Source organism: Pseudoalteromonas sp. S2721 (genome assembly GCF_005887425.1).
Lineage (GTDB): Bacteria > Pseudomonadota > Gammaproteobacteria > Enterobacterales > Alteromonadaceae > Pseudoalteromonas > Pseudoalteromonas simplex.
The window spans coordinates 1-230,686 of the sequence record NZ_PNCZ01000006.1 but is presented as its reverse complement, the minus strand read 5'-3'; the positions used below and the strand labels follow the sequence as shown (position 1 = coordinate 230,686).

General features: G+C 41.2%; 208 protein-coding genes and 1 tRNA gene (1 of these 209 cut by a window edge). 73 read left to right on the top strand and 136 right to left on the bottom strand.

Annotation, left to right across the window (positions count from 1 at the left end; all coding sequences use genetic code 11):
• A protein-coding gene (locus CWC02_RS02585; protein WP_054552674.1) for an SIMPL domain-containing protein crosses the window boundary here: on the bottom strand, positions 1-402 show its 5' portion. It extends 315 nt beyond the left edge of the window; 402 of the gene's 717 nt are visible here — the first part of the coding sequence; the start codon lies at positions 400-402; its stop codon lies off the left edge, out of view.
• Between the two features lie 169 nt (positions 403-571).
• On the opposite strand from CWC02_RS02585, the gene CWC02_RS02580 reads away from it, so the two are divergent.
• Together CWC02_RS02580 and CWC02_RS02575 are read left to right on the top strand one after the other, a co-directional pair.
• Positions 572-3,241, top strand: coding sequence for a bifunctional acetate--CoA ligase family protein/GNAT family N-acetyltransferase (locus CWC02_RS02580; protein ID WP_054552675.1), 2,670 nt, complete (start codon positions 572-574; stop codon positions 3,239-3,241).
• A 9-nt stretch (positions 3,242-3,250) separates the two neighbouring features.
• A complete protein-coding gene (locus tag CWC02_RS02575) occupies positions 3,251-4,204 on the top strand; it encodes an ion transporter (RefSeq protein ID WP_138598883.1) in 954 nt (317 codons plus the stop codon).
• A 21-nt stretch (positions 4,205-4,225) separates the two neighbouring features.
• On the opposite strand, the gene CWC02_RS02570 is transcribed toward CWC02_RS02575, so the two are convergent.
• The 3 genes from CWC02_RS02570 to CWC02_RS02560 are packed head-to-tail and all read right to left on the bottom strand — an operon-like array spanning position 4,226 to position 9,375.
• A complete protein-coding gene (locus CWC02_RS02570; protein ID WP_138616266.1) occupies positions 4,226-8,731 on the bottom strand; it encodes an EAL domain-containing protein in 4,506 nt (1,501 codons plus the stop codon).
• A gap of 15 nt (positions 8,732-8,746) precedes the next feature.
• Positions 8,747-9,172 carry a GNAT family N-acetyltransferase gene (locus tag CWC02_RS02565; RefSeq protein WP_054552678.1) on the bottom strand — a complete coding sequence of 142 codons (426 nt, stop codon included), beginning with the start codon at positions 9,170-9,172 and terminating at the stop codon, positions 8,747-8,749.
• Between the two features lie 2 nt (positions 9,173-9,174).
• Entirely contained in the window at positions 9,175-9,375 is a 201-nt protein-coding gene (locus CWC02_RS02560) for a DUF3283 family protein (protein WP_036966037.1), read from the bottom strand.
• A 151-nt stretch (positions 9,376-9,526) separates the two neighbouring features.
• Between CWC02_RS02560 and CWC02_RS02555 the strand changes: the two genes are divergently transcribed.
• Positions 9,527-10,231, top strand: coding sequence for a transporter substrate-binding domain-containing protein (locus CWC02_RS02555; RefSeq protein ID WP_138616264.1), 705 nt, complete (start codon positions 9,527-9,529; stop codon positions 10,229-10,231).
• Here the strand turns inward: CWC02_RS02555 and CWC02_RS02550 are convergent.
• From CWC02_RS02550 to zntR, 4 genes are all read right to left on the bottom strand, one after another.
• Entirely contained in the window at positions 10,228-10,473 is a 246-nt protein-coding gene (locus tag CWC02_RS02550; protein WP_138616262.1) for a DUF1289 domain-containing protein, read from the bottom strand. The two genes, CWC02_RS02555 and CWC02_RS02550, sit on opposite strands and share 4 nt — an antisense overlap.
• Positions 10,474-10,572: 99 nt before the next feature.
• Complete coding sequence (locus CWC02_RS02545) at positions 10,573-11,703, bottom strand: 1-acyl-sn-glycerol-3-phosphate acyltransferase (RefSeq protein ID WP_138616260.1); 1,131 nt, start codon at positions 11,701-11,703, stop codon at positions 10,573-10,575.
• A 155-nt stretch (positions 11,704-11,858) separates the two neighbouring features.
• Positions 11,859-13,088, bottom strand: coding sequence for an SO_0444 family Cu/Zn efflux transporter (locus CWC02_RS02540; RefSeq protein ID WP_138616258.1), 1,230 nt, complete (start codon positions 13,086-13,088; stop codon positions 11,859-11,861).
• Positions 13,072-13,485: a Zn(2+)-responsive transcriptional regulator gene (gene zntR, locus CWC02_RS02535; RefSeq protein WP_138616314.1), complete on the bottom strand. Its 414-nt coding sequence runs from the start codon at positions 13,483-13,485 to the stop codon at positions 13,072-13,074. The genes CWC02_RS02540 and zntR overlap by 17 nt, the downstream gene beginning before the upstream one ends.
• A gap of 94 nt (positions 13,486-13,579) precedes the next feature.
• On the opposite strand from zntR, the gene CWC02_RS02530 reads away from it, so the two are divergent.
• Both CWC02_RS02530 and CWC02_RS02525 read left to right on the top strand, forming a co-directional pair.
• A complete protein-coding gene (locus tag CWC02_RS02530) occupies positions 13,580-14,524 on the top strand; it encodes a D-2-hydroxyacid dehydrogenase (RefSeq protein WP_138616256.1) in 945 nt (314 codons plus the stop codon).
• Positions 14,525-14,686: 162 nt separating this feature from the next.
• Positions 14,687-15,067 carry a DUF3192 domain-containing protein gene (locus CWC02_RS02525; RefSeq protein WP_138616254.1) on the top strand — a complete coding sequence of 127 codons (381 nt, stop codon included), beginning with the start codon at positions 14,687-14,689 and terminating at the stop codon, positions 15,065-15,067.
• A gap of 37 nt (positions 15,068-15,104) precedes the next feature.
• Here the strand turns inward: CWC02_RS02525 and CWC02_RS02520 are convergent, their stop codons facing one another.
• The 3 genes from CWC02_RS02520 to CWC02_RS02510 all read right to left on the bottom strand — a co-directional run bounded on the left by CWC02_RS02520 (position 15,105) and on the right by CWC02_RS02510 (position 20,884).
• Positions 15,105-16,028, bottom strand: a complete 924-nt coding sequence (locus CWC02_RS02520; protein ID WP_054552684.1) for a GGDEF domain-containing response regulator — start codon at positions 16,026-16,028, stop codon at positions 15,105-15,107.
• Positions 15,997-19,425 carry an ATP-binding protein gene (locus CWC02_RS02515; protein ID WP_138616252.1) on the bottom strand — a complete coding sequence of 1,143 codons (3,429 nt, stop codon included), beginning with the start codon at positions 19,423-19,425 and terminating at the stop codon, positions 15,997-15,999. Before CWC02_RS02515 ends, CWC02_RS02520 begins: the two co-directional genes overlap by 32 nt.
• A gap of 61 nt (positions 19,426-19,486) precedes the next feature.
• The gene (locus tag CWC02_RS02510; protein ID WP_055197676.1) at positions 19,487-20,884 is read right to left on the bottom strand and encodes a PhoH family protein; all 1,398 of its coding nucleotides are present in this window, start codon (positions 20,882-20,884) and stop codon (positions 19,487-19,489) included.
• Positions 20,885-21,183: 299 nt separating this feature from the next.
• On the opposite strand from CWC02_RS02510, the gene rapA reads away from it, so the two are divergent.
• The gene (gene rapA / locus CWC02_RS02505) at positions 21,184-24,078 is read left to right on the top strand and encodes an RNA polymerase-associated protein RapA (protein WP_138598870.1); all 2,895 of its coding nucleotides are present in this window, start codon (positions 21,184-21,186) and stop codon (positions 24,076-24,078) included.
• 66 nt (positions 24,079-24,144) lie between these two features.
• Here the strand turns inward: rapA and CWC02_RS02500 are convergent, their stop codons facing one another.
• Positions 24,145-24,465 (bottom strand): hypothetical protein, encoded by a 321-nt coding sequence (locus CWC02_RS02500; protein WP_054552688.1) that lies wholly within the window; start codon positions 24,463-24,465, stop codon positions 24,145-24,147.
• Between the two features lie 43 nt (positions 24,466-24,508).
• On the opposite strand from CWC02_RS02500, the gene CWC02_RS02495 reads away from it, so the two are divergent.
• From CWC02_RS02495 to CWC02_RS02485, 3 genes are all read left to right on the top strand, one after another.
• Positions 24,509-24,865 (top strand): DUF5522 domain-containing protein, encoded by a 357-nt coding sequence (locus tag CWC02_RS02495; protein ID WP_138598869.1) that lies wholly within the window; start codon positions 24,509-24,511, stop codon positions 24,863-24,865.
• Positions 24,866-25,045: 180 nt separating this feature from the next.
• A complete protein-coding gene (locus tag CWC02_RS02490; RefSeq protein ID WP_138616250.1) occupies positions 25,046-27,481 on the top strand; it encodes a TonB-dependent receptor in 2,436 nt (811 codons plus the stop codon).
• Between the two features lie 83 nt (positions 27,482-27,564).
• On the top strand, positions 27,565-29,103 hold the full coding sequence (locus CWC02_RS02485; RefSeq protein ID WP_138616248.1) for a tetratricopeptide repeat-containing sulfotransferase family protein: 1,539 nt from the start codon (positions 27,565-27,567) through the stop codon (positions 29,101-29,103).
• Here CWC02_RS02485 and CWC02_RS02480 read toward each other — a convergent pair.
• The 9 genes from CWC02_RS02480 to CWC02_RS02440 form a co-directional block, all read right to left on the bottom strand.
• A complete protein-coding gene (locus CWC02_RS02480) occupies positions 29,078-29,917 on the bottom strand; it encodes a sulfurtransferase (RefSeq protein WP_138598866.1) in 840 nt (279 codons plus the stop codon). The two genes, CWC02_RS02485 and CWC02_RS02480, sit on opposite strands and share 26 nt — an antisense overlap.
• Complete coding sequence (locus CWC02_RS02475; protein WP_138616246.1) at positions 29,917-31,080, bottom strand: capsular polysaccharide export protein, LipB/KpsS family; 1,164 nt, start codon at positions 31,078-31,080, stop codon at positions 29,917-29,919. Before CWC02_RS02475 ends, CWC02_RS02480 begins: the two co-directional genes overlap by 1 nt.
• A 51-nt stretch (positions 31,081-31,131) precedes the next feature.
• On the bottom strand, positions 31,132-31,539 hold the full coding sequence (locus CWC02_RS02470; RefSeq protein ID WP_138616244.1) for an FAD synthase family protein: 408 nt from the start codon (positions 31,537-31,539) through the stop codon (positions 31,132-31,134).
• Positions 31,536-32,606 carry a CDP-glycerol glycerophosphotransferase family protein gene (locus CWC02_RS02465; protein ID WP_249364072.1) on the bottom strand — a complete coding sequence of 357 codons (1,071 nt, stop codon included), beginning with the start codon at positions 32,604-32,606 and terminating at the stop codon, positions 31,536-31,538. Before CWC02_RS02465 ends, CWC02_RS02470 begins: the two co-directional genes overlap by 4 nt.
• A gap of 81 nt (positions 32,607-32,687) precedes the next feature.
• A complete protein-coding gene (locus CWC02_RS02460) occupies positions 32,688-33,107 on the bottom strand; it encodes a group I truncated hemoglobin (RefSeq protein ID WP_138616242.1) in 420 nt (139 codons plus the stop codon).
• Positions 33,107-33,940 carry a DUF3034 family protein gene (locus CWC02_RS02455; protein ID WP_138616240.1) on the bottom strand — a complete coding sequence of 278 codons (834 nt, stop codon included), beginning with the start codon at positions 33,938-33,940 and terminating at the stop codon, positions 33,107-33,109. The genes CWC02_RS02460 and CWC02_RS02455 overlap by 1 nt, the downstream gene beginning before the upstream one ends.
• Positions 33,927-36,242, bottom strand: a complete 2,316-nt coding sequence (locus CWC02_RS02450) for an EAL domain-containing protein (RefSeq protein ID WP_138616237.1) — start codon at positions 36,240-36,242, stop codon at positions 33,927-33,929. Before CWC02_RS02450 ends, CWC02_RS02455 begins: the two co-directional genes overlap by 14 nt.
• The gene (locus CWC02_RS02445) at positions 36,235-36,888 is read right to left on the bottom strand and encodes a methylamine utilization protein (protein ID WP_138616235.1); all 654 of its coding nucleotides are present in this window, start codon (positions 36,886-36,888) and stop codon (positions 36,235-36,237) included. The genes CWC02_RS02450 and CWC02_RS02445 overlap by 8 nt, the downstream gene beginning before the upstream one ends.
• Before the next feature lie 352 nt (positions 36,889-37,240).
• Entirely contained in the window at positions 37,241-38,347 is a 1,107-nt protein-coding gene (locus CWC02_RS02440; RefSeq protein ID WP_138598860.1) for a phosphoribosylaminoimidazolesuccinocarboxamide synthase, read from the bottom strand.
• Positions 38,348-38,564: 217 nt separating this feature from the next.
• On the opposite strand from CWC02_RS02440, the gene CWC02_RS02435 reads away from it, so the two are divergent.
• Genes CWC02_RS02435 through CWC02_RS02420 form a run of 4 tightly spaced genes read left to right on the top strand, consistent with a single transcriptional unit; the run spans position 38,565 to position 42,141 of the window.
• Positions 38,565-39,638: a CDP-glycerol glycerophosphotransferase family protein gene (locus tag CWC02_RS02435; RefSeq protein ID WP_249364071.1), complete on the top strand. Its 1,074-nt coding sequence runs from the start codon at positions 38,565-38,567 to the stop codon at positions 39,636-39,638.
• 16 nt (positions 39,639-39,654) lie between these two features.
• Complete coding sequence (locus tag CWC02_RS02430) at positions 39,655-40,353, top strand: ABC transporter ATP-binding protein (protein WP_138616233.1); 699 nt, start codon at positions 39,655-39,657, stop codon at positions 40,351-40,353.
• Positions 40,340-41,644: an ABC transporter permease gene (locus CWC02_RS02425; RefSeq protein ID WP_138616231.1), complete on the top strand. Its 1,305-nt coding sequence runs from the start codon at positions 40,340-40,342 to the stop codon at positions 41,642-41,644. Before CWC02_RS02430 ends, CWC02_RS02425 begins: the two co-directional genes overlap by 14 nt.
• An 8-nt stretch (positions 41,645-41,652) precedes the next feature.
• Positions 41,653-42,141: a DUF3299 domain-containing protein gene (locus tag CWC02_RS02420; RefSeq protein WP_063701997.1), complete on the top strand. Its 489-nt coding sequence runs from the start codon at positions 41,653-41,655 to the stop codon at positions 42,139-42,141.
• Between the two features lie 33 nt (positions 42,142-42,174).
• Here CWC02_RS02420 and mutM read toward each other — a convergent pair whose 3' ends face one another.
• Positions 42,175-42,984, bottom strand: a complete 810-nt coding sequence (gene mutM, locus CWC02_RS02415) for a bifunctional DNA-formamidopyrimidine glycosylase/DNA-(apurinic or apyrimidinic site) lyase (RefSeq protein WP_138616229.1) — start codon at positions 42,982-42,984, stop codon at positions 42,175-42,177.
• Between the two features lie 11 nt (positions 42,985-42,995).
• On the bottom strand, positions 42,996-43,487 hold the full coding sequence (locus CWC02_RS02410) for a hypothetical protein (protein WP_054552702.1): 492 nt from the start codon (positions 43,485-43,487) through the stop codon (positions 42,996-42,998).
• 151 nt (positions 43,488-43,638) lie between these two features.
• Here CWC02_RS02410 and CWC02_RS02405 point away from each other — a divergent pair, with 151 nt between their 5' ends.
• A complete protein-coding gene (locus tag CWC02_RS02405; protein ID WP_054552703.1) occupies positions 43,639-44,565 on the top strand; it encodes a manganese-dependent inorganic pyrophosphatase in 927 nt (308 codons plus the stop codon).
• Between the two features lie 69 nt (positions 44,566-44,634).
• On the opposite strand, the gene rlmB is transcribed toward CWC02_RS02405, so the two are convergent.
• From rlmB to CWC02_RS02380, 5 genes are all read right to left on the bottom strand, one after another.
• Positions 44,635-45,381: a 23S rRNA (guanosine(2251)-2'-O)-methyltransferase RlmB gene (gene rlmB, locus CWC02_RS02400; protein WP_138616227.1), complete on the bottom strand. Its 747-nt coding sequence runs from the start codon at positions 45,379-45,381 to the stop codon at positions 44,635-44,637.
• Positions 45,378-47,861, bottom strand: coding sequence for a ribonuclease R (gene rnr / locus CWC02_RS02395; protein WP_138616225.1), 2,484 nt, complete (start codon positions 47,859-47,861; stop codon positions 45,378-45,380). Before rnr ends, rlmB begins: the two co-directional genes overlap by 4 nt.
• A 145-nt stretch (positions 47,862-48,006) precedes the next feature.
• Positions 48,007-48,609, bottom strand: a complete 603-nt coding sequence (locus tag CWC02_RS02390; RefSeq protein ID WP_054552706.1) for a response regulator transcription factor — start codon at positions 48,607-48,609, stop codon at positions 48,007-48,009.
• Positions 48,606-49,724 (bottom strand): sensor histidine kinase, encoded by a 1,119-nt coding sequence (locus CWC02_RS02385; protein ID WP_138616223.1) that lies wholly within the window; start codon positions 49,722-49,724, stop codon positions 48,606-48,608. The genes CWC02_RS02390 and CWC02_RS02385 overlap by 4 nt, the downstream gene beginning before the upstream one ends.
• A 14-nt stretch (positions 49,725-49,738) precedes the next feature.
• Positions 49,739-50,158: a DMT family transporter gene (locus CWC02_RS02380; protein WP_249364070.1), complete on the bottom strand. Its 420-nt coding sequence runs from the start codon at positions 50,156-50,158 to the stop codon at positions 49,739-49,741.
• 122 nt (positions 50,159-50,280) lie between these two features.
• Here CWC02_RS02380 and CWC02_RS02375 point away from each other — a divergent pair, with 122 nt between their 5' ends.
• The 7 genes from CWC02_RS02375 (at position 50,281) to queG (ending at position 57,640) form a co-directional block, all read left to right on the top strand.
• Entirely contained in the window at positions 50,281-51,129 is an 849-nt protein-coding gene (locus tag CWC02_RS02375; protein WP_138616221.1) for a DUF350 domain-containing protein, read from the top strand.
• Positions 51,130-51,149: 20 nt separating this feature from the next.
• On the top strand, positions 51,150-51,968 hold the full coding sequence (locus CWC02_RS02370) for a hypothetical protein (RefSeq protein WP_054561029.1): 819 nt from the start codon (positions 51,150-51,152) through the stop codon (positions 51,966-51,968).
• A complete protein-coding gene (locus CWC02_RS02365; protein ID WP_171043808.1) occupies positions 51,958-53,484 on the top strand; it encodes a polyamine aminopropyltransferase in 1,527 nt (508 codons plus the stop codon). The genes CWC02_RS02370 and CWC02_RS02365 overlap by 11 nt, the downstream gene beginning before the upstream one ends.
• 87 nt (positions 53,485-53,571) lie before the next feature.
• Complete coding sequence (locus tag CWC02_RS02360; protein ID WP_138616219.1) at positions 53,572-54,438, top strand: DMT family transporter; 867 nt, start codon at positions 53,572-53,574, stop codon at positions 54,436-54,438.
• On the top strand, positions 54,435-55,133 hold the full coding sequence (locus tag CWC02_RS02355; protein ID WP_138598853.1) for a glycerophosphodiester phosphodiesterase: 699 nt from the start codon (positions 54,435-54,437) through the stop codon (positions 55,131-55,133). The genes CWC02_RS02360 and CWC02_RS02355 overlap by 4 nt, the downstream gene beginning before the upstream one ends.
• Before the next feature lie 84 nt (positions 55,134-55,217).
• A complete protein-coding gene (locus CWC02_RS02350; RefSeq protein ID WP_138616306.1) occupies positions 55,218-56,435 on the top strand; it encodes a methyl-accepting chemotaxis protein in 1,218 nt (405 codons plus the stop codon).
• Positions 56,436-56,506: 71 nt separating this feature from the next.
• Positions 56,507-57,640, top strand: a complete 1,134-nt coding sequence (queG, locus tag CWC02_RS02345; RefSeq protein WP_138616304.1) for a tRNA epoxyqueuosine(34) reductase QueG — start codon at positions 56,507-56,509, stop codon at positions 57,638-57,640.
• Between the two features lie 16 nt (positions 57,641-57,656).
• Here queG and CWC02_RS02340 read toward each other — a convergent pair whose 3' ends face one another.
• The 3 genes from CWC02_RS02340 to CWC02_RS02330 all read right to left on the bottom strand — a co-directional run bounded on the left by CWC02_RS02340 (position 57,657) and on the right by CWC02_RS02330 (position 61,387).
• Positions 57,657-58,784, bottom strand: a complete 1,128-nt coding sequence (locus CWC02_RS02340; RefSeq protein ID WP_138616217.1) for a response regulator — start codon at positions 58,782-58,784, stop codon at positions 57,657-57,659.
• Between the two features lie 19 nt (positions 58,785-58,803).
• Positions 58,804-60,753 carry a sensor histidine kinase gene (locus CWC02_RS02335; RefSeq protein WP_138616215.1) on the bottom strand — a complete coding sequence of 650 codons (1,950 nt, stop codon included), beginning with the start codon at positions 60,751-60,753 and terminating at the stop codon, positions 58,804-58,806.
• A gap of 142 nt (positions 60,754-60,895) precedes the next feature.
• A complete protein-coding gene (locus tag CWC02_RS02330; RefSeq protein WP_138616213.1) occupies positions 60,896-61,387 on the bottom strand; it encodes a GNAT family N-acetyltransferase in 492 nt (163 codons plus the stop codon).
• Between the two features lie 75 nt (positions 61,388-61,462).
• Between CWC02_RS02330 and CWC02_RS02325 the strand changes: the two genes are divergently transcribed.
• The 6 genes from CWC02_RS02325 to CWC02_RS02300 all read left to right on the top strand — a co-directional run bounded on the left by CWC02_RS02325 (position 61,463) and on the right by CWC02_RS02300 (position 66,876).
• On the top strand, positions 61,463-62,038 hold the full coding sequence (locus CWC02_RS02325) for a glutathione peroxidase (protein ID WP_138616211.1): 576 nt from the start codon (positions 61,463-61,465) through the stop codon (positions 62,036-62,038).
• Between the two features lie 73 nt (positions 62,039-62,111).
• Positions 62,112-62,393 carry a peptidylprolyl isomerase gene (locus CWC02_RS02320; RefSeq protein WP_054552716.1) on the top strand — a complete coding sequence of 94 codons (282 nt, stop codon included), beginning with the start codon at positions 62,112-62,114 and terminating at the stop codon, positions 62,391-62,393.
• Between the two features lie 60 nt (positions 62,394-62,453).
• On the top strand, positions 62,454-63,032 hold the full coding sequence (locus tag CWC02_RS02315; RefSeq protein WP_138616209.1) for a glutathione S-transferase family protein: 579 nt from the start codon (positions 62,454-62,456) through the stop codon (positions 63,030-63,032).
• Between the two features lie 17 nt (positions 63,033-63,049).
• Positions 63,050-63,400 carry a DUF2750 domain-containing protein gene (locus tag CWC02_RS02310; protein ID WP_054552718.1) on the top strand — a complete coding sequence of 117 codons (351 nt, stop codon included), beginning with the start codon at positions 63,050-63,052 and terminating at the stop codon, positions 63,398-63,400.
• A 115-nt stretch (positions 63,401-63,515) separates the two neighbouring features.
• Complete coding sequence (locus CWC02_RS02305) at positions 63,516-64,193, top strand: site-specific integrase (RefSeq protein WP_138616207.1); 678 nt, start codon at positions 63,516-63,518, stop codon at positions 64,191-64,193.
• Between the two features lie 112 nt (positions 64,194-64,305).
• Positions 64,306-66,876 (top strand): M1 family metallopeptidase, encoded by a 2,571-nt coding sequence (locus CWC02_RS02300; protein ID WP_138616205.1) that lies wholly within the window; start codon positions 64,306-64,308, stop codon positions 66,874-66,876.
• A gap of 39 nt (positions 66,877-66,915) precedes the next feature.
• Here CWC02_RS02300 and CWC02_RS21045 read toward each other — a convergent pair whose 3' ends face one another.
• Together CWC02_RS21045 and CWC02_RS02295 are read right to left on the bottom strand one after the other, a co-directional pair.
• Positions 66,916-67,044, bottom strand: a complete 129-nt coding sequence (locus CWC02_RS21045) for a hypothetical protein (RefSeq protein ID WP_283235067.1) — start codon at positions 67,042-67,044, stop codon at positions 66,916-66,918.
• Position 67,045: 1 nt separating this feature from the next.
• Positions 67,046-67,915 (bottom strand): hypothetical protein, encoded by an 870-nt coding sequence (locus tag CWC02_RS02295; protein WP_138616203.1) that lies wholly within the window; start codon positions 67,913-67,915, stop codon positions 67,046-67,048.
• A gap of 230 nt (positions 67,916-68,145) precedes the next feature.
• On the opposite strand from CWC02_RS02295, the gene CWC02_RS02290 reads away from it, so the two are divergent.
• Genes CWC02_RS02290 through yjjG form a run of 3 tightly spaced genes read left to right on the top strand, consistent with a single transcriptional unit; the run spans position 68,146 to position 70,320 of the window.
• On the top strand, positions 68,146-69,045 hold the full coding sequence (locus CWC02_RS02290) for a phosphoribulokinase (protein WP_054561042.1): 900 nt from the start codon (positions 68,146-68,148) through the stop codon (positions 69,043-69,045).
• Positions 69,046-69,094: 49 nt separating this feature from the next.
• Complete coding sequence (yjjX, locus tag CWC02_RS02285; RefSeq protein ID WP_054561043.1) at positions 69,095-69,634, top strand: inosine/xanthosine triphosphatase; 540 nt, start codon at positions 69,095-69,097, stop codon at positions 69,632-69,634.
• 11 nt (positions 69,635-69,645) lie between these two features.
• Positions 69,646-70,320: a pyrimidine 5'-nucleotidase gene (gene yjjG / locus CWC02_RS02280; RefSeq protein ID WP_054561044.1), complete on the top strand. Its 675-nt coding sequence runs from the start codon at positions 69,646-69,648 to the stop codon at positions 70,318-70,320.
• 71 nt (positions 70,321-70,391) lie between these two features.
• Here the strand turns inward: yjjG and lpxC are convergent, their stop codons facing one another.
• From lpxC to mraZ, 16 genes are all read right to left on the bottom strand, one after another.
• Entirely contained in the window at positions 70,392-71,303 is a 912-nt protein-coding gene (gene lpxC / locus CWC02_RS02275) for a UDP-3-O-acyl-N-acetylglucosamine deacetylase (RefSeq protein WP_036971181.1), read from the bottom strand.
• A 104-nt stretch (positions 71,304-71,407) separates the two neighbouring features.
• Entirely contained in the window at positions 71,408-72,655 is a 1,248-nt protein-coding gene (ftsZ, locus tag CWC02_RS02270) for a cell division protein FtsZ (protein ID WP_138616201.1), read from the bottom strand.
• A gap of 21 nt (positions 72,656-72,676) precedes the next feature.
• Positions 72,677-73,909 (bottom strand): cell division protein FtsA, encoded by a 1,233-nt coding sequence (gene ftsA, locus CWC02_RS02265; protein WP_054552726.1) that lies wholly within the window; start codon positions 73,907-73,909, stop codon positions 72,677-72,679.
• Positions 73,906-74,685: a cell division protein FtsQ/DivIB gene (locus CWC02_RS02260; RefSeq protein WP_054552727.1), complete on the bottom strand. Its 780-nt coding sequence runs from the start codon at positions 74,683-74,685 to the stop codon at positions 73,906-73,908. The genes ftsA and CWC02_RS02260 overlap by 4 nt, the downstream gene beginning before the upstream one ends.
• Position 74,686: 1 nt before the next feature.
• Positions 74,687-75,607 (bottom strand): D-alanine--D-alanine ligase, encoded by a 921-nt coding sequence (locus CWC02_RS02255; RefSeq protein WP_054552728.1) that lies wholly within the window; start codon positions 75,605-75,607, stop codon positions 74,687-74,689.
• Positions 75,604-77,040: a UDP-N-acetylmuramate--L-alanine ligase gene (murC, locus tag CWC02_RS02250; RefSeq protein ID WP_502705393.1), complete on the bottom strand. Its 1,437-nt coding sequence runs from the start codon at positions 77,038-77,040 to the stop codon at positions 75,604-75,606. The genes CWC02_RS02255 and murC overlap by 4 nt, the downstream gene beginning before the upstream one ends.
• Before the next feature lie 17 nt (positions 77,041-77,057).
• Entirely contained in the window at positions 77,058-78,131 is a 1,074-nt protein-coding gene (gene murG / locus CWC02_RS02245; RefSeq protein WP_054552730.1) for an undecaprenyldiphospho-muramoylpentapeptide beta-N-acetylglucosaminyltransferase, read from the bottom strand.
• Positions 78,128-79,303 carry a cell division protein FtsW gene (gene ftsW, locus CWC02_RS02240; RefSeq protein ID WP_054552731.1) on the bottom strand — a complete coding sequence of 392 codons (1,176 nt, stop codon included), beginning with the start codon at positions 79,301-79,303 and terminating at the stop codon, positions 78,128-78,130. Before ftsW ends, murG begins: the two co-directional genes overlap by 4 nt.
• Positions 79,300-80,625 (bottom strand): UDP-N-acetylmuramoyl-L-alanine--D-glutamate ligase, encoded by a 1,326-nt coding sequence (gene murD, locus CWC02_RS02235; protein ID WP_138598838.1) that lies wholly within the window; start codon positions 80,623-80,625, stop codon positions 79,300-79,302. The genes ftsW and murD overlap by 4 nt, the downstream gene beginning before the upstream one ends.
• Positions 80,626-81,708: a phospho-N-acetylmuramoyl-pentapeptide-transferase gene (gene mraY / locus CWC02_RS02230; RefSeq protein WP_054552733.1), complete on the bottom strand. Its 1,083-nt coding sequence runs from the start codon at positions 81,706-81,708 to the stop codon at positions 80,626-80,628.
• The gene (locus CWC02_RS02225; RefSeq protein WP_138598837.1) at positions 81,702-83,090 is read right to left on the bottom strand and encodes a UDP-N-acetylmuramoyl-tripeptide--D-alanyl-D-alanine ligase; all 1,389 of its coding nucleotides are present in this window, start codon (positions 83,088-83,090) and stop codon (positions 81,702-81,704) included. The genes mraY and CWC02_RS02225 overlap by 7 nt, the downstream gene beginning before the upstream one ends.
• The gene (gene murE, locus CWC02_RS02220; protein ID WP_138598836.1) at positions 83,087-84,565 is read right to left on the bottom strand and encodes a UDP-N-acetylmuramoyl-L-alanyl-D-glutamate--2,6-diaminopimelate ligase; all 1,479 of its coding nucleotides are present in this window, start codon (positions 84,563-84,565) and stop codon (positions 83,087-83,089) included. The genes CWC02_RS02225 and murE overlap by 4 nt, the downstream gene beginning before the upstream one ends.
• Positions 84,558-86,375, bottom strand: coding sequence for a penicillin-binding transpeptidase domain-containing protein (locus tag CWC02_RS02215; protein ID WP_138598835.1), 1,818 nt, complete (start codon positions 86,373-86,375; stop codon positions 84,558-84,560). Before CWC02_RS02215 ends, murE begins: the two co-directional genes overlap by 8 nt.
• Positions 86,372-86,698, bottom strand: a complete 327-nt coding sequence (ftsL, locus tag CWC02_RS02210; RefSeq protein ID WP_054552737.1) for a cell division protein FtsL — start codon at positions 86,696-86,698, stop codon at positions 86,372-86,374. The genes CWC02_RS02215 and ftsL overlap by 4 nt, the downstream gene beginning before the upstream one ends.
• The gene (gene rsmH, locus CWC02_RS02205; RefSeq protein WP_054552738.1) at positions 86,698-87,633 is read right to left on the bottom strand and encodes a 16S rRNA (cytosine(1402)-N(4))-methyltransferase RsmH; all 936 of its coding nucleotides are present in this window, start codon (positions 87,631-87,633) and stop codon (positions 86,698-86,700) included. Before rsmH ends, ftsL begins: the two co-directional genes overlap by 1 nt.
• A 30-nt stretch (positions 87,634-87,663) precedes the next feature.
• On the bottom strand, positions 87,664-88,122 hold the full coding sequence (gene mraZ, locus CWC02_RS02200) for a division/cell wall cluster transcriptional repressor MraZ (RefSeq protein WP_054552739.1): 459 nt from the start codon (positions 88,120-88,122) through the stop codon (positions 87,664-87,666).
• Positions 88,123-88,396: 274 nt separating this feature from the next.
• Here mraZ and CWC02_RS20720 point away from each other — a divergent pair, with 274 nt between their 5' ends.
• The 5 genes from CWC02_RS20720 to CWC02_RS02180 all read left to right on the top strand — a co-directional run bounded on the left by CWC02_RS20720 (position 88,397) and on the right by CWC02_RS02180 (position 90,288).
• On the top strand, positions 88,397-88,558 hold the full coding sequence (locus tag CWC02_RS20720) for a hypothetical protein (protein WP_171043807.1): 162 nt from the start codon (positions 88,397-88,399) through the stop codon (positions 88,556-88,558).
• Positions 88,559-88,581: 23 nt separating this feature from the next.
• Complete coding sequence (locus CWC02_RS02195) at positions 88,582-88,923, top strand: hypothetical protein (protein ID WP_054552740.1); 342 nt, start codon at positions 88,582-88,584, stop codon at positions 88,921-88,923.
• 5 nt (positions 88,924-88,928) lie between these two features.
• Positions 88,929-89,375: a hypothetical protein gene (locus tag CWC02_RS02190; RefSeq protein WP_054552741.1), complete on the top strand. Its 447-nt coding sequence runs from the start codon at positions 88,929-88,931 to the stop codon at positions 89,373-89,375.
• Entirely contained in the window at positions 89,375-89,623 is a 249-nt protein-coding gene (locus CWC02_RS02185) for a hypothetical protein (RefSeq protein ID WP_138616302.1), read from the top strand. The genes CWC02_RS02190 and CWC02_RS02185 overlap by 1 nt, the downstream gene beginning before the upstream one ends.
• 89 nt (positions 89,624-89,712) lie before the next feature.
• Positions 89,713-90,288 carry an AAA family ATPase gene (locus CWC02_RS02180; RefSeq protein ID WP_138598832.1) on the top strand — a complete coding sequence of 192 codons (576 nt, stop codon included), beginning with the start codon at positions 89,713-89,715 and terminating at the stop codon, positions 90,286-90,288.
• Between the two features lie 41 nt (positions 90,289-90,329).
• Here the strand turns inward: CWC02_RS02180 and CWC02_RS02175 are convergent, their stop codons facing one another.
• From CWC02_RS02175 to CWC02_RS02160, 4 genes are all read right to left on the bottom strand, one after another.
• Positions 90,330-91,301: a glutathione S-transferase family protein gene (locus CWC02_RS02175; RefSeq protein WP_138616197.1), complete on the bottom strand. Its 972-nt coding sequence runs from the start codon at positions 91,299-91,301 to the stop codon at positions 90,330-90,332.
• Between the two features lie 9 nt (positions 91,302-91,310).
• A complete protein-coding gene (locus tag CWC02_RS02170; RefSeq protein ID WP_054552745.1) occupies positions 91,311-92,153 on the bottom strand; it encodes a pirin family protein in 843 nt (280 codons plus the stop codon).
• 97 nt (positions 92,154-92,250) lie between these two features.
• Positions 92,251-93,900, bottom strand: coding sequence for a sensor histidine kinase (locus CWC02_RS21040; protein ID WP_138616195.1), 1,650 nt, complete (start codon positions 93,898-93,900; stop codon positions 92,251-92,253).
• A gap of 194 nt (positions 93,901-94,094) precedes the next feature.
• On the bottom strand, positions 94,095-95,060 hold the full coding sequence (locus CWC02_RS02160; protein WP_138598829.1) for a YihY/virulence factor BrkB family protein: 966 nt from the start codon (positions 95,058-95,060) through the stop codon (positions 94,095-94,097).
• 122 nt (positions 95,061-95,182) lie between these two features.
• Here CWC02_RS02160 and CWC02_RS02155 point away from each other — a divergent pair, with 122 nt between their 5' ends.
• Positions 95,183-96,262 (top strand): mechanosensitive ion channel family protein, encoded by a 1,080-nt coding sequence (locus CWC02_RS02155; RefSeq protein ID WP_138598828.1) that lies wholly within the window; start codon positions 95,183-95,185, stop codon positions 96,260-96,262.
• 11 nt (positions 96,263-96,273) lie between these two features.
• Here CWC02_RS02155 and tatA read toward each other — a convergent pair whose 3' ends face one another.
• Together tatA and agaR are read right to left on the bottom strand one after the other, a co-directional pair.
• Complete coding sequence (gene tatA, locus CWC02_RS02150) at positions 96,274-96,429, bottom strand: twin-arginine translocase TatA/TatE family subunit (protein ID WP_082389242.1); 156 nt, start codon at positions 96,427-96,429, stop codon at positions 96,274-96,276.
• A gap of 46 nt (positions 96,430-96,475) precedes the next feature.
• Positions 96,476-97,240 (bottom strand): transcriptional repressor AgaR, encoded by a 765-nt coding sequence (gene agaR, locus CWC02_RS02145; RefSeq protein ID WP_138598827.1) that lies wholly within the window; start codon positions 97,238-97,240, stop codon positions 96,476-96,478.
• A 159-nt stretch (positions 97,241-97,399) separates the two neighbouring features.
• Between agaR and CWC02_RS02140 the strand changes: the two genes are divergently transcribed.
• Positions 97,400-98,731, top strand: a complete 1,332-nt coding sequence (locus CWC02_RS02140) for a sugar MFS transporter (RefSeq protein WP_209327275.1) — start codon at positions 97,400-97,402, stop codon at positions 98,729-98,731.
• A 30-nt stretch (positions 98,732-98,761) separates the two neighbouring features.
• Here CWC02_RS02140 and CWC02_RS02135 read toward each other — a convergent pair whose 3' ends face one another.
• The 6 genes from CWC02_RS02135 to CWC02_RS02110 are packed head-to-tail and all read right to left on the bottom strand — an operon-like array spanning position 98,762 to position 105,464.
• Complete coding sequence (locus CWC02_RS02135) at positions 98,762-99,274, bottom strand: hypothetical protein (protein WP_138616193.1); 513 nt, start codon at positions 99,272-99,274, stop codon at positions 98,762-98,764.
• The gene (locus CWC02_RS02130; protein WP_138616191.1) at positions 99,267-100,961 is read right to left on the bottom strand and encodes a GMC oxidoreductase; all 1,695 of its coding nucleotides are present in this window, start codon (positions 100,959-100,961) and stop codon (positions 99,267-99,269) included. Before CWC02_RS02130 ends, CWC02_RS02135 begins: the two co-directional genes overlap by 8 nt.
• Positions 100,962-100,974: 13 nt before the next feature.
• A complete protein-coding gene (gene nagA / locus CWC02_RS02125) occupies positions 100,975-102,138 on the bottom strand; it encodes an N-acetylglucosamine-6-phosphate deacetylase (RefSeq protein ID WP_138616189.1) in 1,164 nt (387 codons plus the stop codon).
• Positions 102,116-103,039 carry an ROK family protein gene (locus CWC02_RS02120; protein ID WP_054552753.1) on the bottom strand — a complete coding sequence of 308 codons (924 nt, stop codon included), beginning with the start codon at positions 103,037-103,039 and terminating at the stop codon, positions 102,116-102,118. Before CWC02_RS02120 ends, nagA begins: the two co-directional genes overlap by 23 nt.
• Before the next feature lie 17 nt (positions 103,040-103,056).
• A complete protein-coding gene (locus CWC02_RS02115) occupies positions 103,057-104,175 on the bottom strand; it encodes an SIS domain-containing protein (RefSeq protein ID WP_138598822.1) in 1,119 nt (372 codons plus the stop codon).
• A 23-nt stretch (positions 104,176-104,198) separates the two neighbouring features.
• On the bottom strand, positions 104,199-105,464 hold the full coding sequence (locus CWC02_RS02110; protein WP_138598821.1) for a D-tagatose-bisphosphate aldolase, class II, non-catalytic subunit: 1,266 nt from the start codon (positions 105,462-105,464) through the stop codon (positions 104,199-104,201).
• Positions 105,465-105,737: 273 nt separating this feature from the next.
• Here CWC02_RS02110 and CWC02_RS02105 point away from each other — a divergent pair, with 273 nt between their 5' ends.
• Positions 105,738-107,198: a Gfo/Idh/MocA family protein gene (locus tag CWC02_RS02105; protein WP_138598820.1), complete on the top strand. Its 1,461-nt coding sequence runs from the start codon at positions 105,738-105,740 to the stop codon at positions 107,196-107,198.
• Positions 107,199-107,346: 148 nt separating this feature from the next.
• Here CWC02_RS02105 and CWC02_RS02100 read toward each other — a convergent pair whose 3' ends face one another.
• From CWC02_RS02100 to CWC02_RS02090, 3 genes are all read right to left on the bottom strand, one after another.
• The gene (locus CWC02_RS02100; protein WP_138598819.1) at positions 107,347-110,025 is read right to left on the bottom strand and encodes a M14 family metallopeptidase; all 2,679 of its coding nucleotides are present in this window, start codon (positions 110,023-110,025) and stop codon (positions 107,347-107,349) included.
• Between the two features lie 139 nt (positions 110,026-110,164).
• On the bottom strand, positions 110,165-112,411 hold the full coding sequence (locus tag CWC02_RS02095) for a S46 family peptidase (protein WP_249364069.1): 2,247 nt from the start codon (positions 112,409-112,411) through the stop codon (positions 110,165-110,167).
• A gap of 185 nt (positions 112,412-112,596) precedes the next feature.
• Entirely contained in the window at positions 112,597-112,839 is a 243-nt protein-coding gene (locus tag CWC02_RS02090; RefSeq protein ID WP_138616187.1) for an HP1242/YdcH family protein, read from the bottom strand.
• A 226-nt stretch (positions 112,840-113,065) separates the two neighbouring features.
• Here CWC02_RS02090 and CWC02_RS02085 point away from each other — a divergent pair, with 226 nt between their 5' ends.
• The 4 genes from CWC02_RS02085 to katG all read left to right on the top strand — a co-directional run bounded on the left by CWC02_RS02085 (position 113,066) and on the right by katG (position 120,517).
• On the top strand, positions 113,066-113,695 hold the full coding sequence (locus CWC02_RS02085) for a response regulator transcription factor (protein WP_054552760.1): 630 nt from the start codon (positions 113,066-113,068) through the stop codon (positions 113,693-113,695).
• Positions 113,682-115,241, top strand: a complete 1,560-nt coding sequence (locus CWC02_RS02080; RefSeq protein ID WP_138616185.1) for a histidine kinase — start codon at positions 113,682-113,684, stop codon at positions 115,239-115,241. Before CWC02_RS02085 ends, CWC02_RS02080 begins: the two co-directional genes overlap by 14 nt.
• A 119-nt stretch (positions 115,242-115,360) precedes the next feature.
• Positions 115,361-118,114: a S9 family peptidase gene (locus CWC02_RS02075; RefSeq protein WP_138616183.1), complete on the top strand. Its 2,754-nt coding sequence runs from the start codon at positions 115,361-115,363 to the stop codon at positions 118,112-118,114.
• Positions 118,115-118,303: 189 nt separating this feature from the next.
• The gene (gene katG, locus CWC02_RS02070) at positions 118,304-120,517 is read left to right on the top strand and encodes a catalase/peroxidase HPI (protein ID WP_138616181.1); all 2,214 of its coding nucleotides are present in this window, start codon (positions 118,304-118,306) and stop codon (positions 120,515-120,517) included.
• A gap of 259 nt (positions 120,518-120,776) precedes the next feature.
• On the opposite strand, the gene CWC02_RS02065 is transcribed toward katG, so the two are convergent.
• Positions 120,777-121,961 (bottom strand): BaiN/RdsA family NAD(P)/FAD-dependent oxidoreductase, encoded by a 1,185-nt coding sequence (locus CWC02_RS02065; RefSeq protein ID WP_138616179.1) that lies wholly within the window; start codon positions 121,959-121,961, stop codon positions 120,777-120,779.
• Positions 121,962-122,284: 323 nt separating this feature from the next.
• Here CWC02_RS02065 and CWC02_RS02060 point away from each other — a divergent pair, with 323 nt between their 5' ends.
• On the top strand, positions 122,285-124,420 hold the full coding sequence (locus CWC02_RS02060) for a S8 family peptidase (RefSeq protein WP_054552770.1): 2,136 nt from the start codon (positions 122,285-122,287) through the stop codon (positions 124,418-124,420).
• 76 nt (positions 124,421-124,496) lie between these two features.
• On the opposite strand, the gene CWC02_RS02055 is transcribed toward CWC02_RS02060, so the two are convergent.
• The 5 genes from CWC02_RS02055 to prlC form a co-directional block, all read right to left on the bottom strand.
• Positions 124,497-124,970, bottom strand: a complete 474-nt coding sequence (locus tag CWC02_RS02055) for a peroxiredoxin (RefSeq protein ID WP_138616177.1) — start codon at positions 124,968-124,970, stop codon at positions 124,497-124,499.
• A 107-nt stretch (positions 124,971-125,077) separates the two neighbouring features.
• Complete coding sequence (locus tag CWC02_RS02050) at positions 125,078-127,003, bottom strand: methyl-accepting chemotaxis protein (protein WP_138616175.1); 1,926 nt, start codon at positions 127,001-127,003, stop codon at positions 125,078-125,080.
• A gap of 117 nt (positions 127,004-127,120) precedes the next feature.
• Complete coding sequence (locus CWC02_RS02045; protein WP_138599257.1) at positions 127,121-127,876, bottom strand: class I SAM-dependent methyltransferase; 756 nt, start codon at positions 127,874-127,876, stop codon at positions 127,121-127,123.
• Between the two features lie 43 nt (positions 127,877-127,919).
• The gene (locus CWC02_RS02040) at positions 127,920-129,098 is read right to left on the bottom strand and encodes a response regulator (protein ID WP_054552774.1); all 1,179 of its coding nucleotides are present in this window, start codon (positions 129,096-129,098) and stop codon (positions 127,920-127,922) included.
• 107 nt (positions 129,099-129,205) lie between these two features.
• The gene (gene prlC, locus CWC02_RS02035; protein WP_138616173.1) at positions 129,206-131,257 is read right to left on the bottom strand and encodes an oligopeptidase A; all 2,052 of its coding nucleotides are present in this window, start codon (positions 131,255-131,257) and stop codon (positions 129,206-129,208) included.
• A 151-nt stretch (positions 131,258-131,408) separates the two neighbouring features.
• Between prlC and gorA the strand changes: the two genes are divergently transcribed.
• Positions 131,409-132,770 (top strand): glutathione-disulfide reductase, encoded by a 1,362-nt coding sequence (gorA, locus tag CWC02_RS02030; RefSeq protein ID WP_138616171.1) that lies wholly within the window; start codon positions 131,409-131,411, stop codon positions 132,768-132,770.
• A gap of 151 nt (positions 132,771-132,921) precedes the next feature.
• Here the strand turns inward: gorA and CWC02_RS02025 are convergent, their stop codons facing one another.
• Together CWC02_RS02025 and CWC02_RS20715 are read right to left on the bottom strand one after the other, a co-directional pair.
• Positions 132,922-133,515, bottom strand: a complete 594-nt coding sequence (locus tag CWC02_RS02025; protein WP_138616169.1) for a Fic/DOC family protein — start codon at positions 133,513-133,515, stop codon at positions 132,922-132,924.
• Positions 133,505-133,663, bottom strand: a complete 159-nt coding sequence (locus CWC02_RS20715; protein WP_168246699.1) for a hypothetical protein — start codon at positions 133,661-133,663, stop codon at positions 133,505-133,507. Before CWC02_RS20715 ends, CWC02_RS02025 begins: the two co-directional genes overlap by 11 nt.
• A 237-nt stretch (positions 133,664-133,900) precedes the next feature.
• Here CWC02_RS20715 and CWC02_RS02020 point away from each other — a divergent pair, with 237 nt between their 5' ends.
• Positions 133,901-134,635 (top strand): MauE/DoxX family redox-associated membrane protein, encoded by a 735-nt coding sequence (locus CWC02_RS02020; protein ID WP_138616168.1) that lies wholly within the window; start codon positions 133,901-133,903, stop codon positions 134,633-134,635.
• Between the two features lie 54 nt (positions 134,636-134,689).
• On the opposite strand, the gene CWC02_RS02015 is transcribed toward CWC02_RS02020, so the two are convergent.
• The 10 genes from CWC02_RS02015 to CWC02_RS01970 form a co-directional block, all read right to left on the bottom strand.
• Positions 134,690-134,938, bottom strand: a complete 249-nt coding sequence (locus CWC02_RS02015) for a hypothetical protein (protein ID WP_171043806.1) — start codon at positions 134,936-134,938, stop codon at positions 134,690-134,692.
• 177 nt (positions 134,939-135,115) lie between these two features.
• Positions 135,116-136,555 (bottom strand): metalloprotease TldD, encoded by a 1,440-nt coding sequence (gene tldD, locus CWC02_RS02010; RefSeq protein ID WP_055021391.1) that lies wholly within the window; start codon positions 136,553-136,555, stop codon positions 135,116-135,118.
• Entirely contained in the window at positions 136,552-137,382 is an 831-nt protein-coding gene (locus tag CWC02_RS02005; protein WP_138616166.1) for a carbon-nitrogen hydrolase family protein, read from the bottom strand. The genes tldD and CWC02_RS02005 overlap by 4 nt, the downstream gene beginning before the upstream one ends.
• Positions 137,372-141,229, bottom strand: coding sequence for a YhdP family protein (locus CWC02_RS02000; RefSeq protein WP_138616164.1), 3,858 nt, complete (start codon positions 141,227-141,229; stop codon positions 137,372-137,374). The genes CWC02_RS02005 and CWC02_RS02000 overlap by 11 nt, the downstream gene beginning before the upstream one ends.
• Positions 141,229-142,701: a ribonuclease G gene (gene rng, locus CWC02_RS01995; protein ID WP_138616162.1), complete on the bottom strand. Its 1,473-nt coding sequence runs from the start codon at positions 142,699-142,701 to the stop codon at positions 141,229-141,231. Before rng ends, CWC02_RS02000 begins: the two co-directional genes overlap by 1 nt.
• Before the next feature lies 1 nt (position 142,702).
• On the bottom strand, positions 142,703-143,272 hold the full coding sequence (locus CWC02_RS01990; protein ID WP_138616160.1) for a Maf family protein: 570 nt from the start codon (positions 143,270-143,272) through the stop codon (positions 142,703-142,705).
• Positions 143,272-143,751 (bottom strand): rod shape-determining protein MreD, encoded by a 480-nt coding sequence (gene mreD, locus CWC02_RS01985; RefSeq protein ID WP_054552785.1) that lies wholly within the window; start codon positions 143,749-143,751, stop codon positions 143,272-143,274. Before mreD ends, CWC02_RS01990 begins: the two co-directional genes overlap by 1 nt.
• On the bottom strand, positions 143,744-144,586 hold the full coding sequence (gene mreC, locus CWC02_RS01980; RefSeq protein WP_054563354.1) for a rod shape-determining protein MreC: 843 nt from the start codon (positions 144,584-144,586) through the stop codon (positions 143,744-143,746). Before mreC ends, mreD begins: the two co-directional genes overlap by 8 nt.
• Positions 144,586-145,629: a rod shape-determining protein gene (locus tag CWC02_RS01975; protein WP_054552787.1), complete on the bottom strand. Its 1,044-nt coding sequence runs from the start codon at positions 145,627-145,629 to the stop codon at positions 144,586-144,588. Before CWC02_RS01975 ends, mreC begins: the two co-directional genes overlap by 1 nt.
• 132 nt (positions 145,630-145,761) lie before the next feature.
• Entirely contained in the window at positions 145,762-147,789 is a 2,028-nt protein-coding gene (locus tag CWC02_RS01970) for an SUMF1/EgtB/PvdO family nonheme iron enzyme (protein WP_054552788.1), read from the bottom strand.
• Positions 147,790-148,060: 271 nt separating this feature from the next.
• Here CWC02_RS01970 and CWC02_RS01965 point away from each other — a divergent pair, with 271 nt between their 5' ends.
• Positions 148,061-148,927: a 1-aminocyclopropane-1-carboxylate deaminase/D-cysteine desulfhydrase gene (locus CWC02_RS01965; RefSeq protein ID WP_502705392.1), complete on the top strand. Its 867-nt coding sequence runs from the start codon at positions 148,061-148,063 to the stop codon at positions 148,925-148,927.
• On the opposite strand, the gene CWC02_RS01960 is transcribed toward CWC02_RS01965, so the two are convergent.
• The 3 genes from CWC02_RS01960 to CWC02_RS01950 form a co-directional block, all read right to left on the bottom strand.
• Positions 148,924-150,648: an EAL domain-containing protein gene (locus CWC02_RS01960; RefSeq protein ID WP_138616156.1), complete on the bottom strand. Its 1,725-nt coding sequence runs from the start codon at positions 150,646-150,648 to the stop codon at positions 148,924-148,926. The genes CWC02_RS01965 and CWC02_RS01960 overlap by 4 nt on opposite strands.
• A 254-nt stretch (positions 150,649-150,902) precedes the next feature.
• Positions 150,903-151,595 (bottom strand): single-stranded DNA-binding protein, encoded by a 693-nt coding sequence (ssb, locus tag CWC02_RS01955; protein WP_054552791.1) that lies wholly within the window; start codon positions 151,593-151,595, stop codon positions 150,903-150,905.
• 20 nt (positions 151,596-151,615) lie between these two features.
• A complete protein-coding gene (locus CWC02_RS01950) occupies positions 151,616-152,983 on the bottom strand; it encodes an MFS transporter (protein ID WP_054552792.1) in 1,368 nt (455 codons plus the stop codon).
• Positions 152,984-153,145: 162 nt separating this feature from the next.
• Here CWC02_RS01950 and uvrA point away from each other — a divergent pair, with 162 nt between their 5' ends.
• Together uvrA and CWC02_RS01940 are read left to right on the top strand one after the other, a co-directional pair.
• On the top strand, positions 153,146-155,965 hold the full coding sequence (gene uvrA / locus CWC02_RS01945) for an excinuclease ABC subunit UvrA (protein WP_054552793.1): 2,820 nt from the start codon (positions 153,146-153,148) through the stop codon (positions 155,963-155,965).
• A 12-nt stretch (positions 155,966-155,977) separates the two neighbouring features.
• A complete protein-coding gene (locus tag CWC02_RS01940; protein ID WP_138616154.1) occupies positions 155,978-157,033 on the top strand; it encodes a hypothetical protein in 1,056 nt (351 codons plus the stop codon).
• A gap of 14 nt (positions 157,034-157,047) precedes the next feature.
• Here the strand turns inward: CWC02_RS01940 and CWC02_RS01935 are convergent, their stop codons facing one another.
• Positions 157,048-157,293 carry a hypothetical protein gene (locus tag CWC02_RS01935; RefSeq protein WP_130151675.1) on the bottom strand — a complete coding sequence of 82 codons (246 nt, stop codon included), beginning with the start codon at positions 157,291-157,293 and terminating at the stop codon, positions 157,048-157,050.
• A gap of 277 nt (positions 157,294-157,570) precedes the next feature.
• Between CWC02_RS01935 and CWC02_RS01930 the strand changes: the two genes are divergently transcribed.
• Both CWC02_RS01930 and CWC02_RS01925 read left to right on the top strand, forming a co-directional pair.
• Positions 157,571-157,762 (top strand): hypothetical protein, encoded by a 192-nt coding sequence (locus CWC02_RS01930; RefSeq protein ID WP_138599271.1) that lies wholly within the window; start codon positions 157,571-157,573, stop codon positions 157,760-157,762.
• Positions 157,763-157,817: 55 nt separating this feature from the next.
• The gene (locus CWC02_RS01925) at positions 157,818-158,711 is read left to right on the top strand and encodes a TraB/GumN family protein (protein WP_138616152.1); all 894 of its coding nucleotides are present in this window, start codon (positions 157,818-157,820) and stop codon (positions 158,709-158,711) included.
• Between the two features lie 132 nt (positions 158,712-158,843).
• Here CWC02_RS01925 and trpS read toward each other — a convergent pair whose 3' ends face one another.
• The 3 genes from trpS to rpe are packed head-to-tail and all read right to left on the bottom strand — an operon-like array spanning position 158,844 to position 161,247.
• The gene (trpS, locus tag CWC02_RS01920) at positions 158,844-159,848 is read right to left on the bottom strand and encodes a tryptophan--tRNA ligase (protein ID WP_054552798.1); all 1,005 of its coding nucleotides are present in this window, start codon (positions 159,846-159,848) and stop codon (positions 158,844-158,846) included.
• A gap of 50 nt (positions 159,849-159,898) precedes the next feature.
• Positions 159,899-160,564 (bottom strand): phosphoglycolate phosphatase, encoded by a 666-nt coding sequence (locus CWC02_RS01915; RefSeq protein ID WP_138616150.1) that lies wholly within the window; start codon positions 160,562-160,564, stop codon positions 159,899-159,901.
• Positions 160,561-161,247: a ribulose-phosphate 3-epimerase gene (gene rpe / locus CWC02_RS01910; protein WP_138616148.1), complete on the bottom strand. Its 687-nt coding sequence runs from the start codon at positions 161,245-161,247 to the stop codon at positions 160,561-160,563. The genes CWC02_RS01915 and rpe overlap by 4 nt, the downstream gene beginning before the upstream one ends.
• A 333-nt stretch (positions 161,248-161,580) precedes the next feature.
• Between rpe and CWC02_RS01905 the strand changes: the two genes are divergently transcribed.
• Entirely contained in the window at positions 161,581-161,877 is a 297-nt protein-coding gene (locus CWC02_RS01905; RefSeq protein ID WP_054552801.1) for a hypothetical protein, read from the top strand.
• 5 nt (positions 161,878-161,882) lie between these two features.
• Positions 161,883-162,068 carry a DUF2970 domain-containing protein gene (locus tag CWC02_RS01900; RefSeq protein WP_054552802.1) on the top strand — a complete coding sequence of 62 codons (186 nt, stop codon included), beginning with the start codon at positions 161,883-161,885 and terminating at the stop codon, positions 162,066-162,068.
• Here the strand turns inward: CWC02_RS01900 and CWC02_RS01895 are convergent.
• The 9 genes from CWC02_RS01895 to CWC02_RS01855 form a co-directional block, all read right to left on the bottom strand.
• Positions 162,040-162,882: a Dam family site-specific DNA-(adenine-N6)-methyltransferase gene (locus tag CWC02_RS01895; RefSeq protein ID WP_138616147.1), complete on the bottom strand. Its 843-nt coding sequence runs from the start codon at positions 162,880-162,882 to the stop codon at positions 162,040-162,042. The two genes, CWC02_RS01900 and CWC02_RS01895, sit on opposite strands and share 29 nt — an antisense overlap.
• A gap of 53 nt (positions 162,883-162,935) precedes the next feature.
• Positions 162,936-164,336 carry an AAA family ATPase gene (locus tag CWC02_RS01890; RefSeq protein ID WP_138616145.1) on the bottom strand — a complete coding sequence of 467 codons (1,401 nt, stop codon included), beginning with the start codon at positions 164,334-164,336 and terminating at the stop codon, positions 162,936-162,938.
• Positions 164,336-165,406 (bottom strand): 3-dehydroquinate synthase, encoded by a 1,071-nt coding sequence (gene aroB / locus CWC02_RS01885; protein ID WP_138616143.1) that lies wholly within the window; start codon positions 165,404-165,406, stop codon positions 164,336-164,338. Before aroB ends, CWC02_RS01890 begins: the two co-directional genes overlap by 1 nt.
• A 27-nt stretch (positions 165,407-165,433) precedes the next feature.
• On the bottom strand, positions 165,434-165,952 hold the full coding sequence (gene aroK, locus CWC02_RS01880; protein ID WP_036973192.1) for a shikimate kinase AroK: 519 nt from the start codon (positions 165,950-165,952) through the stop codon (positions 165,434-165,436).
• A 179-nt stretch (positions 165,953-166,131) separates the two neighbouring features.
• On the bottom strand, positions 166,132-168,189 hold the full coding sequence (locus tag CWC02_RS01875; protein WP_371351972.1) for a type IV pilus secretin PilQ: 2,058 nt from the start codon (positions 168,187-168,189) through the stop codon (positions 166,132-166,134).
• A gap of 22 nt (positions 168,190-168,211) precedes the next feature.
• A complete protein-coding gene (locus tag CWC02_RS01870) occupies positions 168,212-168,748 on the bottom strand; it encodes a pilus assembly protein PilP (protein ID WP_054552806.1) in 537 nt (178 codons plus the stop codon).
• Complete coding sequence (locus CWC02_RS01865; protein WP_054552807.1) at positions 168,745-169,350, bottom strand: type IV pilus inner membrane component PilO; 606 nt, start codon at positions 169,348-169,350, stop codon at positions 168,745-168,747. Before CWC02_RS01865 ends, CWC02_RS01870 begins: the two co-directional genes overlap by 4 nt.
• Positions 169,340-169,912, bottom strand: coding sequence for a PilN domain-containing protein (locus CWC02_RS01860; protein ID WP_054552808.1), 573 nt, complete (start codon positions 169,910-169,912; stop codon positions 169,340-169,342). The genes CWC02_RS01865 and CWC02_RS01860 overlap by 11 nt, the downstream gene beginning before the upstream one ends.
• Positions 169,900-170,979, bottom strand: coding sequence for a pilus assembly protein PilM (locus tag CWC02_RS01855; protein ID WP_054552809.1), 1,080 nt, complete (start codon positions 170,977-170,979; stop codon positions 169,900-169,902). Before CWC02_RS01855 ends, CWC02_RS01860 begins: the two co-directional genes overlap by 13 nt.
• 132 nt (positions 170,980-171,111) lie before the next feature.
• Here CWC02_RS01855 and CWC02_RS01850 point away from each other — a divergent pair, with 132 nt between their 5' ends.
• Positions 171,112-173,622, top strand: a complete 2,511-nt coding sequence (locus CWC02_RS01850; protein ID WP_054552810.1) for a penicillin-binding protein 1A — start codon at positions 171,112-171,114, stop codon at positions 173,620-173,622.
• A gap of 79 nt (positions 173,623-173,701) precedes the next feature.
• Here CWC02_RS01850 and metL read toward each other — a convergent pair whose 3' ends face one another.
• Together metL and metB are read right to left on the bottom strand one after the other, a co-directional pair.
• The gene (gene metL, locus CWC02_RS01845) at positions 173,702-176,047 is read right to left on the bottom strand and encodes a bifunctional aspartate kinase/homoserine dehydrogenase II (RefSeq protein ID WP_138616141.1); all 2,346 of its coding nucleotides are present in this window, start codon (positions 176,045-176,047) and stop codon (positions 173,702-173,704) included.
• Positions 176,048-176,051: 4 nt separating this feature from the next.
• On the bottom strand, positions 176,052-177,311 hold the full coding sequence (metB, locus tag CWC02_RS01840) for a cystathionine gamma-synthase (protein WP_054552812.1): 1,260 nt from the start codon (positions 177,309-177,311) through the stop codon (positions 176,052-176,054).
• A gap of 224 nt (positions 177,312-177,535) precedes the next feature.
• On the opposite strand from metB, the gene metJ reads away from it, so the two are divergent.
• On the top strand, positions 177,536-177,856 hold the full coding sequence (metJ, locus tag CWC02_RS01835) for a met regulon transcriptional regulator MetJ (protein ID WP_036973203.1): 321 nt from the start codon (positions 177,536-177,538) through the stop codon (positions 177,854-177,856).
• A gap of 99 nt (positions 177,857-177,955) precedes the next feature.
• Here the strand turns inward: metJ and CWC02_RS01830 are convergent, their stop codons facing one another.
• Together CWC02_RS01830 and rpmE are read right to left on the bottom strand one after the other, a co-directional pair.
• Positions 177,956-179,197: a malic enzyme-like NAD(P)-binding protein gene (locus tag CWC02_RS01830; RefSeq protein ID WP_054552813.1), complete on the bottom strand. Its 1,242-nt coding sequence runs from the start codon at positions 179,195-179,197 to the stop codon at positions 177,956-177,958.
• Positions 179,198-179,732: 535 nt separating this feature from the next.
• Positions 179,733-179,948 carry a 50S ribosomal protein L31 gene (rpmE, locus tag CWC02_RS01825; RefSeq protein ID WP_036973208.1) on the bottom strand — a complete coding sequence of 72 codons (216 nt, stop codon included), beginning with the start codon at positions 179,946-179,948 and terminating at the stop codon, positions 179,733-179,735.
• Positions 179,949-180,181: 233 nt separating this feature from the next.
• Between rpmE and priA the strand changes: the two genes are divergently transcribed.
• The 5 genes from priA to CWC02_RS01800 all read left to right on the top strand — a co-directional run bounded on the left by priA (position 180,182) and on the right by CWC02_RS01800 (position 185,296).
• Positions 180,182-182,362, top strand: a complete 2,181-nt coding sequence (gene priA, locus CWC02_RS01820; RefSeq protein ID WP_138616139.1) for a primosomal protein N' — start codon at positions 180,182-180,184, stop codon at positions 182,360-182,362.
• Between the two features lie 16 nt (positions 182,363-182,378).
• Positions 182,379-182,906, top strand: coding sequence for an SPOR domain-containing protein (locus tag CWC02_RS01815; RefSeq protein ID WP_138616137.1), 528 nt, complete (start codon positions 182,379-182,381; stop codon positions 182,904-182,906).
• Between the two features lie 80 nt (positions 182,907-182,986).
• The gene (gene hslV / locus CWC02_RS01810) at positions 182,987-183,505 is read left to right on the top strand and encodes an ATP-dependent protease subunit HslV (RefSeq protein WP_008115012.1); all 519 of its coding nucleotides are present in this window, start codon (positions 182,987-182,989) and stop codon (positions 183,503-183,505) included.
• 11 nt (positions 183,506-183,516) lie between these two features.
• Entirely contained in the window at positions 183,517-184,845 is a 1,329-nt protein-coding gene (gene hslU / locus CWC02_RS01805) for an ATP-dependent protease ATPase subunit HslU (RefSeq protein ID WP_054552817.1), read from the top strand.
• 76 nt (positions 184,846-184,921) lie between these two features.
• Complete coding sequence (locus CWC02_RS01800) at positions 184,922-185,296, top strand: gamma-butyrobetaine hydroxylase family protein (RefSeq protein WP_138616135.1); 375 nt, start codon at positions 184,922-184,924, stop codon at positions 185,294-185,296.
• Between the two features lie 101 nt (positions 185,297-185,397).
• Here CWC02_RS01800 and CWC02_RS01795 read toward each other — a convergent pair whose 3' ends face one another.
• The 3 genes from CWC02_RS01795 to CWC02_RS01785 all read right to left on the bottom strand — a co-directional run bounded on the left by CWC02_RS01795 (position 185,398) and on the right by CWC02_RS01785 (position 188,967).
• Positions 185,398-187,278: a methyl-accepting chemotaxis protein gene (locus CWC02_RS01795; protein WP_138616133.1), complete on the bottom strand. Its 1,881-nt coding sequence runs from the start codon at positions 187,276-187,278 to the stop codon at positions 185,398-185,400.
• Positions 187,279-187,384: 106 nt separating this feature from the next.
• Positions 187,385-188,434 carry an MJ1255/VC2487 family glycosyltransferase gene (locus CWC02_RS01790; protein WP_138616131.1) on the bottom strand — a complete coding sequence of 350 codons (1,050 nt, stop codon included), beginning with the start codon at positions 188,432-188,434 and terminating at the stop codon, positions 187,385-187,387.
• Positions 188,431-188,967: a phosphatase PAP2 family protein gene (locus CWC02_RS01785; protein WP_054552821.1), complete on the bottom strand. Its 537-nt coding sequence runs from the start codon at positions 188,965-188,967 to the stop codon at positions 188,431-188,433. Before CWC02_RS01785 ends, CWC02_RS01790 begins: the two co-directional genes overlap by 4 nt.
• A 212-nt stretch (positions 188,968-189,179) precedes the next feature.
• Here CWC02_RS01785 and rraA point away from each other — a divergent pair, with 212 nt between their 5' ends.
• Positions 189,180-189,677, top strand: coding sequence for a ribonuclease E activity regulator RraA (gene rraA / locus CWC02_RS01780; RefSeq protein WP_054552822.1), 498 nt, complete (start codon positions 189,180-189,182; stop codon positions 189,675-189,677).
• A gap of 5 nt (positions 189,678-189,682) precedes the next feature.
• Complete coding sequence (locus CWC02_RS01775; protein WP_138616129.1) at positions 189,683-190,732, top strand: formimidoylglutamase; 1,050 nt, start codon at positions 189,683-189,685, stop codon at positions 190,730-190,732.
• A 73-nt stretch (positions 190,733-190,805) separates the two neighbouring features.
• Here the strand turns inward: CWC02_RS01775 and CWC02_RS01770 are convergent, their stop codons facing one another.
• From CWC02_RS01770 to CWC02_RS01760, 3 genes are all read right to left on the bottom strand, one after another.
• The gene (locus CWC02_RS01770; protein WP_138616127.1) at positions 190,806-191,039 is read right to left on the bottom strand and encodes a DUF3016 domain-containing protein; all 234 of its coding nucleotides are present in this window, start codon (positions 191,037-191,039) and stop codon (positions 190,806-190,808) included.
• A gap of 262 nt (positions 191,040-191,301) precedes the next feature.
• Positions 191,302-191,817: a DUF3016 domain-containing protein gene (locus CWC02_RS01765; protein WP_138616125.1), complete on the bottom strand. Its 516-nt coding sequence runs from the start codon at positions 191,815-191,817 to the stop codon at positions 191,302-191,304.
• 293 nt (positions 191,818-192,110) lie between these two features.
• A complete protein-coding gene (locus CWC02_RS01760) occupies positions 192,111-192,614 on the bottom strand; it encodes a DUF3016 domain-containing protein (RefSeq protein ID WP_138616123.1) in 504 nt (167 codons plus the stop codon).
• 229 nt (positions 192,615-192,843) lie between these two features.
• Between CWC02_RS01760 and galE the strand changes: the two genes are divergently transcribed.
• Positions 192,844-193,857: a UDP-glucose 4-epimerase GalE gene (galE, locus tag CWC02_RS01755; RefSeq protein ID WP_054552825.1), complete on the top strand. Its 1,014-nt coding sequence runs from the start codon at positions 192,844-192,846 to the stop codon at positions 193,855-193,857.
• A 45-nt stretch (positions 193,858-193,902) separates the two neighbouring features.
• Here galE and CWC02_RS01750 read toward each other — a convergent pair whose 3' ends face one another.
• Both CWC02_RS01750 and CWC02_RS01745 read right to left on the bottom strand, forming a co-directional pair.
• Positions 193,903-194,604, bottom strand: coding sequence for a hypothetical protein (locus CWC02_RS01750; protein ID WP_138616120.1), 702 nt, complete (start codon positions 194,602-194,604; stop codon positions 193,903-193,905).
• A gap of 13 nt (positions 194,605-194,617) precedes the next feature.
• Entirely contained in the window at positions 194,618-195,637 is a 1,020-nt protein-coding gene (locus CWC02_RS01745; RefSeq protein WP_138616118.1) for an NADP-dependent oxidoreductase, read from the bottom strand.
• Between the two features lie 108 nt (positions 195,638-195,745).
• Here CWC02_RS01745 and CWC02_RS01740 point away from each other — a divergent pair, with 108 nt between their 5' ends.
• On the top strand, positions 195,746-196,651 hold the full coding sequence (locus CWC02_RS01740) for a LysR family transcriptional regulator (protein WP_138599286.1): 906 nt from the start codon (positions 195,746-195,748) through the stop codon (positions 196,649-196,651).
• Here the strand turns inward: CWC02_RS01740 and CWC02_RS01735 are convergent.
• Genes CWC02_RS01735 through CWC02_RS01725 form a run of 3 tightly spaced genes read right to left on the bottom strand, consistent with a single transcriptional unit; the run spans position 196,636 to position 198,443 of the window.
• The gene (locus CWC02_RS01735; protein WP_138616116.1) at positions 196,636-197,205 is read right to left on the bottom strand and encodes a hypothetical protein; all 570 of its coding nucleotides are present in this window, start codon (positions 197,203-197,205) and stop codon (positions 196,636-196,638) included. The genes CWC02_RS01740 and CWC02_RS01735 overlap by 16 nt on opposite strands.
• A 5-nt stretch (positions 197,206-197,210) precedes the next feature.
• Positions 197,211-197,714: an RNA polymerase sigma factor gene (locus CWC02_RS01730; RefSeq protein WP_054552830.1), complete on the bottom strand. Its 504-nt coding sequence runs from the start codon at positions 197,712-197,714 to the stop codon at positions 197,211-197,213.
• A 21-nt stretch (positions 197,715-197,735) separates the two neighbouring features.
• Positions 197,736-198,443, bottom strand: a complete 708-nt coding sequence (locus CWC02_RS01725; RefSeq protein WP_138616114.1) for a hypothetical protein — start codon at positions 198,441-198,443, stop codon at positions 197,736-197,738.
• 466 nt (positions 198,444-198,909) lie between these two features.
• Here CWC02_RS01725 and CWC02_RS01720 point away from each other — a divergent pair, with 466 nt between their 5' ends.
• The gene (locus tag CWC02_RS01720) at positions 198,910-200,226 is read left to right on the top strand and encodes a tyrosine-type recombinase/integrase (RefSeq protein WP_138616112.1); all 1,317 of its coding nucleotides are present in this window, start codon (positions 198,910-198,912) and stop codon (positions 200,224-200,226) included.
• Between the two features lie 66 nt (positions 200,227-200,292).
• Here CWC02_RS01720 and CWC02_RS01715 read toward each other — a convergent pair whose 3' ends face one another.
• From CWC02_RS01715 to CWC02_RS01695, 5 genes are all read right to left on the bottom strand, one after another.
• Positions 200,293-201,042 carry an NYN domain-containing protein gene (locus CWC02_RS01715; RefSeq protein ID WP_054561141.1) on the bottom strand — a complete coding sequence of 250 codons (750 nt, stop codon included), beginning with the start codon at positions 201,040-201,042 and terminating at the stop codon, positions 200,293-200,295.
• Between the two features lie 538 nt (positions 201,043-201,580).
• On the bottom strand, positions 201,581-202,342 hold the full coding sequence (locus tag CWC02_RS01710) for a replication initiator protein A (RefSeq protein ID WP_283235068.1): 762 nt from the start codon (positions 202,340-202,342) through the stop codon (positions 201,581-201,583).
• Between the two features lie 56 nt (positions 202,343-202,398).
• A complete protein-coding gene (locus CWC02_RS01705) occupies positions 202,399-202,599 on the bottom strand; it encodes a helix-turn-helix transcriptional regulator (RefSeq protein ID WP_138616108.1) in 201 nt (66 codons plus the stop codon).
• 432 nt (positions 202,600-203,031) lie between these two features.
• Positions 203,032-203,493, bottom strand: coding sequence for a hypothetical protein (locus CWC02_RS01700; protein ID WP_249364067.1), 462 nt, complete (start codon positions 203,491-203,493; stop codon positions 203,032-203,034).
• A 60-nt stretch (positions 203,494-203,553) separates the two neighbouring features.
• Positions 203,554-203,763, bottom strand: coding sequence for a hypothetical protein (locus tag CWC02_RS01695; RefSeq protein WP_090493660.1), 210 nt, complete (start codon positions 203,761-203,763; stop codon positions 203,554-203,556).
• 112 nt (positions 203,764-203,875) lie between these two features.
• On the opposite strand from CWC02_RS01695, the gene CWC02_RS01690 reads away from it, so the two are divergent.
• Both CWC02_RS01690 and CWC02_RS01685 read left to right on the top strand, forming a co-directional pair.
• A complete protein-coding gene (locus tag CWC02_RS01690; protein WP_138616106.1) occupies positions 203,876-204,142 on the top strand; it encodes a helix-turn-helix domain-containing protein in 267 nt (88 codons plus the stop codon).
• 37 nt (positions 204,143-204,179) lie between these two features.
• On the top strand, positions 204,180-204,941 hold the full coding sequence (locus tag CWC02_RS01685; protein ID WP_138616104.1) for a hypothetical protein: 762 nt from the start codon (positions 204,180-204,182) through the stop codon (positions 204,939-204,941).
• A gap of 64 nt (positions 204,942-205,005) precedes the next feature.
• Here the strand turns inward: CWC02_RS01685 and CWC02_RS01680 are convergent, their stop codons facing one another.
• The 4 genes from CWC02_RS01680 to CWC02_RS01665 all read right to left on the bottom strand — a co-directional run bounded on the left by CWC02_RS01680 (position 205,006) and on the right by CWC02_RS01665 (position 210,239).
• Positions 205,006-205,866 carry a phage integrase N-terminal domain-containing protein gene (locus CWC02_RS01680; RefSeq protein WP_138616102.1) on the bottom strand — a complete coding sequence of 287 codons (861 nt, stop codon included), beginning with the start codon at positions 205,864-205,866 and terminating at the stop codon, positions 205,006-205,008.
• Positions 205,867-206,360: 494 nt separating this feature from the next.
• Positions 206,361-209,681: a hypothetical protein gene (locus CWC02_RS01675; RefSeq protein ID WP_138616099.1), complete on the bottom strand. Its 3,321-nt coding sequence runs from the start codon at positions 209,679-209,681 to the stop codon at positions 206,361-206,363.
• A gap of 12 nt (positions 209,682-209,693) precedes the next feature.
• Positions 209,694-210,008, bottom strand: a complete 315-nt coding sequence (gapS6a, locus tag CWC02_RS01670; protein WP_138616097.1) for a GapS6a family protein — start codon at positions 210,006-210,008, stop codon at positions 209,694-209,696.
• Positions 210,009-210,162: 154 nt separating this feature from the next.
• Positions 210,163-210,239: transfer RNA gene (locus CWC02_RS01665), tRNA-Ile, on the bottom strand.
• Positions 210,240-210,513: 274 nt separating this feature from the next.
• Here CWC02_RS01665 and hemN point away from each other — a divergent pair.
• The gene (gene hemN, locus CWC02_RS01660) at positions 210,514-211,887 is read left to right on the top strand and encodes an oxygen-independent coproporphyrinogen III oxidase (RefSeq protein WP_138616095.1); all 1,374 of its coding nucleotides are present in this window, start codon (positions 210,514-210,516) and stop codon (positions 211,885-211,887) included.
• Positions 211,888-211,950: 63 nt separating this feature from the next.
• Here the strand turns inward: hemN and CWC02_RS01655 are convergent, their stop codons facing one another.
• The 3 genes from CWC02_RS01655 to CWC02_RS01645 all read right to left on the bottom strand — a co-directional run bounded on the left by CWC02_RS01655 (position 211,951) and on the right by CWC02_RS01645 (position 214,445).
• Positions 211,951-212,466 (bottom strand): DUF2489 domain-containing protein, encoded by a 516-nt coding sequence (locus tag CWC02_RS01655; RefSeq protein WP_054552853.1) that lies wholly within the window; start codon positions 212,464-212,466, stop codon positions 211,951-211,953.
• The gene (gene yihI / locus CWC02_RS01650; RefSeq protein ID WP_054552854.1) at positions 212,463-213,062 is read right to left on the bottom strand and encodes a Der GTPase-activating protein YihI; all 600 of its coding nucleotides are present in this window, start codon (positions 213,060-213,062) and stop codon (positions 212,463-212,465) included. Before yihI ends, CWC02_RS01655 begins: the two co-directional genes overlap by 4 nt.
• A gap of 750 nt (positions 213,063-213,812) precedes the next feature.
• Positions 213,813-214,445, bottom strand: a complete 633-nt coding sequence (locus CWC02_RS01645; RefSeq protein WP_054552855.1) for a c-type cytochrome — start codon at positions 214,443-214,445, stop codon at positions 213,813-213,815.
• Positions 214,446-214,728: 283 nt separating this feature from the next.
• Here CWC02_RS01645 and yihA point away from each other — a divergent pair, with 283 nt between their 5' ends.
• The gene (gene yihA / locus CWC02_RS01640; RefSeq protein ID WP_138599290.1) at positions 214,729-215,376 is read left to right on the top strand and encodes a ribosome biogenesis GTP-binding protein YihA/YsxC; all 648 of its coding nucleotides are present in this window, start codon (positions 214,729-214,731) and stop codon (positions 215,374-215,376) included.
• Between the two features lie 4 nt (positions 215,377-215,380).
• Here yihA and CWC02_RS01635 read toward each other — a convergent pair whose 3' ends face one another.
• Together CWC02_RS01635 and CWC02_RS01630 are read right to left on the bottom strand one after the other, a co-directional pair.
• Positions 215,381-215,899 carry a DUF1285 domain-containing protein gene (locus tag CWC02_RS01635; protein WP_138616093.1) on the bottom strand — a complete coding sequence of 173 codons (519 nt, stop codon included), beginning with the start codon at positions 215,897-215,899 and terminating at the stop codon, positions 215,381-215,383.
• Positions 215,899-216,486: a YceI family protein gene (locus CWC02_RS01630; protein ID WP_138616091.1), complete on the bottom strand. Its 588-nt coding sequence runs from the start codon at positions 216,484-216,486 to the stop codon at positions 215,899-215,901. Before CWC02_RS01630 ends, CWC02_RS01635 begins: the two co-directional genes overlap by 1 nt.
• 423 nt (positions 216,487-216,909) lie before the next feature.
• Here CWC02_RS01630 and CWC02_RS01625 point away from each other — a divergent pair, with 423 nt between their 5' ends.
• A complete protein-coding gene (locus tag CWC02_RS01625; RefSeq protein WP_138616089.1) occupies positions 216,910-217,830 on the top strand; it encodes an esterase/lipase family protein in 921 nt (306 codons plus the stop codon).
• Between the two features lie 50 nt (positions 217,831-217,880).
• Here the strand turns inward: CWC02_RS01625 and CWC02_RS01620 are convergent, their stop codons facing one another.
• Positions 217,881-219,551 carry a GGDEF domain-containing phosphodiesterase gene (locus CWC02_RS01620; protein ID WP_171043809.1) on the bottom strand — a complete coding sequence of 557 codons (1,671 nt, stop codon included), beginning with the start codon at positions 219,549-219,551 and terminating at the stop codon, positions 217,881-217,883.
• 121 nt (positions 219,552-219,672) lie between these two features.
• Positions 219,673-220,914 (bottom strand): imidazolonepropionase, encoded by a 1,242-nt coding sequence (hutI, locus tag CWC02_RS01615; RefSeq protein WP_054552861.1) that lies wholly within the window; start codon positions 220,912-220,914, stop codon positions 219,673-219,675.
• Positions 220,915-221,056: 142 nt separating this feature from the next.
• Between hutI and hutC the strand changes: the two genes are divergently transcribed.
• Positions 221,057-221,764: a histidine utilization transcriptional repressor HutC gene (gene hutC, locus CWC02_RS01610; RefSeq protein WP_138616087.1), complete on the top strand. Its 708-nt coding sequence runs from the start codon at positions 221,057-221,059 to the stop codon at positions 221,762-221,764.
• On the opposite strand, the gene CWC02_RS01605 is transcribed toward hutC, so the two are convergent.
• Positions 221,765-222,535, bottom strand: coding sequence for a Rossmann-fold NAD(P)-binding domain-containing protein (locus CWC02_RS01605; RefSeq protein ID WP_138616084.1), 771 nt, complete (start codon positions 222,533-222,535; stop codon positions 221,765-221,767).
• A 112-nt stretch (positions 222,536-222,647) separates the two neighbouring features.
• Between CWC02_RS01605 and CWC02_RS01600 the strand changes: the two genes are divergently transcribed.
• Positions 222,648-224,672 carry a methyl-accepting chemotaxis protein gene (locus CWC02_RS01600; protein WP_054552864.1) on the top strand — a complete coding sequence of 675 codons (2,025 nt, stop codon included), beginning with the start codon at positions 222,648-222,650 and terminating at the stop codon, positions 224,670-224,672.
• Here the strand turns inward: CWC02_RS01600 and CWC02_RS01595 are convergent.
• The 3 genes from CWC02_RS01595 to CWC02_RS01585 all read right to left on the bottom strand — a co-directional run bounded on the left by CWC02_RS01595 (position 224,657) and on the right by CWC02_RS01585 (position 225,903).
• Positions 224,657-224,866, bottom strand: a complete 210-nt coding sequence (locus tag CWC02_RS01595) for a hypothetical protein (protein WP_054552865.1) — start codon at positions 224,864-224,866, stop codon at positions 224,657-224,659. The two genes, CWC02_RS01600 and CWC02_RS01595, sit on opposite strands and share 16 nt — an antisense overlap.
• Positions 224,867-225,120: 254 nt before the next feature.
• A complete protein-coding gene (locus CWC02_RS01590; RefSeq protein WP_064971745.1) occupies positions 225,121-225,279 on the bottom strand; it encodes a YqaE/Pmp3 family membrane protein in 159 nt (52 codons plus the stop codon).
• A 57-nt stretch (positions 225,280-225,336) separates the two neighbouring features.
• A complete protein-coding gene (locus CWC02_RS01585) occupies positions 225,337-225,903 on the bottom strand; it encodes a BON domain-containing protein (protein ID WP_054552867.1) in 567 nt (188 codons plus the stop codon).
• A 330-nt stretch (positions 225,904-226,233) separates the two neighbouring features.
• Between CWC02_RS01585 and CWC02_RS01580 the strand changes: the two genes are divergently transcribed.
• Positions 226,234-226,893: a LiaF domain-containing protein gene (locus tag CWC02_RS01580; RefSeq protein ID WP_054552868.1), complete on the top strand. Its 660-nt coding sequence runs from the start codon at positions 226,234-226,236 to the stop codon at positions 226,891-226,893.
• 398 nt (positions 226,894-227,291) lie between these two features.
• Here the strand turns inward: CWC02_RS01580 and CWC02_RS01575 are convergent, their stop codons facing one another.
• Positions 227,292-227,708, bottom strand: a complete 417-nt coding sequence (locus CWC02_RS01575) for a VOC family protein (protein WP_138616082.1) — start codon at positions 227,706-227,708, stop codon at positions 227,292-227,294.
• A 129-nt stretch (positions 227,709-227,837) separates the two neighbouring features.
• Positions 227,838-229,175, bottom strand: a complete 1,338-nt coding sequence (pmbA, locus tag CWC02_RS01570) for a metalloprotease PmbA (protein WP_138616080.1) — start codon at positions 229,173-229,175, stop codon at positions 227,838-227,840.
• A 137-nt stretch (positions 229,176-229,312) separates the two neighbouring features.
• On the opposite strand from pmbA, the gene yjgA reads away from it, so the two are divergent.
• Positions 229,313-229,834 carry a ribosome biogenesis factor YjgA gene (yjgA, locus tag CWC02_RS01565; protein WP_130167255.1) on the top strand — a complete coding sequence of 174 codons (522 nt, stop codon included), beginning with the start codon at positions 229,313-229,315 and terminating at the stop codon, positions 229,832-229,834.
• Between the two features lie 114 nt (positions 229,835-229,948).
• Here the strand turns inward: yjgA and CWC02_RS01560 are convergent, their stop codons facing one another.
• Entirely contained in the window at positions 229,949-230,395 is a 447-nt protein-coding gene (locus CWC02_RS01560; RefSeq protein ID WP_138616078.1) for an REP-associated tyrosine transposase, read from the bottom strand.
• Between the last annotated feature and the right edge of the window lie 291 nt (positions 230,396-230,686).

Sequence of the window (230,686 nt, the reverse complement as noted above, 5' to 3'; positions counted from 1 at the left end):
AATATCATTTGAATAAACAATGACATTATTACGAGCAATATAACGAAACTGCTGATTCTCGCCGCCATATTCGCGAGCTTGTTTATCAATAATCGATTGGCTACCAAGGCTGATTTCTTCATCACTAAAACCATGTAGTTTTAAAAAAGCCACAACCGCATCACTTTTCTCTTCAACTCGACCCACTAGTTTTTCAAGGTTGTTATCGGCATCAGAAAACTGTAACGGCCAGATAACGGTGTCGGCTGGCACTTCCATTTCTGCTAGCCCTTTAACATGAACTGTGCGCTCCATGCCCTTTACATCAAGGGCTGCACTTTTCAATATAAAACCTAATCCGAGCAAACCGACCGCCAATGCACACGCTGCAATAACGATATTAAATGGTTGCGCTTTATTCATGCTTTTCTCCTTGATGTAGGTCACTGTTTTTGACTCGAAAAGTAGTTATAAACAGGTTATCTTATGAGTATAACTTTTAATACTTTGGAAGCGTGTCGGTTCTAGTTTGAGTGTATTAAACTTAACAGACCCTGAAGTTTTAACAAACATCGCAAGCGAAGGAAACAGCATGAGCGTTAAACGTATTAGCCAATTTTTTAATCCTAAATCGGTCGCGGTGATTGGCGCCTCAAATTCCCCTAACCGAGCGGGCTTTGTGGTGATGCGTAATTTACTACAGGGGGGCTTTAAAGGCCCAATCATGCCTGTTAGTTTAAATCACAGCGCTGTACACGGGGTATTAGCCTACCCAAGCATTGCTGCACTACCTAAAGTGCCCGACCTTGCGGTTATTTGTACTAATAAAAATACTTTAATTAACATCATTAATGAGCTTGGAGAACTTGGTTGTAAACATGCGGTGGTAATTGCAGCGGGTTTAAACGTCGACCAAAAGCACGCATTAAAAGAAGCAGCTGCTGAGGCAAATGTCTCTTTACTTGGGCCTAATTGTTTGGGCTTACTTATTCCTCATATTGGTTTAAATGCCAGCTTTTCACATACGGTTGCAAGCCCAGGAAAGCTTGCTTTTGTATCGCAATCTGCGGCTGTTTGCTCAACCATTCTAGATTGGGCGAAAAACAAAGAAATTGGCTTTTCATATTTTGTATCTGTGGGTGATTGCCTAGATATCGACTTTGATGAGTTACTCGACTTTTTAGGCCGAGATGCAAAAACTAAAGCTATTTTGTTATATATCGATAATATTGAAGATATTCGCAGCTTTATTTCCGCAGCGCGAGCCGCTGCGTTTAGCAAACCCGTAATCGCCATTAAAACCGGTAAAACCAGTGCTGGTGCCCTAGCTGCAGAAATACACACTGGTGGCAAACAAAGCTCAGATGCAGTCTATGATGCGCTATTTCAGCGAGCAGGTATGCTTAGGGTAAACGACTTACGAGAGCTTTTCGCTGCGACACAAACGCTGGCAATGCACCCAAAACTTCTTAAAGTCGAGCAGCTAACCATTTTAACCAATGGCGGCGGCCCAGGTGTCATGGCTGTGGATACGCTCTTGCAAAGCTCAGGAAAGCTGGCGGAGCTCAGCGATGAGACTAGAGCTGCGCTTAATAAAGTCATCCCGCAATCAGAAATGACCTCAAATCCGGTGGATATTTTTGGTGACTCAGCGCCAAGACGCTATCAACAAGCCTTAGAAATCTTACTACAAGCCAAAGAAGTCAAAAACTTGCTGATCATCCATACTCCTTCAGCACTTGCACCGAGTGAAGATTATGCAGAGATCATTGTTGAAACCTTGGAAAAAATCCCAAAAATGGCTCGCCCTTATGTTATGACTAACTTTATGGGTGAAGATGCCGCCTATGCTGCACGTAAAGTCTGTACCAATAACGCTATTCCAACCTACCGTACACCTGAAGGTGCGGTGGGTGCCTTTATGCACTTAGTAAGTTATCGTCGTAACCAAAAGCATTTAACACAAACACCAGAATCAAACACCGATGATGCAAAAATAAATAAAGACGCTGCACGCTCTGTGGTGAGCGAGTTTTTAGCCGAAGAGCAGAGCTATTTATCAACCCATGAAGCTAGTCAAATTCTCACTCATTATGGTATTGATTGTATTCAAACTGAGGTTGCTTACACGCCAACAGAAGCCAAAGAACAAGCTATTGAGCTGGGTTTTCCGGTAGCGTTAAAACTAATTAGCCCAAGTATTCCTTCTAAATCAGAAGTCGGTGGTGTTGTCCTTAATTTAAATGATGCGCAAGAAGTTGAGCAAACAGCCTTTGCCATGCTGCTACGAATCAAAAACACCTACCCTGATGCCCATATTGAAGGTTTCTCACTGCAAAAAATGGCGCCGCGAGCGGGTGCTAATGAGCTACGTATCGCCATCAAAACAGAGCCTAACTTTGGTCCGGTGATTTTACTAGGTGAAGCTGGCACCGGACTTGAGTTCGCACAAGCTGCAGTGGCATTACCGCCACTTAATATGAACTTGGCAAAATACCTAATAGCTGCGGCGCACGATAAAGGCGTACTTAAAGACCGCGTGCTACCAGAAAAAGTCGATAAATACCGTTTATGCGCCCTACTCACCCGTATTTCGCAGCTGGTTATCGATCAACCTGATATCACCAGTGTTGAACTTAATCCAATTTTAGCCAGTAACGGGCAGTTTTTGGTCCTTGATGCGACCATTGGTCTTAGCCGTTATAAAGCAAAAGCGAACCGTAAACGCTTGTGTATTCGTCCCTACCCAATTGAATTAGTTAAAGAAGTAACCCTTAAAAATAATACCCAAGCACAGTTAAGACCTATCAAACCGGAAGATGAGCAAGCACACTTAGAGTTTGATCAATCATTGAGCAAAGAAGACAGATATAAGCGCTTCTTCGGTGAATTACCGCAATTTAATCATGATCAGCTCGCGAAAATGACGCAAATTGATTATGACCGAGAAATGGCGTTTATTGTCAGCCAAGAGCAAAATGGTTCAGCCTGTACATTAGGGGTATCTCGAGTGTTGATGGATCCAGACAAGCTCGATGCTGAGTTTGCAATTGTGGTGCGCTCTGATTGCCAAGGTTTAGGGCTTGGTACAATATTAATGAATGCGGCGATTGAGCATTGTAAAAACCAAGGCGTTAAACAAATTTCAGGGATCACTTTACCTGAAAATACTGGCATGATTGAGCTGGCAAGAAAACTTGGGTTTAAGATCACCCGCGACTTTGAAGAAGGCAGCATTAATATGGTGCTAAAACTTAACTAAAACTGGATCATTATTTTGCATCGTTTAAGAAATTACACTGCACGAGTTTTTGAAGGTAATGGTAAATATCGACGTGTAGGACGCGCACTTGACGTGTTTTTGATGTCGCTGATCATGATCAATGTAGTGGCAATTGTTTTGGAGTCGGTTGGCCCTTTAGCAAAGCAGTATCATTATGAATTTTTAATGATTGAGCTGATTTCTGTTGCTATTTTCAGCCTAGAATATGTGCTCAGGCTTTGGTCATGTGTAGATAAAAGCGTGCACAAAGAAAGCACGCTGAGAAACTCAAAGATTCGTATTAGGTATTTCTTCTCGCCCATGGCGCTGATTGATCTCATTGCGATTTTACCCACCATTCTAATGATGTTTGTGAGTGTTGATTTACGTTTCTTACGAGTACTTAGGTTAATGCGTATTTTTAAGCTCACTCGTTATTCAAGAGCGATGCAGCTATTACTAAACTCGTTTAAAGAAGAAAGCAGTTCACTGCTTGCTGCATTTTTTATAATGGCCGTGGTCTTGATCATCGCCTCATGCGGTATTTATTTAATTGAACATGATGTGCAGCCCGATAAATTTGGCTCTATACCTGCTGCAATGTGGTGGGCCATGGTGACACTTACAACCGTTGGTTATGGCGATGTGGTGCCTGTGACTCCTCTAGGCCGCTTATTTGGTGGTGCTATCACACTAGTGAGTATGGGCATGGTGGCAATTCCAACTGGTTTGCTAGCTTCAAGCTTTTCTGAACAGTTACGTAAACGCAGACAAGTGTTTACCGATGCAGTACATGAAGCCATTGAAGACGGCCACTTATCGCCAGTTGAAGAAGAACATTTAGAGAACTTACGCTATAAACTAGGCTTAAGTCAGCAAGAGGCGAACAAAGCGATTCATAACGAACTTAAAAACCGCAATCGTAATTTATATTGCCGCCACTGCGGTAAACGCCAAGATTAAATAAAGGGTAAAGCTTTGGCTTTACCCTAAAAACTCATCATCCCACAGGGTGTCTAAAAGCGCTTTTACTTCATCACCTGCTACAGGTTTACTAAATAGATAACCTTGAAAGTACTCACAGCCTAAAGAGCGTAAGAACTGCAATTGAGTGCGGTTTTCAACGCCTTCAGCAACACATTCTTTACCCAAGCTTTTTGCCAGCGTAAGCGTTGAGTTGATAATCGCTTCATCACCTTTATCAATACCAATATCATTAACAAAGCTTTTATCAATTTTTAGCACATCAACCGGAAAGCGTTTTAAGTAGGTCAGTGACGCATAGCCAGTTCCAAAGTCATCCATATAAATCCGACAACCAAGGGCCTTGAGTTTATCCATGCTCTGCTGTGCTTTATCTGAATCATGCATCATGACTGATTCAGTAATTTCAAAAACCACCGCACTGGCAGGCACTTTACTAGCTTCAAGCGCCTTATGAATATTTTCAACTAAGTTTACACTTTCAAAATCAAGAGCAGATAAATTAATCGAAATATATAAATCAGGATGCGTCGTGCGCCATTGACGAAGCTCAATCAAAGCTCGTGATAAAGTCTGCAGCATTATTTTGGTAATTAACCCTGAGCTTTCTGCCGCGTTCGCAAAATCTTCAGGCTTATATTCATCTTTATTTGGCCAACGTAAAAGTACTTCTAGCCCCGCGACTTGGCGTGACTCAGCACTGACTATTGGCTGATAAAAATTACAAAACTCATGCTCTTGGTAAGCTTTACTTAACTGCGATTCTAAATGCAAAGTACGTTGCACTTGTAAGTTCATTTCTTGCTTATAAAACTGATAACCACCTTCGACCAGTTGTTTGGCGTGATACAGAGCCACATTAGATGCTTTTAATAATGCTTTGGTGGTTTGCGCATCATCAGGATAAACAGCAACTCCCACACTGAAGTTTACTTTTACTGCTTGTTGGCTGAGCTCGATATGCGATTCAACACTATCCATCACTCGTCCACACAATGATAAAAGCTCTTCTACTTGTTTAAAGTCTTCAGCTAAAATAACAAACTCATCACCATCAAAACGTGCAAGACTATCTTGCGGTCTGAGAACTTGCTTTAGACGTTTAGCAACACGTTTCAGTAACTCGTCTGACTCTTCCCGACCGAGTGAATCATTAAAATATTTAAAGCGTTTAATATTAATATTTAGCAAAGCGACTTTATTTTGATGATAAGCAGCTTGCTCAATTGCATGATTAACTCGGTCATTAAATAAGGTTTTATTTGGCAAACCTGTTAAGGCGTCATAGTTAGCCAATAAATGTAATTCACTCTCCGCCAGTTTTTGCGCGCTAATATCAGTCACGATTATGACGTAACTATCTAGCTGACGATTACTTCCTGCAACAGCACTAATTTTAATTAATACTTGGCGCTTTTCACCAGTTGCTACCTCTACAACGTCTTCAGCTGAGAAATGCTCGCCAGACTGCAGCTTTTGCATCACTCTTAAATAATGTATGCGGGCAGCAATAGACAAACCGAGTGTTAGCGAGCGACTAGAACGAGGTTCAGCCGGAAAACCAAATGCATCTTGAAATGATTTGTTAGTAGCTCGAATTCGCAGATTTTTATCTAAGATAAACACCCAATCGCGAGTTTGCTCAAACGCTGCACCAAACAAGCGCGCGTTTTCTTCAAATACGAGCTCTCGTGTCATATTGGTATAGGTACCGGCTACTTTTTCTGGCGCATTATCTTGCCACTCAACTACTTTGCCAAAATCTTTATACCAGCGCCAATTGCCATCAGCATGGCGTAATCGGTAGGTGCAATTAAAATAACCTTTTTGTGTTGATAAAAACTCTAACCACTCTAAGCGGAAAGTTTGCTTATCGTGAGGGTGAATTCTTGCTAAGTAATCATCTAAATTAACACTGTCTGTTTCATAGCCTAGCTCATTCTTAAGGCGCGGTTGATATATAATTGGACTTTGTGAAGACCAATCCCACACACCTGAATGACTCCCTTCAAGCGCTAACTTTAAGCGTGCTTCACTTTCTTTACTTTCTTTATGGGCGGCAAGCAAAATTTGTTGCATACGATTTCGTCTAAAAACCCAAGCAGCGACAAAAAGTGCAACTAATAAAACATACAAAACAATGAATTGCGGAGCACGCCAAAGTGGGTACTTTACTTCAATATTTAATATAGCGGGTGGCGTTAACTCCCCTGTTAATGGATCTTTTGCCCATACTTTGAGTTGATACTTACCCGCACTAAGTTTTGGGAATAACACCCGGTTGTTGTTACGGGTATAGGTTTTTTGACCATCACCGAGTTGATACTCATAAATGATACGTTCTTGATAATTAAATGCCATTGCCGAAAAGGCAACTTCTAGACCTATGTCATCATGCTCAAGAACGACACTATCAATAGGCTGCTTTAGCTCGGCAGGTAGATCACGAGACATTAAATCAAGATTAGTAATATTAACGTGATCAATTAAAGCTTGCTGGTAGTGGTTATCCATAGGAGAAAAGTAAGTAAACCCTTTGAGCGTTCCATATACAATTTGCCCTGACTCAAGCTTTGTGAAAGCACCACTATTAAACTCTGTAGAGAATAGCCCCTCCGAGCCTGTAAATTGTTGAAAATGAAGATTATTAGGATTAAGCCGCCAAAGGCCTTTATGGCTGCTCATCCAAATCATACCCGCTTCATCAAGTACCATGTCATATAACAAGGTTCCTAATTTATTTTTTTCAAGGTCAATGGTATAGATATGCTCATAAGTGCTAGCATCTAGGCCGATCAAGCCAAAGTTAGAAAGCGATAACCACAGTACATTGTTATTATCTATGATGTATGACATCACATTAACGGCTACATTTTCGTGTTGCTCGGGAACAGTATAAATCGTTGTCAACTCGAAAGACTGCGGATCAACCTGATATAAAATACCTGCATTATAAAATAAAGGCGCATCGGGCTTAGAAGATAAGGCGGGTAAGAACCCATAAGCTAAAAATGGCTCAAATTCATCAAATTTCCCACCAAGTCGGGTCACTTTTTGGCTATCAATATTGTATACAAACATGCCGTAATCAGGGTGGACATAGTAAAGATCACCCGAGGGCATTAATAATATGCCATGCACCCAGTCGTTTATTAAAACCTGATTTTCAGGATTTGCAGCCTTAACAGGTGACGCTTGTTTTGTGTCTGGATCAAAACTCAAAATTCCCCTGTTAGTGTGTAACCACAACTTATCTTTATAGGGCATTATTTGGTAAACGCTGAACTCTGTCGTTATTAAGTCAACTTGGTAGTCTTTTAAGAACACTTCACTTTCGTTAGTCTGTAAGTCAACCGCTGTTAAACCGTTGTGTGTGGCCAGCCAAAGCCTATTTTTAAACTCCGCAATACTCCAAATCGAGTGATGTGATAAACCATCACCTCTCAGTGAGTTAGCAGTCACATTAATAAAGTTGTAATTATCATAAGATAAATAAAAGGCCCCATCATTTTTTGTCGCCAGCCACATGCCACCCGATTTATCTTTTACAACATCAATAATACTGTTATCAGCTAACGTATAGCCGCCTTCCCGTAAACGCTTATTTTTATTAAGCTCTGCTGTTACTAGGTCATATTCAAACAACCCTTTATCCGTACCTAAAGTAATCGCATCTTTTTCTTGAATAATGGTCCAAATATTCAAATCTTTTATTAAGGTTTTATTAGAGAAAGGCTTATTAGGAGTCTCAAACATCGCTTCTAAATTACTGATATCAACTTGATACAAACCTCTGACAGCACCGACTAGTAGAGTTGTTTGATCGATTACTGCAAATGATTTCACATAATTTTGATAAATATGACTTGGTTTTTGCTGTAAGTGCTCAAGCTTACGAACCTCACCGCTAGCAATTTGATATACATAAGCGCCATTACTTGTGCCCATAAAAATGAATCCGTTATAAGCATACAGCTCTCTTATAACACTGCTTTTTACACGCTCAGGGATTTCAAAAATTGAAGTGACTTGTTTTGTTTCTAAATCCAACTTGGCAAAGTCCCAACCCCGACCAAGCCATAGTGTTTTGTCATCAACAGCCACCATACTAAACACCGACTCAATAAAAATTTGCTCTTCTGTGGTGGGTTTAGCAATAAACTGCTGATAAGTATCGGAAGTGGGATCATAACGGAATAAACCCGCTTGTAGCGAAGCTATCCAAATATAGCCTTGAGGATCTTGGTAAATACGGTCAATGATGGCATCTTCAAGCTCACCATTAGGTCCTTTGATATGAACAACCTGATAGCCGTCGTAGCGATTAAGCCCCCCCTCAGTTGATAGCCAAAGATAGCCACTGTTATCAATGAGCATGGTGTTTACATAACTTTGCGATAAGCCTTCGCTGGTTGATAACCGTTTAACCTGTGAATAAGCGCAGTGGCTAAACAAGATAAAGCTCAAAAATAAAAAAATGGTTATACTAGAAAAGAACTTAGTCATTGACGTTCCAAATTGCTAACTTGGCACTGTGTCACGCGTAAAGTGCATCGCAACAATTTTTCGGTGTGCATAAAGTTCAAATAGTGATTGCAAGGAGTTTGGTAATGTTAATATATAGTTAAACCCATTTTGTAGATAAAAATCAATCAGATTTTGGTACACGAAGGTAAAAACAACCTTCTTTTGCCGAGCGGTTACGGCCGCAAGTAGCTGCGAAGCAACCCTTTGACCACGCCATAATTCATCTACATAAAGAGTAGACAAAAATAATAGCCCTGATTGGTCTTGTACTCTACACGCCGCGATTATCTCAGAATCTTTATAGGCAACCCATACTTGGTCAGCCTTGGTTGCTCGGCCACGTGCATTGTGTTTATCATAAAATTTATTTACTAACGGCGTTTTAATTGGCTCAAGTAAACAAAATCTAAACGCTGCCATGACTAGCTCATTAACGAAAGGTAATGCTCAAATTGTTGCTTAAGAAAAGCCTGCTCAGACATAGGACGATTATTTATTGCAGTATAAACACCTTCACGCGTATTTTTACCGCGCTTTATTTGATAAGCCCAAAATGATGCTTCGTAGTCCAATTGAATTTGATATTTTTGCTCTCTTGGCAATTTACATAAATTGAAACTCATACTTTCTCAGCTTTAATAATTTGATTTATCTAGTATAACAAAATTCAAACCGTTTAATCCGATAAATTAGCCCAAAAAAGCCTCTGACGAAACTTGATTTTAGCAACACTTGCCAGTAAATTAACGAGCAATTTATGTACGCAAGGAACGCATGTTGTCAAAATATCTGAGCCACAGATTCGCCTTTTTATTATTATTCTTTTGCTTTTCAAGTTTAGCCAATACCCACACTCTCTTTTTTAATCGTCCTGCTGATACTCCACAAGCTCGCTTTGTTATTGATTTACTTAAAATGGCCTATAAAGAAATTGGCTACGAAATAAGTATCATTGATTTTAGCCATCAAAATGCGCTGGAGGCCGCAAATCAAGGTGTATTAGATGGTCAGCTTGGTCGCATTGCTGATGTCAAAGAAGGCTATCCAAACTTAATAAAAGTGAACTACCCTTTATTTGATTTTAATTTAATCCTGCTAAAAAACTGCAAAACATGCTATTACCCAAAACTAAAATCGCTCGCAATCCAATCAAGTTACCCTGCAGCACAGAGTTACATTGAACGACATCCTTTTAAAGGGGATGTAATAAAAGTTAGAAATGTCACGGCTCAATTGAATCTACTTACGCAAAATCGTGTTGAAGGCGCAATTTTACTCGATTTTATGTTATCAACTAAACACCCTGACTTTGATCAAGATGCATTTCACAAACAAGTGCTGATGCCAATGCAAAGCTATCACTTTGTTCATAAACGTCATGAGAAACTAATACCCAAACTAACTAGAGTACTAGAGAAATTTGATGAAAATGGCACTGTGCAATTTTTAAAATCAAAGTACAATCTCACCGAATTTTAGAAATCAAACCCTCCTTGCTCAGGCGTTGATTGTTGATTTTCAGCTTGTTGCTTTTTCTGAAGGTAACGTTTGTAACGCTGTTGGCATAGACTGATCACTTTACGTTTTTCCGCATTGGTAAACTTATTCCAATAAAATCGCTCATCACGACTACGATAGCAGCCTTTACAATAACCCCGGTTATTAACTTGGCATATCCCTTTGCAAGGGCTTGGAATTTCAAATATTTCAATCTGTTGCATCACAAATGCCGGTTAATAAGTAATAGTAAAAGTATAGCCTGAAAATTAACCATAAAAAAAGCCACTTTAAAAAGTGGCTTCTTAAACTATTTGTTTCGCTTACTTAGACTCGCTTGTTGCAAGTTCTGCTTTACGATGAAAAGGCTTAGCGTACATAGCTAATACCAAAGGCTTTAACTCCTCTGGCACTTTTGCGATACGCTCATAAAATGCAGCGGCATCTTTTTCATCAATCACAGCTTGCGTACAACCACCTGCAATATAATTGCCTGGGTGTAAGAAAAACGAATCAACAATTTGCTGATCAATAGTTTTTGCCAGCTCTTCAGGCGATTCACAGCCCGACTCAATTGGCTCGCCAAACGCTAAATGTACATGCCCTTTGGCGGTGCTAAAACCTTCAACAATACTTGCTATGTCTTCACCCTGCTGTTTTACATACTGGCCATGTTGCTGTTTATGATAAAGCTCTTTCGCTTTAGCAATCGCGCATGGCTCGTATTGATAAGAGATAGACACAGGTACAATTTTTAATTCGCGTACGTATTCAGCAAACTCTTTCTTCTGCTTGCGGCCTTGTAACTGCAACATTTTAAGCAGGGCAGGATCTGTTTGGTCAAAACCGTCTTTTGCTCGGCCTTCTTTTTGCGCTATCCAAATTGAGTGGCCTTCAGCAAGTGAGTCATAAATATAAGCAGACAGCTGCGACAGCGCTTTTAGCATCTCTTTCGGTGCTTTCGCTGAGCGCTTCACAATAAAGCTCTTGTTTAAACGCATTAACTCAGTGATATAAGGAATTTGCAGTAAGTTATCACCAATGGCGATACGAACTGTCGGCATGTTGTGCTTAAACAAGCCCCAATTAACGAGCGCAGGATCAAGCACTATATCGCGGTGATTAGAGATAAATAAGTAAGCTTGTTTTGGGTCTAGTTTATCAATGCCCGAAAACGTTACCTCTGAAGTAGTACGGGTAATTAGTTTGTTCAAATAATCAGCCACTTCGTGCTGAACTTGCTCAACCGATGAGGTGTTACCCCACTTTTTACGCAGCTGGCTGCGCACTAATGGGCGAGTAATAAATGGGAAGTTCGATAAAAAGCGCGGTAAGTTATACTTAGCGATTACATCTACAAAGGCATTATCAGCAATCAAACGCGCTACTGAGTCAGCTACTTCATCATCATTGTAAGGTCTTATGTCGGCGTATTTATCCACACTTTCACTCATTAAAAACTACTTAAGTTAAAAAACGGCACGTAAAGCGTACCGTTAAAAATAATTGGCGGATTATAACTCAGGCAATTTTAAATGCGAACCGAGACGCGATAGTTAACCAAATTAAATGCCAATCAATGTATAAAATATTTATCTATAACAAATAATTAAGCAATGCTCTTACCAGTTTGCGAGGATTTTTTTAATACCATTTTTAACAGCAATCTGAGTATTAAAATTGCCAACACAATACCTGCAGCAAGGCTTAACCAATGAGGTAGAACCTCGTGCTCTTCACCCATCATCGGCGCTACCACAAAACCATATTGCGCCACTAAATAATCGGTTAAAAAGCCAAAAGCCAGTGCCGTGCCAATCACACCTATTAGGTAGGCAAATACCGCTCGCTTGCCAAGCTCTTTACCAACAACACCAAGCGTTGCGATATTGGTTGCCGGCCCAGCTAACATAAACACCAGCACCGCCCCCGGAGATACACCACTGAGTAATAAACCTGCCGCTATAGGTGTCGATGCAGTTGCACAAATATACATAGGAATACTGATTAAAATAACCACCAGCATAGCAAGGATGCCATTCCCCCACTGGCTTAAAAAAGATTCTGGTACATAAGTTTGTACAAGCGCTGCAAAGAATAAACCGATCATTAGCCAAATCATGGTGTCTTCAAGCAGCTTATTGCAACTAAAACTCACCGCGCGTTTCAGTTTGCTAAAACGACTTTCAACGGCTTTGGTTGGCTGCTCACTGCTACAACAGCTTTTCTGTATAGGCGCTGCTTTTTCTGTTGAGCAACTTTGTTGCTGCTCCTGTATTGGTTGCGATTCCTTGCTACTACAACAACTTTGTGCGGGCTTTGCTGGCGCCTCTTTACTGCAACAGCTCGTTGTGGTCACAGGCTTTGGCTGTTTACTACTACAACAAGAGTCTGCTTTAGTACTTTCTTTATCTGATTCTGTACTTTGTACTTGTTGGAGTTCACTGTCTTTCCCCACTAAGACGCCGGCCACAATGGCGCTGCACACGGCGGCAATAGGACGTATTATCGCCATAAATGGGCCTAGCAACACATAAGATACCGAAACCGAATCGACCCCAGTTTCAGGGGTTGAAACTAAAAATGCGGTGGTGGCACTTTTCGATGCCCCCGCTCTTCTTAAACCAATGGCTGCTGGGATCACACCACATGAGCACAAGGGCATTGGAGCACCTATAAAGGCTGCTTTAACTGTGGTCCACAACCCTTCTTTGCCTAAATGCCGGTTAAGAAAGTTAGCAGGCAAATATACATTGAGAAGACCTGCTATGAATAAGCCCAGCATTAACCAAGGTGCTGAGAGTAAAAACAGATGCCAAAAATTATTGAGTAAGTCCATCGATATCCTCCAGCGTCGTTAGTATTGAGCAGTTTTCAGCAGGCTCTTCACCGCCACAACATTTATCTGCCAACAATGAAAGTGAGTCATAAAAGCGAGTAAGCTCTGCAATTCTTTGTGCAACGAGATCACGTTTTTGTAACGTCATCTCTTTAACTTCATGACAAGAATGCTGATCTTTATGAAACTTAATTTGCAATAACTCTTTGATCTCAGCCAAACTAAAGCCAACATTCTTTGCTCTGAGAATAAACGTCATTTGTTTATGGTCATTCTCAGAATAAAAACGATATCCCACGTCTGAACGCGAACTAGGCGTTAACAAACCATGCTTTTCGTAGTACCGTAGCGTATCTGTTGAGACACCCAACTGACGGGCAAACTCACCTATTTTCATCACCGTCTCCATTGTGAAGCGTTTATTTATTATGCTCACTATAAACCTTGGAGTACACCCCAAGGTCAAGCAATAAATTAAAAAAGGAAAGCACATGAATATTACTGTCCTTGATGCAGCAACATTAGCCAACACATCGTTAGATCCTTTAGCGCAATTAGGAAAACTTACTTGTTACGATTTAACTGCTCAAGAACAGGTTGTTGAGCGCTGCCAAGATGCCAATATCGTTATCAGTAATAAAGTGGTGATTGATCAGCACGCCATGAGCAAATTACCTAATTTAAAATTAATATGTGTTGCAGCGACTGGGACTAACAACATTGATTTAATAGCAGCCAAAGAGCATAGCATTGCGGTGACCAATGTCGCGGGCTATTCAACACCGAGCGTGGTGCAGCACACCTTTACTCTCATCACTAACTTACTGGGCAGTACTCACAGATATATTAATGATTGCCAGCAAGGCTTATGGCAGCAAAGTCCTATGTTTTGCCGTTTAGATTACAGCTTTAAAGAAATTGCAGGCAAAACATTGGCAATCATTGGTTACGGTTCACTAGGTAAAGCCGTTGCCGATGTAGCGCGTGCTTTTGGTGCTAATGTCATCATCAGTGAACGAAAAGGCCATGCACCTCGTGAAGGTCGTGTTAGTTTTAATGATGCCCTAACCACAGCGGATATTATTAGTGTTCACTGCCCACTTACTGATGAAACACGCAACCAAATCGCTGCAGCAGAATTAAGCATGATGAAACCGTCAGCTATCATTATTAATACTGCTCGTGGTGGGATTATCAATGAAGCCGATTTAGCTGACGCATTAGCTAATAATGTTATTGCCGGAGCCGGTGTTGATGTACTCAGTAAAGAACCTGCAGAGCAATCAAATCCGCTGGCACAGTATAAAGGCGCAAACTTATTACTTACTCCGCATATTGCTTGGGCCAGCCAAGAATCTATCGTGCGTTTAGTTAACGAAATTGCTTTGAATATCCAAGCATTTAATCAAGGCGAGATGCGTAACATGTTGGTCTAAATCGCAATTTATTAGTCAAGAGAGCTAAGTAGTTAGTAATTTATTACTTAGCTCTTTCACTAAAAACAACCTAAATAGTTGATTTAATTTGAATTTAAAAGTTTGGCAAGCAGTTTGCTATTAAGTGAATAACTAAAAACAATTTCTACGGGATAAAATAACATGAAAAAAGCACTTCTAATTGCCGCGCTAACTGCACCATTTTTAACTGGTTGTGTCATTGCTGTTTCTGACGGTGAAGCAGACACACATTGGGCGGGAAGCTCATCTAGCTGGCAAAAGCAACATAAAAATAACCGTGAAGTGATTTCTAACCTTGCATTAGATACCAGCTACCAAACTGTATTAAACAAACTAAATACTCCTAACTTTAGCGAGTTATTAAAGCAAGGTGATGATGTTTACCAAGTATTATTCTATGCAACCCATAGCATTCACTCTGATGGCAAGATGACTAAAGACGAATGTACACCACTGGTATTTAAAAATGATAAGTTAATTGGTGTGGGTGATACGATTTATAAATCACTTAGCAATGGCTAGCTTGCATATTTAAATTCTGTAAGTAGGCAGCTATTGCCTACTTATGTTCACTCATAGCTATCATTCTCGATACTATCTGATCACGCCCAGCATCTTTTGCCTGATAAAGACCTAAATCAGCTTCTTCAAGTAATGTTTGCTCTGCATACACCTGGCCATTTTCCGTGGTCGCAATACCAATACTAATTGTGACATGGTCGGCATTTAGTGACGCTTTATGCGGAATATTTAACTCATTAACGGCATTACGTAATTTGTTTGCAAACGACATAGCTTCTTTTGCAGAGGTATTTGGAAGTACTGCTGCAAACTCTTCACCGCCATAACGAGCAACAAAGTCACTACCTCGCTCACATGCTCCAACTAAGGCATGAGCAATTTGTTTTAAACAATCATCGCCTGCTCGGTGACCATAACAATCGTTGTAACGTTTAAAGTGATCAACATCCATTAATAATACTGATAATGGTGTTTGATCACGACGACAACGACGCCACTCTCGCGCTAAGTTTTCATCTAAATAACGTCGGTTTGGGATCTCTGTTAGGCCATCAATTGAGGCGAGCATTTCAAGCAAGTCATTTTTTTGTTTGATCATTAATTGATTGCGCACACGTGCACGAACGATCGCTGCACTAAAAGGTTTGGTGATGTAATCCATCGCCCCTAATTCTAACCCTTTAGCTTCATCATCATGGCTAGTATTTGCCGAGATAAAGATTACCGGTAGCATGCTTGTCGTTGCGTTTTCTTTTAATTTGTTGAGTACTTCATAGCCGTCGATTCCTGGCATTACAATATCCAAGATCAACAGATCCACACTTTGTGTTTTTAGAAACGTCAGTGCTTTTTCGCCACTCTCAACACAAAAAACATCATAGTCTTGCTGTAATGTTTTTTCTAATACCAAGCGGTTTAACGGATCGTCATCAACAATCAGTACCTTGGCTCTTTTCAACATCAGTAGATCCTTGTTCGATGATAAAGGCAATAACCTGTTTTATTTGGCATTGCAACTCATCAATTAATTGTTCGGAAAGTTCACCTTTAGCTTTTAGTGTAGCCTCGCAATGCTGAGCGCACGCTGACAATCGTTTAAACCCAAGGTTACCAGCCGATCCTTTCACATTATGCACCACGCGGATCAACTCGTCGGTAGTCTTTAATGTAGAAATTTGTATTAACTGCTCTGCTGCCATAGTCGCAAACTTCGACAACATAGTTAATACTAACTTATTATCATTTCCAAATTGAGATAAGATAAAAGCCTTATCAAAAAAAGCTTCTTTTGAGTTTTTAAGCTCACTCATTGCTAAAAACAATTTACTCGCAACAATAGGTTTAGTTAGGTGTTTATTCATTCCTGCCGCAATTGAATGCTCAATATCTGCAGCCTCACTATGAGCGGTAAGCGCGTATATCGGCATTTGCTCTTTGGTGTATAATTGACGAATAATTCGCGTCGCTTGGCAACCATCCATCACAGGCATTTGAATATCCATAAAAATTACGTCAGGCTTGATCTCTTTAGCAATTTCTATACCTTTTTTACCATTTAGAGCACAAATGACAGTAATATCTATTTGCTCCAAAATACTCTTAATGATGCTCAAATTAAGCGGATTATCATCAACTGCAAGTACTAAAAGTCCAGATAAGTCAGTACTCGAAGGCAAACAAACTAATTCTCTTTTTGTAGGTCCTAATGCTTTATCCAGCTGTAAGCAAAAACTAAATTTGCTGCCTTTGCCTTTTTCACTATCAAGTTTTATCTCTCCGCCCATTAAAGCGACTTCGTATTTAACAATCGCTAAACCTAAACCGACCCCCTGATGAGAGCGTGTTAAAGACTCATCTCCTTGCGTAAAAGCATCAAACAACCGCCCTTGATCAGCCTTATTTATACCTATACCTGTATCTTTAACTGTAAAACAAACTAGTTGCTGCTCTAAAGACTCTTCAATCAGCTCTAAACACAGAGTTATTGTGCCTTGTTCAGTAAACTTGGCTGCATTTGTCAATAAATTGGCTAATACTTGCTGCAAACAAATTTGGTCGCCAATTAAGAATTCGTTGATGTTCTCGTCACGGTCAATGATAAAATCAATGCCTTTATTTGTGCATAAGGGAGTGATCACGCCTCGACTAAAATCAATTAGATCAGATAAACTCATAGGCGCTTTATTCATTTCCAGTTGAGCACTTTCGGCACGTGCAAAATCAAGCATTCGATTTAAAAGCGTCAGTAAACTATTAGCTGCTGTTTTTGCCTGCTCTGCATGAGTGCGCTGATGCTCAGTTAGCCCTTGCAATGCAATAACATCAATTAAGCCTAGTACTGCATTGAGTGGTGTGCGTATTTCATGACTGAGATTAGCAATAAAGCGGCTTTTAGCGAGCGTTGCCCGCTCTGCATCATCTTTTGCTTGCACTAAATCCGTCACATCCTGTACATGAACAACATAATAATCTGGTGTTTGCTCGGCATTCCAAACTAGGGACACACTAATTTGCAGCCAGCGCTGCTGTTCTTGCTGCTCAAGACTAAAGTGATAAACTTTTTTCTTCTCATGCAGCAGCTCTGTCAGAGTATTTTTCAACGTCTGATAAGACTGCTCAGCAAATAAGTTTGTTAACTCGAGGCCATTAACGTTTTCAATTGCAAAGATTTTTCGTGCCGCTTTATTTGCTTGCAGCACTTGATCTTCAAGTGATACCAGAAGCACCCCATTCGCTGCGTACTCCATTGCACTGCGCAATTTCGCTTCGGAGCTTTGTAGTGCATTCAGTGCATTATACTGCTCGGTAATATCACGACCAATCGCCATGGTACCAAGAAATTGCTGGTGCTCGTTGTAAAATGGCACAATGCTAAAAAGGTAAGTTTTCTCATAATTTGAAAGACGAGTTTGATACGTTTTTTTGTCTCTTAAAACCTGCTTCTCAAGTTCATTTAACTCGCCGTTATCATCACTAATATCACATAATTGCTGGCCTACTAACTTCTCTTGTGGCAAACCAATATAGCCTTCATACGCTTTATTACAGCCTAAAAACGAGCCATCAATATTCTTAAAATAAATAAGATCCGGCACGTTATTGAGCATGGTATTTAATAACGCTAAGTGACGTTCTTTCGCATCAATACTACGACGCAATTGTTTTGACTTTACCTGTACCTGAGAATCAAGCGCTTTATTCGCCTCTTGTAATGATTGGACGAGCTCTTCATTGCGGCTAAACACTCGTTTTACACGGCTGAACCAAGGCTGCCAATCGACAGGAATACGATAATGAACTAACGCTTGTTTACCTTCATCATGCTGCTCAAGGTAATTCATTAAGTGCGTCATTGGTTTTACAAAAATACGTTGACTCAGCCAAAAAACAGCGCTGAACATCATCACTAAAAACACACTCAAAAACGCGAATTCTAAAAAGATGTCGTAACCAATAGGTTCACTCAGGGCCTGCTTTGATTCATAGAAACGGGTGTAAATGGGTAAATTTGTTGCTTCTTGCACTAAATGGCTGTGGTTATTCTTTCGCATATCGACAGCAACATTCGGCCAATGTTCGCTGGCACTGATGGCAGTGTTAAGCGCTGTTTTTGAGCTGGCAATAACTTGGTTATCTTGATTGATAAAAATATACTCACCATAGTTAGGCGCTATTTTCTTTAACCAGCTAGAAATTGCTTTAAGATCATAAATCAACACGATGTAATCACGACTATTGGCTGCTCGTTGCTTACCAATTGCAAAATAAGCATGGCCATTAATTGTCAACACAGAGCTTGAGGAAAGCTTATTACTATTAACTAATTGAGGCCTAAATTTGTTATCTAACACACTGGTCAATAATTCACTTTTTGCTGTGTTGCGGCGCTTAATATAAACAAAACCTTGCTCATTAACATAAGCCACGGCTTCTAAAGATTGAACAAGTGACAGGGTAGTATTAAAAGAGGGGCCAAGGGCGATAACTCGCCGCCATTGATTAATTGCATAAGCGGTTGAGGCAAACTTTCCTTGCCCGACTATCTCCCCCACTCCATCGCCAACACTTTGGTAGTAATAGTGATCATATTGATTCACATTGCGTGCCCAACTTGGATCAAAATCATAAGAAAGTGGCTGCTCGTAAAGCTTGAACATGGTGTCTATAAGGCCATCTGCGGCACTCATCGCATGGCTAAGCTGAGCGGATATATTATTAAACCCGCTTTGCCTGCTTTCTATCGCCCGCTCAAGTTTTAAATTATATAGGTGTAAACACAAAAAAAACGCCACTAACAGCGGCACAATAAGTGCCACTGCTAAAGAGCGATAGTAATGCTTTAACGGTAAAAAATTCACTGGCTTATAAGTACCTTACCTCGATAAAGCTAGGTTAACGAGGCATAGGAATACTGGCAAGTTATAAATTTTCTTCAGCAAAGCTGGCTAAGCGACTACGTACCACACCGTTTAAGTTAACGGTGGCACTGCCCTGAAAATCTTTAAAACGTTCAACAATATAAGTTAAGCCTGAGGTGACTGGCGTGAGGTAATTACTATCAATTTGCGCTAGGTTACCTGAGCAAATGAGTTTAGTGCCTTCGCCGCAGCGAGTGATAATGGTCTTCAGTTGTGAAGCAGTTAAGTTTTGACTTTCATCCAAAATGACAACCGCATTTTGAATACTACGACCACGCATAAAGTTTACCGATTTAAACTGTACATTGGCTTTTTCCATAATGTAATTACGGCTAGAAATTGGATTTTCGTCCCCTTTATGCAGCACTTCTAACGTATCGGTAATGGCAGCTAACCACGGCGCCATTTTCTCTTCTTCAGTGCCAGGTAAAAAGCCAATTGATTCAGCAATCTCTGGGGTATTACGCGTAACAATCACTTTATCGTAAATGCCTTTTTCAATAATCATTTCAAGGGCACTAGCAAGGGCGAGTAAGGTTTTACCACAGCCAGCGGGGCCAGTTAAAATCACCAATTCAATACTTGGGTCAAGTAGCGCATCAAGTGCCATCCCTTGATAGACATTTTTTGGCTTAACGCCCCACGCGGTATGACTCATCAAGCGCTCAACACTAATATCCTTTAAAGTAATTTGTTTATCATCGTAGCTTGTTACTCGGGCTGCAAAGTGGTCGCTTTCATCTAAAATATATTCATTGCAGAACACATCGCTAATCGTGCTTTTTGCCACATGATGATAGGTATCTCGGCCTTGCTGCTCTGTTTCACATTCTCCAACCTGTTGCCAAAAATCACCTTCAATTTTTTTATAGCCGCTTGTAAGCAACGCTATGTCGTCAATTAATTGGTCTGTTCTGTAGTCTTCAACAAATTTAAGCCCTGCCCCTTTCGCTTTAAGGCGCATATTGATGTCTTTAGTGACAAGCACCACCTTGCTGTCGCTGTGCTGTTTTTGCAGATGTACAGCGCAATTGATAATACGATGGTCGTTTTCGTTGCCAGGTAAACCCGAAATACTGTCTGCAAATAAATGGTCATTAACAATAATTAAGCGGCCACGAGATTCTGATTTTGCCTTTTTGTTACTAGGAAGCGCGACACCCTGCAACATTTGCTCTGGCGAAGCGTCCTTTAGCACTTCATCTAAACCACGAATAGCAACACGGGCGTCACGGCTAACGTCATGTTTCCTATCTTTAATGTGGTCGAGCTCTTCTAATACTGTCATGGGGATAACAACATCATGTTCTTGGAAAGATAAATAAGCGAGAGGTTCGTGGAGTAATACATTGGTATCGAGCACATACATTTTACTATCAAGGTTCGAAGCTTTTTCCATAGCACTTTCCTTACGTTTTATGATTTTTATGCTATACCCAATAAACTAAACAAGCGGCGGATGAAGCTATAGTTTATTCGTCAGGTATATACTCAGTTTAGTCTATTTACGACAAAAGTCCTTTTTATGACAAACAAATATACAATTATTTAACTGGTTAAAATAAATACAATTTTTACCATTGATAATGGCTTAAAATGGTTGACTAAATTTAATTGTGTGCGGCGAGTTTACTGCCTTGAAGTAGCATGGCGTTACAGGTAACATAGCCGCCTTTTTTCTTCATAGACGAGACATACATGAATTTTTCCTTAGGTCAGCGTTGGATCAGTGATACTGAGTCAGATTTAGGATTAGGCACCGTTGTTGCCCTTGAAGGCCGTCAGGTCAGCATTTTATTTCCAGCCAGTGGAGAAAACAGAGTTTATTCTTTAACAGAAGCGCCTGTTACTCGTGTCGCATTTAATCCAGGTGATATTATTCGCAGCGTTGAAGAGTGGGAATTAGAAGTTGAGTCTGTTGAAGAGCAAGGCGAGTTACTATGCTATCACGGCATTCGCGTTGATAATGGTGAAAAAGCGCAGTTAAAAGAAACCTTTTTAGATCACTTTATCAAATTCAATAAACCACAAGACCGTTTATTTGCAGGTCAAGTGGACCGCTTTGACCGCTATACCCTGCGCTACCAAACTTGGCAGCACCAGTTTGAGCGCCAACAATCTCCTTTAAAAGGTTTAATTGGCCAGCGTGCAAACCTTATTCCGCATCAGCTTTATATTGCACAAGAAGTGGGTAAACGTTTTGCACCACGCGTATTACTTTCTGATGAAGTGGGTTTAGGTAAAACCATTGAAGCGGGTATGATTTTACATCAACAAATCATCAGTGGCCGTGCTAGCCGCGTATTGATTGTTGTGCCTGAAAACTTACAGCATCAGTGGTTAGTAGAAATGCTACGCCGCTTTAACTTACGTTTTTCAATCTTTGATGAAGAACGTTGTGATGAAGCATTTGCAGACTCTCCAAACGTATTCGAAACAGAACAGTTAGTACTTACTAGCCTTGAATTCTTAAGCAAGAAAAAACGTTGGTTTGAGCAAGCAACTCTGGCTGATTGGGATTTATTAGTGGTTGATGAAGCGCACCATTTAAGTATCAATAATGGTAAGCCAAGCACTGAATACCAACGCATGGCAGAGTTAAGCCAAGATATTCCAGGTCTTATCTTATTAACAGCGACGCCAGATCAACTTGGTCACCGCAGTCACTTTGCCCGCTTGCAATTACTCGACCCTGATCGTTTCTACGACTACGATGCGTTTGTTGAAGAAGAAAGCAACTACAAAGAGGTTGCTGAAGCTGCAAATCAATTACTGGGTGAAAAAGGTCTTGATGATGCATCTCGTGCAACATTAAAAGAGCTATTAAAAGAAACCGACATCACTGACCTTTTAACGAAAGCTGAGCAAGGTGATGAAACGGCGCGCAACGAAATTTTATCAATGCTGCTGGACCGCCATGGTACGGGTCGTATTTTATTTAGAAATAGCCGCAGCGGTATTGATGGTTACCCAAGCCGTAAGCTTCATGCATACCCTATGGCAATGCCTAAACAATATAAAACGGCGATGTCGGTACTGGGTAACATGGGCGGCATTCAAAATGCTGAACTAACGGCACTTCGCGCTCTATTCCCTGAAAAGATCTTCCAAGAGTTTGAAGGTGAAAATGCTAGCTGGGGCGCATTTGACCCACGTGTTGATTGGTTAATCGAAACCTTAAAAACCCTTAAACACGAAAAAGTATTGCTTATCTGTGCTAAAGCCGAAACCGCACTTAGCCTAGAACAGATTTTACGCGAGCGTGAAGCAATTAAAGCCTCAGTTTTCCATGAAGGTATGTCGATTGTTGAACGTGACCGTGCTGCGGCTTACTTTGCCGACGAGTACGACAGCGCACAAATTCTACTTTGCTCTGAAATTGGTTCTGAAGGTCGTAACTTCCAATTCTCGCATCACTTAGTACTGTTTGATTTACCACTTAATCCAGACTTACTCGAGCAACGCATTGGTCGTCTTGACCGTATTGGTCAAACTCAAGACGTAAACATTCATGTGCCGTATTTTGAAAACACCGCACAAGAAGTGTTACTTCGTTGGTACAACGAGGGCCTAGATGCGTTTGAAACAACATCGACAACAGGGCAAATGCTGTATAAAGAGTATGGCGAAGAATTGCTTGAGTTTATTGGTGCACACAATTGCGACGAAGAAGAGCTAGACCCACTGCTAGAACAAGTGGCGGGTCAAAATGCTAAGCTTCGTAAGCAAATGGAAAGTGGTCGTGACCGCTTACTAGAGCTGCATTCAAGTGGCCAAGGCCGAGCAGAAAGCCTTGTTGCTGATATCGAAGAATTAGACGACCAATTCACGCTACCAAGCTATATGATCAATGTGTTCGACACCTTTGGTGTAAGCCAAGAAGATAAAGGTGAAAATACCATTATCTTAAAACCAACTGAGCACATGCTAAACCCATCCTTCCCATGTTTGAAAGATGATGGCATCACAGTAACGTTTGATCGCAGCACCTCGCTTTCGCAAGAAGACGCCCATTTCATCAGCTGGGACCACCCAATGGTGCAAGGCAGCTTAGACATGATTTGTGATGATGACTTTGGTACTGCCTCTGTGGCGTTACTGAAAAACAAAAAGCTACCTGCTGGTACCTTCTTTGTTGAGCTCATTTTCATTGCTGAAGCCATGGCGCCTAAAGCACTTCAAGTTGGCCGCTTCTTGCCACCAACGCCTATTCGTATCTTATTAGATAAGGGCAGTAACAATCTGGCTGATAATGTTGCTTTTGATGCTTTCAATCAGCAGTTGTCTGCGGTTGGTCGCCAAACTGCAAGTAAATTAGCCAGCGCGCTACAAAGTGCCATTCACCCAATGATCACCAGCGCACAAGGCATGGCACAAACCAAGCTAGAAGCACTGCGTGCTGAATCACTAGAGAAAATGCAAACTGCCCTTGGTGAAGAACAAGCTCGTTTAACGGCACTTAAGCAGATCAACCCGAATATTCGTGATGAAGAGCTTAGCTTTTTTGATAAGCAACGTAGTGAACTCACTACTTACATCGAAAAAGCCCAAGTTAAACTGGATGCAATTCGTTTAATTGTCGTTTCTCACTAACCCATTGGCTAATGAGCGAAAGCTTTAAGGTTTGCTTAAAGCTTTCGACTCTCAATCTCGTTCATACTAGTGAATTATTCTTAACAACTTCTCTAGCGTACTTTTATTTAACTCACCCATTTGCTCGTTATTACTTAGTGCATAAATAGCCCCTTCAACGGCGCTTTCGTCGATGTCTTGCCTAGACTCTAATACGTTTGCCCAAAGTTCTAATTCATCGATATCGATTTCGCCGTCGATAACACGCTGTAAAACCTGACAGAAAACGTCTTGCGTTAGAATATACACATCACCTTGCGTGTCTGGAGTACTGGTAATTACTGAAATTGCCTCAAATCGGTTATCACCAAAACGAGCAAACTCATCTAATGCGTCTAATTTATCCATTTGCTATGCTTACCTTTTCAATTTCAAAGCATCTTTTTACTTAATGACAACCCTTACTTGCTCACAATGCAAAGCAACCCTTCACTGCCAAGCCGACAATATTAATGCCTGTTGGTGTAGTGAGCTGCCCAATATTTTACCACTCGATGAGGCAGCAACAGAATGTTTATGCCGAGACTGTACTATAAAAAAGATCAATTCATTTTTATCTAAACTTTACCAACAGCCTCTTGAACAGCAGCTTGCCTTTGCTAAGCCTTATTTTACTCAAGGTAACTTAATAGAAAATCTCGATTACACCATGCAAAACAACTACATGGTATTTAGCCGCTGGTTCTTTTTAAAACGTGGCCACTGCTGTAGTAATGGCTGTACTCATTGCCCTTATTCCGACAGCTAACCTCTTAAAGAGTATTTATTCAATTATTTTGCATTTAATTGCAAATAACACATGGACGACAAGAATAAAAATACATTATAATTGGATATAAATTCACTAAATCATCAATTTTTAAGCTTAAATCACTAGTAAAGTCTATTTTTTAAGCATAAATATACTGTAACTAAGTCGGAATCAATCATGAACACCTTTAAGCCTGCTCTACTTGCAAGTGCAATTTCTGCAGTTTTAATCAATAACAATATGGCGTTTGCTGCAGAAGATGCTATCGAAGTTGATAAATCAATTGAAACTATTCAAATTACTGCAACACGACGTGCAGGCTCTGTGCAAGATGCACCGCTTAATATCACAGCGCTCAATGGCGATGTAATTAGCGACCAAAACATTGGCGATCTAGAAGATGTCGCACGCTGGGTACCTGGCTTAACAATTTCTGATCAAGGTGGCCGTGAAGGTTCTCCGATTATCGTTCGTGGTTTGAATACAAATACCTCTGACCGTATTTCTGATAGCGGCACAGTGGCAACCTATGTTGGTGAAATTCCACTGAGCATCGACTTACGTTTAACTGATGTTGACCGTGTTGAAGTGTTAATTGGCCCACAAGGTACACTGTATGGTGCAGGTACTTTAGGTGGTGCAATTCGTTACTTACTAAAGCAACCTGAGCTTGATATCACCGAAGGTAAGGTTACAGGCGATATATTTAGCATTAACGAAAGTGACGGCACAGGTGGTGAGTTTGGTGTGGTATTCAACACCCCGCTAATTGAAGAAAAATTAGCGCTTCGTGCTAGCTTAAATTATTACGATAACCCTGGTTACATTGACTACACGCACGTGGTTCAAGAACCGGGTGTATCAAACCCAAATCCTGACTTTTCAGACAGCAGCGATGTAAATGCCAACTTAAAAAGCGTAAGCGATGTTAACGATGAGCAAATCACCACTGCACGTTTATCACTTCGTTGGCTTGCAACCGAAGATGTTGATGCAACGCTAAACTACTTCTATCAAAAGCAAGAAAATGGCGGTAACTCGACATCGCAATACGACTCTCTTGCTGATAGTAGTGCGCTACAAGGGATTCCTGGAAAATACGAAAACGTAGCTCGTGTTCTTGAGCCTGGTGAAGAAGAAAACGATCTATTAAGTTTAGAAGTGAAAGCAGATCTTGGTTTTGCTGAGCTGGTATCTGCATCTGGTTGGTCTAGCTATGAGCAGTCTGGTCAACGCGATCAAACCGATCTACTTTACGATATTTGGTCAGGTTATGCCGACTTCCCTGCATTTGTTGGCTACACGCACGACACCTCAGATCGCGATACCTTCACGCAAGAACTTCGTTTAGTGTCAAATAGCAATAGCGCTTTTAACTGGATTATAGGAGGCTTCTACAACAAAGTAGAAAGTCACTCAGATGACCGTGAGTACACGCCGGGTCTGACTGAGTACTGGGGTGGTGGTATTCCTAATGTTGAACAAGATCTTGAGTACATTCTAATTTCAGATAGTGAAACCACTGAAAAAGCACTTTTTGGTGAAATCGGCTACAGCATTACAGATCAGTTTGATGTAACTTTAGGTGCTCGTTTTTACGAATACGATGTATCAACAACGTCAGGCTCTGCAACACCGCTTTATTCTGGTGATTTTGATTCACTAGATAACCTTGTTATGGAAAATGTGAGCGCTAGTGATAACGGTAACTTATTTAAATTTAATGCTAACTATACATTCGATAATGGTGTACTTGCTTACTTTACAGTGAGTGAAGGCTTCCGTATTGGTGGTGGTAACGGTATTGCTCCTTGCCCTGATGTACTACCTGAGCAACAAATTGTTTGTGCCCTGCCAAACGAAGAAGATTACAAACCAGATACAACAGTCAACTACGAGCTAGGCTTTAAGTCATCATGGTTACGTAACCGCCTACATTTCAATGCGGCTCTATTTAATGTTGATTGGAAAGATGCGCAAGTGGGTAGTAGCACTGTAAATGGTCAAGAATTAATTACCTCGAACGCGGGCACTGCAAATTCAAAAGGTGTTGAGCTTTCTACTCGCGCTATGATTGGTGATAACTGGGCTGCATATGCGACATACGCGTATGCAAAGGCTGAATTGACAGAAGATGCACCTGAGTTATTAGGGATTCTAGTTGATGAAGAGGTAATAGAGTACCAAAGCTACTATGATGGCGCTAAGGGCAACCGTTTACCGGGCGCTCCTGAGCATCAATTCTCGTTTGGTCTTCGTTACGAGCAAGATATCCTAGGCGATAAGTTATTAAGCGTAAACTACGGTATCACAGCGCAAAGCGATGTGATCACCAAAGTAGGTTTAAAAGCAGACGGCGAAGTATTACCTGGTTATGCACTAAGTAACTTATCTGCAAAAATTACCGGTGATATGTGGTCTGCAACGCTTTACGTAGACAACTTATTCGATAAGTACGCATTCACTTCTGTACGTCGTGATAAGTCTTGGGCAGGTATGTCACAATATGCTGAGCTTAACAAAGAGCTACCTGAGCTACAGCGTGTTTATGGTCACTACACCACCGCGCCTCGTACTATCGGTATGAAGTTTAGCTACAACTTTGAGCTGTAATTAAACATCACCATAAAAGCCTTGCCGCCTTTAGGCAGGGCTTTTTAATACCTGAAAATAATTAATTGATATACTATGCGCTTATGCTAAATGATACCCAACAAGCGCTTCGCGCTCATATCCAACAGTTGTTAAACAACAAGCAACTAAACGATGCACATCACCTACTTGTGCAGCGCCTAAAACAAAATCCTGAAGACCACGTTTGTTACTTTTTACTCAGCGAAGTCAACACCGCAGCTGGCGATATCAACAAAGCGATTAAGCTGCTTGAAAAAGCGCTAAGCCTAGCCCCTTTTGCGATTTATCATTTAGCACTTGCCAAGTTATATGTACTGTTAGGCAAAGTAAGTAATGCAGCTGTGCACTATCAAAGTGCTAAACAAGCAGCTGACTTTAGTGCCACTGACTTTGATACATTAGCCAATATCGCGACCCGTTTAGGGTATTATAACGACGCCCTTAGCTTTCAAAAAGCAGCCTACCAACGCAATAAAGATAACCCACAAATTAGCTATAATTTGGCAGTGTGTTATAAAATTCACGGACTGTTCGATGAGGCTAAAAGCTTGCTGCTGCAACTAACCAAAAAGCAACCTCGCTTTTATCAAGCCCACTATTCACAGGCTGAACTCAATACTGCTATAGATGCAGAGCAACATATCCAAAAACTACAAGCCTTGGCGGATAAAGAAAAAAGCATTGTTGAACAACAAGTGTATTTTCATAGTCTTGCTCTTAATTATGAGCACCTTAATGACTACAAAAATGCATTTAAATACTTTGCACTAAGTAAGCAAGCCATAGCCGGTAAACTTAATTATCAAGCCACACAGCATCGCCACTTTTGTCAAAAACTTATTACTCAGAGCAAACAGCAAGCAATTAAAAGTAGTGACTCTGAGTTCTCACCCGTTTTTGTTGTTGGCATGCCCCGCTCTGGTACAACCTTAGTTGAGAAAATCCTTAATCAAAGTTCAAAACTGCAAGGAGTTGGGGAATTAAACGATATTGCGCAACTCATACAGCACGCCACGCAATCAACTCGTGTAATTGACAGCGAAATGCTCGATAAGGCATATCAATCTGAGGCGATAAAGACAGCACTGGCTAGCTATCAACAGAGAGCCGAGCTACTAAGTGGCGGCCTAAGAAGTTGTGATAAACAGCCATTTAACTTTTACTATATTGATTTTATTTTAGCGGCTTTTCCTAATGCTAAAATCGTTTGTATGCAGCGGGGCTGGCAAGATTGCAGCATCGCCAATTTTAGGCAGATGTATAACCCGCAAAGTGTGTTTCATCACTACAGTTTTACACTTGAAGATATTGCCTCGTTCCATCAAGATTACTCGGCATTAGTCAGTCATTTTGCCAACAAGTATCCTGAGAACGTTTTTTTGCAAAGCTATGAGCAATTGGTGGCAGAACCTACCCCACAAACTCAAAAGCTCTATGCGTTTTGTGATTTAAGCTGGCAGGAAAACTGCCTGACTTTTTATAAAAACAATGCAGCATCAGCCACGGCGAGTAAAAAGCAAATTCGCCAGCCACTGAATAAAAACAGTATCGGCAGCTGGCAAAATTACGCTGAGTTTATTGATGCGGGCCTATTTCAATAGGTAGCTCGTGACGAGCGCCCCACTCACTCCATGAGCCATCGTAAACACGTAAGTTAGCGTAACCACATTCATCGGCACACAATGCAATTGCGCAAGCGGTTACACCTGAACCACAGCTAAACTGCAACTGGGTGTGATGCGGCGCTATGTGTTGTTCAAATAATGCTTGCAACTCGCTAAGCGGTTTAAGCTCACCGTTATTTAGCACTGTTGCTAGAGATAAACTGCGACTATTTGGAATATGACCACTGCGCATACCTTCGCGCGGCTCAGCGTGTTCACCGGTGAATCGCTCATAAGGACGAGCATCGAGTGTTAGTGTGCTTTGTTCATCAAGTGAGTTAAGTACTTGCTCAGCACTGATAAAGTAATCAACACGTGGGCTAGCAACAAAGTTGCCTTGACCAGAAGCAGCTGAATAACGTGCTTGTGTTGCAAAGCCTAGTGCCTGCCACTTAGCCAAACCACCGCTTAACACTTTTACGTTATCAAAGCCCATGGCTTTAAACATCCACCACGCACGGGCAGAACTGAACAAGCCTTGGTCTTCATAAATCACAACCAGAGAGTCTTGGTTAACACCAGCTAGTTGCATATGCTCTGTGAACTGCTCACTACTGCACATCATACTTGGTACAGGATTACTGTTATCTGCCAGCGTCTTTTTGAAATCAAAACGCTGTGCATTTGGGAGCATCGCCTTAGGCGCATACTCACCCGGTAAACCAGGGCGTACCATTCCTGCATCAAAAATAACCAAATTATCGTGACTTAAGTACTCGTTAAGCCATTCTGGCGAGACGATGTTCTTCATTAGCTTTCCTTTTGCGATAGCTGTGCAAATGTATCTTGCTGAGTTAAACGCTTTTCGACCGCTTCAACATGCTCCGTTGTACATTCTTTCCAAACACCGGGCAAGCAATATACATGCTTTAAGTAGGTAAAAAACTTATCTCTCAGAATACTATTAGGCTGCCAGCCATTCTGCAGTTTTTCTAAGCACTCAACCAAAGTAGCTTGTTCACTTGCGTGTAGTACAAGCTCATCAATGTTGTAACAAGCAAGCCCTAAGGTAATTACTTTTTTATCAAGTAATAAAGATTCTAAGCCAACGGTCGAGTTAATGGTGATCACAGCCTCAGCATTATCAATAAGTTCTCGAGTACAATTTCCGTTGGCAAAAACGGCAATATCATCTTTGTCGTACAAATGTTCATAGTGCTTATGCCATGAAGGGTGCTCTTTAAAAACAACTTTAAGTTCTGGATCATTTAACTTTTTTACGGCTGAAACAACAGCATCGTAATACTCTTCCATGGACTTAAGCCAAGGAGAATAACAAGCTATTTGGGTGTCATGTGGAACTTGAAATGGCACAAATAAGTATTTTTTGGGTAACTCAATTGCGTCAAACTTACAGCGCTTCTTATGAGCCGCTCTTGGAATTAAATCAGGCGCAGAAAATGGCAACTTCCTTTGCGGATCAAAGTTTAAATAAAATTGACTATCTCGCGGTACAGAAGCTGCAAAGTTTATACCTTGAGGATCTAAGCTTGTTGTTCCGGGCAATAACCCATTTTCATAGAAATAGGTGGTCACTCCTAATGCCTTAGCAGCCATACAAACAGTAACATTAGGTAATTTATTACCATTCCAAATAACTAACGCTTGTGGGGATTCTGACTTCAATAAATCATAATACTTGGCAAACCGGCATCGCTCTACTAAATACATCAAAGCAGAGTAACTTTTGATTATCAGTGGGTTCTTCCATAGCTTGTTTCGAGCTTGTTTTCGTAAGAGTTGTTCCGCAATTATTTTATTAAAATCAACTTTTTTCGCCTGACTCAAGTATCTTAAAGCAGTAAATCTAGGCAAGCCCATGCAATGCACTTTACTCTTTAAAGGCAGCTTCCTAGTGAGTTTTTTGTAATAGCGGGCGTGCACATTATTGCGAGAGATAAATAAAAAAGCCATTTACACATCTTATTTTTGATTGAACGTTAGCGCATATAGCAATTTTATTAATTATAAATGACAGTTGGAAGGTTGCCTTACAATTTCTATTATTTCTGTTGTAGAGATAGAGGGAGTTCGCTCTAGATAAGTTACATCACAAAGTTGGTTAAATTGATCAAATTGACCAGCCCAATCATCCCCCATAACTAGCAAGTGAGCTTGATGATCTTTGATATACTCACCATTTAATTCTAGAGAATGCTCTACAAATACCTCATCGACACACTTCAATGAACTAATAATTTTCAGCCTATCAGCTTCACTATATACGGGCTTTCGACCTTTCTTAGAGAAGTTTAGTTCATCAGAAGATACACCAACAATCAAATAATCTCCTAACGCTTTAGCTCGTTCTAATATATTGATGTGTCCCACATGAAAAATATCGAACGTGCCAAATGTAATTACCCTCTTCATTGATGCTCCTCTAAATAAGATACAATTCTCTTAGCAGAGTGACCATCGGTAATACCTGCCAGCTTATAAACAATTTCTTTTCTTTTTTCTTTAAATTCAGCTGATTCATTAAAACTTGAACTTAATAAATACTTTAAATCTTTATAACTTCCTGCACGAGCACATAACTCATTAAAGTACTTGATATCTTCATCAAGCCGAGCTTTTAGCCTGTAAGAAAAAATACCTCTGTAAGACCAGCGCAGCTTATAGAAATCACACCATATTACAGGCTTTTCTAATGCTGCAAACTCAAATATGGCTGACGATGCATCAGAAATCATTATATCAGCAAGTTCTAAAAAAGGAGTAAGGTCAAAATCGTACTCATTCGCAAGGTAAACATTCTTAGCGTTGGCCCACTTATCGAGTTTTAGACGTTGTTTTTTATATTTTTTCTTAAACAAACTAAAGAAATGAGGCTTAACGATAATATTAAATTCATCAAAATGCTCAGGGAAATCATCGCTAAAACATTCTAAAGAACTTGGATAAAAAGTAGGCGCATACAGCAAGGTTTTCTTTGTTGGATCTAGGCCTAGGTTTTTGAGGTTAATAGTACCAAGAGTCTGATTAATAATAGGGTCTAATTTTGCGTAGCCACTATCAATAAAGTTACCTTCGGGATAGAGCATTTTTAAACGTTGTAGTCGGTGTTCACCTTCAACAAACCGCACTGTCATCTTGTTGTTTGATACGTCGTAATAGCATTGCTTTGGGCCGATTCCATGCTGCATCAGTACAGTCTTTTTATTTAAATTCTCAGCACCTACGAACGTATTTCCAAATACAACCCAATCTGCATCTGAGTTCTGATAAAAGTCAAAGGTTTCACTCGCACTCGTTAACCATTTTGCAACTATTGCACTTTTATCTATAAAGTCACAGCATACAGCACGACTACACTCATCTTGTTCTTTATAGAAAACCATCGAAACTTTGTGGCCTTTTTCTTTTAACTCCTTTAAAACAGGCAGGTATTGTGGAATATAATATAGATGTTGAACATCAAAATATAACTGCATCATTTACAACTTAATAACTTAAATCAATAGCCATTGTACATAAATTACATTTTTGTTTCAGCCCACAATTGAAGTTTGTACAAGCTAAATATCAATTATCTCAGGGCGAAGGGGTGCTAAGCGACTAAGAATTTTATTTTGTACCGTTTGCGGGATCTGTTGTTCGTCCATAGCGTTAATCAAAAGCTCTACAACACGGTTAAAGTCTTTTTTGGAGATATTCATTCCAGTGTGTATATCAACCATGTTATCGCCTTTGTATTCACAAGGACCGTCGGTGACACTACACAAATGAGTGATAAAGCCTTGGCGAAAATGCGCAACATTGCTTTGTTTAAAATAAGCTAAAATCCGTTCGTCATGGCCTATTTGATTGATAAAACTTTCAACCAATTTTTCAACCCCTTGTTTACCATTAAGTTGCTGGTATAAGGTACCATTATTGCTACTTACACAACCCACAAGCATAACGGTAAATACAAATGTAAAAAGTGTTTTTATCATCACCAATACCCTGTTACTGATAAGTACCAACCAGTTTGGTCTTCAGCACCAGCAATACTTCCTAAGTCTAACCAAGCAGCGGTGATGCTAACATACTTATTAGGAAACCAAGCCACAAATACATCCTGCCAATCTTGCTCTCCTAAACCAAGGTTATTGGACTTTACCCGATACTCAACGCCCAAAGCTATTTCATGGGTTAAAAACACCGCTGTAGATGCTTCAAACAGCAATTTTTTATCACTATCAGGACCGCCAAAACCTAACAAACCTAGCTGATTAGCATCGCTATAACGAAAGGTGGTGTTCCAAAACCAATTATACCCAGCAAGCGCCCCTAAATGTAATTTACTAGCAGCAAGGTAAATATCGGTACCGCTGGTATCTTTTGCACCTAATAAACTAGCAATACTGCCATCATCTAAAGACTTATGCTGCACACCTAAACTTAATTGCGGCCATTTACTATAAACAATGTCACCATATAAGCGTACTTTTGCCCCGGTAATTGATTGCTCAATATCGGTATTTAATGTGGGAACTTCGAAACGTTGCTCCGCATAACTAAATTCAACGCGATCATAAACATTTAGCTGCGCACCACAAACATCTAAGCGGTAATCACTCACATTTGCACGACTGCAAAAGCCATTCAAAGCGATTTCATCATCACTTGCATAGCCTGCGAGCTGAGCCCATGGAACAATCCCACCACCCGCACTGCCTTCAACCTGAGAGACTCCGGGCGTTGCTAATAATTTACCTGAAGCTGCAAACCCTGAACTTGTAAAAACAATGAAAGTTAGTCCAAATAGCCAATTAAGATGCTTCATTATAGACCTCTAGCCATTGCAAAAACTGCTCTGATTTTAGTGGCCTACTCAAGTAATACCCTTGCGCATAATCGCACTTCATTAGTTTCAAAAAGTCTAAAGAAGCTTTATTTTCAACACCTTCCGCAACGACAGAGAAACCTAGCTGATGACCTAAGTTTACTGTTGACTCAACAATATACTGATCTTGTTTAGATTGCTCCAATTGAAGAATAAAGCATTTATCTAACTTAAGTTCATCGATAGGTAGTGATTTCAAGCGACCCAATGAAGTTTGCCCAACACCATAATCATCTAGCGATATTTTTACCCCAAGTGATTTTAGGTTTTCTAATGCTTTAATACCTTGTTCTTCATTTTCTATCATATCGCGTTCTGTCAGCTCTATTGTAATAAGCTGCCCATTAACATCATTCTCTTTTAATTGTTTTGCCAAATGAGAGAAAAAGCTTGGGAAGGCAATATCTTGAGCCGAAACATTGATAGCGGCTTGCATAATAATGCCTTGTTCTTGCCACCTTGCGACTTGAGTGACAACTGTTTTAACTACCCAAGCAGTCAAATCAACAATAACACCTGACTGCTCAGCTAAATCAATGAATAGCTCCGGTGATACCCACTGCCCATCCTTTCTTTGCCAACGGATCAGCGCTTCCACTTTATCGATCTTAGAGGTGTTTAAATTTAGCTTTGGTTGATAAGTCATAAACAATTGGCCATCGTCTGCTTGTAATGCATGTTTTAATTCATCAATAATTGCCAACCGTTCCAGATACTCTTCATCTTCGCCGTTTTGATAATAATGAACATTCTTCTTTTTTGACGAAGCTGTATCAATTGCGATTAAAACTCGGCGCATTAGATCATCGGGCTTAACTCCCTCAAAGGTACAATGAACTACACCAGCGCTAAATCGCAAGGTAATATTCAAGCCTTGAATAGTGTAACCGACTTGTAGCTGAGCCATTAAATCCATGACTCCACTTTTTAATTGCTCTGCTTTTCCACTTGGAAATAAGGTTAAAAACTCATCTCCACCTATGCGTGCATTAACTCCACCAAGCGGCTCAGAATACTCACTAATACGTTCAGCAACTTCTCTTAAACAATCATCTCCAATACGAGGGCCAAGTTTGTCATTGATATGCCGCAAACCTCTTATATCAATAGCAACTAAAGTGTATTCAGTGCCTTGCCCTAATAGCGATTCCATAATTTCCAACATGGCACTGCGTGTTAAAAACCCTGTTAACGTATCATGACTTGCTTGAAAGTTGATTTGTCGTTCACGTTCTTTAATGTCATTACCCATATTATTGAATGCATCAACTAACGTCGTAATTTCAGTACTTTGCTTTTTTCCTATAAATTCAGCTTTGTAGTTACCCCGCGCGAATTGCTGAGCAAGTAAAGTAAGTTTAGAAAGCGGTGTGGTAAGGTTTTTAGCCAAAATCCCACTAGCTAAAACACCAATCACAACTGTGATAGCTGCTAATGAAATAATAGTAAAAAAGAGCTGCTCAAATTCAAGATAACTTCGAGTTAAATCGGCACTTAGTAGCACTGATACTTTATGCCCAGAAACCGAAGGTAGCTCAACAAGGCGATTACGATAAACTGGCTTTTCCCCAAAAATTCGCTGTGTAGATTTATTTTCAAAATGCCTAAGTACTGCATTATCTTCTGGCTTATCAACAAGAGAGGTTTCAACGACATCATCATCCTCTCCGATAAAACTTACATCCATAGTTGTAAGTTTTTTTAACTCTTCGGCAACTAGATCTGTGATTTCAAAACCAACCAAACTATATGCAACTGTTCTCGGTGCGCGAACTGGCAATATAATAACTTGATAAAGAGTCTGCTCGATAACAATGAAATTTGACTGCTCAGGGTTATCTAATAACTGCTTCATTAATGCCGTAAACTCATTTGGCATGTGAGCGAAATCCGTATTAGCAGAAACGAGCTCCCCAGATAAGTTTATGAGCATCATTAAATCAGCATTAATCCGCCTACTATGATTATTTAAGACACTGCTGATAGTATCGGCGTCTTGAGTTGCGACAGCTTGTTTAAAACCGAAATCTGCTGTTAACACTTTTGCAGCAGTTAGAAGAAGGCTCTCTTTCGCACTTAAATACTGGTTAAAAACATTCTCAGCAACATTAATATCTTCTAGAAGCTTTTGGTCATTAAAACGATTCGCAGACCACCAAGAACTAACTAGGCTGACTAAGCTTGTTAACAGAACAAGACCAACACATAAGGCAATAACTCGCCCTCTTAAACTATTAATCATTAGTACCCTTAAACATTTCTCCAAATGTATTTCGTGGTTTCGGCTCTATTGTAGTAATGACAATATCTGCAACCTGCGAAGAATCAGCAAATGTAATTGTTTTTTTCTGATCGATATCACTCTGTTGGTTTGGTTGCCATACCGTAAAGCTAACAGGAAATGTACTCACATTTAATTGAACCTTCCCATCTACGCTCGTTTTTAGCACTTCTGAACTATCTGCAACATAAATGTATCCGACCATTGAATCATGGATATTGCAACCTAGAACAACAATCCCAGGTGATTCAAATTTTTCGGGTTTTTCAGGCCGACCAGAGTAAAGTTTGATGTCAAATTGCTTTACAGTCGAGAATGAGTACACATGATGGCGAATATTATCACTATTTGGGAAGTCAACTAATTGCCCGTTTTGAATAACAAGTACTTTAGGGGTAAAGTGCTTATCAATCTGGTCCATGACGGCAACTGATAAGTTATCTTGGTGATTTAACTGCTGATCCTTAAACTCAATAACAGCATCTTTTAATGGCTCTCCAAATTGATCGCGTACAACAAAGGAAAAGTCCGCTGAAAGTACATTCATTGAGCCTAATAACAAAGCAACGTAACATACCCGGCTAAAAAAATTCGCAAACATCAACATAATTAATTAGTTCCGCTCTTAGTTCACAATTCAGTATAGATTAATCTATTGTTAAGTTATACCTAATCATTTCATTGATAGAGACCGGTTATAGGCAAGAAAGTATTGACGAAAAACTTAAAACTTAGTGAATTAGTTACAGTAATAACTTTGCTTAGTATTACTTTCGTTATCAATTAATCTGTAATGTCAGAAAGGTGGAGACTATTGGGATCATGTTTATCCCGTTTAATTACCTTATACATCATTCAGAAATGAGTACAGAAGGTAATAAAAAGCCAAGCAATGTTATTTGTGACAGCTTGGCTTTAAAAATAGCATTTTAGCTATGAATAAAATTAGTAAATGCCTATTAATCGTGCTTAATTAAGCCGTAATCACTATCTAAAATTGCGATTACTTCATTTCTTGGATCACTAGGAATAGTGATTTCTTGACCAATAATTTTACTCGCAATGCCAACGTAGGTATCAGACACTTCAAGCATCACTGATTCTGGCAAGGTGTAGTCTTTAGCAAGCTGCTCACGCTCGCCCATACGGTCTTTATTTAATAACACGTCGCTGTCTGGCACGTTATTAATTAATAACTGGCGGAAACCCTCTTTTGAGTTTTCAATGATTTTACCGTCACGGTAAGCTGGACCATCCCAGATACGTGATGAGTCTGGTGTGCCTACTTCATCGATATAGATAAGCTTATCTGAACCATCAATGTCTTCAACATAACCAAATTCAAATTTAGTATCGACAAAGATTTGATCAAGCTGTGCAAGTTCATCACTGATCAGCTTAAAGCCTTCAACAAGTAATTGCTCATATTTAGCGACATCATCTTCAGATTTGAAGTTAAAAACAGCTAAGTTATTCGTAATATTTTCACGGGTAATATTTACATCATCTACTTCGGGGATCTCAGCAACACCGGTAATAATGCCTTTCGTTGATGGCGTAATTAACACTTCATCTAACTTTTGGTTCGCAGCTAAGCCTTCTGGTAAATCAATACCACAGAAACTACGTGTACCTTTCGCGTAGTCACGCCACATACTGCCAGTAATATATTGGCGCGCAATGGCTTCAACTTTTACTGTACTTGCTTTACGCACAATCCATACATATGGATGTGGAATATCAACAATATGGTTACCAGCAAGACCTGCTTTATCAAATAACTTAAACCAATGAGATGCCACAGAGTTTAGCGCGATGCCTTTACCAGGCACACCATTTAAACCGTTTTCACCTTGCCAAATACAATCAAACGCAGAAATACGGTCAGAAATAACCATAATAGCTAGCTCAGTTCCTTTTGGAACTTGATAACCTTTTTCATTAATTAAACGAGCGCTGTCTTCATCAGTTAACCAATAAACTGAACGCACTTTACCACTGTGTACCGCACCTTTGGTACGGATCGGTAAATCATCGTTTACGTCTAAAACTTTATAGCTAGTCATGCTATCTCCGATAGTATTTGGCATGCTCATGTGAGCACATGTATGGGATTGGGGTTATGGCCGCCTATAATAATCTAGACGCCTTGAAAGCTCAATCATTGCACTATCATCAGCAGCCTGCGGACGTGATAAAAAACATAAAAATTTAAACTTCCAGTAATTTTGCTGTCATAAACATTATTTCGCTATAATAGCGACCTCGCAACAGGAGGTTTTCTTGGATTACTTAGCAGCTACCGCAAACAAAAAATACTTAATGTTTATTTCGCAGAACTATTCGTACGCGATCTTACGCCCATTACAACGGGAGATTTTAGCCCGAGGTGGCGAAGTTCGCTGGTTTTTGTACGGCGATGAAGTAAATCCAAACTTCCTTCACCAAGATGAGATTCGATTATTATCAGTAGATGAGCTAAAAGACTGGCGTCCAGATATCGTGTATGTACCAGGGAATGTGGTGCCGGATTTCATCCCTGGTAAAAAAGTGGCTGTTTTCCATGGTTTCAATTCAGGAAAGCGCATGAATAAAGGTGTTGATAATCACTTTAATATTCGAGGGTGCTTCGACTTATATTGCACTCAAGGTCCAACAACCACGACTACTTTTTTAGAGCTTGCCCAGCAACATGGATTCTTTAAAGTAAAAGAAACGGGCTGGCCGACGCTCGATCCTTACTTTAGTGAGATTGAAAACAATCCATACAAAAATCATGATGACAACAGAAAAACCTTATTGATTTGCTCGACTTTCTCAAAGCGCCTTTCTCTTGCACCTAAATTATACGAACAAATAAAAGCATACAGTGAACAAGGCAAGTGGCGAATTTTGGTGCAATTTCACCCAAAAATGCCAAGCGAGATTGTTGAACAATACAAGGCTCTACAAAACGACAATCTAACCTTTGTAGAGACTGATAACGTATTACCACTATTACAAGCAGCGGATGTTATGCTGTGTGATACCTCGTCTATTTTGCTCATGTTTATCTTACAAAGAAAACCTGTGGTGACTTTTTGTAATCATGGTGCTGGTGAGCATTTAGTTGATATTACAGATGCAGATAAAGTTGCCGAGGCAATTGACTATGCATTGAGTAAGCCTACGGAATTAATGGCAAAAATCGAACACTTCTGCCAGCAACTGCATCCTTACCAAGACGGCTTATCGAGTCAACGTGTACTTGCTGCTAGCAATGAATTACTATTTAGCAATCCTGCTCTTAAGCCAAAACCACGTAATTTTATTCGTAATTTTAAAATGCGCAAAGAGTTAAATTACTGGCGATGGTAACAATTTATAGGTCGTTATGATCACGCTTGAAAATGTGCTTTTTAAATGGCACGCAAAACAACCTGAGCCGACGATCAATATTACTAAGCTAGATATTGATCAAGGCGAACATGTTTTTCTTCACGGTCCGAGTGGTTGTGGTAAATCAACGTTATTATCCCTGCTTGCTGGTGTCACAGTGCCAACACAGGGCAATATCCAGCTGCTTGGTAAAGCGATTAACCAACTGAGTAATAGTAGACGTGACCGTTTTCGTGCCGACCATATTGGCTATATTTTTCAAAACTTTAATTTACTGCCCTATTTATCGCCCATTGAAAACGTGACTTTGGGTTGCCAATTTTCAAAGCAAAGGCAAAAAAACGCATTAAAAAATAGTGCAACAATAGCCGCTGAGGCAAGCCGCCTACTCACTGCTTTAGGGTTAAACGACGCCTTGCAACATCAAGCCGTTGCACAGCTGAGTATAGGTCAGCAACAAAGAGTTGCCGCAGCGCGAGCTTTTATCGGTAGCCCTGAAATTATCATTGCAGATGAACCTACCTCAGCACTCGACACGCAAAATCGCCAAGCCTTCGTAAAATTATTATTTGAACAGGCAAACGCAGCAAATAGCACGCTAATTTTTGTTAGCCATGATGAAACATTACAAACGCTATTTACCCGCAGTATCAGCCTTGTTGAGTTACAAGGAGGCACAGATGCTACTCATTAAACTCGCCACAAAAAGTTTATTAAACCGTAAGGCCAGTGCCCTACTCACTTTGTTTACAATAGCCATAAGCGTGATGCTACTCATGTCGATTGAACGGGTTCGGGTCGATGCTAAAAGTAGCTTTAGCAATACAATTTCTGGCACTGATTTAATTGTTGGTGCGCGTACCGGTGATATCCAATTGCTGCTGTCTTCGGTATTTCGCATTGGTCATGCAAACAATGGTGTGAGTTGGAAAAGCTACCAATTCATCTCTGAGCAGCGAGGTGTAAAATGGGCTATCCCTATGTCGCTTGGCGACAGCCATAAAGGCTTGGCTGTACTTGGTACAAATAAAGACTATTTTGAGCACTATCGCTTTGCTAAAAAGCAGCCCTTAAGCTTTTTAAAAGGTCATGAGTTTAATCATTTATTTGAGGTTGTACTAGGTGCTGAGGTTGCCAATACCCTTGGCTATCAACTTGGTGATGAAGTGGTGATTGCACACGGCATGGGCAATACCAGCTTTCATAACCATGACGATAACCCATTTAAAGTGGTCGGTATTTTAAAACCAACGGGGACACCTGTTGATAAAACCCTGCATATTCCACTTGCAGCAATAGACGCGATTCATGGCAGTCATGCTCATCAGCATGAAGCCGCTCAGGCTGATGCAAATGACCACGACCATGACCACGACCACGACCACGACCACGACCACGACCAGCATGATGATGTTGATTTAGTTGGCACACCAAAGCAAATAACCGCTTTTTTACTTGGTTTTGATTCACCACTTTATACCTTACAAGTGCGTCGTAATATCAACCAATACAAAGATGAGGCACTGCTAGCCATCATGCCGGGGGTTACCTTGCGTGAACTCTGGGAAATGCTCTCTATTGTTGAAAAAATCTTGCTGTTATTTTCTATCGTCGTGGTGCTGATCAGTTTACTTGGCATGTTAACGAGCCTGCTTTCAAGCCTCAATCAACGCCGTAGAGAGCTTGCTATTTTGCGCTCTGTTGGCGCAAGGCCATGGCATATTTTCACCTTGATCAGTGTCGAATCGTTACTTATCACAGGGCTTGGCTGCATTGTTGGCACCGCGCTGTTCTATGCTTTAATGCTACTCGGCGCAGATTACTTGCAAAGCCATGCCGGAATAAGCCTAAATATTGCTTTATTGTCATCCTATGAACTCATGCTCTTAGCTGCGATAATGGTCGCAGGCTTTATTGTTGGGTTAATTCCTGCAACCCGTGCGTATTTCTACTCTCTTGCTGATGGCATGAGTATTAAAATTTAAGGAATGTTATGCCGTTTTTTCGAAAATTCGTCGCTTTAGTCGCATTAGTTGTGTGTGCTAGCGCTAATGCTGGCGCACCTAAAGAAATCTTCTGGGAAGATTTAATTCCAAAAGGTCATGTGCAAATCGACACCCAAGCACAAGCAAACCATGAAGGATCTGAGCAAAACTGGGTGCAACCAGACCTTGATGCACCTGTGGTAAAAGAGCTTAATGGTCAATCTGTGAGTATTCCCGGCTTTGTTGTACCACTTGAAGGCGATAGCGAGGTGATCACCGAGTTTTTATTGGTCCCTTATTTTGGTGCTTGTATTCACGTACCACCACCGCCGCCAAATCAAATTGTGCATGTCACGATTAAAGACGGCGTACCAATCGAAAGCCTCTACGATGCGATTGTCGTGACAGGCGTTATCAGCACCGAAACCTGGTCTGGTGAAATTGCCCAAGTCGGCTATAAAATGAAAGCCGTTGGTGTAGCGCCATTTGAGTTATAATAAAAAGCACGCTGAAGCGTGCTTTTTTAATGCTTATTTTTGACAATTAGAACAATACACAGTGCTTCTTTGTCCTAACCTAATTTCTTTTAATGGCTCTTTACAATTGACACATGGCTCACCTTTGCGACCATAAACCAGTAATTGCTGGGCAAAATAACCGGGCTTACCATCACTTTGAGCAAAATCTTTTAATGTTGTGCCGCCTTGCGTGATAGCCGCAGCAAGTGTTTCTTTAATAATAGGCACTAATTGCTGAAAACGCTTTAAAGACACTTTGCCGGCTTCTCGTTTCGGGTGAATTCCGGCCTTAAACAACGATTCATTGGCATAGATATTACCTACGCCAACCACCACAGCGTTATCCATAATAAACTGCTTGATTGGTACTTTTTTATTTCTAGACTGTTCGTAGACTCGCTTAGCAGTAAACTCATCAGTTAGCGGCTCAGGCCCGAGTTTGGTTAGCAAGGTATGACATTCGCCTGGCGCTTGCCACAAACAAGCACCAAAGCGACGCGCATCGTTGAGCCTTAATGCTTTACCTGAGGCTAAAATAAATTCGATATGGTCGTGCTTTTTCAGTGGCTCATCAGCACTCACCACCCGTAAGTTGCCCGACATTCCTAAGTGCAAAATAACACTACCCAGCTCACAACCGAGTAATAAATATTTTGCTCTACGCTCCACTGAAGTAACTTTAAGCCCTTGTAGTTGATATACATCATCAGGCACAGGCCAACGCATACTGGCGTTATGAATATTTACTTTAGTCACTGTTTGGTTAAGCACATGCGGCGTTATTCCCAAACGGCTAACTTCAACTTCTGGTAATTCAGGCATCTGTGACTCTCTTAAAACGGGTATAACGGAAATAACTTAGCAGCATCAGCTTGTTCAAGCTCAAATACTCGTTGTAACCGCTTATCTAATAAATAGTATTGCTGATCTATGTTGTACAACTGATACACCGCTGGCAACTGCTCCCCAGCTAGCCACACGGAGGCAACATAATCAGCCGATGTCTGTGAAATTTTACTAACAGGGAGACTGGCAATAGTCAGTTTTTGATGTTGCCAAAGTTCAACGAGTTGTTCGAGCTGCTGCTCATCGCCTTGCCATGTGGTTTCTTGCAGTGATTGGCTACGCCAAGAGGTGCCGATACGCTCGATTTTTAATTCTGGAAATGCCATTGCTAAAATGAAACTTTGCTCTGGGAGTAATGCTTGTACTCCTTCTTCAACGGGCTGTGTATTGAGCTTTTTATGTAGGCCATTGAAGAAAAAAATCATCAATAGCATCGAAATAATCACCACATTATTCCATGCTTTTCGGCTCAAGCGCATCAGTATCTTCCTCAGTTTTCAATATCTTAAAGTGTAACCAAAAAGGACATTAATTGGCAGTTGTAATTGATCAACAAAATTTCATGTCTGTTATGTATCAATCTGTCGATACTTTGCTAAAATATCCGCCAAATTTAAAGGAGTTCCGTCAATGTCAATGTATGTAGTGGGTCATAAGATCCCTGATTCAGATTCAATTTGCGGTGCAATTGCGCTTGCTTACTTAAAAAACCAGATCAATGAACCTGCGATCCCGACGCGTTTAGGTGAAGTATCACCTGAAACACAATTTATCCTAGATAAATTCGGTTTCGAAGCACCTGAGCTAAAACTTAGCTACGCAGGCGAAGACGTTTATATCGTTGACCACACAGAAAAAACACAAGCACCTGATGACATCGATGAAGCACGCGTTGTAGGTGTTGTTGATCACCACAAACTAGGCGACTTAACATCATCAACACCACTTGAGTGTTGGATCCGCCCTGTGGGTTGTTCAAACACTATCATCAAAATGATGTATGACTTCTACAACGTAGAGATTCCAAAAGATATCGCAGGCATCATGTTATGCGCTATCTTAAGCGACACTGTAATCTTTAAATCACCAACGTGTACAACAGCTGATATCAAATGTGTTGAAGCACTTGCTGAAATCGCTGGCATCGAAGATTTCAAAGAACTTGGCATGGAAATGTTCAAGGTTAAATCAGCAGTTGAAGGCACGCCTGCACGTGATTTAGTAATGCGTGATTTCAAAGACTTCAACATGAACGGTAAGCTAGTAGGTATTGGCCAGCTAGAAGTTATCGACCTTGCTGTATTTGATGAGATCAAAGCAGATCTTGAAGCTGACATCGCAAAGCTTAAAGAAGAAGGCGGTCGCCACTCAGTATTACTCCTGTTAACTGATATCATGAAAGAAGGCTCTGAAATGCTAATTGCGTCTGATGACGTATCAGTAATCGAAGCTGCCTATGATGTTAAATCAGAAGACGGTCGCGTATGGTTAGATGGCGTATTAAGCCGTAAGAAGCAAGTAGTACCACCACTACAAGACGCTTTTGCAAAAATCTAATCAGAACTGTTAGATACAAAAAAGCCGATGTTACATCGGCTTTTTTTGTGTCTGAAATTTTCGCGGTAGTTAGATTTGCGTTGCATTACGCTGACGTAACACTTCAAATAAACAAATACCGGTCGCAACTGACACATTTAAACTAGATACCGAACCAGCCATTGGGATTTTAACTAATAAATCACAATGCTCACGTGTAAGACGGCGCATACCATCCCCTTCAGCACCCATAACAACAGCCATTGGCCCTGTTAGATTTGCATCAAATAACTCTGTATCTGTTTCACCGGCAGTGCCGACAACCCAAACGCCAGCATCTTTAATTTCACGTAGCGTACGCGCAAGATTGGTGACTTGTACCAATGGCACTGTTTCTGCTGCACCGCATGCGACTTTACGCGCTGTGCCGTTGAGTTTTGCAGATTTATCTTTAGGAACGATAATCGCGTGCACGCCTGCAGCATCAGCACTACGTAAACACGCCCCTAAGTTATGCGGATCTGTTATGCCATCAAGTACCAATAAGAAAGGCGTTTCCTCACGGGCAATGATCTCATCGAGATCTTTCTCGTTATACATACGGGCTGCTTTTACATTGGCAATAATGCCTTGGTGCTGCTCACCGTCGGCTTTATTATCAAGCGCTTTACGCTGCATAAATTGTACAGAAATACCGAATTTACGTGCTTCATCAATAATCGGGTTTAAACGTTTATCTTCACGTCCTTTTAAAGCATAAATTTCTAAAAAGCGCTCAGGCTCTTTTGCTAATATTGCTTCAACTGAGTGAAAACCAAAAATTAATTCATTACTCACGTATTATTTGCTCCTCGGCCATTACGTTTACGGGCATTCTTACCCGGTCTTTTTGCCTTTTTGGTGGCTTTTTTCTTACTCTTCTTTTTGCCAGCTTTTACAGCATCAGCTTGTTTACTATTAGGCCTTTTACGCCCTTTAGAAGGTGAAGACTTGCCACGTTTTTCATTCTCTTTGTCGCCTGATTTTGCCTCAAAGCTGCCTGACTGCGCTTTTTTACCAGGAATTTTACCTGCTTTGAGCTGGGCACGAACACTTGGTTTAGCAGGAGCACTACGGCCACGACGACGCGCATAACGGTCTTGTTGCGCTTCACCTGCTAACACTAAGTTTATGCGTCGCTCATCAAGACTGACAGATGACACCTGAACCGTTAATTTATCGCCTAAACGATAAACGGTGTGCGTTTGTTCACCAATCAAGCAATGCTTAGCACCATCGTAATGGAAGTACTCATTGCCTAGGTTAGTTACATGGATCATACCGTCGATTTGTAAATCATCTAAGCGTACAAATAGACCAAAGTTAGTTACCGATGAGATCACCCCACCAAATTCGTCACCAACATGGTCTTGCATAAATTCACATTTAAGCCAATCTGCGACTTCACGAGTCGCATCATCAGCACGGCGTTCAGTGGTTGAACACTGCTCACCTAAAATATCAACTTCGTCATCAGTGTAGGCATACTCACCCGATGTTTGCTGACCTTGCGCTTTAAGTACCGCTTTAATTGCACGGTGTACCACTAAATCAGGGTAACGACGAATTGGCGATGTAAAGTGGGCATAGGCTGGTAAAGCTAAACCAAAGTGGCCAATGTTATCTGGCTGATAAACCGCTTGCTTCATTGAACGAAGCAACATGGTTTGAATAAGCTCAGCTTCTGGGCGGTCGCCTAATTTAGTTAACACGTGAGTGATTTCTTTTGGTGTTGGCTCATCAGAAATCGCGGTTTCGATACCCAGCTCTGATAAAAAGTTTCTGAAGAAACCAAGCTTTTCAGCATCCGGCTCATCATGCACACGATAAAGCGCACTTGCCTCGTGCTTTTCTAATAATCGGGCTGCCGATACATTCGCTAAAATCATGCACTCTTCGATAAGTTTGTGTGCATCATTGCGAACCACTGGCACGATTGATTCAATCTTACGATGTGCATTAAACACAAAACGCGTTTCTAAGGTTTCAAACTCAATCGCACCACGCTCTTGGCGAGCAGCCTTGAGTGCCATATACATTTGCTGTAAGTCAGTTAAATGTGGCACCATCTCGACATACTCTTCACGCAGCTTTTCATCGCCTTGTAAAATCGCATTCACTTTCGTGTAAGTAAAACGAGCGTGTGAATTCATCACCGCTTCGTAAAATTTATACCCAGACAACTTACCTGCTTCTGATACTGTCATCTCAGCAACCATACACAAGCGGTCAACTTTCGGGTTTAATGAGCACAAGCCATTCGATAGCACTTTTGGCAGCATCGGAATAACTTGCTCAGGGAAGTAAACTGAGTTACCACGTTCAATCGCTTCTTTATTCAGAGGCGTGTTCATTCCTACGTAGTGCGACACATCGGCAATGGCCACCCATAAACGCCAACCACCTGATGGTTTGCGCTCACAATAAACGGCATCGTCAAAGTCTCGGGCATCTTCACCGTCGATTGTAACTAGCGGTAAGTCACGTAAATCAACGCGACCTTGCTTTGCCTGTTCATCAACAAACTCACCTAAATGAGCAACTTGCTTTTCAACCGCTTCTGGCCACACATGGGGAATATCGTGATTGCGTAGTGCAACTTCAATTTCCATACCCGGTGCTAAATGCTCACCCAGTACCTCAGTGACTTTACCTACCGCATTCATATGTCGGCTTGGGTTTTGGGTAATTTGCACCTGCACCATTTGGTTGTGGCGCGCGCCATTTTCACTACCCGGTAGTATCATAATGTCTTGCGTTATGCGTGGGTCTTCAGCCACAACAACTGCAATACCATGCTCAACAAAATAGCGGCCAACAATCGGTGCACGTTCATTGGTTAAGACCTTAATGATACGTGCTTCGCATTTGCCGCTAGATCCTTTGCGATTGCCTTTAGCAAGCACAATGTCACCGTGCAACACCATATTCATTTGGTGCTTGGCGATAAACCAATCTTTACTCTCACCTTCAACTTCTAAAAAGCCGAATCCGTCACGATGACCAATGACCTTGCCTTTAACCAAGCCAGATTCATCGATCAATGCGTAGCATTTAAACTTATTGAAATACAGTTGACCATCACGCTCCATAGCACGTAAACGACGTTTGAACGCAATTTGACGCTCTGTATCATTCACATGTAATTCGTCACAAAGTTGTGTGAAGTTTGCTGGTTTGGCACGAGATTCTAAGTGAGTAAGTATAAACTCACGGCTAGGGACGGGGTTTTCGTACTTTTCTTGTTCTCGACTGAGATTTGGATCCTGTTTTGACATTCACTATCTTGTTAGTTGGTTATGTTGTTATTTTAACCCATAACCTAACAATGAGACAGGCAAAAGCTATGAAACTTTTAAGAAATTAATTAAACCTGTTTTCGCACTCAAATTGCTCAATAATTTAATAGCAAAATTAAGGACCTTATAACCACCCTTTTCTCTTTGCAATTCTAGCAGCGTCGATACGGTTACTTGCATTTAATTTACTAATCGCCTCTGACAAGTAATTACGTACGGTTCCCTCACTTAAGTATAATTTAGCTGCAATCATTTGCGTTTTTAACCCCTCTGCAGCTAACTTTAATGATGCCCGCTCTTTTTCAGTTAGTGGGTCTCTATCATCTAAAGCACTTAAAACTAATTCAGGATCTATCACTTTATGCCCAGACATGACTTTTTTAAGTGCTAGAATTAAACTATCACTTGATGCCTCTTTAAGAATAAACCCCTTTACACCAGCATCTAAAGAGCGCCTGATATAGCCTGCTTTAGAAAAAGTAGTCATGATTACTATACGACTTTCACTCTTTTCTATTGCCAATTTTTCAGCAAGTTCAATTCCTGATAACTCCGGCATTTCAATATCTGTAAGAACGATGTCAGGTTTACACTTTGGTATTTCTGCAAGCGCCACCTTGCCATTTTCAGCCTGACCAATAACTTGAATATTTTCATCAAGGCCTAAAAGAGCAGCAACAGCTCCTCTAACTAACGCTTGATCTTCAACAAGATAGACCCTTATCATTCTGCCTGCTCCGATTTAATACTCAAAGGCAATTTAATAAATGCAACGAACTGTTGATTACAAAAACTAAACTCGGCCTTTCCCCCTAGCTGTAGAGCTCGCTCTTTAATTCCCGATAGACCATTTCCAAGTGTAATTTGGCTAGTTTCATTTGCATTATTTTTCATTTTAATGTCAACACTATCCAGTGTTTGTAATATTGATATTTCACAATATTTAGCACTACTGTGGCGCAATATATTGGTTACAGCCTCTTTAATTATTAGGTTAACAACTCCTTCTAATTTTGCCGGCAAGTCAACAACCTTAATATTACGAATAACTTTGAAGCCACTCTCCTCTAACCGAACAATTAACCTATTAATTTGTGTATCTATATCCAATTCTTTTAAATCAGTTACAACTTTTCTTACATCGCTTAATAGCTCCCTAGCCAACTCCGCAACCTGAAAAATTTCCGACCTTGCTTGAGCCAGTCTATTAGCTTGACTTAATTTGCTCGCGAGCTCCGCTTTTAAAGCGATTGAAGATAAAGAATGGCCTAACACATCATGCAAATCTCTAGCTATGCGCTCTCGCTCTGCAATTGCTGCAAACTGCTCTAACTGTTTGCTATTTTGCTTTTCTCGGCGTTTATGGAAAAATTCATTACGCCCTGCAATGCCATAACTAAATAAAGCGACAAGCAATATAAGAGAACCACTGAGAAAATACTCAGCATAATTTTCATTGATTATTTGGCTACTAGATAGCAAAGCTAAAAGTAGTATCGAAATTGCAAAAATACGCGCACGGTTCGAAAAGTTATAGCCTACAATATATGCTACAAAGCCAAATAAAGTCGCGGAGCCAACTGTTAGATAACTAGCAATGACACAAACCAAAATAAGCGACATTAGCTGCAGCCAAACTTGTTCTGTTCCTCTTAATGTTGCTTTCACATACAAATAAATAAAAATTAAGTACAACAGAACAATCGTGAACATCTGCATAAAGTCAGTGCTTTCAATTTGGAAAATACTCGGAAGCAAATAGAATCCCGAAAAAAGCAGTGGCCCCCAATTCCAAAAAGAGGTCAAATTCGTTTTTTTATCCTTAAGCCGACTATTTAACATATCACTTGCTTCTTTTAGTTGGTTTGAAATTTTAGCCCAATTATTCCGACTAAAATTAATATAATACAGATTATCTGAAATATGGTAATAGACTCTCTAAGCCATATCACACTAAATATTGATACCCCAACAGTACCAATACCGACCCAAATCGCATAACTAATCCCGAGAGGTAATGACTTTAAAGCAAATGACAAAAAGGCAAAGCTGGCCCACATAGCTGCAAATGTAACAACTGAAGGCCATAGTTTAGTAAAGCCATTTGACTGCTTCATAGCAAGTGCCCAAATAACCTCAAAAATTCCTGCAATTAATAAACTTATCCACGCCGCATTATTCATTTTTATTCCTCCAAAAAGTAGAGGCTTAACTATTACTTTTTCTACTTGCTGGAATAAGTGAATTTTGTCATTGATTGAACTGACAATTGTCATAAAAAAGCTATGAAACTTTTAAGAAATTGATTAATTCTGCCAAAAATGAAGCGTTGATATTCTTTGCAGCAAACACTCTGTGTTAATATTTTCGGAAAATAACAACAAGCTAACATAATTATATGGATATTAACTTAACCCACTACCTCGCAACGATGGCCTACAACAGCGCCTATATTGGTCTATTCATTGCGATCATAGCCGTTGCAAAACTGTCGTATAACTTAGCAACCCCTTATAACACCACCAGCCAGTTAACCAATAATGCCAACAGTGCCTTGGGTTTATCTATTGGCGGCTACTTAGGGGCAATTACCATTATTTATGGCTTTGTTTTAGCTGGGCCTAGTCAAGGTTTGCTAAGCGATTTGATGAATGTATCACTGTACAGTGTATTAGGTATGGTGCTGCTAACTTGCTCACGTATTTTAAATGACAAATTACTGCTGCGTTTGTTCTGTAACCAAGAGCAATTAATTAACCAACAAAATGAGGCTGTGGGCTTAGTACAAGCAGCAAACTACATGGCCGCCGCACTGATCATTGGTGGCGCATTAACCGGTGAAGGCAGCTGGTTATCAGCCATAGTGTTTTATTTTTTAGGGCAACTAATGCTGATCATTTTTGCCAAAGGCTATGATCACCTCACTGCTTTTAATCTTCACGAACAGCTCGAAAAAGGCAACAAAGCCGTTGCACTTAGCTTTTCAGGCACTATGTTGGCGCTAGCGATTATCTTGTGTCATGCGCTCATTGGTGGCTTTCATACTTGGCAACAAAGCTTAAGCTTATTTTTTATTGACGCATTATTTGGCTTTTTAATTTTACCAATTGTGCGTTACCTCGTTGATAAAATTATCTTTAGCAAAATTTCACTCGACCAAGCAATGCACGACAAAAACACCGCCGTTGCGGTTATTGAAAGCAGCATTGCAATCTGTGTTGCTGTTATCATCACTATCGCTATTTAAGCTTATGTATGGAGTAATGGATGAACATCTATAAGCTTTTTATTATTGCCGCTATCACATTTGTTGTTTGCTTAGTGATACGTGCAGATCTACAAGCGCCACTTATTAGTGGCCAATATGGCAACTTTAAAGACTACGACGGACAAGACAAACCTTACCTATTTACAGTGCCAGAAGATGGCCAAATGATGCGCTTAGAAATTAAAGGCAGACTGCCTTTAAACTCATGGAAAGCCATTGATATCGAAATTTTTGACCCTGATGGTAACTATTTATTTAGTTACTCTGATGAACTTTGGGCTGAAACCGGGCACGATTCAGATGGTAAATGGACTGAGTACCGTGATTATACTCATCACGATGTCCACTTCCCTAAGAAGGGGCAATATAGCGCCTACGTCAGTAGTACGTTTGGCCCAAATAAGCGTGCCGAACATTTTAGTTATACGTTTCGTATTATCCCAATCAAAGGTAACAGTAATTTCATGCTACCGCTGTTATGGATTTCTGGCTTCATCGGCGGTGTAGCGCTATTTGTAATGCTGCATCGTTTAGAAGCTGAGCGTGAAGGCTCCGATATTACTTATAAACCAATCAATAAGTTAAACCCTGAGGCTATAAAAGCAATGGAATCGCGCATCTCAGTTTGGCCTATTGTGTTACTGTTTTTAGCACCCGTGCTCTTCTTTTCCTTCTTGGCATATAGCAAAGGTGACAAAGAGCAAGATTGGCAAGTTTACTCCTATCACCACCTCACGATAAGCGTTGATAAACAATTGCGTGAGCAAAGTATTGGCAGTGCAGGTTTCCGTTCACGAGGCGGCCCAGGTGGTAAATAAATCAATTCGCGAAAGCCACATTTTACTGTTTAGCATTTTTGTTGCAGGCCTTTGCTCAATTATCTATGAGCTACTGATCGCAACTACCGGTGCCTACTTTTTGGGTGATAGCATCACTCAATTTTCTCTGACGATTGGCGTCTATATGGCGGCAATGGGGGTTGGCTCTTATTTTTCGCGTTTTGTGCCTGATAAGCCATTGCTGGTGTATTTTATTGGCTTTGAGTTAGCGCTTGCGCTACTTGGTGGTTTGAGTGTGCCCTTGCTGTATTTCTGTTATGCGTTTGGTTTACCGCTGCAAGCAATTAGTATTTTACTCACCACGCTAATAGGGATTTTGATTGGTTTAGAAATTCCGCTGTTAAGTCGCCTAATGGAAAAACATTATGCGCTAAAAGCAAACCTCGCCAATGTGTTATCTATTGACTACTTTGGCGCCCTACTTGCGACTTTACTGTTTCCTTTTCTATTTTTACCTTGGCTTGGGGTTTTTAAAACAGCGTTAAGTTTTGGCTTAATGAATCTAAGTATTGCGCTGTTATTGCTGTGGTACTTTATCGACCATATCAGCCCAAATCGTCGAAAAGTGCTTAGGCTCACGCTTGTTTTAGTTAGCTTAATATTGGTGCTTTGTTTATTTGCGAGTAAACAGCTTACCCATCTTTGGCAAAGCCAAATCTACGATGACCGTGTTGTACACTCAGAGCAAACGCCCTATCAGCAAATTGTACTCACTCGTCATAAAGATGATATTCGGCTTTATTTAAACGGTGGCTTGCAATTTTCATCGATTGATGAGTATCGCTATCACGAAGCGCTTATTCATCCCGCTATGGTGCGCCATGGTAACGCAAAACGTATTCTAATTTTAGGCGGTGGCGATGGCTTAGCAGCCAGAGAGCTTTTGAAATACCCACAAATAGAATCTATTACCCTAGTCGATTTAGACCCTGCAGTCGCTAAGCTTGCGCAAACTAATCACAACCTGACAACACTTAACAAGCACTCACTCAGTGACCCTAAAGTGACGGTTGTTCATCAAGATGCTTATGTGTTTATTGAGCAAAACGAACAGCTGTTCGATATTATTTTTATTGATTTACCCGATCCAAAAGCAATCAATTTAGCACGGCTTTACAGTCAGCAGTTTTATCAACTAGTAAAAACACGATTACCAAATAACGGTATTGTAGTGACCCAGGCCACCAGCCCATTTTTTGCGAAACACGCATTTTGGTCTATCAATAATACGCTCAGTGCAGCAGGCTTTGCGCACACCTTGCCTTACCATTTGAATGTGCCCTCTTTTGGCGAATGGGGATTTGTTATGGCTTGCAACTTGATGTGTAGTAACCAACAAGTATTACCGGTTAAAACCCGCTTTTACCGCCCAGAAAATGACGCACAATTGTTTATTTTTACCCCAGATATTAGCGCTAACAATGAAAAAGTATCGACGCTTGATGAGCCTAATGTGCTGCACTATTACTTGCAGGGATGGAAATATTGGAACTAAACGAATGGATTAGCCCATTTGGGGAGTTTACAAAGTAAAGGATTACCGTTACAAAGAGAGTTAATAACAACAATAACAAGGTTTGTAATGCAGGCGCACAAACAGAGCCTAATATACTTACACATTGCAGTACTCCTATTTGGGGGGACTGCATTATTCGCAAAGCTAGTCAGCTTAAGTGCATTAGATATTACCGTTTACCGAACAGCAATTGCAGGCTGTGCCTTACTGATCTTACTTACAATTCAACACAAAGCGATTAAGCTTCACTCGCGTCGCGACTACCTTATAGCCTTGTTACTTGGCGTCACTGTTGGAATACATTGGCTCACCTACTTCGCAGGTATGCAACTAGCAGGTATTGCAGTCGGTATGATTGCCTTTTTTACTTACCCTGTTATCACGGTATTTTTAGAGCCTTTATTTCATGGCAGTAAACCACAGCTCAAAGATATTTTTAGTGCCTTGGTGGTAATGCTTGGTATTTATTTACTTATTCCTGATGCCAGCTTAGGCAATGATGTCACACTCGGTATTGCTATTGGCATTTTGTCAGCGTTCTTTTTTGCGTTTCGAAATATCGTTCACAAGCGTTACTTTAGCCAATATGGCGGCCCACAAACCATGCTTTATCAAACTTGGATCGCCTGCATTATGCTGTGCGCCTTTGTCGAAGTACCGCCATTACAAGTTGATACAATAAATTGGCTGCTATTAATTACCGTAGGGGTTATTTTTACAGCAGCACCGCATTCACTGTTTGCAGCAAGCCTAAAAAACTTATCAGCTTCAACCGCTGGTTTGATATCGTGTTTGCAGCCTTTATACGGTACGTTTTTCGCTTTTTTAATTTTGCATGAGCAACCTTCAATTAGCACTCTTATTGGTGGCACACTAGTTATTAGTGCCGCTTTTTATGAAACATGGTCAGTGACTCGTAGGTATAAGCAATGATGAAAGTATTCGCTCACAGAGGTGCCAGTGGTACCTACCCAGAAAATACTCAAAGCGCCATTATCGCCGCTGTTGATTTAGCAGTAGATGGCATCGAAATTGATGTGCAAAGCTGCCTTGATGATTACATGATTATTCACGACACTTGGCTTGATCGTACAACTTCAGGTCGCGGTAAAGTAAACGCCTGCTCAAAAGAGCAAATTCAACAATACGATGCAGGCAATGGCGAATGCGTGCCCACTTTACAACAGGCAATCGATTGGGTTGGTGATAAAACCTTGCTTAATCTAGAGCTTAAACATACTTTTTCGTTAGACAAGTTTGTAGAGCTTATTGAGTCAAATGTCAGTGCAGGGAAAATATCTCGGGATAACCTGTTAGTCTCTTCATTTGATCACCACCAACTGATGTGGCTAAAGCAAAAACTGCCGTGGGTAAAGATTGGTGCACTTACCGCTTCTATCCCAATTAATTACAGCGAGTTTGCGCAAAAACTGCATGCCTATAGCATTCATGTAGATAAAAACTTTATAAACCATGAGTTTGTTGCTGACGCAAAACAACGCGGCCTTCAAGTTTATGCTTACACGGTCGATAAAGTGGAAGATATCGAATTAATGCTAGAGTATGGCGTAGATGGTATTTTTACTAATTTTCCGTGTCATACACAAATGACACTGCAGTCACTGTAACTCAACAAAACTAAGCTATACTGTTGAATTATGTGACATTGAATAATAAAAAATTACGCCAAAATGAATCAACACAACACCTTAATGAGTAGCTATATGCGCATTTATAATTTTATCGAACAAACATTCTTTTACACTCTTACACGTAAGATTGTCGGTAATTTAGGTTTTGTGTTTGCGTTTCAGGCCATTACTTTGATCTGGCTTTATAGCAGCCTGTCAGAGCAACAAGCTGGTATGGGACTATTTTGGTTAATGACCTTTGTTATCATCGCGAGCTTTATTTTTACTATTTTCTACATGCGCTTTTTGATTGTGCGCCCAGTGCAAGCAATGCGCGATACACTTGAGCAAATCAACCGTCATGATGCAGATTTATCTGCCAAGTTACCGCATTTTACCTACGATGAATTTCGTGATTTAAGTGAGCAGTACAATACCTTTACAGTTCATTTAGCAAATCTATTAGCCACCACATACCAAAGTGCACAAGCCAGTGCAGATAGTAGTTCAAAGATGACTCATTCAATGCAGCAAACCGCAGAAATGAGCCACCAGCAAATCAAGTTTAGCCAAACCATTACTGATTCGAGTAACCAAATAACTTCAAGCCTTGAGAATATTTCAGCGAACACTGATAGCGTGCACCATGTTAATAGTGAGCACTTAAACTTTGTAAAACACTCAGCCACTGAGTTATCAGCATTAGTTAAAAAGGTTGCGATGATCAGCCAAATTTTAGGTAACTTCTCAGCAACGGTGTCTGGCCTTAAAGAAAACAGCGAGAATATTCGCGCCATTTTAAAAATGGTTGAAGAGTTTTCTGACCAAACCAATTTACTTGCCCTAAATGCTGCAATTGAAGCGGCACGAGCAGGTGAAGCTGGCCGAGGCTTTGCCGTGGTTGCCGATGAAGTTAGATCACTATCGGTTAAAGTAAACGACGCAACCCGCCAAATAACCGATTTTATTAATCAAATGAATAGTCTTGTTAGCGAAACCAATAAAGAATCTGAGCAACTAATTAACCACTCGAGTGAAGCTGAAACAGCGATTAGCAATACCTCTTCAGGTTTTAGCAATATGCTTAGCGAATTTGAGCAAAACCAACAACAACTACAGCAGATTGTTAGTGCGGTGCATTTACTAGAGCAAACTCAAACCCACACTCATCAAACTGTTGAGCAAATAGTTGCTCTGGGTGAGCAAGCAAAACAGCAGATTGATGAATCACTCGCTGACTGCCAACAATCACACAAACTGAGCCAACAAACCCAAGAGCAGCTAAAACGCTTTGTGTAATCGGCTTTTAACTGCTGCTCTGAGTCAAACTATGTTAAAGTAGCCGCTTCTTGGCTACTTTTTTATTGACCGTGACAACACCCGCTATTGATTATGAACAACTCGCACTGCAAATAAAGCAATGGGGTAAAGACCTTGGCTTTGCAGAAGTCGGGATCACTGATATTGACCTAACGAAACATGAAGCTCAACTGCAGCGCTGGTTAGATTTAGGCTATCACGGTGAGATGGAATACATGGCAGCCCATGGAATGAAGCGAGCGCGCCCCGCAGAGCTGGTACCTGGCACGCAGCGAGTCATCTCAGTAAAAATGAACTACCTACCGCCTGATGCAAGCTTTGCTAAGAACCTCAAGCAAACTGATAAAGCGTACATCAGTCGCTATGCATTAGGCCGTGACTATCATAAATTAATTCGCAACCGCCTAAAAAAATTAGGCCAACAAATAGAGCAGCATATAGGCCAACTAGGTTTTCGTCCTTTTGTTGATTCAGCCCCCGTGCTTGAAAGACAACTAGCCGAAAAAGCAGGCTTAGGCTGGCGTGGTAAAAACAGTTTGCTAATCAATAAAGAAGCGGGCTCTTGGTTTTTCTTAGGTGAGCTGTTTGTTGATATCCCCCTGCCTATTGATGAAGAAAATAGCTTTGAGGGCTGTGGTAAATGCGTTGCCTGTATGACACTTTGCCCAACCGGCGCGATTGTCGAGCCTTATGTAGTTGATGCCCGCAAATGTATCTCTTACCTTACCATTGAATTGCAAGGCGCTATTCCTGAAGAGTATCGCCCACTGTTAGGTAATCGCGTTTATGGCTGTGATGACTGCCAATTAGTTTGCCCATGGAATCGTTATGGTCAGCTCACCGATGAAGCTGACTTTCACCCAAGAAAACAACTTAAAGATCAAGACTTACTGACCTTATTTGCTTGGGATGAGGCAACCTTTCTAAAAAATACTGAAGGCAGCCCTATACGCCGCATTGGTCACGAGCGCTGGTTAAGGAACCTAGCTGTCGGATTAGGTAACGCTGATTACAATGAGCAGATAATTGAGGCTTTAGAGCAAAGATTAACAACCGCTAGCGCTTTGGTCGCTGAGCATATTGAGTGGGCGCTTGATCAGCAAAAAAATAAGCGCCAGTTAAAGCTTCGTAAAACTGCGCGCTTAATTCGCATTGTTGAAAAAGGACTGCCCAGAGATGCTTGATAGCTTAAGTTGTAACTTACTGCTTTAATAATTGCGATAAATCATTTTCAATCTCTTTGAATGCCGCTTTTACTCCCTGAACTGACTCTTCACGTGCAACAGAGTTTTGGATGGTTTCGTCGACCTTTTGATAGATAAAAACCTCTTGGTCCTCATCTAAGCCCATGGTTGGTATACGTCGTTCTAAGTCTTCTTGAAGCTGCTTAAATACAGCCTCGTTATTTACACGATTTTCATTTAGAAGTTCGATGAGTCCCGAAAACTTGCTGTGAACTTTACCTACAGCATCATTAAGTTGTTGCTGTTGTCTGAGCAATTCTTTTTTTGTGATGATCGCTTTAAGCTGCTGTTCTGTAACACTGACTAAAAAGCAAATATGATCCCGAATTCGGCCATGCTTATCAGGGTCTTGGTCTGGCATATTTAAGATTAGTAAGCTGATCATGTCGTAATTGACTAAAATTCGATTCGAAAATTCATGGAGTCGGCCTTTATTTTTGAGCATTTCAAATAACTCAATAACGATTGGCGAACACATGCCCGAAATTGAAAAGTGCTCAATGCCAGACTCTAAGCGAAACTCAACATTGCTTTGTAAATCAAATGAACTTAGACAGTTAAGCAGAGCCTTGCCCAGCTCTTGCTCATCTTCAATAGCACCTATATGCTCGATATAGTTGACTATTTGCCCCATTTCACTGCTGTTTGCCATGGCATTAAATGCTGTTGAAGTCGCATCTTCAACTTGTTGCTCTAGCGATTCTTTTTCTATCAATACTTGATGTAAGTGCTGCAGTTTAAGCTTTAATTCTTCATGCCCGAATGGTTTAACTATATAGTCCTCAGCTCCGACTGAATAGCCTTCCATACGCTCTTCAACCGTTCCTCTTGCTGAAACAAACATAACGATTATTTTCTCGGTATTTGGATTCTCTTTTAGTTTTCGACAAACATCATAACCACTCATTTGTGGCATACTCACATCAAGCAGAATAACCTGAGGATCAAACTCTTCAACTAATGCCAAACACTCTGGACCGCTACTGACCATTTTCAGTTCAAAGTCGAGCTCTTCAAGAATCTCTTCAATTATTTCTAAGTTAAATGGTTCATCATCGACGGCTAAAATTCTCTTTAAGGCCATGTCTAACACTTCCGTTTTATTAATTTAACTTTACAGATCTATCTTCATTCGCTAAGTGTTGAGGTAGATCTATCCTCAATGGAAGCTTTACTAAAATAGTTGCACCTCCATATTCATTATTTCTTGCCGTAATCGTTCCTTGATGTAAGGCTACAAATTCACGACAAATAGCTAAACCAAGTCCTGTACCTCCAGCACCACTATTGGTTTTACTACTTTGCTCAAACTTCGCAAAAATTTTCTCAAGTTCAGACTCGGGAATTCCTATACCACGATCTATTACTGATATTTCAGCCATTTCATTATTCATAGTTAGCTGAATATCTATCTCACTGGCAGGCTCACTAAATTTAAGTGCATTACCAAGCAAGTTGCGCATTATTTGGTTTATCTGCTCTTCGTCACAATCGAGCAAAATACTTTTCTCAAAGCCAATTAAACGAATAGCAATATTTCTCTCAAGAGCAGTCCCAGAGACATCATCAATACTGGTTTTTATAATACTGCTAAGGTTATGTTTTTGCGGATTAAAGGGAAATTTACCAACATCCAGTTTTGAAAGATCAAGCAAATTATTAAGCAGTGACAATAAGCGCTCACCACTTTGTTCTATACGCGATAAATACTTATTTAACTTGTCTTTACTCAGATCATTGTTGGCAACTTTATCAAGTCCAAAACGAGCAAAACTTAAGATTGAATGCATTGGCGTTCTGAGTTCATGAGACATATTCGCTAAAAATTCAGACTTACTTAAGTTTGCAGCTTCAGCCACATCTTTTGCGTGCTCTAGTTGAGCTGTTCGCGCTTTTACCTCTTCTTCAAGCAAATCTTTTGCTTCAAGTAGCAAATCTTCCTTTTCTTTTAAGTGTGTAACGTTTTTAAAGATCCCCGCTAACGCAATCTCGCCGTGATGATCTATTTCATTAAACGATCCCACTAATGGAATATCATTGCCATCTTTTTTAAGCATTCTTAGATCACAGCTAAATTGGCGGTTTTTACTTAGCGTCGTAATTTTTTCTTTAATACGTGTTATTGAAGGCGCATCAAAAAAATCAAATACCGAACAGCTTTCAAATTCATGGTGCTGTTTATCAAATAATTGTTCACAGGCATCGTTAGTTTCGATTACCTTTCCGCATCGTTCAAATAAAATAATAGCGTCGGGAGTATGCTTAAAAATAACTCTTAATAAACTGTCCTTTTCTATAAGCGCATCAACGGTACTCTGAAGTCTTTCAACAAGTTCTGAATTATGACGTTTGAGAAGCTCTGTTTGCCATAGTTTATGAACTGATTGCAATAAACCATTATCATCAATCGGTTTGATCAAAACATCTTCAACACCCTGACGAATGGCAGCAACCATGGAAACTTGATCAGGCTTTGAGGTATACAATAAACAACGACTTTCAGGCTGTAACGACTTCAGCTTTATAAACAATTCAAGCCCTGTTCCATCTTCAAAAGTAAAATCACTAATCAATAAATCAATTGCATGCTCATGAATTAACTCCATTGCAAAGCTCATGTTATCAGCGGTGATGGTTTTGATATGCGCGCCCTTTAAGTTTTGCGCTATTTTTTGTAACCGGTCGGGACAATGATCAACGAGCAATACAGTAGGAAGTTTGAGAATATTGTCGCTGTCTAATTCTAATATTCCCTCTAGAAGCGTGCTTATCTCTTTATTTGCGAAAAAAGGGTATATAACAACGGCATTAGGTAAGAGACGGTTAATTTCACTAAAATGTTCAAGTAAGTCACTGCGTTGTGCTTTCGGTGCGAGTAATAAGAAATGCTCTTGAGAAAAGTCATTCATTAGTTCTTCAATGATACTTGTTGGCACCCCATGTGAAGCAGCAACGAGATCATATTGCTGTTTTAGAACGGTATCATCTATCATTGAAAAGTGTAATAGCTCAACTTCGCAACCGATAAGCTCGAGTAGAACTTTTACACGCATCGCAAGTACACTATTACTATCAACTATTAATATTTTTCGCACCGTAAATAAGACTCACTATAAAAACCGACCTTTTTAGCGTAGTCTAAAAATCTTTTACCGCACAATTTACACCGTATTTTTTTACTAGTTTTTGAGAAGGTTAAGGCTGCAAGTGCTTACCCAAAATTGTCAAGCCATAAGCTTTATCATCCATAATTGCAATTTCTGGAAGCTCTCCCCAAACCTTGTATTCAAAGCGATTAAACAGTTTTATGCTCGGTAGGTTATGGCTGAAGATAAAAGCTAACAATACCTTGATATTAAGTGTTTTTGCATGCTGTTCTGAAAATGTAAGCAATTGTTTACCTAGCCCTTGCCCTTGAGCCTGCTGGGTGATGTAAATACTAATCTCAACCGTGCCATCGTAAGCTGGGCGGCCATAAAAAGACTTATAACTTAACCAAGCAATTACTTTACCTTGTTGCTCAAAAACAAAGATAGGTCTTTTTTCTGTATGGCTATCAAACCAAGCTTGTTTGTCTGCCACCGACACCTCTTCGGTATCTGCGGTAACCATACGCCCAGGGATGGTCTCGTTATAAATCGCGACTATATCAGTTAAATCGTTTTGTGTTGCTTTGCGAATCGTCATAAATAGCTGAAATTAAATGATCACTTTGCTGCATATTAGCGTATATTCATCACAAATAACTAGCGGGAAATAACTATGTATAAATATGCTTTGTTACTTGCAGCAGGCCTAATAACAACCAACCTTGCAGCACAAACCACAGAGGCGGTACCAACAGCTAAAGCAAGCAGCCAATGTGATGATTTTACCAATGTCACAATGAGAAAGTTGCGTTCAAAAGAGTCTATTAATTTTTGTGAATTCAAAGACAAACCACTGCTCATTGTGAATACCGCTAGTAATTGTGGTTTTACCGGCCAGTTTGAAGGCTTAGAAGCCATTCATAAAGAATATAAAGACCAAGGCTTGGTCGTATTAGGGTTTCCATCAGATGACTTTTTCCAAGAAGAAGACGATGAAAAAGACACTGCAAAAGTATGTTTCATCAATTATGGCGTAACCTTTAATATGCTGGCTACCAGTGCCGTTCGCGGTAGCGATGCAAACCCAATATTCAAACACCTAAATGAAGCAACCAGCTCACCTAACTGGAACTTTTACAAATATTTAGTGTCTGCAGATCGTAAGACAGTGCAGCGCTTTAATAGTAAAACTAAGCCACAATCGCAAACTTTACGCGATGCAATTGAAGCTGAGCTGATTGCAAAATAAATTTAATTTTTCGTTCGGTAAATATTGAACTAAACTAGTGATTTAATACTAAAACACACATTAGGGAGATGTTATGGCAGTAGCCAGTGCAAGACACATTCTCGTAGACAGTGAAGCTCACTGTTTGGATTTAAAGCAGCAAATTGAGCAAGGAGCTGACTTTGCAGAGCTTGCTCGTGCTCATTCTAATTGCCCATCAGGTCAAGATGGTGGTGCATTAGGTGAGTTTGGCCCTGGCATGATGGTTCCAGAGTTCGACAAAGTCGTTTTCTCTGCACCAATAAACCAAGTACAAGGCCCAGTGCAGACCCAGTTTGGTTATCATCTTCTAGAAGTAACAAGCCGTACTGACTAATTTACAAATCGATTTCAAAAAGCCGCTTCATAGCGGCTTTTTTTTGCGAAGGATCTCAAAATGAAACTTTTAGGCTCGACCACCTCACCTTTTGTGCGCCGTATTCGGATTTGGGCTGCACTTAATAACCTAGCTATTGATTTTATTAATTTGGATATTTTCTCTGAGCAAGACAGACAAACCATGATTGCTCATAACCCTGCCAGAAAAATTCCTGTATTAATCGACCATGATTTTACCTTATGTGATTCCAACTCCATTATTCGTTATCTGCTCGAAAAAGCGGATCAGCCATTACTTAGCTGGCAGCAAGAGAACTACTTAACCATTATCAATGCCTGCAATGATTCACTGGTAGAAATTTTACTTTGTCAGCGCTCAGGGTTTGATATCAGCAGCGATAAACTATTTTTTAATTTACAGAATGAACGAATTGTTGAAACATTAGCCTATTTAAATACTCATTTATCGGAGCCAGTATTTAAAAGCTGTGAATACCTCAACATCAGTTTATACTGCTTGCTAGATTGGATCCGCTTCCGCGAATTAACTGATTTTAGCCAACTAAATAACTTAGTTGATTTTTATCATAAATTCGCCGATAAAGCGGCAGTACAACAAACAGATCCACGAAAATAAAGATAAGGGTTACGCAAATGAGCGATATCGAAATTGAATCAGAATTAGTTAGCTTTGTAGAAAAAGTTCGTTTGAACGAATCTATGTGGGCACTCGGTGCCGAAGATGGTGGTTTTGTTGTCTGTGAATCAAACCAATTTAGCGACACAGATGTGTTATTACTTTGGGGTACTGAAGACGCTGCAAAAGCACAATGTAAAGATGAGTGGCAAGACTATACCCCTGTTGAAATTGGCCTAGACGAATTTCTTGATGAGTGGGTTGAAGACCTAAACGAAGATGATGCGCTTGTTGGTTTAAACTGGAACGATGATCAAGTATGCGTTGAAATCGAACCGGTTGGTTTAGCTAAAGCTCTTTGCGATTAATAGCAATCCTTAAGCTTATAACGACACGGCCGTATTTATGGCAGTGTCGTTAAGCTGGAAACTTGATACTTATCAGGTATACTCTTCAACACATCTTTATTATCAAGGTATTAGGTTGAAGTCCCATCTTGGTCGTAGGCCCTTTTCGGCCATGGAATTACATACCCTGTATAATGGTTACATTTACGGTGATCAGCGTTTAGCACGTGAACAAGCTAAGCATTGGCACTTTTGGCTGCCTTTATTTGCTTATTATACTGGTGCCTACAGCGATGAAATTGGCCATTTAACCCTTGATAATATTGTCACCCTTGATGGCATTCGCTGCTTTGATTTTCATACGCATGGCAAGATAAAACCCCGCTATGTGCCTATCCATAATGCATTACTCGATGCTGGGCTTGATCAGTACTTAGACTTTTTAACAAGTCAAAATCAACAACGACTGATGTTTGATTTACCCGCTAAATCAGGTCGCTATAGCGAAAAAGTGCGCATTTGGTTTTCGGGTGAAGGTGAACGCGCTGGTTATTTGCAAAAGTGCGCTATTCCTACTGTTGATCAGCAAGGTATGAAAACCGCGATAAGCAGCTTACGGCTCAACTTTGAACAACAAGTGCGAATTCATGCACTGCAAGCCAACTGCAAAGACGCCTTTAACTACTTGCTTGGTTTTAAAGATTTCAACGAACAACGCTTTGCTGATATGCAATTATTAAATACCGTACTGCAAAACATACGACAAATAAACCCGCAACTGCATTGGCTGCGTTTCATTGACCGCCATAATTAGCTGACAAACTTTGTTACTAACTATTTATTACTGTTCAAATTAAAACCTGATAGCATAGTTATTCGCCCCTCATAGCAGGTGCCTTTCTAACAACAAAAAATCAGGGATACTTATGTTCTTAAAAAGCCTATTAACGGTGAGTGTTGCACTTGCTGTTAGCTCTGCCCATGCCAATGAATATGTTATCGAAAAGCTTGCCAAGCCCAGCTCACAACAAGTAGAACTTACGCTTGATCCTGCCAAAGACAATTTTTCTGGTCATACCGAAATTGCTTTAGAGGTTCTAAAAGCAACCAATTATATCGAATTAAACGGTATTGATTATGCGGTTAGCATGGCGAAAATTTTAGGTGCAGAAAACTGTGACCTAAGTGCTGAAATGCTAAAAACAGGCAAAGTTAAATTCACTTGTGAAGAAAAAATCCAACCAGGTAAATACACTTTAAAAGTTGATTTTACCGCCCCTTATAACCGCCAAAGTGTTGGTTTATATAAAACTTTAGATCAAGGCACACCTTATCTTTTCACGCAATTTGAAATGAGCGATGCGCGTCGTGCATTCCCGGTTTTTGACGAGCCAAGTTATAAAATTCCATTTCAGCTAACTATCACAGCGCCAACATCACAAAAAGTGTATGCCAATACACCGGTTTTAAAAACCAAAGTTGATGGCGATATGACAACGCACTTTTTTGACAAAACGCCTCCTATTCCTTCTTACTTAGTCGCCATGGCTGTGGGCCCGTTTGAAGAGCTTGAAATTAAAGGCATGCCAATTCCTGGCCGCGTACTGACTCCACAAGGCAAAATTCACCTTGCTGATTACGCAAAAGAAAATATGCCGCGAGTGTTAAAAGCCCTAGAAGATTATTTTGGCATTCCTTACGTATACAAAAAGCTAGACTCAGTGGCAGTGCCAGAGTTTCCATTTGGCGCAATGGAAAACGCAGGCCTAGTGACTTATCGTGAAGACATTTTACTAGTAGACCTAGCAACAGCAACGCGCAGTAAAAAAGAGCGTAATGTATCAATCATTGCCCATGAGTTAGCGCACCAGTGGTACGGTAACTTAGTGACTATGAAGTGGTGGAATGATTTATGGTTAAACGAAGCATTCGCAAGTTGGATGGCAGCGAAAATCACTGCACAAATCAACCCTGAGTTTGAGTCGCACTTAGACTTGCCACAAAACCATGTGATGGCACTAGATGCGCGTCTAAGTACTAAACCTATTCGTAAGCCAATCAAAACTGAAGCTGATATCATGGATGGCCTTGGCCTTGCCTACAGTAAAGGGAGTGCAGTTTTATCTATGGTTGAAAACTGGATTGGCGAAGAGGCATTCCAGCAAGGTATTCGTGCTTACTTGAAGAAATTCTCTTACAAGAATGCAGAAGCTGCTGATCTATGGCAAGCACTAGGCGAAGCGTCTAATAAAGATGTAGCAAGCGTTCTTAAATCGTTTATCGAACAATCATCTTTCCCACTTATCAAAGTAACGCAAGATGGTAAGAAAATTAATATCAGCCAAAGCCGCTTTGTAAATGCTGGCGTTGATGCACCAGCACAACTTTGGAATGTTCCGGTTGCAATTAAGTATGGTGCGGGCGACAAAGTTAAAACCGCAAGTGTACTGCTGAATAAAGAAACACAGCAACTGACTCTCGACTTTGAACCTGAGTGGATTTACCCAGATCAAGGTGCCATGGGTTATTACCGCTGGGTATTAGATGATACTCAGTTTAATGCTCTGCTAGAGAACGCTGCCGACAAGCTAACGGTACGTGAGCGCTTAGCGCTACTTTCTGCGGTTGATTCATTACTTGATGCAGGTGTTATCTCTGCGGCTCACTTAATGCAAACCTTAGAAGCCTTTGTGAGTGATGCTCACCCATTAGTAGCAAACACAGCATTAGGTTACCTTGCTGCTCAAAAACGCGTATTCGAAGACGACAGCAACCGTGACCTATGGCCTAAGTTTATCCGTAACAGCATTGCACCAGCTGCTAAGCAATATGGATTAACAGCAAAAACAGGTGAAGACGCGGCGGTATCGCAATTACGTGCGCAAGTTATTGCCCGTTTAGGTTTTGATGGTCAAGATCAAAAAGTCATTGATACCGCAAAAGCACAAGCGGCACTGTACTTAAACAACCCTGAAAATGTTGACCCATATTTAGCCTCAACTTACTTAAACCTTGCGGCTTACCATGGCGATGCGAAGTTACTTGAAAAGTACAAGCAAACCTTTAAAACCACAAAGGATCCACAAGTGCGTACTAAGATGTTGGCAGCGATGGGTTACTTTGGTAAACCTGAGTTACAAAAAGCGGTTTTAGAATACAGCTTAACCGATAACGTAACAGCTTCAGATATGCGTACGCTATTAGGTGGTTTAGGCTATGGTAAAGAGCGCGAAGCACTGTTTATTGAGTGGATTTACAACAATTACGATGCCATCACTAAGAACTTACCACCGTTCTTTGTACCAAACTTACCGTTTTTCACGACGGCAAGCTGTGATGCGAAAAGCTTAGAGAAAACCAAAGCCTTCTTCAATGATAAAATCACTGAAGTGCCAGGTTATGCACGTTCTCTTAGTAAGCTTGAAGAAAGCATCAATGATTGTATTGCGCTGAAAAACCGTGAGTTAAACTCAGTGAATAGCTTCCTTAAGCGCTAATTAAAGCAAATGCGAAGAGGGCCACAATGTGGCCCTTTTTTATTGCGCTAAAATAGCAGTTAATTTAGTTATAAATTGCTCAGTCGCTTCAGATGAGGTGACTTTAAATGCAATACCATAATAAATGGGCTGTGCACTTTTATAAATGCGAGTTGGAAAACGGGTCATTTCACTTATTACATACAAATGCCAGTTTGCTCTGTTTGTAATTTAAACGCGAGATTGAGCCTTCACAAAAGCGTCTTAAATCAAGCCACTGTGATACCACTTCTGGCTCAATAAGGCTGCGCTTATGAACTCGGTTATTAACCGCATAAGCCACAGTGTCTTTGTCAATTAAAGCAAAGTCTTGCACCGACTCAGGTAATCTAAATAAATCATTTACTTCCTCTGTTTGCGGCATAAAGCGCGCAACCCAGTGTTGGTTATCTTTGTTATAACTAAATAAATAACTGTTTGTGTGCTTATCAAAAATTAAAGTTCGGCCAATATCACCGGCGATGACACGCGGTTTAGCAGCTGCAACACGAGTGTATTGTAATGTATGCGGCTCACCTAAGATAAACATGATCAGGTCTTCATCAGCGCCCCACGCATGGTAGCCAACCGGCTCAATCCATTCAAAAATACGGCTCGCAGTTGGCTCTTCTGCTAATGGATACTGCCATAACTTTTGCTTGCCATCTGCTTCGACCACGATTGCAGACAAGGCTTGCTGATTTGGCATAAGCGTTGGTGAGTATTCACTGACAGGCGTGTTGGTGATATTCACGCTGCTCTTAGATGCAAAGTCATAAAACGCAATATCGGTTTGTGACTGGCCATTTTCGCCAACAACTTCATGGCTGTAGTAAAGCCCAGTATCAACTAAAAATGGTTGATTATTATAAGTTTTATCATCGGTTACTCGCGACACCTGCATACCATATGGGGTGTCTAAATCGGCAAGTAATATTTCGCTTTTAGGCATCGCTGCATGTGCGTGACTGGTAAACAATGTCCCTGCTGCGACGAAAAGTAAAGACGAAATCAATTTCATGTTGTTCTCTCGTTTTAATTTTTATCAGCCCATGATAGCGTTAATTAATCCGCCAGTCACTTGACCTTACCATGCTCGACCTTTATAACTAGGACGTGTTCGTTTTTTATCGGTTTCTACTGATTGATTTTATGCACGATAATACCAATCGAGTTATGCCACTGACCATTTAACACACTAGAATGGTTAAATTTTTAAGCCGACTGGTATCAACAATAACGAGAATAATTATGTCAGCTAAACACCCTATCATCGCTATTACCGGTTCATCTGGGGCGGGAACTACCACAACCACCAATGCAATTAAGCACATTTTTAGAAGCTTAAGTATTGATGCAGCCTTCATTGAGGGCGATAGCTTTCATCGTTATACTCGCCCTGAGATGGATAAAAAAGTCCGTGAAGCACAACAAGAAGGCAAGCATATTAGCTACTTTGGCCGAGAAGCTAATGATTTTGGTGCCCTTGAAGAGCTTTTTTACCAATATGGTGAAACCGGGCAAGGTAAAATCAGACGCTACTTACATACTTTCGACGAAGCAGTGCCTTATAACCAACTTCCAGGAACTTTTACCCCTTGGCAAGATTTAGAATCAAATACTGATATCTTATTCTATGAAGGTCTTCATGGTGGTGCTGTCGATGAGAATCATGATGTTGCTAAGCATGTCGATTTATTGATTGGCATGGTGCCAATTATCAACCTTGAGTGGATCCAAAAACTCATTCGCGACACCTCTGAACGAGGCCATTCGCGAGAAGCGGTAATGGGCTCTATTGTGCGTTCAATGGATGACTACATTAACCACATTACCCCGCAGTTTTCACGTACTCATATCAACTTCCAGCGAGTGCCGACGGTTGATACCTCAAACCCATTCAGCGCAAAAGATATTCCTTCTTTAGACGAAAGCTTTGTTGTGATTCGTTTTCGTGGCATAGATGACGTCGATTTTCCGTACTATTTGAGCATGATTGAAGGCAGCTTTATGTCTCGTATCAATACGCTTGTGGTACCTGGAGGCAAAATGGGCTTAGCAATGGAGCTTGTGCTAACCCCGTTGATCAAAGATATTATTTTGAAAAAGCGCGCCCTTGAAAATTTAGCCCCGGTTGACTTGCCGATTTAACTCACTCGGGTACACTGCTGACTCTGGTGAAAACAATGGAGTCGTCGGCTTGAAACAAACTTTACGTGTTATTGTTGGTTCAAAGAACCCCGTTAAAATTAACGCGGCTAAACATGTCTTTAGTCTTTATTTCCCAAATCATACCATTGAATGCAAAGGTGAAGATGCACCTTCTGGTGTGCCTGATCAGCCGCTAGGCGAAGATGAAACCCGTATCGGCGCTGAAAATCGTGTTAAGTATTGCCAAGATCACTTTGACGCCGACTTTTATGCAGCAATGGAAGGCGGCGCAGAACAATTTAGTTATGGCGCTGCAACCTTTGCCTTTGTAGTGATTGCAAACAAGCAGCAATTTAGCGTTGGTCGCAGTAGCAACCTACCGTTACCGCAACCTTTTTACGATGCCTTGCTAGCAGGTAAAGAGCTAGGTGATGTCATGGATGAGGCATTCAATACCGTTAATATCAAACAACAAGGTGGTGCTATTGGCTTATTAACCAATCACCTTGCCACGCGCGAAAGTACTTATGTACAAGCGCTGACATTGGCCATGGCGCCATTTTCACACCCTACCCTATTCAACCAGTAATTAGGATAACCATGAAGTATAGCCACGTATTATTCGATGCAGATGAAACGCTATTTAGTTTTAATGCATTCGAAGGTTTAAAAGTGATGTTTGCACATTACGGCGTAGAATTTACTGAGTCAGATTATCATCATTACCAAGCAACCAATAAGCCGCTTTGGGTTGCTTATCAAAAGCATGAAATTACCGCCAGTGAGCTACAGATAACTCGCTTTACAGAATGGGCTAATAGACTCGATGTGCCAGCAAAAGAGCTTAACGATGGCTTCTTGGATGCTATGGCCTCTATTTGTGTGCCATTACCTGGTGCAGTTGACTTGCTTACAAAGTTAAAACCACACGCCAAGCTAGGCATTATTACCAATGGGTTTGCTAAGTTACAACAAAAACGCCTAGAGCACACCGGTTTACAGGATATGTTCGATTGGCTCGTTATTTCAGAGTTAGTCGGTAAAGCAAAGCCTGCCCCAGAGATTTTTCAGCACACATTTCAATTAATGGGCAATCCACCAAAAGAGCAGATTTTAATGGTGGGTGATACCGCTGCTAGTGATATTTTAGGTGGTCACAATGTGGGTATCGACACGTGTTGGTTACAACACCCAGGAGTTGAGCTACCTGAAGATATTAAACCAACTTATCAAATCAATCAGTTGGTCGAGCTTGAAGCTATTCTAGGCTTGTAATTCTTGATAATAGTTTGGCAAAAAAAATGACGCTTAAAGCGTCATTTTTTATAACTGTAATATGCTTGCGATTAAGCTGTCGCTACTTCTAAGCCTGGTGCTGGCATAGTCACTGGGGTATCGAATGTTGCCCATTCCCATGCTGACTCAGTCGCCATAATTTTACGAAGTAGTTTATTGTTTAAATCATGGCCTGATTTATAAGCCGTGATTTTACCTAGAATGTTGTGGCCAGTCATAAACATATCGCCCACACAGTCTAAGATCTTGTGTTTAACAAACTCATCGCTATAACGTAAGCCGTTTGGGTTTAGTACTTTAAACTCATCCAATACAACTGCGTTATCCATGCTACCACCTAATGCTAGGTTGTTAGCGTGCATATATTCGATATCTTTCATAAAGCCGAAAGTACGTGCGCGGCTAATTTCTTCAGTGAAGCTTTGTGCCGTGATATCTAAACCGATACGTTGGCGGCTTTCATTGATTGCTGGGTGATCAAACGCAATTTCAAAATCGATGTGGAAACCATCGTATGGTTCGATCTCAGCCCATTTATCGCCTTCTTCAATACGTACTTTTTCTTTAATACGAATAAAGCGCTTAGCTGCATTTACTTCTTTAATGCCGCCTTTTTGTAACAAATAGATGAATGGTAATGCACTACCATCCATGATTGGTACTTCTGAGCTGTCTAATTCAACAATTAGATTATCAATACCCATTGCCGCTACCGCCGCAATAAGGTGCTCAGTCGTTGATAAACGAACACCATCTTTGTTTGTCAAACAGGTACACAGTTGCGTATCACCAACGGCTTCTGGTGTTGTTTCAAAATCAACAACCGGATCAAGGTCTACGCGACGAAATACTATCCCAGTATTTGCGCTCGCAGGTCGGAGAGTAATAGTGACCTTCTCACCTTTATGAAGTCCAATTCCTATGGCTTTGACTACTTCTGCAATCGTACGCTGTTTAATCATAGGTTCGCTCACTTATAGTTACAGTTAGACGGCGAATTGTATCATAAATACATTCAACTGCCAATTTGTTTATTTATCGAACAAAATTACCAACAAAAACTGTCTTAGTCAGCTTGCTTTCTTAGGAAAGCTGGAATGTCGAAGTAATCGCCACCCTCTGATTTATCAGACTTTTTGCTGCTCTCAGTGCTGCTAGATACTGAGCTGCTCGTTGTACTTTGTTGTACGGGCTCTTGCTTTTCAGACGTAGATGACATGCTTACATCATCACCGCTGCCTTGACTTGCAAAGCTTGGTACATACATGCTGCTAGTTGTTTGGTTCATTGAGCTTTGTACATCAGAACCTGATGCTTTCTTAAAGCCATTATCAACAATGCCAAACTGTGGACGACGATCGCCGCCTAAACCTGTTGCAACAACCGTTACACGTAACTCGTCGCTCATTTCAGGGTCAATTACCGCACCCACAACCACTGTTGCGTTTTCTGACGCAAGTGCTTTAACGTGATTACCAACAATTTCAAATTCTTCAATCGCGATATCCATACCTGCCGTGATATTAACTAGGATACCTTTAGCACCTGTTAAATCGACATCTTCAAGTAGCGGGCTTGAGATAGCCGCTTCTGCAGCTTCTTGCGCACGGTCAGGGCCAGACGCAGATGCTGTGCCCATCATCGCAGTACCCATCGCTGACATAACTGTACGTACGTCGGCGAAATCCACGTTGATTAGACCAGAACGTGTGATTAGTTCTGCAATACCTTGTACCGCACCAAATAATACGTCATTCGCTTTTGCGAAGGCATCTAATAGTGTAGTGCCTTTGCCTAAAACTTTAAGCAATTTATTGTTCGGAATTGTAATAAGTGAGTCTACAGTTTCTGACAATTCATTAATGCCTTGTTCAGCAGCTGCAGCACGCTTTTTACCTTCAAAGTCAAACGGGCGCGTTACAACAGCAACCGTTAAAATGCCTAACTCTTTAGCAATTTTAGCAACCACTGGCGCAGCACCTGTACCCGTACCACCGCCCATACCAGCTGCGATAAATACCATGTCAGCACCTTCAAGGCTAGCACGGATAGTCTCAGCGTCTTCTTCAGCAGAGTTACGACCCACTTCAGGGTTAGCACCTGCACCTAGACCAGAGGTGATTTGTGTACCTAGCTGCACTGTCACATCAGCTGATGAATTACGTAATGCTTGTGCATCCGTATTCGCAGCAATGAAACGTACACCTTCAATTTGTTGTTTTACCATGTGCTCAACAGCGTTACCGCCGCCACCGCCCACGCCAATTACTTTAATGACAGCTTCTTCGCTGTGCTGTTCCATCATATCAAACATGTTTACTCTCCGACTTGAGCTTTAAAACTCACCTTGGAACCACTTAGTAATACGGTTCCACCAATTATTATCACCTTCTGCTTTCGACTTTTGTGCATTCATCGATTGCATTGTACGGCCGTATTGTAACAAACCAACCGCGGTTGCGTACGAAGGATCATCTACATAATCTGTCAAACCAACAATCCCGATTGGTTTGCCAATTCTGACCGGCATTTGGAAAATGTCTTCTGCCACTTCCATTGCACCCGTCATTTTTGCTGTTCCGCCAGTAATGACGAGACCTGCAGCAATTTGGTCTTCAAAACCTGAGCGGCGGATTTCTTCCATCGCCAACTCGAATAATTCTCTAAAACGTGGCTCAACAACCTCAGCTAAGGTATGGCGCGACATAATACGCGCTGGTCGGCCACCCACACTCGGTACTTCAATAGTGTCTTCGTTGCTTGCCATTTGGCTACTCGCACACGCATATTGTACTTTGAGTGACTCGGCATGTGATATAGGCGTTCTAAATATTTTTGCAATATCACCAGTCACTTGGTTACCGGCTACAGGAATAACGGCTGAGTGGCGAAGCGCACCATTAATATAAATGGTGATATCCATGGTACCGCCACCAATATCTAACACGGCTACACCCAGTTCTTTTTCGTCATCTGTAAGTACTGAGTAACATGATGCCAGTGCCGTGAAGATCAACTGATCGACTTCAAGGCCACAACGCTCAACACATTTCTCGATATTCTTTGCCATATCGTTTGAGCAAGTAATAATGTGCGCGCGAGCTTCCATACGTACACCGCTCATGCCAAGTGGGTTTTTAATCCCTTCTTGCATATCGATGCTGTACTCTTGTGGCAATGCATGGAGCATTTTTCGTTCTGCCGAAATAGGCACTGAACGCGCAATGTGGATGACATTTTCAATATCTTCGTCTGTCACTTCCGTGTTGTTAATTGCCACTACACCGCTTTCATTTTGGCACTGGATATGTTTTCCAGAAATCCCTAGATAAACAGAGCTAATACGGCAATCAGCCATTAGCTCAGCTTCATCTATAGCTCGACGAATCGATTCAGAAACAAGGTTAAGGTCGTTAACGCCGCCTTTATCCATACCATGCGATACTTGGCTGCCAACACCCACAATGCTTAGTTTGTTATCTGCGGTGATTTCACCAACGGTGGCCACAACTTTCGATGTGCCAACGTCTAATCCAATCACTAGGTTTCTTTCTGCTGACTTGGTCATGCCTTACTCTTATTTTCTAATTGTTCTTCTTGCACTGGCTTCCAGCTCACTGCAAGACCGGTATCATACCGTAAATCAACAACATCGATTTGTGCATCTGCACGTTGTTCCATGCGCGGATACACGTCAATAAAACGCTGTACACGCTTTGCTTTTTCTTTGCGGCCTAAGTTCAGGCGAATGCCGTTATCAAGCCATAACTGCCACGAAAAGCGCTCAGAAAGCGCTAAACTAGTCAGCTCTAAGTTATTCACTTTGAGCATTTCTTGAAATTGACTAAATGCTGTCCACGCCTCAATCTCACTGCCTTCAGGGCCGTATAATTGTGGCAAGCTTGTGGGTAATTTATCACTACTTGCTTGGAACACTTCGCCAGCTTGGTTTAACAGCATATCACTGTTCCAATGAGCTACAGCTTGATGTTCAACAACATATACTTGCAGGGTATCTGGCCATTGCTTTCTGACCGATGCCGTTGCCACCCACGGCAAGCTTTGTACTAAGCGTTGCACATGTTTTACGTCTAATTCAAAAAAACTCGATAAGTCGGCTTTTTTTATTGCACCAATAATTGCTTTCTCATCAGTATATTGGGGCTGTCCAAGTACTGATAAATGCTTTATTTGTGCGTCTTTGTTTTCTACCAACCAATCTGAGACGCCTGTCGTGATTTTTACTAATGCGAAAATCACGACTAGAAAAAAGCTCACACCAAAAATCAACGACCAATTTAGTTGCTGTTTTAATTGTTGCGCTTTTTCTAAAAAAGGATGCATATTAAAGGGTTTGCTCCAAAATGCGAACAACTAATTGCTCAAAGCTTGCACCATTCGCTTTTGCAGCCATGGGCACTAAAGACTTCTCTGTCATGCCTGGTACCGTATTTACTTCTAATAAGTAAAAGTTACCTTGCTGATCACGCATCGCATCAACACGCCCCCAACCACTTGCACCCACTAAATCAAATGCTTTTAATGCCATATCTTGCAACAATTCAGTTTCTTGCGCAGATATATCTGCAGGGCAATGATACTGAGTTGTATTCGATTGATACTTAGCTTGATAGTCATAAAAGCCATTTGGCGTCGTCATCTCAATGACAGGCTGAACATCTTGCCCAAGTACAGCAACAGTAAATTCACGGCCAGTGATCCATTGCTCAACAAGCACTTGGCTATCAAACTTAAATGCAGCGTTAAGCGCCGCATCGAGTTGCTCTGCGCTGTTTGCTTCTGCCATACCAATGCTTGAACCTTCATGTGAGGGTTTTACCATCACTTTACCAAATTCATTAATAATCGCTTGGCTATCAAACTCATGGCGACTATCAACAACAGTGTAAGGCGCTGTGCTTAGCCCCATTGCTTTAAATAAGTGCTTACAACGCACTTTATCCATCGCAAGCGCAGAACCTAAAACGTCACTGCCAGTATATGGGATACCCATAAATTCAAGTGCACCTTGAATAGTGCCATCTTCGCCACCACGACCATGCAGAGCAATAAACACACGTTCAATGTTTAGCTCTTTTAATTGCCATAGCGGCTGATCTTTCGGATCAAAAGCAATGGCATCAACGCCAGCACTTTGCAAAGCATTCAATACAGCTTGGCCTGATTTAAGAGAGACTTCTCGTTCGGCAGATGTGCCACCAAAAAGTACCGCTACTTTGCCAAATTTGTCACTTAACTGGCTCATACGTTTACCTGCTTTAGTTGTTCAATAGACAACTCGGTTACTGCTAACTTTTTCACTAACTGGCCTATGTTACCAGCGCCTTGTGTTAAAACTAAATCATTATCTTGCAGTGTATTCGCTAGGACACCGGCAAGCTCAGAGTTACTAGCAACATGTAATGGCTCTTTGCCACGTTGGCGTAAACTGCGACATAAACTCTTGCTGTCGGCTCCCACGATTGGCTCTTCACCCGCTGAGTACACATCAAGGAGTAATAACTGATCAACATCAGCCAGTACTTTGACAAAGTCTTCGTATAAATCACGGGTTCGACTATAACGGTGCGGCTGATAAATCATCACTAAACGTTTATCTGGCCACCCTTCACGAACCGCCGCAATTGTTGCTGCAACTTCTGATGGGTGATGACCATAATCATCAACTAACATCACATTACCGCGTTCATTCTCAAAGCTTCCATAATACTGAAAACGACGGCCTACGCCCTCAAATTTTGTCAGCGCTTCTAAAATTGCATGGTTAGCTATGTTTTGATCTTTAGCCACCGCAATCGCAGCTGTCGCGTTAAGCGCATTGTGCTTACCCGGCATATTAAGCGTAACGGCTAGGCTTTCACCTTGCTTATTTACAACATTAAATGAACAAGTATTCGCTGTTTGGCTAAAATCAACCATGCGGTAATCAGCTTCTGCCGACTCACCATAGGTAATCACAGGGCGTCCAAAGCGAGGGATCAACTCCGCTGCAACCTCAGAATCAATACACACAACAGCTAAACCATAAAACGGTAAGTTATGAATGAAATCAACATACGTGTCTTTCATTTTTTCTAAGCTACCGCCGTATGTATCCATGTGATCTTCTTCAATATTCGTGATCACCGACACCATAGGCTGTAAGTGTAAGAATGACGCATCACTCTCATCAGCTTCTGCAATTAAAAAGTCGCTTTTACCGACCTTGGCATTACTTCCAGCGCTGTTTAACAAGCCACCAATAATAAAGGTTGGATCAAGGCCCGCTTGTGCATAAATACTTGCTATTAAACTGGTTGTTGTTGTTTTACCATGAGTGCCCGCTACAGCAATACCGTGACGAAAGCGCATTAATTCTGCCAACATTTCGGCGCGGCGAACAATTGGAATACGTGCCGCTTTTGCTGCTTTAATCTCAGGGTTTTGCTCGTTAATCGCACTTGATACCACGACAACGCTGGCATCTTTTACATTGTTTTCATCATGACCAATAAATACTTCTGCACCCACTTGTATTAAGCGCTCAGTCATCGCACTGTGCGCAATGTCTGAACCTGTGATGCGGTAGCCTTCAAAAGCAAGTACTTCGGCAATACCACCCATGCCTGCACCACCAATACCCACAAAGTGGATGGTGTCGATACGACGCATCGCAGGACGGGTGTTGTTTTCTTTCATCGTGCTTTCTTTCACTACTAATCTCTTCTATCTGCTAGTTGCTCACAGCGTTTTGCAACATTGGCTGTGGCATCTAAAATAGCAAGCTGTTTTGCTTTACTTGCCATTGTTGAAATTTTTTCTGGTGCATTTAAGTAAGGCGTTAATAACTCAACAACCGTCGCTTGGTTAAACTCACTTTGCTGCATAATCAATGCAGCTTGCTCAGTCACTAAATACTTTGCATTGGCAGTTTGATGGTCATCGACAGCATGTGGAAAAGGCACAAATAAGGCCATTCTTCCGGCTGCAGCTATCTCACTCACCGTTAACGCACCAGCACGGCAAATTACCAAATCAGCCCATTGATATGCGCTATCCATATCATCAATGAATTCAGCGACTTTACTATTTTCAGTTAACCCTAACTGTTGATAGCTGGCAGTCACATTCGGTTCATTATTTTTACCTGTTTGGTGCCATATATTAAGCGTTGTTAGCGCTGAAAGTTCACTGAATACAGCTGGTAAAGTATCATTAAGAACTTGCGCACCGAGTGAACCGCCAACTACTAGCACATTAATCGGTGTCGCTGTTTGCTTTACAGTGACATTAGCGACACTTGCTCTGACTGGGTTACCGACTACTTCACATTGTTCTTTTGCAAAAGCCGATGGAAAAGCAGCTAAAACTTTATTGGCAAACTTTGCTAGCCAACGATTACTCATGCCTGCAACAGCATTTTGCTCATGAATAACCAAAGGAATACCTAAGCTCTTTGCTGCTATGCCCGTAGGTCCAGTCACATAACCACCCATAGCTAAAACAACATCGGGCTTTTGTGCTTTTAAAATTTTGCGTGCTTGAAAAATGGCATTCATCACCATAAATGGTGCCTTGACCAAACGTTTAATACCATTGCCACGCACACCTTTCACATTGATAAAATCAATCTCAATGTTGTGCTTAGGTACTACCGTTGCTTCCATTCTGTCAGGCGTGCCAATCCAGCTAACCTGCCAGCCTTGCTGCTTTAAAAAATCAGCAACTGCAATACCCGGGAAAATATGACCACCAGTACCGCCTGCAACAACAAGTAATTTTTTACTCATCGCTTACCTCCTCGAGAGGTTGCCTGCTTAGTTGCCATTTTTGTCTCAAAATCTATTCGCAAAAGTACACCTGTTGCTATGGTCATAATTAATAAACTAGAGCCACCGTAAGAAACAAACGGCAGTGTTAAACCTTTGGTTGGCAAAATACCCGCACTTGCGCCAACATTTACCATGGTTTGAAACGCAAACCAGATACCAATAGCAAAAGCAAAATAGCCTTCGTACTCTTTGCCGCATTTCAATGCTTTTTGACCAATTAACAGGGCTCTGAATACAAACACAGCAAGCACAATCAAAATACTTAATACGCCAAAAAAGCCAAGCTCTTCACCAATCACTGCAAAGATAAAGTCATTATGTGCTTCAGGAAGATATTGCAGTTTTTGCACGCTATTTCCTAAGCCTTGACCAAACCAACCACCTTGACTGTATGCCATTAGCGATTGCACTAACTGATAACCTTTACCGAATGGATCTTCCCACGGCTCTAAAAAGCCAGTGACACGGGCCATACGGTATGGTTCAGCGATAATTAGCACTACCACGGCAGCAATACCCGTTAAAATAAGGCCAAAAAACTGCCATAACTTAGCCCCCGCTAAAAACAACAAACCAACTGTCGTCACAAACAGTACAACGACGGTCCCTAAGTCTGGTTGCATCAAAATCAAAAATGCATACACACCAAATACAGCTAATGGCTTGAAAAAACCTTTTAAGTTCTCTTGTACTTCTTCACGTTTACGTACCAAGTAACCGGCAATATAGCTAAAGAAATACAACTTGGCGGCTTCAGCAACCTGAAAGCCCACAGGGCCAATGGGTATCCAGCGCTTTGCACCGTTCACTTCACGGCCAACAATCAGCACTAAAACCAGCAAACCTAAACCCAGCAACAATAAATAGGCGTTACTGCGCTTCCACCAATCCATAGGCACATTTGTGGCAATCCAAAATAAGAAAAAGCCCATAATTAAGAACATGCCGTGGCGAATAATAATGTGATACGGATTATCAAATAATCGCTCTGCTGTTGGCATAGAGGCACTGGTTACCATCACAAAGCCAACGCCAATCAACATCAACATGCAATACAATAACGGCACATCATAAAGCTGTGGCGATTGCTTTGGTGTTAATGCGTCACGGATGTCAGCAAATGCAATCATACTGCCTCCGCCAATACGCACTGCGCAAAATCATCACCACGTTGCATGTAATTGTTGTACATATCAATGCTGGCACATGCGGGTGCTAATAAAACGATATCGCCACTGCTGCTTAACTGTTTTGCTAGTTGCACAGCTTCATGCATGTTGGTGGTTAGGTGGCCTTTTTCGGTTAATGCTACGAGAGCTTTAGCATCCTTACCAAAACAAATAAGCGCTTTCACTTTATTGTTTAAGTATGGCTTTAAGGCATCTAAATCAGCCCCCTTTGCATCACCACCGGCAATCACAACCAATTGCTTTGCTTGATCAGCTAAGCTTTCAATCGCAGCGATAGTTGCACCTACATTGGTCGCCTTTGAGTCGTTAAAGTATTTCACTCCATTAATTTCAGCGACAAACTGGCAACGGTGTGCAAGCCCAGTAAAAGCACTAAACGCTTGCTGGTAATACTCTTTAGCAATATCAAACGGGCTCAGTAATGCCATCACCGCTAAAGCGTTTTGTTGATTGTGTGAACCAACAACATTTAAGCAGCTTGCTGGTAATACTGGTTTACCGTGTGCTGCAAAGTGTTGTTCGCCTTGATGTTCAACCAAGGCAAAATCTGCATTGGCGAGCGCAAAGCTTACTTGGGGCTGCTTTGCAGTGTGTGTTGCCACATCAATGGCATTAACTACAGCAAGCTCTGAGCCATTATAAATACTTTGTTTAGAGTCTATGTATGCTTGATAACTTGAATAACGATCGAGGTGGTCTTCACTCACATTCAACACACAGGCACTTTTCGCTTTTAAGCTATGCGTGGTATCAAGTTGAAAACTCGACAGTTCAAGTACATACACATCATAGTCTTGCGATAGTAAATCAAGTACCGCAGTACCAATGTTGCCACCGAGGCCAACTTTATAACCGGCCGCTTTCAGTACTTCAAACGCCAATGTGACCACTGTCGACTTACCATTTGAACCTGTCACCGCAACAATTGGTTTATCGGTTAAACGGGCAAAAAGCTCCACGTCACCAATCACTTCAACACCAGCATCAATCGCTTTTGCTACAGCGGGTGTCGCAAGGCTTAAACCTGGGCTGATAATAATAATGTCATTGCTGGCTAAGTCTGCCTGTTCTAAATCACCAAAGTGAGTCGTTAGCTCACTGGCATGCTCATTTAGCCAATCAGCACCCGGCGGCGCTGTGCGGCTATCAACAACAATTGGCTTAATATTCTGAGATAATAAAAAACGCACAATGCCCAGACCGGTTACACCGAGTCCGAGCACTGAAATTTGTTTGTTTTTAATCTCGTTAATTACTGTCATTTACCTGATCTTCAATGTCGCAAGGCCAGCAAGCACTAGCACGATTGAAATAATCCAAAAGCGCACAATTACGCGCGGCTCAGGCCACCCCTTTAATTCATAATGGTGGTGAATAGGCGCCATTCTAAAAATACGTTGACCACGTAATTTGTAAGAGCCTACTTGTAAAATCACCGACAATGCTTCCATTACAAACACACCACCCATGATGATAAGTACCAGTTCCTGACGAACCAGCACCGCAATAATACCCAGTGCACCACCAAGTGCTAATGAACCTACATCACCCATAAATACCTGTGCTGGGTAGGTGTTAAACCATAAGAAACCAAGTCCAGCTCCCACAATTGCTGTACACACAACCACAAGCTCACTGGCGAGCGGTAAATGCGGAATATGTAGGTAGCTTGAGAAATTAACGTTACCTGTTAAATAAGCAATAATGGCAAGTGCTGCCGCCACTAAAATGGTTGGCACAATCGCTAAACCATCAAGGCCATCTGTCAGGTTTACCGCGTTCGACGTACCTACAATTACAAAGTAAGTCATCACGATATAAAACAGCCCAAGCTGTGGTAACACGTCCTTAAAAAACGGCACAACTAACGAGGTTTCGCTGCCTTGCTGCGAGGTAAAATAAAGTGCACTGGCAACCACTAACGCAATCACTGATTGCCAAAAGTATTTCCATTTAGCAATTAAGCCTTTAGGGTCTTTGCGGATCACTTTACGGTAGTCATCAATAAAACCAACCACGCCCAACGAGCCCACGACAAATAAAGTTGCCCAAACATATTTATTTGAAAGGTCTGCCCACAGTAATGTGCTGGTAAAAATCGCCCCTAAAATCAAAATGCCGCCCATAGTTGGCGTACCTTTTTTAGATAGGTGAGATTCTGGACCATCGTGACGAACCACCTGACCAATCTGCATTTTTTGCAATGCACGAATTAGCTTAGGACCAAAATAAAGTGAGATAAGTAGCGCTGTTAAAATACCTAAAATTGCGCGCAGCGTTAGGTAAGAAAAAACATTAAAACCACTGTAATACTGTGTTAAATACTCGGCCAGCCAAACTAACATGACGATACTCCATTATTGCCATTTTGCTGGCTATTTACTAAATCTGTGACCACAAGCTCCATACGAGAACTGCGCGAACCTTTTACAACAACTGTGGTTTTTTGCGTCGATTGAGCAAGTTCACTTTGTAATTGTTGTAATAATTGTTCACGGCTTGAGAAGTGGCGGTTTGGCTTTTCAAATACATCACTGGCTGATTTACTTAATACACCTAGGCTATAAAGTTCATCAATGCCTTTTTGCTGTGCATATTCACCGACTTGTTGATGATAAAAACGCGCTTCTTCACCAAGCTCGCCCATATCACCTAACGCAAAAATACGACGCCCCGGCATATCACTTAACAAATCAATTGCCGCTTTAACCGATTGCACATTCGCGTTGTAGGTATCATCAATCACCGTCAATGAGTCTGACACTTTAAGGACGTTTACACGACCTTTAACTTCACCCATGGTTGCCAGCGCCGATGCGACACTTTCGAGACTTACACCGAGCTCAGTGGTTAAGGCGGTGGCTATTAACGCATTAGCAATATTATGCTTGCCCGGTAATGCCAATGTGACAGGTACTTTTTTATCTTTATTGCAAAGCACAAAAGAAGCGCGCGCTTGTTCATCAAGCACCACATCTTCTGCCCAATAATCTAATTGTTGGCTAGTAGAAAAACGTTTTACGTTGCGATTAGTTAACTTTTCAAGCCAAAAATCGGCATAATCGCTGTCGCAATTAACTACGGCAACACCATCAGGCTTTAAGCCATCATAGATTTCGCCTTTGGCCGTTGCTACACCTTGTAATGAGCCAAAGCCTTCTAAGTGAGAAGCTGCAACATTACATACCACAGCAACATCAGGTTTCGTCATTGCAACGGTGTAAGCAATTTCACCAATGTGGTTTGCACCTAACTCAATCACCGCATATTGGTGTTGTGGTTCAAGGCGTAATAACGTGAGTGGTACGCCAATGTCATTATTAAAGTTGCCTTTTGTTGCCAGTACTTCACCATGACCAGATAAAATCGCCGCACACATTTCTTTTACGGTCGTTTTACCCACGCTACCAGTAATAGCAATTGTTTTCGGTGCAACCTGTGCCATCACAGCTGCGCCGATGTGACCTAGCGCAATACGTGTGTCACTAACCACAAACTGCACAATATCGACATTAACAGGGCGCGCTACAATAGCAGCTATCGCGCCTTTTTCTTTTGCTTGCGCAACAAATTTATGGCCATCAAAATTAGGCCCTTGTAGCGCTAAAAACACTTCACCGTCACACAAAGTACGGGTGTCAGTGTTAATATTTTTTACCGTTTGATTACCACCTTGGTAATCGGTTGCTAGAACTTTAGCTAGCCAATCAAAATCCATAGGGATCATAACTGCGCCCCTTGCGATTTTTCTTTTAATTGTTGTTGTACATATTGACGATCGCAGAAGTCGATTCGTTGGTCGCCAATAATTTGATAATCTTCGTGACCTTTGCCCGCAATAAGGATGACATCATCAGCACTCGCTTGCGAAATGGCATAACTAATAGCCTGCGCGCGGTCTGCTTCACAATGTGCGCGTTCAGGCTGCTTAAGCCCCGCAACCACATCAGCGATAATAGCGTCAGGGTCTTCACTTCTTGGGTTATCGCTGGTGACAATAATACGGTCTGCATTGCCTTCAGCTGCTTTTGCCATCATCGGGCGCTTGCCTTTGTCTCTGTCACCACCACAGCCAAACACACAGCTAACGCCACCTGGAACGTGCTTTTGCAATGCTTGTAATGCCAGTGCTAATGCATCAGGAGTGTGGGCATAATCAACAATACAAGTCGGTTGACCTGGTGCACTAAATGCCTGCATGCGCCCAGCAACAGGCTGCAATGATTTACACCCTTCAACGAGTAAATCAAGTGGGTAACCCATACCTAATAAAGTGGCCATAGCAGCGGCTAAGTTATATAAGTTAAACTCGCCAAAAAGTGTGCAATTAACTTCGGCTAGCCCCCAGCTGGTATCAAACTTCGCCGAAATACCGCTGTTATCATAAGTTACATCGCTAAAATAAACAAAACGCGCATTTTCAGGCGTGAGGTTTTTATGGCCGTAACAAATTAGATTATTGAAGTCGTATTTTTCTAACCATGCTTCAACTTGCGCATCATCTTGATTAAGCACCACAAGCTGTGGCATATGGTCACGCATTAACATTAACTTGGCATCAGCGTAAGCATCCATGGTGCCGTGATAATCTAAGTGGTCGCGTGTAAGATTAGTAAATACTGCTGCTTTAAACTGACAATTATCAACGCGATGCTGCACTAAACCATGAGATGAGACTTCCATGGCCACAACATCATTCTGTTCTGCGACAAGCTCAGATAAAATACGCTGTAAATCAACGCTCGATGGCGTGGTATTTGCAAGCTCAGTCAGATTATCAGGGTGCCCATAACCGAGCGTACCAATCACTGCTGCGCGTTTATGACAGTGCTGTGCTAAGTGCGCAATCATTGCTGTGGTTGTTGACTTGCCATTGGTGCCTGTCACACCCACTAACTCAAGCTGCTTTGATGGTTGCTGGTAAAAAGCTGCTGCAAGTGCTGGCAGCTTTTTTGCTAAATCGGTAACTAAGTAAAGTGGTTCAAACTCACTTTCGAACTCACATAAACGGTCAGCAATAACTGCCACCGCACCATTTTCAATGGCTTTGTCAATAAACTGTCCGCCATCAAGCTGATGGCCTTTAATGGCGACAAACACATCGCCAGCTTTTACATCTCGACTATCAAGACGTAGTTGGTTAACCAATAAACTATTGGCCTCAACATCAATTTGATTAAGAATCGGTTTTAAATCACGCATCGTTATCTTTGCCTTCTACGTACGCAACCGCATCTTTGTCCGGTGCAACGTTTAGAATTCTTAAGGCATTGGAGACAATCTCTGCAAATGCAGGGCCTGCCGTCGCACCGCCGTAATAAACATCTCCACCCGGTTCATTAATCATTACTACTACCGCTAAACGTGGGTTACTCGCTGGCGCAATACCAGCAAAATAGCCAACATATTCGTCACCATACCCGCCCACAGCGGCTTTCTTAGAGGTACCTGTTTTGGCAGCAGCACGATAGCCATCAACATGAACTTTTTGTGCAGTACCACCTTTTTCGAATACGCTTTCCATCATGTGAACAACCGCTTCAACGTCTTTTTGTTGGAAAATACGTTCACCCTCTGGCACTGACTCTTGTTTAAGAACTGTTAGCGGGCGCATAACGCCACCAGAGCCTAACATGGCATAAAAACGAGCCATTTGGGCGGTACTTACAGCTAAGTTATAACCAAATGATAATGCAGCAATTTCATGATCTGACCAGCGTCGATTTGGGTAAAATAAACCGCTGCTTTCACCAACCATGCCTGTACCACTATCACTGCCAAACCCCACCTTTTGGTAAAGCCCTACAAAATAGTCTTTTGGTACTTCTTGACTGACCTTAGTTACACCCATATTACTTGAATACTTTAAGATTTCTCTTAAGGTCATCTCACCATGGTTACGAGTATCTTGCACAAGGCTGCCACCCACACGCATCCAGCCAGGATAAGTATCAATAATTGAATCCGGTTGAATTGCGCCGTAGTCTAAACCAGCTAAAATGGCTAGTGGCTTAACAGTAGAGCCTGGCTCAAACAAATCGGTGATAGCACGGTTACGACGCTTGTGCGGTGCAGCATCGTTTAAGTTATTAGGGTTAAACGATGGGCTATTCACCATAGCTAATACTTCGCCGGTTTTAACATCAACAACCATGGCTGAACCCGAAGTTGCTTTATAGGTTAGAACTGCTGATTTTACTGCTTTATAAGCAATCGCTTGAATGCGCTGATCAATACTTAAATGAATGTTTTCAGGCTCAACACGTTCACGCTCATCAAGCACTTCTACTTCACGGCCTTGGGCATCTTTACGAATGGTGCGCTGACCTTCAACACCCGTTAACGCCTTTTCATAAAGCTTTTCGATTCCCTCAATACCATGACCATCAATGTTAGTAAATCCAATAACATGGGCTGTTACTTCACCGGCAGGGTAATAACGTTTTGACTCATCAAGTAAGTGGATACCTGGTAAACGAAGATCACCAATATAGTTAGCAACAGCAGGGGTAACCTGACGTTTTAAGTAGACAAAACGACGCTTTGGATTATCACGAAGGCGAGAGTTAACTTTGCTTGGTTCAATGCGTAATACATCCGCAAGTTCACGCCAGCGAATATCATTATTGTAATAAGCGGCAATACGTTTATCTAACTCAACCGTATTTTCAGCCAGTGCTTGTTGATCTTCACCATTTTTTCTAGCTTGACGCAGTACCTTACTGATCAGTGATTTATGCAGCGCTTTCGGATCCGCATACACACTTACCACAGGTACGCTGACCGCCAACTCTTTGCCATTGCGATCGAAGATCATGCCACGTTGCACATGTTGTTTTTCAACACGCACAGTTCGTTTATCACTTTCAGAACGCGCTTTATCTGGTTCAATAACCTGTAAAAAAGCGGCACGCGCAACCAGCGTCATAAAGACTAAAAACACCACTGAGCACACCAGCAAAAAACGCCATGTGATTAAGGTATTTGTTGGCTTTTTCCCTCTGCTTCTCATCGCAGTATTACCACCTGTTCATCTTGGCTAGTTGGCCGTTTCATTTCTAATTGCATAGTCGCGACTTCTTCAATGCGCGCATGCTGTGAATAAAACTCTTCTTCTACGAGCAAGTAACGCCACTCAAGATCGAGCTCATCACGCTCTTGCAATAATTTGTCTTGTTCAATCAATTGCTGACGCGCTAGATGCGTCACCTGAACCACACTCAAACTAGATGCGAGGATCACAACCAACAAGGCCAAGGTCAGCTTATTAGCTCCTAGGCCTTTGAAAATTTCTGTAAATAAATTTGGTTGGCGATGTGTCGCTTTAGCTTTCATTACAACCTCTGCGCAACCCTTAACACTGAACTACGTGAACGCGGGTTTGCTTCAATCTCCGCCTTACTCGGCTTAATGGCTTTACCCACTGCCTTTAACGTCAGGTTTTTGTTTATTTGTGCGTCCGTCAAAGGCAGACCTCTGGGTATCGCCTCTCCCTTACTCTGTTTTTTAATAAACTGCTTAACAATGCGATCTTCTAACGAGTGGAACGAAATAACCACTAAACGTCCCCCTGGTTTTAAAACCTCAACAGCGGCTTGCAATGCAGTTTGAATTTCTTCAAGCTCACTATTGATATAAATACGGATCGCTTGGAATGTGCGTGTAGCTGGGTGTTTGTGCTTATCTTTAACTGGCACAGCTTCATCGACTAAATCAGCAAGCTGCTTAGTACTTGTGATTGCAGTGTGCTCACGTGTTTCAATGATCTTATGAGCAATTCGACGACCAAATTTTTCTTCGCCATAGGTTTTAATCACATGCGTGATATCTTCTAGTTCAGCTTCAGCTAGCCATTGTGCAGCACTGCGACCACTGGTTGGATCCATACGCATATCAAGTGGGCCATCTTTCATAAAACTAAAACCGCGTTCAGCATCATCAAGCTGTGGTGAAGAAACACCGATATCCAACAAAATACCGTCAACTTTACCGATTAAATCGTTATCTTCAGCAACCGCTTTTAGGTTTGAAAAACGAGTGTGAGCAATTGAAAAACGCGCATCATCGGCAAATTTTTCGGCGGCTTTAATAGCTTGTGGATCCTGATCAATCGCCTGTAAGCGACCTTGTTCACTTAAACGCGCAAGAATTTGCCCCGAGTGCCCACCGCGACCAAATGTGCCATCCATGTAAATGCCTTCAGGTTTAATATCCAAAGCATCTATGGTTTCGTCCATCAGTACAGAGACATGTTCAAATTGCGCTGTCATTAGCTATTACTTGCCTTTTTCTTTGTGTCGTTAGAGTGAGAAGTTATCGAACTCAGGATTCGCCTCAAAATCACCTAGGCGTTCAATTTCAGTATCTTGGCGCATTTGTTCATGCCAACGATCTTCATCCCAAATTTCGAACTTGTTCATCAAGCCAACCAACATGATTTTTTTTCCTAGTTCTGCATGGGCTCGTAACGAAGGTGCCAGCAAAATTCGGCCATTTTTATCTAATTGATATTCTGTGGCATTGCCGAGCAACATTCGTTGCATGCGGCGAGCGCGTGGATTCATATTTGAAATTTTTAATAGTCGCTCTTCTATTTCAAGCCATTCGGCTAACGGGTATAACCACAAGCAGGGCTCGTTTAAAGCAACAGTGCAAATAACCGTTCCCTGATCTTCAGACAAGATCGCATCTCGGTACTTAGTTGGTACCGCAAAACGTCCTTTATCATCCAAACTCAGTGAGCTCGCACCCCGAAACATAACATGCCTTAAATTAGGTTATTTATTGTAACTGACTATCTCTGATCCAATTTGATCCACTAAAAACCACTTTTTACCACAGTGCTCCAGTTTAGGGCTTGACAAGCTATTTTGTCAAGTAACTAGATCATCTTCAGTGCCTTCTAAAGCCAGAAAAAATAAGGCCTCAAGCAAAGCCTCTGAATTACGTGGGAAAAAGTGGAAAACATTGAAAAAAATTTTTTTTCCAATTTTATTGGCAATCTAATGGGGAAAAATGGTTAATGAATAACCAATGAACAATTACAAAATTATCTTATTCTGTAATTTTTACTTAATCACCCTGCAAGAGTTACGAAAAACCACTAACCAAGAACGCAATAAAAAGAATAAACAACTGAAAATTATTGATTTTATATTTTGGTATGAAGGTTGCGATGAGTTAATCACCAATTAAATGGCAATTTTTAAGGAATGATTATGACTACCGCAACTTCAAAATCGAATTCAAGCACGGCAACAAGTAACAGTGCAAACTCGAACGCGGCTCAAGTAGAGGCGCCATTCACAGAAAAAGCGACAGAGGCAGCTCACCACGCAGTAGATGCATTATCAACACGCGCTGCTAGTGCTGAACATAGTGTACGTCAGGGTGCATCTAGCTCTGCTCAAACGCTTTCTGAAAAGCAAGCAATAGCACGCGCTAAAATTAATGAATACAGTGGTAAAACTCGTAAACTTGCATCAGAAAACCCACTTGCAACAGCAGGTATTGCATTTGCTGCAGGCATGTTAGTAACTGCACTTATTCGTCGTAAGTAATTGTTATGCAAACTTCTCAATCTACAGATGAGAAAACGCAAGATGCCACTGATCAGCCATTAAACGCTGATCAGTGGCAAGATCACCTTGCTAAATTATCTGACTACGGCAAACAGCTATACATTGACTATCGCAAACAAACTGGGACTTGCAAAAAGCTTGCAGCTGCTGAGTGGCGCTTATCAACACGTTCACTCGCCTTAACTATAATATTACTTGTCTGTTTTGCCGGTGGTTTAGTGTTACTTTGGGCTGGTTTACTTGCTACTGTCGGTATCGCGATATTCAGCTTTAGCCAATCATTGTGGTTAGCCGCTATTTCACTGATTGCATTACAATTGCTTTGTCTTGCATGGCTTTGGAAGAACATTGGTTATGTCAGCAGTAAAATAGGTTTTGATCATACGCTAAAAAGTATTCGTCAATTATTGAATATTAGTAAGGATGAATGATGTTAATTGATTATTTTATTAATAAACCGCAACACAGAGTAACTAAGCTAAGCCAGCAAATGGATTTACAAGATGAGCTTAAACGTCAACACCATCAAGCGTTCAAATACCGTTTAAAACGCTTTGCGGTAAGTAAAGTGGGTGTTGCCAGTGCCTTCACTGCGGGTATGGGTTATGAAGCACTTAAGAACTCAGACCACAAGGACAGTAAATTGAAACAAGTCAGCTGGTTACTGCGTTTGTTGTGATCATTATCATGTAATGTTTGCTTTTTACTTCTCTTTGCCACCTATTTTCATTACCTTAAACACAAACGAGCAATTTGTGAGGATGTAAGGTGAAGAAAAGGATTGTACTAACTGGTGGCCCTGGCGGTGGTAAAACAACAGCCATCGATCTATTAAGACGTGAATTTTCTAATCAAATTGTTGTTGTACCAGAATCTGCGACCATGCTGTTCAGCGGTGGTATAGAACGTGGTGATGCAACTCACCTGATCAAAGCTCACCAACAAGCTATCTTCAGCTTACAAAAACACCTTGAACATATTCAGCGAACCATGCACCCAGATCGTTTAATGCTTTGCGATCGTGGTAGTTTAGATGGGCTTGCCTATTGGCCCGGTGAGCAAGATGAGTTTTTTGAGTGTCTGAATACCAACCTACATACCGAGCTTAATCAATATGATGCAGTGATTTTTTTTGAAACAGCAGCGAAGTCTGGGCAAAGTATTCATTCTAATAACCCAGTTAGAAACGAATCTGATCAGCAAGCCATATTGCTTGATGACAAACTGCAAGCAGTTTGGTCTCAGCACCCTAATTTTAATTTAGTGAAAAGTTCTGAGTCATTTATTCAAAAGGTGATGTTTGGCATCGACACTATCCGCAAGGTCATGGATAGTTATAACTAACAGTTCAATCAAGTCATTAAACTGTTAGTTATCAAGGTTTATTAACCACGGTTATGAGACCGAGCGTAGTCTATATCAGGCCCTTTTGGCACAACTTGAGTTGGGTTGATCATGGTGTGGCTAAAATAGTAATGACGTTTTATATGATAAAAATCAACGGTCTTACTTACACCTTCAATTTGATATAACTCACGTAAATAGTTGCTGATCGCCGGATAGCTCTCAATAGTACGCAAATTACATTTAAAGTGGCCCACATAAACACTGTCGAAGCGAATTAAGGTGGTAAATAAACGCCAGTCGGCCTCAGTCAGTGTGTCCCCCACTAAATAACGATTAGCTGATAATCGTTGCTCAATTTTATCAAGAGCTGCAAAGAGATCATCAAAGGCTTCAGTGTAAGCTTCTTGCGTTGTCGCAAAGCCAGCACGATACACCCCATTATTGATATTGTGATAAACAAACTCATTAACTTCATCAATTTCAGAGCGCAACGATTGCGGATAAAAGTCGCGTTCATTACCTGTAAGGCCATTAAACGCGCTATTAAACATTCTGATAATTTCAGCAGATTCGTTACTAACAATACGCTGCGTTTTTTTATCCCAAAGCACGGGAACCGTAACACGACCAGAGTAATCGGCTTTGTTACGCGTATAAATTTGATGCATAAAGTCGCTATCGAAAAGTGCATCACCGGTGCTGTGATTGTCTTTATCAAAGGTCCAGCCATGCTCTAGCATGTCAGGACTGACAACCGACACACTGATATAATCTTCAAGGCCTTTTAAATGGCGAAAAATCAAAGTGCGATGAGCCCACGGGCAAGCTAAAGAGACATATAGATGGTAACGATCTTTCTCAGCTTTAAAGCCCGCATCACCGCTTTGCCCTGCACTACCATCTGCTGTAACCCAGTTGCGTAACTGGGCTGCCTCACGTTTGAACTCACCTTGATTGTTATCGGTGTCGTACCATTTATCTTGCCATTGGCCATTTACTAGTAATCCCACAATAACCTCCTATAGTGTGCCAAATTTACCTAGCTGATAGTCACGTACTGCTTGTTGTAACTCAGCTTGGGTTGTCATTACAAACGGGCCCATATGAGCGATTGGTTGCTTAAGCGGCTCACCGGCTAGAATTAACGCCCCTGCACCCGTTTGCGAGTTAAACTCAATGTCACTGCCAGGCTCTAAAATCAATAAGCTACCTGCTTTAACTGGTCCGCCCTGTTCAGTATGAATTTCTCCGGTATGGATATAGATCATCACCTTAGTTTGTGTAAGCGGTGTATGGTAAAACTGCGTACCAGCCGGTAAAGTCACATCAGCAAGCATGCCATCAGCGGCGAGATCTTGTAGGCTAGAGTCCTGCTTTTCACCTGCAAATTGCCAGCTTCCAGCTAATGCTTTTAGCTCAACACCTTGCTCATTTTGAGTCGTTGGTGCTGGCGCTTCAGTGGTATCTTGATATCGCGGCGCTCTTAGCTTCTCGGCACTTGGCATATTTAACCAAATCTGAAAGCCATGCATACCTTCTTTAGCATCTGCTAATGGCATTTCACTGTGGATCACACCAAAACCGGTACTCATCCACTGCACATCGCCAGCACGAATTGCTTTTTTGTTACCCATTTGATCTTGGTGCTCAAAGCCACCTTTAATAATATAAGTAAAGGTTTCGATACCACGGTGAGGGTGCGCAGGAAAGCCGCCCATAAAATCACTATGATCATCGGATTTAAGCTCATCGATCATTAAGAAAGGGTCTAAGTACTTGCCATCAAAACCTGGAATACGGCTGATGTTTACGCCATCACCATCTTGTGTGGCATGGCTATTTAATTGTTGAATCACTTTCATAACTTTACTCCCGTGAATTGTATGAAGTGATTTTAGGCGCTATTTTAACTAACAACCATGAGTAAAATAAGCACCTAACGTTCTATAAAAGCGAACACTAAAGAGGTTCTATATCATCGCTCTGCGTTATTTCATGCTCAGTTTGAAGATTTGGCAAAGTTAAATAAAAAGTGGAGCCTGTCTGTTCTTCAGATTCGAAACTAATCGAGCCCTTTAATTTTTGCGTAACTAAATTCATAACAGCATAAAGCCCTAGACCAGTATTTTTTTGGACACGCTTAGTAGTAAAAAAAGGATCAAATATTTTATCTTGAATATCTTCGCTTATGCCGCAGCCATTGTCTTTAACACTTATAAAAACATTATTATGTTTAAAACTTGCTGAAACTTCTATTTTTGCGCCTTCAATCTGCCCATCAAACGCATGAAAAAAAACATTTGAAAACAAGTTTGTCATAACGTGATTAAATGTTCCTGGGTAACTTTGAATTTTTAAATCATCGGGTATGTTAAAAATCACCTCAACATTTTTATTTTTAGAATCTGACTTAAACGACATCACAATATCATGCAGATGCGGATTCAAGTTAATTACCCTTAATTCATCACAATGCTGATCAGCGGCAATTTGTTTAAAGCTTGTTATCAATTCAACTAATCGATCTAAATTAGAATGAAGTAATAAGCTAATTTCTTCTGAAGTATGTACATATTTTTCAAGTGAGCCTTTACTAACGCGTTTATCAGCTAGCACTTTTCCCATCTTTTTATTTTCATCTTCAAGGTAACTGACAGCTGTTATACATATACCTACAGGCGTGTTGACTTCATGTGCTACCCCAACAACTAGACGACCTAGTGCTGCTGTTTTTTCTGCTTCCATTAAGTATTTTTGAGTCTTTGCCATTAAATCCATAGATTCTTTAAGCTGCAAGTTTTTCTCAGTCAAAGAAGATGTTTTTTCTGCCACTTCAGCTTCAAGTGAAGACACATATAAATGATTAAGTGATTTGCGCAAACGGCCGATAAAATACAGCACAATTAAAATGGTAATAAAGCAGCAAAAAGAGAAAAGCGACATCAAGTAGTGATCTCGCGTCGCAGTATGCAGATTTTGCTCGGTTCGATAATCTAACATAAACAAAAAGTTATTAATGTGACTCATTATTTCTGACTTTGCCAAAAAGTAATCATCACTATACAAACTCAGAATCGCGTCAATTTGCTCCTTTTCCATATTCTCGTCAGATTTATTTGCTAAAGCTTGAAAAGCAGCGTACTCAATTTTTGTTAAATCATTTGATGCTTTTTCTGCAAGCCGGATTTGTTGCATCTCCTCATCTGTTATACCAATGGAATTTAGCATAGCTTGGAGTGATTTTTTTTCACCGTCAGGAAATGGAGCCTTACCGTTATGAGGCATTAACATATCCCAATAAACACGGTGATAATCTTCTGGACGTGGAGCTTCACCATTGCGAATAGCTAGAATTTGGTTAAAAAAGTCTAAAAATTTAGTATTGCCTGTTACCGTATAAGCCCTTGCCATTAAACTTAATTGATCTGAACTTTGTCTGACTTGCTCAGCCAAAATATAAGACTGATACCTAACCTTAGTTTCAGCCTCTATGGTTTTTAAACTGCCATACATTAAATAAACTGACAAAGCCGTTAACCCAGCTAGAATTACAGCAACCAAATTAAGTAAAGATAAACGCTTAATATTAAGTTGGAGCTCTTTTTGCATTTCATGACCTATAAATATGATTACAGCTAGAGATCGCAGATTTAACTTTCTGACCTACTGATACGTAAAATCACAGTACGAGTCATAAAAACCAAAATCGAACTTTAGGATTAAATATTTAATAGAAGTCAATTCTAAAAATGTCAATTAGGGCCTAGGGGTTACCTTAAGTCTAGGAGTAACTCGACTGCGTCTTATTGCTCATTTTCTCGTTGTTTAATTGTCAATCTATCGGCCACGATCGCGCCGCGTTTCCCTACAGCTTTTTCTGGCCCAATAGTGCTATCAACTAGAGTTTGTTGCTCTGTACTGGCATTGATAGCCGCACCAAAAATGATGATATATGCGCTGATATAAAGCCACATCAACATGATCACCACACCACCTAGCGATCCATAGGTTTCGTTATAACTAGCAAATTGAGATACATAATATGAAAAACCAATTGATGCGATGATCCACATTAACGTAGCAAGTATTGAGCCCGGCGTGATCCAGCGCCATTTAGCTGGAGTTCGATGAGGCGCATAACGATATAAAAACGCTAAAGCGAGATTAAAAATAATGGCTAACAATGGCCAAGTAATGAGCTGAATCATTAAGTCGATAAGCTCTGTTAAACCAACTAAGTTGAGTACAATCGGTAAGATACCAATGATCAATAATGCCACCAGCGCAACTACAATAGCACCCAGAGAAAATAAAAAACGCACCACTAATGCCATAAAGAACTGACGCTTATTACGCTGATGATAAGTAATATTACAGGCGGTAATAAGTGCTTGGCAGCCTTTACTGCTACTCCAAATAGTTAATAGCAAGGTACCTATGGCACTTGCACTCAATACCTTATTTGACTGCTGAGTGATATCGCTAACTTGAAGCAAAATGATGTCACGACTACTTGCAGGTAATATCGCAATCACCTTATCTAACTGATCATGGATATCTGTGGGAGAAGCAAAATAGGCATATATGGATACAATAGCTGCCAGAGCAGGAAAAATAGCTAAAAGAGCATAAAATGCCACGCCTGCTGCTACAAAAGATAAATTGTCTTGTGATAGGTTGTGATAAACCCGTTTACTGATATCCCACCAACCTCGAATTGGGATTTCCATCGGTGAACGAGCTTGAAAACCGCGGTTACCATTCGCCATAAGTGACCCAAAGAATGACTGTGAAAAGTACAATGCTGCAAACAACTTGCCAGTAATTATGGCGCCTGAATTGCATTGAACTAAACTTATTGAAGCAACTTAAAGATCCATGGAGCGGTGCAATGAGTTATTATTTACTTACTGAAAATCAACTAGCTAACATTTTAACAGCATCAATTTCCATAGCATCTCAAACAATTTCTGAAAGCTTATCTTGGCAAGACTTAAACTTTCAAATTACGCAGTTTTTACATACTGCATGGCAAATGTTACCTGCACTGACACTTGGTATTGCGGCCATCATTATCTGTTACTTGTTGGCCCGCCCTTTATCTTATCTATTAATAAAACCGCTTGGCTTTGTCAGTGAAAGCAAACTTTTACATGTCGTTACGAGGCGCTTTTTTAGCATTATTATTATCTTGTTTGGAGTCTACTTATTTTTACGTCTAGCAGGGCTAACCAGCTTTGCTGTGGCTATTATGAGTGGTACTGGCTTAGTTGGGCTTATTTTAGGTTTTGCTTTTCGCGATATCGCCGAAAACTTTATCTCAAGTATGCTACTTAGCGTACAGCGCCCTTTTCGTATTGATGATGTTATTGAAGTAGATGGTCGTTTAGGAGTAGTTAAAAAGGTTACGGCGCGCGCCACTACCTTGGTTGACTTTGACGGTAATCATATTCAAATTCCCAATGCGACCGTATATAAGAACGTTATTAAAAACCTCACCGCAAACCCAAAAATGCGGGGCCACTTTAATGTTGGCATTGGCTACGATAATGACATTCGCTATGCCCAGCAATTAGCAATGAAAGTGGTTAATCAAAACCCTGCTGTTATTAATGATCCGCCAAGCCAAGTACTTATTAATTCATTAGGCTCAGCAACTCTTAATCTAACCATTTATTTTTGGGTAAATAGTAACGAACACAGTACTATCAAAGTGGCCTCACAATTGATGCGAGAGTTGGTCAATACTTATTTAGCGGAGCAAATAAGCATGCCGGATGATGCTCGCGAGCGAATTATTTTAAATAGCGAAAACGATACCGAACAGCCAAACAATAATGTAAGCGCAGAGCTAAAAACAGCAAAATCACTTGACGACCATAGCCTTGATGATGTTAGCAGTGATGCCGATGATATCCGCGAACAAGCAGATCAATCTCGCGACCCAGAGCAAGGTAATAACATTATTTGAGACAAAGATTATCAGGCTTCGTCTTTGGGTTTATCTTGCATTGCACGTTTAAACCCTTTAATTGATGTCCCTAAGTCACCACCGATCCGTGACAGTTTTTTTGTGCCAAATAAAAGCACCACAATTGCGGCAATAATAGCTAATTGCCAAACACTTATTCCTGCCATAATAACCTCCTTAAGGTTTAGGTAATTTGTCAGTATGCTACTAGCTCTAAACAGTGATTACGTCGATCCCCAAAGCAACCAATGACTCAACAAATTCAGCTGGCATGTTTTTATCGGTTACTAGCACATCGATTGATTTTAGTGGTAATACATTATACAAAGCCCGTTTACCAAATTTACTTGAATCAGTTACAGCAATCACTTGATCTGCACGTGTGCACATTGTTCGGTTTAACATTGCTTCAGGCTCATAATGGGTGGTGATCCCCGCTTCAGGATCTATGCCATCCACTCCTAAAATAACCTTTTTGAAATTATATTTACTGAGTGCTTGTTCAACTTCATTTGAGTAAAAAGACATTGATTTCTTGCGCAATTGCCCACCCAGCATAAATACATTGGCATCGTCTATATCAGCTAGTACATGTGCGATATTGAGGCCGTTTGTCATCACGGTTAAGTCTTGTTTGTTGATCAATGCTTTCGCGACTTCTTCGGTTGTGGTGCCCGAATCAATAATTAGTGAATCGCCATCATCAACTAAATTTGCAACAGCTTTTGCCAGTAGAACTTTCACAGCATAATTTTCGTTATGCTTATCTTTAACTGATAACTCTTTGACCAATTTATCACAAGCAATTGCGCCGCCGCGAGAACGAACAACCAGACCACGCTTGCCCAGTTCGTTAAGATCATGGCGAATACTAACCTCAGAAATATCAAAAGTTTTCGCAAGATCTTTAACATTTACTTTGCCATTTTCCTCGGTCATCAGAACGATTTTTTGTCTTCTTTCTATTGTGGTTAGCATAGCTGGCCTGTTGTTTATATAGCTGCTTTCAAATTCGTAGTTCAATATTACACAATTTACAGTTTCAAAGCCAAGCTTAGTTTCGAAATAAAATAAAACTTTCAAAACTTACGAAAAATGTTTTATCATTAATCTACCGTTAACTTATTGATGACAAAAATGACAACACAAAGCTCACTATTAGAGCAAACAGAACACACCAACCGTACACAATTACTACCTATGTTGATCATAGGTGGCTTGTTTTTCTTATTTGGCTTTATAACTTGGCTCAATGGATCTTTGATTCCATTTCTACAAATGGTCTGTGATCTCAACCATATTGAAGCTTACATGGTGACATTGGTGTTTTATATCGCCTATACCGTCATGGCACTGCCGAGCGCTAAGATATTGAAATTATTTAGTTATAAGCATGGTATGTCATTTGGTTTAGGCACCATGGCATTTGGCGCGTTGTTGTTTATTCCTGCCGCACAAATTCAGGCTTATTGGTTATTTTTGGTTGCCTTATTTACTTTAGGAAGCGGCCTCACCTTATTACAAACCGCTGCGAATCCTTACATCGTGCTAATTGGTTCTAAAGACACGGCAGCCGTACGCATTAGCATCATGGGTATTCTCAATAAGAGCGCAGGTGTGGTTGCTCCATTGCTCTTCTCTGCGATTGTATTTAGCGACATTGCCAGCTTTAGCCCTGAAGCTCTCGCCCAATTGAACAGCATTCAAAAGCAATTGCAGTTACAAGAACTGGCTAATCGTTTAATTACTCCTTACTTTGTAATGGCAATCGCATTAGCGATATTAGCGGCGTTGATTATGCTGGCTCCATTACCTGATATTGAGCAACCAAAAACTAGCAACAACAGCGAGAGTAAATCAGTACTGCAATTCCCACACTTGGTTTTAGGCGTGATAGCTCTATTCTTTTACATAGGCGCAGAAGTTATTGCCGGCGACACCATTGGCCTTTACGGCAAAGAACAAGGGGTATTGCAGTTCGCTGAACTCACCTCTTACACCATGGGCTTTATGGTGCTAGGTTATGTGTTAGGTATCGTGTTAATTCCTCGTTTTTTTAGTCAGCAACAGGCGCTGATATTTTCCGCGTTAAGTGGTTGTGTGTTTTCACTTGGCATCATTTTGATTGATCCGCAACAAACTGCGATTGCAAACGTAGTGCTCTTTTGGCTTGCTGATAACAGTTTTCCAGATACCGTGTTATTTGTTGCATTACTTGGCTTATCGAATGCGCTAGTTTGGCCGACCATTTGGCCTATGGCCCTTGCAAATCTCGGCGATAAAACTCAAACCGGCGCGGCATTACTGATTATGGGGATTTCTGGTGGCGCTCTATTGCCTTTGGTATACGGTGTGTTTGCAGAATATACAGGCAATGCACAACAAGCTTACTATCTGTTGATCCCTTGCTATGCGTTTATTCTTTATTACGCACTAATTGGTCACAAACTAACAAGTTGGCGTAAGTAACGAGATAGGCAGGCTTAGTTATTTTAATTTTTAACTAGCCTGCAATTTTTCTGATGTGAAATAGCCCAGTAGCAAAAATTCACGCACAGTAAAAATACACTTATAAATTAAATACTCGTCACGCTTATCAGGGCTCACTTCTGAAAAAGGTAAGGCTTGCTGCGCTATTATGCGCTGTTGCTGCTGCGAAGAGATAGTAAATAAACTTGTGAGTTTATTTGCTAATTGCGACGATGAAAGAACACCTTCTGCAATCAGCTCAGCGCCTTTTACACATGCCGTACGTTCAGTCAGAGTTAGTGTATTTGCTAGCATTAAATCTGTGAAAGCGACTAAATTAAAATACAGCTGATCATTTGGCTCTAGCTCTAAAATAACAGCCTGCATTTGCGTGACCACATCCCGATGCGCCGCAGCTTTAAGCACCTCAAAATGATTGTCATCCACTTTATCAAATAGCTGAGTCGCAGCCACTGGCGTAATAGCCGCACCGAATAATGCAGCTAAACATTTAATGGCATTTCGCCTTTGTAGATCAGCCATGAAACACCCCGTTTTGATAATGCCGTGCAGCATGATCCGCGGCTCTTGCAGTAAATGCCATATAGGTTAACGAAGGGTTCTGATAACCCGACGAGCACATAAACGAGCCGTCAGTGACATAGACGTTACGCACACTATGAATTTGGTTATAACGATTAAGCACTGAGGTTGTAGCATCATGTCCCATGCGCGCAGTTCCCATTTCGTGGATGGCTTGCCCCGGCGCAGAGCCTTTGTCGTACGCTTGTACATTTTGATAACCTGCTTTGCTTAGCATCTCGACGGCTTGCGTTTTCATATCCTCGCGCATGCGTTGCTCGTTTTCAGCAAATTGGCAATCAAAATTAACTAAAGGTAGCCCCCATTGATCTTTTAATACCGGATCTAAGCTCATTTTATTACGATGATAAGGCAGGCATTCACCAAAGCCTATTAATGCAACTTGCCAAGGCCCAGGTTTGGCAAGCTCTTCTCGAAAAGCCTTACCAAAGCTAAGTTCTTTAAAGCCCCGTCGCCAATCTTTGCGTGTTGCGTATCCTTGATAGCCATAGCCGCGAATAAAGCTATGCTGCTCGCTATCATTAAGATTTCGAAAACGCGGAATATGAAAGCCAACGGGTCTGTCGCCATCATTAAAGTCATCAGCAAAACCTTTTGGTTCACCCGTTGCGCCAACCCTAAAATGGTGATCCATGAGGTTATGGCCAAGCTCTCCACTATCGTTCCCTAAGCCATTAGGGAAGCGTGCAGAGGTTGAATTTAATAACAAGGCTGTTGTAGCCACCGTTGATGCGCAGCAAAAAATAATCTTAGCTTTCGCGATACACTCTTTTTTAGATTCAGTATCAATTACTTTCACACCTGTGGCTTGCCCGCTTTCTGGATTGTAAATAATCTCTTTAGCAATGGAGTGAGTCTGAATAGTGAGTCGTCCAGTACGCATCGCTGCAGGTAAGGTCGAGGCTAAACTACTAAAATAACTACCGGTTGGACAACCTCGCATACAGCGGTTGCGCTTGCTGCATGGAGCACGACCTTGCTCAGGCTTGGCCTTAGTTAAATGCGCAACTCGCCCGATGGTGAGGTGACGGTTAGTGTAGTGAGTTAATAAACTTTGTTTAAGCTGCTGCTCTACGGCATTAAGCGCAAAAGGAGGTAAGTAAGGTCCATCTGGTAGCTGAGGTAAGTTCAGCGCTTCGCCAATAACCCCGATGTAGGCTTCGACTTTATCGTACCAAGGCGCAATATCTTGATAGCGCACAGGCCAATCAACACCGTGACCATCTTGTTTGTTGGCTGCAAAATCTATATCACTGAGGCGCAAGCATTGTCGCCCCCAAGTTAATGAGCGCCCACCAAGATGATACCCTCTGATCCAATCAAAACGCTGTGATTCTTGATAAGGGTGCTGCAAATCATTCACAAACCAGTGTTTTATTGATTGCTTGGTGGCATAGCCAGTGCGTGCTTGTTTAGCTTGATTCTGCTTTTCTAGAAGGCTGGGCCTGTCGCGAAAAGGCAGTTGCCAATCTTCTTTAAACGCAGTGATATAGTCTGTACCGTGCACAACCTGTCTGCCACGTTCTAGTAGCAGTACATTGAGTCCTTTTTCGGTCAGTTCTTTAGCAGCCCAGCCGCCAGTAATGCCACTGCCAATAACAATGGCATCGAATACTTTTGCCTGCATTCTCACTTAACTTTTAAAAGATTTGCTTACCCGCACAGATCGTTGCTTGAACAGAAAAGTCTTTATCGAGCAGGGCAAAATTAGCCTGTTTACCTACCGCAATACTGCCTATTTGCTCCGCTTTATTTAAAAACTCAGCGGGTACTAAACTGGCCATGTTAGTTGCTTCGACTAGGCTTGCGTCGGTTAGGTTATAAAAACGTTCAATGCCAACTTCCATGGTTAATGTACTGCCCGCTAAAGAGCCGCTCTCAGTTCGCGCAACACCTTGCTCAACCACAATAGGAAGCTCACCTAAGCGGTAGCGACCATCTTGTAAGCCTCCGGCGCTCACGCAGTCTGTGATCAGAGCAATTTTATCCGCCCCTTTTAAACGGTAAACCATGTTCATGATGCTCGGGTGCAAATGAATACCATCAGGAATAAGCTCAACCATGGCATCGCTGTCCATCAACAGTGCCCCCGTACAACCAGGATCTCGATGATGAATACCGCGCATACCATTAAAAATATGCACACCACCGCAGGCTCCATGGGCAAGAGCTTGTGTTGTTTGCTCAAAATTAGCATCTGTATGACCCAGCATCACACGCACACCTTTATCGGTGATATAGCGGATCATGTCGGGGGATTTAAGTAGTTCTGGCGCTAACGCAAATGAGCTTAAGCAACCTTCACATGCGGCATAAATTTCATCAAATCGCTGTTTAGTAAGCTCTAAAAAAAATGACTCGTTATGCGCGCCTTTATGCGCTTCTGCAAAGAATAAACCTTCGTTATAAGCCCCTAGCAACTGCGCCCCAGCCAAGCCTTTTTGATAGGCACTCGCCATATTTTTATAAGCTTGAATTGAGACGTCCCAGTCTGCAGTCACCGTTGTGCCAACAAACCCCGTTACGCCGTGCTTTGCTAAAGACCGAGAAATAGTCTCTAACGACTCTGGCGTGCCGTCCATAATATCGCAGCCTTCACGACCATGAATATGCAAATCGATAAAGCCCGGAAATAAGCTATGCTCACCTAAATCGATTACTTTAATCTCTGGCTCAATTTGCGTGGTAATAGCACTAATTTTACCTCGCTCGACCAAGACCGCATGATCGAGTAAAACCTTCTCAGCAGTCACCACTTTTGCGGCTTTTAAGTAATAGCGATTAAGATCCGTTGGAATTAGCATGAACACTTCCTATTATTGCAGCGCCTCTTACGCCGCTAGAATCACCAAACTTTGCACGCTTCACGTCGGGCACGGCAAAACCTGAAAATAAATGAGTTTGAATCGCATCAGGGAGCTTTTCTACTATTGCATCAATGAGCGACAACCCCCCGCCAAGTACGATAACTTCTGGGTGCAAACTTTTACTAATGGCAGCAAAGGTTTCGCCAAGAATATCTAAGTAACAGGCGAGCACCTTTAAGGCTTGCTCATCACCTAGCTTAATATCGTTTGCCCATTCAATCGCTGATTTAGGGGATTGCGTAATATGTTGATACAGAGTTTGTACACCGGGCCCTGCAATATAGCTTTCTACACAGCCATTTAAACCACAGCCACATTTTAAAACGGGCAGCTGATATTTTTGTTGCAGATACGCAGAAAGCGGTAAATGACCATATTCTCCCGACATACCTAAACCTTGGTTAAACAAAGTGCCATCAATACACATACCACCCGCCGCACCTGTACCAACAATGGCACCAAATACTCGGCTATAACCTTCACCGGCTCCGCCATTTGCTTCTGATAAAGCAAAACAGCGGGTGTCATTTAATATCGCAACAGGGCGCTTTAATAATGCTTGTAGGTCGTCGGCAATCACCTTACCTGTGGCACAAGGCACATTGGCAGATAACACTTTGCCAGCCTCATTAATGATACCTGGCATACCGATGCCCACCGCACCTTGGCTACTTGTTAATTCATCGGCCTTTAGCACCTGCTGATATATTGCCTGCAAAAATTGCTGATAATCATCAGTTGGCGTAGTAATACGCCAACTCTGCTGTTGCTCTAAATTATTATTAAAAATGGCGGTTTCTATTTTTGTTCCACCAATATCGAGTCCATAAACAGCCATACTCTACCTAACACTTTCTAACAAGAAGTTAACGGGTAAATAGTTACCCCTTGTACAACACGGTTAACTTCGCCCGTTGGGCAAGGATTGTCAGGTGTTAAACCGAGTGAGATTGATTTAAAAAATGCAAAAATCTGACAATAAACAATATAATACAGACCTTGCCACACATCATCCAGCGGTTGCTGCTTTGTACCTACCGATAATTTTTCTATGCGCAGGCATTGCTGTTCATTGACTAATTCATTATATAAATCAGTATCATATAAACTGCTGTATAGATTTCCTGATGACATCAATAGTACGGCAGTTTTGGTATTAATAATGGTTTTCGGGCCATGCCTAAAACCCAAAGGCGTTTCAAAATAACTAATTAATTCACCATTTGTTAACTCTAAACACTTTAATGCAGCTTCTTTGGCGTAGCCAAGTAAAGACCCGGCTCCTAAAAACACTAAGCGCTCAACGTTACTTTGTGCAAAACGCTTAATGTCATCAATTTGCGTATCGAGTAGCTGATTAGTATGCGCCACAACTTTTTCTAATTGAACGCTATCTGGAGTAAAAATACACAGTGTTGAAATCAGCATTGAGGTAAAGCTACTTGTCATTGCAAAGCTCTCATCAAGTGTTTCTTTTGGCATTATCACACTTAAGCTATTGCTTTTAACTGATGCGCTTTTAGCTAACTCACCGTTTTCATTACAGGTAATAACCAAGTGATAACATTTATCAACGACTTGCTCTACAATATCGACCGCTGCGACACTTTCAGGGCTATTTCCAGAGCGCGCATAAGAAATAAGTAAGGTTGGCGTGCCCTTTTGTAAAAAACCATATGGGTTTGAGACAATATCAGTGGTGCTGACAGCACATACGTCCAAATCGGTTTTCGCAGTTAAATGAGGTGTTAAAGCCTCGCCCACATAAGCTGATGTACCAGCGCCTGTTAAAACAACTTTTAAGTTATTAAGTGCTAAAATCGGCGCTAAAAAATCATTAATCTCAGCTCGCTTGTTATCAATCACTGATGCCGTATTACACCATGATTTGGGTTGTTGTGTGATTTCTCTTGCGGTCCAATAAGCGTTCTGTTGCTTAAGTTCTGTTTCGTTTAAGGATAAAAACTGTGTCATATTAAATTCTCTCTCAACACCACTTATTGATTACAAGCAAGCGAATAGCTATTCGTCACTTCCATTATTTTGTTAAGTACTAACTCACGCGGTGATGAGTTAATTTGGCCCTTAGTTAATGCTTTGTATTGCATTGGCATAAATTGGCTAAGTAAGGTCTGTGGAATAATTTGCCCTTCTAAGTTCTCAAACAGCGTTTCTACTGTTTGTTTTATCTCATCTTCAGGCCAGTAATAACGGATGCGATCGCTATAACTATAAGCCCTAAACAGCTTAGCTTCAGCACCCTGCGATGGGTAAAACTTATTCCAATAATGTGGTTTTTCTAGCATGATGCGCTCACAGACATCACGTAAATTAGAACGCTTAGCAGGTTCAACTAACTGATCTTCAATATAAGTTAAAGCAAATAAACCTTCGCGTAGTGCATAGGTAAGCTGTGGCCCCACTTTTAATATGGCAAAGTGATCTTGTACTAACTCGCGATAGCAATGATCTGGCTGGTAATCAGTAGAGTGAGCTTCATACACAAGATTATCGACAGTAGTGATAAACTCTTTCAGTTTTTGCGCTTCATTAGGTTGATAATTAAAAACTTGATGATTATCAAACTCAACCCCCGGCTGCACAACAACAGCAATAACACGCGACCACACGTCACTTATGTTTAAGCTAGCAAATGCTGCCTGATGTAATTCGATTGTTTGCTGTACCCCTTCAACATGGGATACTTCAATAATTTCATGCTCTTCTGTTGCCCCACCCGGAGGAGGAACTTCAGTACCAACCACATACAGAATATCGTTATCTTTTGAGACCGACTCGGCAGCTTGGCACATCAATGCTGCACGCTTGGCAATTTCTGCATCAGCTAAACGTTCTCCATCGTCAGCGCATGGCATGCTGGCATCTAGATGAATTTTTTTAAAACCCGCACTCGCATAGGCTTTAACAAGTTCAACAGCTTTTACCATCGCAACCTCTGCAGGCTCATTCACCCAACACACAGGACCTAGGTGATCACCACCTAAAATAATGCGCTGGGTATCTAAACCCACTTTTTCGGCTATTGCATAAACAAATTCAACAAAGTCATGAGGCTTCATACCCGTGTAGCCACCAAACTGATTAACTTGGTTTGCCGTAGCTTCAATTAAAATTTCAGTGTCATCATTAAGAGCTTGCAACATCGCTGCTTCGATAACGAGTGGATGCGCGCAGCATACAGAGTAAATTCCCTGCGCTTGCCCTACTCGATTGTTATTAATAATCGTTTTTAATGCATTCATGGTTCTCTCCAAGCAGCTTACATCAAAGGTTAGATACGTGATTTGAAATTACAGTAGCACACAGCGAAACACCACGCAACAAAATGAAAGAAAACGAAAGTGCAAATCAAAGCTAAAATTTGACCTAAAAAACCATAAAAAGGCATTAATGGTAATACAGCCACCAATTTGAAAGATTTTGAAAGCATTTAATTGTAATTAACTTTTAGTTGCGATATAACAGAAACAACTGAAACCCACTATTAAAATAATCTCAGTGATTTAGGTATCGTTATGACAATAGATAGACGTAGTTTTTTAAAATCTGCCGCAGCCATTACCGCCGCGACAGTCGTGACTGGCTGTGCGAAAAGCCAACAAGGTGATAATCAAAGCACACCTCTTGCAGCACAAGGTAAAAGCGTAATGGGCTTAGCTGTGCCTGCAATGGATGTGGTGCGTGTTGGTTTTATTGGGGTTGGTCAACGTGGTAGCGGCCATGTGAAACATCTTTGCCATATTGAAGGTGTTGAAATCAAAGCTATTTGCGACACAGATAAGCTAATGCTAGATAAGTCTGTTAATTATGTTATTGAAAAAGGCTTACCTAAACCAACTGCTTATACGGGTTCAGATAAAGCCTATTTAGATATGCTCGCTCGTGATGACATCGACATTGTGATCATTTCAACGCCTTGGAAATGGCACACACCGATGAGTGTTGAGACCATGGAAAGTGGTAAACATGCCTTTGTTGAAGTACCTGCAGCAACCACCATGGAAGAGTGTTGGCAATTAGTAAACACCGCAGAGCGCACGCAAAAGAACTGCATGATGATGGAAAACGTTAACTACGGCCGTGACGAGTTAATGGTTTTAAACATGGTTCGTAAAGGCGTATTTGGTGAGTTATTGCATGGTGAAGCAGCTTATATTCATGACTTGCGTTGGCAAATGAAAGAAATTGACCGCAGCACAGGCTCATGGCGTACTTATTGGCATACCAAAGTAAACGGTAACTTATACCCAACCCATGGTTTAGGCCCGGTTTCTCAGTATATGAACATCAACCGTGGTGACCGCTTTGACTTTGTTACTTCAGTCAGCTCACCTGCGCTTGGCCGCGCCGCCTATGCAGAACGTGAATTCCCTGCAGGCCACGAGCGTCGTTCACTAAAATTTACTGCTGGCGACATGAATACCAGCATTATTAAAACAGTGAAAGGTCGTAGCATTATGGTTCAGCACGACACCACAAGCCCTCGCCCGTACAGCCGCCATAACCTAATTCAAGGTACTAATGGCACATTTGCAGGATTCCCTAATCGTATTGCTCTTGAAGATGTGCCACCAGCTATCGCGAAAATTTACCAACAGCAATATGAAGCAGAGCTCGCTGCCTGGGAGAAAGCAGGTTCACAGGGTCGTAAGCCACATATGCAAAACTTCCATAGCTGGGATCAAGATATGGAAAAATGGCGTGCTGAGTTTGATCATCCACTGTGGAAACGCATGGGTGAAGAAGCAGTACGTAACGGTGGCCACGGCGGTATGGACTTCATTATGCTTTGGCGCATGATCTACTGCTTACGCAATAATGAGCCACTCGATCAAGATGTATACGATGCCGCAGCATGGTCATCAATCTTCCCGCAAAGTATGGCATCGGTTGCTGATAGAAGTAACAGTAAAACAATTCCAGACTTTACCCGTGGCGCTTGGCAAACAGGAAAGCCTCTAGGAATTGTGTCTTAACACTTTCTCTCCTGAAAAACTAAAAGCCCGCCCTTTGCCCTGCGGGCTTTTTTATTTCATTGTTCACTCCCTTTAGAGCTTTACTCTATAAAACTTTACCCACAAAAAAGCCCGCAACGTCAGCGGGCTTTTTAATTAGGCCTTTAGCTTACTGAGCATGTGCTGCAGCGCGGAAAATCGTGTTAGCTAAAAGTACATTCATGCCCTCAAGGTAGGCGCGGTAGGTTGGTGATTGTGTAAAGCCTATTACCATGCCTTTGCCTTGCGGTTGATGAACAAGCAATGGCTTATACGCAAGCTGTGCTTTATTTTGCTGCCACAGATAACCACTTGCTAGCACATCATCTTTACCTGTAAACCACGCTAGGTTTTTACCTGAGTTCAGTGTTATAGGCGTGTAAATATCATTACCGTAAGCTACCGCAACAAGGTCTTTATCAACCCCAGCGGTTAACCAGTGCTCTTGGTCTACTTCAACATTAGCAAGTACACCGGCTACATAGTCTGGCGATGTATGTGGCTCAATGCTCGCCGCTTTTAAATCATCGCGAGAAGTGAATAACTGCCCTGCCACTTTACTGCTTTTATCATCGCTGCTATCGGCTTTATCTTCTCGGTAAGCTTGCTCGCGTTTAACATCTAACAAACCGTAATCAGCGTTGGTGGTAAAACGGTTAGCATTACCGAGGGCAATCAACACGCCGCCTGCTTCAACCCAGCTTTTTAAATTAGCCGCGCCCGATTTACCGAGTGCTTGCTCATAATTACCTTCAGGTAAAATAAGCACTTGGTAATCACTTAAATCAGCCCAAGCAAGCATAGGTGTGCGAATAGCTGTCACCGGGTAGCCAAGCTGTCTTTCGATAACAAAACGAGTGTTACCGGCGCTTAGCTCTCGAGTGGCTGCATCCCATGCAATCGCCACTTTTGGTGCTACCATAGGCACTGTTTTGTTACTACCAAAGCTTGGGCCTTCAATCACCCAACTTGAATCAACACCATCAACTATTGCACCAGTTTGCTCGGCAATTTGGCTAATTTTAGTCAGTAAGTCTTTATCGTTTAGGCGCTTTTCGATTACTAAGCTACCCGCTGGGTAGTTAGTTTTATCACCTAATACAAATGCTTGGTCAGCACTTTTCAGTTTAATGCCAGCTTGCAGTGCTGCTGTTAAAAAGCGTGCTGCGGCTGTATCACCCCATGCAACAATATAAGCCACTGAGGCTTCTGGATTATTCACTTTACCAAGCAATGTGTCGTCGGCCTGAACCGCTTTACTATCTGCGCTAACTGCGCGACCACAACTATCGCTATCAACATTAAACATCATCGGCAGCGACCAACCTGTGACATCGTAAATTTCATCACCTAGGTTACGAGCGCGGCGTCTTTCTTGCTCTTTTACAAAAGCCTCTGCCATATCTACTTGGTCAGTAAAGGTGGTACGTACAAATACCCCGCGTGGCTGTGCAGTATCAATAAAATAGCTGCCTGCTTTGTACTTAACGCCACAGGCTTTGAAGTCTTCAGTTGCTTGTTTAACTTCAACACCATGTTCAGCCATTAAGGTTGCGAGTCTATGAGCGCCTTCACGGTTACTTTGTTTAGGTAAGATATAAACACGCTCTTTGCTATCTTTACCCGAATCAATCGCATCAACTTGATATTGATAAAAGTCACCTAGTAGTTTTTCACGTTGATTGGCAGCCCCTTCGGCAGTCGAAATTGAGGCCACAAACTGACGCTTTACAGTATTAAAATAGGTGAGTAGTTCGCCGGTATTTTTCTCAAAAACATGGCCACGCGCAGAGCCTACTTCGTAAGTTGATGCTGATGCACCATAAAATACTGGCCAGCTATCACCGTAGCCTGGGTAAAAGGCATCAAAAATTTCACGGGTAAAGTAATCAAAGCCAAATTCATCAAAATACTTCGCATGATTTTGCCCAATCGCATCCATGTTGGCGATTTGAGTTTTCGTCATATGCGGATTAAATGGCTGAGCAGCCGGTGCAAAGTAGTAAGATTGGTCGCCGCCCATTTCATGAATATCAACCACTACTTGCGGTTTATATTTATTGATTGCAGCCACTCGGCCTTTACTTTCAGGTTGAGTAAGTGCTAACCAATCGCGGTTCATATCAAACAAATAATGATTTGTTCGGCCTCTTGGCCACGGCTCATTATGCTCTGCACTTAACCTATCTGCACTGTGCTCAAGACCTACGGTCGCATAATAACGAGTAACAAAGCGCTCACGGCCATCAGGGTTTTGCAATGGGTCGATAAACACCACGGTGTTGTTTAAAATTTTGCTGTTAACGGCATCATTCGGGGCTGCTAGTAAGTGATATGCAGTGAATAATGCAGCATCGGTTGAGCTAATTTCATTACCGTGCACGGCATACTGAAGCCACACAGAGGTCGGTAAATTTTTAATTAGTGACTTAGCTTCTTTTTCAGAGGTGATACGCGGATCAGCCAAGGCTTGGGTGTTATTGGCGAGGGTTTCTAATGAGCGAATATGCTCCGCAGTGCCAACCACCGCATAAACCAGTTCACGACCTTCCCAGCTGTTTGCGTACTTAAACACTTTAATACGATCAGGCGCAGCTTGTTCAAGGGCGCTTAAATAACGACGCATATCGTTGTAATTGGTAATGCGCTCACCTACATCGTATCCGAGCACTTGTTTAAATGTTGGTATTTGCTGATTATAAGCCGTGCCTGGCCACATTGCTTCGGTATTCGCTGCACTGGCATTAAAGCTTGCCGTTATTGCCACAACACTCACTGAAATGGCTTTTATTATTTGTTTGGCGCTCATTATTTTTCCCAAGTAAAAGTATCTGCTTTGTACATTACAAAAGTATTGAAAATAAACAAATTAAAAACGTTAGATTGGCAAAAATTAAAGACATAAAAAAACCGCAGCAATTGCTGCGGTTATTTTCAAAATAGCAGGGCTATTTAACTAAGGTCATTTCATCGAGTAGGTAACCTGCGTTATCAACTTCTTCCATTAACCAAAGCATGTATCGAATATCAACGTGAATAGCACGGGTGATTTTGGCGTTAAAGTACCAATCTTTGGTGATTGATTCATAAGTCGAGTCAAAATTAAGACCCACTAATTCACCTTTACCATTCATGACTGGCGAACCTGAGTTACCACCTGTGGTATCAGCACTACTCAAAAAGTTGACTGGTACTGAGTTTACTTCAAGAGGTTTAGCCGCTTGTGGCTCACAACCAAAGCTGAATAAGCTACAACTTACGCCTGGTAGACCTAAGTCACCACGATAATACGCACCAAACGCTTGCTTTTTGTATGCTTCAAGTACTTTATCGGTAACAACAAATGGTTTTTCACCTGTGTGTTTAGCCACTAAACCACGTAGTGATGTAAATGGCGTTTTATACACAGCATCTGCTGCTGGGTAACCATCAACTTGTGCGTAGCTTACGCGTAATGTGCCATTTGCATCTGGGTAAACTGGCTTACCTTTAGCATTATTGAAAGCGATCACGGCTTGCATATACTGCGGGCGAATTTCTGCTAAACGACCCGCCATTTCTTTTTCGTCAGCTTCTTGTGTCATGTTGGTATCGTATAGAGCAACAGCTAACTTTATGAATGGGTCGTTTGATGCTTCAAACTCTGCAACAGATTTACCAATCCAGTTAACACGTGCTTCTACATCTGTAAGCTCTGTATTAGCATAAAAAGAAGCAATAATCGCATCAAGTTCAGCTTGTGTTGTGGTATCTGTAATACCTAAGCCGTCGTTTAATGCCGCAACTTGCGCTGCTTTATCTTGCGCTAAATAGTTACCTAAGTAGCTTAACCATAAGGCTTTATCGACTTCAGGCGTAAACTGTTTTTGTAAACGCTCTAAACGCGCTTTAAGCATTGGAAGGTCACGCTCTTGGTAACCCATTTCGCGCTCTGCATTAGGTTTTTCGCTCTCTTTTGCTAAGCGATATAAACGAATCGCGGTGCTTAGTAAGTCTGCGCGTTTTGCATAATCAAAGTAAAAGTGACTTTGTTGCTGTGCATGTGCTTCAACTAATAATGACTTTAATGCGTGATATGAATCTGCGTATGCTTTACGTTCAGCACTTTGTGCAAACCAAGCGAGGTACTCTTGCTCTTGCGCAGCTTTAATACCCGGAATATCCGTTACTTTAAAGCCATCTTGTAAGCCTTCCAGTTTCTTTAAACGGTTGTTAGTGCTTTTTACACGAGAAGCATATTTAACTTGTGCTTGCTCATCGCCTTCGCTCTGCTTGGCGATTACGTCTAGGGTCATGTTATAAGTATTTAGCAATGTTGGGTAATACCAACTCGCAGAATAATTTACTTCGTCTGCAAGCTTATAGCGGCTAGTTCGACCCGGGTAACCGGCCACCAGCACACCATCACCTAAGCTTACGCCGCTCGCATTCACTTTTAAGAACGACTTTGGCTCATAAGGTACGTTATCTTCGCTGTAATCTGCAGGCTTACCATCTTTACCAACGTAACCACGTACAAAGGTAAAATCCGCCGTGTGACGTGGGTATTCAAAGTTATCAATGTCGCCACCAAAGTTACCTAGCGCTTCTGCCGGAGCATACACTAAGCGCACATCTTTGATCATCAGTTGTTTGATCATGAAGTACTCTAAGCCATGGTGAAAATCACGCACGGTACAACGGTAGTTAGGATCTGACTCACACTCGCTGATCAAAGCTTTGCGATTTGCTTGAATTGCTTCATAACGCGCTTTGCCGTGTAGTTCTGCAGGTAAGTTACCCAGTACGCGCTCAGTAACATCATCCACTTGTTCAGTTACATACAAACGCTCTTGCGGGCCTGCAGGTAGCTCTTTTGATAAATCAGCTGCTAAAAAACCTTTTTCAATTAAGTTGTTTTCTGGTGTGCTGTTATTTTGAATCGCGCCATAAGCACAGTGATGATTAGTTACCGCTAAGCCTTTTGGTGACACAAATGACGCTGAACAATAGCCTAAACCAACCACTGCATTGAGTGGATATTGGTTAAGATCTGCCACTTGGGAAGCCGGTAATTCAATACCAACGCGGTCAAACTCGCTTTGTAATTGTTTTAATTGATGCGGTTGCCACTGTCCTTCATCAGCGTGCGCGCTACCGACAGCGACAACACCCATGAGTGCTAATGAAGTTGTAATCATATTTTTTTTAATCATGTTAATCCTAGTCAGTGCAAAGCACTATTCCATTGTTGCCTGAAAAAATCGCGCTAAGACTACCATAACCTTGATTGAGTGAAGGGATATTGCGATTAAATACGATTGGAGAGTAAAAATAGAGGAGAGAAAAAGCTCCTACCGTAAGAATGCAGTAAGCAGGAGCATTAGCTTCGATTCAATTATTAAGCATTGGCTTTTAAAAAGTCATAAAGTTCATCTTTAAGCACGGCGCGTTGTTGCTTTTTTTCATGCATATCCGCATCTTCAATCGGCGAGTTTTGCAATTCAAGCTCACGAATTTCTTTATCCATATCATCATAACGCTGCATGGTTTTCTTGAAATGAGCATCGTGTTTTGCAAGGCTGTGGATTAGTTCATTAAACTCAGGGAATTCATTCAATAACGAGTGTTTCTCACCTAACATGGGCAACTCCTTTGGCTAGAATTTCAGTTCAATTTCAATGTATCACCCTAACATACAGAGTCAATGTCGCAACCTTGTCCAAGATCAATAATACAGCGATTCATACAAGTTTCTGAAACTCATTGAGTAAGCAACAAAGAAGATGTAGTTCGCACAAAATTCTAAGAATTATTCCTAGACATAACCATTTGAATTAGAGATATAATCAAATTTGATGGAGGGAAACATGCGTATTGGTATTATTGAAGATCACCAACTAGTAAGGGATAGCTTTAAAAAGTTACTAGAACTACAACAGGAGTGGCAGGTAATTATTGAAACCTGCACGGTTAGCGAGGCTAAACTTGCCGTTGAAATTGAACAACCTGATATTTTTATAGTTGATATTTCAATGCATGAAGGAGAAACTGGCCTAGCATTTTTAAGCTACTTAAATAGTTACTACCCTGAAATTAAAACAATTGTTGCCTCCATGTATGACTACGAGCCTTATGTAAGCAACGCTCTTAGCTTGGGCGCGCAAGGTTACGTCTCTAAACGTTCAGCATCAGAAGCCTTAATCGACGCTGTCAATTCTGTAATTAAGGGCGGCAGGTATATAAGTGAAGATGTGAAGTTTAACTATAAAGACCCTTCTAATAAACTCGCTTTACTAACACCAAGAGAAAAGGAAGCTTTACCTCTATTTGCAAAAGGGCTTAACGCAAAACAAGTGGCGCAACAGTTAGACATGATGCCTAAAACTGCTCATGTGCATAAGGCTAATATTTACCAAAAACTTAAAGTATCTAACTCGTTCGATTTACTCAAAATTGCAATAGATAATGGACTCATTGCGCTTGATGAACTGGCATAATTTTCCTTTCGTGAATGTATCTGTAAACCAAGCTTTTGCTGAGTTTACAAAACAAGCTCTAGTCGCTGTTATTTACTTTGTTACCTTATGCTTTTCTTCTTGGGTAAGTAATCATTTAGAAACGGTGGCGCAAAGTAGCGCCATATTCTTGCCTGCGGGAGTTAAGCTCGCTTTTTTTATTATCTTCCCAATTAGGTTTTGGCCAATTCTTTGGTTTAGCTCAAGGCTTTATGCTGCTTATATCGGCATGTTTTATAACGATGCTTGGCACTTCGATTTATTACATGGCTTTTGGCAAGAAGCTACCTACATGATAATAGTACACTGCTTTAAAGAAAGTCGTTGGCCACCCAAGATCGATGCTAATACCGGCGTTATCTCAATCGTTTTGTTGGCTACTTCAACAGCCGCTATCAAGTGGTTTTTGTTTGCTAGTGCTTTTGAGTTCACTACATGGTTAGTTGGTAAGCAGTTATTACAATACCAACTCAATATGACCCTAGGTGATTTAACGGGGACACTACTCGTTGCGCCAATATTGCTAAGTATTAAGGCAAGCTATAAACATAAAATTACGCTAAACAACTATTTACTCGTAATTGCGCTGTTAGCCCTGACCATAGTTTACCTTGCAGCCTATATACATAGGCCTGACCTATATTCTCTGCTACGCTTGTTCTCTTTACTGCCTATTCTTTGGTTTTCTTATAAGTTTGCTACAACAGGTGCTATTTTGAGTGCTTTACTCAGCAATAGTCTAATTGTTGTACAAGCAGGCATCCAACAAGATGCAACGAATACTTATATAAGTCAGTTATTTATCTTAGCAAACTCAATTACTGGGCTTTTAATTGGTACTGCAACAAATGAACTCAAATTAAAAAACGCTGAATTACAACAAAGCAATGAACAACTTTCTCAATTACTTGCTAAAAACAAACAACTTGCAAAACGGATGGTTACAATCCAAGAAGACGAGCGCAAATATCTGTCTCAAGAATTACATGACGAATTAGGGCAAAATCTCACAGCGCTAAAAACAGATTTAGCAGTATTATCACTCTCACAACAAAACAGCAATAATTCAATCATTGCTACCCTTAGAGAAAATGCCAAAGCTATGTATGACTCTGTGTATCAAATTATGCATCATTTGAGACCGAGAGAGCTTGACGAGTTAGGCCTTGAACACGCTCTAAAAAATGGCAAATTAAAATCCCTATTAAATAAAGCTGATATCGAGTATCAAACGAACTTAGATATCAACAGTACCTTGGCTGATGAACACCAAACGGCTATTTACAGAATCTGCCAAGAAGCTGTTACCAATTGCATTAAACACAGCAGCGCCTCACAATTATTAGTTCAGTTGAGTGTAAATAAACAAGCCATAGATCTCATAATTAAAGATAATGGTGAGCAAGTGCGTAACAACGCAGAATCTGGTGGCTATGGCCTTTTATTTATTGAAGAGCGAGTGCTTGCTTTAGGTGGTAAGTGTAGTTTTGACACGCAGGATGGCTTCGCTATTAAAGTATCTTTTTAACTTCATGTATTAGAGTCACGTAACCAACGTGATAAATATGCGATTTATCGTTTCTACTCGAATTGTTTATTAAAAACGCTACACTGGGTGCGTCAATTTAAAAACAACGAGAAAGATGAATGAAAGCGCAATTATCACTTTTGAGCTTAGCCTTGGTGACAAGCCTTGGTAGTGCACAGGTTAGTGCGAAAGAAGCTCTGCAATTTAAAGACGTGTTTGATTTTAAATACGCAAAAGGCACCCAACTTTCTGAAGATGGCCAAATTCTTAGCTTTAGTGCCGACCCTTATCGCGGTAATGCACAAGGTCAGGTTTATACATTAAACAACAACACCCTACTAACTAGCGTTGAGCGCGGTACTCGCCCAACTATTAATAAAGCAGCAAACTGGGTGGCTTTTACTCAGGTACCAACCCTACTTGAAAAAGAAACCACCAAGAAAAAAGATGAGCTAAAGAACAACCTTGTTTTAGTGAATACTAAAAGTGGTGAGCAACAGACCTTTAACGATGTAAAAGACTATGCATTATCGGATGATGGTGTATGGCTTGCTTACCGACTCGATAAAAAAGCAGATAAAAAAGACAGCGAAGAAAAAGACGAAAACAGCAGCGAAATCAAGCCAGACAAAAAAGATAAAAGCTTTGATTTAGCGCTTGTTAACCTTCAAGACAAAACCACGCACACTCTCAACAACGTATTCAGCTATGCGATGAGCAGTACCGGTGAGCAGTTATTAGCAAGCCAAAGCTACAGTGATGGTGCCGACAACCAAGTTGTATTAGTTAATCTTAATAATGACTTTAAAACTAGTGTGTTGATCGATGAGCCAGGTGTTGTGGCAAACAAAATTGCTTGGCAGCCAAACAGCAATACCGCAGCGCTGTTAATTGGCAATTATGTGAATGATGATACTCGTCGTCGAGATCACAGCTTACAGCTTTTACAAAACGGGGCGCTTTCAACTATTAATTCTGCAGATAGCAGTTGGACTATAGGCAAAACAGCATCGCTAAAATGGTCTGAAGATGGTGCTCGTTTATACTTTGAAAACCACCCTAAACTCGCTGCAAAAGTTGCCCTAAAAGAATACAAAGATGAAGCATCTTTATATGATTTCGATACCATTCGCGACCAAAAGGGCCTTAACGTTTGGCACAACAAAGACGCTGAAATTAAGCCTCGCGAAGAGCAGCAATGGAACAAAGCGAATAAGCTTCGTCATTACCAAGCGGTATATCATGTAAATGGTCAGCACGTTGTGCAGTTGAGCACACCGAACATGCCAGAGGTTTCGCTTAATACTCATCGTGAAGCGCTATTAGGCTATTCAGACCGACCTTACCTAGAACGTGTTATGTATGGTGGTTTTTACGCAGATTATTTCAGTGTTGATGTTAAAACCGGTAAACAAACCGCTATCGTCAGCGACTATCCGTTTAGACCAAGCCTTGCGCCAAATGGTCAATTTGCAGCATTTTTCCAAGACAGCCAAGTACAGCTTAAAGATTTAGGTAACAACAAGGTTTCAACCTTATCTAAAGCAATTAACGCTATTTTTGCTGATGATAAACATGACTACCCATCACCTCAGCCGGGTTATGGTTTTGCAGGCTGGTTAAACGACAGCAGCCAAGTACTGGTTTACAGTAAATTTGATATTTGGGCTTTTGATGTCGCAACACAAAAAGCAACGCGCCTAACTCAAGGTAAAGAAACCAATACCCAATATCGTGTTATTAAACTTGATAAAGACCAAGTGGGCTTTGCCAAAGACGGAACATTATTACTAAGCGCAACCAATCTGCAAGATAAGCAAACTGAAATTGCAAAACTTGACTTATCAAGCAATAAAGTAAGCAAAGTACTTTCGGGTAAAAAGCGCTATGATGTGGTGAAAAAGGCGAAAAATGCCGACAAATACCTATTCACAGCGCAAACATATCAGCAATTCCCTGATTACTACCAAACTGATTTTAGCTTCAAAAAGCCACAGCGTGTTACCAACCTAAACCCACAAATTAGCAACTTTGCATGGGGCCAAAAACCTGAGCTTATTAGCTACAAAGGCTTTGATGGTGAAGACTTACAAGGCGTATTGATCAAACCTGCGGGCTACAAAAAAGGCGATAAGGTGCCAGTGGTTGTGTACTTCTACCGCTATATGAGCCAACGCATGTATGACTTCCCGAAAATGGAATTAAATCATCGTCCTAACTTCCCGATGTTTACTTCAAATGGTTATGCGATTTTCTTACCTGATATCCGTTTTGAAATTGGTCATCCGGGTAAGTCGTCAACTCAAACGATGATCAACGCAACTCAAAAGTTAATTGATTTAGGCATTGCTGATCCAGATAAAATTGGTTTACAAGGTCACTCATGGGCAGGCTACCAAAGTGCCTTTATGATCACGCAAACAGATATGTTTAAGGCGGTTGTATCGGGTGCGCCAGTATCTAACATGACCAGTGCATACAGTGGTATTCGCTTAAAATCAGGTCTTGCTCGTCAGTTCCAATACGAAACAGGGCAAAGCCGCATCGGTAAAACGTTATTCGAAGCGCCAGAGCTATACATCGAAAACTCACCTGTGTTCTTCGCTGATAAAGTGAATACCCCAATTCTGATTATGTTTGGCGACAAAGATGATGCTGTGCCATGGCACGAAGGTGTTCAATACTACCTAGCGCTTCGTCGTGCAGGTAAAGATGCCACCTTCTTACAATACGAAGGTGAACCACATCACCTGAAGAAACTCCCTAACCAAGTGGATTTCTCAGTACGCATGATGGAATATTTTGATCACTACTTAAAAGGCAAACCAGCCGCTGAGTGGATCAAAAACGGCGTACCCTTTATTGAAGAATAAGCAATAAGCTGAATTTAAGCTTACTGCACACCTCCCCCAGAGCCAGCATTTTTGCTGGCTTTGTTCTATAAAATCAATTAAACCATCTGTTTTTTCGATTTTATCAATCGATTTAAACCCCAGTTTGTAAGTGGAAAGTTAATCAGAACAAATCTATATTTCACCCAACTTCTAACTGGAGACAACACAATGTTTAAGAAATCAACGTCAGCTTTGTCTAAAGTAGCTGTTGCGGTATCACTGTTGGTGGCAACAGGCGTACAAGCTACAAACGACATCAAATCAAACCAATTCTGGTGGCCAGAGCAATTAGATCTTAGCCAACTTCGTGCCCATGGTGCAGAGTCTGATCCTATGGGTCCTTACTTTGATTACAAAAAAGAATTCTTAAAGTTAGACCTAAACGCAGTGAAAGCTGATATTGAGAAAGTATTGACTGATTCTCAAGATTGGTGGCCTGCTGACTACGGTCACTATGGTCCATTCTTCATCCGTATGGCGTGGCACGCATCAGGTACTTACCGTACGTTTGATGGTCGTGGTGGCGCAGGCGGTGGTCAACAACGTTTCGACCCGCTAAATAGCTGGCCTGATAACGCAAACCTTGATAAGGCACGTCGTTTACTTTGGCCTATAAAACAAAAATACGGTCGCAGCATTTCTTGGGCTGACTTGATGGCGTTAACAGGTAACGTTGCGCTTGAATCAATGGGCTTCAAAACCTTTGGTTATGCCGGTGGTCGTGAAGACGATTGGGAACCAGATTACGTATACTGGGGCCCTGAAGGCAAAATGTTAACTGACGAACGTCGTGACAAAAAAGGCAAACTTAAAGGCCCATTAGCGGCGGTTGAGATGGGCTTAATCTATGTAAACCCAGAAGGCCCTCACGGTAACCCTGATCCACTACTTGCAGCAGACGACATCCGTTTATCATTCGGCCGCATGGCAATGAACGATGAAGAAATCGTTGCACTAATCGCCGGTGGTCACAGCTTTGGTAAAGCACACGGTGCGAAAAAAGCGACCTGCTTAGACAAAGAGCCTGCAGCAGCCGGTATCGAAGAGCAAGGTTTAGGTTGGAAAAACAAATGTGGTAAAGGTCACTCAGAAGACACCATCACTTCAGGTCTTGAAGGTGCATGGACAGTGACACCAACACGCTGGTCAATCAACTACCTACAAAACTTATTTGCTTTTGAATGGGTTAAAACTAAGAGCCCTGCAGGTGCGACTCAATGGATCCCTGAAAATGGTCAAGCGTCTAACCTAGTGCCAGATGCACACATTAAAGGTAAGCGTCATGCGCCTATCATGTTCACAACTGATATCGCGTTAAAAGCAGATCCTGAATTCCGTAAGATCTCAGAGCGTTTCTTAAACGACCCGAAAGAGTTCGAACTGGCATTTGCTAAAGCATGGTTCAAACTAAACCACCGCGATATGGGCCCACGTGCTCGTTACCTAGGTGACCTAGTGCCAGAAGAAGTATTAATTTGGCAAGACTACATCCCTGCGGTTGATCACAAACTAGTAGACAGCAAAGATATCGCGTCACTTAAAGCTAGCATCTTAGATTCAGGTTTATCTGTATCTGAACTAGTGCGTGTTGCTTGGGCATCAGCAGCAAGCTACCGCGACACAGATATGCGTGGTGGTGCAAACGGTGCACGTATTCGTTTTGCTCCGCAAAAAGATTGGCCGGTAAACAACCCGAAAGAAGTGGCTAAAGTACTTAGCAAACTTGAGAAAATCCAAACTAAGTTCAACAAAAAAGCATCTGGCGGTAAAGAAATTTCACTTGCAGATATGATTGTTCTTGGTGGTGCGGCTGCAATCGAAAAAGCAGCAAGCGACGCAGGTTTCTCTATCGTAGTACCGTTCAAGCCAGGCCGTATGGACGCATCATTAGAAATGACTGACGTTGAATCATTCGAAGTACTTGAGCCAACAGCAGATGCGTTCCGTAATTACTACAGCTCAGCATGGAAATCACCGGCTGAAATGTTAGTTGAACGTGCTGATTTACTAAGCTTATCTGTACCAGAAATGACTGCACTACTAGGTGGTATGCGTGCCCTTAACGCGAATACTGACCAAACTAAACACGGTGTATTCACGAAAAAACCTGGCACATTAAGTAACGATTTCTTCGTTAACCTATTAGATATGTCAACGAAGTGGTCTAAGTCTTCTGAAGAAGGTGTTTACGAAGGCCGTGACCGTCAATCAGGCAAACTTAAGTGGACAGCAACACCAGTAGATTTAATCTTCGGTTCAAACTCAGAGCTACGTTCAATTGCTGAAGTGTATGCCTCTGACGATGCTAAACAGAAGTTCGTTGATGACTTCGTAGCAGCGTGGACTAAAGTGATGACGCTAGATCGTTTCGACCTACGTTAACCCTTTATCAATCGTGTTAAGTCGATTGGTATCATATTTTCGCAACCAACAAAGCCGCTAAATTAGCGGCTTTTTTATTTCAAATCGAGTTATCAGAGCACTTTGAGATTTACAGGCACTCGAGTTCAGCTCATTACTCAATAGCATGAAGCCACCGTAACATTAGATGTAGGTCGCCATTTATGGCGTCATAATAAACGCGCTAAAGCACGACCTACAAGCAAGTGCTAACCTAGCAACTAGCAGCTAGTAACTTAAATTAACAATACTGCCCTGCTGCAAAGCCGCAGCTCCAGGCGTATTGGAAGTTGTAGCCGCCTAGCCAGCCGGTGACGTCGGTGACTTCGCCGATGAAATAAAGGCCCGGTGACTTTTTCGCTTCGAAAGTTTTTGAGCTTAACTCGTCGGTGTCTACACCGCCAAGCGTTACTTCGGCTGTTCTATAACCCTCTGTGCCGTTTGGTTTAATTTGCCAATTGTAAATGTAGTCATGTAATGCGTCGATTTGCGCATGGCTTAGCTGGTTTACATTGCAATCAGGGATCGCTTTCGTGTCGTGCAGCATTTCAACAAAGCGTTTTGGTAAAATGGTCGCAAGGGTATTTTTTAGTGACTTTTGCCCTTGGCTTTGACGCCAAAGCTCAAGCTGCTGCTTTAAATCGAGCTCGGGTAACAAGTTGATGTACACAGTTTGCCCTGCACGCCAAAAAGAGCTGATTTGTAAAATAGCTGGGCCCGAAAGGCCACGATGAGTAAACAAGATGTTTTCTTTAAACTGGGTGCCATCTTTACTGGTAACCAGACAAGGAATGCTGATCCCCGATAACCCATCAAAGCGATCTTTATCATGCTGGTGTAACGTAAATGGCACTAATGCCGCCATGGTTGGTAGCACTGTTAAACCAAATTGCTCAGCAATTTTATAACCAATTGGTGATGCACCGAGCTTAGGCATGGTTAATCCGCCCGATGCGACAACTAACGACTCGCATTGATAGCTATCTTGCTCGGTAATAACTTCATAACCCGCATCGGTTTTTGTCACGCTGAGTACTTCGTTACGCAGCGCTATGTTAACACCTGCCCACTCACACTCAGTTAAAAGAATGTCAACGATATCTTGTGCGCTGTTATCACAAAATAGCTGACCCAGCGTTTTATGGTGATACGCCAAGCCGTGACGGTCCACCAGCTCTATAAAGTCATGTTGGGTATAACGGCTTAAACACGATTTTACAAAGTGAGGATTGCCACATAAGTAGTTGTCTGGGCTTGCGTTTTCATTGGTGAAGTTACAACGCCCGCCGCCGCTGATTAATATTTTACGGCCCGGCTTCTTGCCCATATCAAGCACAGTAACATTGCGACCACGGTAGCCTGCTTGTGCAGCGCACATCAAACCTGCGGCGCCGGCGCCAATCACAATTACATCTACTTGGGTCATTAATCATACTCACTAAAAAAATTTAGCTGATTATAACAAGTTATTGTCGTCGCAGTGTTAACTCAGAGATGTTTTTACAAAAAAGATAAATCCAAAAAACGAAATAAAGCAAAAACTCAAAACCATAAAGTTATAACTTTATTATGAGAAAACAATCAAAAAACACCATAAAAAGACTGATTTAGACGTCTATACATTTAGTTATAACCAAAATAGAGACAACCATAATAAAACGATATTTTAACTAAATTAACATATATTTTACCTTTGTCCCCCTTCACGAAAAACATCGTGGAGATTTACATAACAATCTAGGGATCATTATGACAACTAACAACAACTTGAAGAAATGCGCAATTGCACTGAGCTTGACTGCGTTGTTTGGAACAACAGCAGCTATGGCTACTCCAGATCAACTTATGTCACCATCTATGCAGGAAACTGCAGCTAAATTACAAGGCCAAGAAGGCTTCGGTACTCAATTTATCATCAAGTATAAAAACAATAGTGATGAAATGATGACCATGTCGGCAGCAGAACAAACGCCGACTATGATGAACAAAAAAGCAAAAGGCTTTATTAAAAACTTCAGCAGCAAAAAAGGTAAAGTAAAAGCACAATACGTTCGTGCAATGGCGATGAGTAATCACCACGTAATGCGTGCTGATAAAAAACTATCAGCTGAAGAAACCCAAGAATTTATGCAAGAAATGGTCGCTTCTGGTAACGTTGAATACATCGAAATCGACCAAATGTTAAAGCCGTTTGCGACGCCTAACGACCCTCGTTATGACGACCAATGGCACTACTACGAGCAAGCGGGCGGTCTTAACCTTCCTACTGCTTGGGATACAGCAACGGGTAGCGGTGTCGTTGTAGCGGTACTTGATACTGGTTACCGCCCTCATATTGATTTAAATGCTAACATTCTTCAAGGCTATGACATGATCTCTAACGTGTCTGTAGCGAACGACGGCGGTGGTCGTGATAGCGATGCACGCGATCCGGGTGATGCAATCAGCGCTAACGAATGTGGTTACACACACAGTGCACAAAGCTCAAGCTGGCACGGTACACACGTTGCGGGTACTGTTGCAGCAGTCACTAATAACGGTGAAGGTGTTGCCGGTGTTGCTTACAATTCAAAAGTAGTGCCAGTGCGTGTACTTGGTAAATGTGGTGGTTTAACTTCTGATATCGCTGACGGCATCATCTGGGCATCGGGTGGTTCAGTTTCTGGCGTACCAGCAAATGCTAACCCTGCTGATGTTATTAACATGAGTTTAGGTGGTAGCGGTTCATGTAGCTCAACAACGCAAAATGCAATCAATCAAGCGCGTAACAACGGTTCTGTAATTGTAATCGCTGCAGGTAACGACAACGATAACTCTGCAAACTACAACCCTGGTAACTGTAATGGTGTTGTAAACGTTGCATCTGTTGGTCGTAACGGTGGTCGTGCATACTACTCAAACTACGGTAGCAACATTGACGTTGCAGCACCGGGTGGCGCACAAAGCTTTGCGAATGACTCTGAAGGTGTGTTATCTACTCACAACTCAGGCTCTTCAAGCCCTAGCAGTGATTCATACCACTACTCACAAGGTACATCGATGGCAGCTCCACATGTTGCGGGTGTCGCAGCATTAATCAAACAAGCTAAGCCATCAGCAACACCTGATGAAATCGAAAGTATCTTAAAATCGACAACTCGTTCTTTCCCAGCAACATGTACTAGCTGTGGTACAGGTATTGTTGATGCGGCAGCCGCGGTTGCAGCAGCCTCAGGTACAACACCGCCACCACCAACGGGTAACGTATTAGAAGATGGTCAAGCACTAACTGGTTTAAGTGGCTCTGCTAGCAGCCAAACTTTCTACACAATGGAAGTTCCAACAGGTGCGACTAACGTAACCTTCACAATGAGTGGCGGTTCAGGCGATGCTGACCTTTACGTTCGTGCAGGTAGCGCACCAACAACATCAACCTATGATTGTCGCCCGTATAAAGGCGGTAACAACGAAGTATGTTCTATCGATAACCCAACAGCAGGTACTTACCATGTAATGCTGAATGGTTACTCTGCATACTCAGGTGTTAGCCTAGTAGGTGATTTAACAACTTCTGGCGGTGGTTCAGGCTCAGGTTCACCACAAGCAGGTGGTGGCACAGTAACAGATATCTCTGCAAGTGCAGGCCAATGGAAGCATTACACTATTGATGTTCCTGCCGGTATGGCAAGCTTTACAGTAACGACATCAGGCGGTACTGGCGATTCAGACTTATTCGTTAAGTTTGGTAGCCAACCAACATCATCAAGCTATGACTGTCGCCCTTACAAAAACGGTAACGCAGAAACTTGTACGTTCAGTAATCCACAAGCAGGTACTTGGCACTTAAGCTTAAATGCTTACCGTACTTTCTCGGGTGTTACACTGGATGCGCAATATCAACCTTAATAGTTGATCTCCTAAGTCACCCCCAGGGACTTTCAGCCGGACTTACGTCCGGCTTTTTTGTATTTATGAATTGCTATTAAAGCTTTTCTAGCACAGCTTCAGCGCGGCTTACTACAAACTCTTTGTCTTGTTCAACAAACAGCCCTGTTACAGTTTGGTTTTCAACGATCATTGCATAACGTTTAGAACGTATACCACCAAAACCAGCTGTGTCTTTATCTAAACCAAGTGCTTTGGTAAAACTTGCATCACCATCTGCTAACATACGAATATGCTCAGCGTTATGAGCTTCACCCCATGCTTTCATTACAAATGCATCGTTCACCGATACACAGTAGATTGCATCAACGCCTCTAGCAGTAATTTTATCGGCCAGGGTAATAAACTCAGGTAAGTGAGCATTAGAGCATGTTGGTGTAAATGCACCCGGCACGGCAAACAACACGATTTTTTTATCTGCAAATAATGCCTCTGTTGTTAAGGTTTGCATGCCTTCGCTAGTTAATTCACTAAGGGTTGCTGTAGGTATAGTTTGGCCTTGTTCGATCATCGTAATTCCTTCAAAGAAAATAAGAGTACAGAGTATATACCTAAAAAATTGAATACAGCATGATTTTAAGGACAAACAACGTTAACCATTGCTCGCCCTTTGGAGGGTTATAAACCTAAGCTGGCTTTAATGGTATGCATTTGCTCTTGTAGGCGATGCTGAATATCACTAACCAGAGAGTTTGATTCGCTTACCTGCCCTTTCATGCTTTGCATTGATTGACTGAAGTTTTCTAGTAAGGCGTTTTGCTGTTTAGCCAGCTCCATAGCATCAAATGCGACCTTATTTGCATCTTGCGCGTTGCCAGCTACGCCTTCGGAGTTACGTTTAAGTTCTTGGGCATTTTGTGTTTGTAGCTCGGCATCATTAGCCAGTGCGCTAATTTGCTCCGATACCATGGTGGAGTTTTCACTTAAGCGGTTTAACTGATTGTTAATATCATCAAGTGACCCCTGCGTTTGTCTGGCAAGTTTTCGTACTTCGTCAGCGACCACCGCAAAGCCTCGGCCATGCTCACCTGCACGCGCCGATTCAATCGCTGCATTCAGTGCTAATAAGTTTGTTTGCTCAGCAATATTTTTAATCACCTCAATAACTTGACCCACATCATCAACGCCTTTTAATAGCTCTTTTAAGCTATCTAGGCCTTGCTCAACGCGTTCTTCAGTACGAGAGCTTGCGGTTAACATGCTATCTGCAAAGCCTAGGCTCTGCTCCATCGCACCAAAGGTTTGTTTGGCGTTATCAGCAACTTGACCATTGATGTTATTAACCTGTTCACCAATGTCTTGAATATCAGTAAGTAAACTTTGGTTTTGTTCAACTTGAGAGTGGCTAGCATCAGTTTGCTGGGCAATCGTATGTAAGTGCTCGCTCATCTCTAGCATAAAGTCATTAATAACCTTAAGCATTTGTGCTCGTTCTTCTGCTTCACCACGCTGGCGCTCAATCAATTGATTAAAGTAATGGGCAATTTCACCGACTTCAGTTTTCGGATTTTTACTCTCAATGTTTTTAAGCTCATTACTCTCAATTAAGAAAGCAAAGCCATCACGCAATTGACGCAGCGGGTTAAGCACTTGGTTACGCTGTACGAAATACACACCCGCTGCTAAAACCACCAGCATGCCAATGGCTACACAAAACACGATAAACACTTGCTGCTTAAGGTCGCTCTGTTCATCTTTTAGCTTTTGCTCTGCACCGAGCACCGTTGAAGACAAGGCGCCTATTTGCTCGCGCAATGCTTGCATGCCGGTTTGACGCTGCTCTGCTTGCTCAAGAGTGGATGCTAAATCACGTGGGAAGCGTTTGGGCCAGCTACTTAACTCAGCTTTTATGTCACCGGCCAAATCTTCTGCTTCTTCGCCAAAAAATAAAGCGTCTTCATCCACTTCGCTCATTACACCTAAATTTTCGAGTTTATCGATTTTAGCCCCAAGCGCATTTAGGTTTTCAACACTTTGATTGAGGCTGTTTTTAGTGTCTTGATCAAAGTTGATCACTAACTTATAAGTGTACAAAGCAAGTGAAGTGACTTCGCTGTAGTAGTCAGCAGCTAGTTGGTAATACTCAAGTGCAAGCGCTGTTTGCGGCTCGGCTTTACGTGCATAGCCAATTAATGATGAAGCTGAACCTGCCATTTGTCTTAACGAGTTATCAAGCAGCGCCATTTCGTTACCAGACAGCTTACCTAAAGCGCGGTACTTACCATTGATGTCTTTATCGAGTGCTGTTAGCTGGCTATTAAGCTGACTTGCAAGATCACTAGGCAACTTAGCTAAATGCTGCTTTTTAACATCACTTATCAGCGTAGAAGCTTTATTTAAGTGTTGGCTGTCACCTTGCTCTAAATAATCATCAAGGTAGCTTTTTAAATCAATAATGATGGTGTTTTTTAGCTTGTTATAAGCGTTATCTTGTTGCTCTAAACCGAATAAGGTTTGACTTGCCCAAAACAGAGTGGCTGCTAATAAAATACTAGCGAGAGTAAGTAAAACGGCCAATAGCCGAGTAAATGATGACACGCGCATAAACGATATTCCCAAGTAACGTTGCGCGCGTAGAATATTAACCTTTTATGACAATATGATGAAATACCACCATAAACAACTACACGAAAAAACCAGACACACCCAAAAACATTAGATTTAAACCATTGCCGCTTTTACATATACATCAAAGCGGTTCTTTTTGGTTTTGATTTGCATACTCGGGGTTTTGTCATTTAAAAATGGCGCGTAATCAGGGCGCTTCACAACCACTCGCTTACTAGCAAGCGGATAAGCAAACTCTAATAGATCATCGGCATCGCTATCTGAGCCCACAAGCTCTTGGAATACTCGCATTTCTTTTTTAACGAGGGCTGATTTTTCACGATGAGGAAACATAGGATCTAAGTACACAACATCAGGAGTATCACTACACTGCGCCAATAACGTATGACTAGAGCCAAACACTAAGCTCATGTTTTCTTTCATCCAAGGGCCAATTTCTGCATCGTTATAGGCACGTTCTAGGCCATCAAATAATAGCGCGGCAACTACTGGATGGCGCTCATGTAAAATCACTTTACAGCCTAGTGATGCCAGTACAAAGCCATCACGACCAAGTCCTGCGGTGGCATCAAGCACCACTGGTGTGGCACCTTTATTTAACCCTACAGCCTTTGCTATAGCTTGCCCTTTACCTCCACCAAACTTACGGCGGTGAGCAGCAGCACCCGTTACAAAATCAACGTGGATTGCACCTAGCTTAGGTTCGTCCTTTTTTTTCAGGCTAAGACCTTGGTCGTCATAATGAAGCGAAAAGCCCGCATTCTGCTCAGCCCACTTAGCTAAACCAAAACGCAACTCTATTGCATCTAAATAAGGGCGCATTTCTTTAAAAGGACAATGAATTACCACACAAAACTCCGAGCTATATTAATCGGCGTCAGTATAGCATGGCTTAAAATAGCTCGATATCCGTTTGTGAAGTGACATCTTCAGTGTGACTAGGCTCTGCCATTTTTTGCAAACTGGCGAGAAGATCACTACGCGCTTCAATAATGTGTTTTAACTGATATTTTATAAACGCTAAATCATCATTGAGCGAAGAAAATAATAACTTAGTCTGCTCTAATTGCTGTAGATGAAAAGTTACTTCATCACTACTCGACAAATTGCTTTGTGCGACTGACTTATTTAACTCATCCAATTGCGCAGCTAGTTTTTCAACCGCTCGTTCGCGTGAGTCACTATTTTGATACATTTGTTGAGATAGTTCATTAAAGGCATTCCCAATTTGCTGTGCCTGAGTCAGTGCCCGCTCATTAATTTCCATATCTTGAACTTTTGCGTTTGTGACTTCGAGGATGTGCGGGAATAAATCTTTATAACGACCATAAAGTTGGGCATCATCTAGTGGCATGTTTTTGACTAACATTGACACTTTAGGGTAATTAATAATGGTGCGGTGGCTAAAATCAACAAAGCGATTCGCATCGCGATGTTTTTCAAGTAACTCCTGCTCTAAAGGACATACTCCACCTTCGGCACAGCAAAACACGCCGACATCGTGATACCAAAACGCCAGCACGACATCAAGCTCCATCGGGTTAAAAAACTCAAACATATGCTCAGATAACGCTTTGATATCATGCGCATGATAAGTCTGCCCAACGTAGCGCATGATGCGTCCCATATCACCTGAATCTGTCATCGCTATTTCGGCGGTTATTTGCGCTCGTTCAACGTCACTGGTTAATTTTTTTGAATGCTGGCGGTACTGATATAACACACGAATTCGTGCCATCAGCTCTTCAGCATTGAATGGTTTTACAATGTAATCAGCTGCACCTGCGTTATAGCCTTTTACACGGTCTGGTAAGTCCGCTTTACCCGATAAAAACATCACAGGAATATCTTTAGTTTGCGGGTTAGCTTTTAATTCGTTACACACCTCGTACCCTGATTTAGCAGGCATTTCAACATCAAGTAAAATAATGTCTGGGCTGTACTTTATCGCCTGTCTTAATCCTTCTTCACCATTTTTAGCATGGATCAACGTGCAAAAGCCCGATAGTGATTCTTCAATCACATGATGGACATACTTATCATCATCAATGGCTAATACAAGTTTTGACATACTTAATTCCTGCAACTGTTTTTAAAAAGAATAGTACGCAAGATTGAATTTGCTAAGAATTATTAATAAAAAAGCGCCTTACGGCGCTTTAGTTTAAGTAATGTGTATTATGCTGCAATACCACTATGTCTTAGTAGTGCATCAACTTGTGGTTCGCGTCCGCGGAACTTTTTAAATAGCTCCATAGGCTCTTCGCTCCCCCCTTTTTCTAAAATGTTCTTTAAGAAAGCTTCGCCCGTTGCTGGGTTAAAAATGCCTTCTTCTTCAAATTTAGAAAACGCATCGGCCGAGAGTACTTCAGCCCATTTATAAGAGTAATAACCTGCGCTATAACCGCCTGCAAAAATATGGCTAAAGCCATGCTGGAAACGATTAAACGCTGGCGCTTTAACAACAGCCGTTTTACTGCGAACCTCATCAAGTGTTGCTTGAATATGACATGGCTCACCTGCTTTGTAAGTATGGTGAATAGTAAAATCAAACAACGAGAACTCAAGCTGACGCAGCATTTGCATACCTGATTGGAAGTTCTTCGCCGCAAGAAGTTTATCTAGTAACTCTTTTGGTAATGGCTCATCTGTTTCGTAATGACCCGAAATAAAGCTCAGCGCTTCTTCTTCGTAACACCAGTTTTCAAGGAACTGACTTGGTAACTCAACCGCGTCCCATGCAACACCGTTAATACCAGCAACTGGCGCAGCATCAACTTGTGTCAACATATGGTGAATACCATGACCAAACTCATGGAATAACGTAGTCACTTCGTTATGCGTAAACAAAGCCGGCTTATCACCCACTGCTTTATTAAAGTTACACACTAAGTACGCAACTGGGGTTTGTAATTCGCCGTTTGCACGTACTTTTCGACCCATGCAGTCATCCATCCAAGCACCGCCACGCTTGCGATCGCGGGCATATAAATCTAGATAAAAGCGACCACGTAACGTGTTGCTGTTATCGTAAATTTCGAAGAAACGTACATCAGGGTGGTAAGTATCAAACTCTGTCACTTCTTTAACACTAATACCAAATAAACGATTAACTGTAGTGAATAAGCCACTTAGAACTTTATTGGCTGGAAAATATGGGCGCAGCACTTCATCAGAAATCGCGTACTTCTCTTGCTTGAGCTTTTCGCCGTAGTAAGCGTAGTCCCACGCAGCCAGTTCAGTCACACCGTGCTTATCTTTTGCGTAAGCTGTTAGCTCAGCAAGCTCTTGCTCTGCTTGTGGCTTAGACTTAGCAGCTAAATCTTCTAAGAATGAGAAAACTTGCTCTGGCGTTTCTGCCATTTTAGTCGCCAATGACATATCAGCGTAGCTGTTAAAACCAAGTAACTCGGCAAGTTCATGACGCAGGGCAAGCTCTTCGCTCATAATAGCTGAGTTATCAAATTCACCAGCGTTAGGGCCTTGATCAGAGGCACGCGTCACAAACGCAGTGTAAAACTCTTCACGTAACTCGCGGTTATCAGCATAAGTCATGATTGGTAAGTAAGATGGAAAATCTAGCGTGAATACCCAGCCTTCTAGCTCTTTGCTTTTAGCTGTATCAGCACCTAGTGCTAACGCAGACTCTGGTAAACCAGCCAGTTCGCTTTCATCTGTAATATGCTTTTGCCAAGCAAGAGTTGCATCCATTACATTGTTACCAAACTTAGAGGCCAGCTCAGATAAGCGCGCACTGATTTCGCCATAACGCTTTTGTTGTTCAGGCTTTAAGGCAATACCAGATAGCTCAAAATCGCGCAGTGCATTAGTAATGGTTTTTTGCTGGGCAGTCGTTAGTGTTTTAAATTCATCACTGTTGTGAAGCGCGTTGTAAGCATCGTACAAACCTTGATGCTGACCAACAAAGGTTGAATACTCAGATAACAACGGCAAACATTGCTCATAGGCTTCACGTAGCTCGTCGTTATTAACGACAGAATTCATATGTGATACCGGTGAAAATAAGCGTGATAACTTGTCATCAGCTTCTTCAAGCGGAAGCACCAAATCATTCCATGTGTATGATTTGCTTGCCAGTACCTCATCTATTTTGGTACGACACTCAGCAATCGCTGCTTTTAATGCTGGCACTACGTGTGCTGGTTTAATTTTAGAAAACGGCGGAAGCCCTTCTAAACCAATGAGTGGGTTATTTTCTGCAATTGTCATTTTCGTTCTCGAATTTTATGCGTAGATGATTTTGAAGTTGGGGCGAATTGATGAAATACAAGGGGCTTAACCTTGGTCTTTATTATGCTATTATCAACTTATTACTAAATCGATTAATTAATAAAAAGTTATCTATTTTTGAGGACAAACTATGGCTCAGCATTTTGATTACATTGCAATTGGTGGTGGTAGTGGCGGTATTGCCTCTGCAAACCGTGCAGCAATGCGTGGCGCAAAAGTCGCTCTTATTGAAGCAAAACACATGGGTGGCACCTGTGTAAACGTGGGTTGTGTTCCAAAGAAAGTAATGTGGCACGGCGCACAAATTGCTGAAGCAATTAACGCATATGCACCTGACTACGGCTTTGATGTTGAATTAAAAGGTTTTAGCTGGGCTAAATTAGTTGAAAGCCGCGAAGCTTACATTGGTCGTATTCACCAAGGTTACAACAAGTACTTATCTAGCAATGGTGTAACTGTAATCAATGGCTTTGCTAAGTTTGTTGATAACAAAACAGTTGAAGTAAATGGTGAGCTATACACGGCAGACCATATCCTTGTCGCTGTTGGTGGCCGCCCTACTATTCCTAATATCCCAGGCGCTGAGCTTGGTATTGATTCAAATGGCTTCTTTGAGCTAGACGCACAGCCTAAGCGTGTTGCTGTGGTTGGTGCAGGCTACATTGCCGTTGAAATCGCAGGCGTACTTCATAGCCTTGGTACAGAAACACACCTGTTTGTTCGTAAAAACAAACCACTACGTACTTTTGACCCATACATTGTTGATACGCTTGTCGATATTATGGCAAAAGAAGGCCCAACTCTTCACACTGAGTGCACACCTAAAGAAGTAGTTAAAGAAAGCGATGGCAGCTTAACCATTCACTTTGAAAATGGTCACAGCCAAAACGTTGATGAAGTTATTTGGGCAATTGGCCGTACACCAACAACTGACAAGATCAATCTTGCTGCGGCAGGTGTTGAAGTAACTGAAGGCGGCTACGTTAAAGTAGACGAATTCCAAAACACCACAGCTGAAAACGTGTACGCAGTTGGCGATATCATCGAAAACGGTATCGAACTTACGCCAGTAGCCGTTAAAGCGGGTCGTATTTTATCAGAGCGTTTATTCAATAAAGAATTACCTGATGATTTAAAAATGGATTACGAGCTAGTACCTACTGTGGTATTCAGCCATCCACCAATCGGCACAATTGGTTTAACAGAGCAGCAAGCGATTGATCAATACGGCAGCGATAACGTTAAAGTATATAAATCAAGCTTTGCAGCAATGTACACAGCGGTTACTCAGCACCGTCAAGCATGTAACATGATGCTAGTGTGTGCAGGCGAAGACGAAAAAGTTGTTGGCTTACACGGCATTGGCTTTACCGTTGACGAAATGATCCAAGGCTTTGCCGTTGCAATGAAGATGGGCGCAACCAAAGCAGACTTTGATGCTGTTGTGGCTATTCACCCAACTGGCTCAGAAGAGTTTGTAACGATGCGATAAACTCGCGTTGCGAGTTGCGAGTTGCGAGTTGCGAGTTGCGAGTTGCGAGTTGCGAGTTGCGAGTTGCGAGTTGCGAGTCAATTTTAAAACCTTGTGGTGCTGCCACAAGGTTTTTTTATTGGGTAAATTTGGCAGTGATTTCAGTACACTATCAAAGCTCAGAAATAGCTTGACTAAAAATATGTTTAAGCAAATCTAGGTTTAAATTAACACCTGCAATATTCGCATCAATCCACTCTTGCTGAGAGATTGGAGGCCACGAAATCTTATAGCCGATGCTAAATAACATTTCTTCAAAAAAGAAACGTAGCACTCTGCCGTTACCTTCACGGAATGGATGAAGTAAATTAAGCTCACAAAACAGATCTGCCACTTTTTCAATTAGTTCATCATTATTCTGACAATTCGATATTGCCGGAAGGGTTCGAAATAATTTGTTAGCTTCAGGCTCAATACGCGTCCAAGTACAAAAGCGGGTATTACCCTTTGAGATATCAACATCCCTAATTTGACCTGCCCACACATATAAATCTTGGAATAAATGATAATGAAGGTGTTTTAAATGCTCAAGTGAGAACTTAGAGAGAGGTTGTTGGGGGGAGTCATAGGTTCTATAGCGTTCAGCGGTAAACTCAGCTTCGGCTTGATCTAATATATCCGATTCTCGAATATCTAATAGATTAATTAATACATCAGAGGCAGGGTAGCAATATTTATCTTGAGCTACCCCGTATTTATCGCGCATATTTACGCTTCAATTCAGCAATACTTTTGCCTTCACTATTAGTTTTCAGCGTTAGACCTTCATAGCTTAAACTGACCTTAAAGTTATCCATATCTGGCGTAAACTTAGTCTTTTGCTGATTGCTTGTCTTAGCTGTTTTGGTAGCCATAACCCCTCCTGTGATACTAATAATTCTAACTTATTCAGGTAAAAATTGCCATTAACTAACTTACTTGAAAGTACAGCTATAAGGGAGAGTATAGGCTATTAGAAGCAATAAACAGTGCTGGCACAAACCTTGTAACTGTTAATAAAGTAACCAGTTATAGCAATAAATCACCCTTATTTACTGTGTAATTAAGTAATTATTACGCAGTAAACAAAGGCATTTTTACAAGGAGGCACTGTGTCTAAGTCTGCAATTTTATATCGCATGGTGACCGATGAGCATATTTGCCCATTCGGTTTAAAATCAAAAGATTTATTAGAGCGTCATGGTTACGATGTTGATGATCGTCATTTAACCAGCCGTGAGCAAACTGACGAATTCAAACAGCAGCATGATGTAAAAACCACACCACAAACCTTTATCAATGATAAACGTATTGGCGGTTACGATGATTTGCGCGACTTTTTTAATCTACCTGAGGCAGGTCAGCAAGGTACCTGTTATACGCCCGTTTTAGCGATTTTTGCAGTGACCATGCTACTAAGCTGCAGTTTTACTTATGCCAGCGGTGAAGCTTTATTTTCTATACAAAATCTGATGCTGTTCGTTGCATTATCCATGGCGGTATTAGCCATACAAAAGCTGCAAGACTTATTCAGCTTTTCTAACTCATTTATTACCTACGACTTACTGGCGATGCGTATCGTGCCCTATGCTTATGTTTATCCATTTATCGAGGCGTATGTAGCGTTAGGTATGGTGGCTAAACTACCAGCCTTAGCTGTTGCACCATTTTCATTATTTATTGGTGGTATAGGTGCGATATCGGTTATTAAGGCTGTGTATATCGATAAGCGAGAGCTGAAATGCGCCTGTGTTGGTGGCGACAGTAATGTGCCGCTCGGCTTTATCTCACTGAGTGAGAACCTATTTATGATTGCTGCAGGTATATGGATGCTTATTAGCATTTAGCAACATGTATAACAGTGGCTTAAATCTGCGGTTAAGCCACTTTAAAGCGTGATTTTAGCCACCGTTACGTAAATCGCGCTCGAATTCACTTTCGGTTTTTACTGGATGACAAGTCGATTTGACCGCGCCTTTTTTGCTGTCGTTATCTTCGGTGCTATAAATGGTATAGGTGTAATCAGTTTCGAGTTCACCACCTAAACATTCATGCTCAGCGTAGATTTCATTTTCAGTCCCATCAAACACGGCCTGTGATGCGCAGCCTGCAAGCATAGCAAGTGCGAGTACAATTGGAATTGCTTTCATATCTTGATCCTAAAATGCTATTTTTATTTTTGCTGTAAGCAATAGGTTAGCTCACACACTTAAGTTAACGGCAAAGTACCTTTATTGATACAAAATTTATGTAAGTTTTTGTGTAAACAGAAAGCGAGGATAAGTGAGGCAGGCCAAGAATTTAACCTGCCATATAATAAATGATTTTTAAGCCGTGCCACCCACGGTCAGGTTGTCAATTTTAAGGCTTGGTTGACCCACACCAACAGGTACGCTTTGGCCATCTTTGCCACATACGCCAACGCCTTTATCAAGCGCTAAGTCGTTACCTACCATCGAAATTTGCTGCATCACTTCTGGGCCATTGCCAATCAGTGTTGCGCCTTTGATAGGTTGCGTGATTTTACCGTTTTCAATTAAGTAGGCTTCAGAGGCACTAAATACAAACTTACCTGACGTAATATCCACTTGACCGCCACCAAAATTAGGCGCGAAGATACCTTTTTTTACCGAGCTGATGATATCAGCTTGGCTGTGCTCGCCACCTAACATATAGGTGTTGGTCATACGCGGCATAGGTAAATGAGCATACGATTCACGGCGTGCGTTACCAGTAGGGTTAACTCCCATCAAACGGGCATTTAGCTTATCTTGCATGTAGCCTTTTAGAATACCGTTTTCAATAAGCACGTTATACGCAGCTGGTGTCCCTTCGTCATCCACGTTCAATGAACCACGGCGATCAGCAATAGTGCCGTCATCCACGACTGTACACAGCTCAGATGCCACCTTTTGACCTACTTTACCGCTAAACGCCGATGCGCCTTTACGGTTAAAGTCACCTTCTAGGCCATGGCCTACCGCTTCGTGTAGTAACACACCCGGCCAACCTGCGCCTAGCACAACTTCCATGCTACCGGCAGGTGCATCGATTGCTTCAAGGTTTACTTTTGCTTGGCGAACAGCTTCTTCGGCGTATTCCATCCAACGCGGTTTGCCATCGACTAATTCTTTAAAATAGCCATAATCTAAACGCGCACCGCCCCCTGCACCACCGCGCTCACGGCGGCCGTTCTTCTCCAGTAACACTGAGCAGTTTAAGCGAATAAGCGGACGAATATCGGTGGCAAAGGTGCCATCACTTGCAGCAATTAACACTTCTTCATAAACCGCCGACATTGAGCTGATCACTTGCTCAGCATCCGGCGCTAATTGACGAATATAGTTTTCAAGTTCGCGTAGCAGGCTTACTTTGTCATCGTTGCTCATGCTTTGAATTGGTTGATGCGGCGCATACTGCTCTTTAGCAGCTACATCACTGAACACCTGAATTGTTTTGTTTTCGCCAGCATTGGCAATGCTACGCGCAGCCGTTGCTGCTTTGTTTAACGCTTCAAGGTTAATCGCATCTGAGTATGAAAAACCGGTTTTTTCACCGCTAACAGCACGCACACCCACACCACGCTCAACGTTGTATGAGCCTTCTTTTACTAAACCGTCTTCAAGCACCCAAGATTCGTGATGGCTCGATTGAAAATACAGGTCGGCATAGTCAACTTGGTGCTGATGAATAAAAGCGAGCGTTTTTTCTAATTCTTCTCTTGTTAATTGGCTGTCATGTAATAAATGCTGTTCAACCGTGTTCATAATAAATGCTCTCTAAATCGTTGCTGAGACTGCACAGGCATGTCTTGGCGAATTGTATTCAAGCGGTTTAAATCAAGCTCATGGCTGATAAACCCGGTACCAGAGGCAAGCTCACTGAGCGTTTCTCCCCATGGTGAAATAATAATGCTGTGGCCATATGTGTGGCGGCCATTTTCATGCTCGCCCCACTGCGCTGCGGCAACCACATAGCATTGTGTTTCGATTGCCCGCGCAGCTAATAAAATATGCCAATGAGCAGCGCCGGTGACTGTGGTAAAGGCACTAGGCACTAAAATAAGCTCAGCCCCTTGGCGCTGCATGGCGGTGAATAAGCCACTGAAACGTAGATCATAACATACTGCTAAGCCAATTTTACCAAATGGCGAGTCGACCACCACAATATCATTGCCTGCTTGCGTCGCATCAGACTCTCGGTAACTGCGGGTAGTGTCGGCTACATCTACATCAAATAAATGAATTTTATTGTACTGCGCAACCAGATCGCCTTGGTTGTTAAATAAAAACGAGGCGGCTAAATACTTACCATTTTGCTGCGAAACAGGCAGGGTGCCAGCGGCTAACCAAATATCATGTTGCTTGCATAAATCGGCAAGTTTCGCTTTATATGCCTCACTTTGGTGACCTAATTGATAGCTTGCTTGGCTTTGCTTACTAAAGATCAAAAAACTTTCGGGTAAACACACTAGCAATGGCCGAGTTGCAGGTAACTGATTCAATGTCTCTGCTAAAAAAGCGAGATTTTGCTCAGCATTCATACTTGAGCACATTTGTACTGCAACAACCTGTGGGTGAGGATTAGCCTTCATTATTATCTAAACTCGCTGAAGATGCGGCATCTTTTAATTTTAGTTGCGTCGACGACTGCGGCTGGCTTTGCGCGGCTTGCGGTAACGTCACTTCACGGCTCTTACGATCAACTTCTTCGACAACAGGATCGTTCATACTGCCTGTTACTTTAAAGTTGATCTCTGAGATCACCCGCGCTGAGTGAATCACTTTGTCGATTGCCAACGCAGCAAGACCACTTACCGGATTAACCATCCATGCCACAATCACTGGAATACTCGACGTTACCTGCGGCGCAACCGCTAGATCGTAATCAATTTCAAAGGTATTTAAGTTTGTATGGCCTTTAATCGTTAAATCAGCAGGCACACCATCAAGTTTGGTATCTTGAGTGTAAGCAATGCCCTTTTCTAGCTGCATCGTGCCTTGCATGCTGTTATAGAAAAAGCCTTTGGAGAATACATCTCTAAAGTCCAGTTTCAGCTTACGCACTAACGAGTCTAAACTCAGTAATGAGAATACTCGCGCACCACCATCACTGATCTCAGCAAGGTGTCCTTCACCTAAACGCCAATCTAACTCACCGGCTAAACTTGGTACATCAAAGCTATAAGGTGCGCCTTGCCAAGCAAGATCAAACTTAATATTGGCGTCAGAGTCTTTTACTGTAGTAGTGATATCAAACTCATCAAATAGCGCACCAATATCGTCACTTTGTAAGTTACCACTAAAGCGTGTTTGCCCATCGGCAAATTGCCCTTTACCGCGCAATACGTGATCGCCTTTGTCGATGACCAGCTCAGTAAACAAAAGTTTATCGTTCTCCCCAACTAAGCTACTTTTAATTTTATCGAGCTGATAGTCAGCGACTTTACAATCTTCACAGTTAAACTCGATGGCCGGGACTCGGGTTAACCAGCTTAAATCTTCAGGTTCAGTGCTTTGCTCTGTTTGCTCTGCAACTTCGTTAAAATTAATACGCAGGTAGTCAGTAAAAATTTGAATTGGTCTGCGTGTTTCACCGGTTGGGATCAGTGCATCGGCACGTAATTCTTTAGCATTTAGCTTTAACTCTAAATCTGATTGTTTTGGCGCTAAGCGAAATTCAAAATCGTTAAAGTCGATATTGTGTAGTGCCAGTTTATTAAATTTGCCCGTTACGTTGTTGAATGCAGGCATCACACTTGGCGCATCTGACTTAACTTTGGTAAGCGCAATAATTTGATCAATTAAGCCAAACCAAGGCACTATTTCGGTTTCTGGTAAATCAATAGATACCGCAAAACCTTCACGGTTCAAACCTAAATCTTGTGCACCTAAAATTAAATGGGCATTACTAAATTTCTTTTCGCCATTATCTAAAATCGCATTAAAAAATAACTGCTCATCAACATTTGCGGTGATCAAATTAGAAATACGGTCGCCCTGTACCACTGCAGTTAATGGCCATTTCTGCTCTGCGCCTTTGTTATAAGGTGCAGGTAGTTGGCTAGTCACACCGATTAAATTACCACTCACATCGGCGCGGTAATTAAAGTCATTCGGTAAAAAGTTAAGCGACACATTAATATCTACATCACTTTGGCCGCTTAAGTAACCGGCCAGTAAACCATGCGCCTGTTCAATTAAAGGCTCAGCTTCAAGCGCTAACTTTATAGCAATTTCAGCGCGATAGTTATCAGCCACACTTTCACTGTTATAACTTGCAGTGAGCGGCATACCCATCCAATCTGCTTTGGCATTTTTTAAGTCGATTTTATCGTTGTTAAACTTAACAATACCGGTCATGTGATTAAGTGTGATCCCAGGCTGTGCAAGGTAAATCGGAATATTAGCTAACTCAACTTCACCAATTGCATCAACATGACCAGATTCTAGATCTACTAATAATTCAATTTCAGCCTGCGCTTCCCCTTTCGCTTGAACTACCTCAAATACATCAGCTAACGGTTTTGCTAACGGAGTCGCAGAAAAGAAGGGATTAAGCTTATCGCCATGGGCGCGTTTATTAATAGCAACTTTTAAGACATCTGCATTCATTAAATCGGCAATACTGACATGCACGCTATCGCCAAGGACTAGATTAACCAACTTGCCCGACTTGCTATAGATATCCATGCGCTCATTTTCGAAATGTAAAATGACGTTGGCATCTTCAACTTCTGGCCAGCTTGGTGAAAACTTATAGTTCGCGTTTTCAACATTCGCTAACACTTCAAATTGACCTTGCTGCTCTTTGAACGGAAACCCTTTAAATGGCCCTGAGAACAACACTTGCGCTTTATTTACTTCGCCACCTTTAATGGCTCCATTGAGGTAGCTAACAAGGCTTTTGCTCATGACAGGTAACGGAAAATAATGCCCAGCGACTTTGGCATCAGGGGCATAGGCTTCAGCATATAAATCTAACCGCGGTTCATCAGTCAGGCTGAGCATCATCTCAGCAGCCACAGTTACTTCGTCGTTATCAAGCCAAATATTATCGCTACTAATGCGCCAGCCATCATCGTAATGATGAAGGTCTAGTTCTACATTTAATTGGTTATAGGCAATATCTTGGCTAAAGCTGCCGTTTGTTAATAGTTGATTATTCTCGCCATAAAGCTGAATTCGCCCAGCTGATTGATTAATTAAGCCATTAACGCGGATAGCTTGCCCACCCGGAACACCTTGCAGCGACAGCCAATTAATTTGTTCGCCCTGAAACCAAAGTTGCCAGTTATCCTGCTGACCTAACTCAAGGTAGGCATCACTTAACTGACCATTGGGTTGACGAGCTAAAAACGGGGCAAGTACTTCAAAGTTACTTAACTGCGATAACTTGGCCAGTAATGCAAAATCAAATTGCTTTAACCAAATTTGATTTTTATCGCCAAGCTGAGCTTCAAATTGTAAGGTTGGCCATAGTTTTAAATCGCTTTCAAAGGTAAGTCCGGTGCTTTTTAAGCGCCAGCCACCTTGCTTTGGAAATAAATGAAAACCACCTTCGCTTAAACTGATTTGATGCGCTTCTTGGTTTTGTTGCCAGTTGATAAAACTCGGTAGCCACTGCACTTTTACATCGCTGATCAGGCCTTTATCAAGGCTAAACCAAGTTTGTAAGTTGATGTCGGAATTAAGCTGCTGCTTGTCGGTATTAATATATTGTGCCAGCCATTTAGATACATCAACGTTCGCCGCTTGCACATAGATATCACCAGCCATGGTTTCGAGGGTCGAACCATTCAGCGCCATACGGGCGTCAAAGCTACCAACAGAAATTCCTGGTAACGCTAATGTACCTGAGCCTTGATGTTGCTCAGGGGTATTTTGCCAGACAATGTTTTCAAGAATGAGCTTACGCTCTTTACCATCATTGAGGATAAAGTTAAGGCTACTATCTTGCACTGCAAAGTGCCCTGTTTCACCAAGAAACAAACCTTCAATAAGTTCTTTTTGCTCAAAGTTACCTGATTGTTGATTATTGCCTAAATCAAGCATCGTTGGTAAATCGACATCAGCATGAAAACCATTGATCACAAAGTAGCTCGATTTAAGCTGACGGGTTTTTACCGATTCCCATAAGTTAACTTCAAGGCTCGCTTTATCAATGGTGAGTGCAATGGGTGAGGTTTGGTTATCTTCAAAGGAAATATCTTCGATGACTAAGGCGGGCCCTTTCCCCTGCCAACTGGCTGAGATTGAGCCAATCGCTAAATTTACATCAAAACGTTCATACAAAAACGCTTCAATGTTATCTTTATAGTCATTCGCGTATGGCAGTGAATACTTTACCACAGAGACAATTACGGCCAGCAGTACGAGAGTAATAGCAAATACTTGCCATAACTTACGTAAACAATAAAAGCAGACCGTTTTTGCCTTCATTACATCATTACCACATCAAACTGTTCTTGGTTGTATAAACTTTCTGTTTGAATACTGACTTGCTTACCAATAAATAGTTCCAGCTCAGCAAGGTTGTGATACTCATCATTGATCAATGCTTCACTTACCGAAGGCGATGCGTAAACCATGAACTTATCAGCTGCATAAGCACGGTTTACCCTCACGATTTCACGCAAGATTTCGTAGCAAACCGTTTCGACCGTTTTTTGCGAGCCGCGCCCTGAACACGCTGGACACACATCACAAAGAATGTGCTCCAAGCTTTCGCGGGTGCGTTTTCGGGTCATCTCTACTAAGCCTAGTGCAGATAAGCCATTTATGTTGGCTTTTGCACGATCTTTTGCAAGCGCAGATTCAAGTGAATGCAATACTCGGCGTTTGTGCTCATCACTGATCATATCGATAAAGTCGATGATAATGATGCCGCCTAAATTACGTAAACGTAGCTGACGAGCAATCGCTGAGGTTGCTTCGATATTAGTATTAAAAATGGTCTCTTCGAGGTTACGATGGCCAACAAACGCACCGGTATTTACATCAACGGTTGTCATCGCTTCGGTTTGGTCGATAATTAAATAACCTCCCGATTTAAGCTCAACTTTACGATGTAGTGCTTTTTGGATCTCGGTTTCAACATCGAATAAATCGAAAATAGGTCGCTCACCCGGGTAGTATTCTAATGCTCCCGATAACAGCGGCACAAATTCTTCAGTAAATTCTTTAAGCTCTTGATAGGTTAGTTTTGAGTCAACACGAATACGCTCCATGTCTTCACCTACGTAGTCACGTAGAGTACGAAACGCCAGTGTTAAGTCTTCATGCAAGATACTTTCTTTACTGGTTTTTTTGCGTTTTGTGACGATTTTTTGCCACAGCTTTTTTAAAAATTCCGCATCGTGACGCAGCTCTGCTTCAGATGCACCTTCTGCTGCGGTACGAACAATAAAGCTGCCGTCATCATCACCATATTCAGCAACAATTTTCTTTAAACGCGAACGTTCTTCTTCGGTTTCAATACGCTGGCTTACACCTACATGTGTTGCATCTGGCATAAACACTAAATAACGAGAAGGAATCGTGATATCGGTAGTTAAGCGCGCGCCCTTGGTACCTAGCGGGTCTTTAACCACTTGCACCATGATATGTTGACCTTGGCGCACAAGCTCTCGAATATCTTGTACTTTTTTGATTGGCTGTTCGTCAACGCCTTCTACAATTGAGGCACTGTTTACAATGTCTGATGCATGTAAAAAGGCGGCTTTCTCTAAGCCAATATCGACAAACGCAGCCTGCATACCCGGTAGTACGCGGCTGATTTTACCTAGGTAAATATTGCCCACTATGCCAAGGTTGCCAATTCGCTCTAGTTGGATTTCTTGCAGTACGCCATTTTCGATAAGCGCAACGCGACTTTCGCTCGGTGTAACGTTGATCAGTAATTCGGTGCTCATGTTACCCTCTTAAAAATTCGTTTAATAACTGCTCTGTCTCATATAAAGGTAAGCCGACAACCGCAAAATAGCTACCCGAAAGATGACTCACAAAGCGGCCTCCTAAGCCTTGAATGCCATAACCACCGGCTTTATCTTGCGGCTCACCACTATGCCAGTAGGCATCAATTTCCGCATCGCTTAGTGGTTTAAATGTAACATCGGTGACAACAAGGCAGCTTTTTACTTGCTCACTATCAGCAATTGCCACAGCCGTCATCACTTGATGAGTACGGCCAGATAAGCGCTTCATGGTGGCGGTAAAATCAGCTTGGTCTAGCGGCTTACCAAGTGCGGTATCATCAATGACAACCACGGTATCGCTGCCAAGTACTGGGCGGTCGGTGTAACCCATAGCAACGCCCGATTGTGCTTTGAGTTTGGCTAGGCGCTCTACATAGTCACGCGGGGCTTCGTTTGGGAATTGGCTTTCATCAGCATCAACGCTAAATTGAGAAAACTCAACGCCAAGTTGGCTGAGCAACTCTTTTCGGCGCGGTGATGCAGACGCCAAATAAATTGCGGTTTGCATTATCTAATCCTGAAATGACGGCGATATTTACGCAAAATTAAGAATATCCACCACCAACAAAGCATGCCGGTTAGCACTGGCCACATATAATGCGGGCTAAAATAAACGCCCATTAAAAAGTGGTTAAGCCAAAATTGCATGAGGTGGTAAAGCGTTAAAAACAAAGCAATTAAAATGCTTTGCTGCCATAAAGAAAAGTTTCTAATTTTTTGGAAGTTACTCGCAGTGATAAATATACACACCGAATAAGTCAGTGAGTTCACACCGAGTGGCGAACCTGATGCAAGGTCCATTAATAAACCAACGACCCAGGCTGTGCCAATATTTAGACGGTGCGGCACCGCTAACGACCAATACATTAATACCATTAACACCCAGTCTGGGCGGTATGGCTCAAACGAAATTGGTAACGGCATTAGTGCCATTACCAATGCAAAAAAGATACTGATAGCAATCAGCAAAGAGTGACGACTATTCATTGCTGATGCTCTCCTGCTGATTACGCCACAGCACAACCAATAAGCGAATACGGTCAAGTTGCGCAATTGGCTCAGCATAAACTTGCGCAAAAGGACGCCCTTCATCGCGGTTAATTTCGGTCACCACGGCAACCGGATAACCCTCAGGGAAAGTACCACCAAGACCAGACGTAACCAAAATATCGCCAATGCGAACATCAAGGCTATGCGGTACATGCGAAAGCTTTACCACGTTAATTTTACCAATGCCCTCAACCACGGTACGCACATCGTTACGTAAAATACGCACAGGTGTGGCATGAGTTGTATCTGTCATCAGTAGTACGCGCGAGGTAGTTGACCCCACTTGAGTGATTTGCCCCACTACCCCCATTTCGTCAATCACAGCTTGGCCTTCGCTTAGGCCATCGGTTGTACCTCGGTTAATAACAACTTGGTGGCTATACGGGTTTGAGTGAACAGAGAGGACTTGTGCAATAATTTTACGATTTGATTGTTTAGCCGATGAACCGAGTAAAGCACGTAATTTATCGTTTTCACGAGATAGAAATGACAGTTGTTGTAGTTGTTCGCTTTGTAGTAACTGCTTCTTTTTTAATGCTTCGTTTTCGGTTAAAAGCTGTTCGCGGGTATGCAGATTCTTCGCGCCAATACTAAATAGCTCATAGGGCAAGTTGGCAAGGTAAATAAGTGGGCTAACGAGAGTGTTTAGGCTGGTGCGGATTGTTGTACCACCTTGCGTGTAGCGATCGCCCACGATCAGCACGACACTCAAAAGCACTGCGACAAAAAGCCGCAGTTGCAAAGAGATGGTACGACCAAAAAGTAACTTCATTAGTCGTAGCTAAATACGTCACCACCGTGCATATCAATCATTTCTAGTGCCTTACCGCCGCCACGTGCAACACAGGTTAATGGATCATCAGCAACCACAACTGGGATACCAGTTTCTTCCATTAATAAACGGTCTAGATCCTTTAATAATGCACCACCACCGGTTAATACCATACCGTGAGCAGAGATATCAGATGCAAGCTCTGGTGGAGATTGCTCAAGAGCAACCATTACCGCGCTTACAATACCCATTAATGGCTCTTGCAGTGCTTCTAAAATTTCGTGCGAGTTAAGGGTGAATGAACGCGGCACACCTTCCGCTAGGTTGCGACCACGTACTTCAATTTCAATTGGCTCATCTGTTTTGAAAGCCGAACCGATTTGGTGTTTGATGTTTTCGGCAGTTGCTTCACCAATTAAGCTACCAAAGTTACGACGTACATAGTTAATGATAGCTTCATCAAACTTGTCACCACCGATGCGTACAGATGAAGAGTAAACCACACCATTTAAAGAAATAATGGCAACTTCAGTTGTACCACCACCGATATCAACAACCATTGAACCGGTTGCTTCAGACACTGGTAGGCCAGCACCGATAGCCGCAGCCATTGGCTCTTCGATTAGATAAACTTCACGAGCACCGGCACCCATAGCCGACTCACGAATCGCACGTTTTTCTACTTGTGTTGCACCACAAGGCACACAGATAAGAACACGCGGGCTTGGGCGCATAAAGTTGTTGTTATGCACTTGCTTGATAAAGTGTTGTAGCATTTTTTCAGTCACGTAGAAGTCAGCAATGACACCGTCTTTCATTGGACGAATTGCTTTAATGTTACCCGGTGTACGACCTAACATTTGCTTAGCTTCGGTACCGACAGATGCTACGCTCTTAGGGCCACCAGCACGCTCTTGACGAATAGCAACAACTGAAGGCTCGTTTAATACAATACCTTCTTCTTTTACGTAAATTAGGGTATTGGCTGTACCCAAGTCGATCGATAGATCGTTTGAAAAAATACCACGGAGTTTTTTAAACATGAGGCTGGATGACCTTTGAAAATTCGTTCTTATATTAGCTGCTCTCACTCTATCATGCTAATCATGAAAAAGCGCAACTGCTTTAATTAAATTGCTAAAAAAGGAAGCATCCATTGCTTCCTTTTTAAATTCTTATCGTTCGCGTACTAAACGGAAACCGATATAGTTTGCACGAAAATCTGGCGCTAAGATTAAGCGCGTTGAAACGCGTGCTAGGCTTGGAGCAAAATTCCATGCACCGCCTCGAACAGCCACATCAGACTGCCCTGACTTTTTGTTTGTCCATTCCCACACATTACCTACTGTATCGTATAGGCCGAATGCGTTAGGAGAAAACGACCCTGTTGGTGCTGCGCTCCTGTTTGACCATTCGCTTCCACACCAGCCACAGTTCGCTAAATTTTTACCAATTTCGTTACCCCAAGGGTATTCAGTTTCTTTACCTGCACGTGCAGCGTATTCCCACTCAACCTCGTTTGGTAAACGAAATAACTGGCCTGTTTGACCCGATAACCAATCTGCATACGCTTTGGCATCGTTGTAAGTTAAACAAACCGCCGGGAAATCGCTTTCTTGATCAAAACCCGGATTGCGCCAGTTTAGAGTTGCTTCCCAAACTGGTTCACCATTTAAGTAATATGCACAGCCGCGATCTTTTTCTGCTTCTGTTTTATAGCCGGTATTCGCAACGAATTGCTCATACTCACCAACGCTTACTTCTTTGCTTTGCATTGCAAATGAGTTAGCAATGGTTTTTTCTACCACTGGGCGCTCATTCGCTAACCCATTGCCGTTAATATCACCCATCTTAAATTTACCAGCAGGAATAACTACAATGCTGGCAGAACTGGTTTTATTAACAATACTTGCAACAGGTGCTGTTACAGGTTGCTCTGGTGCCGCTGTCACTTCAGCAACAACTGGCTCAGGCACTTTAACTAGGTTTGCATTAATGGTTTGTGCTTTACGCAGATCAATTCGCGCTTTATAGCTTTTGTAGCCACGTTTGCGAATTTCAATATTGTGAAAGCCCTTTGGTAATGACGTTGTTAACCTAGTTGCACCATAGCTCACGCCATCAATAAACACTTCATCATCATAAACATTTGAACGCAGTGTTAATTCAACCATTTTAGATTTATTTTGATCAGGTAATGGTTCAACCTTAATTGGCTTTTTTACAGAATAATCGCTTACAGGTTGCTCATTAAAACGTGATACAGAGACCACTTGATTATTATCCTGAGAGTTACTGAATGTTAACTGACTATCTGAATACGTTGCGTCGTAATTTGCTTGATAATTACCGGCCAAAGGCGTGCCATAATCTGCACAAAAACGATTGTCTAAATTAAGTAGGCTACATAAACGACTGCTGTTTACATCACCGCGCATGGTCACGCTTAAATTAACGTTGTAGTTACCTTGACCACTAAAAGCACTGTTCACGACATGGCTACTTAAAATCTTAACCTGTGCACCGGCAAGGTTACGTTTCGGTTCAACTAAACGCTCTTCTGTTAAGTTAGCAAAAATCTGGTCTACAAAGCGTTTAGTGGCTTTTTGTAAGCCCATTTGTTGGCCACGCTGCTCACAGGCAGCAAGTGTTTCGGTGCGCTTACAGTTAATCGTATGATTAACCTCTAATGTGCCTTCACGAGTGAATTCGTTACGTAAACGCTCAACACGTGCCGTTGCTAACTGCTCTTTTAAACTTTCTAAGGTATTTAACTGGGTGTGCTTTGATACACGAATTTGCTCAATGTCTTTTCTATGTGAAGCAATTGCCGCCAATTGCATCGAAATATCATCTTTGTTTTGTTTGTGATCAACCACAGCTTTTTGATAGCGCGACTGCGCATTGCTGATATCAAGAGTTGGGTCATCAATAAGTCGGCGGTACATCTCGTTCATTGCATCTAGCGCTTGGTTTTTTTCTTTATCTAGCTCAGTTGAGCGGGCGCGCAATAATTCGAGTTGTTTTTGTAACTGACTTTCTTCTTTTAGGTGTTTTTCGAGGATTAGGGTCGAGTTATCGTATTCGGCTTGTTTTTTACTGATCTCTGATTCAATGCCAGTTACCGTAGCTGTATCTTGTGCAAATGCACTTGTCGCTAGCAAACTAACTGAAATTAACAGAGATAAAGGAGCAATTCGCATATATTCCATTCCCAAAAAGCGGCAATTATTTGGTCATTATTATTTTTTATAATTAAACTCTTATGCTATGTACTTGCAAGGCAAAACACAAGCTTTGTTCAATTATTATCTCAGTTTACCTCTATTACCTTAGTTGATGCCAGTAAATAACAAAATCATTTTGGTTTAATTGACTAATTTCTATCTCTAAGACGACTTTGCTACAATTGGGCGTGTTTATTTACTAAAAAATGATACCGTGAATAGTTCTTTTGAATCACCAGTACAAACAATTCATCACCCCTTATTAGCGGCACGTAAAGTTCAGCTCAGCATCAAGCGTGATGATCTTATTCACCCGCAAATTAGTGGCAACAAATGGCGTAAGCTAAAATTTAACTTGCAAGCCATGCAGCAACAGAAGAAATCTGAACTACTCACTTTTGGTGGTGCATTTTCAAACCATATTCATGCCACAGCAACTGCGGGTAAACTATTTGGTTTTAAAACCCACGGCATTATTCGCGGCCCTGAACTAGACGAAGCAAATCCAACACTCAACTACGCAAAGCAATGCGGTATGAGCTTACACCCAGTAAATCGAATTACTTACCGGTTAAGGCACGACCAAACTTACCTAGCACAATTGCAAGCACAATTTCCTAATGCCTACATACTGCCAGAAGGCGGCACCAACGCAGCTGCGCTTTTAGGTTGCAAAGAGTTAGCACAGAGCCTACCAAGTTCTGATGTGATTGTTTGCCCTACTGGCAGTGGCGGTACATTGGCGGGGTTAATTGAAGGCGCACCGCAGCACACAAAGCTGTTAGGTGTCGCAGTACTGAAACAAGCGAACTACTTAATTGATGAGATAAAGCAGCTAAGTAATAAAGCAAATCAGCAACAAAACTGGCAGCTGCTTTGCGACTTTCATGATGGTGGCTACGGAAAGTTTAGCGATAACTTGTGGCAATTTTGCCAAACTTTTAGCAAGCAACACACTATTGCGCTTGAGCCAATTTACAGCGGTAAAATGCTCTTTGCTGTATGGCAACTTATAGAGCAAGGCTACTTTGCTAAAGGTTCGCACATCATTGCAGTCCATACAGGTGGGCTACAAGGGTTAAATGGCCTCAAGTACCGAGGCCTCATTGACTAACTATAGGGCGTAATATCCGCCAGTTTTTGTAATGGTTCGGCAAAGTAAAAACCTTGAGCAGCAATGACACCTAGGTTTTTTAAGGTCGCAAGTTCGTTCTGTGTTTCTACTCCAACTGCATAGACAGGAAAGTTTAGCTCTGCCCCTTTAGTAATTATTTGCTTAACAATTTTTTGTTGCTGAGCACTTGTGTCTATATTATGAATTAGCTCTAAAGCTAGCTTAATACTACAAATGTTATTAATGCCTTTGTAGGTCGCTAGGTGCTCACTGCTGCGCACATTATCAATAACTATACCTGCCGAGAGTTTTTCTAAACACTCGAACTGTGTACTAAGCTTTTTATGCTGTTTTAAATAATCATCTTCGCTGAGTTCAAATTGCAACCTGTCGATACACTTAAAGTCATCTGTCTGCTGATTTAACCAATCCCAAAACTCATCATTGAACCAGTTCATCGCATGCAAGTTAATACTTACCTTTAAGCTACCAGACTCATTCAACAACATCTTTTTTACTTGTAAAATTACGGTTTTATCTAACAGTAAAACATCTTTTTTACTACTCATGTGTGGAATAAAGTGCCTAGCAGCAAGCAAACCTAAGCTTTTGTGTCGAATACGGATCAATGCCTCATGCTGCAAAATATCGCCCGTTTGCAAGTCAAATAACGGCTGAAAAAACAACATAAAGTGTTTTTTCTTTATATACTCAAAAAGATGTTCTTTGCTATCAGCCAGCATGTTTGACTGCGTGTGACCAAAAGGTAAGCGATGAATATGCTGCCAAGCGCTTTGATTCGCCAGTGCTAATGCCGATTTAGTAAGCTGATAAACCACTGCCTGATCAGCCCCTGTGCGGTAATTACACACACCAATTTTTATATCAGCGCGAGACAAATCACTACGGTAATTTAGACAAGCTTGATAGATAACTTGATGTAGTCGCTTTGTGTATTTATCAATTTCAGTGGCAGGTACATTATTTAAGGTGACAGCGATACCGCCAGAAGGCAGTAATTTAACAGAGCGATTTACGAGCTCACCAAAGCCTTTGGCAATCACTAATTTAAAGTAGTTATCGATATCAAGGTTAGCAGGAAACGGGCTTTTCCAAAAAAATAGTGCAAACAAATGATTATAATTAGTTGGCACACCATATAAGATATTCAAATCTTGGTGCACTAATGGTTTTGGAGATGTTAACTGCTTTGGCGGTGCCTCAACCACTTGCTGCTCTTGGCTTTGTATTTGTGGCTGCTCTAAGGTTTCTAATTGCTTGAACATTTTTTTCCACCAACGGAAACCCCAATACCCAGTGCCAAGCAATATTAAATTTAAAAATATAAATAAGTGACTTTCAACTAACCATGAAGGCCAATGAAATAAGCGTAAATTAACGGTCTTATAGCTAAAAACCTCCTGCTCAAGATCGATGAAATTCGCAAAGTTTTGCGGAACGTCGCTAGCATTCATTGCAAAGCCTTGGCTTTTAACTAATGTGGCAATGATATCTTGCGACACAACCGGATCAAGGTTCAGCTCATACACCTGCTTGGCTAGTTCAGTGCCTGTTCGGTGCACTTTGTCGTGTAACACATCACTTAAAAAAATATTAAAAACAACTAACAGCAAAAATGCGGCCGCCACGTAGATGGCCTCCGGTTGCTTTATTCGTGAAGTTAAGTCTCGTTTCATTTCACAGGTTAGTTGCTTAAACATACACAAAGTGTTGTTCAAGAACCCTATAAATACAAGGCTGCGGGGCGATTTAAAGCAATATCAGAAATATCCTATAACCAGCGCTGTCAAAAGTTTTGTAATTTTAAACACCTAGCAAAAAGAGTTAATGAGAATTATTTTGTAATCAACACAACCCAAACAAAAGTAGTGATTACGAAGTATTGCGTAAATAAAAAACCCAGCAACTAAGCTGGGTTTTAAAAATTAACTCTACAATCTAATTATATTATGAATTAGAACGGGATATCGTCATCAAAGTCGATTGGTGGTTCCATTGGATTTGATGCGCCGCCTTGTGGAGCATTTTGAGGCTTAGGAGCAAAACCACCTTGTTGAGGTGCATTGTTTTGCTGCTGACCATAACCGCCACCATATTGGTTATTGCTCTGCTGCGGTGCAGACTGCTGTTGTGGGCGCTGTTGCTGCTGTGCTGGCGCAGACTGTTGCTGTGGAGCATAGCTGTTATTGCTTTGTGATTGCTGTGCACCACCGCCGTAACCGCCACCTTGTTGCTGACCACCTTGGTAACCGCCTTGTGATTGGCCACCTTGATAGCCACCGCCACCACCTTGCTGCTCACCACGACCGCCTAACATTTGCATTTGACCGCCCATGTCTACCACGATTTCTGTAGTGTATTTTTCTTGGCCTGATTGATCAGTCCATTTACGCGTTTGTAAACGACCTTCGATGTACACTTGTGAACCTTTACGAAGGTATTCACCAGCAACTTCTGCTAGTTTGCCAAATAACACGACACGGTGCCATTCAGTACGCTCTTGCATTTGCCCTGTGTTTTTATCTTTCCAGCTATCTGTCGTAGCAATGCTGATATTCGCTACGCCATTGCCATTAGGCATATAACGTACTTCTGGATCTTGGCCTAAATTACCAACCAAGATAACTTTGTTCACACCGCGTGCCATGGAACTTCTCCTATAAAACGTTAGATTAAACCAGCCACTTTGCGTGCTTGGTCTAGGTCAAATTCTTTATCATTAATCTTTAAATAGCTGCGATTTTCATCACAGACAACCGTTGCTTCAATTACGCCCGGTAAAGCAACAAGACGAGAAGCAAGCGCTTGTGCCTGCTGCTCTGAACTTAATTCAGTCATTAAGCTAATTATTTTACTTCTTGGTGGGACTTGCATATTCCAAGCAAGGATAAGCCATATTACCCCAACAAGTGCCGCCGCCGCAAACACTGCTTGCGCACTTAATGCTTGAGCTACGTAACCCCCTAATAAACCACCTAAAAAGGCACCAAAAAACTGCGTAGATGAAAATACCCCCATCGCAGAACCTTTCTGGTTTGCTGGGGCAATACGCGAAACAAGTGCAGGCATGGTTGCTTCTAAAAAATTAAAAGCAATAAAGTAAACCAACATACAAATACCGATGCCAATCACCGAATCAACCCATAACGACATCGCGAGCATACTTAAAACAAGCAGTGCGATTGAGCCAATAAAGGCTTGTTTTTCTTTTTCTTTACGGATCGCCACAATCATCATTGGTGCCATCAAGAAAAACGCTAAAAACAGCACAGGGATATATAAATACCAATGATGGTCTGCGACTAAGCCGTCTTTTATCAGTTGGCCTGGTAAGGCTACAAATACGGTAGTTAATGTAAGATGAAGCAGCATTACGCCAAAATCGAGGCGTGCTAATTGTGGGTGTTTAATCAGTTGCTTAATATCATCAAGCGTAGCAAGTGTGTCACCTTTTGGCGCCTTATTGACAGCATTAGGCACCAAAAACAACACAATTAAAATACCTAAAATGGCCAGTCCTGCGGTAAGCCAAAATACCCCAGCAACTCCCCACGATGCAGCAACAATAGGCCCTAGTAGCATAGCAACGGCAAAGCTCATACCAATACACATACCAATCACGGCCATAACTTTCGGACGTTGTTCATCACGGCTTAAATCAGAAGCAAGCGCCAATAAGGCACTGGCAATCGCCCCCATGCCTTGAAGTGCACGCCCAAGCGTAACCATTTGCACAGACTCAGCGGTTGCCGCAATTACAGAGCCAAGTGCAAACACACAAAGGCCACCAATAATCACTTTTTTACGACCAATTTTATCAGACAACCAACCCATAGGGATTTGCAGCACGGCTTGCGTTAAACCATAAGCACCAATAGCAAAGCCAATCCAAAGCGGCGAAAACCCTTCTAATTGCTGCCCATAGATAGCCAATACTGGCATCAGCATAAATAGGCCAAGCATACGGAATGCAAAGACGCTCGCCAACGAAACGGCAGCGCGTTTTTCTCGAGAGTTGAGTGAAGATGCTGTCATGAATTACTGATCTTGCTGTCTATTAAAATTTGAGCGTGGATTCTACCACAAGCGAAAACTAAATAATCACCTGTAAGTGATGATTTTTTCTTTGATCAAGGATTAATCTTATCGCGTATTATGAGATACTGAAAAAATAATTAGGTAATAAAACGAGATAGCATGGAAAACATTGAAGTCCGAGGCGCCCGTACGCACAATTTAAAAGACATCAGCCTAACCATTCCCCGTGATAAGCTGATAGTTATCACTGGCCTATCTGGTTCAGGGAAATCGTCTTTAGCGTTTGATACTTTGTATGCAGAAGGGCAACGTCGTTATGTTGAGTCACTGTCAGCGTATGCACGACAGTTCTTATCACTAATGGAAAAACCCGATGTTGATCACATCGAAGGCTTATCGCCGGCTATCTCTATCGAACAGAAATCAACGTCGCATAACCCGCGTTCAACGGTCGGTACGATTACCGAGATTTACGATTACCTACGTTTATTATTTGCCCGTGTAGGTGAGCCTCGCTGCCCTACTCACGACTTGCCACTTGCAGCACAAACGATCAGCCAAATGGTCGATACGGTTTTAGCGCTTCCTGAAGGAAGTAAGCTAATGCTATTAGCACCAGTGGTAAAAGATCGTAAAGGTGAGCACGTTAAGCTGCTTGAGCAACTCGCAAGTCAAGGCTTCATTCGCGCCCGTATCGATGGCGAAGTCTGTGACTTATCAGATCCACCGACCCTTGAGCTTCATAAAAAGCATACTATCGAGGTCGTGGTTGACCGTTTTAAAGTTAAAGATGGCCAACAACAGCGTTTAGCTGAATCATTCGAAACAGCCCTTGAGCTATCAGGTGGTATTGCCCATGTAGCGGCAATGGACGATTCACTCAGCGAAGACATGCTGTTTTCTGCTAATTTTGCCTGCCCAACATGTGGCTACGCCATGAGTGAACTTGAGCCGCGTTTATTCTCGTTTAATAACCCGGCAGGTGCGTGTCAAAGCTGTGATGGTTTAGGTGTGCGTCAGTATTTTGATCCAAACCGTGTTGTACAAAATCCAGAGCTAAGTTTATCGGGCGGTGCAATTAAAGGCTGGGACAAACGCAGCTTTTATTACTTCCAAATGCTGCAAGCTGTCGCAGAGCACTATAAGTTTGACCTAGAAGTACCTTTCCAAGAGCTTAGTAAAGAGGCCAAAAAGGTAATTCTTGAAGGCTCTGGCAAAACTAAAATTGCCTTTAACTATCGTAACGACCGTGGCGACTTAATTACACGTAACCATGAGTTTGAAGGCGTTTTAAATAATATGAATCGCCGCTACCGTGAAACCGAGTCAAACTCAGTGCGCGAAGAGCTTGCTAAATACCAAACAAGCCAAGCGTGTCCGAGCTGTCATGGCTCGCGACTTCGTGAAGAAGCTCGCCATGTATTTATTGGCCAAACAAACCTGCCAGCTATCACCACAATGAGTATTGGTGAAAGCATGGCATTTTTTGATGGTTTGAATCTAACTGGTCAGCGCGCACAAATTGCCGAAAAAATTCTCAAAGAAATTCGCGACCGTTTATCTTTCTTAATCAATGTCGGCCTTAATTATTTATCACTTGAGCGAAGTGCCGATACCCTTTCTGGTGGTGAGGCTCAGCGTATTCGTTTAGCAAGCCAAATTGGTGCAGGCCTTGTTGGTGTTATGTACGTACTGGATGAACCATCAATTGGTTTGCACCAACGCGATAACGACCGCCTACTAAAAACCCTTATTCACTTACGCGATTTAGGCAACACTGTTATTGTGGTTGAGCATGACGAAGATGCCATTCGCGCTGCGGATCATATTATCGATATCGGCCCGGGTGCCGGTGTTCATGGCGGTCATGTTATTGCACAAGGTACCCATGACGATATTCTAGCTAGCAAAGATTCAATCACGGGCCAGTACCTCTCTGGCGAAAAGAAAATCGAAGTACCGGCGGCTCGCCATCAAACTACCGACAAATGGCTTGAGTTATTTGGTGCCACAGGTAACAACTTAAAGAACGTTGATTTACGCATTCCATTTGGCTTAATGACCTGTATCACAGGTGTATCAGGCTCAGGTAAATCGACACTTATCAACGACACTTTATTTAAACTGGCTCATACCGAGTTAAATGGCGCAACGACCGCAGAGGCGGCACCGTATAAGTCAATCAAGGGTCTAGAGCATTTTGATAAAGTGATTGATATTGACCAAAGCCCAATTGGCCGTACTCCGCGCTCAAACCCAGCAACTTACACCGGTATTTTCACCGGTATTCGAGAGCTATTTGCGGGTACTCAAGAAGCACGCTCGCGTGGCTATAAAGTGGGCCGTTTTAGCTTTAACGTTAAAGGTGGCCGTTGTGAGGCTTGCCAAGGCGATGGTGTGATCAAGGTAGAAATGCACTTTTTACCTGATGTGTATGTACCTTGTGATGTATGTAAAGGTCAGCGCTACAATCGTGAAACCCTCGAAGTACAGTACAAAGGTAAAAACATTCACCAAGTACTCGAAATGACCGTAGAAGATGCCCGTGACTATTTTGATAAAATTCCGGCTATTGCACGTAAACTGCAAACCCTAATGGATGTAGGCTTGTCGTATATTCGCTTAGGTCAAGCTGCTACTACCCTCTCCGGTGGTGAAGCGCAGCGTGTGAAACTGGCTCGTGAACTTTCAAAACGCGATACAGGTAAAACCTTATATATCCTTGATGAACCAACTACGGGTTTACACTTTGCTGATATTCAGCAATTATTAGTCGTGCTTCACCGCTTACGCGATCACGGTAATACCATTGTTGTTATCGAGCATAACCTTGATGTGATCAAAACCGCAGACTGGATTGTCGATTTAGGCCCTGAAGGCGGCTCAGGCGGTGGTGAAATTTTAATTTCTGGTACACCTGAAGACGTTGCCGATTGCGAGCGTTCACACACAGGAAGGTACTTAAAACCATTGCTATAAAAAGGATATTGCGTGCGTAGGTATTTAAAAATTGCAAAATGGCGCGCTAATAAACAGTTTCAACAACAGCAACGTAGCTGGCAGCCTCATAAAACGAGACTGGTTGAACAGTTAAAAGCCATTTGGTTTAACTTAAGTACCGCGCAAAAGCTCTATCTTTTAGCATTAAGCAGCCTGATTGTTCTGCAATCGGGCTGGTTAAGTGCCACCATCACCATTATTGCGCTTGTTATTGAGTTTTGGCCCAAGTTTAACCAACTTTGGCACTCGCTTGCCGGCAAAGCACTGATTTTAATCTTCTATGCCAGTATCGCTAATTTTGTATTAGCTGGTGCAAGCGGCATAGTTAATGATGTAACTCATGTCTCAGCTAGTCACTTTAACTACACACATAACTTTGCCACCCTGTTATATTTACCACCTTGGGCAATGGGAATAACCCTAGGTACTTTATTGTTATTTCAACTTTTTTTACCTTTTTATATTTTTGTTTTATTGCTGATAAAGCCATTTGGCTCTGAGCGAGTTAAGTTTATTAGTCAAAGCTACTCACCATTATTAACTGCCATTGTACGCTTTGTTTTAGCGTCGGTAGTTTTTATTAACTTAATTTCATTTCTTGATGATAAGCCACCTGAAGAAGTGCTCGACAATATGGTCAGCACCTTTGTGGATAGTAAAGTCATTGCCAAGGAATCAGGTGAAGAACAGCAAAAAGCAGTCGAAGAACTTGGTGAAAAGCTCGAGCAACAACTTCCTGAAAATACACAAAGCTCAGCCCCAAGCCAAGACGTAGATGTAGAAGTTGACGGCGAAACCGCCGAAAACCTTCGCCAATTTTTAGATACCAAAGGTTACTTTGAACGTAGCAAACGTTTAATTGCCATGTTTGCTTACAGCTTTGAAGCCGATAGTTATTCACGCTGTTTAAAAGCAGAAAACAGTAAATCCGTTGAGCTGAATGATTATGAGATTGTGCAAGTAACCCCTGATCACCATGCTGAGTATGGCTATCGATTTGAAGTCATTGCGTGCGACTCGCCAGGCGTTACCCCAGTAGAAAAATAGCGCAGCAATCTATACTACTCACTTGGCTTACTGCGTTTTTCTCTTATGAAGTGAAATATCGAAAGCCCAATAAAGCCAAAGCAAACTAAGGCGATTACTAAATTAGGTATAAAAATAAGTAACATAGCGGCATCATAGCCGATCTTTGCGAATGCAGCACAAAGGCTACCAATGATAAGCTCAGTTAAGATTAGCTCCCATTCTAATGAGCTATTCGCAGGTACAGTTTTAGCCGCATAATGTTTTACTTTAAAACCCATATCAAAACCTCCAAGTTCCTATTTGCTGCATCCAAACTATCATCAAAAGACAAAACCGCAAAAATTAAATGATTTAAAACCTTATTTCCTTTCATAAGAATTAAACTTAAACCATTGAAAATATTCAAATTAATATTTTCAAACCTTATATATAAATTGCTTAGAACTAGATAAGCGACTCTAGCAGCTTTCCTCGCTATTGTAGTTTCCATCAACGGGCTACCAACCAATTTTGCTTCGCTGATAAAACTAATCAACCAATTAAAGGAATTAAATTATGGCTAACTCAGTCTTAAAAATGATGTCACTTTTAGCGGTCACTGCAATCATTATTACATCAACGAATACCTTACTTAATGCTCAAGGTACTCAAAAGCTAAACAAGCAATTAGAGACCTCTATCGAAGCATCTATTGAGCAAATGAACAATAAAATTGATCAGCAAATTGAGCAACAACTGAATAAGTAATACTTGGCTTGCTCAGCATGCTGAGCAAGCTCCTTTAAATTAACAGGCTTAAATAATGAAAACACTAACTAGACACTTGCTAATCTCATCAATTGCTGCGACAGGCCTATTAATAAGTGGTTTTGGTGCAGCAAAAAGTGCCGTATGGAAAGTTAGTAAAGGTGATGAATTTATATATGTTGCTGGTTCAATCCACGTTTTGCCGCCCAAGGAACTCCCCCTTCCTGATGAATTTAATCAAGCGTATAAACAGGCTGATATCTTAGTACTTGAAACTGATGTGCCCGCACCAAGCGATAGCTCAGCACAACTCACTATGCTTAAAACTCTTAGTTATCAAGCTGGCGAAACACTGAGTAGCAAGTTATCAGCAAAGGTGAAACAGCAACTAGAAGAACAACTTGCCCAGTATGATATGAAACTCAGCGAACTCGATAGCTTTCGCCCCTTTATGTTAAGCGTGCTAATCATGTCGCTAGAACTTCAAAAGCAACAACTTATGGGTGAAGGTGTTGATAGTTACTTCGCGAAATTGGCTAAGCGAGATAAAAAAGAAGTCGCTTATCTAGAGACCGTGGCTTTTCAATTAGACCTGTTTAAACAAGTAGGTAACCAAGACGAAAATGCCTTTATTGAGTCACTATTAACACAAATTTCTAGTTACCAAGCACTGTACATCGCAATGCTTAATGCATGGAAAAATGGCGATATGCAAGCAATAGATGAACTTACTCTTATGCCTTTACAAGAACATGACCCTAATACTTACCAAATGTTGATCAAGCAACGAAACCTAACTTGGCTTGGTCACATTGAAAATTATTTTACTAATTCGCAAAAAGAGTTACTGCTCGTTGGCACAGCCCACTTAGCTGGTGAAGATAGCTTGTTAGGCTTATTAAAAAATAAAGGTTATGTAATTAAACAATTGAACACAGGTGAGAAATAAAAAATGGAAAAAACAGACAAAACCGCTGCTGCACTTATCTGTTTATTTACAGTATTAATGGCGCTTAGCTTTTAATAGCTAAAAAAATACCGCTATCAAGCGGTATTTTTATTTCAATAATTTATCACAAGCTTACGGGCGAGGGATAAAACCTACCGCATCGTAGACTGCTTTTAATGTTTTTTCAGCGCGGATACTCGCTTTTTCAGCACCTGATTTCATAATGCTATCAAGTAATGACTGATCTTCGCGAATTTCTTTAAAGCGTGCTTGAATTGGCTCAATCATATTAACGACCGCTGCTGCAGTGTCTTTTTTCAGGTGACCATACATTTTGTCTTCATATTCAGGCACTAAGTCTTCAATTGAGCGCTTAGTGGCCACTGATAATAAAGTAAGTAGGTTTGATACACCTGGTTTTTCTTCACGATCAAAGTAGATACGAGCTTGCTCGTCTGAATCGGTTACTGCTTTTTTCAGTTTCTTTTCAATCTTCTTCGGCTCATCTAATAACATAATGTAACCGTTTGGATTTTCATCTGATTTAGACATTTTCTTGAGCGGATCTTGTAAACTCATTACACGTGCGCCGAACTCAGGAATGTATGGCTCTGGTAGTTTGAACACGTCACCGTATAGGTTATTGAAACGTGTTGCAATATCACGAGTTAACTCAAGGTGTTGTTTTTGATCTTCACCCACTGGCACTTGATCCGCTTGGTATAGCAAGATATCAGCTGCTTGCAGCACTGGGTAAGAGAACAAGCCCACATTAACGTTATTAGCATGCTTAGAAGACTTATCTTTAAACTGCGTCATACGGTTAAGCTCACCCATTTGAGCGTAACAGTTTAAAACCCAACTAAGCTGTGCATGTTCTGGCACTTGAGATTGTACAAATAACGCCGCTTTTTCTGGGTCGATACCACATGCAGCATACAGCGCAATACCGTCAAGCACGCGCGAGCGTAGTTGCTCAGGATCTTGGCGTACAGTAATAGCGTGTAAATCAACTAACATAAAGAAACTTTCGTGGTCTTCCTGTAGCTTAAGCCACTGGTTAATAGCGCCAACATAGTTGCCTATTGTCATACCACCGGTTGGCTGAATGCCACTTAACACTACTGGTTTACTCATGATGTTCCTTTATATTTTTACTAAACTAAAAAGACGAATTTAAAATGCACTTACCTTTGGGTAAGAACGGGTATTATATCTAAGAAATTCTCGCAGAGGTACTCTGGATTGAAATCAACAAGGTTTTCACCTTGGTTATAGCCATAACTAAGCGCAACAACATCCACCTTAGCCGCTTTGGCAGCCAAAATATCACTTTTAGAGTCGCCTATCATAACCGCTTTGGCTGGGCTGACATCTAATTGCTGACAAGCAAATACTAAAGGCTCAGGTGATGGTTTCTTTGCCATATCATCACCACATACAATCAACTGAAAATGACTAGTCAGTGACAGTTTATCAAGTAGCTTTTCGGTAAAACGACGAGCCTTATTGGTGATCACCACTTTAGGAATACCAGCAAGGGCAGCAAGCCCGGTTTCTACATGTTGATAAAGCGCACTGTAATCGCCTACAACTTGGTCATAGTGCTGATAAAACAAATTAATTGCACGCTCAGCAAGGGCTTCATCTAAATGCTCACTGATTTGCATATCGCCACTCAAACCACGCTTTACAAGCGTTTCTATGCCATTACCTACCCAGCTTTCAACTAGCTTTTGTGTCACAATCGGAAATGCTAGATCAGTTAGGGTCAGGTTCATCGCAATGTATAAATCATAAACACTGTCGACTAAGGTGCCATCTAAATCGAAAAATGCCGCATCGTATTTCATGGCTCAACCTTTGCGAGCTCGCTGCGCATCGCATCGATAACCGCTTTATAATCTGGTTGATTGAAAATCGCCGAGCCTGAAACAAACATATCAGCGCCCGCTTCGGCAATTTCAGCAATATTATCAACACCAACGCCACCATCAACTTCTAAACGAATTTTGCGACCTGAATCATCAATAATTTTACGCGCTTGGCGAAGCTTTTCGAGGGTATGAGGAATAAAGCTTTGGCCGCCAAAACCAGGGTTAACCGACATTAATAGCACCACATCAACCTTATCGAGCACATGCTCAAGGTAGCTAAGGCTGGTTGCAGGATTAAATACAAGCCCTGCTTGGCAACCACTGTCTTTTATGAGTTGCAAGGTACGGTCAATATGCTCACTGGCTTCTGGGTGAAAGCTGATGATAGAAGCGCCCGCTTCAGCGAAGTCGGGAATTAGACGATCGACAGGCTTTACCATAAGGTGCACATCAATCGGGGCTGTAATGCCGTAATCGCGCAGTGCTTTACAAATCATCGGACCAAAAGTTAAGTTTGGCACATAATGGTTATCCATTACATCAAAATGTACAACATCTGCTCCACTTGCTAGTACACGATCAACATCTTCACCTAAACGGGCAAAGTCGGCTGATAAAATAGAAGGGGCAATTAAATACTTTTGTAATGTTTCCAACATGAGAGATTCCATTAAAATTTGCGACTGCAAGAAGAGCGCATAATGTAACCCAATCGACTGCTGATTTAAACACCGCAGCTGATTGTTAAAGGGCGATTGCTTTAAGCTAATCCTTTTAGCCTATTGAATTAGTGTTATTTTAGTCAAAATTTGAGCAATAACTCTATTAAAAAGCCATCTACAACACAATAAAATGAAACAAATAATAAACATTAAATTTACTTTAAAGAGCTAATTTTATTAAATTTTTATTTAATTCAGCGATAATTAAGTTTGTTATTTGAGCAATTGTTATGTATGCTTGTTTAAGTAACACAAACAAGGGTTATTCTCATGCGTGCTTTTAAAATAGGGATCTTAATCGCGTCCGCACTTACGGTTGCTGCGTTTGTATCTTTTTCATCTGCTGATGAAGACGACTTTTTAGCAGCGGCGTCTGGTTGCTCATGCAACACGCTTAACGCATCATCATCTTCTGCTCAATGTATGAAAGCAGAACAAGAAACAGGATGGTTTTCTTGGTTAACGGGTGATAGCCGCAGTGCTCAGTTCCATTATCTTGATTTACTTGAGTTATTAACAAGTAGTGAAGAGTCAAAGAAAGTTAGCGGTTTAGGTTCTAAGTTCTAAATCGTATGAACAAATTCATGAGTGCATTACAAAGTGTCTTTGCGGCATTTTTTGGTGTGCAATCAGAAAATAAGCGTCAAGCTGACTTCAAAGAGCACTCGCTCAGTACTATCATCGTCATTGCCCTGATTTTTTTCAGTCTATTTGTAGCAGCGATTTATTTCACGGTTTCTTTGGTGCTAAATACATAGCCATTAGCTCGTTCACTTTGTTGCGTGAACCGCCCTTGGGGCTAATCGTGCGTTTTACCTGAATCTCATCTAATGATGCTTGGCTGTAGATTTTACGCGTCCACACTGTATCGTGGTTAGAAATAAGTACCGGCGTGTTATTTTCGAATGCGGCTTGCTCAGCTAAATTCGCCAAGTTTGCTTGGTCATCTAAATTGAAACCGCCTTTAGCGTAAGAAGTAAATGAAGCTGTTTTACTCAAAGGCACATAAGGTGGATCGCAATATACAACCGCATTATTAGGAATAAGCTTAAATACCTTGTCATAACCTAAGCAAGTAAAGGTTGCTTGCTGAGCTTTTTCAGCAAAGAAATGCATTTCTTTTTCAGGAAAATACGGGCGCTTATATTTACCAAAAGGAACATTAAAAATACCTTTTAGATTATAGCGACACAACCCGTTATAGCCATGGCGATTCATGTATAAAAATAAAATCGCACGCTCATACACATCACTGCTTTGATTAAACTGAACACGATATTCGTAATAGGCTTCGGGGTGGTTATTAAGCTCTACAAACAACTTTTTAGCGTCGCTAATAAACTCATCGGGCGTGCGCTTAAGCTCAGTGTAAAGATTGATCAGATCCGCATTTATATCATTTAAAATATAATGCTTAAAATCAGTATTAAGGAATACAGAGCCAGCACCAACGAAAGGTTCAACTAAGGTGTCAGCATCCATACTCGCTTGCTTCAAGCGGGTACGAATATCTTCAACTAGGCTGTATTTTCCACCTGCCCATTTAAGGAAGGCTCTGGTCTTTTGCTGCATCTGCTCTTAACTTCAATTCGGTGTTGCGCGATTTTACACTAATCAGCTTTAATTTACTGATTTAGTGAAGCGATTTCTTGTTTAATTTTACTTATTTTTTTATAAAACGGCTGATTTTTACGCACATTATCAGAAAGTGTTGTTACGCCCTTCTTAGCATCATTCAGTGTGGTGTAACTACCATAAGTTACAATCCACCACGGCTTACCACTCCGTAAGCTTTGGTAAGTATTTACTTGCCCTTGCAAGCCATTTTCAGTAATAAACTTATCGCTAATCTCTTTTTTAGTCACCGCAAGTAATTGGATTACAAAATTGTCATCTGGCTGAGATAAATACCACGCATTTCCTACTAATGGCAGCTCTGGCTCAATGGCAGACTCGGTTTGCTCAGCATCGTTGATGACGGCAGCTATAACTTCATCTGTCGTTGGTTGCTCAGTCTCTTGTGTTATTCGCTCTGCTGGCAAAAGGCTATCAACAATCGCAGCCACGTTATTGTTATGACTTTCATTCTCACGGTTTTCTATCGCAGAGTTATCAACTGGCACCTTAGCTGCCTGAGTTGTGTTGTCCTCATCATTAGTAGCAACTTGCTGCTCGGCTTGAAGATCATCTTGAGCTTGTTCTAGAACTAGCTCTTTGCTTTCTACTCGAGCATTGATTACTGCTTCTGCAGGCAGTGCTGTTGCCACAGAGTTCGTTGTATCCTGCTGGTAATGCGCTTTCCACCACTCAGTCATATCAGCTTTATATAAAAAGCCAATGATCAGCACCATGGTCGTGATTAAGAGCAAAATTAAATAAAGCAGTTTATAGCTTTTTTCTGGTGCGCGAATGTCTGCAGTTTGTTGTTCAGGCTGCCAAGCAAGTAATAAAGCTGGGTTACCATGCGCTTCTTGTAAAAAGGTGCGAAAAACTGGGTCTTCTTCAACAGGGAGGTTATCGAAAAACCAACACATGAGCTGTTTACTTTCACTTAAATTTAGCGACTCTAAGTGGATTTCAACTGCTTGACTAAACTGCCCTGCCGATTGTGATGCAATCAGTATGTATAACGTGCTCGGGCTTTGCTTGGCAAGGACTTCTAATTGCTGAATTAACTCTTCAGATAAATGACGCCCTCCATCAATGACCCATAAACAATCACCACAAGGCTGTTGTTTATAAAGTTGATAGAAGTTTTCAGACAAACTTAAAGCGTGATCAATTAGTGGGTTGCTAAAGCTTTGTTCTAACAGTTCAGTCATAAACTGTTGGTCGGTCATTTTTCCCGACAACTGAACAAACGCTTTATTAAAGTCGAGGTATTTATCCGTGATGAAGGTTTCTAATAAATAGCTTTTACCAAGGCCAGAAGGACCGAGTAAGCAAATTAGGTTTTGCCCATATTCAAACTGCAGAGCGATTCGATCAACTAGCGCAGCACGGCTAGGCAATATTTGCGATTGCATTAGCGCGCTATTAAATCACAAACCTGCTGATCAGTAACATCACTTACCAGCGCACATTGACCAAATTGGGTAGGTAGAATAAAGCGAATCGTGCCTTTTTTATTTTTCTTATCTTTACGCATGTGCGTTAAAAACTGCTCGCTGGTCATTTCTGCCGGAATATCGACAGGTAAATCATACTCAGCAATCAATTTAATAATGCGTTCAACTTCTGCTGCGTTTAAGTCATCACGGGTATGTGCAAGGCGTGCTGCCAGTACCATACCTGCCGCAACGGCTTCGCCATGCAGCCAATTACCATAGCCCATTTGCGCTTCAATTGCGTGGCCAAAGGTGTGCCCTAAGTTTAGTAATGCACGTAAACCGGCTTCTTTTTCATCTTGTGCAACAATCAAGGCTTTGATTTCACAACAGCGATAAATCACATGCTGTAAAGTTTGTTCATCAAGAGACTTAAGTTTAGTGATATTTTGCTCAAGGTAAGCAAATAACTCAGTGTCGTAAATAAGGCCATATTTAATCACTTCAGCCATGCCCGCTGCGAATTCACGCTCAGGCAAAGTATGTAGCGATTGCGTATCGATAAATACTGCTTGTGGTTGGTAAAACGCACCAATCATGTTTTTACCAAGTGGGTGGTTTACTGCCGTTTTACCGCCAACAGATGAATCGACTTGCGAAAGCAAAGTCGTTGGCACTTGAATAAAAGGCACGCCACGTTGATAACATGCAGCAACAAAACCAGTGAGATCACCCACCACACCGCCACCTAAGGCAATAAGGCAAGTATCGCGGCCACAGTTATGTTCAAGTAAGAACGCCGAAATCTTTTCAAACCACTCAAGTGATTTATATTGTTCGCCATCAGGGATAGTAAAAGATAACGGGTTTAGATCAGCCAACAACGTCATTACATCATCAAGATATAAAGGTGCAATGGTGTCGTTGGTGATAATGATAGGTCGACAGTCGCCGATGTGCTCGCGCAGCCGACCAGTCTCTTGAAGAGCAGATTGACCAATATAAATAGGATAACTTCGCTCGTCCAAATTAACTGTTAATTCAAGCATAGCTAGTTTCCTTTTTATTATTGGTTTTTAAAAATCTAATTTCTCGATGATTTGATTAGCAACAACTTTCGCGCTTTGCTCATCAGTGCGGACAACAAAATCAGCAACTTCTTTGTATAACGGTTCGCGTTCTTCAGCTAAGCGCTCTAGTACATCACGCGGTGCTTCTTCTGTTTGCAATAATGGGCGACGCTTGTCGCGCTGTGTGCGTGCAACTTGCTTTTCGATTGGTGTCTCAAGGTATACAACAATACCACGAGCAGAAAGCTTGTTACGTACTTCTTTACTGATCACAGAACCACCACCTGTTGCAAGAACGATACCTTGCATCTCAGTTAGGTCTGAAATTACAGTTTCTTCACGAAGTCGAAAGCCCTCTTCACCCTCAAGATCGAATACCCAAGCAATGTCTGCTCCAGTACGACGCTCGATCTCTTGATCTGAATCGAAAAATTCAAGGTGTAATTGGTCAGCAATGTGACGACCAATTGTGCTTTTGCCAGCCCCCATAGGGCCCACTAGAAATATATTACGTTTCTCAGCCATATCTTTTTAGTACAAACGAACTCTAAAATTTGAAATAAAACCCCGCCTAACGACCTGGCCCCAAAATTAAGGAGGGGATTATCTCAGTAATTGCTTGGGTATTTCAAGTCAATTAGCATAAAAAGCCAGATTACGAGCAATTAAAAATGCTAATTGCTCGTTGCTTAAGAAAAAATCACTTAATCAATTTGAATTTTAGGGGTTACGAAGATTAACAACTCTTTCTTCTCGTTAAATTCACTCGTGCTTTTAAACAGCACACCCAAATAAGGAATATCACCTAACAATGGTACTTTCTTAGTTGAGTTAACGATTTGCTGCTGGAAGATACCACCAAGCACCACTGTTTGACCATTTTCTACTAATACTTGGGTTTGGATTTCTTGGGTATTGATCGCCACAGCAGAGCCTGTTGGCGTTTGTACCGTATCACCACGAGTATCTTGTGTAATTACTAAGTCTAAAATTACCTTGTTGTCTGGTGTGATATGAGGCGTTACTTCTAAGCTCAATACCGCTTTTTTGAATGTTACTGTCGTTGCGCCACTAGATGCAGCTTCAACGTATGGAATTTCTGTACCCTGCTCAATACGTGCTTTTTGTTGATTAGCCGTCGTAATGCGTGGGCTTGCGATAATTTCGCCGCGGTTTTCTTCTTCAAGCGCACTTAACTCTAAATCTAAAATAGTGCCATTGGCTAGCTTAGCGACTTGCACACCAATACTACCCGCAGGGCTTGAAACCGGTAAATTGACATTTAAGCGATCAGAAATACTTGGAATATTATCGTAAGAGCCCGCACCAAACATGCCGCCAGCGCCTTCTAAAGAGCCAGAAATAGCACCATCGCTTCCTACGTCACTAATACCCCAACGAACACCCAAGTCTTCTTGCACATTATCATTCACTGTCACCATACGTGATTCAATCACGACTTGCTTAACAGGAATGTCTAGGGTCTCAACCATACGACGCACACTTTCAATACTTTTTGCAGTGTCTTTGATCAGCAAAGTGTTCGTCCGTTTATCAACAGAAACACTTCCTCGCGCTGAGATAATGCTATTTGTGTCTGTTTTCAATAGGTCTGCAAACTCTTCTGCTTTTGCATAGTTAAGGCGAATATATTCGCTATAAAGCGGTTCTAAGTCTTCAACTTGCTGCTTAGCTTTAAGTTCTTTAGCTTCTCGGGCAGCCAACTCTTCAGAAGGGGCGACCATTAATATAGAGCCATCCATGCGCTTATCTAAGCCTTTCACTTTCAATACTACGTCAAGAGCTTGATCCCAAGGGACTCCTTCTAGTCGTAAAGTAATATTGCCTGTAACAGAATCACTCGTTACTAAGTTAAATTCATTGTAACCTGCGATTATTTGCAGTACTGAACGCACGGGAATATCTTGGAAGTTTAACGTCATTGGACGTCCTTGATACTCAATTCCCCCTTCAAGGTAAGCGCGTTGTGTATCATCTTTTTCGACAGTTAAAGTAAAAATATTCTCAATTTGCTGATGAGTGAATTTAAATGCAGCGTTTGGCTCAACCACGATACGTGTCATATTGCCTTCTTTAAACGTCTCAATATTGCTAACGACTGTGCCAAAGTCCATCACATCAAGCTGATAAAGTAGATCATCGAGAATATCAGTATGGTGGAACTCAGCAATAATTTTGCCACCACTTTCGTGAACATCTATAGCTGCTTGCGTGTCTTGTAAAAATACTAACAGCCTTGCTTCGCCTTTTTCACCACGACGAAAATCTATCGACTGAACTGTATTTATATAATTATTGGCTGCTGAGAGTGGATCCGCTATTTCGTCTCCACTAATTGGGTTATCAGAAACATGCAGCGTTAGGATGTTATCTTTAGCGAACGTTTTATAGATTTTTAATTTATCTAACGATACAACGACCTTCAAACCATCAGCGGTCATGGTGCTTGTTACATGCTGAATACCTGCTTGGTTCACAGGTACATCACGCATTTCATTATCAACACCTACATTACTGAATAACATTTCGATGCGTGCTGGTGAGTTATACACCTGGACTTTTGGTTCGAATGTCAGTGCCTCATCAAACACAAGCTGTAGTTGTGTTTCGCCTTTCATTAATGGGTTATAACGCACATCATATAGTAAAGGTGCCGCAACTGCTGACTGCGCTATTAAAAAAGCAAGTGCAGCTAACATGAACTTATGCATGTTTTTAAACCAAGCCATTCCTTTATGCATATTTTTTTTACCTTTCATAAGATTAACTTGCACCATTTGTATCCGCCTCTAACATTTCTAGCTTTGTCAGACGCTCTTTCCAACAACCAGCCCCATCAGGGATTAATTCTAATAATTCTATGTAATTGTCGTGCACTTCTTTTATTTCACCATGATACAAACCAATGTAATTACCTACGGTTACGCGATAAAGCGTTTCATCTGCCGCTTTGATGAGTGCCCAAGTATTGCCAGCTCGGCCTATGGTACCTTTCATAAGCAAATTATCTAATGGGTATTTCTCAAGAGGTTGGCGAACTCGATTTGGATCAGGATGAAGACAGTTCTTCACCTGCACAAGGTTATTTTGAATAATCTCAGGCTTCGGAGCAACAAATGGGCTGCGAAGTCTGCCTGCACTGTATTCAAAATATTCAAATTGCGCTATCTGTGGGATCGGTTCAACTTTCGGCGTTGTGCTAGCTTTTACCTGATCGATAAACTCTTTTTGCTCAGCAGTATCATCATTACAAGCGGCTAACGCAAAGCTCATTAATATAACTAAGGAAAGCTTCTTCATTTTTTAGTGCCCCCCTCGTAACGATATGTTTTGGCTACAACACTAAAAGTAAGTTCGCCATTACCTAAAGTTTGAATTGTAAAATCATGCAAACTAACAATACGCGGTAATTGTGCTACTTTGCCGACGAATTCACCGAATTCATGGTAAGTACCCACCACCTCAATTTTTATCGGTAGCTCTGTATAAAATTCTTTTTCAATTTCAGGTAACCAACCAATTTTTAAGAAGGTTAAACCACTTGTCGTTCCAACATAAGATAAATCATCAAGCAACCCAGGTGTTTCATTCGAGGTAGGTAAGCGCTTCAATAGTTGAGAAAATTTCTCTTCCATTTCTACCATTTGTTGGCGATACAGTTCTAAGTTGCTCGCTAAAGCATATTTTTGCTTGTAAGTGTTACGCAACTCAGTTTCTTTTGCTACGGCACTGTGATAGCTGGCAATCTCATCAGACACCAATAAGCTATAACTAAAATACAACACGATTGCAGCTACAAAAGCACAACATAACGCTTTTACAGCAATGGGCCAATCACCCATGTTTTCGAGCTCTATTTCATTCCAATCTATTTCAGTTAACGATTTGATATCAAGGTTCATTACGCGCCTCACCTATCTGATCAAACGGTTTAACATAAAAATCCATATTAAAGTCACTTAATAGCCTTGATGTCTGCTCACCTGCAACAATGCCTTGCATTACTGGGCGCTCTAGTAAATAAGAACTTTGAACTTGACGTAGCATGGTCGATAAGCGGTTATTCGATTCGCTACGACCTGTTACATGAATTTGGTCACCACGGCGCTCCAACTTAGTCAAATAGACACCTGCGGGGACTATTTTCGCAACTTCATCCATGATTTGTGTACCTAAGTTACGACTACTTTGCAGCTCTTCAATTAAACGCATTCGTTGCTGTAAGTTTTCTTTCTTTTTATCAAGCTCATTAATTTCCCTAATACGTTGATTCAAAAGAGCGATCTCAGTATTTAAAAAGTTATTCTTTGCATCTTGGCCTTGACGAAGGCCGCTGTAAAAAGAGCTCAATAGATACATACTGATAAAGCTGACAACAACAACAGAAAAAAGCACAGTTATAAATTTATTCTGTGAGTCTTTTCTTTGCTGTTCTCGCCAGGGCAGTAAATTTATATGTGGCATGATGAAAAGCTCCTTAATGCCAGTCCTGTGGCTATTGCAAACTGAGTTCGGTGACGCTGCAGCATATTCCGATCCACTTTTGCGGAGATTTCAATGTTTGCAAATGGCTCAGCAACCACCGTATGGATTCCCAGTTCTTCAATTAAAAGCCTGTCAAGGCCATCAATCATAGCTGTGCCACCCGTTAGAACAATATAGTCAACTTGCTCTTTACCACTGGTTGTTAAGAACATTTGTACTGCGCGTCTTACTTGCTGCAATAGTGATGTTTGGAATGGCGCTAACACCTCAAAAGTATAATTTGGTGGTAAATCCCCTGTTGTTTTACCTATTTCAGCTTCATCAAAGCTTTTATTATAATAAGCAACGATACTATTAGTGTATTGATCGCCGCCAAATACTTGGTCACGGGTATAAATTGTTTCACCCTCTTGCACCACACTAACCAACATCAGAACAGCACCAATATCAACCACAGCGACACACTTATTGTAAGCATCGCTTGGCAACTGTTGATAGTAAACATCCATTGCTCGGCTGAGGGCATAACTTTCTACATCGACCACTGCCGCTTTTAAGTTAGCTGTTTCAAGAGCACCTACACGAGCTTGCACACTTTCAGTTCGCGCTGCCGAAAGAAGTACATTAACTTTACTTGGATCCGCTTCGTTAATAGCCAGTTTTTCGAAATCGATATTAACTTCGTCGAGGGGGTAAGGAATTAAGCTGTCTGCTTCAATAGCAATTTGTGACTCAAGTTCAGCATCAGTTAATGATACATCCATAAAAATTACTTTTGTGATCACGGTTTGCCCAGACACTGCAACAGCAGCGCGTTGTACGGATTTAGGTATTTTTCTTTTTAATTTCGCGATAACATTACCTATTGCTTCTATGTCTTGAATAGAACGTTCAGACATAGCGCCTTTAGGCATAGGTTCAATAGCTAGTGCTTCAAGCCGCAAACCAGCGTCTGTCTCCTGCAATAACACTGCCTTTATACAGTGTGATCCGATGTCGATCCCTACCATCATAGATGAAGGCTTTTTAAATAGCTGACTTAGCATGTTTGCAACTTGGCCTTTGTTTTAATAATAAACAAGTTATAATTTTTATCTGAAAAAATATTATTCATTTTTTAATCAATATATACTAGCAGTCTCCGATTCTAATTGGGAGTCCATTTAGGGAAAATATAAGTGATTTTATTAAAGCGAACTTTACAATTTATTATCATCTGCTCATTCTTAGGACTAATCACTTTAGTTGGTCTATACTATTACGTTAAACCCGACATTCCTAGCGTTCAGGTTTTAAAAGACGTTCAGTTACAGACACCTATGCAAGTTTTCTCACGAGATGGCTTATTGATCAATCAATTTGGTGAAAAACGCCGCATTCCAGTAACAATAGATCAAATACCCCAACCATTAATCGATGCAATATTAGCAACAGAAGATAATCGCTTTTATGAACATATTGGCATTGATCCAATTGGTATAGTTCGCTCAGCCATTGTACTCATATCTACCGGTGAAAAGAAACAAGGCGCAAGTACGATAACCATGCAGCTTGCCCGTAACTTCTTCTTAACCCGAGAAAAAGCATATATCCGTAAAGTTAAAGAGATCTTCATAGCTCTTCACATTGAAAGTATTTTAACTAAGGACGAAATTCTCGAATTATACTTAAACAAAATCGAATTGGGTAATCGCGCCTTTGGTATTGGTGCAGCTGCGCAAGTTTACTATGGCAAAGATTTAAACGAGTTAACTTTAGCGCAAATGGCGATGATTGCAGGCCTACCTAAAGCACCTTCTGCACTTAACCCTATTCGTAACCCAGTTCGCGCAAAGGCTCGTCGAAATGTCGTATTAGGTCGTATGTACACCGAAAAGTACATCACTCGAAGCGAATATGAAGAGGCAATTAACGCACCTATTACTGCAAAATTTCACGGCGCAGAAATTGAAGTCTATGCCCCGTATATTTCAGAGATGGTTCGTGCTGAAATGGTAGCTCGTTATGGTCACGAGCGCGCCTATAATACTGGTTTTAAAGTTTACACCAGCGTTGACTCTAACATTCAACAGGCTGCTCAAGATGCGATTGTTGATAACCTACACGCTTACGATATGCGTCATGGCTTCCGTGGTGCTGCGGCTCAGTTATGGGACAGCGAAAATGAAAGCCCTCTTAGCCAAGAAGAGATCTTATCTAAATTAAAAGATGTCAAAGAATTTGGTCCGCTATTAGCAGGTGTTGTCACCAACGTCGCTGAACAATCAATTGATGTGCTATTAAAAAGCGGTGAACAAGTCACTGTTGAGTGGGATGGTCTAAAATGGGCGCGTAAATATATTACGCGTTACCGTCAAAGCTTTGCACCAAAAACAGCTACCGAAATTTTATCAGCGGGAGCGCAAATTTGGCTGCGTAAAAATGCAGATGAAAGCTATATCCTTAGCCAAGTACCAGAAGCATCGAGCGCACTTGTTTCACTTGACCCACAAGATGGTCGCATTAAAGCGATTGTCGGTGGTTATAGCTTTGAACAAAGCCAATACAATCGCGCAGTTCAAGCAAAACGCCAAGTAGGCTCAAACATTAAGCCATTTATTTATTCAGCGGCACTTGAGAATGGCTATACTCTTGCTTCTATTTTGAATGATGCACCAATTAATCAATGGGATAAAAGCCAAGGTGTGGCATGGCGCCCTAAGAACAGCCCTGCGGTTTATAATGGTCCTATACGTATTCGCAGAGCACTCGCACAATCGAAGAACGTAATCTCGGTGCGCCTATTACGTGGTGTTGGCCTTGAGCGTACAGCCGATCATTTGCTTAAGTTTGGCTTTTTGAATAACGATATTAACCGCAGTGAATCACTCGCACTCGGTAGCGCTTCAATCACTCCACTTGAACTAGCCCGCGGTATGAGTACATTCGCCAATGGCGGCCACTTAATTACCCCTTACTTTATTTCTGAAATTCAGGATTCGGCGGGTACTGTTTTATTCAAAACAGAGCCAGAACTTGCTTGTGATGCGCCTAAGCAAACTGTAACCCCTGAGTTTGCATCTCTTAACCAGAATCAACAGAGTTTTACTGAAGCAGAGATAACGAAAACACCTCGCTGTGCGCCTCGTATCATTTCTAAGCAAAATGCATTTTTAATTTCGCAAGCTATGCACAGTGCAATTTGGGGGGGCGGTAGTTGGACCCATAAAACAGGCTGGAGTGGCACAGGCTGGCGTGCACAAGCACTTGATCGTCGTGATTTAGCTGGTAAAACAGGTACCACCAATGATTCTGTTGATACATGGTTCAGTGGCTTTAATCGCAATGTAATGACCTCTGTATGGGTTGGTTTTGATAACCCTGGAAAAGCGCTAGGCCGCTCGACTTACAATAGTAACCTCGATAAATCGCAAATATCAGGTGCAGAATCCGGCGCTAAAACCGCGCAACCTGCATGGGTCGACTTTATGCGTGCAGCCCTTGATGGTATGCCAGAAGCACCTATTGAGCTTCCTGAAGGTTTAGTATCGGTTCGAATCGACTTAGCAACAGGTCTATTGAGTCACAAAAATGATTACACCAGTCGTTTTGAATACTTCATTAAAGGCACTGCACCAACTAAGTACGTACTCGATCAACCAACAGACGTATTTGAAGAAAAGCTCAGCACAGAGGAAGAGTTGTTCTAAATAACTAAGTTGCTATAAGACATAAAAAAGCGCCCTTGGGGCGCTTTTTGCTTAGCCATTTAAACTAAGATCAGCAAAATTACTTTAGGTTATTTACCAGCCAATACAGGTCTGAGTGCACCCCAGCGGCAGTGACTTCTTTACCCGCTCCTGGGCCTTGGATCACCAATGCATTATCTGTATACCACTGTGAATTGATCACAAAGATGTTATCGCCCGGTTTAAGGCTTGCTAATACATCATCTTTGCCAACATTGACTAAACCAACTTGAGCCTGAACCTTACCATCTACGAGTGTGATAGCACCGGTGTAGCGCACCACTTTATCTTCCGCTGCTGCTTGCGCTGCTTTTTCTGTCATAAATTCATCAAGTAGCTGTTTGTTTGCAAGAAAATCTTGCCAGCTTCCTGATGCAAGCTTTTCGGGCATTAGTGGTGTCAAAGCAATGTCATCAAGTTCTAAATCAAGACCTAGATCTCGCGCTAAAATCAGCAGTTTGCGCTGCATATCACGGCCAGATAAATCTTCACGAGGATCTGGCTCTGTATAACCCATTTGCTGAGCTTGAAGCACTAAATCTGAAAACGGCACGCTGCCATCGTAACTGCTACATAACCACGATAAAGTACCCGAGAATACCCCTTCAATACGGTTAATGCTGTCTCCACTATTTTGCAAATCAGCTAAAGCAAAGTTAATCGGTAAACCTGCACCCACACTGGTGTTATAACGCCATAACAGATTTCGCTCAGCCAAATTAGTGCGTAGGTTTTGATACCAGCTATTTTCTGCAGTGCCCGCATATTTGTTTGCACTGATCAAATGACAGTTAAGTTCAACAAAGTCAGGGTATAACTGACTGAACGCCTCACTGGCAGTGATATCAATCACCACTTTGTGCTCATAATCTAGTTCATTGATACGTGCTAATAATTCAGCTTTGTCGTAGCTTTGCGCTTCGTTATGCCACTGCTCTTGCCATGTTTCGGTATTTAAACCACTGGCACTAAAAAGCATTTGTTTAGAGCGTAAAAGAGCAACTACTTTTACTTTGTACTGAGCAGATAAACGCGCAAACTGAGCTTGTAGTTGCGATAAGAACACTTCGCCTACATTACCAAGTCCAGCAACGATAATGGCCAACTCTTGACCTTTGTTTACCAGCTTGTCATGTAGAAGAGTTAAAACATCACTATCAATTGCCTGATCGTTTAAGATCAACACATAGTTATCGTCTTGTTGTACAAAACGAGGATGAATACTTTGCTCTTTTAAAAGCGCTGTGGCTTGCTCTGTTAGCGCAGATACATCAGCTGTTGGGGCAACTACTGCACAACCACTTAAATTTGACTCGACAATATTTGCACGGCCCGCTAAGTGGCTGACAACTTGGTGAGTGCTTTGACCTGGCACTAATAAGTAAGTATCGCCCTCTTTAGTAAAGTGATGCAGGCTGTGTTGAATTAACTGACTAAGCTCACCGACTTCACCACTGCTTAGTTTATCAACCCGTAATAAATCGATGTTATCTAAGGTCGTAATAAAACGTTTTGCTTTACTATAACCTTCTTTTACTACCTCGGTTGGCGTTGCATCACAATCAAAGCTACTTCTTACCACTAATTTAATTTCTGAGTCTTTTAACGGCGACAAGGTTTTTGCATGCAATACTGGGTTACCTAAACGCGCTAATAAGTTAGCTTGCTCGCGGCATACTTTGGCGTACTTAACCGCATTTTTAACTTTACGAGGGTCAGTACTAAATACCCCTTGTGTATCTGTCCAGATAGACACTTGCTTGGCAAAAGTATAACTCGCTAACAAAGTGGCACTGTAATCACTGCCATTACGGCCTAATGTCACCGTATTACCTTGGCAATCTGCAGCTATAAAACCCGTTACTACGTTGATATGTGTTCTGCTAATCGCATCACTGCATTGCTGTTGGTTTTTTTGATGTAAAAGCTGGCCACCATTTAGAGTAAATAGCTGTCTTGCATCAACATCTTGCGAATCGACACCTAACTGATTTAGATAAGCAGCCAATAACCGCGCCGACCACACTTCACCATGAGCAAGTAAAGGGGCTTCAAGTAACTGCTGCTGACTAATTAATTCATTTAATACAGCAAGTTCATCTTTTAACTGTGCCAACGCCTGTTGTTTATTCTGACCTGTAAGTAGCTGCTCAATAAGCGCACGTTGATTGTTATCAATAAGCAATAGAATATCGCTAACAGCTTGGCTATCTTGCTGCTGGTAACTTTGCCAAAGCTTTACCAGGGTATCGGTTGTTTTACCCGATGCCGACACAACGACGCAATCGCCCTGCTCAGTATTAGCAAGAACGATGTTCGCTACCGCATGATAACGATCTGCCGAGCTTAAGCTTGAGCCACCAAATTTATGAACAATATTTACCATTTTTCTACCACAATGCCGTATGTGCTGGCGTTAACTTAAATGACGCGTTTTGTTGTGTATCTTGCTGTGCTTGCTTAGCTTCAGCTTTTGTAACTTGCAGTCCTTGACCTGGCTTAACTAAATTGAAAACACGGTCTAAATCAGCAATGAGATCTTTTACGTCTTCAATGCCTACAGAAATACGGATCAAGGTATCGCCCACACCAGCTTCAAGACGTGCTTTAGGCTCCATGCCTGCGTGGGTCATTGTTGCAGGGTGACAAATCAAACTTTCTACCCCACCTAACGACTCAGCAAGGCTAAAGTCTTTAAGGCTTGTTAAAAACGCAGCAGCATCGTTGATGTCGCCTTTAATATCAAAGCTCACCATGCCACCAAAACCGCGTTGCTGTGCTTTAGCAAGCTCATGTTGTGGGTGAGAAGCAAGGCCAGGGTAATAAACTTGGCTCACATAAGGAGAGCTTTCTAAATACTCAGCAATGGCAAAGGCATTTTCTTGGTGCTGCTTTAGGCGTACATTTAAAGTACGTAAACCACGAAGCGTTAAGTAGCTGTCAAATGGTGCACCAGTAATACCGATATTATTCGCCCACCAAGCAAGCTCGTCGCCTAGCTCTTGCGTTGCAGCAATCACTGCACCGCCCACTACATCAGAGTGACCATTGATGTATTTAGTGGTTGAGTGCACAACAATATCAACACCAAACTCAATTGGGTTTTGTAATGCAGGTGATAAGAAGGTGTTATCAGCCGCAACCAAAGCACCACACTGCTTAGCAATACTAGTGATTGCTTTAATATCTGTTAAACGCAAGATTGGGTTACTTGGCGTTTCAATCCAAATCAACTTAGGTTTAATCGCTAAAATTTCTTGGAGATTTTCAGATTTAGTTAAATCCAAAACTTTTAGTTTTAACAGGCCACGCTTTTCAAGCGAGGTGAATAAACGATAACTACCGCCATAACAGTCATGTGGGATCACTAACGTGTCGTCACTGTTTAACAGCTGAGTGGCTAAATGCACAGCAGACATACCTGTTGCAGTGATAATACCTTTAGCACCACCTTCAAGCTCAGCTAAGGTTTCAGCTAAGATATCGCGATTTGGATTACCGCTGCGACCATAGTCATACTGGCGCTTAGTATCAAAATCAGCAAACGAATAGGTGGTTGATAAGTATAAAGGAGGCACAACCGCACCATGATGTTTATCGGCTTCAATGCCGTGACGAACAGCAATCGTCGCTTTATTTTTTTCGCTCATTTCATCACCTATTCTTTAATTGGATGTTTAGACGTCTAAAAGGTTAGATGATCAAATATGAGAAGTCAAAGCATTTATCGCTTACACATAGAAGTTTATACATTTACACCACTAGATGGCTAAATAACTAGTATTTGACTATCTTTTTTAAAGAGATAGAATTTCCGCATCTTGCGCTGTGAATAAGGCGTAAATCACTGACAACCGAGGCAACGAAACAACTTATGGCTAAATGGAACGGTGAATACATTCACCCATATGCAGAACACGGTAAAAAATCAGAACAAGTAAAAAAGATTACCGTATCAATCCCACTTAACGTATTAAAAGTATTAACTGACGAGCGTACACGCCGCCAGATCAATAACCTGCGTCATGCGACGAACAGTGAGTTATTGTGTGAAGCTTTCTTACATGCTTTTACAGGTCAACCATTACCAAATGATGACGACCTACGTAAAGACAACCCTGAAAAGGTACCTGAAGAAGTTAAAAGAATTATGCAAGAAATGGGATTAGATATCCCAGTGCTTGATTCAGAATAAGTATTTCGGCCATCGGATCACCGCCGATAATCGCAGATATAAAAAAACTCAGCCTAGGCTGAGTTTTTTATTGAGCGTTATACCTAAGGCTAATTAAGTTTAACGCATGTAATCTTCTGGCATATCAATTTGCGCCACACCCGATTCTACTGCCGCTTCAGCAACAGCACGTGCAATACGTGGTAATAAACGCGGATCCATAGGCTTAGGAATGATGTACTCGGCACCAAACTCAAGTGACTCAACGCCAGCCGCTTTTAATACTTCACTTGGTACAGGCTCTTTCGCGATGCCACGAATAGCATGAACTGCAGCAATTTTCATTTCATCATTAATTGCCGTTGCACGAACATCTAACGCGCCACGGAAAATGAATGGGAAACAAAGCACGTTATTTACTTGGTTAGGGAAATCTGAACGACCCGTTGCCATAATTAAATCGTTACGCGCGCTGTGTGCAACTTCTGGAGCAATCTCAGGATCTGGGTTTGAACATGCAAACACAACTGGCTTATCTGCCATCAGCTTAAGATCATCTGCAGTTAACAGGTTAGGACCTGATACACCAACGAATACATCGGCATCAGCAATTACATCTTGTAATGTACGCTTATCGGTATTGTTAGCAAATAATTGCTTATACTCGTTTAAGTCATCACGACGTGTATGGATCACACCTTTACGGTCAAGCATATAAATGTGTTCACGCAGTGCGCCACACTTAATTAAAAGCTCCATACAAGCAACTGCAGCAGCACCAGCACCTAAACATACGATGATAGCATCTTCGATATCTTTGCCTTGCACTTCAAGGGCGTTAAGCATACCAGCAGCTGTAACAATAGCGGTACCATGTTGGTCATCGTGGAAAACTGGAATATCACAGCGCTCAATAAGCGCTTTTTCGATCTCAAAACACTCAGGCGCTTTAATATCTTCAAGGTTGATACCACCAAACGTATCAGCGATGTTAGCAACCGTATTAATGAAATCTTCTGTTGTGCGGTGTTTAACTTCAATATCAATTGAATCAAGACCAGCAAAACGTTTGAATAGTAACGCTTTACCTTCCATTACAGGTTTTGATGCAAGCGGACCTAAGTTACCTAAACCTAAAATTGCGGTACCGTTTGAAATAACTGCAACCATGTTGCCTTTGCCTGTGTATTTATAGGCATTTGCTGGATCAGCAGCAATTTCACGGACTGGTTCAGCCACACCTGGGCTATAAGCTAAAGCGAGATCGTTAACCGTTTCGGCTGGCTTGGTTAGTTCAACACTAATTTTACCTGGAACGGGGTGAGCGTGGTAATGTAATGCTTGTTCACGAAAATCTGACATAACGCGATAGTATCCTGCAAAAAGTTAAAAAGTGAGAGAGCTTGCATCAGTACGATACCTGTAATGTATAAAAATTCCAAGTATTATCAGGTCTATCCTGTTATATGCTATATCGCTTAATTTTAAAGGATTTCCCAACAATTTCTGTGCATAGTTGCGATTAATCAGACATAAAAATTCACCTATTTATGACCTTTTAAGCACGTGTTTTTGTATTTTATACGCACGTACACTGCAAATAGCCGAAATTAGCCCAAAACAGCCATTTCAACGAAGTTCACAGCATTTACTCACAAAGTTATTTAAATTTATTATTTTTAATAACTTTTATGAAAGTTTATACAAAAAAGAATATAGCCAAGGGGTGGCACTTTGTCTGCAAAATTAGCGACATAATGGGCATAACAGCTAGAAATAGTTATGCAAGATACATAAGTGAAGATGATAAGTAAGTGGCAGAGTTAATAATGAGTTTTGTGAATTTTAGGCATAAAAAAAGCACCCTAAGGTGCTTTTTTTAACTAAACAGCAGAGATTACTTCTTGCTGCTAAGTGCACCGAAGCGCTTGTTGAAACGATCAACACGGCCGCCAGTGTCTAAAATCTTTTGCTTACCAGTGTAAAACGGGTGACACTCAGAACATACGTCTAAGTGGATGTCTTTACAAAGAGTTGAGCTAGTTTCGAATTTGTTACCACATGAACAAGTTGCAGTGATAGCTTCGTACTTAGGGTGAATACCTTCTTTCATAGGGAACCTCTAGTTAAGGCCGTATCGCTCTCCAAACCCGAAGTCTGGCACCATACGCAGTTAATACAATTAATAGGCCGCGTATTTTATAGCTCAAGTGACCTTGCGACAAGCTTTAAATGCATCTTTCGCTAAAAAAATAATCAAGTGGGCTGTTGTTCAGTATTTGTTGGTAGGTTTTTAACAGTAATTTTAGTACATTATCTTTCTATCTTTGTTTCAGTTGAGTTGTTATGCACTTTGTAGAAGTTGCCATAAAAGTCCCTTTACAGCGTACCTTCGATTATAAAGTTGAACAGCTGCTGCATAGCCCTGAGTTAAGGCCAGGTATGCGGGTTCGCGTGCCATTTGGTAGTCAAAAAAAGGTCGCGGTGGTCCTGGCATTAAAAACATCAACAGATGTACCTGCTGACAAAATAAAGCCGATTATCGATATCATAGACGAGACCCCAGTTTTATCGGCTCAGCATTTAGCACTTCTGAAATTTACTGCTCGCTACTACTGTTACCCATTGGGCGAGACCATTCATACGGCACTTCCGGCTGCATTAAGGCAAGGCGAATGCCCAGATAAAACCAGCATTAACATGGTTGAGCTAACCGATAAAGGTGCAAAGCTGCCGTCGCTGAAAGCAAAAACCCAGTTAAGTTTATTAAAACAGCTAGCCGAATCGGGCAAATCATCAGTTACAGAATTAAAAGCACTCGGATTTACCAAAAAAACCATCGACAGTCTGCTCGATAAAGAACTGATCACTCAATTTATTGAACATGATAACCAATGGCAGCAACGCGCGCCGACTGTTGGTAGCAAGCCGGTGCTTAATAAAGAGCAAGCTGTTGCCTGCACCAGCATTAACCAAGCTCGTGGCTTTACCAGCTTTTTGCTTGAAGGGGTTACCGGAAGTGGTAAAACCGAAGTGTATTTGCAATGCCTAGAAGAAGTGCTAAAAAAAGGTCAGCAAGCCTTAGTATTAGTGCCTGAAATTGGCTTAACACCCCAAACTGTCAACCGTTTTCGTCGTCGCTTTCCTGATACCCCGATTATGCTATGGCACTCAGCATTGACAGATAACGAACGCTTACAAACTTGGCGTTTTTGTGAAAAAGGCAGCTGCGCTATAGTGATCGGCACACGTTCGAGTATTTTCTTGCCCTTTTTATCTCTTGGCATGATTATCGTTGATGAAGAGCACGACAGCTCGTTTAAGCAACAAGATACACTACGCTATCATGCTAGAGACCTAGCCGCTTATAGAGCATACCAACATAATATTCCGCTCGTTTTGGGTAGTGCCACACCGGCACTTGAGACCTTACATAAAGCAATTAATAACAAATACCAGCTGTTGAGCCTTACTGAGCGAGCTCAAACCAGCACCGATAACCAGTTTCAATTAATGGATATGAAAGGCCAGCCTGAGCAGGCAGGGATTGCCCATGCCAGCCTTGCCTATATGCGTCAGCATTTAGAACGTGGAAAGCAAGTGATGGTATTTTTAAACCGCCGTGGTTTTTCGCCTACCCTTATATGCCATGAGTGCGGTTGGCTAAGTGAGTGCTCACGTTGTAGCACCAGTGCAACCTTTCATAAAGCCATTGGCCAGATGATTTGTCACCACTGTGGTGAACAACATCAGGTGCCCCACCAATGCCCTGATTGCGGCAGTACGCAGATTTTTCCAAATGGCAAAGGCACTGAACAAATCGAAGAGTTTTTAACACAAACCTTCCCTGACATTCCGATTAGTCGTATCGACCGAGATTCAACACGTCGTAAAGGCAGCTTAGAAAAAGCCCTTGATGATATTAACCAAGGCGGTGCGCGTATCTTAGTTGGCACGCAAATGTTGGCAAAAGGCCACCATTTTGCCGATGTTAGTCTTGTTTTAATCCTAGATGTCGACAGTGGATTATATTCTTGTGACTTTCGTGCCACAGAGCATTTAGCGCAACTTGTTACGCAAGTGGCAGGCCGTGCTGGTCGCAGTGGTGAACCTGGGCAAGTATTATTGCAAACTCACTTTCCTGAGCACCCGTTACTGCAAGACTTAGTTAATAATGGTTACCAAGATTTTGCCCGTTACGCACTCACAGAGCGAGAAGACGCGCAACTTCCGCCAATCACAAATATGGCTATGGTTCGTGCCGAAGGACATAACATAAATCAAGTGATGGATTTTTTAACTGATTTGGTTCCTGTCCAGAACGTATCTGGTATACAATTGCTCGGTCCGATACCTGCACCACTGGAACGTGTAGCAGGTAAATATCGCTTTCAGTTACATATTCAGGCGCAGGAACGCTCCCACTTACACCAATATTTAGCGCAAATGGTCGACTATATAAGTACCAGTAAATTAGCGCAAAAGGTGCGTTGGAGCTTAGATGTTGATCCTATAGATATGATTTAAAGGCCAATTAAGAGTCATGGCACAACACGATTACATAAATAAAAAACCAGCAAATCGAAATAATAAAAAACAAGCCCCGGCGAAAAAGCCCTTCCCTATTATTCTTGTTTTAATTGCGCTTATCTTAGTAGGCGGGTTTGGTTACGGCCTATGGTATATCAAACATAATGCTGATCCTGAGTTAGTAGAGCGGCAAGCAAATCCTACTAAAAAAGAAGAAGTAGTTATTCCACCACCTAAGACACCTGAATTTATCAAAGAAATTAAAGAGCACGAAGTTCAGGTTGAAGTAAAAGAGATTGAACAAAAAGGCCCGTATGTAATGCAATGCGGCTCTTTTAGAACATTAGAGCAAGCACAAACATTAAAAGCTAAAATCGCTTTTGCCGGCTTAGTGGCCGAAGTTAAGAAAACACAGGGTAGCAATGGTGTTTGGTATAAAGTGCGCTTAGGCCCATACGAGACCAAACGTTTAGCCGAAAGTGACAAGAATAAACTTAAACGCATCAAAATAATGGGCTGCGGAATTTGGCTTTGGACTTGATTTTAGTTCATTCACCCATATAAACACCTCATCAATCGCTTTTTACGAGCGGCCTTGCCGCTCGATGATGAGGAATAATCATGACCACTATTGTAAGTGTACGCCGCGACGACAAGGTCGTTATTGGTGGCGACGGCCAAGTTTCACTTGGTAACACCGTAATGAAGGGCAACGCCCGCAAAGTTCGACGTCTTTATAATGGCAAAGTAATCGCTGGTTTCGCTGGCGGTACTGCTGATGCCTTCACCCTTTTCGAACGATTTGAAAGCAAACTAGAAATGCACCAAGGCAACTTAACCAAAGCTGCCGTAGAAATGGCCAAAGATTGGCGTAGTGATCGCGCACTTAGAAAGCTCGAAGCACTATTAGCAGTTGCAGACGAAACTGCTTCATTAATTATCACAGGTAACGGCGATGTTGTGCAGCCAGAAAACGACCTTATTGCGATTGGCAGTGGTGGTAACTTCGCACAATCAGCAGCTACAGCGCTGCTAGAAAACACCGACCTAAGTGCACGTGAAATTGTAGAGAAAAGCCTTACTATTGCAGGCAATATCTGCGTATTCACGAATAATTTCCAAACTATTGAAGAATTGTAATAGGAACTGCCATGTCTGAGATGACGCCAAGAGAAATCGTTCACGAGCTTGATCAACATATTATTGGCCAAGCTAAAGCTAAAAAAGCAGTTTCAATCGCGCTACGTAACCGCTGGCGCCGTATGCAACTGAGCGATGATTTACGCGCAGAAGTAACGCCTAAAAACATTTTAATGATTGGCCCTACTGGTGTGGGTAAAACTGAAATTGCTCGCCGCCTAGCTAAACTTGCTAATGCGCCTTTTATTAAAGTTGAAGCAACAAAGTTCACCGAAGTGGGCTATGTTGGTAAAGAAGTTGAAACGATCATCCGCGATTTAGTTGATATCTCAATTAAAATGACGCGTGAACAGCAAACCAAAAAATTCAAACATCGCGCTGAAGAAGCGGCAGAAGAGCGTATTTTAGATGCTCTTTTACCACCAGCACGCGATACCTTTGGTGAGTCAAAAACAGAAGAGAACTCTTCTACTCGTCAATCTTTCCGTAAAAAATTACGTGAAGGTCAGTTAGACGATAAAGAAATTGATATCGATGTTGCACAAGCTCAACCTAATGTTGAGATCATGGCTCCTCCTGGTATGGAAGAAATGACCAACCAGCTTCAGAGCATGTTCCAAAACATGGGTGGCGATAAGCGCAGCAAGCGTAAGCTAAAAATCAAAGAAGCATTTAAGCTATTAGTTGAAGAAGAAGCAGCAAAGCTTGTTAACCCTGAAGAGTTAAAAGAGCAAGCTATCTTCGCAGTAGAGCAAAACGGTATCGTGTTTATCGATGAGATCGATAAAATCTGTAAACGTGGTGAAGCATCTGGCCCAGATGTTAGCCGTGAAGGTGTACAACGCGACTTACTACCATTGATCGAAGGTTCAACAGTAAGCACTAAGCACGGTATGGTTAAAACTGACCACATGTTGTTTATCGCATCTGGTGCATTCCAAATGGCTAAACCATCAGACATGATCCCAGAGCTACAAGGTCGTTTACCAATTCGCGTTGAGCTTGAAGCACTAAGTGCTGATGACTTTAAACGTATCTTAACTGAGCCTCATGCTTCATTAACTGAGCAACAACGTGAGCTGTTAAAAACAGAGCAAGTTGACGTTGAGTTTACTGATGATGCCATTGAACGTATCGCGAAAGCGGCTTGGCAAGTAAATGAGAAAACCGAAAACATCGGTGCCCGTCGCTTGCACACAGTGATGGAAAAACTAATGGAAGAAATTTCATTTGATGCTTCAGAAAAAGCAGGTTCAACACTAACAATTGATGCTAATTACGTTGAGCAGCATTTAGGTGCACTTGTTGAAGATGAAGACTTAAGTCGCTTCATTCTTTAATCAACAAATTAGCGTTATAATTAAAAGCCTCCAGTTGGAGGCTTTTTAGTTTATAAATCGTAGATTCGAGGCTGACATGAAAGAAGTCACTAAAGTGCATTATCACAGCGTTAGCAAAGTATTAGATGTTCATTTTGATGATCAGACTATTGCTCAATTTAGTGCTGAATTTTTGCGTGTTCACTCACCTTCTGCTGAAGTACAAGGTCATGGCAATGAACCAATGAAACTCGTACTTGGTAAGCAACAAGTAGGAATTAACAAGATTGAGCCGGTTGGTCATTATGCGATTCGACTGGTGTTTAGCGATAATCATAATAGCGGTTTATTCAGCTGGCACTATTTAAGTGAGCTGCAAGCTAACCATGATGAGCTTTGGCAGAAATACCAAACGAGAGTCTCTGAGCACGATGCAAGTAAAGACAGCGTGCCTATCAAGTTTGTGCCTTAATACCTATCAAAATGCCTCGATAAAGCACACCTAAAAACAAAAAAGCGCGATGACGACACCGTCACCGCACTTTTGTCTATATATAAAGTATCAAGTAATTATTAAACTTTAAACTTATCGATTGCCTGATAGAGGACACGCGCTTGCTCTGATACTTCTTCGCTGGTTTGTGCATTAGTCGCTGCGTGACCCGATGCCTCTTGGGCGATATCACGAATACGAACCACGTTTTTATTCACCTCAGAAGCCACTTGGCTTTGCTCATCAATCGCTGTGGCAATGTGAGTGCTCATATCCATAATGGTTTGTACATCTTCGGTGATAGAACGAAGTAACTCACCGGCTTTACTTGCCTGTGCTGCACTTTCGCCACCTTGCGTACGACATTGCTGCATAATGCTCACCACTTCTTGCGTACGCCCTTGTAAGGTCGAAATGATGCTCTCGATCTCTTGTGTTGAATCTTGAGTACGCTGCGCAAGTGAGCGAACTTCATCTGCTACTACCGCAAAGCCACGGCCTTGTTCACCAGCACGCGCCGCTTCAATAGCCGCATTGAGTGCCAGTAAGTTTGTTTGCTCAGCAATGCCACGAATAACATCCAGTACAGAGCCAATCGTTTCAGCGTCTTTTTCTAATTGCGACACCACACTTGACGCATTACCGAGTGAGTCTGATAAGTGATTAATTTGCACTACCGTTGATTCAACCTCAGAACGACCTTGCTGCGCACTTAAGTTAGTCGACTCTGCTTTTTTCGCTGCTGCTTCAGTATTGTGAGAGATATCTTGGATCGTCGCCTGCATTTCTGTTGCAGCAGTAGCAACCATATCAGCTTCATGAAGTTGCTCTTGCATACCAGAGCTAGTTGCCGCTGTCGTTTCAGATAAATGCTCTGTTGCCACATTGAGTGTGCCTAGAGCGGTATTGACTTCGTAAATTAGCTTTTTAAAGTCACTAATCAAGCTATTAAAGTCAACTGTCATCGTGGTGATTTCATCTTTACCTGACTGCTCAATAGACATACTTAAATCATTACTGCGACGTATTTCATTAATCGTGTGATATACACGCTCAATAGGCATAATGATTGAACGACTAGTAAAATAGACTAACAGCATGACCAAAACGCTGGCGACAATGAAAACAAGCAACGCAATGAGTTGCGCTCGCTCGGCGCTAGACTCAACAAAAGCTTTAGTTTCCGTTGTTAATTGGTTAACAATTGCATCGCTCTTTTCTACACTTCGCTTCATTTCACCTAGTGCACCTGAGTCTAGATCTAATCCTAGAGTCACCTGTGCATCGACAAGCGCTTTGAATTTAACTTGGTAAGTAGCCAAGTTACTAAGTAATTGCTTCTCATAGCCAGTTTCAAATCCTGCATTTTTAATTTCAGACTGAAAATTACTGACTAAATCATCAAATTTAGCCAGATACTTCAAATCAAATCGCAGCATAAAGTCTTTCTCTGCGCGACGAAGCTGCAGCATCAAGGTTAATAGCTGATAGTTTTCACGTTCACTGAGTAAGGTTTCAACTTGATGCACGGCTCCACGTAGCTCACCATACAACGCATCTTTAGGATGCAAACCAATTTTCTTTTGCAACACAACAACTTCATTAAAGTCATCGTAATATAATTTCGCTAAGCTTCTAAATTCATCAAGTTTTGCTGACTCCATTGATAAGTCATTAACTAGCTCGTCAAGACGTGCCATTTTAACTTTAAGCTGTGCATACTCTTTTTCAAAAAGCTCAAGACTTTCGACATCTTTATAAAACAAAAAGTTTTTTTCATGCTTGCGCATTGCAAGTTCATGAATATCAAGTTCCTCCGCATTTTGAATTGTTTCATTGAGTTTTAGCATCATGCGCGACTCAAGGATAATTACACACAGCATCACAATCATTGCAAGACCAACAACGAGCGCGTTTAATTGCAAACGACGCTTTATAGTTAAGTTTTGTAATACATTCATTCAAAGTGCCCTATAGAAACATGCATTTAAGAGTATAGCTAAACTATCTAAAGCAGCTAATAAAAAGTGATTAAACTTGTCGCACATTTTCTAATATTAGGAAGGTTTAAACAATTAGTTTTTGTTCTAAATCAACCTGTTGCCACAGGTATTTATGGAGCTGATCCACCTTTTCCCATTGCTTTTTTCTTATCCACTCAACCAAAGGTGCTGGATCGCTTGGGAAGTTGAGTTTTTTATTCTGTGGAGATTGCAGCCAATCATCCATCGCATTGGGGTTTAAATAACTCATCACATGAGCTGCCCCCATCGACAATAAAGTCTGTGCATTAATACCTTGCTCAAATTGTTTACCTAGCGGTTTTAACAATAATTTTTTACCAAGTTGTAATGCTTCACTTGCAAGTTCGAATCCAGCATTACCAATCACGCCACCCGCATTAGCAAGATCATTTAGAAACCCAACGCGTGATGGTGCTCGCAGATGGATATTACCAATTGAACAATCCTTAGCATCCGGGTGATAACAATAAAACTCTCTTTCAGGAAAATCTTTTAAGTACTCGACCACATTGTTAAGATTTTCGAATGGCAGATACACCAACACCTTATTTTCAACCATCACTGGGTTATCGTGATGATGAGTAGCAATAAATGGAGGGATGATATTTTCAGCATAAGGTTGCCAATGTACGCCTAAATAAACACTGGCTGGCGCATAGTTACGGATCAGCGCACGGCGAAAGAAAGCGCGGCCAAACATCGGCACTTTATCAGATAAAAATGCCGCTTGATGACTCATGCCAATTACCGGAATATTTTGTTGTTTAGCAGCCCATGCTGTAATTGGCTCAAAGTCATTAAATACCAAATCATAATGACGTAAATCAAGGCCTTTTATATCTTTAATTAGTTGTAGTGGACGTGCATTTTTCAATGTTTTAAAGCTATCAACCTGCCCCGATTTACTGGTAAACGACAAACCTCGAAAAACTCGGTAATCAGCAAAATCATCCATATCAAAGTAGTCTTGCTCTTTTCGACCAGAGAACACATAGTCAACATCGACTCCTAAAGTCCTAAAAGTGCTAGCCATCACACGTGCTCGCGTTATGTGCCCATTGCCTGTCCCTTGAATACCGTACAAAATTCTCATATAGACTCCACCACCATCACAGCTAATACAGCACAACTAGATCCCATTACTGCACCAATAACCACATCAGCGGGGTAATGCACACCAATAATCACTCTAGATGCAGCGACCCCTGATGCCCAAACCAACCACAAACCGGCAAATTCAGGTAAATACATAGTTAAAATTGTCGCCACTACAAATGCTCCCGCACTATGCCCCGATGGCAAACTAAACCTATCACTCGGCACTAAATAAGCACCTTGTACTAAGCAATCACAAGGTCTTACCCGAGCAATTCGCTTTTTAACTAAAAAATAAATGGGTCGCTCAATGACAAAACCTACCAGTAGACTCATTGCAAGTTGTTGAAAATGCGCTTGCTCCGTAAACCACCAAAAGCTCAAAAATAGTGCAACATAAAGACCGCCATCACCACTTTTTGAAAAGCCAATGGCTGATCGCCTTAACCACACTGGCGAAGCATCATTAAACACACTTAAGAACAGCTGTTCATCCACCTTTGCCAATTTTGTAAGTATGTTGTTTGCCATGGTGAGCTCCTTGTCATACTTTGCGTCTAATTTTTATACTCACCTCAGCTTAGGCGCTAAAAATAACAATTAAGTGACGCTTTTGAGACACTAATGTTGCGGTGACAAAATTCCTTTGCTTTAAACCAATAATCCGCTATTAAGTCGTTGTTATTGAGTTGTATCAGGGTATACTGAGTACTAAACAGACAGTCTCTTTAGAGGATGAAAAAATGGATTACAGCACTTCTGATTTATGCGACCACTTTGCAGATGTGGTTGATGTGCTCGAACCAATGTTTATCAATTTTGGTGGACGCCCAAGCTTTAGTGGTCGAGTAAAAACCGTTAAATGCTTTGAAAATAACGAGCTGATCCGCGAAATTTTATCAACCGATGGCACCGACAGCGTGTTATTGATTGACGGTGGTGGTTCAACCCGACGTGCCCTAATTGATATTGAGCTGGCTGAAATCGCATTAGAAAACAACTGGCAAGGCATTATCGTTTACGGTGCCATTCGTCATGTTGATGAACTTGAAGAGCTAGACTTAGGCATTCAAGCAATTGCCTCTATTCCTGTTGCTGCCGATAGTGAAGGTGCAGGTGAAGACGGCATAGGCGTTAACTTCGCAGGCGTTTCTTTCTTTGATGACGACTTTGTTTACGCTGATAGCACCGGTATTATATTATCTGCTGAAGAATTAGAGTTAGAAATAATAGAAGACTAATCTCGGTGACAAACTACCTTAAAATTTATGATGAAGCGGCGGTAAAGCACTTATGTGTCCGCCGCGCTAACGAACTCAAAGCTTGGCAAGCCCTTGCCCTTCTCGACACTCAAGTTAACGCCCCACAAGCACTCATCGATGCAAAACAATTCGGTATTCGCTATGTTTTAGTTGGCGTATGTGAAGATATTGGCCCTCGCGCTAACTTAGGTAACGGTGGCTCAGGGCAAGCGTGGCAGGCGTTTTTAAAACGCTTTTTAAACCAAACGCATAACCAGTTTTTAAATCACGAGCGTGTGTTGCTACTTGGCGAAGTTGCCCTTGATGATTTAAACCAACAAGCTGCTGACCTTGATAATAAAAATGACGCTGACTTAGCCAAACTCCGAGAATTATGCGCTGATATAGACACCCGCGTTGAGCAAGTACTTGCGATGATTTTTGCAGCTGGCCTTGAACCAATTGTAATCGGTGGCGGCCATAACAACTGCTTAGGTATTTTACGTGCCCTTAGTAAGCAAGATGGTAAACCAGTAAATGCTATTAACTTAGACCCTCATGCTGATTTTAGAGAATGCGAAGGGCGTCATAGTGGCAATGGCTTTAGATATGCGTACAGCGAGAATCACCTTGCTGATTACCATGTGATAGGTTTACACGAATTTAAAAATAACCAAGCGATTATGGATGCCCTGACAAACGCAAACTTCACGTTTGATAGTTACCAAGACATTCAAGTACGTCGTAAAGTTGATTTATCTTCAGCATGTCAACACGCACTAGCTCAGTTTGATAATGCCTCGCTTGGCGTAGAAGTAGACTTAGACAGTATTTCGTTAATGCCAGTTAGCGCATACACCAACTGTGGTTTTAATGTGAGTGATGCAGAACACTTTGTGCATTTAGCTGCCAGCCAAGCAACAGCCCGCTACTTACATTTATGTGAAGGCGCACCATCACAACACCCGGTTAGTTTAGAAACAGGTATGAACGATGCAGGCCAAATAATCACAGCTTTAGTAAACGCCTACCTGCAAGCCAGAGAGTCTTCTTAACTTGCATTAGGCGCTATTCTTACTGAAACGTCTACTTTGCGAATAAATTCACATTTGCTGCAAACAAGGTGATTTATTCGCCAAGGTTTAACGATGGTAACAGCTCATCTTCAAACCAATCAGTAATTAAACGCTTGTCGTAATAATAAGCTTCATCGCGCCCTGTTTTCATGCGGTCCATAAAGCCCATATCTTTAAGCTTTACGTCTTTTGCTTCACTAATCACTTTACCGTCTTTATCCGTAATTGAATAATTAAGGTCAATACGTGGGAAATAAATTGGCTTGATAATGCGCAATTCATTCATCGTTCCAAAACGATGTAAGTACAAGCTACGACTGTGGGTACGAAGAAAAACTAAAAAACGTTATTAAGCTGTAACAGTTACTACAACTGCTAGCGACGTTAAGTAAATTAATGGATAAATTTAAAGTGACTCTTTAGCTATGAGTTTAAAAGGGTATATTTAGTGTTAAAGCTCATGTAACTAATCATAGCAGCACTTTTATATCTTGCTATTAAAAAAAAGCCATAACACTAAATATGAAAGTGCTACCATATAAGCGTATTTATTCAGCTGAGTCAATTGACGGAAGTACTTTATTCTCAAACCACTCGGCTATCAATTTATTATCGTAATAGTATGAATCTTTGTAACGCATTACGATGCCATCTAGATAACTCATATCTTTAAGCTTCAAGTTGCTATCTTGGCTAACAACTTTTCCATCATTACTCTTAACTGTATAATTTAAGGTAATTTTAGGTGAGTATGTCGATGTCATTACGCGAGGTTCAGTACTATTGCCATTGCCATTACCTAACAGAACTTCACCAGCAAGATCTAAATCTGTTACCTCAACAGAAAAAACATAACCATCAGGCAATTTACTTGCTAATTTTCTAAACGTTTTTTCGTGGTTACGCTTAACGCTGTTATAGTAATTTTCTTTTTTCCAGTTGCTCCCTGGGCGCACATCACTGTATTCATCAAAATTATGCCATTTTACTTCGGCTTCACCAGAATAGGCAAAAGCAGGTAAAAGTAAACCAGTTACAAGTAACACTTTATTGAATTTAATCATTCCATTTCTCCGTTAGATATCAAACTATTACATAATCAATATTTATAAAATATAACGTGTGATTACTAAATAAAAATCATGTAATAGAATAACAATATGGTACAAAATGTAACCAACTTCAAGACTAATAGTTCCTTTTTTGTCTCAGGTATTGAACGTTAAATGAATAAGCTAAAAGAAAAATTTATATATGGAGATTCCAAATCAGATAAAATTTAAAAATTGTAGCAGCAATTAAATATGTATTTACTTTGTAAAATATAATTACAGCTACAGCAACATAATTACTAAGTTTACTCACCCAAATTTAACGACGGCAACAACTCATCTTCAAACCAATCAGTAATTAAACGCTTGTCGTAATAATAGGCTTCATCACGCCCCATTTTCATGCGGTCCATAAAGCCCATATCTTTAAGCTTTACGTCTTTTGCTTCACTAATCACTTTACCGTCTTTATCAGTAATCGAATAATTAAGGTCTATGCGTGGGAAATAAATTGGCTTGATAATGCGCAGTTCATTCATCGTTCCAAAACGCACATCACCAGCAAGGTCAAGCTCTGTTACTTCCACATTGAAGGTGTAGCCATCAGGTAACTGTTCAGCAAGCTTGTTAAAGTGCTTCTCAAAGCTCTTTGCCACGTTTTTATGAAATGCACCTTTTGGTGAGTTATTTCCGGGGCGCACATCACGGTAATCGTTAAAGTCATGCCATTTAACCTTAGCCTCCCCTGCGTGAGCAAAAGCAGGTAGTGCAATAACCATTGCTAAGGCCATTTTCTTTACAATTTTCATCTTTATCTCCACTTAACAGGAATAGCTTTTGATTAAAATTTAGCAGCTGACAATTAACTATAGCTTAATAACTCAACGCTTGGATGTAACCAATATGGTGCAAAATGTAATCAAAAACAAGACACTGATATTTCTATGAAAGAAGTTTAATCACATTTTATTCATGTAATTTAACGCGAAATGTGATGAAATAAGGCTAATTCAACCAGGTATAGTTCATGGATATTTTATGACCATTTTAGTCACCGGCGGAGCCGGGTACATCGGTTCTCACACCGTTTTAGAGTTACTACAACAAGGCACAGACGTTGTTGTACTTGATAATTTAAGCAATTCATCAAATGAGTCATTGGCTCGCGTAAAACAAATCACCGGCAAAGACGTCACGTTTTATCAAGGTGATATTTTAGATAGAGCCTGTTTAGACAAAATCTTCAGTGAACACACGATTGATAGTGTTATTCACTTCGCTGGTTTAAAAGCGGTTGGTGAATCGGTTGTAAAACCTATCGAGTATTATCAAAACAACGTACAAGGTACACTGACTCTGGTTGATGCTATGCGTGATGCTGGCGTATTTAAGTTAGTATTTAGCTCATCAGCAACGGTATACGGTGACCCAGCAAGCTTACCAATTCGCGAAGACTTCCCAGTTGGCGGCACGACTAACCCGTATGGCACATCAAAGCTTATGGTTGAAATGATGCTGCAAGATATCGCGAAATCAGATGAACGCTTTGCCTTTGTTATCTTACGTTACTTTAACCCTGTAGGCGCACATGAGTCTGGCCTTATTGGTGAAGACCCTAATGGTATTCCTAACAACTTATTACCTTATATTTCGCAAGTTGCTGTGGGTAAACTAGAAAAGCTAGGTGTGTTTGGGGATGACTACGATACTGTAGATGGTACAGGTGTTCGTGACTATATCCACGTTGTCGATTTAGCATTAGGTCACTTAAAAGCGCTGAACCGAATTGCAAGTGATACAGGTGCGCACGTATTTAACCTAGGCACAGGTAATGGTTATTCAGTACTGCAGATGGTTACCGCTTTTGAGAAAGCCAGCGGTCAAGCCGTACCTTACCAAATTTCGCCGCGTCGAGCGGGTGATATTGCAGCTTGTTACGCAGCACCAGAAAAAGCATTAAAAGAACTTGGCTGGCAAGCAGAGCGTGGCATCGATGAGATGATGCAAGATACATGGCGCTGGCAAAGCAATAACCCGAACGGTTACAAATAGTCAGAAGAATTAAAAGGCACTTACAAATAAGTGCCTTTTTACTGGCTACTTTATAAAATCCTGCGTTTCAAAATAAACTATTTGGCTGTACTCACAGTCATTAAAGCCACTTGATAATTGCGTAAATGTTGGCACGTTTACTTCTACCTGCAAACGCTCAGCTTCACACCCTCTTACTAAAGCAATGGCGTCAAATGACGGGCTGGCCTGTATTTGATGTACCAATATTTGTATTCCTTGTTCATTTGTCGCTTTATTTATTCTTTGCCAGCGCGGTTGCGACACGTGCTGAGTCGATGACAGTGCTCGTTTATATACAAGAGAAACAAACTTAAAGTTTTCATCCTTTAGCCATTTTTTACCGCCTCGTTCGAAGTGACCAAAGAATAACTGGCTGGGCACACTGAATGTCTGCCCAGCAATTAACTTATTCAAGTCAAACTTAGCAGGCAATAGAGTGATCATAGAGTTTAAATACTGAGGAATTGAATCACTTTCTTGCACAGTAAGCCAACGAATTAGTTCTTTCTCATAGCGAGTTTCTACACGATAAATTAATTGGTAATCATGCGGGGCGTGGTACAAAGGAAGGTGGCTGGCATAGAGCTCAACGCCATCGGTGAACAACACCATGCCATGCATGCCAACTCGGCTATGCGCATGAAAATGTTTAACCTCTTTTGCTACGCTTTTAAAACTGACAATTAAACAACAAAGTAACAACAGAACAGCGAAATTTGCTTTCATTTTTTAATACCTTTTATTTAACACGAACAATCGCTTTACCGATATTCTTCCCTTCGAACAATCCCTCAAGCGCGCTTGGTAAATTTTCAAAGCCATTAATTTCGGTTGTTTTAAATTGGATTTCGCCTGCTTTTAACCACGGCAAAATATGATTAATCATTTCAGGCATACGGTGAGTAAAGTCTCTTGCTAAAATCCCTTGAATTGTCGCTCGTTTATAAAGTAATTGATGAAGAAAGCGAGGGCCTAGTTCGGGGTTGTCAAGCGAGCCATCGTACTGCGAGATTTGCCCGCAAATCACTACACGAGCACGCAAGTTTAAGCTGCTCAACACCGCATCAGTGTTCATCCCGCCAACATTATCAAAATAAACATCAACACCACCAAGCTCCATCAACCTTTCGTGCAACTGTTGGGCTGAGTCAAATTGCTTATAGTTAAGCGCATAAGCGACCCCGAGCTTTTCTAACCAAGTACATTTTTCTTCAGATCCAGCTAAGGCAATAACACGACAACCATTTTTTATAGCAAACTGAGTAACTAACGAACCTACAGCTCCTGCAGCACCTGAAACGACAACCGTCTCGCCGGTTTTTGGTTTACCTGCTTCCATTAAACCAAACCAAGCTGTTCGCCCAGGCATACCTAAAACACCTAGTGCCGTTCTTACATCGGCATCATTAGGGTTTAAGGCTTGTATTTCATTGGCATGGACAACTGCATGAGTTTGCCAACCTGAATAAGCGCTTACCCAATCACCTTGCTTAAATCGCTCGCTGTTTGACTTTAAAACCTGAGCAACAACCGCAGCCCCTTGCACTGTATTTAATGCATGAGGTTGCTCCCAGTTCGGCTTAGCAGCCTGTTGAATACGCATATATGGATCGACAGAAATGTACTTTGCCTCTAGCAGCACTTCGTTTTTAGCCAATGTCGGCGAAATTACAGATTCTCGCAATGCATAATGCTGCTCACTGACACGTCCATCAGGGCGCTTAACATAAAACCACTGCTTAAGATTGTAAGACGTCATCGCTCTCTCATTTAATGAAATTTAATAACGAAATTATTGCACTTAAACAATTAACCATTAAGCTATTAAAACTATCTATACGTTTCCATATTGGAATTAGAGGCAAACTTGGATACAGAAGATTTACGAAAGTTTTTGGTCATCGCAAAGCACAATAACTTACAGCAAGCATCTGCAACATTAAATGTCACACCTGGTGCGCTTTCGAAGGTCATAAAACGGCTCGAAATTAAGCTAAATACACAACTATTTAAGCGAATTGGTCGAAATATAAAACTAAATCAGCAAGGTGAAAAATTTCGCCATTATGCGCTTAATTTGGTTCATGAGGCTGATCAAGCTATCAGCGAGTTTAATGGAAGCACGAAAAATACGGTTGTTAACTTATCCGGCCCCTCTTTGCTGCTACAGCATTACCTGCCTTTTTTATTATCGCAATTTAATGAGCAAGGTTTTCAATTTAATATTGATACAAGTTGGGAAGGTCAAGCCATTGAACAGGTTGCCAGCGGCCATGCCCATTTAGCTTTAGTTACCGAAGTGGCATTAAATGAAAGCACACTGCAAAGTGACTTTGAACGTATATATTTAGGCACAACTACTTTCAAAGTTGTAGCTGCGCACTCGCATCCATTATTCGAACAGTTTAGTAAGGGTTCACTCACCAACAGAGAGCTTTTTCAATTTAGTTTTGCTTGTCCGAGTATTTCACCCTTTTGTGGCGTAACTAGGGGTGTCGGCTCAGATGGTTGGCGAGATGACAAAGTACCTAGAACCATAAGTTATCGCTGCAACGATTTCAGCACCTTGCTGTCACTCGTCAAACAAGGGATTGCATTAGCATACGTCCCTGATTTTATTGCAAACGATCCAGCCCTCAAAGTCATCGATGTATTAGACTGTAACTACACTTGCCAAGAGCGCCTCGAGCTGGTTTACAAACCAAGTTTAGCTACTGGCTGGTTAAATCAATTCGCAGCAAAAGTGAGAGCCGCACATCAGCGCATTGCTTGAATGCTCTCAAGTGCTACAGCTAGCTGTGTTTTTAATTTTTTATAGCGTATATAAACAGCCAGCACGATAATACCATTAATACCAAGCTGGATAAGCCATAGGCTGTATGTTTTAAACATAACCATATTAAACAAGGCAGCGATTAACAAAGCGCACCAAAGCACAACGCAGCCAATAAAACTCACATGCCAGTAATGAACTTGGTGCTTCAGCTGATTCTCTTTAAAATTAAGCATTGCATTAACCTCTAGTGTTTCTGCTCGCCACAGCTTTCGCCTTAAACGGTATGACCAAATTCCAAAACCTAGAGGAATAGGCACTAATAGCGCAAACATAATGGTTTCATAGGTATTTTTTGCTTCAAACAACATGGCGTAAATACAAAATACGGTTACCACAACACCTAAAAATGAGTCGATTAACCCTTTTAGCTTTAACTTAGTTCGCGACTTTTGCGTTTGTGCTATTAACGCTTCACTATCCACTTTCGGCGTTGCCTGCACGAATGCCTGCTGCCACTTAGCTAATTGATCATCTGCTTCGAATTTATCCACTTTATTTACTCCATTAGGCTCGCAATTTGCTGTCTTGCTCTACTGGCACGTTTAGCAACAGCATCTTCAGACAACCCCAGCGTTTGCGCTATCTCACTTTGATTAAACCCTTCAAGCTGTAAAGCAAGAACCTGCCGATATTTCAGCGTTAATTTACGAAGGGCAGCCATTAAATCTAAACTGTCGTCTGGTGATTTATGAGCACTTAAGGCTTGGGTGTAATCAATACTTTCAGAGCTTGCCACCTCTTTGCGGTTTTGCTCTTTTATCACATGATCAACCGCTTTATTGTGAGCTATTCGGGCAATATAGGTTTTTATGCTGGCATCGCCACGAAAGGCAACATCGGGTGATGAGTCATTACTTTCAAAAGCGCGCCAAACAGCCAGCGACATCTCTTGAATTAGCTCATCTTGTAGCGCTTGATTGATCTCGTAGGTTGCAGCAACACGCGCCAACAGCGGCGCGTATTCATTCAGCAATGTGTTTATTTGAACATCAGCTTTCACTGTACTTCCATGTTTTTATTATTATTTGAACAAACGATTATAGGCACAAAAGTAGGTACATGCTAATACCGGCCCTACCAACAACATAGGTAAAAGACTATAAGGGGCAGCAAAGGTTACGAGCATATTAATCAAACAAAGCATGCTTAATGGTTTAATCACCTTTAGTGCCGTTGTAATGCCTTCTTTAACAGCTGCACTAAGCGAAGCATTGTTTAAAAGTAACAGAGGTACCACAAACATAAGCAACATATTTACAGGAACAATTGATACAAACATGACCCCTACGCGCCAGCGCTCAACATCAACAAACTGACCTGACAATAAAGCCGATAACTGCTCACTACCAATCAAAGTACTCCCAACAGCAAATTGCACCAGCGCCAGTAAAATACCAACAACTGACCACACGGCAACTCGCCCCCACTTCGTCCATGTTGCATTGTGCTTAAATGAAAAGCCTTGCTGATTATTCAGGTTAAACAACAATGGCCACACCGTTGCCATTAACATAGGCGCTAACCATTTTGATACAGTTAAACCTGTAGGTGCAGGTAATAGCTGCACTAAGCCTGGCACAATAGCGAACAGCGTCATCAGTAAAAAAAGTTTAAACGGTGCTTTTTTAAATAGCCCCCAGCCTTCTTTTAACCAAACAGCAGCATCACTAAATGGTGCATTTGTTGAATCAAGTTTTAGCGTATTCACAGTTGATGTTGTAGTCGTCATGAGTTTGTCCTTTTCGTAAAAATTAATACACAAGACACTGCCTATCGCTACCACCTAATAGGAACAACTTCGTGTCATTTGCAGCTATAGACGAGACAAACACAGAAAACCTGACAAAATATTTTTAAAAAATTAAAAATAATTTTATTTCATTGAATTTTAAGGATAAAAAAGAGGTGGAACAATAGTGGAACGCAGCAGCTTAAGATAGATTTAAGCTTTGATTTTTGGTTTTTGGTTTTTTACAGCAAGAAAATGGTGGCCCCTCCCAGACTTGAACTGGGGACCTAACGATTATGAGTTGCAAAACAAGGACTTACTACGAGTTACTTTTTGATATAACTATTTACTAATTTTCATAGCTATATCATAGGGTTATTGAATAACCCATACCTCTGATGCATAAATCATTATGTATTTCAGAACGTTAGATTTTACGTTCAAAGTAGCACAGAGGTAGCACCATATGTCTGACACAAAATTTCGCTTCACAGAATTGTCGCTTGAAAAGATTGAATCAAACGGTAAACGCACTCGCTATTATGACAGCCTATTGTCAGGACTGATTTTAGATGTGAGCGTAGCTGGTAAAAAATCATTTAGAGTTTATAAAAAGATACCAGGGAGAGACACCCCGATTAATGTCACCCTTGGTTACTTTCCATCAATTGCACTCGATGATGCAAGGCGAATGGCTAGAAAGGTAATGGCAGATATCGCTGAGGGTATTAATCCTAATGACCTTAAGCGCCAGTTTAGAGCGGCTTCAGTTACCTTGAAAGAAGCTTTTGATTCGTACATCGAATCTAGAGATCTTAAGCCTATAACTGAAAGAGGTTATAAGCAAAAAATGGACTGCTATCTACCGGACTGGCATAACAAGCGCTTAGCCGATATCAATCAAACAATGATTTTAAAACGCCAACGAGAAATCACCTCAAGAAGCCCTGCTCAGGCAAATTATACCATGCGCCTAATGCGTGCTTTATTTAACTTTGCTAAGGCTGAATACAAATCTTCAGAAGGTCGTTCATTATTTCCAGAAAATCCTGTAGATGCTCTTTCTGAAAAACGAAGCTGGAATAATGTAAAGCGTAAAACAACAAGACTGCGCCGTTCACAACTAAAACCATTCATAGACGCGCTATATGAAGTTAGAAATGAAGCTGCCAAGTATCGCCAAAATAGCCGCGTTGCTTTTTGTGATTACCTAGAATTTTTAACCTTTTCAGGCCTGAGAAGGTCTGAGCTACTGCAACTTCCTTGGTCACAAGTACACCTTGAAGATAGGATATTCATTTTAGAAGATACAAAAAATGGCTTGGACGTCGAGTTTCCTATTACAGATCGATTAGCTGAGATATTTAATCGACGAAAAGAATACAAAGTATCTGACTATGTGTTTGGGACAAACAGTAAAAAAGGCTACCTCACTGATCCTAAAAAAACATTGAAACATGTATGCCAGATTGCTGGAGTAAAAATCACTTCGCATGATTTGCGCCGTACATTTACATCAATGGCTGAGAGTAGCGGAGTATCAGGATACCTCCTGAAACGCCTTCTAAACCATATTACAGATAAAAGTGATGTGACTGCTGGCTATTTAATTTTAACCGCTGAGGAGCTTAAAGAGCCCGCAGAAAAGGTAACCGAAACAATTGCCAAATATGCCGGTTTGATTGAACAAGAGCCAGAAAATAAAATGAGTGAAATGAAAAGTCTGTTGGCAAGCTTAACTAAGGAACAGAAGGTTGAGTTACTGAGTAGCTTAATGGAATAAAGAGATAAAAAATAACACTATAAATACAAGGGTATGATTACAAGATTATTTACGTAACCGTACCTACTACTCTCTGTTCCACCAATTTGGTCGTTGACTTGGCTCACATTGAAGAGTGTCTTTTAAAATAGAGACAATATCATAAGACCTTTTACCGTCAACATGACATTCTAAATCTTGATCGACATTTCCGTATAAAGGATCTAGCACAACGTCCATTCCATGTGTTCGAGCTAATTTAGCCGCAGGTACAAAATCAGCATCACTTGCCATCAAAACAATTGTGTCTGCAAATTTTCGCAAAGTAACAGTTGTTATATCAATACCGAGACGTGTATCAACACCTTTCTGTTTTACGTCCAAGTAAAAATCGCTCGGAGAAAGATTAGTAACATCGATATCTCCCTTAATTAATTTTTTTTGTGCCTCTTCATTTAAAATCCATCGTTTATGGTTTGCAAGCTTACCCATACGAAGGGCTAACTTTCTAGACGATTGTAACTTAGAGTGAAAACTTTTTTGAAATTCAACACTTGGCTCTCTCTTAAAATTTCTTGTTCTACAAGTTTCTTCTAAGTTTTGAGGTACAGGTTCACGATACTGACCATCAAAAGGAGGAGCATCATAGTAATAGATTCTATATGTGTCGGTTCTTTCTAAGTCTTGTTTGTGTTTACTAACAAGTCTGTATAGGACGGATTGGAGTGCGTCGGGTGTGAGTGGAAAATTATCCACATCAAAAAATGTGCGATGAAAGTAAGTTACTCTGCGTTTAAAATACCCACCATCAATAAAGAATGCTATTTTTCGATTCATTCTATCCCTTAAACGTAAAAAGCTCAGGACCGTGGATACTCCTTAATAAATTTGAGCATGCACCGTGCTGAGCCGTGATGTAATCATCGTAAATTACCAGCTACTTGTAAAGAGAAAACCAACTGGTCGGATGAGTTAACTTAATTTGCTCATAAACAAACTAAAAGTATTCTATTACATCGTTCATATCTCATAAAGTAATAAATTAACTACCCTCAATTCAGTAGGTAGCTGAAATTAATTGATTTAGAGGAGCCCGCATCACTATAAATAACACTAAACCCCATATCCGAAACCAAAGTTTCATAGTTACCAAAGTAACTAATCTATAATTTAACTAAAAACTGAAACGATAGCTGCAAGGTTTATTTCTTTATTTATAAATACGTTTAACGCTTTTCCCTGTTTAGAACACTCAGTATACAGCTAATACAAGGGCTGCAAGGGACATAAAAAATCAAAAGTACGAATCAAAAAAGTTAAAGGTACGACAGCTTTCATCAAAAGTACGATAGCATTCAAGATCAAAAGTACGACACTAACCTGTGTTTATCCTTTTCATAAAAAGTTCGGAGTTAAGTTTCGCGAGTTCCATCCTTCCACTTTCAGTATCACGAAAAATAAATAAGCTGTCGCCTTCAACCTTCAATAAGTAATCGAGTATTTTTTCTATTTTTCTAAGCCGCTTTTTTAAATCTGACAATGACGATCTAATACCAATTCTTTCTCGTAAATTATCTAACTTGATAACTTGCTTAGAAGGTCTACCACAACGCTTCCGGCAGACTTCATAAAGTCTGCGATCAAATGGTTTGGATAATTGAAAGTAATCATCATGTAATGTTAAGACATCATTGTCATCAACCGTCTCAATGAGCCAATCGGGCAATGTTACTTGCCAGCGGCTTAAACCACTACCTTCGATTAACTTAAAGCCTTCGATGAGGCCCATACTTTCTAAAAATCTTCGGCCATTAAACTTATAATCAGTAGTGATTAAAGTTCCTGCGAGTCGATATAAAGCCTTTTCAACAAGTTTATACTCTTTTCCTGATGTTCCTCTCCCTGTAGCCTTTAGGAGATCATAGGTGTTGAAGCGAACCGTGTTACTAAGCTCTAACCTAGCATTTTTTGCAGCCATGATATGGCTTAAGCAATAAATGAGTATTTCTTTATCTTTGATGGTTGCTCGACCCAGGACGCTTGGAACAATTTTTATCGATACGCCTTTATATGAAAAATCCAAAACACCTTTAGACTTGCCGTCTAATGCAAACACAGGCCACACCATTGAAAACATATCTGATTTCAAATTGACATGAGTCATTTTGCATTCGAAATGCGCCATAGCTAGCGTTACTTGTTTCTTGGTTGAGAAGCTAACCAGTCGTGAAAATCTTCAACAGGGAAAAGTAATCGAGCGCCAATTTTAATATGCGGTGGTAATGGATAATTTCCACAGCCTTGTTTGTTCTTAGAGATTTGATTAAAAAGAGCTTGTTTGCTGATAAAAAGTAAGTCAGCTACTTCTTCTGAACGATAAAATACCTTTTCCATTATATTGACCTCAAAGCGTAAGCGTTGAGCTCAATTATTAGCTCAACACATTATTAATTAGTTGAGCGACAATGGTAATTAAGTGGTAAGAAGCTTGTCCTTGAAAAACAGGGGTAACTTTCGGGGGGTTTTTGACAGTTTAGAGGAAAAGTAACTTAATTTAGTTATCAATAAAGTTAAATACCTGATTTTTATATGTATTATTTTTTAAATTTGGAGTTGGCGAGTAAAAAGGCCTACAAAAAAATTTGCTTGATAATCTTTTTAGGTAGGCTTTTGGAGAGGTTCTATGCAATATCATTTACATTTGAAATGAAACAAAACAGCGAAGAAGATCACAAGACTTAGAATCAAAGCGCAACCAACTAACAAAGGAGCCATATCTAAATCCTGCCTTCTTTAATTGCTGTGAAAAGATCATTTTTCAGCTTGTCATAGCGTCGAGTAGCGCGAATCGCTAACACCATTAAAATCCACATTTGAAACCATTCGTGTATTGTCATAACTGCAATCTCTGCTAAGCTTTGCACTTGAGTATAGAAAAGATCCTTCCCAATTACACAAAGCAATAATCCACTCACGAATATTTTGTTGCTTCTGCTCATTACATCCCATGAAAGGAAATGTGATTTTTTTGCTTCGAGATTTGAAATGGCTGAAAGGCTCTAGTCTAATATCCCAAACCTCACCAATTTCATTTGTTACATCGAAAGCCAACGCTTTTTGAGAAATCAAAGCAAAAAACATTTCTTGCTCTGATTGCATCTCTTGCTCTAATGATAACCCTAAAGGCTCACATTCCGCTTCGATACCAGCTAAGCGGCTTTGAAACTCAGCTACTACAGGTATAAATGGCCTTAGCTCAACTTTTTTGTATAGCTCTAAAAGTAGCATTACATTGCTCCTTAAAATTAGGCATGCCTAATTTTGAACACTGCCCTATTCTTGAAGTGATTAGTAATAGGTGTCGTAAAGCTCTCCACGTGATTGTGCATCTTCAGCTTCTTCACGCGACATAAATTCACCATCAGCGATAATATTGCCCATACCATCATTCAATTGATCTAGTTGCTCGTTTTCGTTCGACGACTGCTCATCGCTTGTAAATATACTTACCAGCAAGTAGATAGCCCCGACCAATACACACACAAACGTTTCAAGCATATTCATTCCTCCAAACTAAATTCGTTACAAAAGCAAAAGCTAAGTATTCCTTAGTATCTAGATTTAATTAAAGCTAAGAAACTCTTAGTTTTCAAGCTAAGAACAATAAATAATGAAAACTAATGACGAATCGCCATTTCCAAAACGATTAAAAGAGGCAAGAAAAGCCAAAGGGCTATCGCAAAAACAGTTGGGAATTTTAGCTGGAATGGATCAGTTTGCAGCATCTGCAAGAATGAACCAATACGAAAAAGGTGTACATTCTCCAGACTTTAAAACAGTGAAAGCTCTGGCTGATATTTTAGAAGTGCCAACTGCGTACCTGTTTTGTATCGAAGATGAATTGGCTGAAAGTATATTAACTTGGTCTGTGAGCTAATAAACTTAGGCATAGTAAACTTTTAAAAGGAGTTTTAATGAGAAAGCCCACAATCTCATTCTGGTTGTTAATTTTAGTCATTCTACTAGCTGTAACATGGATCTTTTTTCCCGAAGAGAACTTAGAACCAATAATTGTTTTAATGTTAGCAATCGTTAGTATCTTTCCACTTATTAGAAGTGACTTAATCCCTTGGTTTGAGCACATCAAACTTCAACATAAGAACTTCAAAAGCTTATCAGGCTCAACCAAGATTAATGCATGTGAGCTAACTATCAGTGAAATACTCAATGGCGATATTTTGAAACTTAACCTGATTAAGCAAAAATTTCACCAGTACCCAACAAAAGTTTGCGCTTACTTTGAACAAACAGACCTGAGATTTAGGGTATATTTTGACAAGGGTCAATCGATTGAGTTACCTAAGTTCTTCAATGTTGGTTACGAAGAAGTAGATGAACCACCTTCATACCCTAAAAATACAAATGAATATATAGTTGCACAATTTGATATCGATGGTGATGGGATAGATGAACTTATATTAGGGGTAATTGATTGTGATGAACAAATACACAATGTGCAGCTGTCCGTTTATAAATTTCATCCGCCTCTTTTTGCAGAAGATCTTAATCGAATACAAAACTGGCAGAGTTTGGGAACACTCACAGCACACGGGATTATTGGGGCTGTAAAAATAGAACTTGAAAAGGGAGCTATTTGTATTCCTAGAAATCACCGAGACTTTTATTATAAGTGGACACTTGCTGACAGCAAATTTATAGACATTGGAGACTATTAAATTAGGCATGCCTAATTTTATAGCCTCAAAAATTATGTGCTGTGATACTTCACACGTTTAATGATCAGCTCCCCAAATATGTATACGTGATACTAAACTGCTCATGTCCAAGCTCACGGCTAATTATCATTCGTGCCTTGTAATCTAGTTCCCGCTCTTTGCCTACTAAATGCATACGACGTGGCCCCCCATTAGCAGGGCATTGCCAACCAGTTAGTTCTAGATAACGTTGACGGGCATAGTGATGCCGTAAGCCATGATTTTTGCTAAGGCCTACCTTATTAGTTTCGCGCTCATAACGGCGCATTTGATCTACGTAGCGGTCTGTCGCGCGAATTAATGATGAGCGTGTAAAAGAGCGAACTTCATCAAGCAGAGAGCGCTGTGACTCTTTCAGGATAGGCAAGGAGCGGGGTTTACCACCTTTAGTCCATGAGCCTTTTAAGCGGATATAATTGCCTTGATCTGCATAGCTGACATTGAACTTTATCGCCTCTTCTCGGCGTAGCCCGAACTCTTGTTGTAAGCGCAGTGAAAACTTTACGTAAGGGCAATTAATTTGGGCATGCTTCTGCATATCTAGCTCCTTGGATTTCCCCAAAGGGCTATTGCGTACCTTATCAATACCATATTCATCATTAGTACGACCGACTACATTACGTTTACCGACTTTGTCTGCCCACCATCTAATGGCCGACATTCGATTTTTGATAGTCTTATTTGCAAGCTTTTGATCTTGCCAATGCTTTACTAAAGCATTTACGTGTTTAGGTTTTAACCCTTTTGCATCTTTTAACTTAAAGCCAAAGCCAAGAAGCTGTTTAGCAACAAGATTAAAAATGCTCTTTCTATTTTGGCGTGTAGCATGACTCCGCTCTTTATTATTAATGTTTAACTGATTTAGTGAGTATCCCAACTGGCTCATATGAACTCCTCAAAATTTAAGTGGAAGATAGAAAACCAAAACCGAAGATCAGGGGGCGTAAGCCAATAAAGGTAAGTTTTAAAGCCACTTAGTTAGTGCATAACTAAAAAAGTTGTCATAAGACACATGGGCTGGCTGATCAAAAGCAAACAAGCAAAGCGGCGCTGAGTCTGTTGATTCAAGGCGCAGACTATAGTGGTTTTGGTAGTTATTAATTTGGCTCTGTTGAGCCTGACAGCTACGGATGTAGCTCCTCTTGACGTGTCGAGGGCAGTTGGAAAACGCCCGTTTTCTTCTTTGCTCAAATTGAGCTAGTTCATATTTAAACTAGCATATTGATCTTAGATTGCAAGTAGCTATTTCTTCAAGTGGATGGCCTTCCCTCTTCTGGCCTTTCGATTTTGCGGTTGGATAATAGGTATCAAGGCATCATGAGCAGTGGCCTTGAGATAGGCGACTCTTTGAGTCGTCCCTACCTCTTCGAGTAGGTACGACTAGGAGTTAATCGGTTTTGCTAAGAGTTTTATGACCTCTTGATTTATATATTCAAGATCAAGAAAGCTACATATTGCAAAGTCATCAAAGTGAGCTTTTATAAACTTCCAAAACCTTTTCTCTTGAGGCGAAATTTCAAGCACTTTCAGAAGTAGAGTTATTACCAAATCTTCTGTAAAACCTTTTTCAACTTTATCTAGTCGAGCACAGCTCAGAGTTGTGAAAATCAATTTAGTTCCGGCACTATCTGCAATAATGTTTCCAGAGAAAAGTTTGTGACGAATACCAGCTAAAACAAGTAGAGATAAAAGATTAATAAAGCTTTCACCATCTCGCGCATTTGGCTTCCACCCCTTAATTATTTGAGCTATTAATGATAAAGCATCCGATCTATTTGTACTGGCTAAACTAGTCAAAGTCTTGTATCTCACAGGGACATTAACATTCGCCATATTTAACAAGTACAAATTAGATTGTTGCTCATACAATGAAAGCTGATCTAAAGATGTTAAGTACAATTCATAAGCGTTAGCGAAAGTTAAGTCAGAGTCTTTGAATAACATTACAAAATTGTTATCAAAAGATAAGTAGTCATAGCCTAGCTGAGAGCATGCACATAAACTGGAAAACGTTGAGCTATCCATAAAATCTTCTAAATTCACAAGACCGATAGGTATGTCTTCTAGCTGGGTCTGGATGAGTGAAGTATTTTCTAATATAAACTCTACACCTTTTACTAATCTCTGATTTAAAATATGCTTCTCATTACTAAGTATAAGTTTGCCAGCTGGTCCCACGCTTGCTCGTAAGTGCTCCTTTTTTGAGTGTCCTAACCAACTCTCCAAAAGAGACTTGGTAATTGGGGTAATGAAGTAGTTTCGGTCTGTGAATGAGTGTGTTTCATAGAGACCTAATAGTGAAATAAAAGCCACACTGTATAAGTCTAGAATTAGGGTTTGTGAGGTAGAATCTGTTACTGGGATTTGATTTTTTATGCAATCTTTATCAATAAAAGTTTGAACAGCACTTTCAAAAGCATCTGTTTTTGATAGCCAGTATCCTTTTATTTGAATAGGTAATTGAGGATGTTTTTGGATTTCGTTCGGCTCTTTTTTCGGTTTGAGTTTAGAGATTAATTGAGCCACAGAGTCCGCTATATTTTTACTTTCGTCCGAAGACAACTCTAGTAGTTGAAATACATCAGAACCATCATTTTGCTGAGCTCTTATTTTAGGGGCAATTCTCCATGCTGCACCTAAAAATGGGGGAGCTATTTCTGTAATTGTAAATTCTTCTACACCGAATCGAACCGTATCATTCACAGTACATTGAAGAAGAGATTGAGCGTGAGGAGATTGCGAATCTAGTAGATTTCTATGCTTGCCATCATACCCATCAATTATTAGTTTTAATTTCTCTTCACCTTTAACATCTCTTAAAACATAACACGAGCGAATATTACCAACTGTAAGTGAGAAATCATATTCAACACCACTGAATGTCCCCTGTAGGGCAAAATTAGTAATCGCCTCAGAAATAATTTCAGGGTCCTCTATAAACCATTTAAGCACTATTGGCTCAATAAACTTGAATAAACCATTTTTCATGAGCGAAAATAAAATTCGCCAAGCGTCACTTGAAGGCTTATCGAAAAGAGCTGTTGGTATAAGATGGGGTAATTCGATAATTTTTGTCTTTGCGCCTGCTCTTTCATATGCAGATGTGAGTGTATTCCATAGAGATATGTTGTTCTTATACCTTTTAACTAGATTCTCAAGGGTATTAATCTCTGCATCTAGGTCACCATTGATCTGGTGTAGATTCACCCTGAGTGCCCAGCAGTTAAAATTCCAATCAGCTTCAGCTATGGAGCCAAGGGTTTTAGTTAGTTTACCGTATTGCTTTGTTTGGAAAAGGAGCTCTAAATAAAAATCATAGAGTGGTGAAAGCCAAGCTTCCTTTGGTAAGCAAAGCTCAATAAGCTTTATTGCTTGTTCAAATAACTTAAGCTTTTGTAACCCACCCGCTATGCTTAATAGAGTAGGTGGTAAAATTGTTTTTCCCGTCACTTCTAAATCTTGAATCACAGAGTTTACTAGGGTAATAGCGCGACTTGGCTCAGTTAAATTGTCATTAGAGATAAGTGTGAGCCTTAACTTACAGACACGTTTAGTAAACTCATCATCGCTATCTACATCGAGGCCTACATCTAACAATTTTCTAAGTTGCTCTTTGCTAAATAAGTCAAGTATGTTGTGATATTGAAGACTATTGAGCTTTAATTCTTCTTTTATTTTCTTTGTAATTGAAGCCTTGACATCAGAATTAGTCCTAACCTCCCGAAACTCAACCAACCCTTTATCACTAAATACATTAGGGTCACCAGATTTCATAAACTGTAGCTGTTCTCTGACGTCTTTAGGGAACTGGTTTAGAATATTGTCGTTAGCAAAGCATAGCTCAACTAATTCTCTGTCCTCACAATCAGTATGGTATAAGCAGGAACTAACTACGTTTATAATGTCACTATCAATTTCTTGATTATTTATATAATGCTTTGACTCTTCAATGACTTTATCAAGAACCTTTTTCTCGTTAAGGTCGATAATCCAGTAGTGTCGTTCATTCAACATTCTATTTAGTCTTGCAGCGCTGCAATGATAAGCTAGCTTTTTTACATGAGGGAGCTCATGAACTGCATTTAGTTTATCTATAACGGCAGCAGCATCATTTAATGCGCCAACTCTAAGATACCCATATGCAATGGCTATTAATGTGTCATCTGTCAGATCTAGACTATAAATGTCATAGAAACGCTGAATACTCTCAGAGTTTGCTAACCATCTTAGGAAAAAGTTATTTGTTAAATTTCCATTTGAAGAAGAGTCTTCATATCGCTCTAGTGCAGTGTCTAAATTCCCGTTAGCAACGTCATTCTTTAGCAGAGCCGTTATCAGAAGGTCTAATACAAAGGGGTTTTGGCAATAACTTTTATTCTCAACAAGTGTTTTAACGAACTCTGGCTCAGGAATTTCACTTGATAATACTTTTAAAGCTAATATAGCTACACTGGCTTCATGATTTAATGAATTTGTGGCCTCTAAAGTGTTGATAATGAGGTCAGCGTCATTTTGCTTACCCTGAGCTATAAAACTAATAGCATTAGATAGAGGTTTCCGAATGTTATCTGGGGCAAGTTCTATAACATGCTGAGTTACCTGCTGTAATTCAAAATTATTAAATTTATTGTCTTTGAAAGTAAGCTCGTTATTGCCCTTTCCATTATGCTTTTGAGATACATAGACGTTCCGCTCTTGCATATAGCGTTGACCTTAAAACTTAATATTTGCTTCGTTATTACCTATTCCAGAGTGGGTTTGATTTATAGTTACGTTTTGATTGGCCTTTGTTTTTGAGACTATATCTAAAACCTCTGGTAAGTTATTAAAGTATTTTTCGATTTTTCTTTCAGACCAGTCTTCATCTACTTGTGCTTCATTAGTCAAATTAACAATTTTTTCTAAATCAGAATCTGAAAGTAACCATTTCTGAAGGGCATTCTTTAATGAAGAGGTTGTGAGTTCAGCACCTTTTGAGATTAAGCTATATGTTGCAGATGCAAGTAGCGATACTGTGAATCCATCCATTTCGACTTCCTTTAATAAAAATAATATTTAAAGACATTATGTATACTCAACATATTACATGCTTTATGTTAATTTGGAAGTAGCACAGAGGTAGCACAGAGGTAGCACAGAGTAATTTCTGTTAGTAGGTGTTTACTTGGGAAGCTTGTAAAAATGGTGGCCCCTCCCAGACTTGAACTGGGGACCTAACGATTATGAGTCGTGTGCTCTAACCAACTGAGCTAAGGGGCCATTGTATTAGCGAAAGCTAAATTTTTTGATGCGTTTAGCAGGTTTAACTGACTAAAGCGGGATGCAGTATAAAAAGTTTTTGCAACCTTGTCACTAGCAAAACCCTTTATTTTAACAATCACTAAATCAACTGCTCAAATAGTAAACTCTTTGTTTTTACAACGACCTTAAAGCATTGCCGATTCGTTTCTATTCTCCGACATTGTTCTAGATCAAATAGCTAACTTGCTAAACTCGTTAAAATAGCCGCTCAATCAATTGCGGAGTGCTGACTGTGATAAATTTACCAAGCTGGGATCAATCTCTGATCAACAAGTACAATATTTCTGGGCCTCGATATACATCTTACCCAACGGCATTGTCTTTAGCTGATGGTTATAAGCAACAAGATATGATTAACGCGATTGCGGCATCGAAAAGCCGTTCTTTATCGCTGTATATCCATATCCCTTTTTGCAGTCAGCTTTGTTATTACTGTGGTTGTAATAAAGTGATCACTCGTCATCAATCTAAAGCCGATTTATACCTAGATAATTTAGCGCTTGAAATTGCTGAGCAAGCAACGCTTTTTGCCGATTATAAGGTTGAGCAACTGCATTTAGGGGGTGGTACGCCAACGTTCTTATCGGCAGAGCAAATGAGCCGTTTAATGGCATTGGTTGAGCAGCATTTTAATTTTGCTGATGATGCCGAGCGCGGTATTGAGATTGACCCTCGTTCTTTAGCTGATGGCATGCTAGTTCACCTACGTAAACTTGGCTTCAATCGTGTCTCGTTTGGTATTCAGGATTTCAATGATGATGTGCAGCTGGCAGTTAATCGCCCACAAAGCGTGCAATCTGTAAAAGGTTTAATAAGTGAGGCTCGTGAACTTGGCTTTAAGTCTATTAATGCAGATATGATTTACGGTTTGCCACTGCAAACACCAGAGAGTTTTAAAGAGACGATTGCGCAGCTGATAGAGTTAAACCCTGATCGCGTGTCGGTATTTAACTATGCCCACTTACCAGATAGATTCGCTGCTCAGCGTAAAATTAAAGACGCTGACTTACCATCTGCTGGCGACAAGCTCACTATGTTCAAAAATACCCTTGAGCAGATGTTAGCGGCGGGTTATCAGTTTATTGGTATGGACCACTTTGCCCGTAAAGACAATGAACTAGCAATTGCACAAAACGCAGGTCAATTACACCGTAATTTCCAAGGTTACACAACGCATGGCCAATGTGACTTATTAGGTTTGGGTGTGTCATCTATTTCGCAAATAGGCAATGCCATTTTACAAAACGAAAAAGAGTTAAAGCACTATTACAAAGCCGTGCAAGAAGGCTTTGGTAGTGCAATCTGTAAAGGTGTTGCTTTAACTGATGACGATACGTTACGTGCAGCGGTTATCAAACAATTGATCTGCCAGTTTGAGCTGGATATTCCAGCAATCGAAAAGCAGTTTAATATCAACTTTGCCAGCTACTTCTGCGAGGCGTTACAGGCGCTCGACCCATTACTAGCTGATGGCTTGGTGTCTGTTAGCCAAGATAAGATCACAGTAACAGCGCGCGGTAATTTGTTTATTCGTATTATTTGTATGTGCTTTGATGCGCACCTACAACAACAAATCAAGCAAACTCGTTTCTCACGAGTTATCTAGCCCAACAAAAAAGCAGAGCCTAGGCTCTGCTTTTTATTTTGTTTAATTCAACGGTACGTCAACTTAATTAAATACTACGTTTTCGCTGCCTGGAGCGGCTTTAAACTCTTCAATTATACGTGCGCAATCCGCTTTGATTTCATCGCTATGTTGCTCTTCAGCACGCCAGCGAGCAGTGTCCATTTTAAAAATCTCTTTTTTAGAGTATTTCTTACGGGCATCGTGCGTTGGCATATCTTTTACGACTTCGTACATTTTAAATATGCCTGGGTAGCGCTCACTTAGCTCAAACTCTTCAGCAAAGCTATATTGAGAGATCAGCACCCAAATACGTAAGCAGCCTTCTGAGAACTCACATTGCTCTTCATTCATTGCACGGGCAATTAAATGAATGCTATCGGCTAGCTTTGCATTACGCTTTGCTTTTGATGCCGCAAGTTTTTGCTCATGCTCAGCTTGCTTCTTGGCGATAAGCTTATTTTGCTCTTTTAGTTTATACAGAAGTTGTCCTGCATAAAACGCAAGCCCTGCGATAATTGCCGCACCAATTAAGATGGCAATAATCAAGGTTGTGCTCATCGCTCATCCTCATCTTCGTCATCAAACCATTCGTTGGCTAAATCATCAGATAAGTACTTATCGAAGTCAGATTCACCTTCATCGTATGAATCATCTTCAAAGTCATCTTCGTACTCGTCTTCATCTTCAATGCCTAATAACTCGCAAAGTGCTTGGTGGCGGGCAATACGGCTATTGAAGTACTTAGCGTCTTTACCTGTTAATAACTCACCGCGCTCATGACGCTCAACCAGCTTAAGTAGACGCTCGTCATTCTCTAGCGCTTCTAACTCTTGCTCTGGTGTTAGTTCAGGCTCAGTCACTTTCTTAAGCTCAACCATAGGTTTTAAGTTGCGTTTCATTTCAACTTTCGGCTCAGCCTTAGGCGCAACTAAAGAAACCGGCTTTTTACTACCAACACGCTTATCTTTCGGTTGATTGTTTGCAGCAGTGTTTTCTGCATTTTGTGCATCAGGTGCATTTCGAGACCCAGGTTTAGCACCTTTGGTCTTTTTAACTCGCTGCTCTTTTAACGCGCGCATCTCTCTAAGCTTTTCTTTGCTCAGACGTACAGGACCATTCGATGGAATTTTACGCGACTTTTTCTTTCTACTCATATCTTGATCATCTCACTTAAGAGGTTGTGCACAACGCCTTTGTGGCATTGTAATGCTGGCATAACCAGAAGAATTCGATGTGCGGATGTGGTTGGTCAACTTGACGAACTGCGCACTTTTCATACTTTTAGTACAAACGGTGGCTATTGTAACAGGACAAATAAAAAGGCGGTAGAGAAAACATCTCTACCGCCTACTAATCTGAGCGCCAATTATCTGGACACTTCTCCCTTCGACTTTTTAGTCTTTATTATTTTTATTATTATTGTTTATCCATTTTGTTATTGTTTTAACCTTCCGTGTAGCATTCCATTTTGTTTTTATTATTAAACTTCCATGAGCTTTTATTATTCTCGGTCAATCCTGACACTTTTTTATTATTTCCTTTAGGACACCTAACTAGTGTCAACCCCTAAAGATTTGCCGCAGTTACTTTCCTTATTACATTGTCCATGTTGTTTTTGCTGTCTCAGCGACAGTGGTTAATTTACTTATTAATAAAATTGTTACAACTAATTTATATAATTTTTCTTACAGATGACTTATTGCAACATTGTCATTTTAATTAATAACAAAGACTTAGCAAAAATAGTGAAATAAAAATAAGACTTGGCTTACAGCTAGATATGGTCAATGTCTCACAAGGGAGTGGGAAATTTCGACATACGTTAGGTACAAAAAAAGCAGCTTGCGCTGCTTTTTCAAACTCTTTACATACTACTGCGGAGCATTTCTTTCCGCAATCAGACTTTAGTGTAAGCCACCTAAGTATTTTGAAAGTACTTCGATGTCTTTGTCTGTTAGCTTTTTAGCGATGTCTTGCATCATACCGTTTAAGTCGTTATTACGCGTACCATCACGGAATTTTTCAAGTTGTGACTTGATGTATTCTGGATGTTGGAACGAAATTTTCGGGAATTTAGCTAGTGATGTACCGTTACCACGAGGACCGTGACACGCAGCACATGCTGGAATACCACGCTCTGCATCACCGGCTTTATAAAGCTGCTGACCTACTTCTACTACATCTTTAGGTGTTGCACCTTCAGACATATTTAAAGAAGAGAAGTAAGCTGCTAGGTCTTTCATGTCTTGATCGCTAAGCGGCATAGCCATACCACTCATTACTGGATCCATACGACCTTCTTTGCCGCCAGATGTCATACCTAATTTAAACTCTTGTAATTGTTTATAGATATAATCTGCGTGTTGGCCTGCAATTTTAGGGTAGATATTAACCGGTGCATTACCGTCTGGGCCGTGACAAGCCGCACACGTTGCCGATTTCTCTTTACCTGCGTTTACATCGCCATCAAATGCTGTTGCGTTGCTTGCTGACAACGTACCAAGCAATATAGTTAAAGATAGTGCTATTTTTTTCATGGTGAATTCTCTGTTTCCGACCCTGTATCATCTACAATATGGATGTTGTGATTTCTATATTCTACACGATAATAAATTCTCTGGCACGTTTTCTGCCCACATTAAGCTCATAATTTATAGGGATTTGACTTAGATTAAGTTTACACCTAGTAATTTTCCTAATTTAAAGCCAATTTAGCACGCTTAAATACGCTTTTGAATGCTGCTTTAATAGTATAAAATACGTGCCTTAAGTGGAAATTAGCCACTGTTTGTTATTTTTTATAAAAGACTAGGAGAGCCTGTGCTCAAATCTCGTATCAAATACAATACTGCGTCCTTTGTTACCAGCGCACCTGATATCTCACGCTTACCTGCTGATACGGGGATTGAAGTCGCGTTTGCTGGTCGCTCTAATGCGGGTAAATCAAGTGCTTTAAACACGTTAACTGATCAAAAGTTAGCGCGTACTTCTAAAACACCTGGTCGTACTCAGTTGATCAATACCTTTGAACTTGATGCCGATAAGCGCCTTATTGACTTGCCGGGCTATGGTTTTGCGAAAGTGCCTATCGAAATGAAAAAGAAGTGGCAAAAATCGCTAGGTGAATATTTACAAAAACGTCAAAGCTTAAAAGGTATCGTTGTTTTGATGGATATTCGCCACCCGTTAAAAGATTTAGACCGTGACTTAATCGACTGGGCGGTGGGCAGCGAAATTCCAGTGCTGGCACTATTAACTAAAGCCGACAAGCTAAAACAAGGCGCGCGTAAAGCTCAAGTTTTACAAGTTCGTCGTGAGTTAAGTAGTTTAGATGGTGATATTACAGTACATGCCTTCTCTTCACTAAAAGGCACCGGCTTACCTGAAGTTGCTAAAAAGCTCGATGAGTGGTTTTTAGGCCCTATTGAAGCGCAAGCACCTGAGTCTGACGAACAACCAGAAGACTAAGTGCTTAGGCCAAGTAATAACGCTTGGCTAATGATTCTATATAATAGCCCTGCTCATCTGAGCAGGCTATTTCAGCCCACTGATAATAAACATTTCTCGATACCCTCGCAGCCAAGCCATGTGCTAATTGAAGATAAGGCACACTGACACCTTCAAATTCTCTCAGTAATAGTGGTTGCTTTGCTGATACCAACCAAGCGCGCTGTAAATTATCGACACAACATAGAGCAAGGCCTTGCTCTGTCTCTTCAAAACGCCAATCAACAATAATAAAAGGCACATCAATGACAGTGATAGCCATTTTCTCGACGGGTGTTTTTAAAAAATAACTATCTGCCTCTTTGCAAAGCACAGAGGCAAAGAGTTTAACCATTGCCTCGCGTTTTATTTCACTGCCGCCATAAAACCACCGCCCTTTCGCATCAATCGTTATTGGCACTTGCCCACAGTTTTGTGGCTGCCATTGTTCAAAAGGTTTATCGGGCGTCTGAAGAGCGGCTTCTAAGTCAGCAAGTGATTGCATTATTTTTCTTTATCTAGCGTCAAAGAAAATGTTACAGGAACCGCTGTTGCAATTGATGGTAAGCCCGCAAGCTTTTGTAGTTCACTAATGCCTTCTGTTACCTTGAAATCACTCGCATTAATAATAACTGGCGTAAAAGATGACACGCTAATATCGCCCTTTGCTGACATATTAGCTAGAACATCAATCGTTAGCTCTTTCTTGTTGCCATGAAAGTCTAATTCAGCTTTTAACCCTTTCAGCACATGTTGACCTGGTTTTAGCGTTAACAGCGCTTTGCTTAAGTCAGCAGTTAACACTGCATTAGGGAATTTAGCTGTTTCAAATAACAACTTAGCCATGCGCTCATTGCGGATAGGGATCAGAGTTTCAACCGATGCCAGATCGATCATCAACTTAAATTGACCTTGCTCGTTGAGTGTACCCGACACGTTTTTGAAATGATGTGCTTCTGCAATAGAGTTCTTTTTAATAGATACAAAGCTTACGTTACTTTGCTCATTATTAACTTGCCAATTTGCGCTGGCTAAAGGGGCAACTAAAATACTCGATAATGAAAAGGCAGCTATTGCCAAAGATTTAAACATAACGCATTCCTTCGAAAGTAAATAAGAATCACTTTGATGGTATCACTTGCGTGTATTTGTGCAATGAATTGTATGATAAGAAAAGAAAAAGCGACTCACTCAACAAGGAGTGAGTCGTTATAGCAAACTGGGGAGAAGCTATCAATACGTTGCATCCTTTCAGATGCATCATCAACAGGATGTCCTACAGGATGAGGACGGCGCGGACTTTATCAAATACCAGATTAAAAATAAATTGCTTAACCGCAGAAAAAACACAAATTGATAAACATATAACGAAACACTAAAACCATCTTTTCCTGCTTACTTTAATTTAACATTACAGAGAACCCAAATTTAAGGTAAGGTGAATTAAAAGCGCACTAAAATCAGGCTTTTTTAAGGCTTGTTGGTGATAAATATTGAAGTAGAAGAGTAAAAGGTATGAAAAAAATCCCGTTAATTTTATTTGTTACCTTACTTTTTTTGTTGAGCCCTTGGTGCAATGCCAAAAAAACAACTACCCAATATCCAGTTGTTTTAGTTCATGGGCTAATGGGATTCGATAACCTGCTCGGAATCGATTACTTCTACAATATCGCTACAATTCTGGAAAAAGATGGTACTTTAGTCTTCACACCTGCCGTTTCTGCTATCAATAGTTCAGAAGTCCGAGGCGAGCAATTACTCACTCAAATAGAATCAATCTTAGCTCTGACTAGTGCTAAAAAAGTAAACTTGATTGGTCACAGTCAAGGTGCGCAAACTGCACGCTATGTTGCATCTATCAGGCCTGATCTAATTGCCTCAGTTACCAGTGTAGGCGGTGCAAATTATGGCAGTGGCATTATTGATCTTATTAATAAGGAGCTAACACCCGGCTCTCAAGCAGAATATACAACTCGATTAGTATTCGATGCATTCGGTGGTGTTATTTCGTTATTATCAGGCAATAGTCAATTACCGCAAAATACACTCGGTGCAATAAATAGTTTAAGCACACAAGGAGCAGCAACATTTAATCAAAAGTACCCCGAAGGCCTACCCAAAAACGAGTGCGAACAAGGTAATATGCTTGCAAGCAATGGCGTATACTACTTTTCTTGGAGCGGCACAGAAACACTCACTAATATCTTAGATTTAAGTGACTTATCCATGTTATTTGGCTCATTATTTATCTTAGGTCACAGTGACGGCCTCATTTCACGCTGTAGTAGCCATTTAGGGCATGTGATCAAAGATGATTACAAAATGAATCATCTCGATGAGATTAACCAATTTATTGGTTTACATAGTTTTCGTGAAGTTGATCCAGTTGAACTTTACCGTAGCCACGTGACAAGGTTACAGAAACTAGGGTTATAAAAGCGGTGTTGTATCGTGAAGCCTACCAGAGAGAGAGCACAGCTTTACGCTTACTGATGTTCCAAACGCCATTGTTTAAGCCATGACATCATACCAACACTACTCAATGGGTAATTAAAATAATAGCCCTGTGCAGCATAGGTTTTAAGCGACTTTACAAACTTAAGTTGCTCTAGAGTTTCAACTCCTTCACAAATCACTTTTGCATTATTTTGATTGTGCATATCGACCATGCCCGAAACGAGGCTTCGAATTTGACTTTGATGAGCAAAATCAGCGGTAAGTGAAGCCGCCACTTTAATATACTCAACATTAAGATTCGGAAGCTTAGCTAGCCAAATAGGTGTGTCACCAAAACCATCTATACATAATTTGATACCAATACTATTGAGCCTTGCAACCATCGCTTTACCTTGATCATCTAAACTCATAAATAAATCGAGCGGGCACTCGATAATTAAATCACCCGGCTCTAGTCGATGCTCAGCCATGATACGGTCAACAAACTCAATAAATTCTTCGTGCAGCATCTCAGGGCCAAACACATTTATACTAAGAGGTAATTCAATACCTTCCATTCGTAGTGCCATAGCAAGTTCTGCTGCACGCTCAATAACAAAAGCAGCCACAGGATAGCTTAGGCCTGCAACACGTATATCATCTATAAATTTATTCGCAGAAAGAATCCCTTGCTTAGGATGCTGCCAACGTAACAGCAATTCTAAAAATTCGATTTGCTCATCGCTATTACGAATAACTGGCTGAAAATACAACTCTAGTTCACTTGCAAAATCAAGGTGTGCTAACTCACGTAGTCGTGCTTGCTGCTCCAATTGCTCAATCATCATTTGCGGATGATAAGGCACAATCGCTTTGTCTGGATTTGAATCAAGCGCTAGATTGGCAAACGAAATGAAGTTTTCAAAGCTGTATTCAGGCTCATCACAAACTACATAACTAGCACGAACTTTAACTTCAATGGTGCAATTGGCAACATTAAATGGCTTTAAAGTAACATGGCGAATTTGACTAATTAGTTGCTCATGAAGGTGCTTTTGTTCCTCTAATGAGCAAATAAACGCAAAGTTCAAGCCCCCTAAATGCGCCAACTTTTCGGCTTTGCCTGAATTACCCACTATATTAAGAACATTATCAACATTGAGCTGCTGTTTAATTCGGGTTGCTGATTGCGCTAATAACAAATCACCAAAGTCTCGACCTATGTGTTGGTTTACATCGTTAAAACCTTCAAGGCGAAGCATCACTAATGCGCAGTTAGCATCATGCTCCTCGGTCCAAGCAATAAAGCTATTTTTTAGGGCGTTGCGATCGGGTAAGCCTGTAAGAGGTGTCGCATCTAACTCGTCAGTGTGAAGTGGCTCAACGACCACCTGCTCTTCTTCAGGTTCTTCATAGTTAAAAAAGCCTGATATACACAAAATAACGACAGAAAAAACAAGCCAGTAAAGAGCAGTATGTAACAATAAATGAGCTGAATAAAGTACTGTTAATACAATCGCAGCAACAACTGAAATAATGATTGCTAGCCAATTAGTTGTGCGAAATGCCTGCCACAAATGAAAACAAACACTTGCACTTAACAATAACACTAACCAAGGCATGCCAAGACTAAGAATTGCTAATCCAAGCACGCCATTGACGACTAAGCTCAGCCTTAAAATAGAATTTTGAGTAACACATAAGGCACAAATCATTGCCATAAGAACGCAACCAGCTAAAAACACTGGCACAACATCGCTACTTAAATTTGCAAGGCTCACGCTACTACTTGCTAAGCTGGCAATCAAAGACATGTAAAAATACTACGTAAAAAAGACTTATCTAATTAAGTCTACCCAAAATCCACAGATTTAACAGTTTATTTACGCCAAATTGGTAACTTAATTGTGCTGGGTGGGTTATTTGCCAATGGGCAATATCAGCACGTGCGCCTACCTTTAACACACCACGATCATCAAGTCCTAAAGCACCTGCAGCGTTTCGAGTTACCCCAGCTAATGCTTGCTCTGGTGTCATCCGAAAAATAGTGCATGCCATGTTCATCATCAAATGCAATGAACATAAAGGCGAAGTACCCGGGTTGAAGTCAGTTGAAATAGCAATTGGAACTTGGTACTGCTGCAGTAGTTCAATTGGCGGATACTTTGTTTCACGTAAGAAGTAAAATGCACCTGGTAATAAAACTGCTGCAGTACCCGCTTTGGCCATTGCCTGAATACCAGCTTCATCTAAGTGTTCAATATGATCCGCAGATAAGCCATTAAATTCAGCAACAAGCTCTGCACCATGTTGATTAGATAACTGCTCAGCGTGCAACTTAACCGGTAAGTTATGCTTTTTAGCCGCTTCAAACACACGGCGTGTTTGCTCGTTGCTAAAGCCTACGTTTTCACAAAAAGCATCAACGGCATCAGCTAAATCAGCTTCAACAACACGGTCAAGCATTTCACCGCAAACCAGATCAATGTACTCATCGCTACGGCCTTTATATTCAGGCGGTAATGCATGCGCACCTAAAAACGTGGTTTTAACATCAACTGGGTGATTTTCACCGAGTAAACGCGCCACTTCGAGAAGTTTAATTTCGTTTTCACAATCAAGACCGTAGCCAGATTTAATCTCTACCGTAGTCACACCTTCTGCATATAATGCATTTAAGCGCTCTTTTGCACTGACAAATAAAGCTTCGTGATCGGCTTCTCGCGTTGCACGTACGGTACTTGCAATACCGCCTCCGTTTGCAGCTATTTGCTCATAGCTTACACCTTGTAAACGCTGCTCAAATTCTTCTGCACGGCTACCCGCGAACACTAAGTGAGTGTGGCAATCAATCAACCCGGGGGTTAACCACTGCCCTTTTGCTGACAATGTTGGCGTAGCTAGCGCATCAAACTCTGGTAAATCGGCTTGCTCACCTAACCAAGCAATTTTGCCATCTTTAACAGCAATAGCTGCATTTTCAATAGCACCATAAGGTGCTTCGATGGCTGGGTCCATTGTGGCGATGTTGGCATCTGTGATCACTAAATCCCAGAAAGCTTGATCATTATTGGTTGTGTGCATTTTTCACCTACATTGATACTTGCGATAGGCCCATTACGAGACTAAATTTAAATTTGCTTAAAGTTTATCAACTCGCCTTGTATATACAAGATAATTATGTCACCTTCAAACATACTGTTTACTCACCACATATAAACGCATAATGAGTGTTCCTAAATTTGCGCAAATAAAAGAGTTCATTCTGGAAAATATTCGTTCTGGAGCTTGGCAAGAAAATCACCGAGTGCCCTCTGAAAATGAGCTTACCAACCAGTTTAAAGTTAGTCGTATGACTGCAAGACGAGCACTCAGTGAATTAACCGATGCAGGTATATTAACCCGTAGCCAAGGCCTAGGTACTTTTGTGGCTAGCTTTAAGTCACAATCATCTTTATTAGAAATTAAAAATATTGCCGATGAGGTAAAAGCGCGAAGTAACCACTATAGTTGTACCATTTTAGTAATGGAGTCTATAAGCGCTATAGCACCAATTGCGATTGCTTTGGGTGTCGAGGTCGACAGCCATGTTTACAGAAGTGTGATTGTACACAATGAAAACGAGCAACCTCTGCAAGTTGAAGAACGCTTTGTGAACCCCGCTCTTGCTAAAGATTACTTACAGCAGGATTTCCATAGCCTAACGCCTCATGAATACTTATCGCAAAACGCCCCGCTCACAGAGGCACGCCATACAGTCGAAGCGATTATGCCCAACCAAGAAATGTGCGAATGGCTGAACCTTTATAACGAAGAGCCATGCTTACAAGTGATCCGCCGAACTTGGTCATCACAAGGTATTGTGAGCTTTGCCCGTTTAGTATCACCAGGCAGTAAATACCGATTAGGCGGCCACCTTACTTTTAAAAAATAACTAAATGGACATTTGATAACGAAAACTCAGTGACTCAATCGCTGAGCCATCAATAAGGCGCTCGCCTTTATCATGACTAGTAAAAGTCGGTGGCTGGTTGCCCTGCTCAGCACATTTTTGTTGGTAGTAATCTGCTTTTGTAGGATGTGCCGGATTAACCACATTATAAATACTGCTCGCGTTTGACCAATTTTCAAGTACTGAAAAAATCGCCGCTATCACATCTTGCTGCTGAACCATGTTTACCACTTGCTGACTTGAGCTAGTCAGTTCTTTACCGGCAACAAACCTACCCGGATCGCGCCCAGGCCCTACAAGACCAGCCAAACGCAATACTTTACCACCAGCACTTAGCACTAACTGTTCAGCATCATATAGCTGTTGTTGACGTGCTGATTGGCAAATAATTTCTGTAGTTTCGTCATATTGACCATTGTTAGATGGATAAACTCCTGTCGAAGAACATAAAATAAAACCTTTACAATTTAGTTGCTTAGCAAGTTCAAGCCCTGCTTTCAAAGTCGCTAAATAGTTACTTTCTGAGCTACGACTACGCGGTGGAATAGCGCAGACCCACCAAGCATTTTCAAGCGACAGCTCATGCTTGAGCACATCACCTTCAAGTATAAACTGGCGCTGAAAGTCATATTCGTGCTCGCCACCGCGATGTGTTCCCTGTACTTGCCATGCTAATTTATTTGCCTCAACACAAAGTGCATTTCCAAGCCAGCCGGCACCTAAAACAACCAGTTTATTATTTTCAGTACTCATTTACTCAACTGCCCCTTAGTATTTATTATTAACCTTCGCTTAACAGTGTAGCGATTTAGGTGCAAATATGATTAGATAGATAACTCTAACCTATAATAAAAACGCGTGCACTATGTTAAACAACCTCTCTTTACGTAAAAAAATACTTCTGCTCATTGGCGGGACGATAAGTGTGCTACTAATCATCGCGTCTAGCTTTTTTGTAAACCATATTGCTGATCTTTCACGTCATGCAATTCAACGCGAAGCCGACAGCTATTTGCAAAGTGAGCGACTGTCAATGCAGGCCTATTTTGCCAAATACGGCAAAGTTGTCGAAACCTTTGTAACAAACCCGCATTTAGTTAACTGGTTCGATAACTGGACTCAGCGCGATCAAAGCTTAGATAGTCAGCCTGGTTACAGCAGCGTTAATCAAGATTTTGTTCGTATTAGTGGTAACGATGATAACATTTTATCAGCCTTCTTTGCTTCTGCGACCACAGGTGAGTACTTCAAAGAAAACGAGCGTACCGCCACTTATAATGGCCAACCATATTACGCTTACAAACGTGGTTGGTGGCAAGATGCATTAAAAATTAATAAGTTGTATGTTGGCCCTATTTCTGTTGATTTAACCACAGGTATCGCCTCTGCAGTTGTACAACAGCCTGTTTATAAACAAAACAAGCTTATTGGTTTTGGTGGTGTTGATTTACAGCTTAATAATATCAACGACATGGTTGAAGCTATTCGATTTGATGGCCAAGGCTTTGGCTTTTTACTCGACAGTAACCAGAAAGTAGTGCACTTTTCAAAACGAACTGGACATAAACTATCTATCACAGACGAAGGCCCTAATGGCAAAGAAGGCTTAAATGCCCTCGAAAAGCAATTTAACGACACCTCGGGCTTTAGCGAATTAAACCGCGCGATGAAAAGCCAAAAAGAGGGTAGCAGCTTTGTCACATTCAAAGGCGAGCAATATTACGTTGTATACAATCGCCTTGAATTAGAAAGCCCTTACCTTGATTGGTATGTGGGTATTTTAATTCCGACCAGTATGATTGATGAGCCAGTAAATGATGCGGTGATGACAACCACAACATCCGTGATCATCATTCTTGCGATTATTATTGCGATGATCTTCTGGGCCACGCAAATGATCACCAAGCCGCTGACTAAACTCACTTACATCATGCGTGATATCGCATCAGGTGATGGCGATCTAACACAAAAAATCGAGATAAAAAGTCAGGATGAAGTAGGACAGCTTGCTCATCACATGAATACTTTCATCGATAAATTACGTGCAATGATGCTGAATACTGCAGCTCAAGCTGAGCAATTAAGCCAAGCCGCAGCCCAATTGAAAACCGTATCGCAAAAAACCAATGATGAAATTCAGCAAGAAAAGCAACAAGTTGATAGCGTAAGTGCGGCAGTAACCGAAATGGCCTCAACTGTTCTCGAAATTTCACGTAACGCGCAACATACCAATAATGCCGCTGAAGAAGTGCAAACCATTACCGCAGATGGCACTAAGCGCTCAACTCAAGCTCAGTCAGTCATGACCGCTCTTGCAAGTCACATTGGTGAAGCGTCTAAAGTCGTTGCGGGTCTTGAACAAGAAAGTGGCAATATCGGCGCGGTGGTTGATGTTATCAACTCAATCGCTGAGCAAACTAACTTACTGGCACTTAACGCAGCGATAGAAGCAGCCCGTGCAGGTGAGCAAGGCCGAGGTTTCGCAGTTGTTGCTGATGAGGTTCGTTCACTAGCAAGCAGAACGCAAGAGTCAACAGATGATATTCGCAATATGATCAGCCGTTTACAGCAAATTGCCCAACAAGCATCAACAATGATGCAGCAAGGTCAAGAGCGTGCTGAAGGCTCAGTTGAGCAAACACAAATTGTATTGCAAGCATTGCAAGATATCGCGCAATCTGTGACAAATGTACAAGATCAAAGTCATCAAATTGCGACTTCGACAGAGCAGCAAACTGTGGTTGCAGAAGATATTAACAATAGCTTGGCAGCGATTAATCACTTAGTGAATAGCACTGCAGATCATGCCCATGAATTGGCGGATGAAGCACGTGATTTGAATGAGTTAGCAGAGTCTCTAAATAAGACAGTAAATCAATTTAAGTTATAAAGATAAATTGCTGAAGTAGTTAAAAACCCGATGTCACCTGAAGATGACATCGGGTTTTTATCGTCAGCCTTCCCTGTTAATCGTGGCGCAACCGCTTTCGCGTGTTCCATAAATTCGTGCCACTGTTGCTTGTTCCATAAAGCAACTCCATTATTGGTCAATCCTTGTTTTGATTGCGTTTGTACTTGTTCCATATAGTCTCCTCCTTACGCTAGCTTCATCCGTTTGGGCTCCAAGCCTAAGCTTAATCCTTGCTGTCATCTCCATTCACCTTATCCATAAAGCGTTGCCATTGTGCGCTACTCCATAACGCTTTGTTACTTCCTTGTTGTCCTTTGTGCTTAGTTACATTATCCATACTGTAAACTCCTTGCGGTTTATCGTCCGTTACTCCTACAGCCCTTCCTTGCTGTGCTCCATTACCCATCCTTGTAGATTAATGCGGTGATTATCGCTTAGCGATGATATACACAGCATGAATCAAACCTGGAATATACCCTAATAGAGTTAAAAGAATATTAATCCAGAACTGCGCACCTAAACCTACCTGTAAAAATACGCCGAGAGGTGGAATTAAAACCGATAAAATAATACGTATTAAATCCATGACTCACTCCTTGAAAAAGATAAGCCCAGCCAAAGCTGGGCTATATAGGGCTTGCTATTATTCAGCAACAATCGTTAATTCATCGATTACTTTGCGAACATCTTCAGCGTTTTCAGCAATGCTTACCGCTAATTGCTTTTCTGCATCAGACTCAACAGTACCTTTTAGTGTTACTACACCGTTGTCGGTATCAACATCGATATCTGTACCACCTACTTCTGAGTTAAATAAATAACGTGTGGTGATTACAGTACTGATTTTTGCATCGGTTAAGTCGCTTTCTGCAGAATCAGCTTTGTCTGATTTCATGTGCTTAGCTTTCATGTTTTTAACAACCGTTAGTTTGTTATCAACAGAGCTAACACCGTCTAGGCTAAGAACTAACTCTTCAGCAAGCTCTTTATCTAATTCGCTATCAACTTTACCTGTTAGTACAACTTTGCCATTCGTTACATCAGTGTTGATATCAAAGTTGTTAAGGTTTGTGTTCATAAGAAGCACAGTTTCTGCCTTACCATCAATCCAAGCATCTTTACTTTCATTTTCCCAGCTGCTTGCCTGAGCTGACATGCTAGTTGCACCAATTACTAAAGCCGCAATCATAGATTTGTTAAAAGTGTTCATAATCTTTCTCCTTTTGATTAAAGACAGTTTAAGTAATGCGACTATGATGCCAACTATTTACCCCTTAAATTTCAGCAAGTTAAATACCTATTCAGCGGTGATTTATATTCATTTCGGTAAAGATTTACAAGCTGCTCGGTAAGATGTTCACAATGTTGCAAAAATAACCATTTAGTTGCTGATTTTATTAATCTGTGGTTAATTTAACGAAATTGCTTATTCGTCTAAAAAGACAACCTCATGATTTATATAGAAATAAAATCTGGCCTAAGCTTTGCTTTGTAATTAATAACTAAAGAATCACCTTTAAAATCACAACAGGGAACTACCATGGCCGTTAAACTTGAAGACCGCCCAATCGATCAAGTAAGAGAAGAAGTCATTGATCAACTCATTTATAACTACAGTCATGCTGTTATTTCAGCCGAAGCATTTGAACGCCGCCTAGATCAGGCAATGGAAGCCACCAGCAACGAAGTACTGGTTGAGCTTGTTGCTGATTTAGATCTGAAAGCGGATATTGACTACAAATCGCAAAAGCATGCGCAATTTAAACCTCACTACAGCCACAGCAGCGACAACGAAAGCCTGCAGCTACGCAGTATTCTGGGCTCAAATGAGCGCAGCGGCCAATGGGTAGTACCAAAAGAAATTCACATCACAAACTGCCTAGGCTCAATCGAACTCGACTTTAGCGAAGCGATTTTCCAACATCAGCATGTCACCATTTACGTGAACTGTATTTTAGGTAACGATGAAATCTACGTACCAGAACATGTAAATGTGGTATCTAAATTATTTAGCGTGATTGGTAGTGTAGAGAATAAATCAGTTGCCTTAAACAAAGGCCAAGGCCCAACCATCACTATTGAAGGTAATGTATGGCTAGGCTCAGTCGAGATTTCAGTTAAACGTACCATGAAAGAAAAGTTCATCAGCTTCGCCAACAGCCTAAAAGCCAGTTGGAAAGAGATGAATAAGATGCAGTAAAGTTGTGAGGTGCGGTTATGCAATGTAAGTCGTCATTTATGGCGACAAGATATTACATACGTTTCATCAATGACGCGCTAAAGCGCGACCTACAAGAATGCGCGCGAAATAAATTTCACGCCTATATCAAACGTGGGAATGGCTTTAGCCGTGAATAAATAAAGCTGTTCGGCGTTAAAAGACCCCTACACCTTAGGCGTCACGCTTGCTTGGCGCGTCTTACATACCCCTCTATTCCATCAATCAACACCTGACCTACAAACAACATCACTCGGCTCAAAACTGATAGCTGAAAGCTGACGGCTCCTTAAATTTTCGGCACTAAAGTACCTCCTACGAGGCTGGCCTTTGGTCAAGGCCTACAAACAACGCAATTCGGCTGAAAGCTGACAGCTCCTTCACAAGTCATTATTCCTTTCACTTGGAATATCACTAAAATACTCTACAAACTCAACTTCAAAACCTGCGGGGTCGATGAAATATACGTTTTTGCGGTAAGGGTTTTCTGGGCCGTGTTTATCAATTTCATAACCGGCTGAAACAAGTCGCTCAACTACGGCATTAATATCGTTTGTCACATAAGCAAAATGAGCAAGGCCTACTTGGTGGCCGGCTAAATCACGGTTTTCAGCTTCACCGTTATCGCTTAATGCAAGATATTGGTAATCATCACCAAAGTGCAGCCACTTGCGCGGTTTGCCCGACCATTTGCTATCGCCTTGACTACGCACACGCCAGTGCGGGAATGCCGCTTTATAAAAGTGCAGCATGGTATCAACATTACTAACAACAAGGTTTACGTGTTCTAAATACATGGTAGTTTTCCTTTTTATTTTTAAACTGCCACCAAGATAAAACCTCAAGTTAAGTTTAGGTAAAGCGTTTTTTCAAATAAAAAAGCCCCACAAACGTGAGGCTTCAAAAATTGAGTAGTTATTGATGAATCAGCTACCAGCAACCTGCATTTGTTCTATCAATACAGAGCCTGTTTGAATACCACCGCGGCGCTCGATGTCGCCACCTAAGCCCACAACGGCTTTAAACATATCTTTTAAGTTACCAGCAATTGTGATTTCACTGACTGGGTATTGGATTTCGCCATTCTCAACCCAAAAACCTGCTGCACCACGTGAGTAATCACCCGTTACAGTGTTCACACCTTGGCCCATAAGTTCAGTTACTAATAAGCCTGTGCCCATGGTTTTTAATAGCGCTTTTAAATCGGAATGAGTTTGTTCAACTAGCCAGTTATGAATACCACCAGCATGACCCGTTGGTGCCATAGACAGTTTGCGTGCTGCATAGCTTGCTAATAGGTAAGTTTGCAGCTCACCGCCTTGAATAATTTCACGGTCTACAGTTTTTAAACCTTCAGCATCAAACGGTGAAGACGCTAAACCTTTTAATAAATGCGGGCGCTCAGAGATATTCACACAATCGCTAAATACTTTTGTACCTAAGCTATCAAGCAAGAAGCTCGATTTACGATAAAGCGCGCCGCCACCAATCGCCGACACTAAATGGCCGAATAATGAGTTAGCAATATCTGCTCTAAAGATCACAGGCACTTTCATAGTACCCAGCTTTTGGCTGTTAAGTTTAGCCAAGGTTTCGGTTGCCGCTTCGAGGCCTACTTTTGCAGCGTCGTTTAAATCATCTTTATGACGTGCGATGGTATAAGCCGAGTCGCGCTGCATTTGCTCGCCTTCTTTACCGATCACCATCGTACTAATGCTATGACGCGTACGTGGGTAACCTGCAATCATGCCATGGCTGTTACCATAAACACGTAAACCTTGGTGAGAAGAAAAACTCGCACCATCTGAATTTACAATGCGCTCATCGGCATTCAGCGCAGCTTGTTCTGCTTGATGACAAAACTCCACACCTTGCTCTGGACTAACTTCCCACGGGTGGTATAAATCTAAATCTTGCGGTACAAATTCAAGTAACTCTTTATCAGCGATACCATTGAATGGGTCGTCAGAGGTGAACTTTGCAATATCAATGGCTTTTTCGACCACTGTACGTAATGTTTTCGGGTTTAAATCAGCTGTTGAAGCAGAGCCTTTGTTGTTACCCACATAAACACTGATACCTAAGCCACCGTCTTGGTTAAACTCTATTGTTTCAACTTCGCCCATGCGCGTGCTGACAGACAAACCTGACGTGCTCGACATCGCCGCTTCAGCCGCAGTAGCACCCAATTTTTTTGCATGCTCCAGTACTTCGCTTACCGCGTCTTTCACTTCAGAAATGTGTTGATAAATAGGATCTTTCATCTTGTGTGTCCTAGGTTCTGATATTTTTTATAGTGTAACGAATGCTAACACACTGCGAGACCTGCATCAGCTAATATTAATCATTAACTAAATGGCGTATAATAGCGAATAGTTAAGTTTACTGAATGAGCATCCTTATGGCGAAGAAGAAAAAGCCACTTATCGAAGAAGAAATTATTTACGTATCAAAAAGCGAATTAAAACGTGAAGCCATGCAATATCATGGTCTGGGTGCTGAAATTGCAAAAATGCCGAAAAAGCAGCGCGATCGTTTACCGCTTAATCATGATTTAAAAGAAGCCCTTGTTGTTTCTGATAAAGTAAGTGACAAGAGCGATGCTTACCGTCGTAACTTAAACTACATCGCAAAAGTTTTACGTACCACAGAAAACGTTGATGAAATTCAAGCGATGATCGACATCATGCTTAATAAAAACAATCAAGCCGATGTTTTGATGAACAAAATCGAAACCCTGCGTGATGATTTAATTAAACAAGGTGACGACCTGATCAATTCAACAATTGATCAATACCCGTCTCTTGAGCGCCAAAAAATGCGCCAATTAGTGCGCAGCGCCGCAAAAGAAGTAAAAGCAGAAAAACCAGCAAAGAATTACAAAGAGTTATTCCAGTATCTAAAAGATGCGATTATGGTTTAATTTCCTTCGCGCGAAATAAATTTCACGCCTACAACACCGTAGGCGTCACGCTTGCTTGGCGCGTGTTGAACACCACTTAATACGCAACCATCGCGCGACATAAATTTCACGTCTCTACAACCAAATACAATTCCAAAACGGGTAATCGCCAACGTGCTTGACTAATTTTGCGCGTAGAGGGTTTGCGACTATATATCGAGCTTGATGTATTAGGTCATTTTCATCTCTGATTTGATGATCATAAAAATTATTTTGCCAAACCACTACTTTGCGCCCCTCTCTCTTACGAATAGACATGGTCACCATGCTTTTGTACAGCTTAATTACTGCTGATAAGTTTTGCTGAGGGCGAAGTTGAAATATCCAATGTAAATGGTCAGGCATAAGGACAAAGCAGATTGTCTCCACTTTATCTTCTAAATGGTAAATTGCTTTGGCAGCATCAACTGCATATAGATAGTTGGCAAATATAGGCACTCGATTCTCACAACAAAGAGTTACTAAATAATAGCAGTTTGAATGTGAGGTACGCCCTTTAAGCCTCTTCCTTGACGAAAACATAAACCTATCAATCCTGAAGGTAAAACCTGATCTTAGAACTTAAAAACACACCTAGCCAATTTACACCAAAAATGTTTGAACCTCACAATACAAAAACATCGCGCGAAATAAATTTCACGCCTACATCAAACATAGGCTTCACGCTTGCTTGGCGCTTCTTAAACACCACACAACACGCAACTAACGCGCGAAATAAATTTCATGCCTACATCAACCGTAGGCGTCACGCTTGCTTGGCGCGTCTTGAACATCACACAATACTCAACCATCTCGCGAAATAAATTTCACGCC

What these genes read in the sequence shown, in the direction of transcription:
- CWC02_RS02580 (WP_054552675.1), top strand. Translation starts at nt 572, where the DNA reads ATGAGCGTTAAACGTATTAGCCAATTTTTTAATCCTAAATCGGTCGCG.
- CWC02_RS02570 (WP_138616266.1), bottom strand. Translation starts at nt 8,731, where the DNA reads ATGACTAAGTTCTTTTCTAGTATAACCATTTTTTTATTTTTGAGCTTT.
- CWC02_RS02565 (WP_054552678.1), bottom strand. Translation starts at nt 9,172, where the DNA reads ATGGCAGCGTTTAGATTTTGTTTACTTGAGCCAATTAAAACGCCGTTA.
- CWC02_RS02560 (WP_036966037.1), bottom strand. Translation starts at nt 9,375, where the DNA reads ATGAGTTTCAATTTATGTAAATTGCCAAGAGAGCAAAAATATCAAATT.
- CWC02_RS02555 (WP_138616264.1), top strand. Translation starts at nt 9,527, where the DNA reads ATGTTGTCAAAATATCTGAGCCACAGATTCGCCTTTTTATTATTATTC.
- CWC02_RS02550 (WP_138616262.1), bottom strand. Translation starts at nt 10,473, where the DNA reads ATGCAACAGATTGAAATATTTGAAATTCCAAGCCCTTGCAAAGGGATA.
- CWC02_RS02545 (WP_138616260.1), bottom strand. Translation starts at nt 11,703, where the DNA reads ATGAGTGAAAGTGTGGATAAATACGCCGACATAAGACCTTACAATGAT.
- CWC02_RS02540 (WP_138616258.1), bottom strand. Translation starts at nt 13,088, where the DNA reads ATGGACTTACTCAATAATTTTTGGCATCTGTTTTTACTCTCAGCACCT.
- zntR (WP_138616314.1), bottom strand. Translation starts at nt 13,485, where the DNA reads ATGAAAATAGGTGAGTTTGCCCGTCAGTTGGGTGTCTCAACAGATACG.
- CWC02_RS02530 (WP_138616256.1), top strand. Translation starts at nt 13,580, where the DNA reads ATGAATATTACTGTCCTTGATGCAGCAACATTAGCCAACACATCGTTA.
- CWC02_RS02525 (WP_138616254.1), top strand. Translation starts at nt 14,687, where the DNA reads ATGAAAAAAGCACTTCTAATTGCCGCGCTAACTGCACCATTTTTAACT.
- CWC02_RS02520 (WP_054552684.1), bottom strand. Translation starts at nt 16,028, where the DNA reads ATGTTGAAAAGAGCCAAGGTACTGATTGTTGATGACGATCCGTTAAAC.
- CWC02_RS02510 (WP_055197676.1), bottom strand. Translation starts at nt 20,884, where the DNA reads ATGGAAAAAGCTTCGAACCTTGATAGTAAAATGTATGTGCTCGATACC.
- rapA (WP_138598870.1), top strand. Translation starts at nt 21,184, where the DNA reads ATGAATTTTTCCTTAGGTCAGCGTTGGATCAGTGATACTGAGTCAGAT.
- CWC02_RS02500 (WP_054552688.1), bottom strand. Translation starts at nt 24,465, where the DNA reads ATGGATAAATTAGACGCATTAGATGAGTTTGCTCGTTTTGGTGATAAC.
- CWC02_RS02495 (WP_138598869.1), top strand. Translation starts at nt 24,509, where the DNA reads ATGACAACCCTTACTTGCTCACAATGCAAAGCAACCCTTCACTGCCAA.
- CWC02_RS02490 (WP_138616250.1), top strand. Translation starts at nt 25,046, where the DNA reads ATGAACACCTTTAAGCCTGCTCTACTTGCAAGTGCAATTTCTGCAGTT.
- CWC02_RS02485 (WP_138616248.1), top strand. Translation starts at nt 27,565, where the DNA reads ATGCTAAATGATACCCAACAAGCGCTTCGCGCTCATATCCAACAGTTG.
- CWC02_RS02480 (WP_138598866.1), bottom strand. Translation starts at nt 29,917, where the DNA reads ATGAAGAACATCGTCTCGCCAGAATGGCTTAACGAGTACTTAAGTCAC.
- CWC02_RS02475 (WP_138616246.1), bottom strand. Translation starts at nt 31,080, where the DNA reads ATGGCTTTTTTATTTATCTCTCGCAATAATGTGCACGCCCGCTATTAC.
- CWC02_RS02470 (WP_138616244.1), bottom strand. Translation starts at nt 31,539, where the DNA reads ATGAAGAGGGTAATTACATTTGGCACGTTCGATATTTTTCATGTGGGA.
- CWC02_RS02465 (WP_249364072.1), bottom strand. Translation starts at nt 32,606, where the DNA reads ATGATGCAGTTATATTTTGATGTTCAACATCTATATTATATTCCACAA.
- CWC02_RS02460 (WP_138616242.1), bottom strand. Translation starts at nt 33,107, where the DNA reads ATGATAAAAACACTTTTTACATTTGTATTTACCGTTATGCTTGTGGGT.
- CWC02_RS02455 (WP_138616240.1), bottom strand. Translation starts at nt 33,940, where the DNA reads ATGAAGCATCTTAATTGGCTATTTGGACTAACTTTCATTGTTTTTACA.
- CWC02_RS02450 (WP_138616237.1), bottom strand. Translation starts at nt 36,242, where the DNA reads ATGATTAATAGTTTAAGAGGGCGAGTTATTGCCTTATGTGTTGGTCTT.
- CWC02_RS02445 (WP_138616235.1), bottom strand. Translation starts at nt 36,888, where the DNA reads ATGTTGATGTTTGCGAATTTTTTTAGCCGGGTATGTTACGTTGCTTTG.
- CWC02_RS02440 (WP_138598860.1), bottom strand. Translation starts at nt 38,347, where the DNA reads ATGACTAGCTATAAAGTTTTAGACGTAAACGATGATTTACCGATCCGT.
- CWC02_RS02430 (WP_138616233.1), top strand. Translation starts at nt 39,655, where the DNA reads ATGATCACGCTTGAAAATGTGCTTTTTAAATGGCACGCAAAACAACCT.
- CWC02_RS02425 (WP_138616231.1), top strand. Translation starts at nt 40,340, where the DNA reads ATGCTACTCATTAAACTCGCCACAAAAAGTTTATTAAACCGTAAGGCC.
- CWC02_RS02420 (WP_063701997.1), top strand. Translation starts at nt 41,653, where the DNA reads ATGCCGTTTTTTCGAAAATTCGTCGCTTTAGTCGCATTAGTTGTGTGT.
- mutM (WP_138616229.1), bottom strand. Translation starts at nt 42,984, where the DNA reads ATGCCTGAATTACCAGAAGTTGAAGTTAGCCGTTTGGGAATAACGCCG.
- CWC02_RS02410 (WP_054552702.1), bottom strand. Translation starts at nt 43,487, where the DNA reads ATGCGCTTGAGCCGAAAAGCATGGAATAATGTGGTGATTATTTCGATG.
- CWC02_RS02405 (WP_054552703.1), top strand. Translation starts at nt 43,639, where the DNA reads ATGTCAATGTATGTAGTGGGTCATAAGATCCCTGATTCAGATTCAATT.
- rnr (WP_138616225.1), bottom strand. Translation starts at nt 47,861, where the DNA reads ATGTCAAAACAGGATCCAAATCTCAGTCGAGAACAAGAAAAGTACGAA.
- CWC02_RS02390 (WP_054552706.1), bottom strand. Translation starts at nt 48,609, where the DNA reads ATGATAAGGGTCTATCTTGTTGAAGATCAAGCGTTAGTTAGAGGAGCT.
- CWC02_RS02385 (WP_138616223.1), bottom strand. Translation starts at nt 49,724, where the DNA reads ATGTTAAATAGTCGGCTTAAGGATAAAAAAACGAATTTGACCTCTTTT.
- CWC02_RS02380 (WP_249364070.1), bottom strand. Translation starts at nt 50,158, where the DNA reads ATGACAATTGTCAGTTCAATCAATGACAAAATTCACTTATTCCAGCAA.
- CWC02_RS02375 (WP_138616221.1), top strand. Translation starts at nt 50,281, where the DNA reads ATGGATATTAACTTAACCCACTACCTCGCAACGATGGCCTACAACAGC.
- CWC02_RS02370 (WP_054561029.1), top strand. Translation starts at nt 51,150, where the DNA reads ATGAACATCTATAAGCTTTTTATTATTGCCGCTATCACATTTGTTGTT.
- CWC02_RS02360 (WP_138616219.1), top strand. Translation starts at nt 53,572, where the DNA reads ATGCAGGCGCACAAACAGAGCCTAATATACTTACACATTGCAGTACTC.
- CWC02_RS02355 (WP_138598853.1), top strand. Translation starts at nt 54,435, where the DNA reads ATGATGAAAGTATTCGCTCACAGAGGTGCCAGTGGTACCTACCCAGAA.
- CWC02_RS02350 (WP_138616306.1), top strand. Translation starts at nt 55,218, where the DNA reads ATGAGTAGCTATATGCGCATTTATAATTTTATCGAACAAACATTCTTT.
- CWC02_RS02340 (WP_138616217.1), bottom strand. Translation starts at nt 58,784, where the DNA reads ATGGCCTTAAAGAGAATTTTAGCCGTCGATGATGAACCATTTAACTTA.
- CWC02_RS02335 (WP_138616215.1), bottom strand. Translation starts at nt 60,753, where the DNA reads ATGCGTGTAAAAGTTCTACTCGAGCTTATCGGTTGCGAAGTTGAGCTA.
- CWC02_RS02330 (WP_138616213.1), bottom strand. Translation starts at nt 61,387, where the DNA reads ATGACGATTCGCAAAGCAACACAAAACGATTTAACTGATATAGTCGCG.
- CWC02_RS02325 (WP_138616211.1), top strand. Translation starts at nt 61,463, where the DNA reads ATGTATAAATATGCTTTGTTACTTGCAGCAGGCCTAATAACAACCAAC.
- CWC02_RS02320 (WP_054552716.1), top strand. Translation starts at nt 62,112, where the DNA reads ATGGCAGTAGCCAGTGCAAGACACATTCTCGTAGACAGTGAAGCTCAC.
- CWC02_RS02315 (WP_138616209.1), top strand. Translation starts at nt 62,454, where the DNA reads ATGAAACTTTTAGGCTCGACCACCTCACCTTTTGTGCGCCGTATTCGG.
- CWC02_RS02310 (WP_054552718.1), top strand. Translation starts at nt 63,050, where the DNA reads ATGAGCGATATCGAAATTGAATCAGAATTAGTTAGCTTTGTAGAAAAA.
- CWC02_RS02300 (WP_138616205.1), top strand. Translation starts at nt 64,306, where the DNA reads ATGTTCTTAAAAAGCCTATTAACGGTGAGTGTTGCACTTGCTGTTAGC.
- CWC02_RS21045 (WP_283235067.1), bottom strand. Translation starts at nt 67,044, where the DNA reads ATGACCCGTTTTCCAACTCGCATTTATAAAAGTGCACAGCCCATTTAT.
- CWC02_RS02295 (WP_138616203.1), bottom strand. Translation starts at nt 67,915, where the DNA reads ATGAAATTGATTTCGTCTTTACTTTTCGTCGCAGCAGGGACATTGTTT.
- CWC02_RS02290 (WP_054561042.1), top strand. Translation starts at nt 68,146, where the DNA reads ATGTCAGCTAAACACCCTATCATCGCTATTACCGGTTCATCTGGGGCG.
- yjjG (WP_054561044.1), top strand. Translation starts at nt 69,646, where the DNA reads ATGAAGTATAGCCACGTATTATTCGATGCAGATGAAACGCTATTTAGT.
- lpxC (WP_036971181.1), bottom strand. Translation starts at nt 71,303, where the DNA reads ATGATTAAACAGCGTACGATTGCAGAAGTAGTCAAAGCCATAGGAATT.
- ftsZ (WP_138616201.1), bottom strand. Translation starts at nt 72,655, where the DNA reads ATGTTTGATATGATGGAACAGCACAGCGAAGAAGCTGTCATTAAAGTA.
- ftsA (WP_054552726.1), bottom strand. Translation starts at nt 73,909, where the DNA reads ATGACCAAGTCAGCAGAAAGAAACCTAGTGATTGGATTAGACGTTGGC.
- CWC02_RS02260 (WP_054552727.1), bottom strand. Translation starts at nt 74,685, where the DNA reads ATGCATCCTTTTTTAGAAAAAGCGCAACAATTAAAACAGCAACTAAAT.
- CWC02_RS02255 (WP_054552728.1), bottom strand. Translation starts at nt 75,607, where the DNA reads ATGAGCCAGTTAAGTGACAAATTTGGCAAAGTAGCGGTACTTTTTGGT.
- murC (WP_502705393.1), bottom strand. Translation starts at nt 77,040, where the DNA reads ATGAAAGAAAACAACACCCGTCCTGCGATGCGTCGTATCGACACCATC.
- murG (WP_054552730.1), bottom strand. Translation starts at nt 78,131, where the DNA reads ATGAGTAAAAAATTACTTGTTGTTGCAGGCGGTACTGGTGGTCATATT.
- ftsW (WP_054552731.1), bottom strand. Translation starts at nt 79,303, where the DNA reads ATGATTGCATTTGCTGACATCCGTGACGCATTAACACCAAAGCAATCG.
- murD (WP_138598838.1), bottom strand. Translation starts at nt 80,625, where the DNA reads ATGACAGTAATTAACGAGATTAAAAACAAACAAATTTCAGTGCTCGGA.
- mraY (WP_054552733.1), bottom strand. Translation starts at nt 81,708, where the DNA reads ATGTTAGTTTGGCTGGCCGAGTATTTAACACAGTATTACAGTGGTTTT.
- CWC02_RS02225 (WP_138598837.1), bottom strand. Translation starts at nt 83,090, where the DNA reads ATGATCCCTATGGATTTTGATTGGCTAGCTAAAGTTCTAGCAACCGAT.
- murE (WP_138598836.1), bottom strand. Translation starts at nt 84,565, where the DNA reads ATGCGTGATTTAAAACCGATTCTTAATCAAATTGATGTTGAGGCCAAT.
- CWC02_RS02215 (WP_138598835.1), bottom strand. Translation starts at nt 86,375, where the DNA reads ATGAGAAGCAGAGGGAAAAAGCCAACAAATACCTTAATCACATGGCGT.
- ftsL (WP_054552737.1), bottom strand. Translation starts at nt 86,698, where the DNA reads ATGAAAGCTAAAGCGACACATCGCCAACCAAATTTATTTACAGAAATT.
- rsmH (WP_054552738.1), bottom strand. Translation starts at nt 87,633, where the DNA reads ATGACAGCGCAATTTGAACATGTCTCTGTACTGATGGACGAAACCATA.
- mraZ (WP_054552739.1), bottom strand. Translation starts at nt 88,122, where the DNA reads ATGTTTCGGGGTGCGAGCTCACTGAGTTTGGATGATAAAGGACGTTTT.
- CWC02_RS20720 (WP_171043807.1), top strand. Translation starts at nt 88,397, where the DNA reads ATGAACAATTACAAAATTATCTTATTCTGTAATTTTTACTTAATCACC.
- CWC02_RS02195 (WP_054552740.1), top strand. Translation starts at nt 88,582, where the DNA reads ATGACTACCGCAACTTCAAAATCGAATTCAAGCACGGCAACAAGTAAC.
- CWC02_RS02190 (WP_054552741.1), top strand. Translation starts at nt 88,929, where the DNA reads ATGCAAACTTCTCAATCTACAGATGAGAAAACGCAAGATGCCACTGAT.
- CWC02_RS02185 (WP_138616302.1), top strand. Translation starts at nt 89,375, where the DNA reads ATGTTAATTGATTATTTTATTAATAAACCGCAACACAGAGTAACTAAG.
- CWC02_RS02170 (WP_054552745.1), bottom strand. Translation starts at nt 92,153, where the DNA reads ATGAAAGTGATTCAACAATTAAATAGCCATGCCACACAAGATGGTGAT.
- CWC02_RS21040 (WP_138616195.1), bottom strand. Translation starts at nt 93,900, where the DNA reads ATGCAAAAAGAGCTCCAACTTAATATTAAGCGTTTATCTTTACTTAAT.
- CWC02_RS02160 (WP_138598829.1), bottom strand. Translation starts at nt 95,060, where the DNA reads ATGGCGAATGGTAACCGCGGTTTTCAAGCTCGTTCACCGATGGAAATC.
- CWC02_RS02155 (WP_138598828.1), top strand. Translation starts at nt 95,183, where the DNA reads ATGAGTTATTATTTACTTACTGAAAATCAACTAGCTAACATTTTAACA.
- tatA (WP_082389242.1), bottom strand. Translation starts at nt 96,429, where the DNA reads ATGGCAGGAATAAGTGTTTGGCAATTAGCTATTATTGCCGCAATTGTG.
- agaR (WP_138598827.1), bottom strand. Translation starts at nt 97,240, where the DNA reads ATGCTAACCACAATAGAAAGAAGACAAAAAATCGTTCTGATGACCGAG.
- CWC02_RS02140 (WP_209327275.1), top strand. Translation starts at nt 97,400, where the DNA reads ATGACAACACAAAGCTCACTATTAGAGCAAACAGAACACACCAACCGT.
- CWC02_RS02135 (WP_138616193.1), bottom strand. Translation starts at nt 99,274, where the DNA reads ATGGCTGATCTACAAAGGCGAAATGCCATTAAATGTTTAGCTGCATTA.
- CWC02_RS02130 (WP_138616191.1), bottom strand. Translation starts at nt 100,961, where the DNA reads ATGCAGGCAAAAGTATTCGATGCCATTGTTATTGGCAGTGGCATTACT.
- nagA (WP_138616189.1), bottom strand. Translation starts at nt 102,138, where the DNA reads ATGCTAATTCCAACGGATCTTAATCGCTATTACTTAAAAGCCGCAAAA.
- CWC02_RS02120 (WP_054552753.1), bottom strand. Translation starts at nt 103,039, where the DNA reads ATGGCTGTTTATGGACTCGATATTGGTGGAACAAAAATAGAAACCGCC.
- CWC02_RS02115 (WP_138598822.1), bottom strand. Translation starts at nt 104,175, where the DNA reads ATGACACAGTTTTTATCCTTAAACGAAACAGAACTTAAGCAACAGAAC.
- CWC02_RS02110 (WP_138598821.1), bottom strand. Translation starts at nt 105,464, where the DNA reads ATGAATGCATTAAAAACGATTATTAATAACAATCGAGTAGGGCAAGCG.
- CWC02_RS02105 (WP_138598820.1), top strand. Translation starts at nt 105,738, where the DNA reads ATGACAATAGATAGACGTAGTTTTTTAAAATCTGCCGCAGCCATTACC.
- CWC02_RS02100 (WP_138598819.1), bottom strand. Translation starts at nt 110,025, where the DNA reads ATGAGCGCCAAACAAATAATAAAAGCCATTTCAGTGAGTGTTGTGGCA.
- CWC02_RS02095 (WP_249364069.1), bottom strand. Translation starts at nt 112,411, where the DNA reads ATGATTAAAAAAAATATGATTACAACTTCATTAGCACTCATGGGTGTT.
- CWC02_RS02090 (WP_138616187.1), bottom strand. Translation starts at nt 112,839, where the DNA reads ATGTTAGGTGAGAAACACTCGTTATTGAATGAATTCCCTGAGTTTAAT.
- CWC02_RS02085 (WP_054552760.1), top strand. Translation starts at nt 113,066, where the DNA reads ATGCGTATTGGTATTATTGAAGATCACCAACTAGTAAGGGATAGCTTT.
- CWC02_RS02080 (WP_138616185.1), top strand. Translation starts at nt 113,682, where the DNA reads ATGAACTGGCATAATTTTCCTTTCGTGAATGTATCTGTAAACCAAGCT.
- CWC02_RS02075 (WP_138616183.1), top strand. Translation starts at nt 115,361, where the DNA reads ATGAAAGCGCAATTATCACTTTTGAGCTTAGCCTTGGTGACAAGCCTT.
- katG (WP_138616181.1), top strand. Translation starts at nt 118,304, where the DNA reads ATGTTTAAGAAATCAACGTCAGCTTTGTCTAAAGTAGCTGTTGCGGTA.
- CWC02_RS02065 (WP_138616179.1), bottom strand. Translation starts at nt 121,961, where the DNA reads ATGACCCAAGTAGATGTAATTGTGATTGGCGCCGGCGCCGCAGGTTTG.
- CWC02_RS02060 (WP_054552770.1), top strand. Translation starts at nt 122,285, where the DNA reads ATGACAACTAACAACAACTTGAAGAAATGCGCAATTGCACTGAGCTTG.
- CWC02_RS02055 (WP_138616177.1), bottom strand. Translation starts at nt 124,970, where the DNA reads ATGATCGAACAAGGCCAAACTATACCTACAGCAACCCTTAGTGAATTA.
- CWC02_RS02050 (WP_138616175.1), bottom strand. Translation starts at nt 127,003, where the DNA reads ATGCGCGTGTCATCATTTACTCGGCTATTGGCCGTTTTACTTACTCTC.
- CWC02_RS02040 (WP_054552774.1), bottom strand. Translation starts at nt 129,098, where the DNA reads ATGTCAAAACTTGTATTAGCCATTGATGATGATAAGTATGTCCATCAT.
- prlC (WP_138616173.1), bottom strand. Translation starts at nt 131,257, where the DNA reads ATGACAATTGCAGAAAATAACCCACTCATTGGTTTAGAAGGGCTTCCG.
- gorA (WP_138616171.1), top strand. Translation starts at nt 131,409, where the DNA reads ATGGCTCAGCATTTTGATTACATTGCAATTGGTGGTGGTAGTGGCGGT.
- CWC02_RS02025 (WP_138616169.1), bottom strand. Translation starts at nt 133,515, where the DNA reads ATGCGCGATAAATACGGGGTAGCTCAAGATAAATATTGCTACCCTGCC.
- CWC02_RS20715 (WP_168246699.1), bottom strand. Translation starts at nt 133,663, where the DNA reads ATGGCTACCAAAACAGCTAAGACAAGCAATCAGCAAAAGACTAAGTTT.
- CWC02_RS02015 (WP_171043806.1), bottom strand. Translation starts at nt 134,938, where the DNA reads ATGAAAGCAATTCCAATTGTACTCGCACTTGCTATGCTTGCAGGCTGC.
- tldD (WP_055021391.1), bottom strand. Translation starts at nt 136,555, where the DNA reads ATGAACACGGTTGAACAGCATTTATTACATGACAGCCAATTAACAAGA.
- CWC02_RS02005 (WP_138616166.1), bottom strand. Translation starts at nt 137,382, where the DNA reads ATGAAGGCTAATCCTCACCCACAGGTTGTTGCAGTACAAATGTGCTCA.
- CWC02_RS02000 (WP_138616164.1), bottom strand. Translation starts at nt 141,229, where the DNA reads ATGAAGGCAAAAACGGTCTGCTTTTATTGTTTACGTAAGTTATGGCAA.
- rng (WP_138616162.1), bottom strand. Translation starts at nt 142,701, where the DNA reads ATGAGCACCGAATTACTGATCAACGTTACACCGAGCGAAAGTCGCGTT.
- CWC02_RS01990 (WP_138616160.1), bottom strand. Translation starts at nt 143,272, where the DNA reads ATGCAAACCGCAATTTATTTGGCGTCTGCATCACCGCGCCGAAAAGAG.
- mreD (WP_054552785.1), bottom strand. Translation starts at nt 143,751, where the DNA reads ATGAATAGTCGTCACTCTTTGCTGATTGCTATCAGTATCTTTTTTGCA.
- mreC (WP_054563354.1), bottom strand. Translation starts at nt 144,586, where the DNA reads ATGAAGTTACTTTTTGGTCGTACCATCTCTTTGCAACTGCGGCTTTTT.
- CWC02_RS01975 (WP_054552787.1), bottom strand. Translation starts at nt 145,629, where the DNA reads ATGTTTAAAAAACTCCGTGGTATTTTTTCAAACGATCTATCGATCGAC.
- CWC02_RS01970 (WP_054552788.1), bottom strand. Translation starts at nt 147,789, where the DNA reads ATGCGAATTGCTCCTTTATCTCTGTTAATTTCAGTTAGTTTGCTAGCG.
- CWC02_RS01960 (WP_138616156.1), bottom strand. Translation starts at nt 150,648, where the DNA reads ATGTTTAAGCAACTAACCTGTGAAATGAAACGAGACTTAACTTCACGA.
- ssb (WP_054552791.1), bottom strand. Translation starts at nt 151,595, where the DNA reads ATGGCACGCGGTGTGAACAAAGTTATCTTGGTTGGTAATTTAGGCCAA.
- CWC02_RS01950 (WP_054552792.1), bottom strand. Translation starts at nt 152,983, where the DNA reads ATGACAGCATCTTCACTCAACTCTCGAGAAAAACGCGCTGCCGTTTCG.
- uvrA (WP_054552793.1), top strand. Translation starts at nt 153,146, where the DNA reads ATGGAAAACATTGAAGTCCGAGGCGCCCGTACGCACAATTTAAAAGAC.
- CWC02_RS01935 (WP_130151675.1), bottom strand. Translation starts at nt 157,293, where the DNA reads ATGGGTTTTAAAGTAAAACATTATGCGGCTAAAACTGTACCTGCGAAT.
- CWC02_RS01930 (WP_138599271.1), top strand. Translation starts at nt 157,571, where the DNA reads ATGGCTAACTCAGTCTTAAAAATGATGTCACTTTTAGCGGTCACTGCA.
- CWC02_RS01925 (WP_138616152.1), top strand. Translation starts at nt 157,818, where the DNA reads ATGAAAACACTAACTAGACACTTGCTAATCTCATCAATTGCTGCGACA.
- trpS (WP_054552798.1), bottom strand. Translation starts at nt 159,848, where the DNA reads ATGAGTAAACCAGTAGTGTTAAGTGGCATTCAGCCAACCGGTGGTATG.
- CWC02_RS01915 (WP_138616150.1), bottom strand. Translation starts at nt 160,564, where the DNA reads ATGAAATACGATGCGGCATTTTTCGATTTAGATGGCACCTTAGTCGAC.
- rpe (WP_138616148.1), bottom strand. Translation starts at nt 161,247, where the DNA reads ATGTTGGAAACATTACAAAAGTATTTAATTGCCCCTTCTATTTTATCA.
- CWC02_RS01905 (WP_054552801.1), top strand. Translation starts at nt 161,581, where the DNA reads ATGCGTGCTTTTAAAATAGGGATCTTAATCGCGTCCGCACTTACGGTT.
- CWC02_RS01900 (WP_054552802.1), top strand. Translation starts at nt 161,883, where the DNA reads ATGAACAAATTCATGAGTGCATTACAAAGTGTCTTTGCGGCATTTTTT.
- CWC02_RS01895 (WP_138616147.1), bottom strand. Translation starts at nt 162,882, where the DNA reads ATGCAGCAAAAGACCAGAGCCTTCCTTAAATGGGCAGGTGGAAAATAC.
- CWC02_RS01890 (WP_138616145.1), bottom strand. Translation starts at nt 164,336, where the DNA reads ATGCAATCGCAAATATTGCCTAGCCGTGCTGCGCTAGTTGATCGAATC.
- aroB (WP_138616143.1), bottom strand. Translation starts at nt 165,406, where the DNA reads ATGCTTGAATTAACAGTTAATTTGGACGAGCGAAGTTATCCTATTTAT.
- aroK (WP_036973192.1), bottom strand. Translation starts at nt 165,952, where the DNA reads ATGGCTGAGAAACGTAATATATTTCTAGTGGGCCCTATGGGGGCTGGC.
- CWC02_RS01875 (WP_371351972.1), bottom strand. Translation starts at nt 168,189, where the DNA reads ATGCATAAAGGAATGGCTTGGTTTAAAAACATGCATAAGTTCATGTTA.
- CWC02_RS01870 (WP_054552806.1), bottom strand. Translation starts at nt 168,748, where the DNA reads ATGAAGAAGCTTTCCTTAGTTATATTAATGAGCTTTGCGTTAGCCGCT.
- CWC02_RS01865 (WP_054552807.1), bottom strand. Translation starts at nt 169,350, where the DNA reads ATGAACCTTGATATCAAATCGTTAACTGAAATAGATTGGAATGAAATA.
- CWC02_RS01860 (WP_054552808.1), bottom strand. Translation starts at nt 169,912, where the DNA reads ATGCCACATATAAATTTACTGCCCTGGCGAGAACAGCAAAGAAAAGAC.
- CWC02_RS01855 (WP_054552809.1), bottom strand. Translation starts at nt 170,979, where the DNA reads ATGCTAAGTCAGCTATTTAAAAAGCCTTCATCTATGATGGTAGGGATC.
- metL (WP_138616141.1), bottom strand. Translation starts at nt 176,047, where the DNA reads ATGGTAAATATTGTTCATAAATTTGGTGGCTCAAGCTTAAGCTCGGCA.
- metB (WP_054552812.1), bottom strand. Translation starts at nt 177,311, where the DNA reads ATGAGCGAAAAAAATAAAGCGACGATTGCTGTTCGTCACGGCATTGAA.
- metJ (WP_036973203.1), top strand. Translation starts at nt 177,536, where the DNA reads ATGGCTAAATGGAACGGTGAATACATTCACCCATATGCAGAACACGGT.
- CWC02_RS01830 (WP_054552813.1), bottom strand. Translation starts at nt 179,197, where the DNA reads ATGTCAGATTTTCGTGAACAAGCATTACATTACCACGCTCACCCCGTT.
- rpmE (WP_036973208.1), bottom strand. Translation starts at nt 179,948, where the DNA reads ATGAAAGAAGGTATTCACCCTAAGTACGAAGCTATCACTGCAACTTGT.
- priA (WP_138616139.1), top strand. Translation starts at nt 180,182, where the DNA reads ATGCACTTTGTAGAAGTTGCCATAAAAGTCCCTTTACAGCGTACCTTC.
- CWC02_RS01815 (WP_138616137.1), top strand. Translation starts at nt 182,379, where the DNA reads ATGGCACAACACGATTACATAAATAAAAAACCAGCAAATCGAAATAAT.
- hslV (WP_008115012.1), top strand. Translation starts at nt 182,987, where the DNA reads ATGACCACTATTGTAAGTGTACGCCGCGACGACAAGGTCGTTATTGGT.
- hslU (WP_054552817.1), top strand. Translation starts at nt 183,517, where the DNA reads ATGTCTGAGATGACGCCAAGAGAAATCGTTCACGAGCTTGATCAACAT.
- CWC02_RS01800 (WP_138616135.1), top strand. Translation starts at nt 184,922, where the DNA reads ATGAAAGAAGTCACTAAAGTGCATTATCACAGCGTTAGCAAAGTATTA.
- CWC02_RS01795 (WP_138616133.1), bottom strand. Translation starts at nt 187,278, where the DNA reads ATGAATGTATTACAAAACTTAACTATAAAGCGTCGTTTGCAATTAAAC.
- CWC02_RS01790 (WP_138616131.1), bottom strand. Translation starts at nt 188,434, where the DNA reads ATGAGAATTTTGTACGGTATTCAAGGGACAGGCAATGGGCACATAACG.
- CWC02_RS01785 (WP_054552821.1), bottom strand. Translation starts at nt 188,967, where the DNA reads ATGGCAAACAACATACTTACAAAATTGGCAAAGGTGGATGAACAGCTG.
- rraA (WP_054552822.1), top strand. Translation starts at nt 189,180, where the DNA reads ATGGATTACAGCACTTCTGATTTATGCGACCACTTTGCAGATGTGGTT.
- CWC02_RS01770 (WP_138616127.1), bottom strand. Translation starts at nt 191,039, where the DNA reads ATGAATGAATTGCGCATTATCAAGCCAATTTATTTCCCACGTATTGAC.
- CWC02_RS01765 (WP_138616125.1), bottom strand. Translation starts at nt 191,817, where the DNA reads ATGATTAAATTCAATAAAGTGTTACTTGTAACTGGTTTACTTTTACCT.
- CWC02_RS01760 (WP_138616123.1), bottom strand. Translation starts at nt 192,614, where the DNA reads ATGAAAATTGTAAAGAAAATGGCCTTAGCAATGGTTATTGCACTACCT.
- galE (WP_054552825.1), top strand. Translation starts at nt 192,844, where the DNA reads ATGACCATTTTAGTCACCGGCGGAGCCGGGTACATCGGTTCTCACACC.
- CWC02_RS01750 (WP_138616120.1), bottom strand. Translation starts at nt 194,604, where the DNA reads ATGAAAGCAAATTTCGCTGTTCTGTTGTTACTTTGTTGTTTAATTGTC.
- CWC02_RS01745 (WP_138616118.1), bottom strand. Translation starts at nt 195,637, where the DNA reads ATGACGTCTTACAATCTTAAGCAGTGGTTTTATGTTAAGCGCCCTGAT.
- CWC02_RS01725 (WP_138616114.1), bottom strand. Translation starts at nt 198,443, where the DNA reads ATGACGACTACAACATCAACTGTGAATACGCTAAAACTTGATTCAACA.
- CWC02_RS01720 (WP_138616112.1), top strand. Translation starts at nt 198,910, where the DNA reads ATGTCTGACACAAAATTTCGCTTCACAGAATTGTCGCTTGAAAAGATT.
- CWC02_RS01715 (WP_054561141.1), bottom strand. Translation starts at nt 201,042, where the DNA reads ATGAATCGAAAAATAGCATTCTTTATTGATGGTGGGTATTTTAAACGC.
- CWC02_RS01710 (WP_283235068.1), bottom strand. Translation starts at nt 202,342, where the DNA reads ATGTTTTCAATGGTGTGGCCTGTGTTTGCATTAGACGGCAAGTCTAAA.
- CWC02_RS01705 (WP_138616108.1), bottom strand. Translation starts at nt 202,599, where the DNA reads ATGGAAAAGGTATTTTATCGTTCAGAAGAAGTAGCTGACTTACTTTTT.
- CWC02_RS01700 (WP_249364067.1), bottom strand. Translation starts at nt 203,493, where the DNA reads ATGCTACTTTTAGAGCTATACAAAAAAGTTGAGCTAAGGCCATTTATA.
- CWC02_RS01695 (WP_090493660.1), bottom strand. Translation starts at nt 203,763, where the DNA reads ATGCTTGAAACGTTTGTGTGTGTATTGGTCGGGGCTATCTACTTGCTG.
- CWC02_RS01690 (WP_138616106.1), top strand. Translation starts at nt 203,876, where the DNA reads ATGAAAACTAATGACGAATCGCCATTTCCAAAACGATTAAAAGAGGCA.
- CWC02_RS01685 (WP_138616104.1), top strand. Translation starts at nt 204,180, where the DNA reads ATGAGAAAGCCCACAATCTCATTCTGGTTGTTAATTTTAGTCATTCTA.
- CWC02_RS01680 (WP_138616102.1), bottom strand. Translation starts at nt 205,866, where the DNA reads ATGAGCCAGTTGGGATACTCACTAAATCAGTTAAACATTAATAATAAA.
- CWC02_RS01675 (WP_138616099.1), bottom strand. Translation starts at nt 209,681, where the DNA reads ATGCAAGAGCGGAACGTCTATGTATCTCAAAAGCATAATGGAAAGGGC.
- gapS6a (WP_138616097.1), bottom strand. Translation starts at nt 210,008, where the DNA reads ATGGATGGATTCACAGTATCGCTACTTGCATCTGCAACATATAGCTTA.
- CWC02_RS01655 (WP_054552853.1), bottom strand. Translation starts at nt 212,466, where the DNA reads ATGAGCACAACCTTGATTATTGCCATCTTAATTGGTGCGGCAATTATC.
- yihI (WP_054552854.1), bottom strand. Translation starts at nt 213,062, where the DNA reads ATGAGTAGAAAGAAAAAGTCGCGTAAAATTCCATCGAATGGTCCTGTA.
- CWC02_RS01645 (WP_054552855.1), bottom strand. Translation starts at nt 214,445, where the DNA reads ATGAAAAAAATAGCACTATCTTTAACTATATTGCTTGGTACGTTGTCA.
- CWC02_RS01635 (WP_138616093.1), bottom strand. Translation starts at nt 215,899, where the DNA reads ATGCAATCACTTGCTGACTTAGAAGCCGCTCTTCAGACGCCCGATAAA.
- CWC02_RS01630 (WP_138616091.1), bottom strand. Translation starts at nt 216,486, where the DNA reads ATGTTTAAATCTTTGGCAATAGCTGCCTTTTCATTATCGAGTATTTTA.
- CWC02_RS01625 (WP_138616089.1), top strand. Translation starts at nt 216,910, where the DNA reads ATGAAAAAAATCCCGTTAATTTTATTTGTTACCTTACTTTTTTTGTTG.
- CWC02_RS01620 (WP_171043809.1), bottom strand. Translation starts at nt 219,551, where the DNA reads ATGGCAATGATTTGTGCCTTATGTGTTACTCAAAATTCTATTTTAAGG.
- hutI (WP_054552861.1), bottom strand. Translation starts at nt 220,914, where the DNA reads ATGCACACAACCAATAATGATCAAGCTTTCTGGGATTTAGTGATCACA.
- hutC (WP_138616087.1), top strand. Translation starts at nt 221,057, where the DNA reads ATGAGTGTTCCTAAATTTGCGCAAATAAAAGAGTTCATTCTGGAAAAT.
- CWC02_RS01605 (WP_138616084.1), bottom strand. Translation starts at nt 222,535, where the DNA reads ATGAGTACTGAAAATAATAAACTGGTTGTTTTAGGTGCCGGCTGGCTT.
- CWC02_RS01600 (WP_054552864.1), top strand. Translation starts at nt 222,648, where the DNA reads ATGTTAAACAACCTCTCTTTACGTAAAAAAATACTTCTGCTCATTGGC.
- CWC02_RS01595 (WP_054552865.1), bottom strand. Translation starts at nt 224,866, where the DNA reads ATGGAACAAGTACAAACGCAATCAAAACAAGGATTGACCAATAATGGA.
- CWC02_RS01590 (WP_064971745.1), bottom strand. Translation starts at nt 225,279, where the DNA reads ATGGATTTAATACGTATTATTTTATCGGTTTTAATTCCACCTCTCGGC.
- CWC02_RS01585 (WP_054552867.1), bottom strand. Translation starts at nt 225,903, where the DNA reads ATGAACACTTTTAACAAATCTATGATTGCGGCTTTAGTAATTGGTGCA.
- CWC02_RS01580 (WP_054552868.1), top strand. Translation starts at nt 226,234, where the DNA reads ATGGCCGTTAAACTTGAAGACCGCCCAATCGATCAAGTAAGAGAAGAA.
- CWC02_RS01575 (WP_138616082.1), bottom strand. Translation starts at nt 227,708, where the DNA reads ATGTATTTAGAACACGTAAACCTTGTTGTTAGTAATGTTGATACCATG.
- pmbA (WP_138616080.1), bottom strand. Translation starts at nt 229,175, where the DNA reads ATGAAAGATCCTATTTATCAACACATTTCTGAAGTGAAAGACGCGGTA.
- yjgA (WP_130167255.1), top strand. Translation starts at nt 229,313, where the DNA reads ATGGCGAAGAAGAAAAAGCCACTTATCGAAGAAGAAATTATTTACGTA.
- CWC02_RS01560 (WP_138616078.1), bottom strand. Translation starts at nt 230,395, where the DNA reads ATGTTTTCGTCAAGGAAGAGGCTTAAAGGGCGTACCTCACATTCAAAC.